The sequence below is a fragment of the Desulfovibrio sp. 86 genome (assembly GCF_902702915.1).
Taxonomy (GTDB): domain Bacteria; phylum Desulfobacterota; class Desulfovibrionia; order Desulfovibrionales; family Desulfovibrionaceae; genus Desulfovibrio.
Map to the genome: position 1 here is coordinate 2,966,029 of NZ_LR738849.1, position 230,686 is coordinate 3,196,714.

185 protein-coding genes and 2 tRNA genes (1 of these 187 cut by a window edge) are annotated in these 230,686 nt (G+C 55.7%); 98 read left to right on the forward strand and 89 right to left on the reverse strand.

The features are described 5' to 3' along the window. Positions 1 to 263: 263 nt before the first annotated feature. The 18 genes from DESU86_RS12180 (at position 264) to DESU86_RS12265 (ending at position 24,146) form a co-directional block, all read left to right on the forward strand. Positions 264 to 539: a DUF2325 domain-containing protein gene (locus DESU86_RS12180; RefSeq protein ID WP_179981286.1), complete on the forward strand. Its 276-nt coding sequence runs from the start codon at positions 264 to 266 to the stop codon at positions 537 to 539. 427 nt (positions 540 to 966) lie between these two features. Beyond that, positions 967 to 3,240: a ferrous iron transport protein B gene (gene feoB, locus DESU86_RS12185; protein ID WP_179981287.1), complete on the forward strand. Its 2,274-nt coding sequence runs from the start codon at positions 967 to 969 to the stop codon at positions 3,238 to 3,240. A gap of 471 nt (positions 3,241 to 3,711) precedes the next feature. After that, positions 3,712 to 4,197 carry a thermonuclease family protein gene (locus DESU86_RS12190; RefSeq protein ID WP_179981288.1) on the forward strand — a complete coding sequence of 162 codons (486 nt, stop codon included), beginning with the start codon at positions 3,712 to 3,714 and terminating at the stop codon, positions 4,195 to 4,197. A gap of 16 nt (positions 4,198 to 4,213) precedes the next feature. Further along, positions 4,214 to 4,642: a hypothetical protein gene (locus DESU86_RS12195; protein ID WP_179981289.1), complete on the forward strand. Its 429-nt coding sequence runs from the start codon at positions 4,214 to 4,216 to the stop codon at positions 4,640 to 4,642. 1 nt (position 4,643) lies between these two features. Beyond that, a complete protein-coding gene (locus DESU86_RS12200) occupies positions 4,644 to 5,174 on the forward strand; it encodes a 3'-5' exonuclease (RefSeq protein ID WP_179981290.1) in 531 nt (176 codons plus the stop codon). A 259-nt stretch (positions 5,175 to 5,433) separates the two neighbouring features. After that, positions 5,434 to 5,847: a flagellar basal body rod protein FlgB gene (gene flgB, locus DESU86_RS12205; protein WP_179981291.1), complete on the forward strand. Its 414-nt coding sequence runs from the start codon at positions 5,434 to 5,436 to the stop codon at positions 5,845 to 5,847. Positions 5,848 to 6,151: 304 nt separating this feature from the next. Beyond that, a complete protein-coding gene (flgC, locus tag DESU86_RS12210) occupies positions 6,152 to 6,589 on the forward strand; it encodes a flagellar basal body rod protein FlgC (RefSeq protein ID WP_179981292.1) in 438 nt (145 codons plus the stop codon). 58 nt (positions 6,590 to 6,647) lie between these two features. After that, the gene (gene fliE / locus DESU86_RS12215) at positions 6,648 to 7,094 is read left to right on the forward strand and encodes a flagellar hook-basal body complex protein FliE (RefSeq protein ID WP_179981293.1); all 447 of its coding nucleotides are present in this window, start codon (positions 6,648 to 6,650) and stop codon (positions 7,092 to 7,094) included. Between the two features lie 617 nt (positions 7,095 to 7,711). Further along, positions 7,712 to 9,361 carry a flagellar basal-body MS-ring/collar protein FliF gene (gene fliF / locus DESU86_RS12220; protein ID WP_179981294.1) on the forward strand — a complete coding sequence of 550 codons (1,650 nt, stop codon included), beginning with the start codon at positions 7,712 to 7,714 and terminating at the stop codon, positions 9,359 to 9,361. Then, positions 9,342 to 9,563, forward strand: a complete 222-nt coding sequence (locus tag DESU86_RS12225; RefSeq protein WP_232088361.1) for a flagellar M-ring protein FliF — start codon at positions 9,342 to 9,344, stop codon at positions 9,561 to 9,563. The genes fliF and DESU86_RS12225 overlap by 20 nt, the downstream gene beginning before the upstream one ends. Positions 9,564 to 9,756: 193 nt before the next feature. Next, a complete protein-coding gene (gene fliG / locus DESU86_RS12230; RefSeq protein ID WP_179981295.1) occupies positions 9,757 to 10,752 on the forward strand; it encodes a flagellar motor switch protein FliG in 996 nt (331 codons plus the stop codon). Positions 10,753 to 10,839: 87 nt separating this feature from the next. Next, on the forward strand, positions 10,840 to 12,801 hold the full coding sequence (locus tag DESU86_RS12235; protein WP_179981296.1) for a FliH/SctL family protein: 1,962 nt from the start codon (positions 10,840 to 10,842) through the stop codon (positions 12,799 to 12,801). Positions 12,802 to 12,815: 14 nt separating this feature from the next. Beyond that, positions 12,816 to 14,324 carry a FliI/YscN family ATPase gene (locus DESU86_RS12240; RefSeq protein ID WP_179981297.1) on the forward strand — a complete coding sequence of 503 codons (1,509 nt, stop codon included), beginning with the start codon at positions 12,816 to 12,818 and terminating at the stop codon, positions 14,322 to 14,324. A 602-nt stretch (positions 14,325 to 14,926) separates the two neighbouring features. Then, on the forward strand, positions 14,927 to 17,548 hold the full coding sequence (locus tag DESU86_RS12245; protein ID WP_179981298.1) for a PEP/pyruvate-binding domain-containing protein: 2,622 nt from the start codon (positions 14,927 to 14,929) through the stop codon (positions 17,546 to 17,548). Then, on the forward strand, positions 17,539 to 19,242 hold the full coding sequence (locus DESU86_RS12250) for a sensor histidine kinase (protein WP_179981299.1): 1,704 nt from the start codon (positions 17,539 to 17,541) through the stop codon (positions 19,240 to 19,242). The genes DESU86_RS12245 and DESU86_RS12250 overlap by 10 nt, the downstream gene beginning before the upstream one ends. Positions 19,243 to 19,446: 204 nt before the next feature. Next, positions 19,447 to 19,827 carry a response regulator gene (locus tag DESU86_RS12255; RefSeq protein ID WP_179981300.1) on the forward strand — a complete coding sequence of 127 codons (381 nt, stop codon included), beginning with the start codon at positions 19,447 to 19,449 and terminating at the stop codon, positions 19,825 to 19,827. Between the two features lies 1 nt (position 19,828). Further along, positions 19,829 to 22,444, forward strand: coding sequence for a PEP/pyruvate-binding domain-containing protein (locus DESU86_RS12260; protein ID WP_179981301.1), 2,616 nt, complete (start codon positions 19,829 to 19,831; stop codon positions 22,442 to 22,444). A 721-nt stretch (positions 22,445 to 23,165) separates the two neighbouring features. Further along, positions 23,166 to 24,146: a 2-hydroxyacid dehydrogenase gene (locus DESU86_RS12265; protein ID WP_179981302.1), complete on the forward strand. Its 981-nt coding sequence runs from the start codon at positions 23,166 to 23,168 to the stop codon at positions 24,144 to 24,146. A gap of 236 nt (positions 24,147 to 24,382) precedes the next feature. On the opposite strand, the gene DESU86_RS12270 is transcribed toward DESU86_RS12265, so the two are convergent. From DESU86_RS12270 to DESU86_RS12290, 5 genes are all read right to left on the reverse strand, one after another. Next, positions 24,383 to 25,111, reverse strand: coding sequence for an amino acid ABC transporter ATP-binding protein (locus DESU86_RS12270; protein WP_179981821.1), 729 nt, complete (start codon positions 25,109 to 25,111; stop codon positions 24,383 to 24,385). 20 nt (positions 25,112 to 25,131) lie between these two features. Then, complete coding sequence (gene gltK, locus DESU86_RS12275) at positions 25,132 to 25,809, reverse strand: glutamate/aspartate ABC transporter permease GltK (RefSeq protein WP_179981303.1); 678 nt, start codon at positions 25,807 to 25,809, stop codon at positions 25,132 to 25,134. Further along, entirely contained in the window at positions 25,802 to 26,551 is a 750-nt protein-coding gene (locus DESU86_RS12280) for an amino acid ABC transporter permease (protein ID WP_179981304.1), read from the reverse strand. Before DESU86_RS12280 ends, gltK begins: the two co-directional genes overlap by 8 nt. Before the next feature lie 129 nt (positions 26,552 to 26,680). Next, complete coding sequence (locus DESU86_RS12285) at positions 26,681 to 27,589, reverse strand: glutamate/aspartate ABC transporter substrate-binding protein (RefSeq protein ID WP_179981305.1); 909 nt, start codon at positions 27,587 to 27,589, stop codon at positions 26,681 to 26,683. Positions 27,590 to 28,135: 546 nt separating this feature from the next. Next, a complete protein-coding gene (locus DESU86_RS12290; RefSeq protein ID WP_179981306.1) occupies positions 28,136 to 29,368 on the reverse strand; it encodes a hypothetical protein in 1,233 nt (410 codons plus the stop codon). A 196-nt stretch (positions 29,369 to 29,564) separates the two neighbouring features. Between DESU86_RS12290 and DESU86_RS12295 the strand changes: the two genes are divergently transcribed. The 3 genes from DESU86_RS12295 to ybeY all read left to right on the forward strand — a co-directional run bounded on the left by DESU86_RS12295 (position 29,565) and on the right by ybeY (position 33,809). Then, complete coding sequence (locus DESU86_RS12295; protein WP_179981307.1) at positions 29,565 to 30,563, forward strand: PhoH family protein; 999 nt, start codon at positions 29,565 to 29,567, stop codon at positions 30,561 to 30,563. Continuing rightward, complete coding sequence (locus DESU86_RS12300) at positions 30,529 to 33,285, forward strand: HD family phosphohydrolase (protein ID WP_232088362.1); 2,757 nt, start codon at positions 30,529 to 30,531, stop codon at positions 33,283 to 33,285. The genes DESU86_RS12295 and DESU86_RS12300 overlap by 35 nt, the downstream gene beginning before the upstream one ends. A gap of 125 nt (positions 33,286 to 33,410) precedes the next feature. Further along, entirely contained in the window at positions 33,411 to 33,809 is a 399-nt protein-coding gene (gene ybeY, locus DESU86_RS12305) for an rRNA maturation RNase YbeY (RefSeq protein ID WP_232088363.1), read from the forward strand. 289 nt (positions 33,810 to 34,098) lie between these two features. Here the strand turns inward: ybeY and DESU86_RS12310 are convergent, their stop codons facing one another. After that, the gene (locus tag DESU86_RS12310; RefSeq protein ID WP_179981308.1) at positions 34,099 to 35,196 is read right to left on the reverse strand and encodes an HD domain-containing protein; all 1,098 of its coding nucleotides are present in this window, start codon (positions 35,194 to 35,196) and stop codon (positions 34,099 to 34,101) included. On the opposite strand from DESU86_RS12310, the gene DESU86_RS12315 reads away from it, so the two are divergent. The 3 genes from DESU86_RS12315 to DESU86_RS12325 all read left to right on the forward strand — a co-directional run bounded on the left by DESU86_RS12315 (position 35,195) and on the right by DESU86_RS12325 (position 43,825). Continuing rightward, positions 35,195 to 36,028: a biotin--[acetyl-CoA-carboxylase] ligase gene (locus DESU86_RS12315; RefSeq protein ID WP_179981309.1), complete on the forward strand. Its 834-nt coding sequence runs from the start codon at positions 35,195 to 35,197 to the stop codon at positions 36,026 to 36,028. The genes DESU86_RS12310 and DESU86_RS12315 overlap by 2 nt on opposite strands. A 5-nt stretch (positions 36,029 to 36,033) precedes the next feature. Then, on the forward strand, positions 36,034 to 39,735 hold the full coding sequence (locus tag DESU86_RS12320) for a pyruvate carboxylase (RefSeq protein ID WP_179981310.1): 3,702 nt from the start codon (positions 36,034 to 36,036) through the stop codon (positions 39,733 to 39,735). A 514-nt stretch (positions 39,736 to 40,249) separates the two neighbouring features. Then, positions 40,250 to 43,825 (forward strand): PEP/pyruvate-binding domain-containing protein, encoded by a 3,576-nt coding sequence (locus tag DESU86_RS12325; protein ID WP_179981311.1) that lies wholly within the window; start codon positions 40,250 to 40,252, stop codon positions 43,823 to 43,825. A 388-nt stretch (positions 43,826 to 44,213) separates the two neighbouring features. Here the strand turns inward: DESU86_RS12325 and DESU86_RS12330 are convergent, their stop codons facing one another. Next, the gene (locus DESU86_RS12330; protein ID WP_179981312.1) at positions 44,214 to 45,725 is read right to left on the reverse strand and encodes an MFS transporter; all 1,512 of its coding nucleotides are present in this window, start codon (positions 45,723 to 45,725) and stop codon (positions 44,214 to 44,216) included. Positions 45,726 to 45,885: 160 nt separating this feature from the next. Here DESU86_RS12330 and DESU86_RS12335 point away from each other — a divergent pair, with 160 nt between their 5' ends. Beyond that, entirely contained in the window at positions 45,886 to 46,515 is a 630-nt protein-coding gene (locus DESU86_RS12335) for a TetR/AcrR family transcriptional regulator (RefSeq protein ID WP_179981313.1), read from the forward strand. Positions 46,516 to 46,774: 259 nt separating this feature from the next. Here the strand turns inward: DESU86_RS12335 and uvsE are convergent, their stop codons facing one another. The 10 genes from uvsE to DESU86_RS12385 all read right to left on the reverse strand — a co-directional run bounded on the left by uvsE (position 46,775) and on the right by DESU86_RS12385 (position 65,895). Next, the gene (gene uvsE / locus DESU86_RS12340; protein ID WP_179981314.1) at positions 46,775 to 48,031 is read right to left on the reverse strand and encodes a UV DNA damage repair endonuclease UvsE; all 1,257 of its coding nucleotides are present in this window, start codon (positions 48,029 to 48,031) and stop codon (positions 46,775 to 46,777) included. Between the two features lie 80 nt (positions 48,032 to 48,111). After that, the gene (gene groL / locus DESU86_RS12345; RefSeq protein ID WP_179981315.1) at positions 48,112 to 49,761 is read right to left on the reverse strand and encodes a chaperonin GroEL; all 1,650 of its coding nucleotides are present in this window, start codon (positions 49,759 to 49,761) and stop codon (positions 48,112 to 48,114) included. A 41-nt stretch (positions 49,762 to 49,802) separates the two neighbouring features. Next, positions 49,803 to 50,090: a co-chaperone GroES gene (gene groES, locus DESU86_RS12350; protein WP_179981316.1), complete on the reverse strand. Its 288-nt coding sequence runs from the start codon at positions 50,088 to 50,090 to the stop codon at positions 49,803 to 49,805. 762 nt (positions 50,091 to 50,852) lie between these two features. Beyond that, positions 50,853 to 53,669 (reverse strand): FAD-binding and (Fe-S)-binding domain-containing protein, encoded by a 2,817-nt coding sequence (locus DESU86_RS12355; protein WP_179981317.1) that lies wholly within the window; start codon positions 53,667 to 53,669, stop codon positions 50,853 to 50,855. A gap of 573 nt (positions 53,670 to 54,242) precedes the next feature. After that, entirely contained in the window at positions 54,243 to 56,996 is a 2,754-nt protein-coding gene (gene fdhF, locus DESU86_RS14570) for a formate dehydrogenase subunit alpha (RefSeq protein ID WP_179981318.1), read from the reverse strand. 460 nt (positions 56,997 to 57,456) lie between these two features. Beyond that, positions 57,457 to 59,316, reverse strand: a complete 1,860-nt coding sequence (locus DESU86_RS12365; protein WP_179981319.1) for an FAD-dependent oxidoreductase — start codon at positions 59,314 to 59,316, stop codon at positions 57,457 to 57,459. Positions 59,317 to 59,642: 326 nt separating this feature from the next. Next, positions 59,643 to 60,419 (reverse strand): MetQ/NlpA family ABC transporter substrate-binding protein, encoded by a 777-nt coding sequence (locus DESU86_RS12370; RefSeq protein WP_179981320.1) that lies wholly within the window; start codon positions 60,417 to 60,419, stop codon positions 59,643 to 59,645. A gap of 68 nt (positions 60,420 to 60,487) precedes the next feature. Continuing rightward, positions 60,488 to 61,192, reverse strand: a complete 705-nt coding sequence (locus DESU86_RS12375; RefSeq protein WP_232088364.1) for a methionine ABC transporter permease — start codon at positions 61,190 to 61,192, stop codon at positions 60,488 to 60,490. Beyond that, a complete protein-coding gene (locus DESU86_RS12380; RefSeq protein ID WP_179981321.1) occupies positions 61,185 to 62,174 on the reverse strand; it encodes a methionine ABC transporter ATP-binding protein in 990 nt (329 codons plus the stop codon). The genes DESU86_RS12375 and DESU86_RS12380 overlap by 8 nt, the downstream gene beginning before the upstream one ends. Positions 62,175 to 62,619: 445 nt before the next feature. Beyond that, the gene (locus DESU86_RS12385) at positions 62,620 to 65,895 is read right to left on the reverse strand and encodes a DEAD/DEAH box helicase (protein WP_179981322.1); all 3,276 of its coding nucleotides are present in this window, start codon (positions 65,893 to 65,895) and stop codon (positions 62,620 to 62,622) included. Positions 65,896 to 66,046: 151 nt separating this feature from the next. On the opposite strand from DESU86_RS12385, the gene DESU86_RS12390 reads away from it, so the two are divergent. Further along, on the forward strand, positions 66,047 to 67,696 hold the full coding sequence (locus DESU86_RS12390) for a peptide-binding protein (protein WP_232088365.1): 1,650 nt from the start codon (positions 66,047 to 66,049) through the stop codon (positions 67,694 to 67,696). Positions 67,697 to 67,886: 190 nt separating this feature from the next. Continuing rightward, positions 67,887 to 70,046 (forward strand): RelA/SpoT family protein, encoded by a 2,160-nt coding sequence (locus DESU86_RS12395; protein WP_179981324.1) that lies wholly within the window; start codon positions 67,887 to 67,889, stop codon positions 70,044 to 70,046. A gap of 468 nt (positions 70,047 to 70,514) precedes the next feature. On the opposite strand, the gene DESU86_RS12400 is transcribed toward DESU86_RS12395, so the two are convergent. From DESU86_RS12400 to DESU86_RS12420, 5 genes are all read right to left on the reverse strand, one after another. Then, the gene (locus tag DESU86_RS12400) at positions 70,515 to 72,191 is read right to left on the reverse strand and encodes a bifunctional diguanylate cyclase/phosphodiesterase (protein WP_179981325.1); all 1,677 of its coding nucleotides are present in this window, start codon (positions 72,189 to 72,191) and stop codon (positions 70,515 to 70,517) included. A gap of 43 nt (positions 72,192 to 72,234) precedes the next feature. Continuing rightward, complete coding sequence (locus DESU86_RS12405; RefSeq protein ID WP_179981326.1) at positions 72,235 to 73,143, reverse strand: HDOD domain-containing protein; 909 nt, start codon at positions 73,141 to 73,143, stop codon at positions 72,235 to 72,237. Between the two features lie 94 nt (positions 73,144 to 73,237). Then, positions 73,238 to 73,543 (reverse strand): hypothetical protein, encoded by a 306-nt coding sequence (locus DESU86_RS12410; RefSeq protein ID WP_179981327.1) that lies wholly within the window; start codon positions 73,541 to 73,543, stop codon positions 73,238 to 73,240. 75 nt (positions 73,544 to 73,618) lie between these two features. Beyond that, positions 73,619 to 75,412: a DegT/DnrJ/EryC1/StrS family aminotransferase gene (locus DESU86_RS12415; RefSeq protein WP_179981328.1), complete on the reverse strand. Its 1,794-nt coding sequence runs from the start codon at positions 75,410 to 75,412 to the stop codon at positions 73,619 to 73,621. A gap of 10 nt (positions 75,413 to 75,422) precedes the next feature. After that, complete coding sequence (locus tag DESU86_RS12420) at positions 75,423 to 76,607, reverse strand: 3-oxoacyl-ACP synthase III family protein (RefSeq protein ID WP_179981329.1); 1,185 nt, start codon at positions 76,605 to 76,607, stop codon at positions 75,423 to 75,425. Positions 76,608 to 77,023: 416 nt separating this feature from the next. Between DESU86_RS12420 and DESU86_RS12425 the strand changes: the two genes are divergently transcribed. From DESU86_RS12425 to DESU86_RS12445, 5 genes are all read left to right on the forward strand, one after another. Further along, the gene (locus tag DESU86_RS12425) at positions 77,024 to 77,323 is read left to right on the forward strand and encodes a hypothetical protein (protein WP_179981330.1); all 300 of its coding nucleotides are present in this window, start codon (positions 77,024 to 77,026) and stop codon (positions 77,321 to 77,323) included. Position 77,324: 1 nt separating this feature from the next. Next, entirely contained in the window at positions 77,325 to 78,011 is a 687-nt protein-coding gene (locus DESU86_RS12430) for an SDR family NAD(P)-dependent oxidoreductase (RefSeq protein ID WP_179981331.1), read from the forward strand. Continuing rightward, a complete protein-coding gene (locus DESU86_RS12435; protein WP_179981332.1) occupies positions 78,008 to 79,303 on the forward strand; it encodes an ANL family adenylate-forming protein in 1,296 nt (431 codons plus the stop codon). The genes DESU86_RS12430 and DESU86_RS12435 overlap by 4 nt, the downstream gene beginning before the upstream one ends. 405 nt (positions 79,304 to 79,708) lie before the next feature. Next, on the forward strand, positions 79,709 to 83,905 hold the full coding sequence (locus tag DESU86_RS12440) for a hypothetical protein (RefSeq protein WP_179981333.1): 4,197 nt from the start codon (positions 79,709 to 79,711) through the stop codon (positions 83,903 to 83,905). A 440-nt stretch (positions 83,906 to 84,345) separates the two neighbouring features. Then, positions 84,346 to 85,419 (forward strand): 3-oxoacyl-[acyl-carrier-protein] synthase III C-terminal domain-containing protein, encoded by a 1,074-nt coding sequence (locus DESU86_RS12445; RefSeq protein ID WP_179981334.1) that lies wholly within the window; start codon positions 84,346 to 84,348, stop codon positions 85,417 to 85,419. 369 nt (positions 85,420 to 85,788) lie between these two features. On the opposite strand, the gene DESU86_RS12450 is transcribed toward DESU86_RS12445, so the two are convergent. The 4 genes from DESU86_RS12450 to DESU86_RS12465 all read right to left on the reverse strand — a co-directional run bounded on the left by DESU86_RS12450 (position 85,789) and on the right by DESU86_RS12465 (position 91,242). Further along, complete coding sequence (locus tag DESU86_RS12450) at positions 85,789 to 86,997, reverse strand: anaerobic glycerol-3-phosphate dehydrogenase subunit C (protein WP_179981335.1); 1,209 nt, start codon at positions 86,995 to 86,997, stop codon at positions 85,789 to 85,791. Next, positions 86,994 to 88,277, reverse strand: coding sequence for an anaerobic glycerol-3-phosphate dehydrogenase subunit GlpB (glpB, locus tag DESU86_RS12455; protein WP_179981336.1), 1,284 nt, complete (start codon positions 88,275 to 88,277; stop codon positions 86,994 to 86,996). Before glpB ends, DESU86_RS12450 begins: the two co-directional genes overlap by 4 nt. Then, positions 88,261 to 89,868 (reverse strand): anaerobic glycerol-3-phosphate dehydrogenase subunit GlpA, encoded by a 1,608-nt coding sequence (gene glpA, locus DESU86_RS12460; RefSeq protein ID WP_179981337.1) that lies wholly within the window; start codon positions 89,866 to 89,868, stop codon positions 88,261 to 88,263. Before glpA ends, glpB begins: the two co-directional genes overlap by 17 nt. Positions 89,869 to 90,153: 285 nt before the next feature. Further along, positions 90,154 to 91,242: a LacI family DNA-binding transcriptional regulator gene (locus DESU86_RS12465; RefSeq protein WP_179981338.1), complete on the reverse strand. Its 1,089-nt coding sequence runs from the start codon at positions 91,240 to 91,242 to the stop codon at positions 90,154 to 90,156. Between the two features lie 371 nt (positions 91,243 to 91,613). On the opposite strand from DESU86_RS12465, the gene DESU86_RS12470 reads away from it, so the two are divergent. Next, on the forward strand, positions 91,614 to 92,975 hold the full coding sequence (locus DESU86_RS12470; RefSeq protein ID WP_232088366.1) for an MFS transporter: 1,362 nt from the start codon (positions 91,614 to 91,616) through the stop codon (positions 92,973 to 92,975). A 14-nt stretch (positions 92,976 to 92,989) separates the two neighbouring features. Beyond that, positions 92,990 to 93,820 (forward strand): phosphodiesterase, encoded by an 831-nt coding sequence (locus DESU86_RS12475; protein ID WP_179981339.1) that lies wholly within the window; start codon positions 92,990 to 92,992, stop codon positions 93,818 to 93,820. Between the two features lie 370 nt (positions 93,821 to 94,190). On the opposite strand, the gene DESU86_RS12480 is transcribed toward DESU86_RS12475, so the two are convergent. The 10 genes from DESU86_RS12480 to DESU86_RS12525 all read right to left on the reverse strand — a co-directional run bounded on the left by DESU86_RS12480 (position 94,191) and on the right by DESU86_RS12525 (position 107,021). After that, entirely contained in the window at positions 94,191 to 94,676 is a 486-nt protein-coding gene (locus tag DESU86_RS12480) for a YbjN domain-containing protein (RefSeq protein WP_179981340.1), read from the reverse strand. Positions 94,677 to 95,246: 570 nt separating this feature from the next. After that, complete coding sequence (locus DESU86_RS12485; RefSeq protein WP_179981341.1) at positions 95,247 to 96,815, reverse strand: APC family permease; 1,569 nt, start codon at positions 96,813 to 96,815, stop codon at positions 95,247 to 95,249. Positions 96,816 to 97,798: 983 nt separating this feature from the next. After that, on the reverse strand, positions 97,799 to 98,806 hold the full coding sequence (locus DESU86_RS12490; protein ID WP_179981342.1) for a proline racemase family protein: 1,008 nt from the start codon (positions 98,804 to 98,806) through the stop codon (positions 97,799 to 97,801). A 71-nt stretch (positions 98,807 to 98,877) separates the two neighbouring features. Continuing rightward, complete coding sequence (locus DESU86_RS12495) at positions 98,878 to 100,380, reverse strand: aldehyde dehydrogenase (protein ID WP_179981343.1); 1,503 nt, start codon at positions 100,378 to 100,380, stop codon at positions 98,878 to 98,880. A 300-nt stretch (positions 100,381 to 100,680) separates the two neighbouring features. Next, positions 100,681 to 102,069 carry an FAD-dependent oxidoreductase gene (locus DESU86_RS12500; protein WP_179981344.1) on the reverse strand — a complete coding sequence of 463 codons (1,389 nt, stop codon included), beginning with the start codon at positions 102,067 to 102,069 and terminating at the stop codon, positions 100,681 to 100,683. Then, a complete protein-coding gene (locus tag DESU86_RS12505) occupies positions 102,062 to 102,373 on the reverse strand; it encodes a (2Fe-2S)-binding protein (protein WP_179981345.1) in 312 nt (103 codons plus the stop codon). The genes DESU86_RS12500 and DESU86_RS12505 overlap by 8 nt, the downstream gene beginning before the upstream one ends. 11 nt (positions 102,374 to 102,384) lie before the next feature. After that, positions 102,385 to 103,590, reverse strand: a complete 1,206-nt coding sequence (locus DESU86_RS12510; RefSeq protein ID WP_179981346.1) for an NAD(P)/FAD-dependent oxidoreductase — start codon at positions 103,588 to 103,590, stop codon at positions 102,385 to 102,387. A gap of 73 nt (positions 103,591 to 103,663) precedes the next feature. After that, positions 103,664 to 104,551, reverse strand: coding sequence for a dihydrodipicolinate synthase family protein (locus tag DESU86_RS12515; protein WP_179981347.1), 888 nt, complete (start codon positions 104,549 to 104,551; stop codon positions 103,664 to 103,666). Between the two features lie 181 nt (positions 104,552 to 104,732). Beyond that, positions 104,733 to 106,043 (reverse strand): MFS transporter family glucose-6-phosphate receptor UhpC, encoded by a 1,311-nt coding sequence (gene uhpC / locus DESU86_RS12520; protein ID WP_179981348.1) that lies wholly within the window; start codon positions 106,041 to 106,043, stop codon positions 104,733 to 104,735. A gap of 183 nt (positions 106,044 to 106,226) precedes the next feature. Continuing rightward, positions 106,227 to 107,021, reverse strand: a complete 795-nt coding sequence (locus DESU86_RS12525) for an inositol monophosphatase family protein (protein WP_179981349.1) — start codon at positions 107,019 to 107,021, stop codon at positions 106,227 to 106,229. A 409-nt stretch (positions 107,022 to 107,430) separates the two neighbouring features. Here DESU86_RS12525 and DESU86_RS12530 point away from each other — a divergent pair, with 409 nt between their 5' ends. The 13 genes from DESU86_RS12530 to DESU86_RS12590 all read left to right on the forward strand — a co-directional run bounded on the left by DESU86_RS12530 (position 107,431) and on the right by DESU86_RS12590 (position 122,989). Next, a complete protein-coding gene (locus DESU86_RS12530; protein WP_179981350.1) occupies positions 107,431 to 108,495 on the forward strand; it encodes a PAS domain-containing protein in 1,065 nt (354 codons plus the stop codon). 6 nt (positions 108,496 to 108,501) lie between these two features. After that, positions 108,502 to 109,500: a sigma-54 interaction domain-containing protein gene (locus DESU86_RS12535; RefSeq protein WP_179981825.1), complete on the forward strand. Its 999-nt coding sequence runs from the start codon at positions 108,502 to 108,504 to the stop codon at positions 109,498 to 109,500. A gap of 432 nt (positions 109,501 to 109,932) precedes the next feature. Further along, complete coding sequence (locus tag DESU86_RS12540; RefSeq protein WP_179981351.1) at positions 109,933 to 110,706, forward strand: DeoR/GlpR family DNA-binding transcription regulator; 774 nt, start codon at positions 109,933 to 109,935, stop codon at positions 110,704 to 110,706. A gap of 69 nt (positions 110,707 to 110,775) precedes the next feature. After that, complete coding sequence (locus DESU86_RS12545; protein WP_179981352.1) at positions 110,776 to 112,107, forward strand: four-carbon acid sugar kinase family protein; 1,332 nt, start codon at positions 110,776 to 110,778, stop codon at positions 112,105 to 112,107. Between the two features lie 188 nt (positions 112,108 to 112,295). Then, positions 112,296 to 113,297, forward strand: coding sequence for a 4-hydroxythreonine-4-phosphate dehydrogenase PdxA (gene pdxA, locus DESU86_RS12550; RefSeq protein WP_179981353.1), 1,002 nt, complete (start codon positions 112,296 to 112,298; stop codon positions 113,295 to 113,297). 105 nt (positions 113,298 to 113,402) lie between these two features. After that, positions 113,403 to 114,764: a GntT/GntP/DsdX family permease gene (locus tag DESU86_RS12555; RefSeq protein WP_197957564.1), complete on the forward strand. Its 1,362-nt coding sequence runs from the start codon at positions 113,403 to 113,405 to the stop codon at positions 114,762 to 114,764. Between the two features lie 123 nt (positions 114,765 to 114,887). Further along, on the forward strand, positions 114,888 to 116,051 hold the full coding sequence (locus DESU86_RS12560) for a glycerate kinase (protein ID WP_179981354.1): 1,164 nt from the start codon (positions 114,888 to 114,890) through the stop codon (positions 116,049 to 116,051). Next, the gene (locus tag DESU86_RS12565; RefSeq protein WP_179981355.1) at positions 116,052 to 116,354 is read left to right on the forward strand and encodes a hypothetical protein; all 303 of its coding nucleotides are present in this window, start codon (positions 116,052 to 116,054) and stop codon (positions 116,352 to 116,354) included. A gap of 404 nt (positions 116,355 to 116,758) precedes the next feature. Further along, positions 116,759 to 119,011 carry a DUF4401 domain-containing protein gene (locus tag DESU86_RS12570; protein ID WP_179981356.1) on the forward strand — a complete coding sequence of 751 codons (2,253 nt, stop codon included), beginning with the start codon at positions 116,759 to 116,761 and terminating at the stop codon, positions 119,009 to 119,011. After that, on the forward strand, positions 119,004 to 119,546 hold the full coding sequence (locus tag DESU86_RS12575; RefSeq protein WP_179981357.1) for a GDYXXLXY domain-containing protein: 543 nt from the start codon (positions 119,004 to 119,006) through the stop codon (positions 119,544 to 119,546). The genes DESU86_RS12570 and DESU86_RS12575 overlap by 8 nt, the downstream gene beginning before the upstream one ends. Positions 119,547 to 120,730: 1,184 nt before the next feature. Next, positions 120,731 to 121,366 (forward strand): peroxiredoxin, encoded by a 636-nt coding sequence (locus DESU86_RS12580; protein ID WP_179981358.1) that lies wholly within the window; start codon positions 120,731 to 120,733, stop codon positions 121,364 to 121,366. 45 nt (positions 121,367 to 121,411) lie between these two features. Continuing rightward, positions 121,412 to 121,936, forward strand: a complete 525-nt coding sequence (locus DESU86_RS12585; protein WP_179981359.1) for a V4R domain-containing protein — start codon at positions 121,412 to 121,414, stop codon at positions 121,934 to 121,936. Positions 121,937 to 121,969: 33 nt separating this feature from the next. Then, a complete protein-coding gene (locus tag DESU86_RS12590; protein WP_179981360.1) occupies positions 121,970 to 122,989 on the forward strand; it encodes a GGDEF domain-containing protein in 1,020 nt (339 codons plus the stop codon). 99 nt (positions 122,990 to 123,088) lie between these two features. On the opposite strand, the gene DESU86_RS12595 is transcribed toward DESU86_RS12590, so the two are convergent. Next, positions 123,089 to 123,832: a FadR/GntR family transcriptional regulator gene (locus DESU86_RS12595; RefSeq protein WP_179981361.1), complete on the reverse strand. Its 744-nt coding sequence runs from the start codon at positions 123,830 to 123,832 to the stop codon at positions 123,089 to 123,091. Positions 123,833 to 124,169: 337 nt separating this feature from the next. After that, a complete protein-coding gene (locus DESU86_RS12600) occupies positions 124,170 to 124,445 on the reverse strand; it encodes a hypothetical protein (RefSeq protein WP_179981362.1) in 276 nt (91 codons plus the stop codon). On the opposite strand from DESU86_RS12600, the gene DESU86_RS12605 reads away from it, so the two are divergent. From DESU86_RS12605 to DESU86_RS12625, 5 genes are all read left to right on the forward strand, one after another. Then, on the forward strand, positions 124,444 to 125,607 hold the full coding sequence (locus tag DESU86_RS12605) for an iron-containing alcohol dehydrogenase (protein ID WP_179981363.1): 1,164 nt from the start codon (positions 124,444 to 124,446) through the stop codon (positions 125,605 to 125,607). The genes DESU86_RS12600 and DESU86_RS12605 overlap by 2 nt on opposite strands. 91 nt (positions 125,608 to 125,698) lie before the next feature. After that, complete coding sequence (locus DESU86_RS12610; RefSeq protein WP_179981364.1) at positions 125,699 to 127,228, forward strand: CoA-acylating methylmalonate-semialdehyde dehydrogenase; 1,530 nt, start codon at positions 125,699 to 125,701, stop codon at positions 127,226 to 127,228. Between the two features lie 174 nt (positions 127,229 to 127,402). After that, entirely contained in the window at positions 127,403 to 127,603 is a 201-nt protein-coding gene (locus DESU86_RS12615; protein WP_179981365.1) for a hypothetical protein, read from the forward strand. A gap of 344 nt (positions 127,604 to 127,947) precedes the next feature. Then, positions 127,948 to 129,099, forward strand: coding sequence for an iron-containing alcohol dehydrogenase (locus DESU86_RS12620; RefSeq protein WP_179981366.1), 1,152 nt, complete (start codon positions 127,948 to 127,950; stop codon positions 129,097 to 129,099). Between the two features lie 391 nt (positions 129,100 to 129,490). Next, entirely contained in the window at positions 129,491 to 130,234 is a 744-nt protein-coding gene (locus tag DESU86_RS12625; RefSeq protein WP_179981367.1) for a DUF421 domain-containing protein, read from the forward strand. Here the strand turns inward: DESU86_RS12625 and DESU86_RS12630 are convergent. After that, positions 130,229 to 131,854, reverse strand: coding sequence for a MiaB/RimO family radical SAM methylthiotransferase (locus DESU86_RS12630; protein ID WP_179981368.1), 1,626 nt, complete (start codon positions 131,852 to 131,854; stop codon positions 130,229 to 130,231). The two genes, DESU86_RS12625 and DESU86_RS12630, sit on opposite strands and share 6 nt — an antisense overlap. Positions 131,855 to 131,913: 59 nt before the next feature. Here DESU86_RS12630 and DESU86_RS12635 point away from each other — a divergent pair, with 59 nt between their 5' ends. Further along, positions 131,914 to 132,894, forward strand: a complete 981-nt coding sequence (locus DESU86_RS12635; protein WP_232088368.1) for a M15 family metallopeptidase — start codon at positions 131,914 to 131,916, stop codon at positions 132,892 to 132,894. A 158-nt stretch (positions 132,895 to 133,052) separates the two neighbouring features. On the opposite strand, the gene DESU86_RS12640 is transcribed toward DESU86_RS12635, so the two are convergent. Genes DESU86_RS12640 through DESU86_RS12650 form a run of 3 tightly spaced genes read right to left on the reverse strand, consistent with a single transcriptional unit; the run spans position 133,053 to position 135,025 of the window. Further along, a complete protein-coding gene (locus DESU86_RS12640) occupies positions 133,053 to 133,505 on the reverse strand; it encodes a universal stress protein (protein ID WP_232088369.1) in 453 nt (150 codons plus the stop codon). Next, positions 133,505 to 133,900, reverse strand: a complete 396-nt coding sequence (locus tag DESU86_RS12645; protein ID WP_179981369.1) for a biotin/lipoyl-binding protein — start codon at positions 133,898 to 133,900, stop codon at positions 133,505 to 133,507. Before DESU86_RS12645 ends, DESU86_RS12640 begins: the two co-directional genes overlap by 1 nt. Before the next feature lie 15 nt (positions 133,901 to 133,915). Next, complete coding sequence (locus DESU86_RS12650) at positions 133,916 to 135,025, reverse strand: YeiH family protein (protein ID WP_179981370.1); 1,110 nt, start codon at positions 135,023 to 135,025, stop codon at positions 133,916 to 133,918. 1,140 nt (positions 135,026 to 136,165) lie between these two features. Here DESU86_RS12650 and DESU86_RS12655 point away from each other — a divergent pair. The 12 genes from DESU86_RS12655 to DESU86_RS12710 all read left to right on the forward strand — a co-directional run bounded on the left by DESU86_RS12655 (position 136,166) and on the right by DESU86_RS12710 (position 145,823). Next, positions 136,166 to 136,240 (forward strand) — tRNA-Gln (locus tag DESU86_RS12655). 11 nt (positions 136,241 to 136,251) lie between these two features. Continuing rightward, positions 136,252 to 136,328: transfer RNA gene (locus tag DESU86_RS12660), tRNA-Glu, on the forward strand. Positions 136,329 to 136,510: 182 nt separating this feature from the next. After that, positions 136,511 to 137,845 carry a tyrosine-type recombinase/integrase gene (locus tag DESU86_RS12665; protein WP_179981371.1) on the forward strand — a complete coding sequence of 445 codons (1,335 nt, stop codon included), beginning with the start codon at positions 136,511 to 136,513 and terminating at the stop codon, positions 137,843 to 137,845. Positions 137,846 to 137,872: 27 nt separating this feature from the next. Beyond that, on the forward strand, positions 137,873 to 138,064 hold the full coding sequence (locus DESU86_RS12670; protein ID WP_179981372.1) for a hypothetical protein: 192 nt from the start codon (positions 137,873 to 137,875) through the stop codon (positions 138,062 to 138,064). Between the two features lie 136 nt (positions 138,065 to 138,200). Further along, positions 138,201 to 139,202 (forward strand): hypothetical protein, encoded by a 1,002-nt coding sequence (locus tag DESU86_RS12675; RefSeq protein ID WP_179981373.1) that lies wholly within the window; start codon positions 138,201 to 138,203, stop codon positions 139,200 to 139,202. Positions 139,203 to 139,325: 123 nt separating this feature from the next. Beyond that, positions 139,326 to 139,544 carry a helix-turn-helix transcriptional regulator gene (locus DESU86_RS12680; RefSeq protein ID WP_179981374.1) on the forward strand — a complete coding sequence of 73 codons (219 nt, stop codon included), beginning with the start codon at positions 139,326 to 139,328 and terminating at the stop codon, positions 139,542 to 139,544. Beyond that, the gene (locus tag DESU86_RS12685; protein ID WP_232088370.1) at positions 139,537 to 141,336 is read left to right on the forward strand and encodes an AAA family ATPase; all 1,800 of its coding nucleotides are present in this window, start codon (positions 139,537 to 139,539) and stop codon (positions 141,334 to 141,336) included. Before DESU86_RS12680 ends, DESU86_RS12685 begins: the two co-directional genes overlap by 8 nt. 225 nt (positions 141,337 to 141,561) lie before the next feature. Next, positions 141,562 to 142,839, forward strand: a complete 1,278-nt coding sequence (gene mobV, locus DESU86_RS12690) for a MobV family relaxase (RefSeq protein ID WP_232088429.1) — start codon at positions 141,562 to 141,564, stop codon at positions 142,837 to 142,839. Positions 142,840 to 142,976: 137 nt separating this feature from the next. After that, entirely contained in the window at positions 142,977 to 143,363 is a 387-nt protein-coding gene (locus tag DESU86_RS12695; protein ID WP_179981376.1) for a protein MobC, read from the forward strand. Between the two features lie 258 nt (positions 143,364 to 143,621). Then, complete coding sequence (locus DESU86_RS12700; protein WP_179981377.1) at positions 143,622 to 143,882, forward strand: hypothetical protein; 261 nt, start codon at positions 143,622 to 143,624, stop codon at positions 143,880 to 143,882. A gap of 122 nt (positions 143,883 to 144,004) precedes the next feature. Continuing rightward, positions 144,005 to 145,309 (forward strand): TrkH family potassium uptake protein, encoded by a 1,305-nt coding sequence (locus DESU86_RS12705; RefSeq protein WP_179981378.1) that lies wholly within the window; start codon positions 144,005 to 144,007, stop codon positions 145,307 to 145,309. Between the two features lie 4 nt (positions 145,310 to 145,313). Further along, a complete protein-coding gene (locus DESU86_RS12710; RefSeq protein WP_179981379.1) occupies positions 145,314 to 145,823 on the forward strand; it encodes a potassium channel family protein in 510 nt (169 codons plus the stop codon). 54 nt (positions 145,824 to 145,877) lie between these two features. Here the strand turns inward: DESU86_RS12710 and DESU86_RS12715 are convergent, their stop codons facing one another. The 3 genes from DESU86_RS12715 to DESU86_RS12725 all read right to left on the reverse strand — a co-directional run bounded on the left by DESU86_RS12715 (position 145,878) and on the right by DESU86_RS12725 (position 147,702). Beyond that, a complete protein-coding gene (locus DESU86_RS12715) occupies positions 145,878 to 146,918 on the reverse strand; it encodes an IS481 family transposase (protein WP_072312028.1) in 1,041 nt (346 codons plus the stop codon). Positions 146,919 to 147,318: 400 nt separating this feature from the next. After that, positions 147,319 to 147,543 carry a hypothetical protein gene (locus DESU86_RS12720; RefSeq protein WP_179981380.1) on the reverse strand — a complete coding sequence of 75 codons (225 nt, stop codon included), beginning with the start codon at positions 147,541 to 147,543 and terminating at the stop codon, positions 147,319 to 147,321. A gap of 3 nt (positions 147,544 to 147,546) precedes the next feature. Beyond that, positions 147,547 to 147,702, reverse strand: coding sequence for a hypothetical protein (locus tag DESU86_RS12725; protein ID WP_179981381.1), 156 nt, complete (start codon positions 147,700 to 147,702; stop codon positions 147,547 to 147,549). Positions 147,703 to 148,128: 426 nt separating this feature from the next. Between DESU86_RS12725 and DESU86_RS12730 the strand changes: the two genes are divergently transcribed. After that, complete coding sequence (locus DESU86_RS12730) at positions 148,129 to 149,373, forward strand: DUF2254 domain-containing protein (RefSeq protein WP_179981382.1); 1,245 nt, start codon at positions 148,129 to 148,131, stop codon at positions 149,371 to 149,373. 35 nt (positions 149,374 to 149,408) lie between these two features. On the opposite strand, the gene DESU86_RS12735 is transcribed toward DESU86_RS12730, so the two are convergent. From DESU86_RS12735 to DESU86_RS12750, 4 genes are all read right to left on the reverse strand, one after another. Then, on the reverse strand, positions 149,409 to 149,699 hold the full coding sequence (locus DESU86_RS12735; RefSeq protein WP_179981383.1) for a thioredoxin family protein: 291 nt from the start codon (positions 149,697 to 149,699) through the stop codon (positions 149,409 to 149,411). 17 nt (positions 149,700 to 149,716) lie between these two features. Then, positions 149,717 to 150,838 carry a permease gene (locus DESU86_RS12740; RefSeq protein ID WP_232088371.1) on the reverse strand — a complete coding sequence of 374 codons (1,122 nt, stop codon included), beginning with the start codon at positions 150,836 to 150,838 and terminating at the stop codon, positions 149,717 to 149,719. A gap of 66 nt (positions 150,839 to 150,904) precedes the next feature. Further along, complete coding sequence (locus tag DESU86_RS12745) at positions 150,905 to 151,258, reverse strand: ArsR/SmtB family transcription factor (RefSeq protein ID WP_179981384.1); 354 nt, start codon at positions 151,256 to 151,258, stop codon at positions 150,905 to 150,907. 162 nt (positions 151,259 to 151,420) lie between these two features. Next, positions 151,421 to 151,735 (reverse strand): hypothetical protein, encoded by a 315-nt coding sequence (locus tag DESU86_RS12750; protein WP_179981385.1) that lies wholly within the window; start codon positions 151,733 to 151,735, stop codon positions 151,421 to 151,423. A gap of 103 nt (positions 151,736 to 151,838) precedes the next feature. Here DESU86_RS12750 and DESU86_RS12755 point away from each other — a divergent pair, with 103 nt between their 5' ends. Then, positions 151,839 to 152,099, forward strand: a complete 261-nt coding sequence (locus tag DESU86_RS12755) for a helix-turn-helix domain-containing protein (protein ID WP_179981386.1) — start codon at positions 151,839 to 151,841, stop codon at positions 152,097 to 152,099. A gap of 350 nt (positions 152,100 to 152,449) precedes the next feature. On the opposite strand, the gene DESU86_RS12760 is transcribed toward DESU86_RS12755, so the two are convergent. Continuing rightward, positions 152,450 to 153,493 carry an HD-GYP domain-containing protein gene (locus tag DESU86_RS12760; protein ID WP_179981387.1) on the reverse strand — a complete coding sequence of 348 codons (1,044 nt, stop codon included), beginning with the start codon at positions 153,491 to 153,493 and terminating at the stop codon, positions 152,450 to 152,452. A 3-nt stretch (positions 153,494 to 153,496) separates the two neighbouring features. Next, complete coding sequence (gene pyk / locus DESU86_RS12765; protein WP_179981388.1) at positions 153,497 to 154,915, reverse strand: pyruvate kinase; 1,419 nt, start codon at positions 154,913 to 154,915, stop codon at positions 153,497 to 153,499. Positions 154,916 to 155,479: 564 nt separating this feature from the next. On the opposite strand from pyk, the gene DESU86_RS12770 reads away from it, so the two are divergent. The 15 genes from DESU86_RS12770 (at position 155,480) to ftsZ (ending at position 173,108) form a co-directional block, all read left to right on the forward strand. Further along, the gene (locus DESU86_RS12770; RefSeq protein ID WP_179981389.1) at positions 155,480 to 155,926 is read left to right on the forward strand and encodes a division/cell wall cluster transcriptional repressor MraZ; all 447 of its coding nucleotides are present in this window, start codon (positions 155,480 to 155,482) and stop codon (positions 155,924 to 155,926) included. A 7-nt stretch (positions 155,927 to 155,933) separates the two neighbouring features. After that, positions 155,934 to 156,917, forward strand: coding sequence for a 16S rRNA (cytosine(1402)-N(4))-methyltransferase RsmH (gene rsmH / locus DESU86_RS12775; protein ID WP_179981390.1), 984 nt, complete (start codon positions 155,934 to 155,936; stop codon positions 156,915 to 156,917). Further along, entirely contained in the window at positions 156,914 to 157,216 is a 303-nt protein-coding gene (locus DESU86_RS12780; protein ID WP_179981391.1) for a hypothetical protein, read from the forward strand. Before rsmH ends, DESU86_RS12780 begins: the two co-directional genes overlap by 4 nt. Before the next feature lie 94 nt (positions 157,217 to 157,310). Then, positions 157,311 to 159,449, forward strand: coding sequence for a penicillin-binding transpeptidase domain-containing protein (locus DESU86_RS12785; protein WP_179981392.1), 2,139 nt, complete (start codon positions 157,311 to 157,313; stop codon positions 159,447 to 159,449). Positions 159,450 to 159,578: 129 nt separating this feature from the next. After that, positions 159,579 to 161,033 carry a UDP-N-acetylmuramoyl-L-alanyl-D-glutamate--2,6-diaminopimelate ligase gene (locus DESU86_RS12790; protein WP_179981393.1) on the forward strand — a complete coding sequence of 485 codons (1,455 nt, stop codon included), beginning with the start codon at positions 159,579 to 159,581 and terminating at the stop codon, positions 161,031 to 161,033. After that, the gene (locus DESU86_RS12795) at positions 161,024 to 162,490 is read left to right on the forward strand and encodes a UDP-N-acetylmuramoyl-tripeptide--D-alanyl-D-alanine ligase (protein ID WP_179981394.1); all 1,467 of its coding nucleotides are present in this window, start codon (positions 161,024 to 161,026) and stop codon (positions 162,488 to 162,490) included. The genes DESU86_RS12790 and DESU86_RS12795 overlap by 10 nt, the downstream gene beginning before the upstream one ends. A gap of 119 nt (positions 162,491 to 162,609) precedes the next feature. After that, complete coding sequence (mraY, locus tag DESU86_RS12800; protein WP_179981395.1) at positions 162,610 to 163,686, forward strand: phospho-N-acetylmuramoyl-pentapeptide-transferase; 1,077 nt, start codon at positions 162,610 to 162,612, stop codon at positions 163,684 to 163,686. 11 nt (positions 163,687 to 163,697) lie between these two features. Then, positions 163,698 to 165,002: a UDP-N-acetylmuramoyl-L-alanine--D-glutamate ligase gene (gene murD, locus DESU86_RS12805; protein ID WP_179981396.1), complete on the forward strand. Its 1,305-nt coding sequence runs from the start codon at positions 163,698 to 163,700 to the stop codon at positions 165,000 to 165,002. Positions 165,003 to 165,049: 47 nt separating this feature from the next. Further along, positions 165,050 to 166,180, forward strand: coding sequence for a putative lipid II flippase FtsW (gene ftsW / locus DESU86_RS12810; RefSeq protein ID WP_413785128.1), 1,131 nt, complete (start codon positions 165,050 to 165,052; stop codon positions 166,178 to 166,180). Beyond that, positions 166,159 to 167,235: an undecaprenyldiphospho-muramoylpentapeptide beta-N-acetylglucosaminyltransferase gene (gene murG, locus DESU86_RS12815; protein ID WP_179981398.1), complete on the forward strand. Its 1,077-nt coding sequence runs from the start codon at positions 166,159 to 166,161 to the stop codon at positions 167,233 to 167,235. The genes ftsW and murG overlap by 22 nt, the downstream gene beginning before the upstream one ends. A gap of 72 nt (positions 167,236 to 167,307) precedes the next feature. After that, positions 167,308 to 168,681, forward strand: coding sequence for a UDP-N-acetylmuramate--L-alanine ligase (gene murC, locus DESU86_RS12820; protein ID WP_179981399.1), 1,374 nt, complete (start codon positions 167,308 to 167,310; stop codon positions 168,679 to 168,681). Continuing rightward, a complete protein-coding gene (murB, locus tag DESU86_RS12825) occupies positions 168,674 to 169,564 on the forward strand; it encodes a UDP-N-acetylmuramate dehydrogenase (RefSeq protein WP_179981400.1) in 891 nt (296 codons plus the stop codon). Before murC ends, murB begins: the two co-directional genes overlap by 8 nt. A gap of 137 nt (positions 169,565 to 169,701) precedes the next feature. After that, positions 169,702 to 170,442: a cell division protein FtsQ/DivIB gene (locus DESU86_RS12830; RefSeq protein WP_232088373.1), complete on the forward strand. Its 741-nt coding sequence runs from the start codon at positions 169,702 to 169,704 to the stop codon at positions 170,440 to 170,442. Between the two features lie 48 nt (positions 170,443 to 170,490). After that, positions 170,491 to 171,726 carry a cell division protein FtsA gene (ftsA, locus tag DESU86_RS12835; protein ID WP_179981402.1) on the forward strand — a complete coding sequence of 412 codons (1,236 nt, stop codon included), beginning with the start codon at positions 170,491 to 170,493 and terminating at the stop codon, positions 171,724 to 171,726. Between the two features lie 53 nt (positions 171,727 to 171,779). Beyond that, a complete protein-coding gene (gene ftsZ / locus DESU86_RS12840; protein WP_179981403.1) occupies positions 171,780 to 173,108 on the forward strand; it encodes a cell division protein FtsZ in 1,329 nt (442 codons plus the stop codon). Positions 173,109 to 174,038: 930 nt separating this feature from the next. On the opposite strand, the gene DESU86_RS12845 is transcribed toward ftsZ, so the two are convergent. Further along, complete coding sequence (locus DESU86_RS12845; protein WP_179981404.1) at positions 174,039 to 175,232, reverse strand: sensor domain-containing diguanylate cyclase; 1,194 nt, start codon at positions 175,230 to 175,232, stop codon at positions 174,039 to 174,041. Positions 175,233 to 175,974: 742 nt separating this feature from the next. Here DESU86_RS12845 and DESU86_RS12850 point away from each other — a divergent pair. Continuing rightward, positions 175,975 to 176,418 (forward strand): LexA family protein, encoded by a 444-nt coding sequence (locus DESU86_RS12850; protein ID WP_179981405.1) that lies wholly within the window; start codon positions 175,975 to 175,977, stop codon positions 176,416 to 176,418. Next, positions 176,399 to 177,694, forward strand: a complete 1,296-nt coding sequence (locus DESU86_RS12855; protein WP_179981406.1) for a Y-family DNA polymerase — start codon at positions 176,399 to 176,401, stop codon at positions 177,692 to 177,694. Before DESU86_RS12850 ends, DESU86_RS12855 begins: the two co-directional genes overlap by 20 nt. Before the next feature lie 568 nt (positions 177,695 to 178,262). Here DESU86_RS12855 and recJ read toward each other — a convergent pair. The 7 genes from recJ to DESU86_RS12890 form a co-directional block, all read right to left on the reverse strand. After that, positions 178,263 to 179,996, reverse strand: a complete 1,734-nt coding sequence (gene recJ, locus DESU86_RS12860; RefSeq protein WP_179981407.1) for a single-stranded-DNA-specific exonuclease RecJ — start codon at positions 179,994 to 179,996, stop codon at positions 178,263 to 178,265. Between the two features lie 26 nt (positions 179,997 to 180,022). After that, a complete protein-coding gene (locus DESU86_RS12865) occupies positions 180,023 to 180,886 on the reverse strand; it encodes a tetratricopeptide repeat protein (protein ID WP_179981408.1) in 864 nt (287 codons plus the stop codon). A gap of 14 nt (positions 180,887 to 180,900) precedes the next feature. Then, positions 180,901 to 181,608, reverse strand: coding sequence for an orotidine-5'-phosphate decarboxylase (gene pyrF, locus DESU86_RS12870; RefSeq protein WP_179981409.1), 708 nt, complete (start codon positions 181,606 to 181,608; stop codon positions 180,901 to 180,903). 90 nt (positions 181,609 to 181,698) lie between these two features. Further along, entirely contained in the window at positions 181,699 to 182,307 is a 609-nt protein-coding gene (gene gmk / locus DESU86_RS12875) for a guanylate kinase (protein WP_179981410.1), read from the reverse strand. Further along, positions 182,307 to 182,561: a DUF370 domain-containing protein gene (locus DESU86_RS12880; RefSeq protein WP_179981411.1), complete on the reverse strand. Its 255-nt coding sequence runs from the start codon at positions 182,559 to 182,561 to the stop codon at positions 182,307 to 182,309. Before DESU86_RS12880 ends, gmk begins: the two co-directional genes overlap by 1 nt. A 3-nt stretch (positions 182,562 to 182,564) precedes the next feature. Beyond that, complete coding sequence (locus tag DESU86_RS12885) at positions 182,565 to 183,446, reverse strand: YicC/YloC family endoribonuclease (RefSeq protein WP_179981412.1); 882 nt, start codon at positions 183,444 to 183,446, stop codon at positions 182,565 to 182,567. 132 nt (positions 183,447 to 183,578) lie between these two features. Continuing rightward, entirely contained in the window at positions 183,579 to 183,842 is a 264-nt protein-coding gene (locus tag DESU86_RS12890; RefSeq protein WP_179981413.1) for an FmdB family zinc ribbon protein, read from the reverse strand. Between the two features lie 293 nt (positions 183,843 to 184,135). Between DESU86_RS12890 and DESU86_RS12895 the strand changes: the two genes are divergently transcribed. The 4 genes from DESU86_RS12895 to DESU86_RS12910 all read left to right on the forward strand — a co-directional run bounded on the left by DESU86_RS12895 (position 184,136) and on the right by DESU86_RS12910 (position 188,917). Further along, positions 184,136 to 184,723: a DJ-1/PfpI family protein gene (locus DESU86_RS12895; protein WP_179981414.1), complete on the forward strand. Its 588-nt coding sequence runs from the start codon at positions 184,136 to 184,138 to the stop codon at positions 184,721 to 184,723. Positions 184,724 to 185,015: 292 nt separating this feature from the next. Next, a complete protein-coding gene (locus DESU86_RS12900) occupies positions 185,016 to 186,395 on the forward strand; it encodes an FAD-binding oxidoreductase (protein ID WP_179981415.1) in 1,380 nt (459 codons plus the stop codon). A gap of 1 nt (position 186,396) precedes the next feature. Further along, entirely contained in the window at positions 186,397 to 187,542 is a 1,146-nt protein-coding gene (locus DESU86_RS12905; RefSeq protein WP_179981416.1) for a (Fe-S)-binding protein, read from the forward strand. Positions 187,543 to 187,813: 271 nt separating this feature from the next. Further along, positions 187,814 to 188,917 (forward strand): linear amide C-N hydrolase, encoded by a 1,104-nt coding sequence (locus DESU86_RS12910; protein WP_179981417.1) that lies wholly within the window; start codon positions 187,814 to 187,816, stop codon positions 188,915 to 188,917. Between the two features lie 117 nt (positions 188,918 to 189,034). Here the strand turns inward: DESU86_RS12910 and DESU86_RS12915 are convergent, their stop codons facing one another. Then, on the reverse strand, positions 189,035 to 189,955 hold the full coding sequence (locus DESU86_RS12915; protein WP_179981418.1) for a DUF2333 family protein: 921 nt from the start codon (positions 189,953 to 189,955) through the stop codon (positions 189,035 to 189,037). 874 nt (positions 189,956 to 190,829) lie between these two features. Here DESU86_RS12915 and DESU86_RS12920 point away from each other — a divergent pair. Further along, positions 190,830 to 191,753, forward strand: a complete 924-nt coding sequence (locus DESU86_RS12920; protein WP_179981419.1) for a diaminopimelate dehydrogenase — start codon at positions 190,830 to 190,832, stop codon at positions 191,751 to 191,753. Positions 191,754 to 191,939: 186 nt separating this feature from the next. Here the strand turns inward: DESU86_RS12920 and DESU86_RS12925 are convergent, their stop codons facing one another. Then, the gene (locus DESU86_RS12925; RefSeq protein ID WP_179981420.1) at positions 191,940 to 193,517 is read right to left on the reverse strand and encodes a LuxR family transcriptional regulator; all 1,578 of its coding nucleotides are present in this window, start codon (positions 193,515 to 193,517) and stop codon (positions 191,940 to 191,942) included. A 248-nt stretch (positions 193,518 to 193,765) separates the two neighbouring features. On the opposite strand from DESU86_RS12925, the gene DESU86_RS12930 reads away from it, so the two are divergent. From DESU86_RS12930 to DESU86_RS12940, 3 genes are all read left to right on the forward strand, one after another. Continuing rightward, positions 193,766 to 194,242 (forward strand): hypothetical protein, encoded by a 477-nt coding sequence (locus tag DESU86_RS12930; RefSeq protein ID WP_179981421.1) that lies wholly within the window; start codon positions 193,766 to 193,768, stop codon positions 194,240 to 194,242. Positions 194,243 to 194,370: 128 nt separating this feature from the next. Beyond that, positions 194,371 to 195,222 (forward strand): acetoacetate decarboxylase family protein, encoded by an 852-nt coding sequence (locus DESU86_RS12935; protein ID WP_179981422.1) that lies wholly within the window; start codon positions 194,371 to 194,373, stop codon positions 195,220 to 195,222. Positions 195,223 to 195,241: 19 nt separating this feature from the next. Then, positions 195,242 to 196,054 carry an SDR family NAD(P)-dependent oxidoreductase gene (locus DESU86_RS12940; protein WP_179981423.1) on the forward strand — a complete coding sequence of 271 codons (813 nt, stop codon included), beginning with the start codon at positions 195,242 to 195,244 and terminating at the stop codon, positions 196,052 to 196,054. A gap of 113 nt (positions 196,055 to 196,167) precedes the next feature. Here DESU86_RS12940 and DESU86_RS12945 read toward each other — a convergent pair whose 3' ends face one another. The 16 genes from DESU86_RS12945 to DESU86_RS13020 form a co-directional block, all read right to left on the reverse strand. Continuing rightward, complete coding sequence (locus tag DESU86_RS12945) at positions 196,168 to 197,475, reverse strand: amidase (RefSeq protein WP_179981424.1); 1,308 nt, start codon at positions 197,473 to 197,475, stop codon at positions 196,168 to 196,170. A gap of 125 nt (positions 197,476 to 197,600) precedes the next feature. Further along, complete coding sequence (locus DESU86_RS12950) at positions 197,601 to 198,725, reverse strand: M20 family metallopeptidase (protein WP_179981425.1); 1,125 nt, start codon at positions 198,723 to 198,725, stop codon at positions 197,601 to 197,603. A gap of 49 nt (positions 198,726 to 198,774) precedes the next feature. Continuing rightward, a complete protein-coding gene (locus tag DESU86_RS12955) occupies positions 198,775 to 199,491 on the reverse strand; it encodes an ABC transporter ATP-binding protein (protein ID WP_197957565.1) in 717 nt (238 codons plus the stop codon). Then, positions 199,478 to 200,275 carry an ABC transporter ATP-binding protein gene (locus tag DESU86_RS12960; protein WP_179981426.1) on the reverse strand — a complete coding sequence of 266 codons (798 nt, stop codon included), beginning with the start codon at positions 200,273 to 200,275 and terminating at the stop codon, positions 199,478 to 199,480. Before DESU86_RS12960 ends, DESU86_RS12955 begins: the two co-directional genes overlap by 14 nt. After that, a complete protein-coding gene (locus DESU86_RS12965; RefSeq protein WP_179981427.1) occupies positions 200,275 to 201,432 on the reverse strand; it encodes a branched-chain amino acid ABC transporter permease in 1,158 nt (385 codons plus the stop codon). The genes DESU86_RS12960 and DESU86_RS12965 overlap by 1 nt, the downstream gene beginning before the upstream one ends. Before the next feature lie 2 nt (positions 201,433 to 201,434). Continuing rightward, positions 201,435 to 202,358, reverse strand: a complete 924-nt coding sequence (locus tag DESU86_RS12970) for a branched-chain amino acid ABC transporter permease (protein WP_197957566.1) — start codon at positions 202,356 to 202,358, stop codon at positions 201,435 to 201,437. A 79-nt stretch (positions 202,359 to 202,437) separates the two neighbouring features. Further along, complete coding sequence (locus tag DESU86_RS12975) at positions 202,438 to 203,616, reverse strand: branched-chain amino acid ABC transporter substrate-binding protein (RefSeq protein WP_179981428.1); 1,179 nt, start codon at positions 203,614 to 203,616, stop codon at positions 202,438 to 202,440. Positions 203,617 to 204,429: 813 nt separating this feature from the next. After that, positions 204,430 to 205,266 (reverse strand): nitroreductase family protein, encoded by an 837-nt coding sequence (locus tag DESU86_RS12980; protein WP_179981429.1) that lies wholly within the window; start codon positions 205,264 to 205,266, stop codon positions 204,430 to 204,432. Between the two features lie 221 nt (positions 205,267 to 205,487). Further along, positions 205,488 to 206,882, reverse strand: a complete 1,395-nt coding sequence (locus DESU86_RS12985; protein WP_179981430.1) for an NAD-dependent succinate-semialdehyde dehydrogenase — start codon at positions 206,880 to 206,882, stop codon at positions 205,488 to 205,490. Between the two features lie 62 nt (positions 206,883 to 206,944). Then, entirely contained in the window at positions 206,945 to 208,102 is a 1,158-nt protein-coding gene (locus DESU86_RS12990; RefSeq protein ID WP_179981431.1) for an iron-containing alcohol dehydrogenase, read from the reverse strand. A 109-nt stretch (positions 208,103 to 208,211) separates the two neighbouring features. Next, the gene (locus DESU86_RS12995) at positions 208,212 to 208,817 is read right to left on the reverse strand and encodes a TetR/AcrR family transcriptional regulator (RefSeq protein WP_179981432.1); all 606 of its coding nucleotides are present in this window, start codon (positions 208,815 to 208,817) and stop codon (positions 208,212 to 208,214) included. 409 nt (positions 208,818 to 209,226) lie between these two features. Then, positions 209,227 to 211,173: a sigma 54-interacting transcriptional regulator gene (locus DESU86_RS13000; RefSeq protein ID WP_179981433.1), complete on the reverse strand. Its 1,947-nt coding sequence runs from the start codon at positions 211,171 to 211,173 to the stop codon at positions 209,227 to 209,229. A 316-nt stretch (positions 211,174 to 211,489) separates the two neighbouring features. Beyond that, the gene (locus DESU86_RS13005) at positions 211,490 to 213,022 is read right to left on the reverse strand and encodes an SLC13 family permease (RefSeq protein WP_197957567.1); all 1,533 of its coding nucleotides are present in this window, start codon (positions 213,020 to 213,022) and stop codon (positions 211,490 to 211,492) included. A gap of 137 nt (positions 213,023 to 213,159) precedes the next feature. Next, positions 213,160 to 214,314, reverse strand: a complete 1,155-nt coding sequence (locus tag DESU86_RS13010) for a sulfotransferase family protein (protein ID WP_179981434.1) — start codon at positions 214,312 to 214,314, stop codon at positions 213,160 to 213,162. Between the two features lie 18 nt (positions 214,315 to 214,332). Next, a complete protein-coding gene (locus DESU86_RS13015) occupies positions 214,333 to 215,076 on the reverse strand; it encodes a sulfite exporter TauE/SafE family protein (RefSeq protein WP_179981435.1) in 744 nt (247 codons plus the stop codon). Between the two features lie 818 nt (positions 215,077 to 215,894). After that, the gene (locus DESU86_RS13020; RefSeq protein ID WP_179981386.1) at positions 215,895 to 216,155 is read right to left on the reverse strand and encodes a helix-turn-helix domain-containing protein; all 261 of its coding nucleotides are present in this window, start codon (positions 216,153 to 216,155) and stop codon (positions 215,895 to 215,897) included. A gap of 103 nt (positions 216,156 to 216,258) precedes the next feature. Between DESU86_RS13020 and DESU86_RS13025 the strand changes: the two genes are divergently transcribed. The 4 genes from DESU86_RS13025 (at position 216,259) to DESU86_RS13040 (ending at position 218,585) form a co-directional block, all read left to right on the forward strand. Beyond that, positions 216,259 to 216,573 carry a hypothetical protein gene (locus tag DESU86_RS13025; RefSeq protein WP_179981385.1) on the forward strand — a complete coding sequence of 105 codons (315 nt, stop codon included), beginning with the start codon at positions 216,259 to 216,261 and terminating at the stop codon, positions 216,571 to 216,573. Between the two features lie 162 nt (positions 216,574 to 216,735). Continuing rightward, positions 216,736 to 217,089, forward strand: coding sequence for an ArsR/SmtB family transcription factor (locus DESU86_RS13030; protein ID WP_179981384.1), 354 nt, complete (start codon positions 216,736 to 216,738; stop codon positions 217,087 to 217,089). 66 nt (positions 217,090 to 217,155) lie between these two features. Then, entirely contained in the window at positions 217,156 to 218,277 is a 1,122-nt protein-coding gene (locus tag DESU86_RS13035; protein ID WP_232088371.1) for a permease, read from the forward strand. A gap of 17 nt (positions 218,278 to 218,294) precedes the next feature. Beyond that, positions 218,295 to 218,585 carry a thioredoxin family protein gene (locus DESU86_RS13040; protein WP_179981383.1) on the forward strand — a complete coding sequence of 97 codons (291 nt, stop codon included), beginning with the start codon at positions 218,295 to 218,297 and terminating at the stop codon, positions 218,583 to 218,585. A gap of 35 nt (positions 218,586 to 218,620) precedes the next feature. Here the strand turns inward: DESU86_RS13040 and DESU86_RS13045 are convergent, their stop codons facing one another. Both DESU86_RS13045 and DESU86_RS13050 read right to left on the reverse strand, forming a co-directional pair. Beyond that, the gene (locus DESU86_RS13045) at positions 218,621 to 219,865 is read right to left on the reverse strand and encodes a DUF2254 domain-containing protein (protein WP_179981382.1); all 1,245 of its coding nucleotides are present in this window, start codon (positions 219,863 to 219,865) and stop codon (positions 218,621 to 218,623) included. Between the two features lie 70 nt (positions 219,866 to 219,935). Further along, entirely contained in the window at positions 219,936 to 220,976 is a 1,041-nt protein-coding gene (locus DESU86_RS13050; RefSeq protein ID WP_072312028.1) for an IS481 family transposase, read from the reverse strand. A 535-nt stretch (positions 220,977 to 221,511) separates the two neighbouring features. Here DESU86_RS13050 and DESU86_RS13055 point away from each other — a divergent pair. Further along, positions 221,512 to 221,667, forward strand: coding sequence for a hypothetical protein (locus DESU86_RS13055; RefSeq protein ID WP_179981381.1), 156 nt, complete (start codon positions 221,512 to 221,514; stop codon positions 221,665 to 221,667). A gap of 3 nt (positions 221,668 to 221,670) precedes the next feature. After that, a complete protein-coding gene (locus DESU86_RS13060; RefSeq protein ID WP_179981380.1) occupies positions 221,671 to 221,895 on the forward strand; it encodes a hypothetical protein in 225 nt (74 codons plus the stop codon). A gap of 128 nt (positions 221,896 to 222,023) precedes the next feature. Here DESU86_RS13060 and DESU86_RS13065 read toward each other — a convergent pair whose 3' ends face one another. The 10 genes from DESU86_RS13065 to DESU86_RS13110 all read right to left on the reverse strand — a co-directional run. Further along, positions 222,024 to 222,680, reverse strand: coding sequence for a potassium channel family protein (locus DESU86_RS13065; protein WP_179981436.1), 657 nt, complete (start codon positions 222,678 to 222,680; stop codon positions 222,024 to 222,026). 4 nt (positions 222,681 to 222,684) lie between these two features. After that, positions 222,685 to 223,989, reverse strand: a complete 1,305-nt coding sequence (locus DESU86_RS13070) for a TrkH family potassium uptake protein (protein WP_179981378.1) — start codon at positions 223,987 to 223,989, stop codon at positions 222,685 to 222,687. 122 nt (positions 223,990 to 224,111) lie between these two features. Next, the gene (locus tag DESU86_RS13075; protein WP_179981377.1) at positions 224,112 to 224,372 is read right to left on the reverse strand and encodes a hypothetical protein; all 261 of its coding nucleotides are present in this window, start codon (positions 224,370 to 224,372) and stop codon (positions 224,112 to 224,114) included. Between the two features lie 258 nt (positions 224,373 to 224,630). Then, a complete protein-coding gene (locus DESU86_RS13080) occupies positions 224,631 to 225,017 on the reverse strand; it encodes a protein MobC (RefSeq protein ID WP_179981376.1) in 387 nt (128 codons plus the stop codon). 137 nt (positions 225,018 to 225,154) lie between these two features. Next, positions 225,155 to 226,453, reverse strand: coding sequence for a MobV family relaxase (mobV, locus tag DESU86_RS13085; RefSeq protein WP_179981375.1), 1,299 nt, complete (start codon positions 226,451 to 226,453; stop codon positions 225,155 to 225,157). A gap of 204 nt (positions 226,454 to 226,657) precedes the next feature. Continuing rightward, positions 226,658 to 228,457: an AAA family ATPase gene (locus tag DESU86_RS13090; protein ID WP_232088370.1), complete on the reverse strand. Its 1,800-nt coding sequence runs from the start codon at positions 228,455 to 228,457 to the stop codon at positions 226,658 to 226,660. Then, positions 228,450 to 228,668 carry a helix-turn-helix transcriptional regulator gene (locus DESU86_RS13095; RefSeq protein WP_179981374.1) on the reverse strand — a complete coding sequence of 73 codons (219 nt, stop codon included), beginning with the start codon at positions 228,666 to 228,668 and terminating at the stop codon, positions 228,450 to 228,452. Before DESU86_RS13095 ends, DESU86_RS13090 begins: the two co-directional genes overlap by 8 nt. 123 nt (positions 228,669 to 228,791) lie before the next feature. Further along, a complete protein-coding gene (locus DESU86_RS13100; protein WP_179981373.1) occupies positions 228,792 to 229,793 on the reverse strand; it encodes a hypothetical protein in 1,002 nt (333 codons plus the stop codon). A 136-nt stretch (positions 229,794 to 229,929) separates the two neighbouring features. Continuing rightward, positions 229,930 to 230,121 carry a hypothetical protein gene (locus tag DESU86_RS13105; protein WP_179981372.1) on the reverse strand — a complete coding sequence of 64 codons (192 nt, stop codon included), beginning with the start codon at positions 230,119 to 230,121 and terminating at the stop codon, positions 229,930 to 229,932. Between the two features lie 27 nt (positions 230,122 to 230,148). Next, positions 230,149 to 230,686, reverse strand: the final stretch of a protein-coding gene (locus DESU86_RS13110) for a tyrosine-type recombinase/integrase (RefSeq protein ID WP_179981371.1). The gene runs 797 nt beyond the window's last position; only the last 538 of its 1,335 coding nucleotides appear in the window; its start codon lies beyond the right edge, outside the window — the gene reads right to left on this strand; the stop codon is at positions 230,149 to 230,151.

Here is a 230,686-nt window from a genome sequence, read left to right on the forward strand (position 1 = left end):
TTGTATTTTTGGAAAGGCCACATGCCGATCCGCGTTTTCTTTACCATAAAAGCCCTCTTCACGTTGAAGGGGGTTTTTATGGTTAAAATAGTATATAATATAGGTATGTTATTAGTTAAATAAAATTTGTTTTTAAAATGTTGGAGAAAAAGGAGAAATGAGCTTGACATTGAAATTGAATTTCAATTACAAATAGGTCAACGCGATTCACCCCCTAACGGCGCTTACCGCTTTGGCGGGCCCGACATAGCAAGGAGCAGGACATGTGCGTAACACTTATAGGCGGCATGGACAGGTTGCAAAAGGACTACATAGCCGCAGCCAAGGAAAATGGGCATTCCCTCAAGTGCATCAGCCGCAATGAGCGGAACTTCGTTGACAAGATCGGCAACCCTGACGCCCTGATCGTTTTTACCAACAAGGTTTCTCACGAAGCCAAGCGCAAGGCCGTGCAGGTTGCGCGTTCACGCAACATACCCCTGCAAATGGTGCACTCTTGCGGTGTCTCCTCCCTGCGCGAATGTCTGCGTGACGCCTAGGCAGAGGTGATTTCAGAGTCTGACTGTATCACCCACGAGAGGAGAGTCCTCATGGCTCCAGTGAATCGCCCGACTGTAGAAGCAAGCTTCGCAGTCGGGCGAATGTTTTATGAATGGTAAAAATATTCTTATGTTTTGGCCAGATAGGTGACGAACGAGCAAAAAAAATTTCTGGCCGCTTGACTTTTTCGCGGCAACCATTTAAACCCGCTAGGACTTTGGAATTCATTTTCATTTTTTTCCGGGGGAACCCAGACGTCATTCAATGGCGGTGGCGGGCGTGCGCAGGACAGAAATGGTGCCCGCCCAGGGACTGTCACAATCAGAAGCTCCAGGACGGCTAGTATGAGCAATTTTTCCGGCATGATCATGCTTAGTGATCTGCATGGTTTTTTTTGCGTCTTTAGCGGAGCGGGAGGGCACTTGCATGAGTGAGACGAAAGATTTGGATAATGGCGTGGGAGAGCACGGTCAGCATACGCATGGGCACCACGGTCACGAGCAGCATGGGCACCATGGCCATGCCTTGCGCATTGCCCTGGCTGGCAACCCCAACTGCGGCAAGACCACTGTGTTCAACGGCTATACCGGCGCTCGCCAGCATGTGGGCAACTATCCCGGCGTTACCGTTGATAAAAAAGAAGGGCACATTAATGTCAATGGCACGCGCGTCATCGTGGTGGACTTGCCCGGCACCTACTCCCTGACTGCCTATTCGCAGGAAGAGCTCGTGGCCCGGCAGGAACTTGCCAGTGACAACGTGCAGGCGGTCATCAACGTGGTCGATGCCTCGGCCCTTGAGCGTAACCTGCTTCTCACCGTGCAGATGCTTGAAATGGGCACTCCTGTGGTGCTGTCCTGCAACATGATGGACGAAGCGCGCAATTCGGGCGTGCATATCGCCATGGATCGCCTGAGCGCGCTTCTTGGCATCCCCGTGCTGCCCATGGTGGCCCGCACCGGTGAAGGCCTCAAGGAAGCCATGGAAGCCGCCGTTGAATTGAGCGGCAAGGGCAAGCGCGAGCCCATGCGCATTTCTTACGGCGCTGAGCTTGACGAAGCTCTGCTTGAGATGGAAAAGCGCATTGTGGCCACCAACCTGCTCACGGACCGCTACCTGCCAAGCTGGGTAGCCCTCAAGCTGCTGGAAGGCGATGACGTCATTTTGAACGAGGTACGCAAGGCCGACCCCAAAACCGCTGCCGAACTTGAAGGCATGCGCAAAAAAATCGCCGACCATACGCGCGTTACCCTCAACGCCAGTCTTGAGTCCCTCATCACAGACCACCGCTATGGCTATATCCGCAGCATCCTGCGGGACGGCGTTTTTCAGCAGGATCCCGGCAAGGATCGCCTGGCCCTTTCCGACAAGCTGGACAAGGTGCTCACCAACGCGCTGTTTGGCCCGCTGCTCATGATTGGCGTGCTGTACCTCATGTTCTACGTCACCTTTAAGGTGGGCGACTACCCCAAGGGCTGGGTTGAAGACGGCTTTGCCTGGCTTGGTGGATTTTTGGGCGACGTGATGGCTGACGGTCTTGCCAAATCCTTGGTCGTGGACGGCGTTATTGCCGGTGTGGGCGGCGTAATCAGCTTTGTGCCGCTGATCCTCATCATGTTTGTCCTCATTTCCTTTATGGAAGACAGCGGCTACATGGCCCGCGTGGCCTACATGATGGACCGCATTTTCCGCTTCTTCGGCCTGCACGGCGCTTCGGTCATGCCCTACATCATTTCCGGCGGCATTGCTGGTGGTTGCGCCATCCCCGGAGCCATGGCCACCCGTACACTGCGCAGTCCCAAGGAAAAACTGGCGACCCTGCTGACCCTGCCCTACATGGCCTGCGGCGCCAAACTGCCGGTCTTTCTGATGCTGGCTGGCGCCTTCTTCGCTGATGATGCGCCCACAGTCATGTTCCTCATCATGCTTGTGGGCTGGGTCATGGCCCTGCTGGTGGCGCGCCTGCTGCGTTCTTCCATCGTCAAGGGCGAAGCGACGCCCTTTGTTATGGAACTGCCGCCGTACCGCATGCCCACACTGTTCAGCCTGTTGCTGCACTGCTGGGAACGCGCCTGGATGTACCTCAAAAAGGCCGGTACCATACTGGTGGCCATTTCCATCATCATCTGGGCGGGCATGACCTTCCCCAAAATGCCCGAAGATATGGCCGCGCCCTTTGAGCAGAAGATCGAGCAGCTTGAAGCCCAGATCGCCGCCTTCCCCGAAGGCGCTGAAGAGCGTACCGCCCTTGAGGAAGAGCTGACCGGCGTGCGCGACGAACAAGGTGAAGAAGAGCTGGCTTACTCCATTGCCGGACGCCTGGGCAAGGCTATCGAGCCTGCCACCATGCCCGTGGGCTTTGACTGGCGTACCGACATTGCCCTGCTGGCAGGCGTTGCCGCCAAGGAAGCCATTGTGTCCACCCTTGGCACGGCCTACGCCATTGGCGCGCAGGATCCCGAAGACGCCGCTCCCCTGGCCGAACGCCTGAAGAGCGACAGCAACTGGTCAAAGGCCACGGCGCTTTCCCTCATGCTGTTCGTGCTTATGTATTCTCCCTGCTTTGTGGCGCTCGTGGTCATCAAGCAGGAAGCGGGCAGCTGGGGTTGGCTGATTTTCAGCATGGTCTTCAATACGGCTGTAGCCTATGTGGTCGCCCTGGTGGCCTACCAGGTGGGCCGTTCCGTCTGGGGGGGATAATAGGGGATAATATGTTGCCTGCCTGCCGCGCCAGGGCCGTTTGAGCCTTTTGCACGGCATGGGCCCCGGGGCGTAACCCGCTCCGCCCGAAGGCAAATGCCCTCGTAACAGAGTGTCAGTCTTTCCATATATGCCCGTGCCGCGCCTTGACAAAAGGCTTGCGGCACGGGCATTGTTTTTGGGTTATCGGTACCTGTATAACAGGCTTTCGGTTTTGGAATTTTGGGCAGAGTACCCTTGGGGTAGACATCCTCAAGGGCTGAAGCGGTTTTATCTTTAAAAAATTCTATTTTCGTTAGAATCAAAGCCATGTTACGGTGTGCTGCACTTTCGTGCAGTAGTAGAGCATGTGACCTTTTTCAAAGGTAAAATGCCCAAACGACCAGGCTGCGTTTGCGGCTTTGGCGGCTTGTCTGTCCATGCGGCGATGGGCATAACGTGCACGTATTCAAGACGCGCACCGGGGGTTGTATGCTGATCCGGATTTTTTGTCTCTGTCTGACCATCTGCCTTGCCTTGGCAAGCCTTCCGGCCCTTGCCTGGGACGCCAGGGTTGTCCGTGTGGAGGATGGCAACACCATTTCCGTCAGCAAGACCGGCAAAAGCGATGACGCCGAGGTGGTGCTGCGGTTTTATGGCATAGAGGCCCCGACCCTGAACCAGCCCTTCGGGGCGGAAGCTCGTCAACGCCTTGCCGAGATCATGCCGCGAGGCACAAGGGTAACGGTGGAACCCGTGGGCGAGAGCGAGTCGGGCACCATAAGCGCGCTTATTCAGGTTGGGGGCGCATCTGTTAACTATCAGCTGGTGATGGAAGGGCTGGCCTGGATTGACAGACAAAATTGCAGGGCTATCTTTTGCCGCCGCTGGATGATACAGGAACACCAGGCTGTTGTAGAGAAGCGGGGCGTGTGGGGCCTGAAAATAGGCACTCCGCCCTGGCAGTGGGGCAGATAAAACAACCGGAGCAGATATGAATGTCACGGGTTCGCAGGAATTGCGGGAATTTCTTGATGGCTGGAAAATCGACCCCCAGAATGCCAAGGCGGCTTTTACAGCCTATATGGACTTTCTGGCCGCGCACAGCGGCATGAGTTTTACCTTCAAGGCCAGACCCGGCGTGAGCTACTCGTTGCGCGCCCGGCACGCCGCCCAGACCAAACGTGAACTCTTTGTGCTGCTTGACGTGGTGGACGATGAGCCGGATAATCGCTGGCTGTCTGTCTGCTTTTACAACAACATGGTCACGGACGCTGAAGACAAGGGCGACTTTGTGCCCGATGGCCTGATGGACGAGGATGCCCGCTGCTTCAACCTTGAAAAAGACGACGCCCACATGCGTGACTACATTATGGCCCGTCTGGCCGAAGCAGCACGCAACGCCGATAAAAACGTGGAGTAACATGCTCGCTGTACATGCCGCGCCCTGCGTGGCCATAGATTTTGAAACCTCCGGGTACGCGGCCCACAGCGCCTGTGCTGTGGGCCTTGCCCGTATTGAGGACGGGAGCGTTGTGGACCGGCTTTACAGCCTCATACGCCCGCCGTCTTCCCGGGTCATGTTTACGGAAATCCACGGGCTCACCTGGCCCATGCTCAAAGACGCGCCCACCTTCGCCGAAGTCTGGCCTCAAATGAAAGCCTTCATGGACGGGGCCGACGCGTTGCTGGCGCACAACGCCTCTTTTGACAGGCGCGTGTTGCAGGCCTGCTGCCGCGAGGCCGGGGCCGAAACTCCCAGATACCATTTTTTGTGTACGCTCAAGGGCGCGCGGCGCAGCCTGCCCCTGCCTTCCAAGAAGCTCAACCATGTCTGCGAGCATTTCGGCATTGCCCTTGACCACCACAACGCCGAATCTGACGCTGCGGCCTGCGCAGAGGTCTATCTGCGTTTGCGGGCTATGGGCGTCACCGACGGCCAGATGCGCCTGTAAGATGCGCCTGTAGACAATGCCGCCGCAGAACCTCGCAACGCATTGACCCAAGTTCCGCTGCCCCGAAGTGCCCGCCAGGGTATGCCGGGACCTGAAAACCTCTGGCCCGTCCTCGTCAACAAAATGGCGATGTCCGGGCCAGAGGTTTTTATTTTTTTGTAATTTTTCAAATAATACTCTGTTTTTATTAATATAAATAAAAATGGAACAGGTTTTGCTTGCGCCTTGTCAGCAATCCATAAGGACTGCGGGAGGCATCATGAAAAGTTTGTTCAGCAGTCAGGTCGGCCTGGTCGGCACGGTCATGAACATGCAGCTTCAAAGGCAGAATGTCATTGCCGGCAACTTGTCCAACATTGACACCCCCAACTACAAGCCGCGTGAACTGAGCTTTGAAAAAGAGCTTCAGACCGCTCTCGGGCAGAATATGGAAGGGCAGATGAGCCGTACCAGCGAGGAGCACATTCCCTCGACCTTTGATCCTGCATCCTTCAGGCCCGAGTGGTCGGAGGCTTTCAAGCCCAGACTTATTCACGGTGAAGACCGCGTGAACCTTGATAAGGAAATGGCCAAGCACGCCAAGAACCAGTTACAGTTTACGGCCCTGGCCCAAGTTCTGACAAAAACGTTTGAAGGCGTGAATAACGTCATACAGGACGGCAAGCAGGCCTAGAGCGATTTCTCTAGCGATGCTGTCGCCATCCGTAAGGCTTCTTCGTCGCCTAACGGCTGCCGCTTGAAATTGCTCTAGCGGATGCGGGAGCAGACGCCCGCAGCGGAGGCGTAAGCGCAGTTTATCTGCGCGGTTAAACGCCGGAGCGAGCGTCTAGTAAGCATTGAGAATAGATATTCTCAATGCGAAAATGCTCTAAGAAGCGCCGTCCGGTTGACGGGCAGAGCTTCCTCGGTTCGTCGTGCAGCAAACGCAGGGCAGGGTTGGGCGGTCTTCAGGGATTTTTGAGCATCAGGAGGACGTCATGGATTTCATGACAGCATTTGACATAAGCGCATCGGGCCTTGCGGCCGACCGTACGCGCATCAATACCATTTCAATGAACCTGGCCAATGCCAAGACCACGCGCACGCCCCTGGGCGGTCCTTACCGCAGGCGTACCGTTGTGCAGCAGACGGCTGATGTGGACGATCCCTTTTCCGTCCACATGCAGTCGGCCCTCGACCGCTCGGTCAAGGGGGTGCGCGTCATGGCCGTGACGATGGACAACCGCCCCTTCAAGCGCGTGTATGAGCCGGGCAACCCCGACGCCAATGCCGAGGGGTACGTGATGTACCCCGACATCAACGTGGTGGAGGAAATGGCCAACCTCATGACGGCCCAGCGCAATTATGAAGCCAACGTCACCACAGTGGACGCCGTCAAGGGCATGTACGTCAAGGCTCTTGAAATCGGGAAATAACACCGGGCATCCGTTTTTACGGGCATACGGAACCAGCGAGTAGCGTCAGGAGAACATCATGAGCATTCAGGCAACGGGCATGCGCGCCTATAGCGAAGCCATACAGCATTTCAGCAAGGTTTCAAGCAGCTTGCAGCAAGGGTCGGCGGTCGGCGGGCAGACGCTTTTTTCCCGCACTCTGGATCAGAGCCTTGCCCGCAGCCAGGTGGATACCGGTGAAAACTTTGGCGCACAGGTGGACAAGATGCAGTTCCCCGGCAAGGCTTCAACGCCGGTGATGCCCGAAAACAGCTTTACGGGAACGCTCAAAGACTCGCTCAACAAGGTCAGTCAGTTGCAGAACGTGAAGGATAAAGCCATCGACGACTTCGCTTCCGGCCGTACGCAAAACGTGCAGGAACTCATGATCACCATGCAGAAGTCCAGTCTTGCCATGAAGCTGACCACCGCTGTGCGCGGCAAGGTTCTGGAAGCGTATAAAGAAATTTCAAAGATGCAGTTCTAGACAGTGTAGCCACGAGCGCCTTTTCAGGCATCTCTGCGTCGAACTTCGCCTTTTATTCCGGTCGAGTACCAACAGAGTACACTCCCTGCATAAAAGGCTCGTTCTCCTTGATATGACTGAAAATTCATCTCGTGACGACACTGTCTGGGGAAACGCTGATTCATTCCGCTTGGCGGTGTTGCTTCACTTTTTTTGAACCAGTCGAGGTCGGAAGAGTCCACTCCTGCTTCAAAAAAAGATCGCGCCTTGCCAAACGAAATACCCGCGCGTTTCCAGGAGGCTCTTTACTCAGTGCTTCTCTAGATAAAGTACGCCGGGGGATTCCCTTTTACGGTCTGACTGCCTGACAGTTCATATCTGGCCTGCGCAACTCTCTGACCAGCAGAATTCTCTCACCTGCACAACTCGCGCTCCTGAACGACCTTTCCTCATGTGGCCCTGCCGCTGGGGAAAGGTTTTTTTATGGCTTCACAAATTTGAGCGCCAGGCGGCAGGCCAGGCAGCCAGATGTTACCTGTCAAAAGCGCATGCTTATATAGTGGCATAGCTCTTGCTATGGCTAGTAAAGCCCGGCCCTGGTGTCGGAAAACCAGCGCTCAAGCGCACAGGAGCGGAACATGCCTGCATTCATTCAACAATTCGTCAACGCCCTTGCGGCTATATGGGCCAAGATGAGCCCACTGCAACGCATTGCTTCCGTTGGCGGGGCTGTCGGGCTGCTGGCTGCGGTCATTGGTATGTCCATCTGGCTGACCCGCCCAGAATACAAGGTTCTTTATTCCAACCTTGGCCCGGAAGACGCCAGCGTGGTCATCAAGACCCTGCAGGGCGACAAGGTGGCCTACCGCATCACCGACAACGGCGCCACCATCATGGTGCCGCAGGAAGTGGTTTACGACCAGCGCATCAAGATAGCTGGCGAAGGCGGCCTGGTGGGGCAGGGCATAGGTTTTGAAATTTTTGACAAGGTCAAGGTCGGGCAGACCGACTTTGTGCAGAAGATCAACTACTCACGTGCGCTCCAGGGGGAACTGGCCCGCACCATCAGCCAGTTTCCTGGTGTTGAAAGCGCCCGCGTGCACCTGGTCATCCCGCGCCGCAGCCTTTTTATCGAAGAGCGCCAGTCTCCTTCGGCCTCGGTGGTTCTCAAGCTTAGCCGGGCCAACCTCAAGATCGACCAGAAAGAAATCAACGCCATTCTCAACATGATGCTCATGTCCGTTGAAGGGCTGGACAGAGCCCATGTTTCCATCACCGACACCAGCGGCAAGGTTCTTTACCAGCCGGAAGAAGACAGCCTGGCGGGCATCACCACCACCCAGATGGAATACCGCCAGACCGTGCAGCGCAACCTTGAACGCCGCATTGAAGAAATGCTGCAGCCCCTTTTCGGCTCTGGCCGCGTCATCGCCAAGGTCAATGCCGATATGGATTTCAGCCAGAAGACCATACGCCGCGAACTTTTTGATCCTGAAAAAACAGCGGTTCGCAGCGAATACCGTCAGGAAGAAAGCCAGCAGGGCCGCGCCAACCTTGAAGCGGGCGCGCCGGATGTAAATTTTCGTGGCGACGGCATCACCGGTTCGGTTTCAGACCAGAGCGGCACACGTGAATCACGCACCACCAACTATGAAATCAACAAGGAAGAACAGCAGATTGTTTCAAATGTGGGTGAATTGCGTCGTTTGACGGTTGCAGTCCTCATTGATGGCACGTATGTAAAGACCGATGGCACCTGGACCTTTATGCCGCGCAAGAGCGAAGAGCTTGAGCGGGTACGCCAGTTGGTGCACAACGCTGTGGGTCTGGACACGGCCCGGGGCGATGCCTTGGAGGTCAGTTCCGCGCCCTTTACCGACTCGGAGCCGCCCAAGGACCCCAACTTCGCCGACATGCTGGCCGACTACGCCGAGCGCCTGGGCAAGCCCCTGCTCAACGCGCTGCTGGCGTTCCTGTTCCTGATGCTCATCGTGCGGCCTGTGGTGCTGGCGCTTATCCGCCCCAAGGTCGAAGCGGGCGAAATGGTCGAAGGTCTGGAAGGTCTGCCTGCCGCCGAAGAGCAGCTTGCTCTCTATGAGGCGCTGGAAGAGGCCGCCAGAACTGAAGACGAATCGTCGATGGGCGATGCGGATGACGAGGACGATATGATGTTCAAGGACATTGAAGCACTGAAAGCGCACATCTTCAGCCTGTCGGACAACCATATGGAACAGGTGGTAAGCCTGGTGCGCGGCTGGATGAAGAGAGATGAAACAGTTAAAGCCTAGCCCGTCACGACCAAGCCCGCTGACAGGGGATGAAAGCAGCCTCGCGTCGTCTTCTCTCGCCCAGCTCAAGACCTTGCGCCGGGCGCAACGAGAGACAAATCAGCGGGTTGAAGATTTGAAGCTGCGGCTGTTCCGCATTACGGAGCAGCATATGGATCAGGCCGTGCGGCTTATCAAGCGCTGGCTTTCTGACAAGGAGTAAAGGAAACGCTGCTGTATTCCGTTTGGCGGCCTTGCTTCACTTTTTTTGAAACAGTCGAGGACGGAAGAGTCCCCTCCTGCTTCAAAAAAGGATCGCGCCTTGCCAAATGAAATAACGGCGCGTTTCCAACAGGCTCTTTAATCGGTGTTTTCTAAAATCCCTCTGCCTCAGGGCCGAGGTGAAGGAGTTGAGGATGGAGCTGACCGGCAAACAGCGCATAGCCGTGCTGCTGCTCGCCATGGGCGACAAGTTCACGGCCGACGTGTTCAAGCGCATGGACAGGCAGGAAATAGCCGAAATCTCCAAAGCCATTGTGGACTTGGAGCCCGTGCCGCGTGAGGATGTCGAGGAAGTGCTGCGCGAATTTCATGAGTCCCTGGTGGAAGGCGTGGACATGATCGCGGGCGGCAGCGATATTCTCAAACGCATGCTGGTCAAAAACCTTGATCCTGAAACCGCCAAGTACATTATGGACTCGCTCAGTCTCGAAACCGGGCCAGCGCCCTTCCGTGAGCTGGAGCAGGTGAGCCCCCGTCTTCTTTCACAGATTTTGCGCAACGAACATCCGCAGACCCTGGCGCTCATACTCGGCCATCTGCACCCCGACCAGGCTGCCAATTTATTGACAAGCCTGCCTGCGGGCGTGCGCGCCGAGGTGCTCATGCGTCTGGCGCGCCTTGAGGCTGTGCCTGAGGACATGCTTATGGAAGTGGACAAGGTGCTCACAAGCCAGCTTATCGCCATGGGCGGCAAGGAAGGCAAAAAAGTGGGCGGCGTCCAGTCCGTGGCCGAAATCCTCAATGCCGTGGACCGCGCCACCGAAGAGGAAGTCCTGTCCGAGATCGAAGAAGATTCCGCCCAGATGGCCGAAGATATCCGCAACCTCATGTTCGTGTTCGAGGACTGCAAGAATATTGACGACAGGGGCGTGCGGGAAATGCTCAAGGAGATTTCCAATGAGGATCTTACTCTGGCCCTGCGTGGCGCCACTGACGATCTCAAGGAAAAGTTCTTCAAGAACATGTCCGAGCGCGCGGGCAACATGATTCGCGAAGAACTGGAGTACATGGGCCCCACCAAGCTTTCGGACGTGGAAGCCGCGCAGCAGAATATAGTCAAGATCGTGCGCCGCCTTGAGGCCGAGAGCAAGCTGGTTGTGAGCAGAGGCGCGGGCGAAGTCTTCGTCTAGGGCTGAACTCCTGAAGCTTTTGAGAGGTATTACGGCACTCTTGCCCAAACCGCGTTTTTCCGTAGAAACTGCAAGTTGGAAAAAGTCATGGCGTCAGATCAGTTGCGCAAAAAATGGGGAACTGTCTTCATGGGTGAGCGCGAAGCCACCGTGGAGCAGCTTGACGCCATGCAGGAACCCCTGCGCCGCGAACGCATGCAACATCAGCAGCAGGAAGACTATTTTGACCGGGTGCGGGCCAAGGCCGAGGAGCGTGCGCGCGAAATACTTGGCGCGGCCTATGCCGAGCGCCAGAAAGTGCTGGAAGAAGCCAGGGTTGAAGCGCATGAACTGAATAAGCTGCTCACGCACGAAAGCGCAGCCATAAAGGCGCAGGCCCAGGAAGAAAGAAACCAGGCGCAGGCGGAACTGGCGCAGGCGCAGGCCTTGCGGCAAGAAGCGCAAGACTTGCATGAAAACGGGCGAACCGATGGTTTTCAGGCCGGAATGGATCAGGCCGGGCAGGAACTCAAGGAATTTCGCGCTGAAATAGGGCAGGCCCTTGGCGTGGTGCTTCATGCTCTGGACAGGCAGCGTCACGCCATTTGCGAGTCCTGGCGCGAGCAACTGGCCCAGCTCACGCAGGAGGCCGTCACCGCTGGCACCGGCTGGGTGCTGGAAAAAGAGCACAAAAAAATATTGCAGTCTCTGATCTTTGAAGCGCTCAATCTCCTTGAAGACCGCGCCACCGTCACCCTGCGCGTGCATCCCGACGACGAGGATACCGTCAGCGACATGTTTATGGCGGCGCGCGAGCGCGTGCCCGAACTGCAACAGTGGATCGTCAACGGCGATCCCTCGGTGGGACGGGGCGGTCTGCTGGCCGAAAGCGTCAGCGGCAGCGTTGATTGCCGCCGCGAGCTCTATACGGAACTGGTCAACGGCGTTTTGTCCTGCCTCACTCTGGGGCCAGGTCAGGATGACCAACGCCAGGGCGAGGCTGTCAGTCAGCTGGTGCGTCAGGAGGCAGAGCGCATTGCGGCCATAGCCCCCGAACCGGAGCAGGCGTCCGCACATGGGGAGCATGTGGATGGGCACGCCGGGCAGCCGGACGCAACGGGATACGATGAACAGCCTGCGAGCGCGGCCCATGCTGACCCTCTGGATGTCGAACTCCCCCCTGATGTGCCTGTTGATGCGCCCGCCAGTATGCCCGGCGACATGCCCGCCAGCATGCCCGGCAGTATGCCCGCCGACGGGCAAGACGCTGTGCCCAATGCTCTGGCAGAAACCGTGGCAGGCGATCCGGCTGGCGGAACCGCTGCCGCGCCGCAGGGGCAGGACAACCCGCATCAGGACAACTCCCGTCAGGACAACCCGCATCAGGACTTGCCCGCCACGGACGAACCTGCGCTGCCGGAAGATCACCAGGGCCCCATACCCGACTCCCAAGCCCTGAGCGTGGAGGAGCCGGAATGGTCTGCCGCGCAGGCCGACGCTTCTGCCCCGGCGGAGCGCCGGCCCTCGGAAGAAATGCATACGCAAAGCGCTGCGGGCGCGAGCCAGCAGGCAGGTTCCGAATCGCCTGGTCAAGGGTCGGGCACAGCAACTGCCGCGCCTGCCGGACAGCAAGGCGAAGATTATGCCCCTGCCGCACCCGCGCAGGCGACCGAACCCGCACCCGCTCACGGCTCTGCCCCGGTGCAGTCTCCGGCTGGCGGAGAATATGCGGGCCAAAAACATGCGGGCCAGGAACATGCAGGCCAGGAACATGTGGGCCAGGAACATGCGGGCCAGGAAAAGACGGCTGCCGCCAAGGTTCGCCCGTCCGGCCAGGCCGAAAACCCCACGCTGGCGGAACTGGAAGACGAGCTTTTCCCCCTTGAAGTTGAAGCAGATGAGGAATCCGGCCTGGTGGAACATCTTTCTCCCCGGGCTTTTGCCACCTCTGACGACTCCGGGCTTTCCGGGCCTGTCGGTACTGCCGGGCCTGCCGGAAAGGACGGCCATGACGACCATGACGTTTTTTCCCAGGGCGGTTTTCTGCCCGGTGCGGATAAAGGCCGCTGATCCTGGGTTCTGCCATGAAACTTGACCCGCAAGCCTGCATCAAGCTGCTGCAAGCCAGCAACCCCGTCCGCCTCTATGGCAAGGTCAACAAGGTCGTGGGCCTTGTGGCTGAAGGCAGCGGCCTGCGCGCCCCCCTGGGAGCGGTCTGCCACATGCTGCCCGATGATGCGGACGACGGCATCGCCGCCGAAGTGGTGGGGTTTCGCGACGGAAACCTGCTCTTCATGCCCTATGGCGATATGCGCGGCATCCGCCCCGGCAGCCGCATCCGCAATACCAGTCTGCCGCCTGTTTTTCCCGTGGGGCCGGAACTTCTGGGTCGCGCCTTTGACGCTTTTGGCACGCCCCTGGACGCGGGCCCGCCCGTCAGTACGGAACTCTATTCCTCTCCCTTGCCCATGGGCGACAATGCCAAGGCCGATTTCGCCCGTCAGTTGGAAGAACAGCTTCCCTTTGTGCCGGAATGGGCGGAGGCGGCGCGCCAGCAGTGGCATCCCGAGCTTGCGCCCATTTACGCCGATCCGCCCAGTCCTTTGCAGCGCCCCCGCATTACGGACATCCTTGATGTCGGCGTTCGGTCGGTCAACAGCCTGCTCACTCTTGGCAAGGGGCAGCGCGTGGGCATCATGGCCGGTTCCGGCGTCGGCAAGTCCACGCTGATGGGCATGATGGCGCGGTACACGCGCGCCGACGTCAACGTCATCGCGCTCATAGGCGAACGCGGCCGCGAAGTTGTGGAATTTATGGAGCGCGACCTCGGCCCCGAGGGCATGGCCCGCTCGGTGCTGGTCATCGCCACTTCCGACCAGTCGCCGCTGGTGCGCATGCGTGCTGCCTACGCGGCCACGGCAGTGGCCGAATATTTTCGCGACAAGAGCATGGACGTGCTGCTCATGATGGACTCGGTGACGCGTTTTGCCATGGCCGCCCGCGAGGTTGGCCTGGCCGTGGGCGAGCCGCCGACCACAAAGGGCTATACCCCCACAGTTTTCGCTCAGTTGCCAAAGCTGCTTGAGCGGGCCGGGCGTTCCGCCAAGGGAACCATTACAGGCATTTACACCGTCCTTGTGGACGGCGACGACTTTAACGAACCCATTGCCGACGCCGTGCGCTCCATTCTTGACGGCCACATTGTGCTTACCCGCGATCTGGCAGACCAGGGGCACTTTCCCGCCATCGACGTGCTGCGTTCCATCAGCCGTCTGCGCTCGGACATCTGCGAGCGGGAGGACATCCTGGCCGGGCGCGTGGTCACGCGCAATATGAGCACCTTTCGCAAGGTTGAAGATATGGTCAATATCGGCGCCTACGCACGGGGCACCAATGCCGAAATTGACGCCGCCATCATCAGCATGCCCGCCATCAACAGCTTTTTGCGCCAGGACGTTGGCGACCCGCAGTTTCTTGAGCAGAGCATGCAGCAACTGCGCGCCCTGGCCCAACTGGCGGAAGGGGCGGCAGCCCAGCAGGGCGAGCCCCCCGTGCCCTCCGGCCAGAACGGCGTGGCCCCGCAGCGGGGCTGACCTTTAGAGCAGATCAACTTTGAAATGAAAAGCATTTCAAAGTGTTCATTCAGCCGAAAGTCGTATTTTTCGGCTGAATCCACGCCACGTTGTGGCGCGCTGCACGAAAGTGCAGCGTTAGAGCATTTGCACTTTTTCAAAAGTAAAATGCTCTAGCAACAGCTGCACGGATTATATTTGCGAATTCTGTCACATGCGGCTTGAAGGCTGTATGTGCTTATGCTAGGCTGAATTGACATGTGCGTTTTCGGCTTGCAATGCAAAAAATGATGCCTTTTATTTCAATAACGCGCCCATAAAGCACGCTTTTCGTAAATGAAAGCCTGCTTTTTGCCCAAGCCGGAATCCGCAGAATGCCCGCCAGGGCTGGACCGCGCCTGCGCCCGGTTTGCGGCGCTGTCCGGCTGATCTTTGGTTATGGCAGGCCCTCGCTTTGCCTGCGTTGCCGTCTGGCAGCGGCAACAACCGGGGAGGGCGGCCGCATCGGGGTGGCATTCCGGCACATGGCGCATTTCCGTGTCCGCGGTCCGGCGATACCGCCGCTGGCGCACAGGCCCCGTAGTTTACGTATCCGGGGCTTTGTCACGAGTTCTGGAGCCGACATGTCTCTCTCACGCCTTCTGGGCTTTTTTACGCGGTCCGCCAGACGCGCCGCCGCCAGTGTCACGGCTTCCGACAGCGAGGCCGAGCACTTCTTTGCACTGCGGCACCATTCCTTCAAGCTCTTCTTAACGGCATGGAACACCTTTCAGGAAACCATGACCGCCCTTGAATACACCTTGTGTTGCGACCATCCCTTCGGGCTGTATCGTGTGCGCGCCCTGTGCACCAGCATGGCCACCCAGGTTTTTCAGTGCGTCAAGCAGCTTGAAAGGCTCGATCCGGCTCCGTGCCAGGCCTTGTACGCCCGGTTTGCCGAGCTTCAGAAAAATGTGGCCGATGATGTGTACGAGCCGGAAGTGTGCCTTCTTGGTCCGCTGGTGCTGCCCCTCGGCGAAGATTCCGATCTTGAGGCGCTTTCCGGCCAGGGCGGCTTTCCTCTGGTGGACCCGGCAACCCTGCGGCTTGAAGAGGTGCGGCGGCGTCATCCCCAGTTGGCGCCCCGGGGCTTTGCCATCACCATGGCCGGTTGCCAGCATTTTTTACAGAGCAATGACCTGCAAAGCGAGATCAACCGCCGTATTCAGGCGGCAGGGGGGCTTGCGCCCAAGCATCTGGCCAAGCTGTCGCGCGGTCTCGGCCAACTGGTTGAAGATACGCCCTTGCCGCCTGACCTGGAACAAGAAATCCGTGCAGCGCTGGCGCGTTTGCGCGCCTCCAGCCAGCACGAGTCCATGCGTCTGGTGCTGCGTGGGCGGCTGTGGCCGCCTGAAGCCCGTGGCAGCGACGATCCCGGCCTGATTCTTTGGGGGCCTTCCGTCCCTCTGGACGCGTCCGACGAGGAAATTTTGCACGCGGTACAGCTGACGCTGGCGCGCAAGCAGCGCGCCCAGGCTCTTGTGTACCGCCGGGCGCGGGGCCTTACCGATGCCGGGGCGGGCGTGTGCATTACCTGCATGGCTGTGGAGGAAGGTTCCTGGGGCGGTCTTGCCCATTCGTGCAGCCCTGTGCGCGCGCACGGAGAACTGGTTCACGTCTACGCCTGCCAGGGCCTGCCGCAAGAACTGGATTATTCGGTGCTGCCTGCCGATCACGCCACGGTGGACAGGCAACCGCCTCACGAAATCGTCAGCCTTGCCGGCCCTGACGACGCGCCCTGTCTTGTCCTTGATGCCGATACGGCCAGGGATGTGGCTGCTCTGGCCCTTGAGCTTGAAGAACTGCTGGGGTGCCCGGTTTCTCTTTCCTGGGTGCGGACGCCGCAAGGGGAATTGCGTCTGCTGCTGGTGCGGCCCATTCCCCTGCCGGTGGACGCAGTGGACATGCCGCCTGTGCTGCCTGAAGTCGGCCCGAACCTGCGTCTTTCGGGCGGGTATACCGTCAGCCCCGGCAGGGTGGCGGGGCCTGTCTGCGTGGCGCGCCGCTGGGAGGACGCCCGGCGCTTTCCGCCTGGCGGCATTTTGGTGGTGCCTGATGACAATTATCGTTGGGGAGCCTTGATGGACCGCGTTGCTGGCATCATTGCCAAAGAGGGGCTGGCCGGTTCGCGTCTGGCCTCGCTGGCGCGGGAATTCGGCAAGCCAGCCATTTTTGGCATGGCCGGGGCACTGGACACGCTGGAAAACGGGCAGAGCATCACCCTGTGTTCCGACATCTGTCAGGTGTATGCGGACAGACAGGAGTCGCTTTTGCCCAATGTGCCGCCCGGACGCGACTATATGCCGGGCAGCCCCGTGTACCGCATTTTGCAAAAAGCCTCGGCCCGTATCCTTCCACTGACCATGGACGTGGACAGCCCGGAATTCAAGGCGGCCAATTGTCAGACCTATCATGACATCGCCCGCTATTGCCACGAAAGGGCCGTGAGCGCCATGTTCTCGCTTGGGGCGGAAAAAAAATACGCGCCGCAGCGGGTAAAACAGTTGCGCGACAAGGTGCTCAAGCAGTTCTGGGTGGTAAATCTCAGTGACGGCTTCGCCGTAACCCCTTCCGGGCCTGTGATCGATATTGACCAGATAGCGTCCGTACCCATGCGTGCGCTCTGGCGCGGCATGAACGCCTATCCCTGGCAGGGGCCGCCGCCCGTGGACGGCAAGGGGTTTTTGTCCGTGCTTTTTGAGGCCACGGCCAATCCCAATCTGGATCCTGCGGCGCAGACGGCGTATTTTTCAGAAAAAAACTATTTCATGATTTCACGCGACTATTGCAGCCTGCATTCACGCTTTGGCTTTCATTTTGTGTCCGTGGAGGCGCGCCTTGGCGAGCGCACTCCGGAAAACTACCTCACCTTCCATCTGCGCGGCGGGGCGGCCAACATTGAAAGACGCATCCTGCGCGTGCGCTTTGTGTCTGAAATCCTTTGGGAATTCGGGTTCGCCCCCACAGTGCGCAACGACGCGGTCAGCGCCACCCTCAAGGGTATGGATCGCGAAGAAGGCGAACTGCTGCTGGCCATTGCCGGGTATATGACAATCCACACCAGGCAATTGGACATGATCATGCAGGACGCAGCGCAGGTGGCCGCACGGCGTGAAGAAATGCTGAACCACTGCCGCATGCTGTTCCGGGGCGAGAGCCTGGCGCAGGACGCGCCCGGTGTGGAGGAGAAGCAAGCATGTCCGTAACCGCGCCCACACCACATCGTGGCTACAAGGCCATCTACCGCCGCCTGTTGCTTACCCTGCTGCTCATGGCGCTGACGCCGCTGGTGGCCCTGGGCCTTTTCTGCATAGACAGGCTGAGCGTCATCTATGACGAGAAGATCAGCGCAAGCATCGAGGCTGTGGCCAGCAGCAAGCACCGCGCGCTGGATACCTTTATGGTGGAACGCGTGGCCCAGATCAAAAATCTGGCCTTTACTCACCCGTATGCCGACCTGAGCAATCCCGCGCGCCTGAGTGAAATTTTCAGCGTCATGCAGAATAATAGCCGCTCCTTTGTGGATGTGGGCGTCATCGGCATGGACGGGCGGCACGTCTCCTATGTGGGGCCGTACGATCTCAGGGACAACAACTATTCCGATACTCCCTGGTTCAGGGAAGTGTTGCGCAAGGGCGTGCATGTCAGCGACGTGTTCATGGGCTACCGAAACGAGCCGCACTTCATCATTGCCGTGCTGCGGCACGAGGGGGGGCGCAGTTACATAGTGCGGGCCACCATTGATATGGACGCCGTGGTGGCTCTGCTGCGCCGCGTGTATTCCGGGCCGCACAGCGACGCGTTTCTGATCAACGCCAAGGGCGAACTGCAAACGGATTCGCGCTATCACGGCAAGAGCATGGATACGTTCGACGTTGCCCTGCCCGACTTGACGCGCAAAACCGTCGTCACCCAGTACCTCAAGACGCCCGAGGGGCAGGAAATGCTGGCCGCCGTGATGTCGCTGGAGTCCATGCCCTGGCGGCTTGTGGTGCTGGATGATGTGCGCGACAGCCTGCGGCCCTTGCGCCAGCTCAAGGCGCTCATCATTTTCTTTATGGTTCTGGGCAGCGGACTTGTCTGCATGGGGGCTGACCTCTGTACGCGGCGGCTTGTGGCCTCGTTGGAAGAGTCGGATCAGAAACAGGCCCATATTGATGCCCGCATGCTCCAGTCTAGCAAGATGGCGGCTCTCGGCAAGATGGCCGCTGGCGTGGCGCACGAGGTGAACAATCCTCTGATGCTCATTCAGGAAAATGCCGGCTGGATACGCGATCTGCTGGAAGACGAAAACGCGACGAGTATGAAAAATTATCAGGAAATACTCGAAAGTACTGAAAAAATAGACCAACATGTCAAAAGGGCCAAGGGGATTACGCAACGCATGCTGGGCTTTGGCCGCCGCATGAATCCGGGGCGCACCGAAATCCTCATCAATTCCCTGACCGACCAGGCTGCGGAGATGCTCAAAACCGAAGCTACCAACCGCAATATTTCCATTATCAGGGACTATGACCCGCAAGTTCCGGTCATCCTGTCCGATCCGGCGCAGCTTGAGCAGATATTTATCAATATCATCGACAATGCCGTTGACGCCATTGGCAAAAACGGCTCTTTGACCATTCGCACGCTTGCGTGGAAGAAGGGCGTTCGCGTACTGTTTACTGACACCGGCCCCGGCATGGATCAGGAAACCATGTCGCGTATTTTCGATCCTTTCTTCACCACCAAGAAGGTTGGCGAGGGAACAGGGCTTGGGCTGGCCATCTGCTATACCATACTTGAAAAACTGGGCGGGCGCATTGAAGTGCAGAGCCAGCTCGGGCAGGGCACCACATTCAGCGTAACCCTGCCGCCAGAGCCGCCGCAGCTGCCGGCGGAAGACGTGAGCGCGGTCTAGAGCAGATCAACTATGAAATGCTTCACATTTCATGTGCATATGGCTTGAATCCTGATTTTGGGGGCGCGCATGCGCCAGACAGTGTATTGATTGAATGGCCGCGCGGAAAAAAATTGTCACTCCGGCGGCCACCGGCGGCAAGAAACAACGCATCGGCAACCTGCCCGGCCTGGCCGCGGCACTGCCTGTAACCGAGGAGGCCCCATGCGCGCATTGTTTGTGGACGACGAACTAGAATTTTTGGAATTGATGCAGAAGCGTCTTGTCAGACGCGGAATGGAGGTCGCCACTGCGCCCGATGGACAGACCGCCCTCAACATGGTCGATGAGGCGCTGGCCCCCGGTGGGGAGCCCTTTAATATCGTGGTTATGGACGTGCGCATGCCCGGCATGGACGGCCTTGAAACCCTGCGTCACATGAAGCAGAAAGCGCCCAAGCTGCCCGTCCTTCTGCTGACCGGCCATGCCTGTATGGGAGTGGCCGTGGAAGGCCTGGACCTTGGCGCGTACGACTACATGCTCAAGCCCGTTGCCATCAGCGAACTCATCATCAAGATGGAGGAAGCGGTTCGTTCCGCTGTGTAGCATGGCCCTGCTCAAATACTTGCGACACTGGCTGGGGCGTGAGCAGCCCTCGGAGCCGGATCCGGCGGTACTGGCCCGGGAGGAAGAGCTAAAGGCCCGGCTGCGCGAGCGTTGCGCCCGGTTCCGCCGTCTGCTCTCGGCCAACAAGCGCGCTCTTGAAGCCATGAGTGAGGTGGAAGACCGCCTTGCGGGCGCGAGGCCGTTTGGCATGGACTACGTGCATGCCGTCAGCACGCGCGCCGTTACCGCCGTCTTTCAGATGGTGCGCGAACTCAACGCGCTTTCCGACAACGCCTATGCCGCCCTGCAGGATTCCTTTGATCGCATACGATCAGAAATGGAATCCATGCTGGAGGAAATGCCCCATCAGGACGGCCCCCTCATCCTGCACCTTGACCAGATCAGCCTGAACGACCTCACCCTGGTCGGCGGCAAAATGGCCAATCTTGGCGAAGTCGCCGCCCATGCGGGTCTTACCGTGCCGGACGGTTTTGCCGTAACCGTCAGCGCCTATTATCGTTTTATGGAATATAACGGCCTGCAGAGCGAACTGAACCGGCGCATTCAGGCAACGGACATGCAGAGCCTGGATGAAGTCTTCAGCCTTGCCGCCGCCCTGCAAAAATCTGTGCTCACAGCGCCGCTGCCGCCCGAACTTGAAAAAAGCATCACCGAAGCCGTGGATGCCATGCGCGTCAAGGCCGGGCCAGGGCTCAAACTGGCTCTGCGCAGCAGCGCGGTGGGCGAAGATTCCCTGGGGGTTACCTTTGCCGGGCAGTACAGGTCTGAACTCAACGTGCCGCCGGAAGAAGCCTGTGAAGTGTGGAAGGAGATTGTCGCCAGCAAGTATGCGGTAACGGCCATGAGCTACCGTTATCAGCATGGCATTCCTGACGATGCAGCGCCCATGTGCGTGGGGGTGCTGGCCATGGTGCCCGCCGCTGCCGGGGGGGTGGCCTACAGCCGCGATCCCGTGGCCGCCAGCCGTGGTCGCGAGCAGATTCTTCTCAATGCCGTTCCCGGTTTGCCGCAAGCCGTCGTGGACGGCGTGGTTACCCCTGACGTGTATATTTTCAGCCGCAAGGTTCCGCCGGAACTCCTCCACAAAAGGCTGGCCGGGCCTGAGGGCACGCCACCAAGTCTTACCGACAAACAGGCGGCTGACCTCGCTAAAGTGGCCATTGCCCTTGAAGCGTATTATACCGAACCCCAGGATGTGGAGTGGGCCCTTGATGCCGAGGACGGGCGCATCGTGGTTTTGCAGAGCCGCCCCCTGCGTGAGGCCAATTCCGCCACGGAGCAGAGCAATATTGAGCATCAGGGGGCAGGAGAAGAAACGGGCGAAGCCTTTGTGCTTGCAGACCTGCCCGCCGGGCTTAAGGTGCTGGCTGCCGGCGGCGTGGCCGTAAGCCCCGGCGTTGGCATGGGGCCGGTCTTTGTGGCCCGCAAGGAAGCGGACATGCTTTCCTTTCCTCAGGATGGCATTTTGGTGGTGGAACGGGCTTTGCCGCGCTGGGCGCCGCTGCTTTCGCGCGCCTCCGGGCTCGTCAGTGAAACAGGGGGCATGGCCGGGCATTTGGCGTCGGTAGCGCGTGAATACCAGCTGCCAGCCGTCTTCAGCCTGCCCGACGCCTGCCTCTTGCTGCGCGAAGCCGGCGAAGCCACGCTGGATGCCGGGCGCTGCGCCGTTTTTGCCGGACGGCAGCCGCAACTTGCCTCCACAGCGGTGGAGCCGACCAATCTCATGGCTGGCAGTCCCGTGCATCAGCGGCTTCAGGCTTTGAGCCAGCTTATGGTGCCCCTGCATCTTCTGGACCCCGACGCGCCGGAATTCACGCCCGCCCATTGCCGTACCTTGCACGATATCACCCGCTTTTGTCATGAAAAGTCCGTCCTGCTTATGTTTGAAGAGGAAGATGCCGGCGCCAGCAGGCGCATGGGCAAACAACTGCGGGCCGGGGCCAAGCTGCAATACTGGATTGTGGATATGGGCGGTGGATTCCGGCACCGCGTGACCGGCCCCATCGTGGATCTGGATGTGATCGCCAGTGCGCCCATGCTTGCCCTTTGGGACGGTATGGTCGCAGTGCCCTGGGCCGGGCCGCCTGCGGCCAGCGCAGCGGGTTTTATGACCATTATGCTTGAGAGCACGATGAAGCCCGAGCTTGAAAGTACCGCGCCCAACAGCATGGCCAACAAAAACTTTTTTATCATTTCTGATAACTATATGATCCTGCAGGCTCGCTATGGCTATCACTTCTGCACAGTAGAAAGCCTTGCGGGCGAGCAAAGCCACGAAAATTTCGTGAACTTTCAGTTCAAGGGCGGCGCGGCGGACAGGGAACGCCGTCGGCTGCGCGCCCGCATGGTGGCTGACCTGCTGGAGCAGTACGGGTTCCGCGCGGATGTGAAGGACGACTCGGTCTTTGCCGTGGCCGAAGGCTACAGCGCCACAGAAACATTGATGAAGACGCGCCTCCTGGGCTACTTGCTCATCCACACCCGCCAGGTGGATATGATCATGCTGGAAACAGAAAGGGCCACGGCGCTGAAAAACAAAATGCTGGCGGATATGGAATCATTAAGCGCCAGGCCGCTTTTGGGGAGATCTCTTTAGAACATACTGCGTGGATAAACAGCTTTTTTGTGGGGGAGGGACCCTTTTTGCAAAAGGGTCTCCTGCCCCACGCCCCAACCAACTAAAATCTTTATTATTTTTACTACAATATACGCTGAAGCGCGGGCCAAGAGTCCGCGTCGTTAAGACTGCGTACCCCCAAATACTACTGCCGTGTCTCTGGCACTAGAGCATTTTAACTTTGAAAAAGTGTAAATGCTCTAACGCTGCACTTTCGTGCAGCGCGCCACAACGTGGCGTGGATTCAGCCGAGCTTCAGCCGTTGCGACGCAGGAAGCTACGGATAAAGACAGCATGAGTAACTTACATTTTGTTCTGTGCAATCGCTGTCGCCATTCGGAAGACTCGTAGACTCGCCAACGACTGCCGCAAAGACAGCAATTGGTTAATAGAGCGACCAGCCTGCTGATGGTTGTCGCAAATCGCATTTTTCGGCTGAATGAACACTTTGAAATGCTTCTCATTTCAAAGTTGATCTGCTCTAGACGTTTGACCGCTTTTGGGCGAGACCCGTTTCTGTCATTGCAGGCCGATCGCAATACAGATATGCCCCGGAAAGCGTCGTAAATTTCTTGCCGCCGTCACGCCACTGCCCGATTGCTGGATGCAGCCTTAGGGTGCCCCGACTACCAACCTTGCATTTCCTCTGAAAGCCGCCTAATACGGTATTCCATGCCTTTTTGCCATGAACGGAGAAATTATGACAAAACCTCGCGTATTTGTAACCCGTAGTGTACTGCCTGAAGCTCTGGATCTGTTGCGCACACGTTGTCAGGTTGATGTGGGACCAGCTGAAGGATTGTCCGGAAAAGCCCTGATTGACGCCGTGAGCGGGGTGGACGCCGTTATCGCCACATTGCAGCATCTTGACTCTGACGTTATGGAAGCCCTTGCCCCCACGTGCAAAATCATTTCCAGCTATGGCGTCGGTTATGACCATATCCCGGTGGCGGAAGCCACGCGCCTTGGTATCTGGGTGACGCACAATCCTGACGCCGTCACAACCGATACGGCTGATCTCGCCTGGGCGCTGATGCTTGGCGTGGCCCGCAAGCTGCGTGATGGAGATTTGACGGTACGTAATGACGAGACCCCCTGGGGCGTCACCATTCATATGGGCCTGCGGGTGAGCGGCAAGACCCTGGGCATTGTGGGCAGCGGGCGCATAGCCCTTGCTGTGGCAAAGCGCGCGCAGGGTTTTAACATGCGCCTCAGCTATACGGGCCGCCATAAAAATGAAGCATTTGAAGCCGCCACCGGCGCGCAGTACCTGAGCAAGGAAGAACTGCTGGCCTCATCCGACTTTGTAAGCCTGCACATTCCCCTGACCGATGAAACGCGGCACTACATCAGTACGCCGGAACTGTCGCTCATGCGCCCCCACGCCATCCTGATCAATACCGCGCGCGGCCCTGTAGTGGATGAAGAAGCGCTGGTGATCGCCCTGAAAGAAGGCCGCATTGCCGGAGCCGGACTGGACGTTTTTGAGAATGAACCGCATGCGCATCCTGCCTTGCGGACCATGAATACTGTGCTCATGACCCCGCACCGGGGTGTCGCCACCATCGACTCGCATGTGGATATGGGCGAGTCCTCGGCGCGAAAAATATTTGACGCCCTGGAAGGCAGGATGCCGCAGGACTGCCTGAATCCCCAGGCGCGCAAACCCAGTGTGGTGTAGCGTAGCTTCACAGTAAAAGGCCAGGTTTTGCGGGGAAGGGCCCCTTTTGCAAAAAGGGCCCTCCCCCACGCCCCCCCCCTAAAAATCTTATTGTGTTTTAGCGCTGCGCGCGAGTACAGCGCGTAGCAACCAAATTGCAAGAAGGCCGCCCCTCACGGGGCGGCCTTCTTGCAATTGACAGTACCGCCTGAACTTATGGCGCATTCCGTCATGAACGGGCTGCGCCGCTGCGAAAATCAGTGCGAGATGATGCTGGCCAGAAATTCTTTGGCGCGCTGGGTCTGCGGGCTGTCAAAGAACTGCTCCTTGGGCGTGTCCTCAAGAATGAGGCCTTCTTCCATAAAGAGCACCCTGTGCGCAACCTTGCGGGCAAAGCCCATTTCGTGCGTGACCACCATCATGGTCATGCCCTCATAGGCAAGCTCCACCATGACATCCAGAACTTCGTTGATCATTTCCGGGTCAAGGGCAGAGGTGGGTTCGTCAAAAAGCATGGCCACGGGGTCCATGCACAGGGCGCGGGCAATGGCCACACGCTGCTGCTGGCCGCCTGAAAGCTGCGAGGGGTACTTTTCCGTATGCTGGTCAAGACCCACCCGGCTCAGCAGGGCAAGAGCCTTTTCTCTGGCTTCTTCACGATTTCTTTTAAGCACTTTTTCCTGCGCGAGAACAAGGTTATGAATGATGTTCAGATGAGGAAAAAGCTCAAAGTGCTGAAAGACCATGCCCACGCGGCTGCGCAGCTCCGCAAGGTTGGTGCGTTTGCTGGTCACTTCTGTGCCGTTGACGAATATCTGGCCGCTCTGCACGCGTTCAAGGCCGTTGACGGTCTTGATAAGCGTTGATTTGCCCGACCCGGAAGGCCCGCATACAACCACCACCTCGCCCTTGTGGATGCTCGTGGTGCAGTCGCGCAGCACATTAAAATCACCGTACCACTTGGATACGTTGTTCAAAACAATCATTGCTTCTTCGGTAGGGGTATTCATAGCTTGAGTCTCTTTTTTACCACGGTTACGGCCAGGGAAACGCAGAAGCAGACCACGAAGTAGCCAGCGCCCGCAAAGAGCACCATTTCTATCTCATAGCCGGTGGTCTTGCCAATGTTGGTGGCAGTGCGGAAAAAATCTGCAAGGCCTATGATGTATACGAGGGCCGTATCCTGAAACAGAATCACGCCCTGGGTCAGCAGCAGGGGCGTCATGACGCGAAAAGCCTGCGGCAGGATGACATAGGTGAGGGTTTGCGACTTGGTCATGCCAAGGGCAAGAGCCGCATAGTTTTGCCCTCTGGACACGCTGTTCATGCCCGCGCGAATGATTTCAGCGTAATAGGCGGCCTCAAACGCGGTAAAGGCAACCATGGCCGAAACAAGGCGTATGTCCGTCAAGGGCGAAAGATGGAGAAATTTGGTCAGAAATTGTGGCACAATAAGGTAGAACCACAACAAAACCATGACCAGCGGCACAGAGCGGAAGCAGTTGACGTACGCCGCCGAAAGCCAGCGCAGGGGGGCATAAATGGATATGCGCGCCACCGCCAGAAGCGTGCCGATGACCATGCCAAGCACAATGGAAGTCAGCGTTATCTTGAGCGTGACCATAACGCCCTGACCCAGCAGGGGCAGGCTCTGCTCAATGATGCTCCAGTCAAAATCAAACATTTTTGCCTCCCATGCCTGTGGAGGGCAGCCGCATTTTCTTTTCAAGCATCCTCATGAGACGCATGACGATAAAGTTCAGAAATACATAGGCCAGGGTAACGGCAATAAAGGATTCATAGGCAAAGCCCGAAAATTCCAGCAGGCGGTTTGCCTGTGACGTGAGCTCCACCAGTCCGATTGTGGAAGCCACAGCCGTGTTCTTGACCATATTGAGCATTTCTGAGGTCAATGGGGGTATGATAATGCGGTAGGCATTGGGAAGCAGCACGTATCGATAGGTCTGGGGCAGGGTGAGGCCCAGGGCTAGGGCCGCGTAGCGCTGCCCGCGCGAAAGCGCCAGAATGCCCGACCGTACCTGTTCACAGACGCGCGCGCCTGTAAACAGCCCGAGCGCACAGGTGGAAAGAATGAAAAACTGCGCATTGGGGTTCAGCTCGGATTTAAACCAGACGCTGAGGTCATACGGCAGAAGATCGGGGGCCGCCAGATACCAGATAAAAAATTGAACGATCAGGGGGATGTTGCGAAAAATGGCAACATACGTGGCGCCCACGCTCCGAAAAAAATTGCTGGGCAAGGTACGTAATATACCGAAAAAAGAGCCTACTATGAAGGCTACAATCCAGGCACAGATAAAAAGAGCCGCGGTAGTGAGAAAACCGTCAATCAACCAGTTGAGGTAGGTGACGTTTCCGAACGGCGCTTGTTCAAAAAAAATGCCCCAGTTCCAGTTAGCCTGCATCAGAAAGTTCCATCCATAAAGATAAAGCGTGATTCATTCTGCCTTGTGGCGTACGGCAAGTCTGATGGCGGAGCGCCAGCGGGATGTCCGGCTGGCGCTCCGCATTGCAAACCAAGGTTCAAATAAAGATTAATTCAGGGCTTTGTCGTTGGGGGCCTTGAACAGGTTCTTCATTTCGTCGGACATGTCAAAGTTCATGTTCATGCCCTTGGGGGGGATGGGCTGTTTGAACCAGCGCTGGTAAGATTTTTCAGCTTCGCCGTTCAGTTGCAGTTCGGCAATGGTGCCGTCCACCAGCTTCTTGAAGGGGGCGTCACCCTTGCGAACCATGCAGCCGTAAGCTTCAAAGCTCTGGGGGGTGCCCACGATGACCCAGTCGGCAGGCTTTTTGGCCTTGGCGCGTTCGCCGGCCAGCAGGGCGTCGTCAATAAAGAAGGCCACGGCACGGCCGGATTCCACAGTGCGGAAGGCATCGCCATGGTCTTTGACGCTGATGACGTTGATGCCAAGCTTCTTTTCGTCATTCATCTTGTTCAGCAGCATTTCGGAAGTGGTCCCGGCGGTGACGGCCACATTCTTGCCCTTGAGGTCGTCAAAGTCTTTGATGCCGGAGTTTTTGTGCGTAAGCAGGCGGGTGCCGACAATAAAGAAGGTGTTGGAAAAATCCACTTGCTGCTGACGGTCAAGATTGTTGGTGGTTGAACCACACTCAAAATCGTAGGTGCCGTTCTGGAGCAGAGGAATGCGGTTTTGCGAGGTAATGGGTACAAAACGCACTTTCAGGTCGGGCATGTTGAGCTGCTTTTTCACAGCGTCAACAACCTTGTTGGAATAGTCTTGCGCATAGCCGATGACGTTCTGCTGCAAGTCATAGTATGAAAAAGGTACGGAGGATTCGCGATGCCCTACAACGATTACGCCGGTTTCCTTAATTTTTTTCAAGGTGCCGGTCAGTTCTTCCGCCTGGGCAGATGCATGGGCGGCGGTCAGCAGCAGCAAGCCTGCCAGCGCGGACAAAAAGATTTTTTTCAGGGTCATGGTTTCCTCCTAAAAAGGTGCATTGCAGGGAGCAAACTTTGGATTTGTTCGATAAACGTCCCCAAAATCCCTTGCGGGAAAAGTTGTGGTCCTTAACCAATGTAAACCGTCAGCCTCGGCGCAGGCCGAAAGCTGGCGGAAATTACCTATATAGAGGGCTGCCGGTTTACATGGCCGAGCACTGAGGTTCTTCCAAAAAAGGAAGACGTGTCCGCTGCCGACAGCGCGCCTATGGCAGGCACTGTCGGCATGGCCTCATTGCTTGACGGCTTGTGTGGGGGGTCGCAGGCTGCCGCCCATGAAGAGCATCGGTTCTTTGGCATGAAATCTGTGTTATCGCCCCTTATAACCTAGTTAGTTTTATAAATAATGAACTTCTTGTCAACAAGTTATGGAATTGACCTGCAAAACGGGGCGTAATTATCCAGCAAAGCGCAAGAAAAGCGGAGTGCGCATGGAGTGCGGCAGCGCACCCTGCGCCATAAAAAAGCGCCGGGCTTTTGCCCGGCGCTGCTGTCTGGAAGACCTGACAGAGGCGTTTTGGGGTCACACGCTGCGATTGAGGCCCGCAAGAACGCTCATATTGCCTTCTGAATAGCTGCCGAAGTATGAGCTGGCGTTGTTGGAACCGGACCACCAGGCGGCCATGGACTCCACCTGTATGCGTTTGCGCATTTCCGACGGCGATACCTGCATGGCTTTGCGCGCGTCATCAAGGCCGGAAAGGGCCTCGATCTGCTGGTACTGTTTGACCAGTTTGGGGTTGTCGTTGAAAAACTGCTGTATCTTGGCCTGATCCGCGCCGTCGCTGATAACGGTGACGCTGCCGTCGGTATTGACCTGAAGGGTGAATTTTACGTTGGCGTCCACGCCAAGACTGTTCAGACCGCTGTTCAGGGTCTGCCCCAGGCTGCTTTTGTCGAGCACTCCCTGGGCGGCTGTGAGATCGCTGTTATTGACCGTGACCTGAACGTTGCCCGTTGCGCCCAACCTGAGGCTTACGGCGGAAGAATCCACGTTCTGCTTTTTCAGTTGTGCCGCGAGGGTGTCGGCCAGAGCCGTATTGTCCTCAAGCCACTTGTTGACCGCAGTGGCCTGATCGCCTCCATCGCTGGCCACAAGCCGCCCTTCGGCAGTCAGCGTAAAATTCATGGGGGTGGTGGACAGATCGACGCCCATTTCGCTCAAGGCGGCACGCAGTTTCGCGCTCTGGTCGCTGCTGGCGTCAAGCCCGTCCTGTATGGCGGCCTGCGCGGTATTGACCACGCTGAGTTTGCCAGTGCTGCTTACTTTCATGCTCACGGTCGTACTGGCGTCAATGCCGGCAGTGGTGAGGGAAGCGCGCAGGTCCTTGCCGAGGCTGGGATTGGAGTCAAGCCATGCCTGGGCTGCCTTCTGGTCGGCGGCGTTGGAGCTTGAGGCGGTCAGTTTGCCGTCCTTGTCCAGGGCGAAGGTAATGTCCTGAGGATTGCTGATGCCGACCTTGGAAAGGCCGCTCTTGACGCTGTCATTGAAGCTTGAAAGCAGCTGTTCGCGATATTTGGTGATCTGGCTGAACGTCACGCGGCTGTTGTCGGAAAGCCCCATGGATTCCATGGCGTACTTGGTCAGTTCAACCATGCTGGAAAGCTGGCTGGTCATGGACGCGCCGGAATTGAAGAGGCTGCTCAGGCTGTTGGACGAACTGCTGGAGGCGCTGCTGGTTCCCGTGCTCTTCAACTGCTGCCCCTGCCATTGAAGTGGGGCCGAAGTATAGCTGTTGACGCTGGATATGCTCATGGTTCCTCCCGGCAATAATTGCCGTAAAATATCTGCCTGCACAGTAGCAAGATATGGGCCATACTGCGTTTTCACCATGACCGGCCCTGCAAAAGGGACGCTGCGCGCATGTGCGGGAAAAACTTGCCGTAAGAGAAGATGGCGCATACCCCTTGCAATGATGGACAGCCCACATAAAATAGGCTAGAGAGCGAGCATGGCAGTACAATCTTCCATGAATGAAACCGTTGAATTTGACGATTCAGCCCTGGCAAATCAGCTGTTTGGGCCCCACAATGCGCATCTCGACCTGTTGGCTGTGGCCAGCGGGGCGCGCATCACAAGCCGTGGAGCCCGTATTCTGATCGAATCGTCAGATGCGGATGTTCGTCAGGTCTTGTGCAATGTTTTTGTGCAGCTGTATGAATTGCTGCGGGGCGGCCTTGTTCTGAGCCAGCAGGACTTCGCGCGCGCGTATGAGATGCTCAGGGCAGACCCCGGGCTGAACCTGTCGCAGATTTTTCGCGATGCGGTTTTTGTGAATACGCCCCGCAAAACGGTCACGGCCCGCAATGTGGCCCAGCGCACCTATCTTGATCTTTTACGGCGTCATGAGCTGGTTTTTGCCGTTGGCCCGGCTGGCACGGGCAAAACCTATCTGGCTGTGGCCATGGCCCTGTCCATGTTTCAGCAGCACAAGGTCAAACGTATCGTGCTCACCCGTCCGGCGGTGGAAGCGGGAGAACGTCTGGGTTTTCTGCCCGGCGATCTGGCGGAAAAAGTCAATCCCTACCTTCGGCCCCTCTATGACGCCCTGCACGATATGATGCCCCAGCCCAAGGTAGCATCCATGATGGAGGTAGGCTCCATTGAAGTGGCCCCCCTTGCCTTTATGCGGGGGCGCACACTCAATGACGCCTTCATAATTTTGGACGAAGCCCAGAATACCACTCAGGAACAGATGAAAATGTTTCTCACGCGCATGGGTTTTGGCTCGCGGATGGTCGTTACCGGCGATATTACGCAGATTGATCTGCCTATGCAGCCTGGGGGCCAGCGTCCGCGTTCAGGGCTCATTCATGCGCTGAATATCCTTCCTGATGTGCCTGGTTTGGCCGTACACCGCTTCAGCAAAGCTGACGTTGTGCGCCATCCTTTGGTGGGAGCCATTGTAAACGCCTATGATAACGCAGAAAAAGACGGCACGGCCAGCTAGCTTTCTGGCTCTCATACATGCATTGAGGGCGCGGCATCACTGCGGTTGGGGGCTGGCGGCCCTCATCATTACTTTTTTTGCCCTGTCGCTTCTGGCCGGGGCCAATTTCGAAGTGGTGCCCAGAATCTATGTGGCCGGGCAGGTGGCGGATTCGGACGTTGTCGCCGACCGCGACATTCTTGTGGAAGATACGCAGGCCACCAAGGCGCGCCGCAAGCAGGTGCTGTTCTTGCAGCCCCCTGTGTACGACCTGAGCCTGGAACCCTATGTGGCTTTTCAGAACCGCATTGTGGAGATTTTGCGCAGCCTGAATAACGGGGTGGACTACAAAGCCCAGGAAGGCCCTTTGCAGCGCCTGGCCGACGAACTGACCCCGCCCGTGACTGACGAGGTGCTGCCTGAACTGTCGCATCCCGAGGTTCAGTCCTATCTGCTGAAAACGCTGCTGCCCAGCATCCGCGAGCACATGGCCGAAGGGCTTGTGGGCGACATACGTTCGGCCAGGGTCGGACGCAGCGGCGTTATCATCCGCAATCTTGATAATAATACGGAAATCCTGCGCCCCGACGTGACCAACCTGCCCGATGTGCAATCGTTTCTGGCAGAGGTTTCTTCCATTGTCCGGCAGGTTCCCGCCCTGAACGCGCAGTCGCGGCGGGCCATCAATATTCTGCTTTCCGCCACTGTGCCAGCCTCGCTCACGCTTAACCGGGAAGCCACGCAAAAGCGCGGCAACGCCGTCATGAGCATGGTGGAGCCGGTTTACTATCAAATTCTCAAGGGCGAACTCTTGATACGCAAGGGTGAGCGTGTCAGCCGCGAACAACAGATAAAACTGCAAACCCTGTATAAATCCGCGTCCGACCCCATGCATTGGGGCACGGCCATGGGAACCTTTTTGTGTTCCCTGGTCCTGAGCGTCGGTTTTTTTGTGGCGCCCAGCGGCAAGCCCGGAACACCGCTGCGCTGTAAAGATATGCTGCTGATTTCGCTGCTGCTTCTGCTTTTTAGCGTAGGGGCGAAGATTGTCTATGTGCTGGGTCTGCGCATGGACAGCGTGACCTTTCTCAATACCCTGTGCCTGGGCTTTCCCGTGGCGGGCGCCGTGGGGCTGGTGGCCATGGTCTTTGCGGCCCGGCGCTACTGCACCATGGGGCTTTTGCTGTCGTTCTTCACCATGCTCATGTTTCAGGAAGATTTTTACTTCTTTCTGTTCCAGTTTCTTGGGGGCATGCTGGCCACATGGCTTGTGACCAACGCCCAGAGCCGTCAGGATGTGGTGTGGAGCATCGTGCCCCTGACCATAGGCCAGTCGCTCATCTGGTTCGGCACGGCCCTGCTGTCGCAGACAGCCCCGGCAGAACTGCCTGTGCAGCTTGCCGCGGTGGCCATCAACAGCCTGCTGTCGCTGATCCTGCTTTTTGCCGTCAGCCCCGTGCTGGAACTGAGCTTTGGCTACAGTACGCGCTTCCGCCTGATGGAACTCATGAGCCTTGAACAGCCGCTTATGCAGGAGCTTATGGTGACGGTGCCCGGCACCTACCACCATTCGCTGGTGGTATCCAACATGGTGGAAGCCGGAGCCAAGGCCATTGGCGCCAACAGCCTGCTGTGCAAGGTGGCGGCGCTCTATCATGACGTGGGCAAGCTGTCCTATCCCGAATATTTCATCGAAAACCAGTTTGGCGGCCCCAACAAGCACGACAAGCTTGCGCCGTCCATGAGCGCGCTTATTTTGCTGTCCCATGTCAAAAAAGGCACGGAACTGGCCGAACGCTACAAACTGGGCCAAGACATAGTGGATATCATCAGCCAGCACCACGGTACGCGCATCATCCGCTATTTCTACCAGAAAGCCCTCAATTTGGGCGAAAAACCCAGAGAGTCCGATTACAGCTACCTGGGACCAAGGCCGCAGACCAAGGAAGCCGCCATTCTCATGCTGGCCGACTCGGTGGAGGCTTCAAGCCGTACGCTCACCGATCCTACCCCTGCACGCATCAAGAGCCATATTGACGCCATCATCAAGGGGATTTTCTCCGAAGGGCAGTTGGACGAGTCTGAACTGACGTTCAAGGATCTGCATTATCTCAGCGAGAATTTCCAGCGCATCCTTACGGGTATTTTTCACCAGCGTATTGCCTATCCCGACGCCAAGATTCGCGACGTTGCCAGCAAGGTCGGGGGTAAGGCTGACGGCAAGACGGACGCCAAGCCCGAAGGAAAGACCGATGGCAGGCCGGACGCCAAATCCGACGGTAAACCGGATGTCAAATCCGACGGCAAGCCGGATGTCCGGGTGGAAAGCAAGGCAGACGCGCGGCAGGAGCCCAATGGTGAGACCGCAGGCGCTGCCACCCCGGCTACGGGTATGCCAGTGCTTCCCCATGTTCCCGTTGTTACGCCCCATGCCGCAGCGCAGGGCGGAGCGAAGAATGGCGGCGCGGAAAATGTGAAATCCGAAAGAACGTCCACCGCGCCCACAAACGGCGGCCGCCCGGATCTTTCCGCCGCTGCGGCACAGCCAGGCCAGCCCGTCCAGTCGGGGCAAGCAGGGCAGAACCAGACAGGCCAGGCAGGGCAGCCCGAGTCGTCAGGCAAATCAGGTCAGCAAGACCAACCAGGGCAAACAAGTCAAGCGGGCCAGCCAGGCCAGGCATCAGGACAAGTCCAGCCAGGACAGGGCACGCCGCAAAAACCTTCGGACAAAGGGGCGCGGTGACGTTGTTTCCTTCCTCCCTCGCGCGGGCAAGAGGCGGCGGACGGGTTCGCATCTTTTGCCACTACCCTCAGGGCGCTGCCTTCACGCCGCTCCACTGGCGTCAGATGGAAACAGCGCTTGAGGCTATGCTCGAAATTCTTCCGGATGCGGCCCAGAGTGCCGCCGAAGGATTTCAGGTCCCGGCGGAAGTGGAGCTTTTTCTGCTGGACGATGCCGCCATTGCGGATGCCAACGCCAGACATCTCGGCTGCGCAGGCCCTACCAATATTCTTTCCTTTCCCGGCGGGGCGGAAACTCCCGGAGTTTTACTGCTTTCGCTGGACACGCTGTGCAGGGAGTGCCTGCTGTACGGGCAGGATCCGTCCGAGCATGCCGTGCGGCTTCTGGCCCACGGCATGGGGCATTTGTGCGGATTGGATCATGGCCCGGCCATGGACGCCCTTTGTGAACGCTACATGGACGCGGGCTGTGCGGCTCTGTGCAGTGAAGGGAGAGCGGAGCCTGCTGGAGCCGTGTCGTTTTGACGTGGGCAACGGATCGTGGGCGGACGCCCGCCAGTGAAGGCGAGGGCGCAGGAGTTTGCGCGGGAAAATGTCGTTGCGGGTGTGCCGTGACCCATGTGCGGTGACATGCGTAATACGGATCTTACTTGGTTTGCCCTCGGGAAGCACGGATTAACGAGCCTCCTGGAAACGCGCAGTTATTTCGTTTGGCAAGGCGCGAGTTTTTTTGAAGCAGGAGTGGACTCTTCCGTCCTCGACTGTTTCAAAAAAAGTGAAGCAAGTCCGCCAAACGAAATAAATCAGCGTTTCCCTAAAGTTTCGCCAGTGCCTGACAATGCATGTCCCGCAGCTTTCGGGCTGAACTTTCCCCTTTGTTGCGCCATGCCTCGGGGAGGCGCAAATCAAGAAGCACAGCCAGATGTGCAAGAGCCACTGTGCTGACCGGGCTGCCGCTGTCCGCATCCACCAGGCGCCAGAAACGCTGGTCAAGCCCTGATGCGTGAACCCGCCAGAGCAGGTCGCGGCGGGTTCCGGGCCGAAGCATTGAATACATGCCGCCTTTCATATGTTCGGCTGCCGCAAGTGCTCCGGCCCTGGCAAAGCGATCTGGCAGGCGCAGGCGGCGCGCCAGTTCCGCGCTCAGGGCGATGCCACGTTTTTCATGGCCGTAGTGATGCGGCAGCAGGGCAGGATCGGTCTGGATTTTTCCGAGATCATGACAAAGGGCCATCCAGGCCGTCACGGCGTCTCCAGCGACCATGTCCATAATGCGCAGACTGTGGCCGAGAACCGAATTGCTGTGCCATTGCTCTGGGCCCGCCGGAATTCGGCTTGCTTCGTCCAGTTCCGCCAGCCAGGGCCGCAAGGCTTGCCCCTGGGCCAGCACGCGAAAAAAGCGGGCAGGAGCCGGAGCCCCCAGAGCTTTGACAATTTCGCGGCCCACACGTTCGGCGGGCAGAGCGGCAAGATCCGCTACCGAAAGCGCGCGCATCTGCTCAAAGGCATTTTTGTCAATGCTCCAGTCAGGCCAGGCGGCGGCAAAGCGCGCCAGGCGGAAGATTCTTGTGGGATCGCTGGCAAAAGACGTGGGAGAGGCCGGGCGCAGAATACGCCGCCGCAGATCGTGATAGGCCTGCGGGTGCGCATACAGTCTTCCCGCGCTGTCCAGGGCCAGGGCATTGACCGTGAGGTCACGCGCCATGAGGTCGCTTACGGGGCTGTTTCCGCGCAGGGGCATGCATTCACGCCCGCGCCACAGGCAAACATGTACGCTTTTGCCCACACGGCGGGCATCGGGATGAGCATCCAGAAAATCTTCCACAGTGCCGTCAAAGGCGAAATCCAGTTCCGTGGGCGTCCGGCCCACCAGCATGTCGCGCACCGCGCCGCCAACGAGGTAAAGTTCCATGGTCGCAGTATGTCACAGTCATCCACATGAGGGAAGCGAGGAGAGGGCTTCAACGCCAGATTCGCGCCCGCCCGCCATCTGGCGTTTTGGACATGTGGCCTCATGCCTTGATGCCGCCATGCATATGGCCGCCAGCGGCCTGCTTGCGCCGTGGGACAGCGTGCAGTGCGCCGCCCAGAGCGCCGGACGTGGGCAATTGCGGCGCACCTGGTATTCGCCGCCGGGCAATATCTATGTGGCCCTGCGGATGCCTGTGAGCCCGCCTTTTGACGGTTCCGCAGCGGCCCCGGCCACAGCGTTTTTATTGGCGGAAGCCTTGCGGAGCGAGGGCTGGCCTGTGCAGCTCAAGTGGCCTAACGATATTGTCATTGCGGACGCTGACGGGCAGCCCAAAAAACTTGCGGGTATTCTGCTTGAGGAGCGCGGCGGCATACTGCTTGCGGGTATGGGCATCAACGTGGATTTTTCCCCGCCAGCCGCCATATTACGGGCAGACGCCGCCATGGAGGCCACCTGTCTGCGTGACGTTTGCAGGCATGCGGAGGGGCAATATATTTCTACAGCGGAAGCCCTATGGCAACGGCTTGTAATGCTCATGCATTCAGCATATATTGACTGCCACTCATTTTCCGAGCAGTGGAAAAAGCGCGCTGACAGCCTTTTGCTGTGGCGTGGAAAGAATGTGGAGCTGCGCGACGATGGGCGCATTGTGCGCGGCTGGTTGACGGGTTTGAGCCCGGCAGGCGGCCTTTGTCTTAACCAAAACGGACGGCTTGAGGAATTTTTCAGCGGAAGCCTTCTGCTAACCGGCAGAGCAGCAGTAAAGGGTTAAAAGGCATGGCCAACAAGACATTCGCGGAAGTGCAAGATTTTTTGAAGGGTAAGGTAATACTTGTCGCCAACCGGGGCATTCCGGGCAGGCGCATCTGCCGTTCCATCCGGGAACGGTTCGACGCCGTGGCAGCCATGACCGCCACTGATGTGGACAAAACCGCTCCGGCGGCTTCCACCGCTCAGGAGTTGGTCCTACTGGGAGCAGAACCGCGCGCCTATCTGGACATTGACGGCGTCATCGCCAAGGCCAAGCAGCGCGGCGTCGTTGGCATCCACCCCGGCTGGGGGTTCGCCTCTGAAGACACGCGTTTTCCCGCGCGTTGCAAAGAAGCGGGCATTACCTTTATCGGCGCTACCGCCGAGGCCATGAACCTGCTCGGCAACAAGGTTCAGGCTCGGGAAGTGGCGCGAAAACTCGGCATTCCTGTGGTTCCCGGTTCGGACGGCGCAGTTGACATCCCCACGGCCAAAAAGCTCATCAGCGAGATGGGGCTGCCTATCATGCTCAAGGCTGAAGGCGGCGGCGGCGGTCGCGGTATTTTTGCCATTCACAATGAAGCGGAGCTTGAGGACGCCTTTTTCAAGGCTTCCACCATGGCGCAGGCTTCTTTTGGCAACCCGCGCCTGTTTGTGGAAAAATTTCTCGCTGACGTGCGCCACATTGAAATCCAGGTCATTGCCGACATGTACGGCAATGTCTTTGCCTTTGATGAACGCGACTGTACCGTGCAGCGCAATCACCAGAAGCTCATCGAGATAACCCCCTCGCCCTGGTCGGGTCTCTCGCGCAACCTGCGCGAGCGGCTCAAGGACTACTCGCGCCGTCTGGTGCGCGCGGTGGGCTATCACAGCCTGGCAACGGTGGAGTTTCTGGTTACGCCCGACGGCACGCCCTATCTTATCGAGGTCAATACCCGGCTGCAGGTGGAGCACGGCATCACCGAATGCCGCTACGGCATCGACCTGGTGGAAGAGCAGATCGCCGTGGCCTTTGGCGCGGAACTACGCTACCGCGAAGAAAATCTGCGCCCCTCGTACTGCGCCATGCAGGTGCGCATCAACTGCGAGAACCCGCAGGACAACTTTGCTCCCAACTCCGGCCTTATTTCGCGCTACGTGTCGCCCGGCGGCCCCGGCGTCCGGCTGGACTCCAACATCAGCGCCGGGTACGAGTTCCCTGCCAACTACGACTCGGCGGGCGCTCTGCTCATTTCCTACGCCCATGACTGGGAAAAGACCCTTGGCATCATGGAGCGCGCGCTCAGCGAATATGTCATTGGCGGCATCAAGACCACCATTCCTTTCTACCGCCAGCTCATAAAAAATCCCCTGTTCCGCCAGGGCAACATCAACACCAACTTTATCGCCAACCATCCGGAGCTCATGGTTTACACCGACCTTGCTCCCGAGGGCGAACGCCTGTCCAAGCTGGTGGCCGAAATATCCGCCAAGGGTTTCAATCCCTATGTGCAGCTTGGGGAATACCGCTCGGACACCACGCCCTGTCTTGGCCCCTTTGAGCCGGTAATGCCCGCCATCACTTCGGCGCAGCGGCGGCAGCCTTCGCCCTATCCGCAGGGTGACCGTCTGGCTACCCTGGATTACATCCGTGATTCCGGGAAGGTGCATTTTACCGACACCACACCGCGTGATTTCACCCAGTCCAATTCCGGCAACCGTTTCCGCCTCGCCGAGGACAGGCTTATTGGCCCGTATCTGGACAACGTGGGATACTTCTCCATAGAAAATGGCGGCGGCGCGCACTTCCACGTGGCCATGCTGGCCAATATGACCTACCCCTTCACCGAGGCGAAGGAATGGAACCGCTTTGCCCCCAAGACCATGAAGCAGCTTTTGGTGCGCTCCACCAACGTGCTGGGCTATACGCCGCAGCCCCGCAACCTCATGCTCAAGACCGGAGAAATGATCTGTGACCATTACCAGATCATCCGCTGCTTTGACTTCCTGAACCATATTGAAAACATGCGGCCCATGGCCGAAGTGGTTCTTGGCCGCAATGACGTCATTTTCGAGCCCGCCATTTCCATGTCCTGGGCCAAGGGCTTTGACGTGCAGCACTACCTTGGCGTCACGGAAGCCATACTGCGCATGGTTGGCAGCGTCATGGGCGTTGACCCCAAGGAAGCTTCGCGGCACATCATTCTGGGCCTCAAGGATATGGCCGGGGTCTGCCCTCCGCGCTTCATGACGGAACTGGTCACGGCCATACGCAAAGCCTGGCCCGAACTTGTGCAGCACTATCACCGCCACTACACGGACGGCCTGTTTGTGCCCTCCTGCGGCGCGGCGGCCAAAGCCGGAGCTCACATTATTGATGTGGGCCTGGGTTCAGCCGTGCGTTCGTACGGCCAGGGCGACGTGCTGTCCACCATGGCCTACATTGAGGACGAACTTGGCCTTTCATGCCATTTGGACAAGAACGCAATCCGCGACGCCAATTTCGTCTGCAAACAGATCATGCCGTATTATGACCGCTACTGCGCGCCGTACTTCCAGGGCATAGACTATGACGTCACCCTGCATGGCATGCCCGGCGGGGCCACCTCTTCCTCGCAGGAAGGGGCCATGAAGCAGGGCTACATTCACCTGTTGCCCTATATGCTCAAGTTCCTTGAGGGCACGCGCCAGATCGTGCGGTATCATGACGTTACGCCCGGTTCGCAGATCACCTGGAACACGGCGTTTCTGGCCGTGACCGGGGCCTGGAAGCGCGGCGGCGAAGACGAGGTGCGTTACCTGCTTCAGGTGCTTGCAGAAGTGACGCGCACGCCGGAAGAGGATTTGTCGCAGGAAATGCGCAAGGCCCGTCTGCACATCTACCGTGACTGCAACGATGCCTTCCGCAATCTTCTGCTTGGCAAGTTCGGCAAGTTGCCCCTGGGCTTCCCCGCGGACTGGGTGTACATGAGCGCTTTCGGCGCGGAGTGGAAAAACGCCGTTGCCAGCCGTACCGAGGCTTCACCTCTGGATTCGCTGGTGGACATAAACCTGTCTGCGGAAGAAAAGGCCTGTGGCGACATTCTCAAGCGCAAGCCCAATGACGAAGAGTTTGTGCTCTACCTCAATCACCCGGCGGACGCCCTCAAGACCATACAGTTCAAGGCCAAGTTCGGCGATCCCAACAACCTGCCCCTGCACGTGTGGTTTGAGGGTCTGAAGGTTGGTCAGGACCTGTACTTCAACGACAGCAGCGGCAAGCCGCACCATCTCCAACTGTTGAGCATATCCGCGCCCAATGAGACCGGCATATCCATCTGCCGTTATGTGCTGGACTCCGAGTTCATGAGTTATGACGTGCAGGTGCGCCAACCCGTGGGGACGGCCGTCAAGGGCGCTCTTATGGCCGATCCTGCCAACCCGTACCATGTGGCCGCGCCAAGCAATGGCGATCTCTGGGTCATGTACGTGCACCCCGGAGACGTGGTCAAGGCTGGCGAGGAACTGTTCAACGTGTCCATCATGAAGCAGGAAAAAGCCGTGCTCGCCCCTGTGGACGGCATGGTCAAACGTGTGCTGAAAACCGCTGATTTTAAAGAAAGCAAACAGATGGTTTCTGTGCGCGAGGGTGAACTCATTGTGGAACTCGGCCCTGTGCCGCGTGTGTGCGCCAATGAAGCCTGCGGGCAGCCCATTCCCATGGAAAACATCACCTTCTGCCCCTATTGTGGTTCAAAGGTCAGTTAGGGAAACGCTGATTTATTCCGTTTGGCGTCGTTGCTTCACTTTTTTTGAAACAGTCGAGGACGGAAGAGTCCGCTCCTGCTTCAAAAAAGATCGCGCCTTGCCAAAGGAAATACCAGCGCGTTTCCAGGAGGCTCTTTAATCAGTGCTTCGTTAGGTTACACGACATTGACGCTTTATGGCTTCCGGAAGGTTGTCTTCCGGAAGCCTAATCCCCTGGAGCAGAGTACTTTGAGAATACTCACTCTCAAAATTTATGATACGCTCGCTTCGGCGCTGAACCGCGCAAATAAATAGCGCGTACGCCTCCACAGCGGGCATCTGCTCAGGCAGCTGCCAGAGCAATTTCAAAGTGAAATTGCTCCAATGCTGGCAACACCGATGTGCCGGCTCATCAGTACTTCTGCCATATCAGCCGTAGGGCCTTCTGCCATGTGGTAATTTGTGGACAGTTTGCTGATGCCGATATACAATTTCCTAGGTTGCAATGCTTCTGTTTCCCAAACCGGAGGAAGACATGGGTAAGAGTACCGCCGCCAAACCTGCGCAGAATAAGGTCAAGGGGCATGCCCCTGAAGCCATTCAGAAAAAACTGGTGCTTACGGGCGCCGACATTGTGCAGCTTGGACCTGAAGCGGAATTGCTTGTTGGTGGTAAAAACTATAACACAGCGTTAATCAGCCAGATCGAGGGCATTCAGGCGCCGTATTTTCGCGCCATATCCTCCCTGGCCTTTCACCAGCTTCTGGATGAAACCAAGGTGAACGGGCGCGTGGTGCGCAGTGTTGTGGACCGTGAATACGGACGCATTGACTGGAACGACCCCGAAATTAACCAGGACCCGGACTTTCTGCAAAAATTTGTGCGCCAGCTCGGCAAACAGATTTATCAGGCCGCCAAGGCCGAAGGCGAGCAGTCGCACACCAAACTGCGTACCTTTATCAATAACATCGTCGAAGGCTTTGCCACCTCTCCCGAGGGCATTGATCAGTTGCGCAAGCGCTCTGTCATTGTGCAGGCGGCCATCCTTTCCGTGGAGGTTCCCTCCGATGTCAGTGAGGCCGTGCGCGGGGCTTACCGCGAGATCTGCCAGGACAATTCCGACGACATGACCCCTGTGGCCGTGCGTTCTTCCGCCGCTGGCGAAGACTCGCGCAAAAAAGCCTTTGCCGGCCTGCAGGACACCTATCTGAACATGGTGGGTGAAGAAAAGGTTGTCGAGGCGTACCACTGGGACTGTTCATCGGCCTACAACCTGCGCTCCATGACCTATCGCCGTGAGGCTATTCTGGACGCGCTGGCCAAGGCCGAGGCAACGGGCGACGAGTCCATTGCCGAAACCGCCAAGAAAGAATGGGCCATCGAGCACACGTCTCTTTCTGTGTGCATGATGCAGATGATCAACCCCGTCATTTCCGGTACGGCGTTTTCCGCTGATACGGCCACCGGTTGCCGCGGCACCAGCCGCAAGGACCTCGTGAGCATCGACGCCAGCTATGGACTCGGTGAGGCCGTGGTGGGCGGCAAGGTTACGCCCGACAAACTGTATGTCTTCCAGCGCGACGACGGCGCCGAGGTTGTCATCCGTCAGATGGGCTGCAAGGACATGAAGATTGTTTATGACGAAAGGGGCGGCACCAAGGAAGTGGAAGTGCCCGAGCTTGAGGCGCTGCGCTGGGCGCTTTCGCTCAGTCAGGCAGAACGAGTGGCCCAGGGCGTGCGCGCCGTAAGCAAGGCTTACGATGGCATGATTATGGACACGGAATTCTGCATTGACGCCAACGACAAGCTCTGGTTCGTGCAGGCGCGGCCTGAAACCCGCTGGAATGAAGACCTGGAAATGCACCCCACGACCATCTTCATGCGTCGCCGTGAAGTTGATCCCAAGGCTGCGGCTGAAGCCGAAGTCCTGGTAGAGGGTAATGGGGCTTCACGCGGGGCGGGTCAGGGCACGGTGCGCTTTTTGCGTTCGGCCCTGGAACTGAACAAGATTGCCAAGGGCGACGTGCTTGCCGCCGAGCGCACCGACCCGGACATGGTGCCGGGTATGCGTGTGGCCTCCGCCATTATGGCCGACGTGGGCGGCGACACAAGCCATGCCGCCATCACTTCGCGTGAACTCGGCATTGCCGCCGTTATCGGCATTCAGCGCCTTGACGTGCTGCGCGCCCTGGACGGCGCCGAGGTTACGGTTGACGGTACGCGCGGACGTGTGTACCGCGGCCTGCTGCCTTTGCACGAGGTTGGCGGTGAGATGGATGTGGCCAAGCTGCCTGCCACCAAGACCAAGGTCGGCCTTGTGCTTGCCGACGTGGGTCAGGCGCTCTTTCTTTCCCGCCTGCGCAATTTCGACCAGTTTGAAGTGGGTCTGTTGCGCGCGGAATTCATGCTGGGCAACATCAGCATTCACCCGCAAGCCCTGGAAGCCTTTGACAAGGGCGAGCTTGAAGGGGTGGTGCATGCCAAGCTGAAGGAGCTGGAAGACCGCCTTTCCAAGGTTCTGCGCGAGCAGATGTCCGTCGGGCTCATTGTCTTTAATCTTAACCTGCGCGACTACGTGGGCGAGGTCACTGGCCTTGCCGCCGAGCTGGCTGCCCTGGCCGACACCAGCAAAAACCTCAATGCCGAAGACGTGCTGTTGCAGCACCGCAAAATGCGCGAGCTGGATCACAAGATTGACCAGCATATGGAGATGGCCTCACGCCGTATCGAGGTTCTTAAGACTTCGCCCGATCTGGCTGACCATGTGCGCATTATTATGGGCTATGACGACGAACTTGCCCTGCAAAATAGCGCTGATCCCGAATCCGGAAAGCGCATTGCCGAAATTGAGGCCAGCGTTGAAGCCCATGTGAAGCGCATCAAGGATATGCCGGGCGTAATACGTCTTATGGACAACATCGCCCACCTGCGGGAAGAGGTGGGGCTGCGCTCCGGCCTCAAGAAAGAAATGGACGACGTGCGCAACCTGCCGGAAAAAATCCACAGCATGATCAAGGCTCGTGGCTTCCGTACCGGCAAGGAGCATTATGTGCAAACCCTTGCCCAGAACCTGGCGCTCTTCGCCATGGCCTTCTACGGCAAGCCCATCACTTACCGCACGACGGACTTCAAGAGCAACGAATACCGCAACCTGCTTGGCGGCAACCTCTTCGAACATTTTGAAGACAACCCCATGCTCGGGTACCGCGGCGTTTCACGTAACATCCATGACTGGGAAATTGAGGCATTCAAGCTGGCGCGTGGCGTATACGGCGGCTCCAATCTGCGGATGATGCTGCCCTTTGTGCGCACCCTTGAAGAAGCCCGCTCCATGCGCAGCTATCTTGAGCAGGTGCACAAGCTCAAGAGCGGTCAGGACGGCCTCAAGATTATCCTCATGTCCGAGTTGCCCTCCAACGCCATTCTGGCCAAGCAGTTCATTTCGGAGTTCGACGGTTTCTCCATCGGCTCCAATGACATGACCCAGATGGTGCTGGCTACCGACCGCGACAATGCGCGCCTTGCGCACATCTATGATGAAGAAGACCCCGCCGTTGTCTGGGCTATCCTGGTGAGCATCTTCACTGGGCTCAAGTATGGCAAAAAGGTGGGCTTCTGCGGTCAGGGCGTGTCCAATAGCCTTATCCTGCGCGGTCTGGTGGCCATTGCGGGCATTACGTCCGCCTCGGTTGTGCCTGACACCTATTATCAGACCGTGTTCGACATCGCCGCTGTGGAAGGGGAAAACATCCCCACCTCTGATCTTGGCAAATGGCTCGGCCAGCAGCACCACCAGCGTCTGGCTGCGCTTATGGAAAAGGCCGGTTACGGGCATATCCTCAAGAAATACAAGGACCCACAGGATATCCTGGAATGGTACGAAGGGGAGTTGCAGCGTCGTCACGAGCAGTTCCGCGAGCATCTCGACACTCCCAAGGAAGACTTCTACCGGTCGGAGCTGCAAAGCTTCCGTTCCTCCTTCCACAAGCCTGTGATCTATGCCACATGGAACTGGGACGATACCGTGCTGGACGCCCTGCACCATGCAGGCTTCCAGAACTTTGAGGAACAGGCCCAGGCCCTTGCGGCAGCCCGTTCCATACAGGAATAGCAACAAAGAACCACACAGGCTCCAGAGCCTGACAGCAAAACGGCCCGAAACCATCTTGGTTTCGGGCCGTTTTGGCGTTTTTGCCCCATATGCGACAAATGTTTTCAGTGGTAGCCCTGGTTACTCTTTCCAGCAGCGCAGGTGTTGGGGCAATCCCATTGTGAACGAGCACGCCGGTTTTGCATGGCACAGCCTGGACGGGCGCTGGAACGCGGCAGAGGTGCGCATGTTATTGCTCTGGCAAGCGCTCGAGGGGGATTGCATAGTTGAATCCTGTACTACACCAACTACGATAAGAGTTTTAGGGGGTGGGGGCGTGGGGGAGGAGACCCTTTTGCAAAAGGGTCCCTCCCCCACGAAGCATTTCTCAACAACACTTACAATGACACTATTCTATCTGCTTAGTGCGGGATGCCGGGCCATTGGCTCGCGGCGTGCTTCTGCCCTGGAAAGCCAGAATGGCAGCCATAATCAGGCAGGCAGAGCCTGCCACCAGCATGGCCATTTGAAAACCGTGCGCTATGGCTTCACGGTAATAGTGCAGGGCCGGGGCGGCCGTTGCATCTGTTGCAGCGGTGAAAACGAGCGCCTGAGCGCGCAGGGCGGCTTGAGGAATGCCGTCTGCCGTCATAAGCCGTGTGGCATACCTGACGGCTTCCGCACCGAGCAGCGCGCCCAGAATGGCAATGCCAAATGCCATGCCGCCTTGCCGCAGGGCATTCATCACGGCGGAGGCCGTGGCAAAGCGCGATTTATTTACTGAGCCTAAAACGCAGACGCCAGTGACAGGCACGGCCACCCCCATGCCGACCCCCATCAGGGCCAGTAGTGACCCTGTATACACATAGCCTGTGTCCACTTCGGCAAAAAACAACAAGGCCATGGCAACGCCGATAAGGGCATAGCTCCCGACCATCAGCCATTGGGCGCTGATTCGGGCGTGCAGTCTGCCAAAAAAAAGGGACACCACCGCAGTGAGCAAAAATTGCGGCATCATGCGCACTCCGGCCTCGGAAGCGCTGGCGCCCTGCGCGCTCTGAAAATAAAGTGAAAAGAAAAACAGGCTGCTATAGGTAGAAAAGCCCAGGATGAATGAGGCGAGATTGGATATGTCAAAGTCGGATTGCTTGAACAGGGGCAATGGCAACAAGGGGTTGGCAGTTCTGGATTGCTGATGCAAAAATACGACGAACAGAAGGCAGGAGCCAGTGAACGGGACTGTCGCCACAGTTGACAGCAGCCCATGCTGGCCTGCTGTGATAAGGGCGTAGGTCATGCCGCCCAGCCAGAGAATGCTGAGGGTCTGCCCGGCCACGTCAAGACGCAGATCCTTCTCTACGGCGATCTCCTTCATACCCCATCCGCCAAGCGCCAGTGCCACTATGCCCAGAGGGATATTGATCAGAAATATGCTCGGCCAGCCTGTGGAATCCACAAGAAGTCCACCCAGTAAAGGGCCGACAATGAGCCCGATGGCGCTGAATGTGGACCAGCCGCCAATAACCTTTGCCCGCAGCTTTGCATCATCAAAGGCGTGAAAAATGATGGACATGGCTCCGGGAATGATCACTGCCCCGGCCGCGCCCTGGACGCTCCGGGCAACAAGAAGCAGCCCTATACTGCCTGCAAAGGCGCAAAGGAGCGAGGCCGCAGTAAAGAGGGCCATTGCCAGCATCCATATTCTCTTGAGGCCGAACTTGTTGCTGAGTCCGCTGGCGGACAGCATAAAGGCGGCAAGGCAAACCGCGTAGGCATTGACTATCCATTGCAGCTCGGCAAGAGAGGCGTCAACGTCCGCCTGTATGGCGGGCAGAGCCACGTTGACGATGGTGATGTCAATATCGGCAATAAAAGTCCCCAAATAGGCGGCGGCGGTCAGCGCCACAAGCTTTTTATCCATGTGTGTTTCCTTATGGGCTTGCCTGAAGGTCTCGGTTCAGGCAGCACTGCAAGAAAATAAAGACCGACCGTCGGTCTGTCAATGGGGAAATAATGATTGCGGTCTGGGCAGGCAATGGTCAATACTGAGAGCAAGACACGAACACGAGGTTGCTGCGGATATGCCGAAAAAAAGCAGACTGTTGCTGGAAAATAACGTCGCCCTGAGCGCTGGTGAAAAGCGCCGGTCCGAACTGCTCGACATTGCGCGCGCGGTGTTTTTGGAAAAGGGGTTTGAAGCGGCCACAGTAAACGACATACTTGCGGCGGCCGCCTTGTCCAAGGGGGGCTTTTACCACCATTTCAAATCCAAGGATGAAGTGCTGAACGCGCTTCGCGCCCGTTATACGCAGTGGTTTCTTGAAGCGGTGGAAAGGAGCGTGGCCACAGTGCCGGAAACGGCCCTGGAGGAAAAATTTCAGACCTGGATCAGGGCCTATGTGGATGCGTATTTTTCAAGCTATGCCGAGCATGATCTGGTCTATCATTCGGTCCATGCCAGCCGGGCCAATGCGGATCGGCTGGCTGTGACCAGCAGTCTTGAACGCCTCTTGCAGCAGGGAGTGGAACAGGGAGTGTGGCGGCTTTCGTCTCCCGCATTTACGGCCACGATTATCTATTCAGCCATTCACGGAGTTGTGGACGAGAGCATTGCGGACGGCACAGGCTGTTCGGAGCGTCTTGAGGAACCTCTGGCGCAGCGTCTGGCGGATCGGCTTTATGTCTCGTTGCGGTTGCTGCTCCAGGCGTAACGAAAAGCGCCATTTTCCCGCAAGCAAAGTGCGGTGTTGCGGGATTGTTGTTGCTTTGTGCGAAGGTGTGGCGGGCAATGCCCTGTGCGGTGCAAAAGGCAAGGCGCTTGCTCTGTGTAACAAAGGTTGGGCTTTGGATAACACGGCGCTTGCGTGAAGGCGCAAGCGCGGCATATGCGCCTGGGGTGTCTGCTCCGGCAAGCGTTCGGGCGGGCGCACGCAGTCATTGAGAATGTGTATTCTCAATGGCTGCTCTGGTTTAGTTCAGGTAAAAGTAGAGGCTGTGCAACAGGTATTCTTCGCCCTTGCTCGCCGCCAGGGCCAGGATTTTACGCTTGATGCGGGGAAGCGGCGCAAGATCGCTGCCCAGAAGTTCAAGGTCTGCGAGCATGCGGGCTGATTCGCTGGCCGTCGCCTTTTTGCTTACGTAGCCCCAGACGTGCTCGGCGGCGTTTCTGGCCTTGCCCGGTTCAAGATCGCAGGCAAGGGCATCTTCGAGCAGGGCGTAAAACGCTTCCGCAGCCGGGCGATCGCTTTTGAGCAGATGGCGTATGGCGGAATAGGCATTGGGGCTGCGCTCCAGCACAAGGTACTTGTAGCGCGCCCATTCTTCCGTGAGGCTTTTACGCGGCAGGCCTGGCTGGGTCAGGTTTGCGCATTTGACCGCAGAGAGGTTTTTGTCCTTCACTTCCAGCATGACATCAAGCTCGCGATCTTCAAGCAGGCCGTGCATGTGCATGAAAGGGCGCATGGCGATGGTGAGGGAGTGCATGCCCGGTTTGCCGCCCGCCAACTGCTGCGAATAATGGATTTTCTGGCGTCCGCTGCGCGCGTTCCAGGTGGCTCCTGCGCGGTCAAGCCAGTGCTGCATGCCGCCATGGGGGGGCGGGTTCAGCTCATGATGAAAAATGTCAAAAATGGCAGGCAGTTCAAAGTCGTGGCACACTGCCAGAACATCTTCAATGGTGTAGATGCGCTCGTCATTTTCCAGAGCCAGTCGTTGCAGGATAGCATCGGGCAAAGCAGCAAGATTGTCGCGCAGCCTTTGTAACGCGGCAGGCTTGTCGCCATAGCCCCCGCCCAGATGCAGGATTATGCGGCATTCCGGGCCGGCTTGCAGGGAGTGAAGAAAGGCCGCGTGGTAGGCCAGGTCTGCCACGGCCTTGAGCACTACATCCTCACGAGGGGAGTTGAGCACCGTGTACTGGCCGGGATGCATGGAAAGGCGCACGCCGCTTTGGCGCGCGAGGGCGGCCAGGTTTTCAAGCTCCGGCCGCAATGCGGCCTGCCAGTCAAAATCAATGTCCTCATGCGACGCCAGCGGGATGCAGTCGGAACTGATGCGCATGAGTGCAAAGGACTCGCTGCGGCAATAGCGCAGCATGGCTTCCAGCGCGCCCAGATTGTTCCGGCTGACGGCCAGGAGGTTGTCACGGCTTGCGCGAGCCAGGGTAAGGCTGCTTTGCGCCGCCCCGGGCAGTCCAACGGTTTTACAGGCAAAGCCGTAGCGGATCATAAAAAATGCCTTTGGTGCAAAAAAGCCCCCGCTTGCGCGGGGGCTTTGTCATTCTACAAATCGGGAAGCGCCGGGCTGGCTTAGTACATGCCGCCCATGCCGCCCATTCCACCCATGCCGCCCATGTCAGGCATGGCAGCTTCTTTCTTGGGTTCGGGCTTTTCGCAAATGGCGCATTCGGTGGTCAGCAGCAGGGAGGCCACGGAAGCGGCATTCTGCAGAGCCGTACGGGTGACCTTTTTGGGGTCAATGACGCCAGCCTTGATGAGGTCTTCGTATTCGCCGGTAGCGGCGTTGAAACCGAAGCCGTCCTTGCCTTCGCGCACCCTTTCGACCACGATGGAGCCTTCAAAGCCGGCATTGTGGGCGATCTGGCGCAGGGGCTCTTCAATGGCGCGGCGGATGATGTTCACGCCAGCCAGTTCGTCGTCGTCAGCGGGCTTGATGTCGCAAAGAACCTTGGCCACGCGGATGAGGGCGGTACCGCCGCCAGGCACAATGCCTTCTTCCACGGCAGCGCGGGTGGCATTGAGGGCGTCTTCAACGCGGTCTTTCTTTTCCTTCATTTCCACTTCAGTGGCAGCGCCCACATGCACCACGGCCACGCCGCCCACCAGCTTGGCAAGACGTTCCTGCAGCTTTTCGCGGTCATAGTCGGAGGTGCTGTCTTCGATCTGGGCGCGGATCTGCTTCACGCGGGCCTTGATGTCTTCGCTCTTGCCAGCGCCGTCAACAATGGTGGTGTTTTCCTTGTCGATGACAATGCGCTTGGCGGTGCCAAGTTCGGCCAGGCTCATGTTTTCAAGCTTGGAGCCGGTGTCGTCGGAAGCCACCTGGCCGCCGGTCAGCACGGCGATATCCTGAAGCATGGCCTTGCGGCGGTCGCCGAAGCCAGGAGCCTTCACGGCGACAACCTGGAGGGCGCCACGCAGCTTGTTGACCACCAGGGTGGCCAGGGCTTCGCCTTCCACGTCTTCAGCGATGATCATGAGCGGACGGTTTACCTTGGCAACCTGCTCAAGCACGGGCAGCATGTCTTTCATGCTGGAGATTTTCTTTTCCGTGCAGAGGATGTAAGGATTGTCCATTTCGCAGACCATCTTTTCGGGATTGGTCACGAAGTAGGGGGAAAGGTAGCCGCGGTCAAAGCGCATGCCTTCAACCACATCCATGGTGGTTTCGAGGCCCTTGGCTTCTTCAACCGTGATGACGCCTTCCTTGCCCACTTTGGACATGGCTTCGGCAATGATGTTGCCGATGGTGGTGTCGGAGTTGGCAGAAATGGTGCCGATCTGGGCGATTTCTTTCTGGTCGCGGGTAGGCTTGGCAAGATTGGCAAGTTCGGCGATCAGGCTTTCAACAGCCTTGTCGATGCCGCGCTTGATGGCCATGGGATTGCGGCCAGCAGCCACAAGCTTGATGCCTTCGCGGTAAATGGCCTGGGCCAGAATGGTGGCGGTGGTGGTACCGTCGCCAGCGGCATCGGAAGTTTTGGAGGCCACTTCCTTGACGAGCTGGGCGCCCATGTTCTCAAACTTGTCGGAAAGTTCGATTTCCTTGGCAACCGTCACGCCGTCCTTGGTGATGACGGGAGCGCCAAACGACTTTTCAATGGCCACGTTGCGGCCTTTGGGGCCAAGGGTAATCTTGACGGCATTGGCAAGCTTATCAACGCCACGGGAAAGTTTTTCGCGGGCTTTAACATCAAAAAAAATTTCTTTAGCAGACATTGGGACATTTCCTCCTAGTGGTAATGCGGCAAAGGTGGGAGTTAGTCGATGATGGCGAGAATGTCTTCTTCGCGCATGACCAGATGGTCAACGCCGTCAAGCTTCACTTCAGTACCGGCGTACTTGTTGAACAGCACTTCGTCCCCGGCCTTGACGGCCAGAGGGGTGCGCTCGCCATTATCCCCTACCTTGCCGGGACCCACAGCCACAACCTGACCCTTGGACGGCTTTTCTTTAGCCGTGTCGGGGATGAACAGGCCACCGGCGGTCTTTTCTTCGGACTCAAGGCGTTTGACCAGAACACGGTCGTTAAGGGGTTTCAGCTTCATGACGTCAGATCCTCCCGGAAATGTTATTATCGTCCCTCAGGGACACAGCTATGTATGCAAAATAGCGTACATGCTGGAAATATTGCGCGTAACAGGCCATGTTGAACAGTCTGTCCAATCCGGCCCCGCACCGGCATAGAAATAAGACATGCTGGCGGGTTGAAAAGGGGGTTGTGTGGAATTTTTTTGAAGTTTTTTCTAACCATGTAAAATAATAGTAAATTACATGATTAAAAAAGAATCCGCACATCCGCTATTTCCGGCATCCGGCCCTTGCGGCAACCCGGCAAACCGGGACGCCGGACAGCGAAAGATCTTCGCGGGCTGTTACGTCACGGCACCATACGTTATTGGGCGGCAAAGTAAAGCCCTACTCTGCACTGATGGCGCGGGCCGGAATTTGATGGCCGTTGCCGCTGGCGGCGGCCCTTTGCGTCAGCCCTTGGACTCGACGAGAACAATGCCATTTTGAAATACTTTTGTGGGGGAGGAACCCATTTGTAAAAGGGTCGCCTCCCCCATGCCCCCACCCCCTAAAACTTTGACTGTTTTTTATTACAGTACAACGATTTTATAATCTGAAGGAGGCAGAAACAACGTCTTACAGACAGCGCGCCATCTAGGGGCTATTTGCTCTCAGGGACTTCACCGCAAGACAGCCTGAAAAACATATTGGCCCAAAAAGCGTCACAGGGGCCGCTGCATTTTGGCAGCGGCCCCTGTGACGTTTGTTTACTGTTTGCGGGATGCGGCCTGTTGTGCCTACACGGTGGCCTCATCTACCAGGAAGACAATGGAATAGTAGGGAATGCCGCCGTGCAGCGAAAGGCCGATCTGGCACGTGCGGCTTGAGGAGTAGCCGACCTCGCACGTGCTGACCTGCATGCGCAGACTCTTGAGCGCGGATTCATTGAGTTCCGGGTGTGTAAAGCCACGGTCGCCCGCCCAGCCGCAGCAGTTGATGCCGTCCGGCACGACAACGTTTTCGGCGCACATTTTGGCGAGCTTTTCAAGTTTGCCCTCAAGGCCCATCTTGCGCACCGAGCAGGTGGCGTGCAGGGCGATGGTTTTGGGTAGCTTGGTGAACCTGAGGCTGCCATCCATCTTTTCAAGGATGAACTCAATGGGCTCCATCAGGGTCAGCGACGGGTCAAGGGTTTGCTTCATGTGCAGCAGGCAGGGGCTGGTTTCACAAAGCACGGGGTATTGCCCGTTATTGCTGGCTTCCTTGAGGGCGGCTTCCAGTTCCTTTTCCTTTTTGTGGGCGGCGTCGGCAAGGCCCTTGCTGGCAAAGGCCATGCCGCAGCAGAGCTTGTCCAGATTCTTGGGCAGAATGACATCGTAGCCGCCCTTGAGCAGAACACTGATGACCGCTTCCGGCTCAGTGCGGCGGTCTGTGTGTTCTTCGCCAGGGCCCATGTTGCGGGCTATGCAGCTTGGAAAGTACACCACTCTTTTGGGATTGGCGCTGTGAATCTCAGGAATCCGTAACTTGCTGCCGCCCTTGGGCATATCTCTGTTCCAGAGAGGAGCCTTGTTGAAGGTGACGCAGCGCAGCAGCCGGGAGCCGTTTTCCATAAAGGTGGTGCCAAGGGCGCGGTGCAGCTTGTCCACACTGTTGAGCGCAAAGGATATGGCCCGGCAGGTTCCGGCAAAGTGGTCGGCGACGCTGTTGGCGACTTTTTTACTCAGGTTGCCGGCTTCTCTTTTGCGCAGGCTCTTGATGAAGACGCCGGTGTCCACTCCAGCGGGGCAGCGGGGGCGGCACAAACTGTCGGTCGCGCAGGTGGCGTTGCCCATATAGTCGTACTGCGTTTCAAGGTTTTTCAGTTCCTTGCTGCCGGGGGCAACCTCACGCAGGCGGCATATTTCGCGGTATGCCGTGATGCGCTGGCGCGGGGTGAGGGTCAGATTGCGGGACGGACAGACCGATTCGCAGAAACCGCATTCCATACACTTGTCCACAAGCTCGTCAGCCGGATGCAGGGGCTTGAGGTTCTTGATGTGCCCTTGCGGATCGGAATTCATGAGCACGCCGGGATTGAGAATGCTCTTGGGATCCAGCAGATCCTTGACGGATTTCATGATGCTGTAGGCGGCCGCGCCCCATTCCAGCTCCACAAAGGGAGCCACGTTGCGGCCTGTGCCGTGTTCGGCCTTGAGAGAGCCGTCGTATTTTTCGGTGATAAGCTTGCAGAAGTCGTCCATAAAGGCCGCATAGCGCGCCACTTCCGTGGGCGAGCCGAAGTCCTGCCAGAAAACGAAATGCAGGTTGCCGTCCCTGGCGTGGCCGAACAGGGGGGCCACCGAGTACCCGTGGCGGGCAAACAGGTCTTGCAGGTCTGTGGCGGCTTCGCCCAGGCGTTCGAGGGGAAAGGCCACGTCTTCAATAACAATGGAGGTGCCCACGGGGCGCATGCCGCCCACGGAGGCCAATATGCCCTTACGGATCAGCCAGAGTTTGCTGTATTCTTCGGGCTTGTCGGTAAACGCATGCGGCCGCACGAATTTTACGTCCTTGAAGGCGGCGTTGATGGTGGCGATGTTTTTGTCCAGCTCTTCCTGGGAGGAAGCGCGCGTCTCCACCAGCAGTGAGCAGACCTTGTCGTCAAGGGTGTCCAGCCCGTCGGGCAGGCCGGGGGTGCCCTCCACAGAGCGCAGAGAAGCCCTGTCCATCAGCTCGGCGGAGGAAACGGGCAGGGTGGCCACGGCGGAAGCGAGATCACAGGCATCCTTTACCGAGGGCAGCAGCATGAGGGCCGATGCCTTGAACGGTGCTTCTTCCACTGTGCGGTAGGTCACTTCGGCGATAAAGCCCAAGGTGCCTTCAGAACCCACCATGAGGTGCTGCAGGATTTCAAAGGGGTCTTCGTAATCAACCAGGGCGTTGATGCTGTAGCCCGTGGTGTTTTTGATCTTGAACTTGCGGCGGATGCGATCGGCCAGGGTTGTGTCGCTCATGATTTTGTTTCGAAGAGCGGTCAGGCCGTCAAGGATGTGGCCGTGGGTTCTGGCAAAGGCCGCACGGCTTTTGGCGTCGGCGGTGTCCAGCAGGGTGCCGTCCGACAGAACCATGCGGGTGGACAGCACCGTCTTGTAGGAGTTGTCGGAAGTGCCGCAGCACATGCCGCTGGCGTTGTTGGCAAAAATGCCGCCGATAAAACAGCTGTCGATGGAGGCCGGGTCCGGCCCGATTTTTTTGCCGAATTCCGCCAGTATCTTGTTGGCCCCGGAACCGATTATGCCGGGTTGAAGGGTGATTTTTTCGGCGTGCTCACCCACGCGCCAGTCTCTCCAGCCCTGGCCGATGCGCACCAGGACGGAATCCGTCACGGCCTGGCCCGAAAGGCTGGTGCCCGCCGCGCGAAAGGTTACGGGCACGCGCATGCGGTCAGCCACGCCCATAAGCTCAATTATTTCTTCTTCATTAAGCACGTCCACCACAAGCTTGGGGGTAAGGCGGTAGACGCTGGCGTCTGTGCCATAGGCAAACAGGCGTAGTGGATCAGTATATATCCGATTTTTAGGGATAAAGGCCAAAATGGCGTCGTGAAATTCTTTGTGGGGTGATGTCAGCATCAAGAGTCCTCCAGGGCAGGGCAAACCTGCGATGATTTACGGATAGCAGTACCTAAATTACCTATTGTTAATAAAAATCGCTAGTGGAAAAGTTAGGCAAAACGCTAGGATTCGAAGTAAAAATGCAATATCTATGGTATGATATGAGCTTATTTACTAATTTTTCATGGCAAACAGGAGGGTTCTCCTTCGACAGGTTCCTGAATGTCAGAAACTACACAAGCTCCGGCAACGCCGTGCAGAAATGCTGCCAAGCAAGGTATGCCGCGCTATGCCTACCGCGCGCATTTAGCTCATCTACCCTTTGCAAAAGGGTAGATGAGCTAAATGCTATAAAGGTTTTGGGGGGGCGTGGGGGAGGAGACCCTTTTGCAAAAGGGTCCCTCCCCCACAAAGCATTTCATCGTTGTTGTTTATTCCAGCCTCGGCAAAAAAACGAGACCACACCGACACTACTCAGGGTGGCCTGAGTGTGCGGCATGGTCTCGTCGGGTCTGCCCATTGGCCTGATCTGGTTGATCAAGCCTCACGGGTCAGGTTTCGTTGGCCAAGTTTCCCTGGCCTGGGGCCGTGTCAGATTTTTTCGATCTTTACGGCGCAGGCTTTATATTCCGCAGTTTTGGTAATCGGGTCCATGGCGGGATTGGTAAGCCAGTTGGCGTTGCTTTCACGGAAGTGAAAGGCCATCCAGACCATTCCCACGGGCATGTCGTCCGTAACCTTGGCCCGTACCGTCACTGAACCCCGGCGTGAAGACACGCGGATGTTCTCGCCGTCGGCTATCTGCAACCGGGCGGCATCTGCGCTGGATATGTCCGCCGTGTCGTGCCCCATGAGCGTGTTCAGCCCCTTGCTGCGGCCTGTTTGCGTTCTGGTGTGGTAGTGGTAGAGCCGCCTGCCGGAACTGAGAACAAAGGGATATTCCGCATCAGCCACTTCCGCTGCCGGCGTCCAGTTGACGGGCACAAACAGACCTTTGCCGCGTGTGAATGCCCCGTCCTTGTGCAGCACCGGGGTTCCCGGATGGTCTTCATGCGGGCAGGGCCATTGCAGACCGTCGCCCTCGATGCGGCGATACTTGATGCCGCGGAATAATTCGGCCAGTACCGATATTTCGTTGTCCCACAGGTCCTGGGCAGAATCCGATTCCCAGTGGTGGCCAAAACGGGCAGCCAGCTGCTTGAAAATCCACCAGTCCATCTTGGCCTGGCCTGGCGCGGTGCTGGCGGCGCGTACACGGCTGACGCGGCGTTCGCTGTTGCTGAACGTGCCGTCTTTTTCGCCCCAGGCTGCAGCTGGCAGGATTACATGAGCGAAGCGCGTCGTTTCATTGGGAAAAATATCCTGCACCACCAGAAATTCCGCAGAAGCCAGGCAGCTTTCCACATGGGTGATGTCGGGTTCCGTATTGGCAAGATTTTCGCCAAATATATACATGGCTCTGATTTTCTTTGACTTGAGGCCATCAAGCATGTCGGGCAGCATCATGCCCGCCCCTGCGGGCAGGGGCGTTTTCCAGAAGCGCTCAAGGCTTTCCCTGGCGGCCTTGTCGGCCACCTTGCCGTAGCCGGGGTAGGTGTCCGGCAGAGCGCCCATATCGCAGGAACCCTGCACATTGTTCTGTCCGCGCAGAGGATTCACGCCGCCCAAGGGCTTGCCCACATTGCCCAGAAGCATTTGCAGGGCCGCGCAGGTCAGCACGTTGTTAACGCCGCAGGTATGTTCTGTAATGCCAAGCGTATAGGCCAGCAGGGCGGGTTTGACCGAGGCCAGGTCGCGGGCGGTACGTTCAATGACTTCAGGCGCGATGCCGCAAATGGGCGCGGCCCACTCCGGCGTGCAGTCGGCCACGTTGCGCCGCAGTTCTTCAAAACCCAAGGTGTGCCGGGCCACAAAGTGCTTGTCATAGAGATCATCCCTGATGAGCACATGCATGATGGCGTTGAGCAGGGCGATATCCGAACCCACGCGCAGTTGCAGGTGGGTTTCCGCCTCCTTGGCTATGCCGGTGCGGCGCGGGTCCACGACAATGAGTCGGCACCCGTTGCGCACGGCCCGTTTGACGAGGGTTCCGGCCACGGGATGCGCCTCCGTGATATTGGAACCAATGAGTAAAATCATCTTGGCTTCGCCCAGGTGGGCAAAGCTGTTGGTCATTGCACCTGATCCAAATGATGTGGCCAGACCGGCCACAGTGGGGGCGTGTCAGGTACGCGCGCAGTGATCAATATTATTGGTCTTGAACACCGCGCGAAAGAGTTTTTGCATCTGGTAGTTATCTTCATTGATACTACGGGCGCAAGCCACACCGGCCACAGCGTCCGGGCCGTGATTTTCAATCACCTCTGAAAATTTGGCGGCTATGAGGTCAAGAGCCTCGTCCCATGAGGCCGTCCTGAACGAGCCGTCCTGACGGCGGATAAGGGGCTCGGTGAGCCGCTCCTCACTGTAGATGAAGTCATAGCCAAAGCGCCCCTTGACGCACAGGCTGCCCTTGTTGGGGCTGCCGTCTTCAACGCCGTTGACCTCAATTATGCGCCCGTCCTTGACGGACAGGTTCAACTGACAGCCCACGCCGCAGTAAGGGCAGGTGGTGCGCACCGTGTCTATTTTGTCTTCACGCACGGCAAGGCCATAGGACTTCTTTGCCGTAAGCGCCCCGGTGGGACATGCCTGAACGCACTCGCCGCAATGGGTGCAGCGGGTGTAGTCCACCAGGGGCCACCAGGATTCTTTTTCAGCCCTGCGGCCGAACTGCGGCGGTATGGCGTCATTGACCTGAATGGCCGAGCAGACAGAGGCGCAGCGTCCGCATTGCACGCAGCGGCTGAAGTCGCGCGTGATCATCGGGTGCTCGTCATCCAGGGGAAAATGCCCAGGTTCCGGCACAAGGTCCTTGACGGGCACATTGCACTTCATGGTCAGTGCCTGGAGCTGGCACTTGCCTTCGGCGGGACAGGGATGTTCACGATGGGGCATGGCCCCTGCGGCTTTTTGATAGGCGGGCCAGAGATCGGGGGGCAGTTTGCGCAAAAAACAGTCGTGTCGGCCTTCGGCCACCAGCAGGGAAAGGATGTTTTTGCGTGTGGCAAGTACCGTCGGGGAATCCGTCTCAATGATCATGCCGTCCTCGGCAGGGGAGGAACAGGCGGGCAGCAGGCGGTCGCGCCCCTTTACCTCGACGGAACAGATGCGGCAGACCTTGCCGTGGCCGGTCTTGGGCAGCCAGCACAGCGTGGGAATATAGACGCCGTGCGCCGTGGCGACATCCAGTATGGTCTGCCCAGGCTGAAAGGTAGCCTGCTTTCCATTAATGGTGACAAGCATAGAAACTCCCGTTCGGGCCAGAGGCGGCCCGTCCTTCATCTTTGCACGACGCGGCAAGGGGCGCGTACGCTTTATATTCAGCTTTTTGCGGCCTGCCCTTGGGCCGTCACTGAGCGGTCCTTGGGCTGTCCGCTTTTGGCACGTCCCCGCAGGGGATTACCGGATAACTCTTGATACTCACGTCAGCAGACTTTGTGCGCAACTAGAGCAGATCAACTTTGAAATGAGAAGCATTTCAAAGTTTTCATTCAGCCAGAAAATGTGATTTGCGACAGCCATCAGCAGGCTGCACGTTCTATTAACCAATTGCTGTCTTTGTCCGTAGCTTCCTTCGTCGCAACGGCCAAAGCTCGGCTGAATCCACGCCACGTTGTGGCGCGCTGCACGAAGTGCAGCGTTAGAGCATTTACACTTTCAAAGGTAAAATGCTCTAAAAAATCAATCAACCATGCGCGCGTGCTCAAGGCGCGGTCATGACGACGCGCAGGCAGCGCAGGCAGCGCGACGACTCGCGCACGGCTTCCCATTCCAGCGGTTCTGTTTCCACCTCTGTAAAGCCGTGCAGGCGTTCGCGCAGAGGAATGGCGTGGATGGGCATGGGCGGCGTCGGGTCTTCAAGGGGAACGGCATCTTCCGTATCCAGCATATTGATGGACATGAGCGCCTGTTCCAGCTTTTCGCGCACAGTGGGGCCGTCATCTTCGCCGTTCAGGTGGGCGGCTATGTGCGCGGCCGCGCGTTTGCCTGCGGCAAGGGCGGCTATAAGCGAGCTTGGGCCTGTCACGCAGTCCCCGCCGCCGAAAAAGCGGGGCAGGGCGCTGACTTCGCCCGTGATGTCGTGGGCGTCCAGCGTGCGGTACTTGTTCAGGGCGCCGTCCTTGCCTTTAAGGATCACTTCCAGAGCCACCTTCTGGCCGATGGCGTAGACGATGGCGTCACAAGGCAGTTCAAAGTCGGCTCCTTCCACAGGAACAGGGCGGCGGCGGCCGGAGTCGTCCGCCGGGCCAAGTTCCATTTTCTGGCACACAAGGCCGGTAACGCGGCCATCGATGTTTTCTATGCGCAGGGGGGCCGCCAGAAAGGTGAAAAGAGTGCCTTCTTCCCTGGCTTCTTCAATTTCCACTGGGTCGGCGGGCATTTCTGCCTCGGTGCGGCGGTAGACCACGCGCACTTCCTTGAAGCCGTGGCGCAGCGCCGTGCGCGCGCAGTCCATGGCCACGTTGCCGCCGCCCACCACCACAAGACGGGTGCCGCTTACGGCCTGCCTGCCCATGGTGGCTTCATGAAGGTAGTGGATGCCGCTGAGGTAGCCCTGAGGGCAGCTGTCTTCGCCTTCGCAGCGCATGCCGGGGGCGTGGGGCGCGCCTGCCGCAATAAAGATCGCTTCAAAACCCTCATCGTGCAACTGGTCCACCGAAATGTCGCGTCCAATTTCAATGCCGGTGCGGATGTCACTGCCAGCGGCAGCCACCACGTTTATTTCCCGCGTCAGTACGGATGGCGGCAGGCGAAAATCGGGAATGCCGAATTTGGCCATGCCGCCGCAGACGTCATGCCGCTCGAAAATGGTGGGCGCGACCCCCAAATGGGCGAGGTAGTAGGCGCAGGACAGCCCGGCAGGCCCGCCGCCGATGATGGCCACTTTTTTGCCATGGGCAGCCGGTTTTTGGGGAACAGGGGGCTGATTGAGCGCGGCGTTGTGGTCAAAAAGAAAGCGCTTGAGATTGCGAATGGCCACAGGCTTGCCCTTGAGGCCACGTTTGCAGGCGGCTTCACAGGGGCGCTCGCACACGCGGCCAATGGTGCCGGGCATGGGGCAGTTTTCCATAACCCGTTCGAGCCCTTTGTCAAAACGGCGAAAGCGGATGTCTTCAATATACTCAGGAATAGTGACATGCCCTGGGCAGGCGTTGACGCAGGGGGCGGTAACCATGCTCGTATAGGCGCCGCCTGAGGTCTTTCTGGCCTTGAGCAATTGCGGTGCCTGTTCCAGCACATCCAGCAGGGGCTGGGGCGAGGTCTGGCCAATGTCGCAACGGGCGCTGGCACGAACCATGGCGGCCAGTTCGCGCAGGTATTGCAGGTCGTCGGCCCTTTCCTGCCCCTGGCACATCTGGTCAAGGCGTGCGGCAATGCGTTTGAGACCGCTGCGGCAGGGGAAGCACTGGCCGCAGGATTCGCCTGACGCCACGGCATAATATGCGCGCAGCATGTCAAGGACATCGACAGTGTCGTCGGTGACCGTCAGGCCGCCCCATCCCATAAAGGCTCTCTGAGTTTCAGGGGCCTTTTTTCCTCGCCATGTATCAATCGTCAGCATGGATATCCTCTGCATTCGTTCTGCCGTGTCGGCGTAGGCGTCCAAGTTAGCGTATTGGCAGCCCGGAGGCAAAGACGGCCCGGACGGGAAAGTTACATCCCGTCAGAGCCGTCTTTATGATGTCATGTGTTTTGAACATAACGAAAACGTTTTTTGTCTTGCCTTTTCCGGGTTTAGGTCATGCCAGGCAAGACATAAACCCGTAGCGGCATGCAGATTTTCTCGAACGCTCCTGCATTGGGAATGCATTTCAGTGCGCGGAGGTCGTCCCAGGTTTTGACGGGCGCTGCTCGTGCAGACGCCCCACGACGCAAACCAGCGTTGTGCTAGAACGAGGGCATGATGCCTTTGCCCACCAGTTCCTTTTCAATGTAGGCTTTGACTTCGGGCGACTGGGCAGCCTTGATGAGGGCCTTGGCCTTGGGGCTGTCCTTGTCGGCCGCGCGCACCACGATGATGTTGGCGTACGGCGATTCGCTGCCTTCAATAACAAGGGCGTCACGAGCGGGAATAAGACCGGCTTCGCCGGCAAAGTTGGTATTGATAACCGAGGCGGTCACATCGTCCAGGGTGCGGGGCAGCTGGGCGGCGTCAAGTTCATGAAACTTGAGACCAAGGGGATTTTCGGTAATGTCGGCCACGGTCACAAGAGCGCCGGGCTTGATCTTGATGATGCCGTTGGCTTCAAGCAGGCGCAGGGCGCGGGCTTCGTTGGTGGGGTCATTGGGCACGGAAATGGCGTCACCCTTCTTGAGGTCAGCCAGTTTCTTGATTTTTTTGGAATACACGCCCAGCGGTTCGATATGCACCTTGCCGATGGACACAAGACCAAGGTTCTTTTCCTTGTTCATGTTGTCGAGGTAGGGCTCGTGCTGGAAGAAGTTGGCGAAAAGCTGACCATTGGCAAGGGCCATGTTGGGCTGCACGTAGTCCGTGAATTCCTTGATGACCAGATTGTAGCCGTCCTTGGCCAGCAGGGGCTTGGCCACAAGCATGATGTCCTTGTGCGGGAAGGGGGTGACGCCGATGACGATGTCTTCGGCGGCAAAGGAAGGAACGGCCAGGGTCAAAATCATGGCCAGAGACAGAAGCAGGCGTTTCATGATGGCTCCTCGCTTGGGTAAGACTGTACCGGTTGAAGAATCAAGGCCCGACATGAAAATGGCGGGCTTTATCGCAGTATTTTGTACAAAACGTTGCAGATGCCCTGTATAAGCAGCACCAGTATGCACAGGATGATAACGGAATAGACCATTATATCAACCTGAAAGCGGTTGTAGCCGTATTTTACGGCCAGGTCGCCCAGACCGCCGCCGCCTACTGTCCCGGCCATGGCGGAATACCCAAGCAGGGTAATGGCAATGACCGCGATATTCAGCACTATGGAAGGCAGCGCCTCGGGAAAGAGCACGCGAAAAATGATCTGAGAGTTGCTGGCCCCGAAGGACCGGGCAGCCTCGATAACGCCCCTGTCCACCTCAAGAAAGCAGGTTTCAATGAGGCGGGCCACAAAGGGGGCCGCCGCGATGGTGAGGGGTACGATGGCCGCCGCGCTGCCGATGGAGGTGCCCACCACAAGGCGGGTAAAGGGGATGATGGCGATCAGCAGAATGATAAAGGGAAAGGAGCGCACCAGGTTCACCACAAAATCCGCCACCCTGTAGACCGAGCGGCAGGGGCTCAGGCCAATGGGGTTGGTCACGATCATGAGGATGGCCAGAGCAAAGCCGATGAGCAGTGAAAAGAACGTGGAGAGCATGACCATCTGGAGGGTTTCCCAGGTGGCCAGCAGAATTTCGGGCATTTTGTCCTGAAGACGGTCCCACAGGGGGGCGAAGTCCTGCGCCAGTTGCGCGAGGGTACTCAGATCACTCATGGCTCGCATCCAAGGCTTGCTTTACGGGATATTCCAGTATTTCCCAATAGAGATGCTGTTCTTCAAGGTAGCTCAGTACGGCTTCAATGTCCTGGTCCTGCACATTGATGATAAGAAAGCCGAAGACATCGTCCAGGTACCGCTCCAGCTTGCCGCCCACAATGGAAAAATCGATGCCAAGGGCCCTTGCCATCTGCGTGATGACGCTCTGCTGCGAGATGACGCGCGGGAACATGAGCCTGATGTTGGTGCCGCCGGGAATGAGCGTGTACTCATTCTCCACAATGGCCTGCATATCCTTGGTGGGAGAAAGAAAAAGATCTTCGGTCTTGCCCATGGCCACGGTTTTGCCGCCGTCGAGCAAGAGCAGGCTGTGGCAGAGGCGTTTTACCACTTCCATCTGGTGCGTGACCATGATGATGGTCAGGTTAAGCCGCTTGTTGATGTCTTCCAGCAGGTCAAGGATGGATGAGGTGGTCTTGGGGTCAAGGGCGGAGGTCGCCTCGTCGCAAAGCAGAATGCTCGGGTTCAGGGCCAGAGCGCGGGCAATGCCCACGCGCTGCTTCTGGCCGCCGCTCAGGCTTTGCACCCTTTGCCGCGCCTTGTCCGTGAGGCCCACCAGATCCAGCAGTTCCATAACGCGCTTCTCGCGGTCGGATTTGTGCCAGAGCTGGAGGGGAAAGGCTACGTTGTCAAAAACATTTTTGCGGGCCATCAGGTTGAAATTCTGAAAGATCATGCCCATCTTGCTTTGCAGCAGGCGCAGGGCGCGGGGCTCAAGCGAGGCCACTTCAACGTCCATAACCTTGACGCTGCCCTCATCATAGACCTCAAGACCGTTGAGACACCGCAACAGTGTGGATTTGCCTGCGCCGGAATGGCCGACAATGCCGAAAATTTCGCCCTGGCGTACCTGCATGTTGATGTTCTGTAAAACAACATTGCTGCCGTAGCGCTTGAGAAGATTGCTTACCTGGATCATGCGGCGAATACCTGGAGTCTGTTTGTTATAATCCGGGTACCATGCGACATTTGCAGCGAAAAGTAAAGAAGGCTGCCCGGTTTCCTGCGCTGCCAGCCTGATTACAGGCTGTGCGCCTGCGGTGCAGTCTGAGGCGTTGCAGGGACAAGGCGGTATAAAAAACCTCGGCGTGGTGCAGACCATGCCGAGGTTTTTTGTACAGAAGCTGTATCGTCAGGTCGTTGGCAAAGGCCGCTGAGCCATTACCTCTTTTTCAAAATCAACTACCGAAAAACAATAAGAGTTGTAGGGAAGCACTGATTAAAGAGCTTCCTGGAAGCGCGCAGTTATTTGGTTTGGCAAGGCGCGATCTTTTTTCAAGCTGGAGTGGACTCTTCCGTCCTCGACTGTTTCAAAAAAGGGAAGCAACGCAGCCAAACGGAATAACACAGCATTCCCACGTCAATTAAACATCAAACAGCATTTCCAGGTCTTCGCGGGTAAGGGACTTCCAGGTGTCCTGGCCGGGAATAATGGCCTCGGCCACGCCGCGTTTTGCTTCCTGAAGCTTGAGTATCTTTTCTTCCACCGTGTTCTGGCAGATAAGCTTGTACGAAAAGACCTGCCGTGTCTGGCCGATGCGGTGGGTACGGTCCGTGGCCTGACTTTCCACAGCGGGGTTCCACCACGGGTCGTAGTGGATAACGTAGTCCGCCGAGGTAAGGTTGAGGCCCGTGCCGCCAGCCTTGAGCGAAATAAGAAAGATGGGGATGTCGGGGCTGTTGTTGAAACGGTCCACCTGGTCAAAGCGGTCCTTGCTCGCGCCGTCGAGGTAGCAGAAGGGCACCTGCGTGAACTCAAGCCACTGCTTGATGATTTGCAGCATCTGGACAAACTGCGAGAAGACCAGCACCTTGTGCCCGCCTTCCACAATTTCCAGAATCATGTCCTTGAAGGCGTCGAATTTGCCTGACGGCAGGTTGTTGGAAAAACCGGGCAAATCCAGCTTGAGCAGCCGGGGGTGGCAGCAGATCTGACGCAGCTTGAGCAGGGCGTCCAGAATGGACATCTGGCTTTTGGCCAGGCCTTTTTCGTCCACATCCGCGAGTACCTGGGCGCGCAGCTTGCGGGCGAGGGCCGCGTACAGTTCCGCCTGGGCGTCTTCAAGGGCGCAACAGGTGACGCTTTCGACCTTGGGCGGCAGATCCTTGGCCACTTCGGCCTTGGTGCGGCGCAGAATGAACGGACGCACGCGGGTGCGCAGGTAGTCCAGAGTTTCCGCGTCGCCGTCCTTGATGGGCTTGACGATGCCGCGCTGGAACGCGTGCTGCGAGCCGAGGAAGCCCGGCATGAGGAATTCGAACAATGACCACAACTCGAAGAGGTTGTTTTCAATGGGCGTGCCCGACAGGCACAGTCGCATGCGGGCGTTGATGCGCCGCACGGCTCTTGCGGTTATCGTATTGGGATTCTTGATGTTTTGTGCTTCATCAAGGATGACGGTGTTGAATTCGTACTTCTCCATCTCCTCAAGGTCACGGCGCAGCAGGGCATAGGTGGTGATGACGAGGTCAGATGCGGTGATATGCTTGAACATACCTTCGCGGCGCGTACCGTAGATAGTCAGCAGCTTGAGGCTGGGCACGAATTTTTCCGCTTCGCGTTCCCAGTTGGGCAAAACGGAGGTGGGCACCACAATGAGGTTGGGGCCGCCCTGGCTGTGCTGCACCATGTGCTGGATGAAGGCCAGGGTCTGCACGGTTTTGCCCAGGCCCATTTCGTCAGCCAGAATGCCGCCGAAGCCGTATTCCGACAAAAAGTTGAGGTACGAAAGGCCCTGCACCTGATAGGCGCGCAGGTTCGCGTTGAGGCCCTTGGGCGGCTCAATGGGGCGTACCTCGCGGAAAGAGCGTATCTTCTCCCGCAGGTTGTTCCAGAAGGAGTCGGTGGCAGCGCCGGGCAGATCTTCCAGCAGACTGTCCAGCACAGGGGCTTCGAACTGCTTGAACTTGTGCTGCGGCGGCTTGGAGGGGTCAAGGCCGAGGGCGGTCAGCTTGTGCGAGAGCTTTTCAAGCCACGCTTCGGGCAGGCTCGTGTAGGAGCCGTCCTTCAACTGCACATAGCGCTTGCCGCGCGTCCAGGCCTTCCAGATTTTTTCCAGGGGCAGGGACTGGCCTTCGTAATCAACGGTAATATCCAGCGAGAACCACTTTTCCTTTTCATTACTGACAACCTCGGCAGTAATGTTGGACGTGGCCGTGCGCACCTTGTAGCGCGAAAGCGCTTTTTCGCCGTAAACGCGGTAGTTTTCGACCAGCTTTGGGTAGTAGTCCAGCAGAAAGGCAATGGCTTCTTCCGGTTCGAGAAACCACAGTTTGCTGGAGCGGGCCTGAAAATCCATGCCCGCAAGATCCGACATGAGCTGGGCTTCTTCGTCCTGATGGCGGCGCACCAGAAAGGTCTGGCCGTCATAGGCATAGCTGCCGGTCTGGAAGTCGGGGTTGGGCCCGTTGAGCGTGAATTCGCCGTGGCGGGTCTCATAGATATTGTCAATCTCAAGCGTGAGCAGGCTGCCCTCTTCATCCAGAAAGAGCTTGGGATTATAGGTGGCGGGCTGAAACACCGGCTCCATCTGCTTGAGGAACTGCTGGGGCTCGTACAACTCGGAAGCGGGAAGGCGCGTCCACACGCGGTCAAGAAATTCAGAAATTTCCTCGTGCGGCACCACGGGGCGCTCATAGATGAGATTGCGCACCAGTGAGGGGTAAAGACCCGTCTGCACAGGGTAGAAATTGTGCTGGTAGCAGACCCAGAGCGGCATTTGCCCGTGAAACGTGATGGGCGCGTCTTCCGGGGCGGAGCTTTCGTTCAGCGGGTTGCGGCTTTCAGCGGCAGCGCGGCTTGCCGCGCCAGCCCGGATGGGCAGGGGGGGGCGGCCTTCGCGCTTGAGCAGCACCTCAAAGCTGAAGCCTGAATCGTCCAGAATGGGCTTGAGCTTGAGCGCAAAGGGCGTGCTTTCTATACGGCAGGGCATGTCCGTATCTTTCCAGAGCAGATAGTATTCCTTGCGCACCGACCAGAAAAACCATGAGGTAAGGCCCTGCGGAATTTCAACCCTGTGACCGTAATAGTCGAGGTGCTGGCCGATCTGGCGGGCCACATGGGGCAATTGCGGGGAAAACTCGCACCATTCCGGGTTGTTGATGATCTGCTCCAGCGTCACCTCATTGTGCACGCTGGACAAGCCGGACTTGTTCTGACGCCCGCGAAAGAAGGACACCAGAAGGCGGCCCTGTTCCGGTTCAAAGCGAAAGATGAGATAGTGGCGGCCCGGCTCGGCCTCCATATCGGTGGAAAAAAAGTTCCGGAAGCTCTGCTTCCAGTCCGTGCTTGGGGGGGGGCTTTCTTCAGCGTCGCCCTGTTCTTTGCGCAGTTCTTCCACAAGGCGCAGGCCGAGGGCCGCCACATGACGGCATATACCGGTGAAGGCGTCGGAGCAGTTGCACTGGTGGCGCGTGCTGCGATCGGTGATGGTCAGACTCAGGCTGGGCGTATAGACCTGCAGGTCATCGCCCTGGATGACGCCTTGCACGTCCCAGGTCTCGCCTTCCTGAATATTTATTTTTTGCACCTCGCCTTCGGACAGTATATAGTACGCTGCGTCGCGTATGTATTCCGGCACGCTGTCGTGCAAAAAAGCTTGGCACATTTCGCGAACGACGCTTTGTTCTGATCGGCTCATGCGTTCCCCAAAAAACCTCTGTCAGACATTTTGAATTTTTCAATGACAGGGCGCTGTTATGATGTTTGCGATAAATAGCACAGGTGGGGGGTCGAAAGCAATATGAAGCTACAGGATTATGGAAAAAATAAATTTTGAGTGGACAAACAGTATGTTGGATATAATTGCCAGGGTTGTGGTCACGTTCTTACTAGCTGTTTTCACGGGATTTTTTCATGCCTCGGCTTGCCTGGCGGACGAAATCATTTCCAAAGAAAACCAATGGGGCAGTCCTGTGGACGGGGGCCGCATCCTGTTTGGCAGCATAGGTGAAGCCTCGAATCTGATACCGTATCTTACTGCGGACTCTGCCTCGCACGAGGTGGCAGATCTCATTTATGTGGCCCCCCTGCGCTATAACAAAGACCTTCAGGTTGAGCCGTGGGCCGCCGAGAGCTGGAGTATGGAAGATGACGGGCGGCTCATGCGGTTTACCCTGCGCAAGGGCATTCTGTGGGAAGACGGCGTGGAGCTCACCACCGCAGATGTGGCCTATACCTGCAAGGTTGTGGCTGACCCGGCCACCGGCAGCCCGTATGCCGAAGATTTTTCGCGCATCAAGAACTTTCGCATTATTGACCGGTATACCTTTGAGGTTGAGTACGAGCATTTTTTTGCGCGCTCCGTGTCCACCTGGATGCAATCCATACTGCCACGTCATTTGCTGGAAGGACAGAACATTCGCAATACGCCCTTTTCACGCAAACCTGTGGGGGCGGGGCCGTACCGCCTAAAATCCTGGGAACCGGGCAGCCGCATCATTCTTGAAGCCTCGCCAAGCTATTTTGCGGGCAAGCCCCATATAGCCGAGGTCGTATACCGCATCATTCCTGACAACGCCACGATGTTTATGGAAACCCGCGCCGGGCGGCTTGACGTCATGGGGCTTTCGCCGCTGCAATACCTGCGGCAGACGTCTGGTCCGGCCTTTGAGCGTGAGTTCAACAAGTTTCGCTACCTGGACTCTTCCTATGTTTTTTTGGGGTTCAACCTGCAGCATCCTTTTTTCAAGGATGTGCGGGTGCGCAGGGCCATTTCGCAGGCCATCGACCGTGAGAGCATCATTCAGGGCGTGCTGATGGGGCAGGGCATACCTGCCTTTGGGCCTTTCAAGCCCGGGGTCTGGGCCTACCATCCCACCTTGAAGCCCATGCCGCAAAACGTCGCTGCCGCGCGCGCTCTGCTGGCCGAGGCCGGGTTTACGGACAGTGACGGCGACGGCCTGCTGGACAAGGACGGCAAGCCTTTTTCCTTCACCATCCTGACCAATCAAGGCAACGAGCAGCGCATCCTCACCGCCACGGTCATACAGTCGCAGTTGCGCGCCGTGGGCATTGACGTGCGCATCCGCACGGTTGAATGGGCCGCGTTTATCAGGGAATTTGTCAATAAAGGCCGTTTTGACGCCATAATCCTCGGCTGGACCATCCCGCAGGACCCGGATATCTATCAGGTATGGCATTCGTCGCAGGCGTTCGAGGGTGGCCTTAACTTTACCTACTACAAAAATCCCGAAGTGGACAGACTGCTGGAAGAGGCGCGCTCAACCCCGGATCAGGACACGCGCGCGCAGTTGTATTACCGCATGCAGGAAATACTGGATGCAGAGCAGCCCTACTGTTTTCTCTTTGTGCCCTATGCCCTGCCCGTTGTGCAAAAGCGCTTTCAGGGCGTTAAACCTGCGCTTGCAGGCATCATGTACAACTTTGAAAAGTGGTGGGTGCCCAAAGAATTGCAGGGGTACAGCCTGACGCCAGAATAGCCCTGTCTTGTGGCGGCATGATGACAGCGTGGCGTGTTTCGGCCCGGCAAGGTTTCAACCTTGCCGGGCTTTTAGCCAGGTTTGTGAAAGTGCGTGTTTTTTCGCGCCGCTTGTGACGTTGACAAGGCTGAGCAAGTAAGAACATAGTCAAAACATTACAAAGATATTACGCCCCGGATGGGACTTACGCATGATTCGTATACAGGAAATTCTCGACAAGGTTGCGGCGCATAATCCCAGCGCCGATCTGGAACTTATCCAGAGGGCATACGTGTTTGCCGCTACCGCACATGTCGGACAGACGCGCCTTTCCGGCGAGCCCTATCTGTCCCATCCTCTGGCCGTGGCCGATACCCTGGCTGAAATGGGATTTGACGAAGCCACGGTGGCCGCCGGCCTTTTGCACGACACGGTGGAGGACACCAAGGCCACCATCGAAGAGCTGGATGAAAATTTTGGTGAGGATGTGGCCGATATTGTTGACGGCGTCACCAAGATCAGCATGATTCCCTTTGAAAACAAGGAAGAAGCGCAGGCAGAAAATATCCGCAAGATGATCCTGGCCATGAGCCATGACATGCGGGTTCTCATGGTCAAGCTCGCCGACCGTCTGCACAACATGCGCACCCTTGATTTTCAGAAAGCGTACAAACAAAAGCGCATCGCCCAGGAAACCATGGATATTTACGCCCCGCTGGCCAACCGCCTGGGGCTGTATGTTCTTAAGCGCGACCTGGAAGACCTGAGCTTCAAATATCTGCGGCCAGACATTTACAATCAGATCGACCACTGGCTAGACAAGCATCAGGTGGTGGAAAAACAGATTATTGCCAAGGTTGTTGACCTCATCAAGGATTTGTTGGCTTCCAACGGCATTGACGGCCAGGTGTATGGGCGCATCAAGCACAAGTACAGCATCTATAAAAAGATGCAGTCCCAGTCGCTCAGCCTTGATGAAATGCATGATATTATGGCGTTTCGTGTGCTGGTTAAGGATATCAAGGACTGCTACGCCGCGCTGGGCCTCGTGCATTCGCAGTGGCGTCCGGTGCACGGACGCTTCAAAGACTATATCTCGATGCCCAAAACCAACGGCTATCAGAGTCTGCACACAACCGTCATCGGCCCCGAGGGCGAGCGCATCGAAATCCAGATCCGTACTGAAGACATGCACCGCCAGGCTGAACACGGCGTGGCCGCGCACTGGCTGTACAAGGAAAAAGGCCGCGTCAACAGCAAAGACCTGGAGCAGTTTGGCTGGCTACGAGAAATTTTTGAACGGCAGAGCGAAGAAACCGACTCGCGCGAGTTCATGCATTCGCTCAAAATGGATCTCTTCAAAGACGAGGTCTATGTCTATACCCCGGCGGGTGATGTAAAGGAACTGCCCGAAGGCGCAACGCCCCTGGATTTTGCCTTTATCATCCACTCCAAGGTCGGGCAGCACTGTGCGGGCGCCAAGGTCAACGGCCGCCTCATGCCCCTGGGTACGGAACTGAAAAACGGCGATATTGTCGAAATCGTCACAGATCCCAGCCGTAATCCCAACCGTGACTGGCTCAAGATAGTCAAGACCGCCAGGGCGCGCAGCCGCATTCAACACTACCTGCGCACCGAAGAACGCGCCCACGCCGTAAGCCTCGGGCGCGACATGCTGGAAAAAGAAGGCCGCAAGGTCAGCCTTAATGTGAACAAGGCCATCAAGGAAGGGCATATGGCCCTGGTGGCCCAGGAAATGAATTTTGAAGGCGTGGATGATCTGGTGGCTTCGGTGGGCTATGCCCATACCACGCCGCGCAAGGTGCTCAACAAGCTGTACGCTGTTCTGCATCCTGGTGAAGCCGCAGCCACGCCCGCAACGCCCACTGTCAAAGAAAGCAAGGATGCCGCCACCCGCAAGACCGAGGGCGTGGGAATTTCCGGCGTGGACGGCGTGCTCATGCGCTTTGCCAAGTGCTGCAATCCCGTACCAGGCGACCCCATCATCGGCTATATCAGCCGGGGGCTTGGCATCAGCGTGCACCGGGCAGACTGTCCCAATGTGGCCAATATGGAGCCGGAGCGGCTCATTTCCGTCCATTGGGACGGCGTTGAAGAAAAGCCCTATGAAGCCGGCATCTTCATCATTGCCAAGAATGAGCACGGCGTGCTGGCCCTTGTGGCGCAGATACTCGCCAAAAACAATGTGAACATTACCGGCCTGAACATGGACAATCTGGTGGACGGCCGCGCCAAACTGCGGTTCACCGTCGAGGTGCTTGACGCCACGCAGCTCTATCAGCTCATCGAGGCCATTCGGGCATTGCCCCCCATTCTGGAAGTGGTGCGGGATACGGAAGACACAAAATAGGTTTTTTCGCGCAAACAGCTTTTCATGGCCTGTGGTGTAGTGACGCCGCAGGCCATACTTTATGGATGGGACTGCCGATTGCATCTGTACACGCCAGTTCAGACGCATTCTGCGATGGTGTGCTGTCTAGAAGATGCTGACCCTGTCCCCCCGGTTCAGTTCAGAAAACGCTTTGTAATACACTGTATTACAATAAAGGTTTTAGGGGGTGGGGGCGTGGGGGAGGAGACCCTTTTTCAGAGCATTTAACTTTGAAAAAAGTTAAATGCTCTGACGCTGCACGAGAGTGCAGCGCGCCACAACGTGGCGTGGATTCAGGCGAAAATCGCATTTTCGCCTGAATGACAACTTTGAAATGTAAAGCATTTCAAAGTTACTCTGGTCTAAAAGGGTCCCTCCCCCACAAAGCATTGGTGGCTAGCCGCAGCGTCGGTATGGCGCATGCGCGGCAGGTTCGCCGCATGCGCGTCAGGTACGGCGTAGCGGCGAAAACCTTTCGCGAAAATCCATTATTTCGTCCTGGACTTTCATATCAAGCTCGTTGAGGTGCATCTCTGGGCGGCCAAGATAGTAGCCCTGAACATAGTCAAAGCCCATGCGCATGACGCTGGCAAGTTCGTCAGAGGTTTCCACGCCCTCGGCAAGGCTCAGGATCCCTTTTGAACGGCAATAGTTCAGCAGGCCTGAGAGAAGGTCCTTTTGCGACGCTGACGTGTTGTGGATGGATTTGATAAAAAACCGGTCGATTTTCAGAATGTCAGGTGAAAGATTGATGAGCCTGAGAATGTTTGAATGCCCGCAGCCAAAATCGTCAAGGGCCACCTGGGTGGACATTTCTGTACGAAAGTCTTTGACCTGCTGCGCCAGCGAGCTTTCCACCGTGGCCGTTTCAAGGATTTCAAAGACCATGTTTTTACATATGGCTTTATATTTCGGGTGAATGGTGCGCAATTTCGCCGTATTGAAAAAATGCGTGGAGATGGTGTTGAAAAAAATCTTTCTTTCTCCAAGCAGGCGTCGGTGGCTGTAGACCCATTCAAAAATCAATTCAAACGTGATTTTTTCAAGCTGGAGGAGCTTGGACTGGTTTTCGGCCAGCGCCAGTATGTCCAACGGGCTGGAAAAATCCGGCATTGTCGGGCGCATCAGCGCCTCATAGCCGATGATCCTGGCATCATGCAGGCTTGCAATGGGCTGAAAGGCAAAGCGGAGCATCTTGCCGTCAAGCAGTTCATTCAGCTTTTCCTGCCTGCCAAAAACATTGGCCTTTGTGCGATATATCTCGGGGCTGAACCGCATCAGGGTTCCCCTGTTGCGGCTTTTGACCTCCAACTGCGCGTGATAGGCGCAATTCATGAGGGTATCGCTTTCAAGAGCGTCGTGCGGGTAGACGGCGGCGCCGCTTGAGGCCCGTATCCATACTTCGTCGGCGCGCAGCATAACGCGGGTGTTGAGTAGGGTTTTCAGGCAGCCTTGCGCAAAGCCGAAGGCATCGGCCTCGTTGCTGAAACCGTGCGCGTAGACGGCAAACTCGTTGCCCGCCAGACGCGCAAGCAGGCTTGTGCCATAGGTGCATGCCTCCAGCACCTCGGCAACCTTGTTCAGATAGAGGTCGCCATTGTCATACCCGTAGGCGTCGTTGATGTACTTGATGTTGTCCAGCTCGCAACAAAAAAGCACCCCGATGCTGTCGGGCTGCTCATGAAGAATATCGCGGACCGAACGTACAAAAGACTTGCGGTTGAGAAGACCGGTTTCCGCATCATGGCTTTTGTCATACTCGGCCTGCTCTTTGAGGGTGGCTGCCTGGCTTATGACAAATTCGAGCCCTTCGGACAGGTCCCCCATATAGTTGCCGGGCAACGCGGGATAGCCCGCCGTCGCCATCAGCATTTGCCGCGCAAGACGCTTGAGGTTCACGTGCAGCGTCTTGAGTTCGGCGGCAAAAGGGTTTGAAGGCCCAGGCGGAGAAACGGAAAGGTTCCCCTTTGCAAGTTCCGCCGCGTAGTTTTTTACTTCCGCGAGGGCCTCGGTTATCTGGCAAAGCTTTTCAGCCTGAGATGAGGTGCTGGGCTGGCAGAATGCCTCCAGAGCCTCATCATACTGACCGTGCAGTAATTTATTCAGTCCACGCTCTATCTGCATCCTTGCCTCAGGAAATGTACTTGCTGATTATGCGGCGCGCAGGCTATGCATCAAAGGTAGAAAAAGCTTCAGTATCAGTATTGGCAAAATATTGCGCTATGGTCGCGGCGATGGCGGACTGGTCGCAGTTTTCCGGCAAAAGTGCGGCGGCTTGTTCACAGAGCCTTCCTTCGGCGTCAGGCGGGATGTGGGCGAGAATGTTGGCGGCGGCAAGAAGCTGTGCTTCCAGCTTGCATGTTGGGGCCTGGTCGGGAGCGTGATGCCAGTTGATGGGCTCGGTCAGTATAAGGGGCAGCTTCCACTGGTACAGAACCACCGCGCCAATAAGCGCGTGGTCCATGCTCCAATAGGCGTTCTCGACCTCAAAATACTGGCGGCAGCATTCTTTGCATGTGGTTGTCATGATTTCCCAGAGTTCCGGACGGCAGGCGGCAAAAAAAACCTTGCCGATATCGTGGAGCAGACCGGCGATGTACGCTTCGTCCGGGTCCATGACCAGACGGTTGTTTTCATCAGCGGAAGGCCCCCATACGCCGTCAGCCCCCCCCAACTCGGCAGCCAGAATCTTGGCAATGGCGGCGGTTGTCAATTCGTGCTTCCACAGCCCCTTGATGTCAAAGCCCTTGGGCAGGCGTGCCCCTTTGATGACGGCGGCCATGCCCACCATAACCACCAGCGTTCTTATGGTTTTCAAGCCCACAATATTTATGGCGCGGTGGAGGGTGGATACTTTGAATTCCTGGCCATAGGCTGCGGAATTGGCAGTGGCAAGAACCTGGGCTGTCAGTTTTTGGCTCCTCTCAATAAGCCCCACCAGCCCCTTGGCCGGGGTGGCCGTGGTGTTTTTCGTCGCTGCAAACAACATGGGGAGCAGATCCGGCTCAAAGGGGAGTACCGGCGGCTTTTGCTGAAGTTCCTGCAGGCATGCGCGGGCGTCTTCTTGAGGTTGCATGGCTAATCATCCCGTTTTAGATTTCCGTAGAGCAGCGCAAAGGGCGGCATCAAGCATGCTTGGTATGCCGGGACCGGATGATACGCAGGGAAGTCTATTCTTGCCCACCTTCGCCATTCAGAACTGACGTCAGATATTCTGCCAGCGACTGCATGGTCCGGTATGGGTTTTCTTCGTGTTCAAAGGCCGAGTCCATGGCCACGGCAACACTTTTTCCCATCTTTCTCGTAAGGAGATCATCAATATTATCCAAAAAAAGCATCGTATCAAGCGAATCTAGTATGCCATCAACGCCCATTAACGATAGAGAAGGGCTGTACTTATGGGTAGCCTCGCTACCTTCCTGTGTAATTTCAAGGGCTTCTGCAAGTATTTTATGAATTTCATCCTGGCTGATCATAATAAAATATCCTTTTTTCAGTGTGTTGGCTGTGGGCGTCAACAACGAAACCAATAACCGCAAAGAGCCTGAATGTTATTCAGTGCCAGGCGTGTTGCTGCTGTTGAGAGTTTTTTTGCAAATAAGCAGGTACTCGTCAGGGGTATCGTGCCCGGGCATGTACATGGGGCGGAATATTTCACCGCCGGGGATTTCTTCCCTGTACAGGGCCGTACGGCTTATCTCCCTGAAGCCCTGGGCCGCAGCCAGAAGGCGTACCTTTTTATTGCTTGCCACCACATGATTGAAAATATTAATAATATTAAGCGATTTTTCCGCCCATGTGAATATGGTTTCGCAGGCGGCTGCCGCTAGCCCTTTGGGGGCGTGGCTTTCAATATACAGACCGTCAATGCAGCATTCATGTTTGTGAAAGGCAAAATCATTAAGGCCCACCTGGCCGTACAGATGTTCGTCTTCAGCAATAAAAAACAGAATGTAGTCGCGCACGGCAGTAATGTAATTATTCAAGATCTGTCGCATGGATTCTTCCGTCACGGCTGTGCGTGCAAGAAAGGCAATGGAGCTTGCTTCACGCCAGTGGACGAATTTTTTGATCAGTTCCGCATCCTGAATATCGGCCGCTGTTACAGCTTTAAGTGCGTAAGAATGCCCATTATGCTCAAAAGGAATGGTAAGGCCGTACTTTTTGGCTTTTGCAAAGAATTCCAGCGTGTCCGATTTATACTTGAGCCAGCCGGACGGCGGCACTTCAGCCCTGTCGCGCCCCGGTTCCGCGATCAGCTGCCGTATGGCCGCGCAAACGTAGTCCACTTCTTCTTCTGTGCGGTTATGGCCGCTGGGCAGGCAGATGGTTTTGACCGACGCGGCGTGGGCGGCGGGCGTTTGCGCCTGTTTGAACATGGGCATTGAGGAAATGGGAAAGTACGCAGGTTCGGCCAGGATATTGCTTGCGTGCAATTGCATGATCATTTTGCTGCGCTGGATATTCTGGTCGTCAATGAAAAGAAGGTTGGTCAAAAAGCTTGGTTGGCTGTCTTGCGGCACAGGGTTCAGCCGGATGCCCGGCATGTCGGCCAGGCGTTCCCTGTACCACGAATGTATCTTTTTTTTCTTGGCCATAAGGTCGTCCAGGCGGCTGGTCTGCGCAAAGCCCAAAGCCGCCTGAAGCGCCGAGATGGAGTAGTTGAATCCTATGAAATCATACGCAAACGGGTTGTCGGACGAGCGGCCTCCGGCTGCCAGCCGTGCCGCGCGGTCAAAAAGCAGATCATCTGACGTGAGCAGCATGCCGCCTTCACCGGCGACAACCGATTTGTTGCCCTTGAAGCTGAATGCGGCAAAGTGCCCGAATGACCCTGCCGGGCGGCCATTATAGCTGCTTCCTATGCCCTGTGTGGCATCTTCAAGGACAAACAGGCCGTTTTGGGCTGCAAGTTCCATCAATGGCGTCATGCGGCACGGCTGCCCGTAAAGATGCACCGCAATCAGGGCCCTGGTGTTGGGCGTGATCTTGCGGGCGGCATCCTCGGCTGAAAGGCACAGTGTGTCGGGGTCCACATCGCAAAAAACCGGTATTGCCCCGCAGTACGTCACGCTGGCCGCCACGGCGAAATCCGCCAGATCCGGCACCAGCACCTCATGACCCGGCTTCAGGCCAAGGGCGGCCAGGGCAATATGCATGGCCCCGGTGCAGCTTGAAAGCGCCAGGGAGTGTTTTTGCCCGGTGATCTGGGCCATAGTTTGCCTGAATGCATTGATATAGCTGCCGGATTTCATATTCCAGCCGGTTGCGCAGGCGGAGGTGACGTGTTCGATCTCGTGATGCGTTATGGAAGGGCCCTGGGGGAGAATGGGATCAATAATCATATCTATTCCCTCAGTTGGGGGTATATCCTGAAAATTTTTTATGCCAGTAGGCAATGCGTTCGGTTCGCGACGCTGTTTTTTCTTCTTTTATGTAATCGCATACCGGTAAGACAGCTGTTTTATCAAGGGAAAGTATTACCGAACCCCATGAAAGACCCGCGCCGAACGAACAAAGCATGGTGTTCGCGTGGCCTTTAGCCGCAGGGCCGGGGCCGTTGTTGGCATAGTGGGCGCAGACAAGAACGGGAACGGACGCGACCCCCAGGTTGCCATAAAGGCTCAGGGAATCGGTGGGGACATTTTCCTTGCGTATGCCGACTTTTTTGGCAATGGAGTCAACAATGATTTTATTGGCCTGGTGCAGAAACAGCCTGTCCACGCTTTGCGCCTCAACCCCCTCATGTTGCAGGTGTTCCTTTATATGCGGGGGGACGACGGAGGTGCTGAAGGTGTATATGCCCATGGGATCCATCCAGATGGCGCTCTGCCCGCCAAGGGTCCAGGGATTGCCCTTGTCGTCGCATACGGTCTGATTGAACGGACTGTCCGCGCCTTCGGAAGCGCTTTGGGGTATGCGGCTTCCGCCGCCGGGAATAACCAGGGCTTCATGTTTGCTGCCGTCTGTGCCAAAGGCAAAGCTCATGGGCGAGGGGGATTCACTATAGGCAACCAGTGCCGCTGTTCCCGCATCGCCAAAGATGGGCCCCACCACCCTGTTGGCGGCAGGCTGAAAGCGCCCCGGGGTGTCGCCTGCCAGAAGAAGCACCTTTTTGCAGGCGCGTGACTCCACAAGGCTTGCCGCCAGCCACAGGGCGTTTATAAAGCCTGCGCATCCGGCATTCATGTCCATGGCCACGCAGTGGCGGGGCAGGCCCAGCCGGTGTTGCAAAATGGCGGCACTTGCGGGCAAAAGGTAGTCCGCGCTGTGGCTGACAAAAAAAACAGCGCCGATATCGCTTGGAGGGGTATCGGTTTGGCGCAGAAGGTCGCGTGCCGCCTGAGCGCACATGTCTGATGCCGTCACGTCATCATCGGCTTTTCGGCGTGTGTGCAGCCCGCTGACATCGGTAAAGCGCTTGGCTTGAGCGGGATTATCTGAAAAATGCTCAAGCTCGTCTTCAACGGACACCGCATGTCCGGCTACCACGGAGCTTATGGCGGCAAGGGCCGCGTGCTTAAAACGTGTATTGGTCATATTTCTTTCCTCTGGGCTGCGGGGGCAGACCGCAGGGCGGTTCCGCGCTTGCCATTTGAAGGAATGTCTTTTTTACTTTATTTTCAGTGTGGCTCTGTTTGTCAGTACTTGTAAATGACAACTTTTATTGTGATTTACTGTATGAGCAGGAGCTTTTGCCACATGACCATATTTCTTCTGCAAAGGGAAGAGCATGGATGACGTGTTTGCTGCCCAAGGCAGTTTTTATCTCTAGGGACTGTTTCTAAATAATTCTTTTGTCCAATTGGCTGCGTCAAAAGGCCTTTTTTTTACTCTCGTCATGTACCGCAAAAGTACACTCCTTTCGTAAAAAAGCCTTTTTCCTTGCCCTTGGCGCAAAATCATTAATTTAGAAACAGCCCCTAGTATATGACTAAATAGAGAGTTATTGCATAATGATGAAGAAAGACGTTTTGGATTTTATCCATGCAGCTATATTACGGATTCTGTCCGATGAGGCGGGGGCGACCCCGCAGGTTGACGAAAAAACTCCCCTTTTAGGCAAGGGGGGCGTGCTTTCGTCGCTGATGCTGGTGGAACTCATGCTGGCTCTGGAAGACTATTGCACGGAGAACAACAGGCGTTTCACGTGGACGCACGACAGTATGATGTCAGCAAAGAACAGTCCGTACCAGACCATCGGCAGCCTGGCAGAATACATATGCTCCCTGCCGACACTTGGGCAGGAGGAGTGATATGGCGGAACGGCATGTGGTCATAACGGGCATCAGCGGCGGGGTGGGGCGGCATCTGGCCGCGCGCGCCATGCAGGAGGGGTATGGCGTGACGGGGCTTTGCCGTACGCCCCCCGCTGACCTGCCGTGCGAAACGCTTGCCTGCGATGTCGCCAAGGCGGATCAGGTGGCCGACTGTTTTGCCAGATTGCGGCATGTGCCGTTGTGGGGCGTCATCAATGCTGCGGGCATTGCGTCAATGAACCTTGCTGTGACAACGCCGCCAGAGACCATGCGCCGTATTGTGGAGGTCAATCTGCTCGGGACCATGTACTGCTCGGCGCAGGCCGGGCGCTTGCTGGCGCGCCGCAAGGGCGGCAGGATAATAAACTTTTCATCCATTGCCGTGGCTTTGGGGCTTGAGGGCGAGAGCGCCTACGTGGCCGCCAAGGCCGGTGTGGAGGGCTTCACGCGGGCTTTTTCGCGTGAAATGTCCGCCTGGGGGGTCACGGTCAATGCGGTGGCTCCCGGCCCCATCCCCACGCAACTCACGGCAAAAGTCCCCCAGAGCAAGCTCGACGCTCTGGTGGAACGGCAGGTTATTCGCCGCCAGTGCGCCCTTGACGACGTCTGGCAGACCGTCCGCTGGCTGCTGGATGACGCGAGCTGCATGATCTCCGGTCAATGCCTTCATGTGGGGGGCGTGTGAGCCTGTATCACGATCTTTGCCAGCGCAGCGCTGACCCCCGTCGCCCCTTTTTGCTCGGACCGGGGGAAAGCCTCAGTCTTGCCGATATGGCGCGGGCGTCACACCAGTGTGCGGGCGTCGCTCCCGGTGACGTGGTGGCCCTTGTGGGAGACTTTGACGCGGCAGGTATACGGAACCTGCTGACCCTTGTGGACAGGAAGGCCATCGTCATGCCGCTGGTGGAGGCAAACCGAGCGCAGCACGAGTACTGTTTGGCATCCGGCCATGCCGACGTTGTCATGGCCGACGGTAAACTTGTACGGCTGCAAGAGCGGCAGACCGCCCATCCCTTGCTGGACCGGCTGCGTTGCCAGGGCCACGCCGGGCTGATGCTCTTTTCATCAGGCAGCACCGGCAAGCCCAAGGCCATTGTGCACGATTTTGATAAATTTCTTGCCCGCTTTGCCACGCCACGCCCGGCATGGACCACCCTGGGATTTTTGCTCTTCGACCATATCGGCGGCCTGAACACGCTGTTTCATATGCTGTACAACAACGGTCTTGTGGTGCGCCCGACGGCGCGCACCGTTTCCGCCGTGCTTGAGGACATTCGGCGCCATGACGTCCAGTTGCTGCCCACAACACCGACGTTTTTGCGCATGCTGGTTCACAGCGGTCTTCTGGATCAAGCCGCACTGCCGTCGTTGCGTCTTGTTACCTACGGCACCGAGCAGATGGATCAGAATACGCTGTCATCCGTTGCAAACCTTCTGCCCCGGGTGGACTTTCGGCAGACGTATGGCATGTCCGAGTTGGGCATCCTGCGGGTGCGCACACGAAAGCGCGATGAACTCTGGATACAGATCGGCGGCGAAGGCGTGGAAAGCCGCGTCCGCGACGGCGAACTGCATATCAGGGCCGAAAACAGGATGCTGGGATACCTCAATGCGCCTTCGCCCTTTGATGCTGCAGGCTGGTTCAATACCAAAGACCTGGTGGAAACTGACGGGCCGTGGCTGCGCATTGTGGGCAGGGCTGACAATGTGATCAACGTCGGAGGACTGAAGGTGTTGCCCGCCGAAGTAGAAAGCGCAGCGCTTTCTTTTCCTGGCGTGAGGCAGGCCAAGGCAAAGGGGGCGGCCAACCCTTTGACAGGCATGCATGTGGAACTGTTATGCCAGCCGGCTGAGGGAGCGGATCTTTCCATTGACGCTCTGCGGCGGCATCTGGGGGAGGTTTTGCCTCCCCATGCGCGCCCCCTGCGGATCAGGGTCGGGCCTGTGCCCACAGGGCACAGGTTCAAACAGGTATAAGCCCGGCAGCGATTGAAACAGTTATTTGTTATGGTATGGCAAGTGAACTGATGAGTGGTTTTTACCATAATAATGTCGTATGCATATGCTGTATGAAATATCTGCCATCATGTTTTGTATTGTCTATCATGGTGCATAATAGACATGCACATTAATTGATAATGATTTTTGTTAGTTGACAAGTGTCAGTCTCGCCCCTATCTTAGAGCAAAGGCAAAAAAGTTGAATTTGATTGCCCCTGCCTGAAGCTTGGAATATCAATACATTCCCCTTCGTATTGCTCAATCGGTTAGCTGCTTGTGATTCGCATGGCCTGCTAACTGGGGGAGAGCTTTTGCCTCCCCCGGATTCTCGGATTTTCTTCCGAGCCTCCCCTATATAGTCCCACTTAACTATGACGGTTGCGTGCAATTTTCAGAGAGTAGTCTGAAAGTCGTGCCTCGTGTCTTTCGTCGCAAACGCCAAAATTATTTTGAGGGCGAGATGAATACTATTTCTCTTGTGCGTCCTGCTGCCGGACAGCAGATTACGGTTATTTCTGTGAAAGACTCTACCTTTGTTGTGGATTTCTCTGCCAACCAGATTACCCTGGAAAAGGCCGATAATGCCCTTATCTTCCATTTTGACGATGGCGGAAGCATCAAAGTTGCTGATTTTTATATTGAATACACTAAGGACAACACCCCGGATTTTGAAGTGGACGGGCAGGTCCTCACGGGCGCGGATTTTTTCAACGCCTTTGGGCCGGACCTTGCGCCTGCCGAGGGGGCTCCCGCATCTGAACGCTCCGCCCGTTATACCGAGTTCAGCGGAAGCGAACTCGCCGATGGTGTGGATCATCTGGACGGCGTAGAGTATGAAGCCGGCACTGGAAGCGCCTTCGGCGATCCTGGCGCACAGCATTCTCTGATCGCGACAGTGGCGGTGCAGGCTCCTGACAATGGCGGAAAAGGTGGAGAAAACGGCGGCGACAGGCCGCAGCCTCCGGCCCAATACTCCCTCAAATACTCCAATGTGGCGCTTCTTGGCGCTGACGGGCAGGACAACCCCGAGGTTCACCTTGATCTGGCGCGCTTTTCCGGTGACGACGTGGCGGGCCAAACACTTGCTATCACCAATTTTGACGGCAGCATAAGCTATACCGGAACGGCCAACCCCAATGGGACCTGGACGTTTGACCTGGACGGCTATCAGGCTGTGTATGACCCCGTGAAGGGTGAACTTGTATTCACGCTTACCGACATTGCCGGTGGTGCGACGGAGTCTGAAAACTACACCCTGGTGTTCACTGACGCCAATGGTCAGCAGATTAGTCACGGAGTGCGGGTTGCTTCCACCGCTGACCATAATGACATGACATCCATTGCCTGGAAGGCGCCGGAAGGTGCCGCCGTGCTGGTAACAGACCAGACCTGGGCTGGTGAGGTAGCGCATGGCGCGCATTTTACCAACGCCAGCACGGCTGATATCGCCGCGACCATCAAACTGCCGCATCCCCCGGCGGGCGAAGGCGCGTATGATGCGGGCAGTGGTCGCGAAATGCACTATCAGCTTACTGAAACATCACTCACCGCTGACGGCGCGCAGACCAGATTTGAGATTGACCTGAAGTCGGGCACAAGCTCTTTGCGCATCAGCAATAATGACAATACTGCCGTACTGACGGATGTGGAGCATCACGAGCCGCTGCCTGAATTTTGCGCCGTCTTTGGCGGAACGGGCTACTCGGGTGAAGACGCCACTGAATACTCGGCAAACGTGACGGCAACAGTGGCCGCTCAAGGCACAACTGGCCAGAACGAAATCCGGGTGACCGGCGGCGATCTGATTATCCAGACCGTAAGCGACCAGCCCAGTTTTTCAGCGGACGGCGCAGCCTATGTCAGCGGCGCTTACGCCGCAGGCGGGGGCAATGTTTCTTTGGAGGCGCAGGGTGTCTCGGTGGGCGTGGCTTCCGCAGCTGCCGCCTCTGCTGCCACCAGTGCTGTCATTACTGGTGTGCGCGCTGATGGCGGCGTAATACAAAATGCTGGTACTCCCGGGCAAGCCAACGCGGTAGAAGGTTTTTTTGAAGGCAGGGAGTTTGACAGTTCCAATGTCAGCCTCACCGCCACCACGGGCGATGTGCAGGTCAGCGCGGATCTGACGGGAACGGCGGGCGTCAATACTGCGGTTGCCGGTGTTGCCGCCACGGATAACGGGCACGTAACCATAGCCGCTGCTGATGGTACGGTTGATATCACCGTCAATAACAGGGTCGAGAGCGGCTCGATGGACGAGTCTTCCAGCTTTTTCGGCGTGTTTTCCGGTGTTGGCCTGGGCGCCAACGATCTTCCCGATGAAGGGGCATTTGTAGATAAAAACCAGCAGTATGAGTATAATGCGACCCTTTACGTGCAGTACCTTGCGGATAAATTCAATAAATCTGCCGATCCTGATTATGAACAAAGCCTGGATTTTGATTCAAACCGGGGTCAACAGACCATTGTGGATATTCAGGCTGAAAAAGATGTGAATATCAGCCTGAACCTTGGCGCGCGTGACGGCGGGTTTGAGGCCGCAGGCATAAATGCCCAGCTCGGTGATGTGAATATTGCCTCCAAAAATGGCGACATCAATGTTGATGTGGCCATGCAGGGCAAGCATGTGTCCTCGGGTGTGGGTCAGGAATGGGTTTCTGCTCTGGAGATAAGCAACGGCACTGCCGATTTACAGGCCAAGCAGGGTGATGTGAATCTTTCAGTGAACGCCAACGGCGAAAATATTGCTGTAGTACATTACAGCGGTGCAACGGGTTTTCCCGGGAGTTTTCCTCTCGAATCTTACCAGGATGCCGCAGTGGTGGCATCATCATCCCTCACCGGAAAGAACATCAACCTCAGCGGTACGGTGGGGGCAGACGGCAGTTCTGCCATAAATCATATTGCAGGCATCAATGCCACTTACTCATACAAGAAAGAAACTTTTGTCATAAGCGCTGATGAACGGTTTACGCTGAATGTTACCGCCGTGGACAATGGCGGCGCAACTTCAGCCACAGGCATTTTTGCGAGCTATCCTCTTTATCCTGATGGTTCGGGGGAGTATGCCTTCTCTGAACGCCCCAGTTATGTGTTGGCGCTTGGAGCCAAAGAAGCGGAAATCAGCGCAAAAGTCAAAGCCGGAACAGGACTTTCGGCAGACAGCCGCAGTGTTGGTATTGAAGCCAAAGGGCACGGGATATCTGTCATATCCAATTCGGAGGATAACCTGTGGCGCGACGCCGGAGGTGGATCTGGAAACAAGGAGCCTAACTCAGAAGCCATTTTAAATACAGCCGCGCATGAATTTGACGCTGTCAGTCAACTGACCGTTTCGGCAGAAGGCGCACTGCATAATACCGGGATCCTGGCTGGCAACGCTGACGTGCCTCAGAACGGCAATATGGTCCCTTGGTTTTCTACTGTGGATATCCGTGCGGAGTCATTGACAATCAATGCTACAGGTAACCAGGCTGCGGATAGTACGTCCAGTAGTACAGGTATTGCCGCGACCGGGGGAAGCAATGTGCAGATAATCTCCCATGACGTCAATATTGAGGCGACAGACGCCCACCACAGCGTTGGAATTCATGTGGATGGGGATGTATCTCAATTGTATGGGGATGGATATGTATTAATTTCCAATGCCATACAGGGGGAAACTTCGGATTCATCCATGCAGGTCATCATCTCCGCCAAGGTGGGCACTGACCTTGCAAGCATGACCAACGGCATAGCTATTGAAGCTGTCAACAATGGGCATGTGCAGATTGTTTCAGGTGGTAATAGCAGCGATTACATTGAAATAAACGGCAGTATTGTCACTGACGGCACCGGACACGTTCTCATACAGCCTGGCAACGGTGGTTCCATTGTAAAGCTGAACGGTGAGGTGGACTTGGGCTCTTCCAGCGGGCTTAGTATTGAATACGGCGAGGGCTATAATCTGCTTATCCTTTCCGCGCCAGACCATGAAACTTTCATGCAGTACTACAAGACCTGGTTTGAAAATGGCGCCATTGAAAACAATATCAGCAGCTTTAATGAAATCATCCTGCAAGGTGTGGATATGGGGTCGGATGCCTACCATCTGATCCAGAGCAGCGTTGGCGACTACCCCATTGCCATACGCGTTTTTGATGTGGGAACCAACGTGGATATTGTGGCCGACGCCTATGATCATGATTTCAGCTCCCACGAGAATCTCACGGGAGACAATGACCTGCTCTTTGTCCGGTTCAACGGCCAGAAAGATCCTGATCAGGACAGCTTTAACCAGACCATGCACAAGATTGGCGATGTGGGTGACGGTTATGAAAGTATTCTGCTTGATTTTGTCGGATCGGGCGACGAGTCACTGTTTGGCCACAGCAGCAGCCTGGACCGACTGTTTAATCTGAAGAACAGCGGCCATGAAAATACTGACATTTTCGTCAGAACCGAAACCAATGATGCCCTGGTTGATTCGGGATGGACAGCCGGCGCTGAAACCAGGGTGTTGAATGGCGAAACCTACACGCAATACCACAACGAAAGCGGCGAGACCATGTATGTGCAGATGACCATTGAGAACGGCACTTAGAGCCGTTGCACAGTGCCAATGCTCTGGAAGCTGCAAGGCGGTCGCCCATCGTGGGGGCGCAAGCGGATTTGCCTATGGTGACGCCCCCGTATTGGCGTGCCGTAAGTTTGGAGCACATGGTCTTGCCGGTAAGCCGCATGGGGCGTCAGACCAGATGAAAAAACGGCCCGGACTGTCACGGGCCGTTTTTTCACGGCTAAAATGGGGCTGTCGCCTTTTGTCGTCTTTCACATTTAATGAAAGTACGCTATGTTATAAGAGAAAGTTTTACGTTGAAACTGTATTGCGGCTGCGTGGGCGGCGCTTGCCGCAAAGGCGCAAGCGCGGGGCATCCGCGCGGGTAAACGCCGAAGCGGGTGCGCCGGAAACCTTGGGAACGCATATTCTCAATCGTTCGTCTGCCCGGATTGACGGCTGCAACACAACCTGGATGGAGCGGTATGGGCAATTATATGCTGGATAATGTGGAGCTTGCAGGCTGCTCCGTCGTGCTGGGTGAAAACATACAGCGCCTTGAAGACGAGCCGCAGTACTGGGGTCATGACCGGTCGCAGCTGACCCGCCTTCAGAACCGGCTGGGGCTGGATACAAGGCGCATTGCCGCACCCGGCACCACTGTCAGCGATCTGTGCCGTCAGGCCGCCACATCGCTCATGCAGGAAATGCATATTGACCGTCAGGAAGTCACGGCCATCATTTCCGTCACCCAGACCCCGGACTATCTCATGCCGGGCAACGCCTACGTGCTCCATGCCGCCCTTGGACTTTCCAAAGAAACCGTTGCCATCGATGTCTGTCAGGGATGCGCCGGCTTTGTGTACGGCCTGTGGCTGGCTGGCATGATGTCCCGCGCCTCGGGTCATGGCGGCGTGCTGCTTTGCGCGGGCGACACCCTTTCACGCGCGGCAAACAAAAAGGATTACACCACAGCGCCCATTTTTGGGGATGCGGGAAGCGCCGCCTGGGTCCGGTACTGCCCGGATGTGGAAAATGCGTATTTTGTCCTGCGGGCAGACGGGCGTGAGCTGGACAAGCTCTACATTCCTGCGGGTGGCGCGCGCATGCCCGCATCCGCAGCGACCAGGACCGAGCAGACGTATGATGACGGAAGCGTCCGTTCTCTTGATGATCTGCATATGGACGGCGTCGGCATTTTTTCGTTCACCATGGCCGAACAGCCCCAACTGCTGCGCGATCTTATGCGGTTTTCCGGCTGCGACGCCGCAGGAATCGACTACTTCGTCATGCACCAGGCAAACCGGTATATTGTTGAAACGGTAGCGAAAAAATCCGCCATTCCCCTGCAAAAAGCGCCTTCGGCCACGTTCTCGCGCTACGGCAACCTGAATTCCGCGTCGATTCCCGGCGTGCTCTGCGGTGAACTGGCCTCGGTGGCCCGCCAAAGAGACCTGAACGTCGTCTTGCAGGGCTTTGGCGTGGGGCTTTCGTGGGGCGCGTGCCAGATGCGCCTGCGCCAACCCTCTTGCCTTGAGCCGCAAATATACAGCCGATAGCACAAGCCTTGGGCAAAACGGCTTTGTGAAATGTTTTGTGGGGGAGGGACCCTTTTGCAAAAGGGTCTCCTCCCCCACGCCCCCACGCCCCCACGCCCTAAAACTCTTGTTTTAAAGCATGTCATCTTTGAAAGGGCAGTTCAGGAATGAAATGGGTTAACTGCTCCGCAAGGATTTTCCTGAAAACCCTTGCCACGAAATGTGAGTGGCAGGTTCTTGCTTGCGGTACGTGAGCATTTCTAAAAAAAACAAAAGGCGTCTGTGCCAGCGTGGTGCTGGTACAGACGCCTTTTTATGCCCTTAATCTATGTTTACGCCGTAAAGTCGTGCGCCTTCTTCTGTCTAGGGCTGGTCTGGCTCTGGCCTGCGTTACGCCTCAAGCCTGCTGCGCAGGATGCTCACGGGGTGCAGGCAGGCCGTGCCGCTGCCGTGCACAATCTGCACCCGGCAGGTGCCGCATTCAGAAGAGGAAATATCCGCTCCGCTTTCACGTATGGTGGCAAAGAGGGCAGACCCGATCTGCCGGGCTATTTCATATTTTTCAGTCTTGAAGCCGTAACTGCCCGAAATGCCGCAGCACCCCGCATGGGCGTCAGTCACGCTGACTCCGGGCAACCTCCGCAACAGTTCAAGGCTGGGCAAACCATTGCCCTGGGCGCGCAGGTGGCAGGGCGCGTGGTACATGATCTTCATGTCGGGCTGATTCGCCCGCGACGCCGCTGGCGCAAGATCCAGTTCTCCGGAGTCGGCGCAGGCCAGCAGAAAATCCTGTGCGTCGTCCAGGCGGCAGGCCCCGTATTTTTCGCCCAGATCAGGGAAGTATTCCGGCAGATCAACGCGGAACATCAGGGCGCAACTGGGGCAGCCGGTAACCACGGGCAAGCCCTGGTCGCGCCACTGCGCCAGCGCGTGGAGGTTATGCTCCGCATTGCTTCTGGCATGCTGCCAGAACCCGTTGGCCACCATGGGCAGGCCGCAGCAAACGAGATCCTGCGGCACAATAACCTTGTAACCAGCGCGGTTCATGGCCCATATCATGTCCAGCCCAGTCTGCGGATCATAAACGTCAACATAGCAACCGGGGTAGAAAACCACGCTGCGCCCGGTTTCCGGCTGGCGCACCTCTTTGGCGAGGCTGCGGAAGCTGCGGCGCGCAAATGCGGGCAAAGGGGCGCGTCTGTGGATGCCGAGTTTGTGCAGCACCAGGCGCGTGACCGGGTTGAGCATGCCGAAATTTTTCAGGCCAGCCGGGATGCGGCGCAGCCATTGGGCCATGAGTTCGCCATGCCCCAGTATCCAGTCTCGCAGGCCGGGAGGCGTCTTGCGGCACTGGTCGGCCCGCGCCATCATGTTCAGACTGGATACAGGCACGCCGTGCGGACAGGTGATATCGCAGTTTTTGCAGTTAGAGCAGTAGTGCAGCGACGGGTCTTCGTTGAGGCCCAGCAGGCGGAAGCGTTCATAGGCCGGGCCGATCATGCGCGGGCCAAGAAATTGGGGCGTGGCATCGGCGACAGGGCAATGCACCACGCAGGTGGTGCAGGCTATGCAGTTGTCCGGGGTGATACGCACGCTCATCTTCCTTCCTCCGCAGCGGCTGCGGCCATACGGCCCGCCTGCCAGCCCGTGGCCACGGCAACGCCGTGCCCGCTTTTTTCCGCCGCAGAGTCGTATCCGCCAAGGCTGCGCCCCGCGAAAAAGACGTTGGGCCAGTATGTGGACGCCTGGGAATCCACCGGGCGCATGGCACTGTCGACACATACGCCCATTGAGGCGAAAAAATGCCTGCCAAACAGTTCGGGCGAAGACCATTGTTCCACATCGGCAGGCGCTGCCACATCCAGCCCCATGACGCTTTCACGCACTTTGCCGGGTTGCAGCGTCAGCCCGCCGCCAAGAATGCCTCCGGTGGCAAGCACAAAGGTTCTGGCTTCGTGCTTGCGCTCCTGGCCTGAAGCTTCGGCTATAAGGGCAGCGCAGGTGTTGCCGCGCATCTCGGCGCGTAGTGCCCTGGCGTTTTCAACCATCTCGAAATCGTAACAGCGCAGCGCGCGCAGCAAGGCGTCACGCAGGCGCAAACCGCCAACGCCTGGCGGGATGGACAGCATCTCCACAACCGGGCATCCTGCGGCCTTTTCAATGGCCTGCCAGGTTTCCGGCTGCGCTTTGCTGCCGCACAAAGGAGGCAGCAGCACAAGATCGCAGGAGCCCGCGCGGGCTGCCAGGCCATCGGTAAGCCATTGGCGGCTCTGGGCTTTGTCCATGAGGCGGGCAAGATCAAGCGCGCTTGCGCTGCGGTGGGCTTGCCCCAGCGGAGAGGGCAGTGTCAGCTCGAAAAATTCCCTGTGGGCCCAAGACCCGTAGCGGCGCAATTGGCTTACGACCAGGGCCGGGCGGCAGTCGCGCAGTCCTTCCACACTGACCACAAGCACGCGCCGCGCGGTATTCAGGGCCGTGACATTCACTCTTTCCGGCAGAAGATATGTGGGCTTGAGCGTGCCCATAATGGTCGGCATATGCACATTGCAGGGCTGCCCGTTGGCGTTGGTAGCCCCCCGCATGGGCCAGCGCTGGTCAGCCATGTGCTGCTGGAAAAAATGCAGGGCCTCGCGCACGTTTTCTTCGCCCATCAGCCTGTAGGGATGGTTGGCAGGCAGCAGGGCCATGCCTGCCCAGGGATCGGCCGTATACTTTCCATCAGCATAGCCGAGCAGATCGATAGTGCCGCCGCTGATGGCAAGAGAACCCATGCCGGTCGTGAGCATACGCACCTTTTTCCCCCGGCTGGCGGCGGTAAGGGCCGCCACAAATCCGGCCATGCCGGAGCCCACCACAAGAACGTCAGCAATCCTGTTCATGTTCGGCTCCGTCAAGGTTGAGGGTGGCGGCGTATATGGCCCGGCTCAGTTCCATTTCACGGGCCTGCATGCCCCAAAGGGCAAAGCGCAGGCCGCCCCAGCGTTCCTGCAGAAAGCGCCGGACATTGTCCGTGGGCTTCAGTTCCAGATCTACGCCGTGTTCGGTCAGCGCGCCCACCGTTCGCAGAGAGCAAAAGGCCCCCTGGCAGGTTCCCATGCCCAGGCGCGTACGCAGGCGGATGTCCGTGAGGGAAAAAATTGAGGGCTGACGCGCCACATATTCGATTTCAGCCATGCTCACCATTTCGCATTCGCAAAGCAGGGGATTGTCAGGCTGTTTTCCGGCAAGCTCCAGCACGCCCGGCAGGTCGTCCCCCAGGCGGTCGGCCATGAGACGCAGGCCCTGCATGGGAAAAAAGCGTGCCGCGCGCTTGAGGGTGCGTTCATCCACGTCATGCACCAATGGCTCATCGGCGGTTTTGCAGGGCGCGCTGTGCCCGAGCTTGGCGCAAACCCTGTCGGTGACGCGTTCGGCCATGAGACGATAGGTGGTGAGCTTGCCGCCAAAGATGCTGATGAAGCCTTCAAGCCCTTCGTCGGCATGGTCCACAATATGAAAATTGCGGCTGGCCTTACGCCCTGAAGCGCCGCCCGGCGTGTACAGGGGGCGTGTTCCGGCGAAGGCGCGTAAAATGCGGTACTGGCGCACCTGCGGAAAAAGCGGCTCGCCAATGTCGAGCAGGCGCAGCACTTCCTCAGTGGTGGGCGTTGTGTCGTCGGGTCTGTCTGTGGGCGCGGACGTGGTGCCCAGAATGGTAATGGACCCGTGGGGCACAAAAATATCGCCATCGCCGCTGGGATGCAGACGGTTGATCACCCTGGAGGTAAAGCGGTGGTTGAAGACGATCAGGGTGCCCCTGTCGGGCGAAAGGGAAACATCAAGCCCAGCCATGCCCGCCACGTGTCCGGCCCAGGAACCGGCGGCGTTGACCACGACCTGACAGGCGATTTCAACCGTTTCTCCGGTATGGCGGTTAACCGCCGTAACGCTCTGGACGCGACCGTTGCCCAGTTTTATGCCCGTGGCTTCATGGTAGGTAAGCACCTGACCGCCGTGCCTTTGGGCAGACATGGCGTTGTGCAGAACCAGACGAAAGCCGTCAACGCACGAATCCGGCACCCGAAAAACGCGGCGCACCTGGGGCGAGAGGTTGGGCTCAAGGCGCAAAGCCTTGGCGACCTCGACCTCCTGCGCGCTGATGCCCGCCGTGCGGCAGCCTTCGAGGAATTTCTCAACGTAGTCGGGATCGTCCTGGGCTGTGAGCGCGAAAAAGCCTTCAGTTTCTTCAACGCACTGCCTGCCGATGCGACGCACGATCATGTTTTCTTCAATGCATTCACGGGCGGACTCGTTGTCATTGACGACATAGCGCGCGCCGCTGTGCAGCAGACCGTGGAAGCGCGAACTGGTGCCGTGAGCTATGCCCCCCTGTTCCAGAAGGATGGCGGGGATGCCGCGCATGCTCAGGTCGCGCAGAGCGCCGATGCCCGTGGCCCCGCACCCGATAACTACGACGGTGGTTTCCAGCATGTTCTATCCTGCTTTGCGTCCATAGAGCGTATACGGCCCTGCGTGCGGCTGCGCGCTCCGCAGAGCCGCAGCAACCAGAGCCAATGGCCTTTGTGATGGTATTTTCAAAGAGTTGGGACGCCCGCTTTGGCGCGTAGCAGCGCAGATACCCGGCTGTTGCGCCATTACGCGAGCGACTGCCTGCGCGCCACGGCATTTTCAAGCCGAACTGCCTGGCTTGTCCCGAACCGCGGGCGGGAGGATACCAGAAGGTCGCCGGTCTAATGTCGCCGGCCTGCGGTTCAGCTATACGGGGCGCGTCCGGGGCAGTCCTGTGGACGAGCGTACAATGAGTTTGTGGCTTATCTCAACTCTGGTGATGTTGCGGCTTGATATCTGCCCGCTGATTCTTGCATGCAGCAGATCCAGGGCGTTGTGCCCTTTATCCTGAATATAGTGTTCCACTGTGGTCAGGGCCACTTTGTCGAACTGTGACGGCAAAAGGTTGTCGAAACCGCAAACGCTGTAATCTCCGGGTATGCTGAAGCCCGCTTCGAGCACGGCGTCCATGACGCCATAGGCGACCATGTCGTTTACAGCTATGAACGCGGTGATTTTTTTATCCTCAAAGCAGCCCTGTGCAAGCTCATGCCCAACGCTGTACTCTATGAGCAGGTTATCCAGTTCAACCTTTGGCGTGATGGTGCGGCTTTTGACCAGCAGGGTTCCTTCCGGACACAGATGACTGATGGTGTTTTGGAGGCCCTTGAGGCGCTGCATGCGGATGGAGTTGCAGGAATCCAGCGTTGTGGAAATGTAGGCCATATGTTTATGCCCCAGTTCGCACATATGCCGGGCAATAAGGCTGCCTGCGTCATAGTTGTTCAGTTCAACAGTGTCCACGCTGAGGTCCACGCGCCTGTCGCCCATGACCACAATGGGCACCTTGCTCCCCACGCGGGAAAGAACTTCATCCGGGTGGGCCAGCATGGTGAAGATGATGCCCGCCATGCCGGTGGATTGCGCCAGTTGCACTGCGGCAAGTTCACTTTCAAGACTGCGGTAGGTGGTGGATATGCAGGTGGTGTAATTTTTTTCGGCGGCGGCCTGCTGCACGGCCTGGATGATGGTGGCGTAGTAGGGATTGGTGACGTTGGGCACGACAACCAATATGACAGGCCCGCCCTCGATGACCGCTTTGGCCCGGCGCTCGCGGCCGTAATTCAGCTTGGCGGCGGCGGCCATAACCCCTTTTACGGTTTCTTCCGCAAAGGATACGCCTTCACGCCCGTTGAGTATCATTGAAACCGTGGCGGAAGATACGCCCGCCATACGGGCTACGTCCTTCAGCGTGGTTTTTTTGGCGATTCTCGGGTTTTCACCATCAAGCGTCATCTTCCCTTCCTCTTATTCCTGCTGCGAGTTGTCTTTTGGAGATACGGGGCATTGCCATTGCAAAAATGTCCCTCATGGTCGGGCAGGGGCGAATCAGGAATGGCAGCAACTTCCAATGGCGGTAACTTCACATGTACACGTTACCGAGTCAATAAAATAAACTAAAAACTTTAATAAAGTTTCAATTGACATAAAAATCTGCAGCGTGGTAATTCCAGTGCAAAGCGTTTTTTTGCGTGCATGGTTTACGTTTTGAGCTATTATTTAGCTCAAAAAATTTAATCGTTTTTATTGATAGCTGTAAAGTCTATTAAAACTTTTAATTGTCGTGCGGCAGGGCAAATACCCTTGCCAGCAGCCGTGGAGGGAGCATGCCCAGCGCAGAAATGGATAGACATACCACCAGCAAAAAAGAAATGCGCAAGGTGGTTATTGCCAGTTTGCTCGGCGCCACCATCGAGTGGTACGACTTTTTCCTTTATGGGGTCGTGGCGGGCATCGTTTTTAACAAGCTCTATTTCCCCACAGCCGATCCTTTCATGGGAACCATCCTGGCGTACAGCACCTTTGCCATCGGCTATCTTGCGCGCCCGCTGGGCGGCTTCATCTTCGGGCACTACGGCGACAAGCTGGGACGTAAACGCATGCTTATACTGACCATGCTCATCATGGGCATTGCCACTGTTTGCATAGGGCTTGTGCCTACCTATGCATCTATCGGCATAGCCGCCCCCATCCTGCTGCAAACCCTGCGCTTGTGTCAGGGGCTCGGCCTTGGCGGCGAATGGGGTGGAGCTGTTCTCATGACCTATGAATACGCCAATAAGCGGGAAAAGGCTTTTTACGCCAGTATTCCGCAAATGGGTCTGGCCACGGGGCTTTGCCTTGCTTCCGGGGTGGTGGCCCTGCTTTCCTGGCTGCTGACCAATGAGCAGTTCATGCAGTGGGGCTGGCGGCTCGCCTTTATTCTCAGTATCGTGCTTGTCGCCATTGCCCTTTATGTGCGTACCCACATCCTTGAAACCCCAGAATTTCGCAAGGTTCAGGACGAAGGTCACACTGAAAAAAAGGTCATGCCCATTGTTTCCGTGTGCAAAAACTATCCTGGCAATATTGCCCTTGGCGTGGGCGCGCGCTGGATTGACGGCGTGTTCTTCAACGTGCTTGCCGTGTTCTCCATCAGCTATCTTGTGCAGTACATCAACGTCACCCGCACCGAGGCCCTGACGGCGGTTATGATCGCGGCGCTGCTGATGTGCCCCTTTATTCTCATCGCCGGACGCCTTGCCGACCGTTTTGGGCGGGGCCGCATTTACGGCCTGGCCAGCCTGGCCTGCGGGCTGACCATATTCCCGGCGTTCTGGCTTATGCAGGGCAGCGGCGGCAATATGTTCATCATCGGCCTTGCCATAGCCATTCCACTCAGTATCTGCTATGCGGGCGTTTTTGGGCCCGAAGCCGCGCTCTTTTCCGATCTTTTTCCGGCAGAGGTGCGCTATACAGGCATATCCATAGTCTACCAGTTCCCGGGTTTTCTTGTGGCAGGCATTGTGCCTGGGGTGTGTACGGCGCTTATGCAGTGGAATGACGGCAATCCGTTCTATATCTGCATCTTTGTGCTCATTGCGGCCGCAACCAGCGCATTTTCCGCCTTCACCATCCAGCGTCGGCACAACAGGGCAGAGCGCCAGACGCAGGCGCTCGACGGCGTTCAGGCCGGGGCAAAGCTGTAATATCAGGGGTAATCATGCGTATCTTGCAACTATCTGACACACATTTGCGCGGCGACAACAAGCTGTCGTTCAGGGTTGTCGACACACGCCGATGCCTGGACGCCACCGTGGCGCATCTGAAAAGCATGGCACAAAAGCCTGACGTTATTATCCTCAGCGGTGATCTGGCCGACAGCGGCGATCTGAACGCCTACCATATTCTGACGGAGTTGTTTTCGCCCCTGAACATTCCCATCTATGCGCTGCCCGGCAACCACGACAGGCGCGACAGGATGCAGAACGTACTGAAGGACTGGTGCCCCTCGGATCCCGACGTTGCTCCGCACATCTGCTACACGGTTGAAATGGACGACCTGCGTCTGGTCGTGCTGGACAGCACGCATCCCGGTTCGCATTCGGGCCATTTTTTTCCGGCTGTGGAAACCTGGCTTACTGGCGAACTGCGTAAAAGGCCGCAGGTGCAGACTCTGCTTTTCATGCACCATCCGCCGTTCACAACGGGCCTGGGCGTTATGGACGAACCCTTTGAAAACCAGCAGCTGTTTGCCGCCCTGGTCGCAGACAACCCACAGTTGCGGCTGTGTTTCGGGCACATGCACCGGCCCATAATCACGCAGTGGCAAGGACGGCTGTGCGTGACCGCGCCCTCGGCGGCCATGCAGATAGACCTGGATCTTTCGCCCGAAGGCGGGGATACCTTTGTTATGGAAGCGCCGGGGTATCTTTTGCACCACTGGGAAAACCAGACCCTGAACACGCATGTCTGTCAGATTCCGACCAATGTGACCTTTGACGGGCCGTATCCCTTTGCGGATTCGGTCAATCCGGTCGGGCCTTCGGATTAGAGCATTTTAACTTTGAAAAAGTATAAATGCTCTAACGTTGCACGAGAGTGCAACGCGCCACAACGTGGCGTGGATTCAGCCGAGCTTTGGCCGTTGCGACGAAGGAAGTTGCGGACAAAGACAGCAATTGGTTAATAGAACGTGCAGCCTGTTGATGGCTGTCGCAAATCGCATTTTCGGCTGAATGAAAACTTTGAAATGTGAAGCATTTCAAAGTTGATCTGCTCTAGAGCATGTTGCTTTTGAAACAAGGAGCGTTTTAAAAGTAACATACTATAAATACAGGGTATTTTATCATTCGTCCCTGGAAAGCCATAAAAAAACCGGCCATGCGGCCGGTTTTTTTATGGCTTATTACGAAAGAGGCGGTCTAGTTCGGCTGTGTTCCCTGGGAAAGCTGCCGAGAAAAATGTTTGAGCGACGTTTGCCACAAGTCAAACACCTCTTCCAGATTTTTTTTGGTCATGCCATAGCGCATGAAGACATCCATTTCCAGAATGAGGTCTCCGTCTTTGTCAATGTACGCCTTGGAGTACATTTTTTGGGTATTCCAGGTGTTGATCTTTTCTTGCGAAAAATTCTTGATCTTCCACACGCCAAGAAACTGCAAAGCGCTGCAACTGTTGCCTTCAGAACAGCCGGAGAACCATACGGCGTACTTGGTGCCTTCCATCCGGCCCTTGAGGACGGGCGTTCCCTTGCCTGTGACGCTCAAGTCCGCGCTGCCGAAACCTTTGGCGATTTCAAGTACTGTCTCATGATCGGAGGCGGTGACAATATCGTTGCTGGCCATGGCGCTGCTGGCAAGAACGCATGTCAGGCATACCCCCAGCGCGATGGTTAATAATTTGTTCATGTGATCTCCTGAACTTTGTTTTTAAACGTATGTTTAGTGTTGCGGTTCATGTGGATACGAAGATGTTTCCTGAATGTGGAAGCTGTTCGCATCCTTTTTGGGCGAAGAGAAACTTTGAAAATATACATCCTCAAAGCCTGAACACACTCGCTCCAGTGTTGAGCAGCGCGAACAGATTGAGCGGCCTTCTTACAAAAAGCGCCTGCTCCGCCGTTGTCTGCGCAATTTCACGACGAAATAGCGTGGACACACTATATCATAAATTTATTATTTTAAAAGTGTCATATTGCATAGATTTTTCCAATTGGAAATAGCTAAAATAACAGGCTAATAGGGTAAAACAAACATATTTGTATTGTGCTGCATGTTGTGAAGCTCCCTGTACCTGTACGCAATATGTTTATTGCAATGTTGCTTATGCAACGTATCTTGCCATTTAGTGTTTATGTGTCGCAACGCGGTATCGATGCGGTTTATGCGAGATTGAATCATGCAATCTTGTCGCATGAACAAAAACATGCGCCGAAGCGGTAAGCTCCGGCGCATGGGTTAAGGGTGGACGCAAAAGTGTTAATCAGCGTCGGGTGCTTCGGTAATATTGGCCGTTGGCAGGCATGTTCTCATAGCCCAATAATAACAAACCAATGACACGAGACCCATGGCGATTACATCCCATGGCGAGGTCAGGATTCCCTTTCCCCCGAAGGAGCCAAGATAGGAAATGATCAAGGTCATTACATAATAGCCCACAAGCCAAAGGGAGGACTTGATTTGCTGCTGCAGGCTCACGTGCAGGGTCGGCACTTTTTTGCTGGCGAGAATGTAGGCAACAAACAGCACTATCTCGATGGGGAACAGCCAGCAAATGACGCTCCATCCAGACCAGTACACAATAAGAGAGGCAATGATGAAGGTCAGCGGCGATATGATTTCCAGACCGCGGACCCGGAAGGGGCGGGGCAGGTCAGGAGCGTTTATGCGAAGCGCGCCGCAGGCGATGGGGGCAAGCGCATAGCTGAGGCACAGGGCGCCGGAAACGACGTTGATGAGTTCTTTCCAAGAGGGGAAGGGCATGGTCCAGAATATGGAAAGAGCCAGAGTAAGCCAAAGCGCGGGGCGGGGAATGCCCGATTTTTTGTCCACGGCTGAAAAACGGTCAAAGAACGTGCCGCTCCGCGACCATGCGTAAATGACCCGAGGAGTGGCGACCATATATATATTACCGGTTCCGGCGGGGGAGATGACCGCGTCGGCCACCACAAGGATACCCAGCCAGCCAAGACCCAGCAGTAAGGCGATGTCGTGGTAGGGGAGCGAAAACTTTGATGCTATGCTGCCCCAGCCTTCTGAAAGCATATCCGGGGGAATGCTGCCCAGAAAAACCAGTTGCAGGACAATGTATATGATGGTGGAAAGCACGATGGACAGCAGCAGGGCAATGGGAATAGTGCGCTGGGGATTTTTTACCTCACTGGCCACCGATACCACAGGGGTCAGGCCAAGGTAGGCAAAAATGACGCCTCCGGCGGTTACCGCCATCTGCACGCCGTGAGCTCCAAATGGTGCAAAACCATGCGCCGTCAGATTTTCCGGCTGGAAGTAGTACATCAGAACAACCATCACCAGCGCGGGAACCACAAATTTGAAGAGACTGATGATATTATTGGCGATGGCGAATGATTTAACACCATTATAGTTGATTATGAAGAAAAAGACTGTCAGAAGGAGCTGGGCTATCCAGCCTGCCAGAGTCGGTGAACCGGTGGCGTCCGCCGTGAGCCAGGGCAGCCAGGCGGCGGCGTATTGGCGTGCGGCCACCACTTCAATGGCGATGAGGCTTGAAAAGGCAATGACGGTCAGTGAGGCGAGCAGATACCCGACAAGCTCCCCGTGAGAAAAAACAGGGAAGCGAATGATACCGCCAGCCTTGGGTAAGGCCGCTCCAAGTTCACAGTACACAAGGCCAAGAAAGAATACTGTGATACCACCAATGATCCAAGAAATGATTCCGGCAGGCCCCGCATATTGCGCCACAAAGCTTGCCCCAAACAGCCACCCGGACCCAAAGATAGCCCCTAGCGCGACAAAGGTGAGGTCTGTGGTATTCAGTTCTTTTTTGAATTTTCCTTGTTCAGCCATAAATTCTTCCTCCCACAGTGTATGGATGTCCGGTGTTATTTAAGCCAGTAGTGAACATTTTCCCCACTCAATAACCGCATTGAAGTTAAATCACCCGTGCTTGGCCACTGTCTGATTGCATTGATGTGCAAAAATGTTGCCACTGCGAAACTACCTGCAATAATTAAATTATAAAATTGAACTCATAAGTGCCGATTTGTTGCAACGCAGCAAAATGCTACAAATGTATTTATTTGAAACAATGATGTGTGTTGATACTATTTTGTATATGTGCTCGCGCCAGTACCATTCGACATAACGCGGTACGCCCCGGTGTTGCGATAAAACTAGGAGCAACCCACCTTGAAATTGGCCTGGCAAATGAGCGCGCAGACGCTCGGCGTGAAGGCATACGCGCAGTTTGTTTGCTCCAATGGGCTGGCGGCACATCATTTTTATTGCCGTGCTGGCTGTGGCGGAACACTTGCCTGTGCCTCTCCCACAGTGTCGTGCCGATCAAAATCTGGAGCTGGCGCAGGGAAAACGGCTTGAAATGTGCAGGCTTTGCGCCAGGGGGAATGAGAATGACGAGCATTCTGGCGCAAAGCCTGCGAAGAAAACAGAAACGTGCTGTGACATGCCAGGAAGTGCGTGAAAAAAACGCAACCACGAGCGCTTTTCACCTTTTCCTGCGCATTCATTTCATCTCGAGAGCATTTTCGCATTGAGAATATCTATTCTCAATGCTTTCAAGACGCCCGCTCCGGCGCGTAACAGCTCAAATAAATTGCGCTTACGCCTCCGGGGCGGGCGTCTGCTCCCGCATCCGCCAGAGCAATTTCAAAGAGAAATTGCTCTAAAAGCCGTGCAGTTTTTCAAGGCAGATCGCGTCAGAGTTACCGCGTTTTGGATTTTCTCTGGCGGCTGTGTGAAGCTGGCACGTGTGGTGACGGCGTAACGGGATGTTAAGAACTGTGGATACACAGCTTCAACGGTCAGTCGCCCTAGTCCAGCCTGAATCCCTTGCCAAGCGCGTCGGAGGGGTCAATGACAAACTGGTGAAAACCCGTAAGATAAGCGGTTCCGCTTACCTCCGGCACACCGCCCTTGCAGGGACCCACGGTGGCTGGTTCCACAATTCTCGCCGTGAACTGGGTGCCTATGACGCTCTCATGCACGAATTCCTGGTTCAGTGCCAGTTCGCCCTTGGCAAACAGTGAAGCCACACGTGCGGAAGTACCAGTACCGCAAGGAGAACGGTCGAGGGAGTCGGGCAGGAAAACCACAGTGTTACGATATGTTGCCTTGGGATCGTCAGGTGTGGTGTAGAACATCACATGGGTGATGACATTGATAAAAGGCTGTTCCGGATGCTTGAAATCCACGGCCTTGCGCACGGCTCCGCCGAATGCCTGGGCGGCTTTTTCAATGGCGGAACGGTAGCCGGAGCGCAGGTTCAGGCCAGGAAAATATTTTGCGTCAGTGATGGCGTATGTATTGCCGCCGTATGCCACATCATAGGGAACTTCCCCTATGCCGGGCACGTCAACCGTGCCGGAGCAGAACAGAAAAGAAGGCACATTGCGGAAGGTTACGCGAGTCACCTTGCCGTCCTTCATTTCCGCCCTGGTTCGCACCAGGCCGGCAGGGGTGTCGATATTGACATTGCACACTTCGCCTTCAGGCACGATGGTTCCGCTTTCAAGCATGGCAGTGACGCAGCCTATGGTACTGTGCCCGCACATTGGCATAAGCCCGCCAGCGTCAATGAACAGTATGCCCATATGAGCTTCAGGGTTGCAGGGGGGAACCCATATGGTGCCTGACATGTTGCTGTGGCCGCGCGGCTCAAGCATGAGAGAACTTATAAGCCAGCCGAGATGCTCTTTGGCGTAGGCCATTTTCTCCTGCATGGTTGTTCCCTGGATAGCAGGGCAGCCAGCCACCACATTGCGTGTGGGATTGCCAGCCGTATGGGTGTCAATGGTCTGGATCATGTGAGACAGTTTCATGGCGGCTCCTCTTGAGTTATGGCTATGGCCTGGCCAGTTCGCATCCGGCGGACTGACCAGGCCTGTCGTGGCTATCTGTCAAGGTTGATGAATATGGTTTTCTGCTCGGTGTACTGGTCGTGGGACTCGCGTCCCTTGTCCTTGCCGCCGAAACCGGAAAGCTTGTATCCGCCGAAGGGTGTCGTGTTGTCTCCTTCGCTGAAACAGTTGACGGACACGGTGCCTGCTTTGAGTTCGCTTGCAAAGGCGTGCGCCTTGGTCAGCGACTCGGTGAAGATGGAGCCGTGCAGGCCGTAGCAGGTGTCATTGGCCAGGGCCAGCGCGTCTTCGTCAGAAGTGGCCGTAAGGATGGCCGTAACAGGGCCGAAGATCTCTTCGCGCACCACTGTGGCATCGCGCTTCACATTGTCAAAAATCGTGGGTTCGATGAAAAGGCCGCTGCCGATGGGGGCCGCTTTGCCGCCTGTGACAATGCGTCCACCTTCGGCCTTGCCTTTTTCAATATACCCCATGACGGTCTTGAACTGCTGCTCGCTGACCATTGAGCCAAGAGCGTTGGCGGGATCAAGGGGGTTACCCATCCGCCATTGGCTGAGGGCAGTCACAAACGCGCTCAAAAAGGCTTCTTTCTTGCTCGCGGGCACGATAATACGCGAATTGGCGGTGCAGTTTTCGCCCATATTCCAGAATGCGGCGGAGCAGGCCTGGCTTGCGGCAAACTCGAAGTCGGTAAAGTCTTCAAGCAGCACAAAGGGGCTTTTGCCGCCAAGCTCCAGCACCACGCGCTTCAGATTGCTTTCGGCAGAGTATTGCAAAAAGCGGCGTCCCACATCGGTGGATCCGGTAAACGAAAGGACGTCAATATCCATGTGCCGACCCAGGGCTTCACCCACAAGGCCGCCGGGGCCGGGCAACACTTGAAGCACGCCTTCGGGAACTCCGGCCTCTGCCGCCAGTTCGGCCAGGCGCAGTGTTGAAAGGCAGGTGACGCTGGCGGGCTTGATGATGACGCTGTTGCCTTCGGAAAGAGCGGGACCAAGCTTCCATCCGACCATTTGCAGGGGGAAGTTCCACGGCAGTACGCAGGCAACGACGCCTGACGGTTCACGTACGATAAGCCCGCGCTTGAGGTTGCCGGAAGGCGAGGTGCTGCCGTACTGCTTGTCGCTGAATTCGGCATGCCACTCCAGGCATTCGATGGTTTCAGGCAGGTCGGTACACAGGTTTTCGCGAATGGGCTTGCCGCTGTCGATACTTTCAAGCACAGCAAGCTCAACCATATGTTTTTCCATCAGTCCGCAAAGTCTGAGAAAGATTTTTTTGCGTTCAGTGGGGTGCATCTTGGACCACACCCCGGAGTCAAAAGTTTTGCGGGCCACAGATACGGCCTTGTCCACGTCTTCTTTGCCGCAGCTTGCAACTTGAGCCAGATCTTTGCCTGTAGCGGGGTTGATGGTGGCAAAGGTCTTGCCTGAAGCGGCAGAAACAAACTTTCCGCCAATGAATGCCTGGGTCGGATATTTCAGATTGGCTGCCAGATTTTCGTATTCCTGGCAGGTAAGGAACTGTGACATTGAGTTTCTCCTCTTTAAAAGCCTTTGCGGTTAGAGCAATTTCACATTGAAATCACTATGGCGACTGCGTGGGCAGCGCTGGCCGGGAAGGCATGTGCGCAGTTTGTCTGCGCTGTTAAGCGCTGTGGCGGGGCGTTGAAGCCGTTGCTGCTGCATATCCTCAACGGTAATCCGCTCTGGAGCAGTTTGCGAATGGAATTTGTTAACTGCTCGGCAAGGATTTACTGAAAATCCTTGACTCGAAATGCGAGCAGGCAGGTTTTTTCCTGCCGGAAGCAAGCATTTCAAAGTTAATCTGCCCTAGTTGAGGTCAGGCGGCATGGGCATGTCCGCCAGCTCTCCCAGATTCAGGGGGAAGAGCGGCGGCTGGGCCGTGTACTGCGGTAACTGATCAAGCGGCAGTCCCTGAGTGTGGGCGATCATTTCGGCCACAGCCTGTCCGCACATGCGGCCCTGGCAGGTCCCCATGCCGGGGCGGGCCTGGGCCTTGAGACCATCCGGCGAAAAACATCCTTGCCTGATGGTCTGTTGAAGTTCTGCGGCCGTGAGTTCCTCACAGCGGCAAACCACGGCATCGTCCGCCGGTTGCAACTGGGACGGCGTGGGAGCGAAGTATTCATCAAGAAAGGGCTGCAGAGCCTGGCAACGCCTGACAATACTCATGTGGGAGTCTGCAAGCCGGTTGCGTTCGCTCATATTCAGGCGGCCCAGTTCGTGACAGATGCCCAGGCCAACCAGCCGGCCTTCCGCCTGTGCGGCCACAGCGCCACGAACACAAGCCACGTCGCCCGCCGTGCGTATGCCGGGCACGCTGGTCTGGCCCCATGCGTCGGCGCTCACGTGCCAGTAGCGCTGCCGTTCATCCCAGGTATGACGGCACCGGGCCAGGCGGGTAATGCGGCTTTCGGAAATGACGCCTTCATGCAAAAGCAGGGTTGCGGCCTGGAGGCTTTTATTGTTGCCGCTCATGCTGGCGAAATTAATTTTAAGACGTTCCGTTTCAACCTGTTCTATCCTGAGGTCGCGAACGGCAAAGAAGCATTTTTGCGAGAAAACGGTTTGTGCGGCCATGCCGATGCCGTGCAAGAAATATCCGGGACGGGCCAGGGCTCCGGTTATATGTTTCATGGCCCGCAGCACGTTGCTGATTCTGCCCGTGAACAGCACGCCAGCCACAGGAATCTTGAAGTGGTGCATATGCACAGCGGCCTGGAGAATGAGCGGACCGTTGCCGCACAGCACCACAGGAGCCGGGGGCAAAAGTGAGGCTGATTTGAGCAAAATGTCCGAAGCGCCGGAACCCATAACTCCGGGCAGGGTCCAGCCTGGCAGCGGAACAGGGCGTTCCATTGCTCCGGTGGCAAGCACAACCTGCCGGGCAGTCATGCAGTGACTTTGGCCCGGTGTACTGAAATATACCCTGTCCGGGGCTATATCCCACACATTGGCGCTGGGCAGAAAAGTCGCGCCGCAGTTCTTGAACTCTTCCACCAGCGGGAGACCGGCAGAATAGTCTGAACCAAGACGGTTAACGAGGGCAGAGGAACCGACACTTCTGAATATCTGGCCGCCGGGTTCGGTTTGGCGGTCAAGCACCAGCGTGTGCAGCCCCTGCCGCGCTGTTTCAATGGCTGCGCACATGCCTGCGGGGCCAGCGCCGACAATAATGACATCCCATATGCTACGCATGATTGCAGCCCTCCTTGCCGAAGTCGGGAACCCCGTTCTGTCGGTTAACCTGCATGCCTTCAGCCACGGGAACGAGACATGACTGCTGGTTGGGGACGCCGTTAATAGTCATGAGGCATTCAAAACAAACGCCCATCTGGCAGTATGGTCCGCGTTTGTGCCCGCCATGCGTGGTGCGTGTCCAGCCATGCGACGCCCCGAGTACGGCGGCGGCGACGGATATGCCTTCTTCAACCTCAAGAGGTTGGCCTTCAAAATAAATGGTCACCTGCCTGCCCGCAGAAGGGGTGGTTTTGACAGACATGATTGTCCTCCTCAGGCAGTGGTTGTTGTGGCAGAAAGTGCCGCCGGGCCAGAGCCGAATCTGTCGAGGCCCATATAGCTGATGTCCATGAAAGGAGCCTGCCCGCGCACCATCTCTGTAATGAGTTTGCCCGTAATGAGTGAAAGGCCTATGCCGTTTCCTTCATGTCCGGTGGCGACAAAAAGCCCCTGAAGATGCGTGGCCGAAATGATGGGCTTGGCGTCCGGAGTGCAGGGCCGCAACCCCGCATAGCAGCGGATGATTCGCGTATCAGCCAGGGCAGGGTAAAAATGGCGGGCGCGTTGGGCGATAATGCGCATGACCCTGGGGTCGGGGCGGATGTTCATGCCGACGTAGCGACGGCTGCTGCCAAGCAGGATTGTTCCTGCGTGGGAGGGTTCAAGCACAAAGGCAACGCCAAAATGCTCCATTTCAGGCGTGGCATTGCAGCGCGTTTTACCACCCTTTGCCAGAAGGTAGCCGTATTCCGCATAGTTTTTTCCCACCAGATTGCGTACGCGCTCGGTCACGACAACATGCCCCTGGCGCGGCCTGACGGGAACGGAGATGCCCACCATGTCGGCAAGCAGGGGAGTCCAGACGCCTGCGGCGAGGATGACGTTCTCTGTATGGATGAGTCCCTTGTCCGTTTCAACCGTGGTGATCCGCCCTCCATCGGTGCGCAGTCCCGTGACGCTTGTTCTGGTCATGAGGGTGGCGCCGTTGGACTCTGCATGCAGGGCGAGCCCCTGACAAAGCCGCATGGGATTAAGCTTGCAGTCGCCATTAAAATTCAGGCAGGCCAGGATCTTGTCGCCAATATTGGGCTCATGGTGGCGCAGGTCGTCCCTGTCCCACAGGGTGACGTCAATGCCCTCATTTTTCTTGCCTTCATAGTTGGCGCGCACAGTGTCGAGATCCCGTTCGTCATCAACCAGCAGGCCGAGCCCCTCGGGCGAAAACTCGAAATCCACGGGCAGAAATTTTGCTGCATCATGAAACATGTCCTGCCCGTATTTGCAGAACTGGCTGTATGCGCCGGGGGGCGTGTCATAAGTGACCACATGCCCATCGCAGCGGCGGCTGGATCCCCAGGCGAACTCACCCCGCTCGACAAGGGTCACATCAATTCCGTCCATGGCAAGATAGCAGGCTATGGCTGTACCTACCGCCCCCCCGCCGATGACAACGGCTCCGGCGGTGTGTTTGCTGCTCATGGCAATTCCCTTTGCTTCAGATTTTCCGGTATGTTCATGAGGGGCCGCCAGAAGCCGCCCCTCATGAACGGTGCTAGCAAAAGTCAGTCTTCTTGAGAATTTTTTCAAGCTCTACACGCACTTCCTCAGAAATGGGCTGTCGGGGCATACGCAGCGTGCCTGTCCCGAATCCCTTGAGCGCAAGCGCGTGCTTGACCACCTGCCAGAGTTCGCCTGTGTCTTCCAGCAGACGCAGCAAAGGCAGCATTTGCCGGTATACCTGCCGGGCCTCATCAAGCTTGTGTTCTTTGACAATAAGGTTGTAGAGCTTGACGCACATGGCGGGGGCAATATTGGCAAGCACGCAAACCCAGGCCTTGGCGCCCATGACAAAGCTTTCATAGGCCAGGCTTTCGCACCCGCAGAATACCACCAGCTTGTCGCCCACTTCGTCCACAGAACGGGTCAGCCGCATGATGTCGCCGCTGGATTCTTTAAGAAAACCCATGTTGGGCAGCTGGGCGCATTTTACCAGAGTTTCAGGCGATACGGCCACGCCGCAGCTGCCGGGGTTGTTGTACACCATTACCGGCAGTGGGCTTTTGCCGGAAATGTATTTGTAGAATTCATAAATCTCATGCTGGCTGGGATGCACGGCGGGAGGAGGAAGAATCATGACGCCCGCAGCGCCTATGGATCCTGCATGCTTTGACAGTTCAACCGAAACATCGACGTTGGGCGAAATGGCGCCCACAATTACCGGAACCTTGCCGTTTACTTCCTTCATGGTGAATTCGGCAACCTGCTTGCGTTCTTCGGTGGAAAGCGCTGGCCATTCGCCAGTGGCTCCCACGGGCATGATGCCGTGTACGCCTGATTTGAGCAACCACTGGATATGTTTGGATATAGCGCCGTAGTCGATGCTGCCGTCCTGATTAAAGTGCGTCACCGTTACTGCGAAAATACCGTGAATGTTGTTCATGTATCCTCCATTGGATGTTTGTGCATTGTCTCTAGCAAAAAATCTACCAACAGCAGGTGAAACATAACTACATAGAAAATATGGCTGTTTTGGATTGCTTTTTTGCCCGTGTGTGCCATGCTACAGATTTTGATGCGTCACAACACTACAGGTGTAGCCTTGCGCTACACTCTGATGAAACCTATTTCTTGCCGCCGATGATGGGTACAATAAGGATGGCTGAAAGCAGTGATGCCGCAGTCATGACGATGAAGAATCCGTTCCAGCTTGTGGTTTCAATGACCATAGCCAGCGGCAGGCCGGTGCAGGCGGCTCCCAGGTATCCGAAAAGTCCTACAAAGCCTGTGGCCGTGCCCGCGTATTCCTTGTGGCAGACTTCGGCGGCGGCCATGCCGGTGAGCATTTGCGGGCCAAAGATGAAAAAGCCGATCAGAAAAAACACGGAACCAAGGGCGATTTTGGAACTCAGGGGCAAAAGCCAGAGCGCGCCCACGGAACACATGATGCCCAGCATGAAAATGATGTTCATCGGGATGCGGTTGCCCTTGAACAGTTTGTCCGATCCCCATCCGGCGACGATGGTGCCGATGAAACCGCCGATCTCAAGCATGGTGATGGCGCTGTTGGCCACAAGCAGGTCAACGCCATGTTCCGTTACAAGGTACATGTTGGCCCAATCGTTGACGCCGATGCGCACGACGTACACAAGCACGTAGGAAATGGCCAGGAGCCAGATGTATTTGTTGGTGAATACGTAGCGGCGCAACACCTGCCATGTGGTGAGCGAGCTTTCGCTTTTCTTTACCTGCTCCAGTTCCAGTTGGTCCTTGCGCCATTCTCCCACCCTGGGCAGTCCCATTGATTCCGGTCTGTCCCGCATGATGATGCAAAGAATGATGCCCGCCACAATCCCGATGATGCCCGGAATGATCATGCCGTAACGCCAGCCGTAGTGTATGGCCAGCCATCCCGCGAGCAGTGGAATAATGGCGCCGCCCACGTTGTGCGAGGTGTTGCACACGGCCCACCAGAAGCCGCGCTCGTTGCGCGAGTACCATGTGGTGAGAATCTTGGTGCAGGGCGGCCAGCCCCAACCCTGAAAGAAGGCGTTGAGTCCCCACAGAATGGCCAGTGCCAACAGGGACGAACTCATGCCGAAGGCTATGTTGATGATGCCTGTGATGATGAGCCCAACGCCCATGAAATAGCGGGGATTGGACTTGTCGCTTATGATGCCACCCACAAACCGTGACGAACCGTAAACGATGTAGAAAATGGTACTCAGGATGCCCACGTCCGAGAGCTGCCAGTCAAGGTCTTTGAGCATGGCTGGCATGATTGACTTGTAGCTGTTGCGGGTGAAGTAAAAAATGGCGTAACCAAGCCATATGGATGCCATCATGTGTATGCGCCAGTATGCGTAGTCTTTGTCTATCTCTTCCGCGCTCTTGGTAACCGGGCGCGCAGGTGATGCTTTAAAGAAATTTACCATGGCGTATCCTTAGTGCAAAATGGGCGGGTATATCGCCGGATGCGCAGAGCAACGTCAGGAAAACTGCTCTGGCGAGAGCGCATGCAGGTGTTCGGCGTGAAGCCGTATGCGCTGCTCGCACTGGCAAGCGCCGGAGCATGCGTGTCCGAAGCTTTGCAGGCGTATTCTCAGCGGCAACCCGATCTAGCGATGGGCCTTGATTTCACGCAAAACCTGTTCATGCAGCCTGCTGTCGCCACATGCCAGAACCTGCATGCCGGAATGCATGGTCAGAGGATTGCCCTCCCAATCGGACATGACGCCCCCCGCACCCTCAATGATTGGCACAAGAGCGCAATAATCCACTTCGCGCATGATTCCGCTGTCAAAGCAGAGGTCTATCTTGCCTGCCGCAAGGCTCATGTAGCCATAGCATGCGCCGCCGTAGACGCGCCATTTGGTGGATGCGATGAGGTGATTGTAGGCCGCCCTGTCGGATTTAAAGACAAATTCGGTATTGCTTGAAGCCACCAGGGCGGTGGCGAGGTCGGTATGGGGGCGGGTTTGTATGGGCAGACCGTTGACTGTGGATTGCCGCCCCTTTATCCCCACCCAGCGTTCAGCCATGACGGGCATTTCCACAACACCAAGAACGGGTACGCCGTTGCGGCACAGGGCAATGAGCGTCCCGTAAAATGGATAGCCCACAATGAACTGTCGTGTGCCGTCGATGGGGTCGATCACCCACACGTATTCGGCTGTGGCGGCGTCGGCCCCATATTCTTCCCCAAGCATGCCGTGATCTGGAAACGCGCCAGAAATGATTGAACGTATTTCACGTTCCACGCGTTCATCCGTCTCCGTCACCGGGCTGGCGTCAGTTTTGGTTTTAAAATCATAATTTCCACGCAGATATTTCTGTCTGTGTTCCGTGAGTATCTGGCGTGAAACGTCCGCAGCCTGCATGGCTATGTCTAAAAATGCTTCATACTCTGGCATCGCAATGTCTCCGTCTGTAAGGGGGGAGGATGCAGACCGGTTGGTCTTGTAAAGGCGTTCACTGCCGCGTCGCGGCTGGAATTCATGCCTGATTGTGTCATTGGAATGTGTAAATGCAGTTTTCTATTCAAAATACGCATATTTTATTTTTTAAATAATAATTTATTGTAAAATGTTATATATAAAAGTTTGTTGTGCAACAATACTATGTGTTCAAAGCAAATAGTAGTCAGGTAATTTTGTATATCAGCAAAAAATCTGCCAACTTTGCACAGACTGGCGTGAAATGCTGATGCCATCGGGATGCTCGGTGTTGCACAATAAATTTTAGATTGGTAATATATAAAATAATTGTAGCATAACGCTACAGTCGTGTTTGCTTACGCTACACGACAGGAGGAATAATGACATGAGGTGTCTCCCCATCGACTTCTCACCACAAAATCCCGTGTACCAGCAAACGGTCCATGAAGCCTGGAAGGATTTCATTGATGGCGGTGAAATCCGGGGGCGTGTGCCCGAGCATATTCTGGATGGATGGCTGCTCAGCCGCGATGCCTGTATTGACCCTGTGCGGGTTCCCGACGTGCCGGTGCTGGAACGGGTTCATTTTGAAGACTTGTGCAGCCAATTCGCCACGTTGCTCAATGCAGCGGCTCCTGTGCTGGAAATGCTTGATTCATGCATTAGCGGAACTGGCCACATGGCAATTCTTACCAGTTCCTCCGGGCATATTCTTGCTACCGTGGGCGACAAGGATTTGCTTGATGTGGCCCGTACCCAGTACAACATGCCCGGTGCTGACAGAAATATCGACAAGGTCGGCGCTTCAGCCATAGGCATGACCCTGCAACGGCGTCGTCCGGTGCAGATATACGGTTATGAGCATTACAATGCTGGCCTGCATTCGTGGCGTTGTGCTTCCGCTCCCATTCTGGCTGATGCCTCGGGCGTTCTGGCCGTGCTGACCATTTCGGGCAATATTGCCAGTCCCGAGATACAGGCGCTCGCGCTGGTGACGACCTTTGCCAACTATATAGGCATGCGCGTGCGCCAGCAGACCATAGAAACCACCGGGCAGAAGCTTGAGGCTTTATTGCGGAATGCCCATGATTCCCTGACCTACCCATTGCTGGTGCTTGATGGCAATGGCGGCATCACCCACGCCAACAGGCATGCATCAACATTGTTTACTTCTGGCGAACTTGAGCTTCCGGGAAGAAGCGCTGTTTCTCTGGTGAGCTCTCTTGATGCGCAAAGGCTGCAACGGGCTCTGGCCGGACAAAGGCAAGGTCATGACACCCTGACATTTCTTACGGGCCAGGGGCCACAACGCATCGCCTGCACATTTTCGCCTGTGGAACTGAGCGCGGGAAGAACCGTGGGGATGGCCCTTGCGCTTAACCTGGATACGTTTGCGCCGGGCGGGCGAAACAGGGGCAAAACAGCCAGCGGCCCGCTTCCGACCTCCTGAAAGGCCGTGTTGCCGACCCGTGAGGTCGAGTCCGTCCACACAGCCACATACCAGTTCTCAGACATCCTGGGGGCCAGCCCCGCTTTGCGGCAGGCTATCAACTTTGCCCGTCGTGCTTCCCGCATGGCCTCACGCATCGTTATTTTGGGAGAAAGCGGCACTGGTAAGGAACTTTTCGCCCAGGCAATTCACAATGCCGGAAATGAGCCAGATCGGCCCTTTGTCGGCATTTCTTGCGCCGCCATTCCCAATAACCTTATTGAAGCCGAACTGTTTGGTTATGAAGAGGGCGCTTTTACCGGAGCGCGAAAGGGCGGGCAGAAGGGTCGGCTTGAAGCGGCCAATGGCGGAACGCTCTTTCTGGATGAAGTAAACAGCTTGCCATTGGCAGTGCAGGCCAAGCTTTTACGCGTCCTGCAGGAAATGACTTTTTCACCTCTTGGAAGCAATCACCTTGTTCGTCTTGACGTCCGAGTCATTGCCGCAGGCAATACAAATCTGGCGGATGAGGTGCAAGCGGGAACCTTTCGGTCTGACCTCTATTACCGTCTCAATGTCTTGGAAATCGAGCTGCCACCTCTTCGAGAACGTAAAGGGGATGTGGAATTGCTGGCAAAAACATTCTGGCGCAAGCTTTGTGCGCGTATGAACCTGCCCATGGTAACCGTTGAGCCTGCCGTGTTGGAAATGCTCAATGCCTATTCCTGGCCGGGCAACGTACGTGAATTGCAAAACGTATGCGAAAGGGCCCTGGTGCTCTCTGACGGGGCTTCCATCAGGCTTGATTGTCTGCCACGCCATATTACCGGAAAGAACGTGACGGTTCTGGCTGCCGGGCAACCAGAGGTTGCACTTGGGCATGCTTCCATGGACGATTTGTGTGAAAATATGGTGCGTAAAACGCTGGAAGCCGCTGGGGGAAACATCAGCAAAGCCTCTGAGACGCTGGGCATAGCCAGAACGACTCTGTATAGAAAAATGAAGAAATATGGCCTGGGGCAGTAGTTTTTCATCGGGCAGGGCGCAAAAGATGAAAATTGTAATCACCTGTCTGGCTTTCCTGACCTGTGCGCCGCGCAAGAATGGCGCGGGCTTTGTTTCGCGCGTGTGGGCGTAGTGGGGGGGGGCAGTGCTCCTTGCCGTGTTGCGGAGCAGCCCTGTTTTGTGCCGCATACTCGTGTGGGCCAAGGCAAGATGCGCAAAAACACAGTGTGTCATTGGGTGGGCAAAAAAGCCTGACTCAGGCCATACAAGAATGTGCGCAGGATAACAAAAAAGAACACAGCATAAATTTTTAGTGAAATATCAAAGCCCCGGCGATGAGTTCCGGGGCTTTTTCCGTTTGACGTCTTGACGATTTCATCATATGCGGGCATAACAAAAAATAACAAAATTGACTAAAAAGCAACATCAAACTGTCACAAAAACAGGATTGCCATGCTGCCAGTTGAACGCCGCAGAAAGATGGCCCGTCTTATCAAGAGCCAGGGCGCGGTCAACAGCCGTGAGCTTGCGAAAGCTCTTGGCATTTCCGTTATGACGGTGCGCCGCGACCTCAAGGTGCTGGAAGATCAGAAGCAGCTTGAAATCACCTGGGGGGGAGCTGTTCCCGTGGGGTTTGAGGCGCATGACATCCCCCGGTCCCACAAGGCGGGCAGCATGCTGGAGGCCAAGGTGGCCATTGCCCGCGCCGCATGCGAGTTTATACAAGATGACTCGTTCATCGGCCTTGATGCGGGCACGACCACCCTTGAACTGGCGCGCCTCTTGCCTTCACTGCCGCTCACGAATCTGTCCGTGGTTACGCCGGACCTTGAAATCGCGCTGCTCCTTTCCGGCTACCCCCATATTGAGGTTTTTCTCACCGGGGGCCGGATAGACCCCATCAGCCGGGCCTGCAACGATACCGACTCTGTGGCGTATCTGCGCCGCATCCGCACCACCGTGGCCTTTGTTGGCATTAACGTGTGGGGGACCCAGCACGGCGTGACCACCAGCTCTTCGGAGAAGATGCATCGCAAAGTTCAGCTCATGAACAGCGCTGACAAGAGCATTCTTCTGGCCGATTCTTCAAAATATGCGAAATTCAGCCCCTGGCGTGTGGCCGGAGTGGAGGATTTTTACCGCATCATCACCGACCACGGCCTCAGTCATGACGCCCGGCAGGCCCTTGAAGGCGTCGGGGCCCATTTGGTTTATGCCGGAGCCTGATCAGGCTATCCGCTTTTCAATCCTTTGTACCGGTCTGGCCAAACGCCGCAAGGACCAAAAGAGTTTGCCATGAATATAGCTGTAATTGCGGACGACTTTACAGGAGCCAACGCCAACGGGGCGCTGCTCACCGCCAAGGGTTTTTCCAGCGCCACCTGCCTCGGGTTGGACAAGTGGGACCCCCAGTATTTCTCGGCTTTCACTGCGGTTTCGCTGAATGCGGAAAGCCGCCTGCTTTCACGTCAGAAAGCGTGGGACGCCGTGTATGCGGCGGTAAAGATGTTCTGCGCCGAAAAACCCGCGCTGGTTTCCAAGCGCGTGGACTCCACACTGCGCGGCAACGTGGGCGCGGAGATCGAGGCCGCCATCAAGGCAATGGACGACAGCTACGGCCACGAACAGTCCCTTGCCGTACTGGTGCCTTCGTATCCGTCTTCCGGGCGTATCTGCGTGGGCGGCTACCAGATTGTGCACGGCGTGGCGCTGGAGCGCTCGCCCATTGCACAGGATGCGGCCACGCCCGTTAAGGACACGTCCGTTCTCAGGATTTTTGCCGCGCAGAGCGCCATGAAGTGCGGGTTTATCCCCCTTGAAAAAATTTTGGGCGGCGCGGCTATCGTGCGCCAGGCCATTGAGGTTCTGCGTGCGGAAGGGTGCCGGGTTGTGGTGTGCGACGCTGTGGCTGATGAAGATATCACCACCATCGCGCAGTCTCTGGCCGATGCCCCGTATCCCCTGGTGTCGGTTGATCCCGGCCCCTTCACTGCCGAGCTGGCGGCCGTGCGCGTGCAGGCCCCCCGGTCGCAGTATGAAAATCGCGTATTTCTTGCCATTGGCAGCACCAGCGAGCTTACCCGCGTTCAGATGGAAGCCCTGCACCTGGCGCATCCCAGCCATATGGTGCCCATGAACGTGCGCAAAATTCTGGCCGGTAAGGACGAGGCCGCCAGCGAGTGCGCGCGGGTGCTCGACGCCGTGACCACGCCGCCGTCCGGCGCCACCGTGCTTGGCGTCTGCACTGCCGCCAGCAAGGAAGACGTTTTTTCTCTGGACGAGATGTCGCGCAAGATGAACCTCACGCACTCGGAGATTTCTCAGCGCATAAACGAAGCCATAGCCAACGTGACCGATGCGGTGCTGCGCCGCGAGGACTTGGGTATTGGCGGCCTGTATACTTCGGGCGGCGAAGTCACGGTGTCTGTTATCCGTACGCTGAAAGCGGGTGGTTTTACGGTGCGCGACCAGGTTCTGCCCCTGGCCGTGTACGGGCATATTATCGGCGGCGTTCAGGCCGATCTGCCGATGATAACCAAGGGCGGCTTTGTGGGCGACAAGGGCAGTCTGGTGGAATGCGTGGAGTACCTTTTCACCAAGATTTCCACACGCAAACGCCCGGCCTAGAGCAGTTAACGAATGAAATGAGTTTGCTCGGCAAGGATTTTCCTGAAAATCCTTGCCGCGAAATGCGCGAAGGCAGGCTTTTGCCTGCCGTAAGCGAGCATTTCAAAGTTAAAATGCTCTAGTGTGGCGGCGTTTACCGTTGCCGGTGAAATCCCATTACTGAAATTACAAAAATAAGGAAATTCAATATGAAACCGTTGATTTGCGCCCCCATGGGCGATCCGGCCGGAGTCGGGCCGGAAATTCTGGCGGCGTCTCTGGTGGACTCCGTTGTGACCGATGTGGCCCGTGTGCTTGTGGTGGGCAATACCGAGATCATGAAGCGCGCCTCCGCCATCATGAACGTCAGCCCCGACTTCAATGAGGTGGGCGAGAATCTCGAAGGCTGGCGCGACGGCGCGGCCAACATCCTGAATCTGGACAATGTGGACCTGGCCGGATTTGCCTATGGCAAGGTGCAGGCGCACTGCGGCAAGGCTGCATTCGAGTATATCAAAAAGTCCGTTGAGCTGACCATGGCAGGCAAGACCGACGCCCTGGCCACCACGCCCATCAACAAGGAATCCCTCAAGGCAGGGGGAGTGCCCTATATCGGGCATACAGAAATTCTGGGCGACCTTACGGGTACGAAAGATCCTCTTACCATGTTTCAGGTGCACAGCCTGCGCGTGTTTTTCCTCACCCGTCACCTTTCTCTCATGGACGCTTGCCGCGCCGTGAAAAAAGACCGCGTGCTCGACTACATCGCCCGCTGTTCCGAAGCCATGCGCCTGCTGGGCATTGATAATCCCAGCATCGTGGTGGCTGGCCTGAACCCCCACTGCGGCGAGCACGGCCTGTTCGGTAACGAGGAAGACGTGGAGATAGTGCCCGCCATTGAAGAAGCCAAAAAGCGTGGCTTCAACGTGCACGGTCCCAATCCGGCGGACTCCGTTTTCCACTTTGCCCTCAAGGGCGGGTGGGACGCGGTGCTTTCACTGTATCACGACCAAGGGCACATCGCCACCAAGATGGTGGATTTCGAGCGCACCATCTCGCTTACTCTGGGCATGCCCATACTGCGCACCTCGGTTGACCATGGCACTGCCTTTGACATTGCCGGAAAGGGCAAGGCCAGTCCCGTGAGCATGGTGGAGGCCATCCGCCTTGCAGCGTTGTATGCATATAGTTTTAAAAGGGCCAATGTCTGAGGACTGTTCCAGAAAAGAGGCCCCTGGAGGGTTGGGGGTCTCTTCTGGAGTTTTTGTGCCGTTCACGCCGGCTTTTCACTGTAACTACCTGTCTGGAGAATGATGATGGGAACCGCCCAAGCCTTTGGAATTGGCTATTCAATGACAATGCTGGCCATTGCCATTGCCATAGTCATCGTGCTGTGTATCTGGTTCAAGATTCACGCCTTTGTTTCCCTAACAACTGCAAGCCTGTTCCTCGCGCTGACGCACAATATGGAACTGGCGAAAATTGTCGTGGCCTTTGAAGGCGGCCTTGGCAAAACCCTGGGTTTTCTTGCGCCTATTCTTGCCCTTGGGGCCATCCTCGGCAAACTTATGGAAGTTTCGGGCGCTGCCGAAAGGCTGGCACGGACGCTCATTCGCATCCTTGGGCAGTCCAGGGCGCACTGGGCCATGATGATTGTGGGTTACGTTTGCGGCATTCCAGTGTTTCTTCAGGTGGGCATCATTCTGTTGACGCCTCTCATGTTCTCCATTGTCAAGGAATCCAAGCTGCCCCTCATCCAGGTGGGCATGGCGCTTGTGGTGGCCCTGACAACGGTTCACTGCATCGTGCCGCCGCATCCTGCGGCCATGGCGGTCACCGATTTGCTCAAGGCTGATGTGGGCAAGGTCATCTTCTTTGGCCTCCTTGTGGGTCTGCCCGCCGCCAGTGTTGCCGGGCCCATGTATGGCAAGTTCATTGCCAAGCGCCTGCCCGCCGTTCCCCTGACCGGCGCGTACGCTGGCACCGAACCCCGCAAGGAATCGGAACTGCCGCCCTTCGGCAGAACCCTCTTCGTGGTGCTGCTGCCCCTGCTGCTCATGATTGCCAAGACCGTCGTGGAACTGAGCATCGACAAGCAGAACCCGCCTTCCTACATGACCTATGTGAACTTCATCGGCACGCCCATGATCGCCCTGTTCATTTCGGCGGTGGTGGCCTACTTTGTGTTGGGCCTTGGCCGTGGTTTCACCTGGGATCAACTGGGACGCTTCAGTGAAGCCGGCATGGCTCCCCTGGCCTCCATCATGCTCGTCATCGGCGCGGCTGGCGCGCTTAACCAGATCATCACCGACAGCGGCGTGGGTCTTGTGCTCAAGCAGGTGCTTACCAGCATCCACATCAGCCCCCTGATCCTCGCCTGGGTTATTGCCATCACCTTGCGCTTTGCACTGGGCAGCGCCACTGTGGCCATGATGACTGCGGCGGGGCTTATCCTGCCTGTGCTCAGCGCCAATCCCAACCTTGATCCGGCCCTCATGGCCATTGTTATCGGCGCAGGCGCCATCGGCGCTTCGCACGTGACAGACTCCGGCTTCTGGTTCGTCAAGGAGTCGCTTGGCATCCCCATGGGGTCCATGTATGCGACCTATACGGCCGGCACGACCATTGCGGCTGTGCTTGGTCTTGGCGGCACGCTTCTGCTGCAAATGTTCCTTTAGCCTTTTCGGCCGTCCGGGCTGGGGGGCTTGCCTTCCCGGCCCGGAGCCGTTACCCCCATTTCTATACTGACCTGACGTGCTGAATCCTGGCTGCACGTCAGCGTCATCCACAAGGAGCATTTCATGAAAATCGTTATTGCACCGGACTCGTACAAGGAGTGCCTGTCAGCCCTGCAGGTAGCCACGTTCATTGAGTTGGGCTTTCGAGAAGTGTTTCCGCATGCCGACTACGTCAAGGTTCCTGTGGCCGACGGCGGCGAGGGGACGGTGGAGGCCATGGTTGAGGCCACCGGCGGCCAGCGCATCGCCGTGACGGTCAAAGGCCCTCTGGGCGAACCCGTTGAAGCTTTTTACGGCCTTACGGGCGACGGTAGCACGGCTGTCATTGAAATGGCCACCGCCAGCGGCCTGGGCCTTGTGCCGCCGGAAAAGCGCAATCCCCTGAAAACCACAAGCTACGGTACGGGCGAGCTTATCCGCGCCGCCCTTGACGCCGGGGCCCGTAAATTCATTCTCGGCATCGGCGGCAGCGCCACCAATGAAGGCGGAGCAGGCATGCTTCAGGCCCTTGGCGTACGGCTGCTGGATGCCGATGGGCAGGAAATCGAGGCCACTGGGCTTGGTCTTGGCAAGCTGGCCCGCATTGACATGTCTACTTTTGACCAAAGGCTGAAAGACTGCGTCATTGACGTGGCCTGCGATGTGGATAATCCCCTGTGCGGCCCGCGTGGCGCGTCGGCCATTTTTGGCCCGCAAAAAGGCGCTACGCCGGAACTGGTGCAGCAGCTTGACGGCTACCTCAGAAATTTTGCCGATATTACGCTTCGTGACCTTGGCGTGGATATGGCCGAAATCTCCGGCGCTGGCGCAGCCGGCGGCATGGGCGGGGGCATGTACGCCTTTCTTGGGGGGCGTCTGCGCCCCGGAAGCGAGATTGTGACCGAGGCCGTGGGCCTGGATGCTGTGGTGCGTGACGCTGATCTTGTCATTACCGGCGAAGGCCGCATTGACGGGCAGACGGCCTTTGGCAAGGCTCCTGTGGGCGTTGCCCGCGTCGCCAAGCTCCACGGCAAGCCTGTCATCGCCATCGGCGGCTCGTTGCGGCATGATGCCGATGTTGTGCATGAGCACGGCATTGACGCTGTGTTCAGCATTCTTTCCAGCCCGTGCACCATTGCCGAAGCTCTGGACGCGGGGGAGAACAACCTGCGCACTGCGGCCCGCAATATCGCCGCGAGCATTGCCATTGGAAGTCAGCTTGGCGCTGTGGCCAATACGGGAAAATAGATGCTAGCTGACTATCTTGAATGCTGGCGAAAGCAGCCACGCTTTAACGCGTTTTTTCTTTGCGCCATGGCCCTGGCCTGGGGCGTCTATGCGCTCATCTGGCTTACGGGCATCGCATGGGGATCACAGGCGGCCAACATACTGGTTTTCACCATTGCCGCCATCTGTTTTATCTTCATCTTTGTCTTGCCGAAATATTCATTCCGCATTGTGGCCATACACTACTTTATTATGATTGTTACCCTGTTGCCCTCACTTGCCAACGGACAGGAGCTATTGCGCCAGAGCGGCTATTTCAGCTGACAGGAGCATATTAACTTTGAAATGCTTCACATTCCAAAGTTTTCATTCAGCCAAAAAATACGATTTGCGGCTGAATCCACGCCACGTTGTGGCGCGCTGCACGTTCGTGCAGCGTTAGAGCATTTACACTTTTTCAAAGTTAAAAGGCTCCAGGCGTCAAGACGACAGTGCAAAAGAGCGGGGTTCAGGCCCCGCTTTTTTGTTTCTGGGCACCGTGCTGTTTTTTTATCCTAACATATGTACGTATATTTATATAATTGAATGGCTGTGCTGAATATGCTCGCCATTGCCCATACTGTGTTATATAATAGGCGGAAAAACAGCATAGTAACAGGTTTATCAAGGATTTTATCAATGAAAGAGAACAGATAATGAACAAAACAGACGCTTCTTCATGCTCTGACATGAATATACAATCCCCAGAACACGCCTCCAGCTCCAAAGATTCTTTCCCGCCTCTGTCGCGCAGCTCCCTGAGCCTCTTATGTGATTCTGGCCGTATTTCACCTTCCGCATGGTCTCAGGCGCTTGATTTTTGCGGTTTCCGGCCAGACGGCAAGGCCTGGCTGACTTACTGGCGTCAGGTTTTTCTGCTTGGCGGAGTTCTTTTTTTTCTGGCAGGAATCATCTGTTTTATCGCCTGGAACTGGGACGACATGCAGCCTTTTGCGCGCATGACGCTTGTGGGGGTGATTGTGGCCAGTACGGGCATCGGGGCTGTGGCCGTGGGGCCGGATTCGCGCTCCGGACAGGCTTTGCTGCTGGCCTGCGGTGTGGCCATGGGGCCACTGCTTGCCGTATTCGGCCAGACCTACCAGACGGGAGCGGAACTCTGGGAACTGTTCAGGGTTTGGACGGTGCTGCTGGTCGCGCTTGCGCTGGCGGGCAGGCAGACTGGCCTGTGGTTTGCCGCCTGGCTTTCGGGCAATGTATTTATTGCCTTGTGGCTTGGGCGCAACCTTACATCACCTTTTGACGCCTTCAGCCAGCTTTTTGCGATTCCTGAATGGCTGGTGGCCATTGCGTGCGCCATATTTCTTTGGGAATGGGCGGCACAAAGGGCTGTGCGAAAAGGCGCGCAGAACTGGTTGCGGTCGCGGTGGTTTCCCAGGCTGCTTTTTCTTGATTTGGCCGCCCGAACGTCATGTTATTTGATCGAGGGCATTTTGGGCTCATACAGATGGGCTGATACATGGCAATTGTGGCTGCCGCACCAGGTTGTTCCCTATTTTGCCGTGGCGTTGGCCGGGCTTGCCTGGTGGTGGTATCGGAAAAAAGAGCCCGACCTCTTTATGCTGGCGACATTGCTTGGGGCAGTGGCGGCTGTTCTGCTTGCCGTCCTGGCCGAGGCCGAGCTGTTTTTTGATCTTGGGGTTGTTGCCGCGTTTTTGTTCTGGGGCCTGCTTGTTACCGGTCTTACGGCAGGATTGGCGAAGATGTTACTGCACCTGCAAAAAGCCATGTCGGCTGAAGAAAACGAAAAACACGCGCCTATGGTTTCCTTGCCATCGTTTTTTGGCCGCGCCCGCTCCGGCGTTTCATGGCAGCTGCTGTGGGAGAATCTTCAGGCCCATGGCGAGGCCCTGCGCGACGAGCCCGCACCAGACGTAAAAGAGCCGTATTCGCCGTGGTATATCAAGCTGTTGCTGGCCTTGGGGGGGTGGCTGGCGGCCGTTCTTTTTATGTGCTTTTTGGGTTTGTTGCTGTTCGAAACGCTGAATATCAGTTCACACGAGGAATTGACCATCTTCATTGTTTCTGTGCCTGTGCTGCTTTTGGGCCGAACCATGCTGGCTGGCGGCAAGCTGTTTTCACGGCATTTCGGTTTTGCGCTGGCAATCGCGGGTACGTCTGGAATCGCCATTGCGCTGTTCCTCGGCCTCGACAGTGTGATGACTGCATGCTTTGTGCTTGCTGCGCTGCTTGCCGCCATCAGCGTTTTCATGCGCAACGTCGCGTATACGTTTTTGTCGGCCATTGGCATTGTGGGCTGCGTGGCCCAAGGCATTTCATCGTTGATCTATGCAAGCGTGAGACACGGTTTTGCGGACTCCGCGATGCTTGATATGGCTCTCTTGTTGCCTCCGGTTTGGTGGGTTTTGCTGAGCCTTGGCCTTGCCTGTTTTTGCCTGCAAGAAAAACGCTGGCGCGGCAGTATGCGCGGCCAAACCGCTGACGCATGGTTTTTTGGCGCATATACGGGCATGCTTATGATCCAGATATGGAGCCTTGGGTTGTCCTATGGTCTTAGAGCTATCTTGGATCTGCCGCTCTGGGGATCAGGGGGCATGGGCTTGGGGGCAGCCGCAGGAGTGACGGTTCTGATCCTTTTTTTGACAAAGAAGCATAGTTTGACCGCACGTGTGGCGGGCATGGCCAGTGTTCCCCTGCTTTTTGCGCTTGGTTGGTATTTGCCGGGGGCGACTTTGGCGCTTTTGGGGCTCGTTATGGCAAGGCAGATGGGCAACGCTGTTATGCAGGGAGCAGTGCTGGTGTATTTTTTTGCATACATGATCTTTTACTATTACAATCTTGCAATGCCTTTTTCAGCCAAGTCCACCTATCTTGTCACATCCGGGCTTGTTTTGCTGCTGCTTGCCCTGGTTTTGCGGGTCTGGCAGACAAAATCATCCATAGAGGAGGCGGGCCGTGCGTAAAATCTATATCCTGCTTGTACTGGGGCTGTTTTTTGCTGGCTACGCCGTTTCTGTACAGCGCATGGAAACAGTGCTTGCTGACGGCAAAACAATCCTGCTGCCTCTTGCTCCCCGTGACCCACGCGCCTTGCTCATGGGCGACTATATGGACCTCAGGTATACGGTGAATGATCGCATCCGTGACGCGCTGCGTGAGGAGAAAACCGCATCCGGCACGGACGCCGGGGCTGAAGGACTCGCCGTGCTGCGGGTGCACCATGAGCCTGTAGCGCAGGCGGCGGACTTTGTCAGGCTGGATGATGGCAGCCCATTGCAGAACGATGAATTCTATCTGGCCTACAAGCTCCGCGGGCGCAGGGTCATAACAGCGGCCACTGCATATTATTTTCAGGAAGGAACCGCGCGGCAGTATGAAAATGCCCGCTTTGGCCAGTTCAAGGTTGCCGTGAATGGAAGAACGATTCTTGTCGGGCTTTGCACTGATGGGGGAAAACTGATCCAGCCTCAGAAGATTGGCGAGAAAAAAAGTCAGTAATTCTTGTTGAATAGTGAAAATTTCCACCATGCCCTGGCGCATATACGCATAACTTCACCAAATCGGATAGTCCCTGAAATGTGAAGCAGTTCAGACCTGCCATCCTGCAGAAAAATGCGGCTTTTGACACAATCCATGCCATCACGGCCCGTGTCTGCGCGCAGGGGCCGCACGATTCCATCGTACCGAAAGCACCAAAAGCCCAGACATGTTAACGTGGGCGTTACGCGGTGCAGCAAAAATAAGCATATTGGCGGGCTGCTCAATGGCGCCGCATGTCGGCCTGATCCTGCGCGTATGTTTGGCACGGGGGGAGCTGGTGCTTGGGGCAGGGTGTCCACCTGTACATTCCAACTGAGGCGGGTTTGGTTGTCGCGGGGGTGGGCAGCGGATTGCAGAAATTCATATCGGTTTACTTGTCATTAGGCATAAAGTGATTATTTAAGGATAAGGGCGCAATGGATTGAGAGCGTCTGGTGCGCAACAAGGAAGACGGGCCGCCTGGCTGGTGACATATTGACTGTAAGGCTGGCCTTTTGCGTGAGGATGCCGTGCAGAATTTTTTTGGCCAAAAAAAGATATATTGCACAAATAGCCTGTTACGTCAGCAGCTTGCTACTTTTTGTAGTATCTGACCTCTTTTAAAACAATCGATCAACTTGTAAAGTGTATCTTACGTTGCATGTCCTGACAGCGCACACAAATAAACCCGTGTGCTGTTTGCCCTCCGGCAAAATTTGCTGCAACCGCATTAACACCCAGTGGTGGCTCCCCATAATTGTCCGTCAGGAATTTTGCAAGCCCAAGAGTTTGCCAAAGGAGATATCCATTTTCTTTTGAAACTTGAAAATGCCTGGCCTGAGGTGTGCAATATTTTTATTCGTATGGCAGCTTAGTGCGGCTTGATTGTTGTTTTGGCAACAAATGTGATGATTAGATTGTTTTTATTCTCATATCTATAGTATGATATTATTGCGTTGCGCGGGGTATTTTGCTCCATTAGTAGGACGATTTGTAATGAGCAACCCGTCGTGGCACGCTATTTTCCCGTGCGTTTATACCTTTGTAGAAATGCCATCTGCTGGATATGAAAGGTAATCTGTGCGGAAGACCGCACATGGTTTCTGTGTTTTTTACGCAGACTGGTTGCAACGATTAACAGATTGTAAATGAGGAATCATCTGATGCAAGAAGCAAATGAAAACAAAGAGTTGTGTTCCGTTCAGCTGGGACAGAAAATAAAAGATTTTTCGTTTTCCACGTATAATCCGGTCACAGACAGCTTTGAAGAACACAGTTTTTCCGAATATGGCCTGCTGCGCAAATGGATAATTCTTTATTTTTACCCTGCTGACTTCACCTTTGTCTGCCCCACGGAGCTGGCTGACATTGGCAAATATTGCAAGCAGCTAAAAGACATGAATGTTGAGATTATTTCCATCTCCACTGACTCAAAATTCACGCATCTTGCATGGTGCAAGGCCGAAAGACTGCTCAGCAGCATCAATTTTCAAATGGCCTCTGACACAACCGGCGAAATTGCGCAATTTTTTGGCGTCTACGACAAAGAAGCAGGAACTGCCTTGCGCGGCACGTTTATCATAAACCCTGACTCCGTATTGGTTGGCTCAGAGATCAACTTTTACAATGTTGGACGAAACGCGGCTGAATTAATGAGAAAAATGCAGGCCTATGTGTATGTTGAAAAGCATCCCCATCAGGCATGCCCCGCCGCATGGAAAGAAGGCGAGGCGGCTTTGACCCCCTCTGAGGATATGGTCGGCCGGGTTGCAGATTTTATGACAAATAAGCAGGATTGATCGTGACTACGTGAAATTCAGTAAATGCTATGAGGATGGCAATCAATGACAACTGAAAGAAAATATACTTTTTCCTGGAGCACCATAGGCGAAAAAATGGCCATTGCGCGGCCAAGCCTTGGTCCAACAACGCGGATCGAGGTTTACAGGTTGCTACAATACACGCTGCGTGATGTACTTGAAGAAGAATTCGGGCACAAAAAGACAGATGATATGTTCCGCAAGGCAGGCGCTATTGCCGGGAGGGAGTTTTACAACAAATTCTGTCTGGAGACTGAGGATATTTCCGGCCTGGTAACGACCATTGAAGAGAAATTTAAAGAACTGGGTATCGGCATTTTTCGGGTTGAATCCATCAACCTTGAAGAGATGTCCTTTACCTTGAATGTTGAAGAAGACCTTGACTGCTCAGGTCTTCCCGACACAAGCGAACAGATTTGTGTGTATGATGAAGGTTTTATTCAAGGTATTCTTGAAAGCTACACAGGCAAAAAATTTAAGGTGCGTGAGGTTGACTGCTGGTGCACAGGCGCTCGAACTTGCCGGTTCAGTGCCAACGCGGTTGGCTAAAATTACGTGGCTTTTACCGGGATAGTGCGTGTTATGAGCGATAATGATCGCGTCAAAGTTGCCCACATGGTTCTTGCTTATGCCGAAAAACTGCTTGATGCGATGGAACCTCCGCCAATTCCCGAGGAATTTGCTGAGGATAAAGCGTTTATTCGGTTTCATGAAAAAGCCCTGGCCCTTCGCGAAATAGCGGCTTCATTTGCCAGCGGCGACCTCTCGCAACCTATTGAAATGCGAGGGGTTGTCGCGGGGTCTTGCAAGGCCTTGCAGGCCAATTTGCGGCATATGGCCTGGAAGGTGCAGCAGGTTGAAAAGGGCGATTACACCCAGCGAATGGATTTTATGGGTGACTTTTCATCATCGTTCAACAATATGGTGGTGCAGCTTGAAACGACTATCGAGGCCTTGCGACAAAAAGAAGAAGCTCTGACAAGCCTTGCAGTCTCCCTTCAGGAGGAAGTGAAGCGGCGCAGCGCCACGCTGCTGAAGCTGAAAAAAAGTGAAGCCGAATTCAAGTATCTTGCGCAGCATGATCCGCTCACTGGCGCTTTTAACCGCCGTTCTTTTTTTGCACTTACACAGGAAAGTCTGGTTAGTTCAATCGCTTTGAAAAAGGATTGCTGCTTCTGCTTGCTGGATATCGACTATTTTAAGGCCTTCAATGATACCTACGGCCATATAGAAGGTGACAAAGCCTTGAAATTTGTGGCCGACACCGCTCAAAGCAGCTTGCGGCAAACGGATATTATGGGGCGTTACGGCGGCGAAGAGTTTATCTTTTTCTTTTCTGATGCCGATCTCGCACAAGGGTACGCCGCAGCAGAGAGGATCAGGGCTGCCATAGAAAGTTCGTCCCTGGAACTGGACGATGGCACAACGGTGTCTGTGCATGCCAGTCTGGGGGTTGCTGGTTTGCTCGCCTCGTGGGCTGCCACGCACAGTTGCAGCGCCTTGCAGGCGCATGTCATCAAGCTTGCGGATGAGGCATTGTACCAGGCGAAAAATGAAGGAAGAAACAGGGTATGTATCGCTGAGCTCAAGGGGCTTGATTGATGCAAATGCTTTTCAGGTAGTTATAAGTATTCCCAAAAATCCGGACATGTGCAAGCTGCACTGCATATACTCTTGTTGATGCTGGAATCGACCAGGTCTTTACCGAATGCCCTTTTCTTGGCGCACACCAGATTCTACAGCCTGCCTCACGTTCTCCAGTTCCCGCTCCACCTGGGAGATGTGGTTGTACATGGCCTTGGATGCTGCTTCGCCGTCTTTGCTTACAATGGCATCGATGATGTGTTGGTGGGCTTCCAGGACTTTTTCAGAAAACAACCGGCCTGGTTTGAGGTGGTGTTTGACGTCCGTCAATAAGCTGTTCACGAAATCCAGGATCATGACCAGGATGGGATTGCCCGTTTTTCTGGCCAGCAGGATATGAAAATTGATTTCCGCTTTTGCCCCAACCAGATTCTTGTCCTCCCGATAAACCTTTTGACACTCTTCGTGAAGATCGAGCAGTTCCTGCGTGTCCTTTGCGTCAAACGTCTCGGCGGCGCGCCGGGCCAGGTAGGGCTCGATGATCTTGCGCACTTCAGACAGGTCGCTAATGGAAATATTCTGGAAGTGGAAAAAGCTCTGCAAAAAATCCCGGGCGGTCTCAGGATTCACTTCGGTAACCACCGGGCCGCCACCAGCTCCCCGACGAATGTCGATGAGTCCCATGCCTTCCAGCGTGCGCAAGGCTTCCCGCAGGGTATGCTTGCTCACATCAAACTGTTGGACAAGATCCTTTTCCGGGGGCAGGGCTTCGCCGGGCTTGATCTCGCCTTGCAAGATGGCCTCGCGGATCTGACGGATGATCAGGGTCGAAATCTTATCTTTCTTGGTAGTCTTGAACATGTGCTGATCCATGGTTGTTACTCGTGACAGGGGCGTTGCGCCGGTTTGCGTCGCCTCCCAGAAGCGGGCATGTCAGTCAGCCGGAGACAGTGGTATAGTCAAGCCGTCCCAAAAGTCCCGCGTTTGTGCCCGCTCTGGTGCGCATCGGTCCGTGCCACACGCTTTTTTCGAAAAATTACCCCTGATTTCAGACTATTGTTGCCGGGCCGAACAAAAATAGTGTTATATTTGAATATAGGTTGATTTTAACAAAAAGGCAAATCCCGGCGCTACACATTATTTCATGGCTGCAACAGTCAAACAAGGCTAGTAAAGTCTTAAATTTCGGTTCGTTATATTAATTAGCCATATATTTTAAAATTTGGTTGAAATTGCTCACCTCCTGTTGTAGATTTTTCTCACCGAGCGCCCGTGCGACTCCGGGGCGCAAACGCGTCGCTGCGGCAGCGACGCATCGCGGAGAAAACACGATCTGCACGCAGCATGCGTCCGCAGGGAATGCGCCAGTCGATATGAAAAAACTGTTTGAGACGACCGAAGATGCTCTGAGAATAAACGGTGGCTGGAAAGATTTTTTTGGGGCGATGATCGCAACAAAGGAGATGAGCAGCATGACGACGCGAACCTTCAACATGCCGGCAACAGTGCATATCGGCGTGAACGCAGCGGCCGAGGTCGGCCCGGCTGCCGCGCGGCAGGGCGCGAGCAGGGTGCTGCTGGTTACGGATCAAATACTCATTGACACGGGCACCATCGAACCGGTGTTCGCCTCGTTGCGGCAAGCGGGCATCCCGGTCGAAATCTATGCCGGTGTGGACAAGGAGCCCACCCTGACCCACGTCGAGGACGGCTTGGACATCATCCGGCGCGGTCGGTGCGATCTGGTGATCGGTTGCGGCGGCGGCAGTTCCCTCGACGTGGCCAAAGCCGTGTCCGTCATGGCCACCAATCCCGGCGTGATCCAGCAGTACATGGGGGCCGACAAGGTGAGGCAAAAGGGCCTGCCGCTTTTCGCCGTGCCAACCACGGCTGGCACCGGCAGTGAAGCCACCATGTTCACCATCATCACCGATACCGAGCATGACGTGAAAATGCTCATCGGCAGCCCCTACCTCATGCCGCAGATCGCTTTCGTCGATCCCGGCCTGACCATGGCCATGCCCCGAGGACTGACGGCGGCAACAGGCCTTGATGCCCTGACCCACGCCATCGAGGCCTATGTCTCGCGCAAGGCCCAGCCCATGACGGACGTGCTGGCGCTTTCCGCCGTGGGCCTCATCTACCGCAATCTGCCCAAGGCCTGGCAGCAGCCGGATGACCTCGAAGCCCGGTCCCAGACCATGCTCGGCGCATTCCAGGCCGGCATCGCCTTTTCCAACGCCTCGGTAGCCCTGGTCCACGGTATGTCCCGGCCGGTGGGGGCGCTTTTTCATGTGCCCCACGGCATCTCCAACGCCGCCTTGCTCGGCGTGGTCATGGAGTTTTCCCTGCCGGGCAATCCGAAGCGGTACGCGAACATCGCCCGGGCCATGGGCGTGGACTGTCCGGCACAGGCCGACGACGCAACCGTGGCCCAGGCCGGGGCGGATGCGGTTAAGGGACTCATTGCCGCCCTGGAGGTGCCGGGTCTGCAAAAGCTCGGGATCAGCCGGGAAAAGCTCGATCCCGTGGTGGCCAAGATGGCCGAGGACGCCCTGGCCAGCGGCAGCCCCGGGAACAACCCGAGGTTGGCGAGCAAGCAGGAGATCATCGAACTCTATTATGCGGCATTGTAATCGGAAAAAAATTGGAAAAACCGAGCGTTGACGCCTCTTGCTCGCATGCTGGCCAGGGCGAAGACGGTCACGAATTGCAAAGGAGGAAGCCATGTCGGAGATCAAGAAGCTTCTTTATTGTGTTGACAACGAGTGGCGACAGAGCGCGACGGACAAGTACACACCAGTGATGAACCCGAGCACAGGCGAACAGATCGCCGCCGCCCCGGTCTGCCTGCCAGCCGAGGTGGACTCTGCCGTGCAGGCGGCCAAGGCCGCCTATCCTGGCTGGTCGAACACGCCCGTGGGTATGCGCACGCAGCTCCTGTTCCGCTTCCGGGAACTGGTCAATCAGCATTTCGAGGAACTTTCCGTGCTGCTGGCCACGGAAATGGGCAAGAACCTGGATGAATCCCGGGGCGATGTGCACAAGGTCGTGGAGGCTTGCGAAGTGGCGGTAAGCGCACCCATGGAGATGCAGGGCTATGCCATGATGGAAGCGACCCGCAGCCATGACATCTGCCTGTACCGCGAATCTGTGGGCGTATTTTTGGGCATCGCGCCGTACAATTTCCCGGCCATGATCCCCTTTGGCTGGTTCCTGCCCCTGTGCATCGCCGCTGGCAACACCATAGTGCTCAAGGTGGCCAGCATGGTGCCGCAGACCGGCATGCGCCTGCTCGAATTGCTCATCGAGGCAGGTCTGCCCAAGGGCGTGGTCAACCTCGTCACCTGCAGTCGCCAGGAGGTCGCCAACCTGCTGTCCCATCCCGACATCCAGGGCATCTCCTTCGTCGGTTCCACCTCCACCGGGGTCAAGATCTATTCCGGCGCGGCCGCTGCCGGCAAGCGAGTGCAGTGCCTGACCGAGGCCAAAAACCACGCTCTGCTGCTGGAAGACGCCCCCCTGGAATGGTCGGCCCAGCGCATCATCAATTCCTGTTTCGGCTGTGCTGGCCAGCGCTGCATGGCCCTGCCCGTGGTGGTGGTTCAGGAATCGGTGGCTGACCGGTTCGTGCAGATTCTCAAAGGTATGGCTGAACGGCTGACGGTCGGCACGGCCTATGATCCGCAAACCCAGCTTGGGCCGGTCATCAACGCCGCCCACAAGAAATCCGTGCTCGATTGGATCGACAAGGGCGTGGCCGAAGGGGCCAGCCTCGTCCTGGACGGCCGTCAGTGTGCGCCCAAGGGCTTCGAGAACGGCTATTTCGTCGGGCCTACCATCTTCGATCACGTGATCTCGGGCATGACCATCGGCGACCAGGAGATCTTCGGGCCGGTGGTGTGCATCAAACGGGTCAAGGACTTCGAGGAAGGGATCGCCGTCATGAATGCCAATCCTTTTGCCAACGGCTCCTCCATCTTCACCCAAAATGGCCACTATGCCAGGGAATTCGCCCGTCGCACCGACGGTGGCATGGTCGGCGTCAACGTCGGAATCCCAGTGCCCCTGGCTTTTTTCCCTTTCAGCGGAAACAAGCGGTCTTTCTTCGGCGATCTGCACGTCCTCGGACGCGACGGCCTGCGCTTTTACACCCGCACCAAGACAGTCACCACCAAATGGGTTTCACCCAAGGAATCCGGTGACGCCCAGGCCCGGGTGAGCACCTGGGAAGGCACCATCAACCGAGAACTGTAGCGTCCACCTTGTCCCCCGGGGACAGGTCGCATCCGTGCCGGAGGGCCCGCCCGCCAACCTCCGGGGCTTCCGGCACGCTTCATGCCCCTGTGCTCCGAATTTTACCGCGTCGGCATCCCTTGAACGCCCAAGGAGGAAGCCCAGTGAACGGTCTCTTTATCGGCTCCACCGGGGATGCGGTCGCAAGTCCTGCTCGCCCTGACCCTGGGAGAGTGCTTCGAGCGCCAGCAATGGCACAGCGGCTTTATCATGCCCGGCGACGTCCTGCCGCCCATGTCCGGCGGATCGACCGCTTCCGGCCGCTGCCGACCCGTAGCCCGTGAGGAAACCTTTTACGAGATCGAGGCGGACGTGCCCATTGTGGCCGCAGGCTGAGGACACAGGGGTGCGGGTTTGCGTGCGGCAAGAGGGTTGAAAAATTTGTAGCTTGGTAAAATTTAGGCTCAATTAATAGCCATATATTAGAAGATATATTGACGCAGACTGGATAGTGACATAGATTGAGACAAAAGAATTCAAGAGGAATAGCGAAATGGAGGTGCATTATTGCGGCGTCTTTAAATAGCCATATATTTAAAAGTTAGTCTAAATGCCGCCCCAAGACAACTGTCCGGCTGTCTGGTTCGGGTGGGACGCAGCGGAAAGGCTTTCGGAAAACGATATCCCCCCCGGCGGCGACAAAACCGCCACCGGATGCAACCGCAACCACGGAGGACGAAATGGCTGACTTTCTGTGTCCGGCAGTGAATTTCATTGGCAGGGGAACCCTGGCCGAGGTGGGGCCGCGCGCCGCAATGTTCGGGAAAAAGGCGCTTATCGTCACGGACAAGTTCATGGCCAGCCAGACAGGCGGAGCCGTGGATCAAGTCAAGGCGCACCTGGACCGGGCCAACGTCGCCCATGTGATGTACGGCGGCGTCGATCCCAACCCCAGAGTCTCCAATGTGGAAGAGGGGCTGACTATTTACCGCAAGGAAAAATGCGACCTCATCGTGACCGTCGGCGGCGGCAGCGCGCATGATTGCGGCAAGGGCATTGGCATTGCGGCCACCCACGACGGCGATCTCTACGACGACTATGCTGGCATCGAAAGACTGACCAACGAACTGCCGCCCATCATCGCGGTCAATACCACAGCTGGCACCGGCAGCGAAGTGACGCGCCATTGCGTGCTCACCAACATGGCCCGCAAGATCAAGTTCGTCATCGTCAGTTGGCGCAACCTGCCCAAGGTTTCCATCAACGATCCCGAGCTCATGATCGGCAAACCGGCGGCACTGACCGCCTCCACGGGCATGGACGCCCTGACCCACGCCGTGGAGTGCTACGTGACGCTCGCTGCCAACGAAGCCACCGACGCCGTGGCCATCCGGGCCATCAAGCTGGTAGGGCAGCACCTGCGCCGCGCCGTGGCCTACGGCGAAGACATCGTGGCCCGTGAAGGCATGGCCTATGCCTCTCTTCTGGCTGGCATGGCCTTCAACAACGCCGGCCTGGGCTATGTCCACGCCATGGCCCACCAGTTGGGCGGCATGCTCGATATGCCTCACGGCATGGCCAACGCCATCCTCCTGCCCCATGTCGAGCGCTGGAACCTCATGGTCAACCCTGGCAAGTTCGCGGACATCGCGGTCGCCCTGGGCGAAAACATTGACGGCCTGGGCATGATGGACGCGGCGGAAAAGGCCATCACGGCCATCGAACGCCTGTCCGCCGACGTGGGCATCCCCAAGAGCCTGGCTGCACTTGGCGTCAAGGAATCCGATCTCGAACCTATGGCCAAACAGGCCCTCTTGGACGGCAATGCCGGTTGCAACCCGCGCAAGGGCAATGTCAACGACATCATCGCCCTGTTCAAGGCCGCCATGTAGTCGGGGTAAGGAGTTGGGGCGCCCGCATGCCGTATTTTTTTCGAATGCGACATGCCTACCGGCCCGGCCCGGAAGAACTTTCCGGGTCGGGCTGGCCCAGCGCGCAAGGAGCGAACAATGGTTCCATGGAGTAGCGAAGCCATCATCCTGGCCTTTGGCGGGGGCGTGTTCGGCGCGAGTCTGGGCGGACTGTGGTCGTTTTGCCTGTGCGGGTTTGTCACACTGTTCGGCTGATTGCTGCCGGAGAAGCAGTGCCTATTCATTGCTATCGCTCTCTGCATCCGATAGTATTGGTCAAGGGTAAAAATTCCCGCCTATCCGCCTGCTCGCTGCTCGTCTGCTAGCCTTTCTGTCTTTCCCCGCCTCAACCTCCTTTCCTCAGGAGTCTGCCATGGACCAAGCTTTCTGGCTGTCAGTCCAGCTCTACGGCAACATAGCTGTCAAGCTTGCCGTGGGGCTTGCCACCTTTATCTTTGTTTTTCGCACCACAAACCGTTGCCAGCTTGCGCAAATGACATCGGTTGACCTTATTGGCAACTTTGTCATGGGCGGAATTATAGGCGGCGTAATATACAATCCCGCCATTGGCATTACACAATTCGTTCTTGTTCTCGCCATATGGCAAATCTTGATCGTAATAGTAAATTCTTTACGCATGCGGACAGAATCCGGACGCAAGATGATAGTGGGTTCACCCATCCCCATTGTTATCAAGGGGGAGTTTCTTCAGGATAAATTTAGTGCCGCAGGGCTTGATATAGGCGACTTTGCGACGCTCACACGAATGCAGGGCATTCATTCCATGAAAGATATATGGAATGCCCAGATCGAACCCAATGGCCAGCTTACAGTGCAGAAAAGAGAAGATCCCCATATTTCCAATGTTGTGCTCAACAATGGGGCCGTCCTTGAACCTGCTCTTGAGGTGATCGACAAGGATGAGGCATGGCTGAAAGCCGAACTGCACAAGCAGGGGTACGATTCATACGAAAACATCTTTTTTGCGGAATGGAATGAACAAAGAGACAAATCCGGAAAACTTGTTGGAAATCTCTATGTTGTGGACCTTGATGATAAAAAGGAAAGTAAGGACGCCAGTGCGCCCGTTCATGCCTCCGTCAGAGCATCTTTATAATAAAAGTGCCTCTGCTGTCCGATCCTTGGAGACGGGCAGTTCTTCCACCAGCAATCCCTTATCCGTCACGGCCACAGGGCGGACAGCCAGCAAGCCAGAGCGGGGCTGCCTGCCATGCGAAGGGCGCGCGTGTTCATTCATTGTCTGTGGCGCACGGGGCATAAAGCAGGCCGCGTAGTATTCATTGACGCCCTTGAGGGGCTTTGCAGCTACGCCTTTGGCCCAGTTCAGGGCAGTGCCCGCAGCATTAGCAGCATTCGAAACATCCGCAGCATTCGAAATATCCGCACCACTCGAAATATCCACAACCTCCACACCATTCGAAACATCCGCAATGTCCGCAGCCAGCAACATGTGTGGGATCCGCAACTGCGCCTCAAGAAAAGCGCGTTGCTTGTGCGCGACGGCCTGGCGGATTCTGGCGGCGCGTTCAAGCTTGAGCGCCTGGGGCACCTGCTTGTCAAAGCGCTCGGCAGCAGTGCCCGGGCGGCGTGAATAAGGGAATACATGGGCGTAGGTCAGGGGCAGGCGCTCAATAAGCGCCAGCAGTTCCTGCACGTCTTCTTCGGTTTCACCGGGAAATCCGGCGATAATATCGGCGCCCAGCCCCATGACGGGCCAATGCGTGCTAAGCGAAGTTACGGCTTTTTCCAGCATGGCGGCGCTGTAATGCCCGCGTCCCATGCGTTTGAGCACGCTCTGACTGCCGTGCTGCAAAGAAATATGCAGGTGCGGACAAAGCAGGGCACAGCCGAGCAGGGTGTCCAGTCCGCGTTCATTAAGCTGCCCCGGCTCCAGAGAACTGATGCGAAAACGCGCCTGCCCGGCAAATTCAGGGGCCAGAGCGGCATCCAGCGCGCGTAAAAGATTCCAGAAGTCCCCCAAATGCTCGCTGCCACGGCCATACTGTCCAAGATTGATGCCGGAAATCATGACTTCAACGTGTCCGGCTTCAAGCAGCCGTCGGGCCTCTGCAACAATATCTTCAAGCGGGCGGCTGTGGGGGCGACCGCGTGTCAGGGGGACGATGCAGTAGGTGCAACGGTGGGCACAGCCGTCCTGTACCTTGAGCACGGGACGCGCGCGTTTGAAGGTGGAAATGGCAAATGGAGGAAAGACATCAGGCTGTGCAGGCTGGCTGGCCATGCCCTCAGTGACGGGGGCAGGGACTGGAATGGCTGCAGCGGGCTTACTGACATAGCCTGTGGAGGAAGTCCCCGCCGGGCGTCCCGCATCCGGCGTCAGGCTGTGCAGCCCGACAGGGGGAGTAACCCACGGCCCTTGCAGCAGGACGTCTTTATGCTCCTGCGCGATGAGAAGGTCAGGGGCCGCCCATGTCGCGCCGGGGCGTGGCTTGTACTCCGCGAACAGGCGCGCCGCACAGCCCGTAAGAATGAGGCGGGCCTTCGGGGCTTCGCGCCGCAGACGAAAAACGGCATTGCGGGCGTCTCGCTCACCCTTGGACGTGATGGCGCAACTGTTGACGCAGACAACGTCAGCTCCGGCCGGAGAGGAGCACTCCTCGCCACCAAGGTTTTGCCATGCCTCACGCAGGGCTTGCGTTTCGTACTGATTGACCTTGCAGCCGAACGTGACCAAAAAAAATTTCCAGGTAAGCATGGCGCAGATGTACGCAAAAGCGCTTGCCTTGACAAGCGTGGCGCGAGTAGGTTGTGGGCATGACACGTACCGTAATGCAAACCTTGGTCTTTTTTTTGTGCCTGAGCCTGCCTTTGTTTGAAGCTTCGCCTGTTGCCGCTGCCGAGGGCCCTGGGAGTCCCGGCCATTATTCCACTGCGCCCGATGACAGTGCCGCCGCAATGCCCGAGGCTGCCGCGCCTCCGGTTGGCAGTCGCGCACTGTGCGACAGTGGCCCTGCCCCGAAAACAGAAGAGCCGGATGATCTGGAAAGTCTGGACGCGAACGCTCGCCTGGACATACAGTGCCTCAAAGCATCGTATCCACAGATTACCGGGCTGGTCGCCGATGACGAAGGCCTTTGGCTGCTGGTGGGGGACAAAGTGCGGGTTCTTTATTCCCGGCACGGCGCCCCGAAGGATATGACCACCGGGCCGGAAACGGCTGATGGCTGGGTAGTGGACGTGCGCGCCAGCATGGCGGATCCGTACCCCCTTGACCCCAATCGCCCGGACACTCCCCTTGGCGTATCGCCGGGCAGAAAGCGCTCGTATGATCTTTTGGCTGCCCTCTATGGAAGCACGCCCGCGCAGGTGGGCAAACAGCTTGCGCCAGTAAAGTTCATGGGGCAGTCCCTGCGTCTTTCAGCCCCAGCGGGCAAGGCTCTGGCTGCGGCTGATCTTGCGCTGGTTGAAGCTGTACGTGAGGACCCACAGTTGAAGGCTTTTCTTAAAATGGATGGCGGCTTTATGTGGCGGCGCATAGCGGGAGAGTCGCGTTTAAGCCCGCATGCGTATGGCATCGCAGTGGATTTGAGTTCGCGCATCGCTCCTTACTGGCGTTGGAGCAAGCTGCGCCCGCATCCTCTTCAGTTCAGCTATCCTTCAGCCATTGTCAGCAGCATGGAGCAGGCAGGATTCATCTGGGGCGGCAAATGGCACGAGTACGACATCATGCATTTTGAGTATCGGCCTGAAATTATTTGCAAGGCCAGGGCCGTGCGCGACAGGGCGGTTCAATGAAGTAGTTTTGCCGATGCGCGAGCACGGCGCGCATGTCTTGCAGACGCATATGCAACCCCCGGCATGCTGTTGTCCTTCTATCGACTGGGAGGGGCAGCATGCCGGGGGTTTGGCTTTGGGCACGGCCACAACGTTAAGCAATGGGACGTGCCGGTATATCAAATGTCTGCCGGTACCAGCAGTATCCGGCAGGGGGCACGGTCGCAGAGCGCGGCAATATTGCCTCGAATCCGCTCAAGCCCACGTTGCAGGGGGTTGGAGGCCACAAGAAGGTCATAGCCTTTTTCCATTTCGTGCCGGGCCTCGTCCACCACATTGCCGGCCTTGACGATGCACTGGATTTCCATCTCTTCGCCAGCGAGGCTTCTTAAGCGGTAAAAGGCTTCTACCGAGCTTCTTTCTTCTTCCTGCTGCACATAGTCGATGAAATCGGCCCGCGAGCCACTGCCAGAAAGCCAATCATGCCCGACATAGTCGTTCCAGGTCGCGTCCAGCACAAAAAGGGCGGTCAACCGGGCGGAACTTGCCTGGGCAATACGCACGGCTTCAACTGCGGCGGGGCTGTCCTCATCAAGAAGCAGCAAGATGTTTTGAGGGGTTGCTGTCAGCATTAAGGTAACGTGCCTTTTTCATGATCCAGTATGATGATGGTATCTTTACCTTTTTTTACCACTGAGCCAGGCTTGCCTGGCACTTCAAGCACCTTGCCATTGGCTTTTATACTCACGTCGCGGGTGACCACCTTTTCTTCCATTACGTTGTCTTTCCACTTTTTTTCAACAACTTCGAGGGTGTATATGGTGTCTCCCTTTTTGACCTGTGCGCCTTTTTCCACCGCGACGGAAATGAGTTTTCCATCCTGACTGGCTTTCACTTTCACCGTGGGCACAATAAAGGCCATGTAGCCAAGGACGAAAAGTACTACAAGCCCGGCGAAAATGATGGAAGCGACATCTTCATGCCGGTCATTTTTAAAGACTGTCATTTTCTGCTTTTCGTTACTCATTGTATGTTCCTTTGACTAGAATGCGCCGGTTTTGGGCATGAACAACAAAATAACGACAAGTGCCAACACATATTTTGCCATACCCGCTGTCAGGCCAAGGCGCAAAGGCTTGCCGCCAGCGGCCTTGATTTCGCGAAAGTCGATGTACGCCCCCTGTCCCACCAGGCCGATACCGAAGATCCACTGCATGCAGTCACGCAGAAAATGCAGCGTCTCAGATCCTTCGGCGCCGAGCATTCCCAAAGAAGACAGGGCAGTCATGCCGAAAAAACCCAGAACGAAGATGGGGAACTTGGAGACAAGGATTTCTTTGAGGCTGATATGTTCGGCCTCGCCTTCGCCCTTCCAGTACCAGACGGTGATGGCAAATACCACGAAGGGAATGCTGATGACGCGCACCACGTTCCACACTTCGCCGTAGGCAACGGCTGTTCCCGGAGCGATCACGGGGTTGAAGGCAAGGCATGTGGCAAGCACCTGGCCTGAATTCAGAATGCCTGTACCCACCCACGCGCCGTATTGCAGGTCTGACAGGTTAAGAGCTTTGCCGATAAAGGGGCTGATGAACATGGTCACAATGCCGAAACCGAGGATGGTGGCTATGGCAAGCGCCAGATCGACCGGCCGTGCGCGCACGCCCGGTGCTGCCGCCACAGCGGCGGAAACGCCGCACACGCCGCAGGCCGCTGCCATAACCGCCGCCACAGAGCGGTCGACTTTCCATAATTTGCTCAGAAACATGATGAGAAAGACGGTGCCAAACACAAAGGCCATGATCAGCAGCGCGGCGCTGACGCCGAGCTTGAGAAGGCTTTGAAGGGTATACAGGGAACCCAACATGATAACGCCTGTTTTGATGAACAGACGAGTTGTGCGAAAGCCAGCATCAGCCCAGGCAGGAATTTGGCCTCCAAAAAGCACGTTGCGAAACAGCATGCCTGCAATGATGGAAAGCAGGATATAGTTAAGGCTCAACACCTGAACGGGCCAGCCCTTAATGCCAAAAAGCGTTATGCCACCCAGCCAGGGAACCACATACATACGCAGTACAGCCAATGTGCCGACCATCAATGCAAGGCCGGGGATAATGGCTATGATTTTACCCAGCAGTCCTCTGTCTTCCATTGTCTTCCTCCGACATTGTGTAGTGTTAGGGGATAAACATTTTTTTCACAAATTCTTATGGGTTAGAGGTTTGGTTTTTTAGAATGGGTAGCATGAGAAAACTGATTGCGCAAGTATCTTTGTACTCTTTGTGTGAGTACTCAAGATAATTTATACGCGTAAATAATAGATAGCATCGTATAGATTATTTTATTTATAAACTTCAATAATTCTATATTCTATCACATGATCTTGTATTTTGGCGGATTGCTTGGAGTCCGAGCCAAGGACTAACTGTGCATAATCACCTGAATGTTGGTCCTGAATAATTTCAACGCGGAATATCCGGGTGGCTAGTTCGGAGTCGTTTGTGTTTGTGAATAACTGATTATATTTATGGTTATTATCTGCGATCCTGGAGAAAATTTTTCATCTTTGAAAAGATATGATCTCCAAAAGGATTCACTCACAAGGAGCGCACGTAGCCCCGGGTGGCTGTCGGCCAATGAGTTGTGAAATAATAGGCATAATGCTGATACTGTGGTAATGAGGCGAACACATCTGTCAGCCAGATGGTTTGGATCCGAGGTTTATTTGCGTGCAGTTAGGAAGTGCCTTTGGCCGGACAGTTTCTTTACGATGCGCACATTTTTGAGAGTTGCATCGCGGAGACTTCAGGCGGCGGGCATCTATTTTATGGAAGTAGAGCAGACCAGCCATTAGAGCATTTTCGCATTGAGAATATCCATTCTCAATGCTACCAAGACGCTCGCTCCGGCGCGTAACCACGCAAATATACAGCGTGCTGTCTTTATCCGTAGCGATGCCGTCCTGTCCCATAAAACGTTTCCGTCAACGGTTCAGGCAAGCCCTGCGGGCAACTGCTGAAGATGCGCTTACGCCTCCGCAGCAGGCGTCTGCCCCCGCATCCGCCAGAGCCATTTCAAAGTGAAATTGCTCTAATGGTGTGTTGGGCGGTGGATTGCACCGAGGGCTGTGTTCGTTTTTTTTGCCGCGCTGAACGGGATTTTCATCATCTGGCGGGCCATGCCGGAAGGGCAGACGGAGGTATACTTATCCATACAGTAGGCAAGAAAAATTAGCTTTTTAAAATTCTTGCTTGACAGTCGAACGACCATCACATATACACACTCTTCGTGTTGGGCTGTCGTTCAATTGGCAGGACGACGGATTCTGACTCCGTTAATCAAGGTTCGAGTCCTTGCAGCCCAGCCAACACACAGTGCGTCCCCATCGTCTAGCCGGCCCAGGACAACGGCCTTTCACGCCGTCGACAGGGGTTCAAATCCCCTTGGGGACGCCAAAACTTTTATCACAGAGGTTCGAGGAAGTTTTTTAAGTCGCTGTAATAGCAATACTTTGAAGCCAAAAATGTGTGAGTAGGTCCGCATTTATCCGCTTCAGTCCAGCGCCGATGTGAGTTGAAATGTGAGTAGGAATTTGCTACAAAGCAAATACCTACTCACGTTTTTTTTGGAGCTTCACATGGGAAAACTCACTGTCAAATTCGTTGAGGGAGTAAAGGCTACCGACAAAAAAGCAGCCTACGGCGACGGCGAAGCCCTGGAGCTTCACGTCGAACCGTCCGTAAGGAAGGGTTGCACGAAAAAATGGATTGCCCGCTTCCGTTGGGAAGGCAAGGCCAACAATAAAACGCTCGGCGCTTTTCCCGATACCTCTCTGGCGGAAGCAAGGCAATTAAACGCCGCCTTCCGCGCCCATCTCGACCAGGGGCTTCACCCCGCCCTCTTTGTTCCGCCTCAAATGGCGCGAAAAGCCAAAGCTCAAAAAAGAAACCCCGATACCCCCGCGCCACCCGATTCGCCGCAACACTGGACAGTAAAGCAGTATGTCGAAAAGTGGCTCAAAAGCGACCCCAACTGGTCAAAAAATACCATCAAGACCAAGAGCGACAGGGCGCAGAAATATATTGTCAAACCTTACGGCCACATGAAACTTAGGGATATAACCCATGCCGTGATCGAAGACTGCATACGCTTGCTCACCGAATCGGAAAAACATGCCCAGGCGAAAAAAGTTGCGGGTGTCTGGAAGCAGCTCTACGAATACGCGGAGCTGCACGACAAAAGCCTCCCGAATGTCGCGCAAAATTTGGGCAGATACCGCAAGAAGCGGGTAAAGGCCAAGCACCACGCCACCCTTGTGGAACCAGCGGCCATCGGTGATTTTGTTGTGCGCCTGGAAGATTACAAGCCCAAGTACAAGGGAACGAAAGCCCTTCCGTACACCATCCACGGCTTATGGCTGGTTTTATACACTATGAAGCGGCCTCACGAAGTCTGCGAGGGCAAATGGACCGAGATTGACTTTGAGCAGAAACTTTGGCGAAAAGATGCGGAAAACACCAAAACCGGCCTTGAAAACGATGAATGTCCATTGAGTGAACAGGCGTTGAAGGTTTTGACCGAGCTTCACAAAATCACCGGCGACTTTGAATATATGTTTCCCGGCGGAGCGGGCAACCTCCATATAGTTCCTGAAACGCTACGCAAGCTGATTCTTGAAGGTTTGGGCTACTCCGTGGGCGAACTGACCACACACGGGCTTAGAGGCATGTTCTCAACGACCGGCAACGAGCTTGGTTACAATTTTGAGGCCGTTGAAAAGCAGCTTTCCCATAATATCGGCAATGAAGTGTCACAAGCCTATAACCACGCCAAGTATCTTAGAATGAGAAGGCAAGTGGTACAAAAATACGCAGACTGGCTGCATGTTCAGGCAAACAAGGCCCGGAAAAGAAAAAAGCAAGTATCCAGTGAGCATGACAGCACTGAACAAGTGGATTGCATAGCCGTTTGACGGCAGAACAGTGATACAGGAGGAAATATGTTTGAATACCAACTTGATACAATAGAATATGATTCTGCCGAAACAAACGAACTCACCGTTTCCATTGGGGAAATACCGGAAAATGCTCAAATCACCGTCAAAGATACCGGCTGGAGCGAAGAAGAAAAAGAGCATATGAAACAATTCGGCTACGATGGCCTTGATATGGTCAGGGCGTGGTATAGCTAATCGAGCAAACACAAGCTGACCCACCAGGGCGGCACGGATTTTTGCAGCGCGGCACTTCTTTGGGGTGCCGCTCACAAAAACCGCGCCGCCCTTCTGCTTATTGCCCATCTGTGGCCTTTGTTGTACTGATAAATCCATGTTTGAGCCGCAAAAAATACCTTTGTTCAGAGTCAAACAGGCATACGGCCTGGGCGAATATGAACCTCAAGAACTCCTGGACTACCTATCCCCTGATGGCGTCTTTCCCTATGAACTGTGGCAAAAGGCGTATTCCTCTTATTGGAAATATCCCGCCGCTGAATGCTCCCGGCTTTACAAGGTAGAGAATCCGCCTTTCCCTGAAACCCACCAGATACCGGAAAAATACTTCCCAACAGAAACATATGCAAAATGGATAGTCGATTTTTTCTATGAAATGGCACGGCGCATATCTTTCAAGGATTTAGAAAGTGGTTTCGATTACATAGTCGAGACAACGTATGACAGTAAATCCGCTGTAAATGATTCTGACAGAACATTTCTCTTTTATCATCTTGAGTTGGTGGAGAAAAATATTGCCAGCATCACCAGGGTAGAAGGGGTGAAAAACATTGACCTGAAACTTTCTGCTCCCCATGTTCTGTTAAATATATTCCCCGATACGGTTGCCGTGAATAATCTATCGGCCATTCACTACTGGTCTGTTATTCGGGGCTTCCCTTTCGTCAAGGAAGTAAAAGGCATCACGGAAAAGATGGTCGAGTTTGTTATCAAAAGGGCTGCACAAAAAATGCCGCCAGTTCCCGAACCCGAACAATCAGATATAATTACCGAAACGCATATTCCGTCGTCCGTTGGGGAGGAAGCGCCCCCGAATACCCTGCCCGAAGTTGCGGAGCATGGACAAAAAGAGGGTATGATTCTCATTCCCCGCTCTTTATGGGAAGGAAAGACAGGGCAACAAGTCTGTAACGATATGCGGATTGCCGGGTATAAGGAAGATGCTCCAATCGCCTATGCTCTCCACTATTGGGTGGGCATCAAAAGCATAACAGAAATCGGAACTATTTTGCGCGGAGAAGGCATTACAGACAGCGCCAGAGCTAAACACGCCCGGAAGCATTTGGAACTGGCAGAAGGACGCTACTACACAGAATAATTTTGCCAACATTCCCGGTTTTTCCCGGATTTTCCCGATATTTCCCAGCCTACACTCCCGGTTTTTCAGTGTTTTTAGTGCTTTAGTGCCTCCTAAGTTCAATAAAAACTTAGGAGGCTTTTTATGTCACAGAAACAAGTTGAATCATCCATTAAGCGGCTACTCCGTATTAAAGAGGTTCTGGCTCGCCTTTCCATCAGCAGAAGCTCATTTTTGGAGGGGTGCCGCACCGGACGCTTTCCCCAACCCATCAAGATCGGCCCCCGCACTACTGTCTGGAAAGCCGAGGACATCGACGCGTTTATAGAGAACCTTGGCAAGCAGGGGGCAGACAATGAGTAACGCCCTGCAAACTTTCCGTGATGTTCTGAACGGCAAAGGGCTGATACCGGCTGAAATCATTGCGGACGGCAAACTGCACCGTTGCCCCACCCAAGCCAAGCCCAACAAGCAGAACGGCGCGTATATCGCCCATCTGGACACCCCTGCGACACTCTGGTGGTGCAACTGGGAGAGCGTAGAGCAAGGAACGTTCACCGATACCGAGGAAAGAACATTTTCCCAAGCGGAAAAGGAGGCATTACGGCAGCGGCAAGCTATCGTAAAACAGCAACGTGAGGATGAATTTGCACGGCGACAGGCAGCGGCGGCGCAAAAAGCGCAGAGCGAGCTAAACGCTTCCATTCCCTGCTCCCCGGAGCATCCATACTTGCAGCGTAAAGGCATCCCGCCACTTGGGGCTGTGCGACAAGCCCCAAATGGCACTTTGCTTATTCCCGTACAAGACGCTTCCGGCAACGTGCAAACGCTGCAACGCATAGCGCCGGATGGGGAAAAGCGTTTCCTTACTGGCGGCAAAGTTCACGGCGGGCATTTTGTCATTCAGGGCAAGCCGGAAAAGGCTGTTGCCGTTTGCGAAGGTTACGCCACCGGAGCCAGCATTCACCTTGCTTGTGGTTACACCGTGTATGTGGCGTTTTCTGCAAACAATCTCCCAATCGTGGCTGGCGCTGTGCGTAATGCGTTTCCAGACAAATCCATACTCATCTGCGGTGACAATGATGAAGCGGGCAGCAACAAAGGGCAAGAGGCCGCTCAAGCGGCGCTGGCCCGGCTCGTTCTTCCATTCTTTGCCTTGGGAATCGGAACGGACTTCAACGATTTGCACGAAAGCGATGGCCTACAGGAAGTCCGCCGTCAGTTGGAAGCGTCTGAAAACCATCCCGCCGCAGTCGGCAGCGCCCCCGCCCTGGTGTCTCTGGATATGGGGGAGTTTCTTTCCATGTCCATTCCTGAACGGGGGTTACTTCTGTCGCCCGTTCTCCCGGTACAAGGCATAGGCATTTTGTATGCCCCGCGTGGCATCGGCAAAACCTTTGTGGCCTTGAGCGTTGCCGTGGCCGTGGCATCCGGCGGGGCTGTTTTCGACTGGCGTGCTCCCACCCCCAAACGGACGCTGTATGTGGATGGAGAAATGCCCGCTACAGCGATGCAGAGCCGTCTTGCCGCTCTTATCAGCGGCATGGCGGTTCCGCCCCATGCCTTAAAAAATCTGACGCTCATCACGCCGGATTTACAGCCCTGCCCCATGCCGGATTTATCCACCATGAGCGGACAACTAGCGTTGGAACCGTATCTGAAAGGCGTGGACATGGTTGTGCTGGATAATATCGCAACCCTGTGCCGCACAGGGAAAGAAAATGAGGCGCAATCCTGGCAAGTCATGCAGTCGTGGCTGCTGGACTTGCGCCGCAGAGGGATAACCGTGCTCCTTATTCACCATGCCGGAAAATCCGGCGACCAGCGCGGCACCAGCGCCAGGGAGGATATTATGGACACGGTAATCAGTCTACGGAGGCCCAGAGAATACAGCATGGCCGAGGGCGCACGATTTGAAGTCCATCTGACAAAAGCGCGGAGCGTATTGGGCGATGATGCCAAGCCCTTTGAGGCCAATCTGGTGACGGAGGGCAATGCCCTGCACTGGCAGATAAAAGTGCTGGAAGACGTGGAACTGGAAACACTCAAGCGTCTTTTGAGCGAGGGTTACAGCATCCGCGACTGCGCCGAGGAAATGGGCAAGTCCAAGGGCGCAATCCAGCGGTTGAAAAAGAAACTGGACGGAGGAAATTGACCCGCCGTTTTCAGGTGTATCGCTGTATCACCCCCTAAGGGGCGGTACAGCGGTACATCGGCAATATTCCTCGTATTAGTAATCCAATGAAGTGCAACTATGTCCAGCGAAGTTTGCAACTGCTGTACCACAAAAAATGAAAAAATGTACCGCTTTCCCGCCGCATAAAGAGCGAGAGAGCGAGTGATACAAGGAAGTCCAACTATGTCCTATCTCGTTTTACACATGGATAAATTCAAAAAAGAAGCTGTGCGCGGCATCCAGAGCCACAACAACCGGGAGCGAGAAAGTCATTCCAACCCGGATATTGATTATGAGCGCAGCGGCCACAACTACGATCTGCACGAATCCGCCTCTGGAAACTACGCCGAGGCCATCCAGAATCGCATTGACGACCTCTTATTGGTGAAGGCCGTGCGGAAAGACGCCGTGCATATGTGCGGCCTCATCGTGTCCTCTGACAGCGCGTTTTTTGAAAAGCTCCCCCCGGAAGAAACCAGGCGTTTCTTTGAGGAAAGCAAAGCCTTCCTTACGGAGTTTGTCGGCGCGGAAAACGTCATTTCCGCAATGGTCCACATGGATGAAAAAACGCCGCACATGCACTTCCTGCATGTTCCGGTGACGCCGGACGGCCGACTGAACGCTAAGGAAATCTACACACGGGAAAGTCTGAAAAAGCTGCAAACCGAGTTGCCCCGGCATCTGCAAAGCAGTGGGTTTGATTTGCAGCGCGGCGTCGAGCAGGAGCCGGGAGCGAAGAAAAAACATCTGAACACTCGTGAATTCAAACAGCAGCAGGAGGCGCTTCATAGTCTGGAAAAAGAAACCCAGGCCGTGAACGCTGAACTGGTACAGCGCCAGCGGGAGGAGTCCGCATTGCAGGAGCGTTTGCAGTCCATTGAACGGCAAGCCCAGGAAGCGGAAAAAATGCTCTCCGAGCAAACGGACATTCCCAAGGCGTCAATGCTCAATTTCAAATCCGTGCTGGAAGCTGCCCAAGGGATAATCGAACACCAGAAAAAGGCATTGGCGGCAAAGGGCATCGTGGACGCGCAGAATGAAAAGCTGAAAGCCGATAACGAGAAATTGCAAGCCCAAGCCAAGGAGCTACACGACAAAGTTCTTGGCATTGAACTGCAGCATGCCGAAGAACGCCAGAAAATCAACGCGAGCATCCGAAGTTTGAACAACACCAATCAGAACCTTCTCGCCCGCCTGGAAGAAACCGAGAAGTTTTTCCGCTGGAATACAGACGCCAGTATGATGCGCGATGAATACGAGCGGGAGCAGCGGCAGGAAGCGCAACGGAAAGCGGCAGAGCAAAAACGGCTGCTCGAAGAAATCAAACAGCAGGAGCGCCAGCAGCAAGCGGATAAAGAGCGCCAAGCTAAAGAGCTTGAGCAGCAAAAAGCCGCAGAGCTTGAGCGGCAGCGGGCAGAACGCGAACAGCAGAGAGCGCAGTCATTGGAACGGAGGCCGCGCGGTATGGGCATGGGCCGTTGAGTCCGCGCTGAATCTTTGCGGGGAGCAGAAGTATAGCCCACTATACTTCACTCCGCGAAGTGTGGGCGAACGTGCCGCTCGACCGCCAAAAGCAAAATCCGGGGTATGGCCCCGCCACAATAAAGGAGAGAAAAAGCATGAATATCACCGCAGCCCAGGTCAAGGAAATCGGATTGGAGCTTGCCAGGATGAAGCCCGCCAAAGTCACTCTGGACGGCAACCGCAGCCTGACCGTGAAAGAAACAATCTTCGCCCTGGCCCCGACACTGGAACGGATGAAAAAACGCGGCTTCGATACCCAAGAGATTGCCGAAAAACTCCATGAGAAAGGCATTGAGATAAAGCCGCCCACACTGGCAAAATACCTGAACGAGTTCAGACGCGGTAAGGACAAGAAAAAAGACACACCCCCGCCGCCCGTGCAGACGGAAAAGGCCGCGCCCATGTCGCAACCGGAGAAGTCCGCCAGGGTGAGTAGCGGACAATTCACCGTTACACCGGACATGCCGCTGGATGAATTGTAGCGGCATTCCGCTCTTTTTCCGACAACGACAGACACGGCCCTTGGACATTCCAGGGGCCGTGTCTGTCGTTACACTGTCACGACAATTGGTTGAATCACAGATTGAACCCCGCCAAATTTTGCCCTCACAGACTATAGAAAATATCCGGTCACCGCGTTATACCTTTCGGACATGAGCACCAATGTCCAACACGAAAAACGGCGTTACTTACGCCTTTTCACGCCATCTACAAGGCCCGCAAGCTGTCGGCCTACGCCTATGGCCGCGACAGGCTGGTACCTTCGCGTCTTCGGACATCCGGAATTACCCGCCGCGCAATTCGCTCTGCGCTCTTCCTACCTGAAAGGCGTCATTCTTTGTGACGAAGGTTCGCTCGGCAAAACCTACGAGGCGCTGCTGGCTGTCACCCAGCTTTGGTACGAAGGGAAGAACAACATTTTGCTGGTCAAGCCGACGCCTCTGCTTGAACCCCATAGACTACCGGCCCCACGGCCCAACAAGCCACATGCAACAGAATAAATAAGACACTAATTTTATTATACAATTACAAAGATATGCAACAGTACTTTAAACGTCATTATCTCACTCCATTTGTTTTGCCAATAATCGCTTTTTTATTGGCCATTCTGATAGGGGGTACCTTGCTGAGCCTGGAGGCTTTTTCAGCAAACAAGCCTGTCAGCATTGTTGACGCTTTTTTTGTCGCGACCTCTGCCGTATGTGTCACGGGATTATCGCCAATTGACGTTTTTTCAGAATTTACTATTGCCGGGCAATGGATAATTATTGCTCTAATGCAGCTTGGATGCCTTGGCATAATAACTTACACCACGCTCATTTTTTATATTATCGGTAAGAATATATCGTTGAGAGACAGGCTTGCTGTGCAGCAATCCATCGTCTGCAGCAACGTATTCAGCTTACGAAAGTTCATAAAAAGAATCGTATTTTTTGTTTTTGCTTTTGAATGTATCGGCTTTATTTTTCTCTTATTGCTTTCTCCCAAAGGAGTGACGGCGTTTGACGCGCTTTTTTTGGCGGTTTCAGCTTTTTGCAATGCGGGATTTGCCCCATGGCCCGATAGTTTGATACCATTACGCCACTGTTGGAGTTTTCAGATCGTCATAATGCTTCTTATTGTCATAGGCGGGCTTGGTTTCTTTGTCATAAATGAGATAGTGGAAAAAGTGCAGCATAGCTGCAAAAAAAGCGGATACTATAATCTTTTTTCCACAGCAGAAAGCAAAAAGTTGAGCTTCTATAGCAAGGTAGTTATAACAACGACCATAGGAATGCTCGCTTCCGGCAGCATATTTATATTTCTGTCCGAGCTTGGCAATACAATATGGAGCGATGCCTCACTTGGAGAACGCTTTCTTACTGCATGCTTTCAAACAGTAACCAGCCGAACGGCCGGGTTTGCAACTACGGATCTGGTAGGGTTTACAGATATAACGCTGCTTATGACTGTATTTTTAATGTTCATTGGCGGATCACCGAGTTCGGCAGCTGGCGGAATTAAAACCACGACGTTTCGTGTCCTTTTGGCGAGCTTGGCTGCACAGCTCAAAGGAAGAAAGCAAGCCGTTATCCAAAACAGGGCTATGAACAGCCAGATACGCAATAATGCGATGTTGCTGTTTTACTATGCAATATTAACAATTCTCATGGGAACATTTCTCCTGGCTATTACGGAAAACGGGCTGACGCATCATGGCGCCGCACGTATTCCTCTTTTCAGTTTATTTTTTGAAGTAGTTTCGGCGTTCAGTACAACAGGATTATCGCTCAATATTACCCCCTTGTTGACTGACTGGGGAAAAATTGTTCTTTGTCTTGTTATGTTCATAGGCAAGCTCGGCCCGGTGTGGCTGATAACGACCATTCAGCAATTCCATACAGAAATCGCTTATGCCTATCCTGAAGAATCAATCCCAATAGGGTAATTACATGAAAAAGACATTGGAAGTCGGGATTATCGGCCTGGGAAAATTTGGCAGGCAACTGGGCATCGTGCTTACAGAGTTGGGTCATAATGTACTAGGAGTAGATATTGATCCTCAACGTGTGCATGCCGTCCAGGATATTTTTCCACAGACTTATGTGGCGGATGCTACCGACAAAACAGCTCTGGACCAGTTGAAGCTTCAATCCTGTGACACTGTTGCGGTATCTGTAGGGAGCACAATGGATTCTTCCATTTTGATCACCTTGAACCTTCAAGAGATAGGAGCAAAAGATATTTTGGTAAAAGCGGTAAGCGCGGCTCACCGTAAAGTTCTTAGCAAACTAGGCGTAGGACGGGTGCTTGAGCCGGAAATAGACGTAGCCACCCAAGTGGCATATCGCCTGAACACCCCTGGGATGCTGGACCTGCTTCCAATTGGTACCGGAGTGCTCATCCAGGAACTTATTGTAGACAAATGGACAGGGAAGTCTTTGGCGGAGCTTAAATTGTAGTAGTTCAGACTTGATCTGACAGTCGGTTCCGTTTTGATGGTTCCGATTGTCAGGTTAGTTGAGTTGTCCGACCTTTTCCTTCCAGATCTGTTTTCCGTCAAGGAGTGTTTGCAATGGCGTTCTGCCGCAACACTTTTTCCCTTGATGTGTCCTTTCGATGTTGTAATGTTCCATCCAGACATCCAGATCGGCCTGCAGTTCCTCCAGAGAGTTATACAGTTTCCGCCGGAAGGCAACCTGGTAAAACTCGTGCAGGATGGTCTTGTGGAAACGTTCGCAGATGCCGTTTGTCTGCGGATGCCGCGCCTTGGCCTTGGTGTGTTCTATGTTGTTTATGCCCAGATAAAGCTGGTAGTCATGCGTTTCCAGTCTGCCGCAGTACTCTGTGCCCCTGTCCGTCAGCATGCGGATAATGCCCATTTCCATTGAAGTGAAGAATGGCAAAACCCGGTCATTGAGCAGGTCGGCTCCGGTGATGGGTGTTTTGGTAGTGTAGAGCTTGGCAGCCGCCCACTTAGAGTAGGTATCCACAAAGGTTTGCTGATAAATACGGCCGACGCCCTTGATGGTGCCGACGTAAAATGTGTCCTGACTGCCGAGATATCCGGGATGATGGCTTTCTATTTCGCCGCAAGCCTCATCGTCGTGTTTTTTACGCTCCAGAGCTTGTACCTGGGCTTCGGTGAGCACAATGCCCTCTTCAGCGGACTTCTTCTCCAGGGCGTTCAGGCGCTGCTTCATTGAGGCCAGGTCATGGCGCAACCAGATGGAACGCACCCCTGACGGCGACACAAATACGCCGGTTTTGCGCAGTTCGTTGCTGGCCCGCACTTGCCCATGAGCAGGGAAGGCTATCGCAAAATCCAACACCGCCAGTTCCGTGGCCTCTTCCACGCGATTTTTCAGGTTGGGCTTTTTGCGGCTGACCTCAAACAGCGCTTCAACGCCTCCGGCGTCTCGTGCTGTTTGATACCGGTAGAAGGTATCTCTGGAAAAGCCCATGATGCGGCAGGCTCTGGAGACATTGCCGAGTTCGGCAGCAAGGTTGAGAAGTCCGGTCTTGTGTTTGATGACGTTTTGATTGAAACTTTCCATGGGGAAACTCCGTGGGCGCTGTGCCCGGTTGATGGTACGTTTACACTTCCATCAAAACGGAGTTCCCCTCGCTTTTCAAGGGACAACTGTCAGATCAAATCGCGACTACTTCACTTAAATTGAGAGACACAAACGGTCTTTTGGTGGCTGCAATCTGTCCAGCAAACGCAGCTGAGTACGTTTTTGTGCCAGACCCGCATCAACCGCTCGCGCGAGGCGATAAGCTGCTGCTCATTGGGTACCAAAAGGCGTTATCGGGCATTGTCCCATAACCCCAAACCAAACTTGTGCCGAAATGGCTTACCTCCCCAACCCCGGCCCACGGCTGCGTTGGCTCCCCTGTGCCCGCAATCGTTCTATTTGGCGTTCAACAAGGCGCTCAAACGCGACAAGAGCGGTTTCAAGTTCGCATGTATATCGCTAACGCGTTGCAAGTGCCGCACTGATTCCTGTTGTTCGACTCGGAACTGGCCACGTTCTCCTGTAGCTGACGAATGGTTTGGGCGTGGCTCTCCAAGCTGCGCTGGTGGTTGACCAGGGATGTGCCGTGCATTTTCTGGGTGGCATTCAATTCCTGTTCCAAGGTGAGCAAGGTGTTTTTGAGAGTGCGCTCCAGTTCGGTCATGGTCTATTTCCTCACTATTCTCCAGGCTTTCTGTTTGCCGAGCGTTCCTCCGTGGGTGATTGTCCAGCCCTCCGGTGTCAGCAGATAGTCCTTGCCCTCCGACTGATACGGCTCCAGCCCCTTGAAAGTGGCCCATAGCGGGGCGCTCTGGGCTTCCATGGAATCTTTCCGTTCTGACAGCGCGGTTATTTCCCGGTGCAAAGTCGTGATTTTCTTCTCGGCCAGGGTCAACAGGCCCCAGCCGTTGAATATCGCGCCCGTCACGATGCACAGGGTTATGACCAGGGCTTGCAGGCATTTCCAACCAAAGGCGGCGCTCTTCGCGAACTACCTCAAAAAATTTCTCCAACGTGCCAACTTCCGGGCATGGCGAATAACCGGGCAAGAGAGCTGACTCACCAGGGCAGCACGGATTTTTGCAACGCGGCACTTCTTTGGGGTATCGCGCACAAAACTGGACAGAAAACCGAACGAGCGGATATAAGAACTAATAGACAACCAGTTATTTAATAGCAAAAATTGACTATGCAGTTCCTCCGAATATACGTTCTCCACAATCCGAATTGGCGACAGGAATAATGCCGTATGACGAACGTAAAATTTACCATTCTGGCCTTGGCAAAAAAAATATGGCCCAAGGTTTCCGCCTACGCCCTGCTTGGTGTTCTGAGCGCCTTGGTAGCGGTGATTTTTAAAAGCTATATTCCCGAAGAGCTCAGTAAAATTGTCGGCTCTGAAACTGCCGGGAATATTTTGACTATACTGGCCTCAAGCATGCTGGCAGTGACTACGTTTTCCTTATCCACGATGGTTTCTGCCTATGGCGCGGCAACATCAAATGTAACACCCCGCGCCACAAGGCTTATCACAGAAGACAAAACAACCCAGAATGCCCTTAGCACCTTTCTAGGAACCTTCCTGTTCAGTCTGGTCGGGATTATCGCCTTGAACATGGGTTTGTATGAGGGCGGCGGAAGGTTTATCCTGTTCGTCTTTACCATCGTTACAGTCATCTTCATCGTGGTGACGTTCATCCGCTGGGTAGACAGGCTGACCACTCTGGGCAGGGTGAATGAAACCAACGGTCTTATTGAAAAAGCCGCTACCGATGCAATCAAGCGGCGCGCGCATAAACCAACCTATGGATGCAATCGGTTTGAAACTTTCCCTGATGTTTTACCGGAATGGACTGACTTACAAGCGGAATCCAGTGGCTATTTACAATATTTCGACGCCAAAAAAATTTCTCAACTCGCGGAGGAACATGAGGTCGATGTGTACGTTGCTAGCACGCCGGGCAAATATGTTACAAAAGGCACGCTGCTCGCTCTGTTCACCAAGAAACTTACATCTGAATCATATCGCGAATTCTGCAAATGTTTCACCATTGCAGACCAGCGCACCTTTGAACAAGACCCGCGCTTCGGCCTATGCGTCCTGGCGGAAGTAGCCTCACGGGCCATGTCTCCGGCAGTCAATGACCAGGGCACGGCTATTGACATTGTTGTCAGAGCAGGTCGTGTACTTGAAGTGTACACAGTTGAAAGGAAAGATGAAGCAGCTGAATTCAAGCGCCTTTGGGTACCCGAACTTTGCATTGACGATCTTTTTCAAGACGCTTTCAATCCGGTGATTCGGGATGCAGCCGCTTCTTACGAGGTTCAGGTACGGCTCCAGAAAACCCTTGTCCATCTTGGCAGCCTCGGGAAAGATTATAGGGAGTCAGCAATAAAATATTCCCGAATAGCGCTCCAATATGGCGAGGCAAAGCTGTTTCTGGAAGAAGAAAAAGCAGAACTCAGGCGCATTGCCAGTGCATTGGGCCTATAAAAAAACGGCTTGCTAAATTCCCCGCCGCTTCCTTTTCAGCACTTACCACCGCAGCAGCAACCACCGGATGCACCGGGAGCAGCCGAACCGCCAGCGCCGTCAATCCAAGCCGCGATTTCTTCTTTGCTTGGAATTTTTCCCGTTGATTTCACCACGCCATCAACAGTCACAGCCGGGGTAGACATCACGCCCGCCGCCATCATTTCTTTCAGGTCGGACACTTTTTGCACTGTGATATTGCCGCCCTTGGCCGCAGCCACTTCTTTCACCAGATTTTCCGTTTCCGTGCAGCGGGCGCAGCCGGGGCCGAATACTTTTATTTCCATTGTCTCTCTCCTGTTGATTAAACTATGTACGGGCCAAGAATGTTGAACAGCCAACCCACCAGTGTAAAAATCACCCATAAATAGCCGATGAAAGCCGCTTGCAGTTTGATGGTCATAATCTGTCGCAGCATCATCACTTCCGGGATGCTGGCTGCTACGGCACTCATGCAGAAAGCCATTGTCGTACCAATAGGCAAGCCCTTGACCAGCAGACTTTCCATAACCGGCACAATTCCCGTCACATTTGAATAAAGAGGAATCGCCACCAATACGGCCACGGGAACCGACCACCATTCACCGGCTCCAAGATTTTCCGCAAACCAGTTTTCCGGCACAAAACCGTGCAGCGCCGCACCGATGCCCACACCGATAATGACCCACTTCCAGACGCGCTTGAAGATAGAAGTCATTTCTCCATAAGCGAATACATGCCGCTGCCTGACAGTCAGTTTTTGCACTTCGCCGCTCTCGCTGACATACTGATGCGCGGGGGCGTTGTTCATGGCTTCAATTATGAACGGTTGCAGCCAGCGTTCCGCCCTGATGTTGTTCATAAAAAAGCCGCCGATGATTCCCGCCGCCATGCCTACAAGCACATAAATTACCGTGAATTTCCAGCCGAGCAGCCCCCACAGCAACACAACGGCGATTTCGTTGATAAGCGGCGAAGTAATCAGGAATGACATGGTGATGCCAATAGGGATTCGTGCCGTAGTGAAACCGAGAAAGAGCGGAATACTGGAACAGGAGCAAAACGGTGTGACCGACCCGAACAGAGCACCGAGGAAATACCCAAGGCCGCGCCGTTTTCCGGCAAGATAATCGCGCACACGTTCCACATTCAGCGAGGCGCGTATCCAGGCAATGCCGTAAATCAGCGCCACCAGTAGCAGAAGAATTTTCACCGTATCGTAGATGAAAAATTCCAAGGAAGCGCCGAGATGCGATTCAGGATTCATACCGAACAGCCCGAAAACCAGCCAGTGTGAAGCCGGGAGAATATAGCTGTAAGCCAGCCACCAGAGCACGGCCAGCGACGCTATCATTGCCAAATATTTCCGATTCCAGCCTTCTGAGCTTGCCACAGGGGTCGGGGTCTGCCCGGAACAGCAACAACCCATCTTTTCAGTATCCATCATGGTTTCCCGTTCTCATGTCAACATATGTTGACCAGTTGATATTTAGGTGAAAAAAAATTGCTCCTATCAATCAACACGCTTGGGCAGGATGCCACTCACCGGGCTTGCATCCCTGAACCTTTGGCAAGCCTCCGGGTTGCCGGAACAGCATTCTTCCGTCAGATAGCCCACAATATCCAGCATCAGCGGGATATTGGCCTTGTAACGCATAAACCGACCTTCCCGTTCCACGTCCACCAGTCCGCTATGCACAATGGCCTTGAGGTGAAAGGAAAGATTGGTCGAAGGAATATCAAGCTCTTTGGCAATATCGCCTTGCACAAGGCCGTCAGGCGCGTGTTTGACCAGTAGCCTGAATAAGTCCAGGCGCACGTCGGAAGAAAGCGCCTCAAAGATTTTGGTTGCTTGTTTCGTTTGCATAGATTGATAGTTCAACATTATTTGATATGTGTCAAGTAAGTTCATACTCTGCCAACTCAAAAATTGTAACAGCCTTTCATATCCGCCGCCATTCCCAAGGGGCTACTGGTTCGTAATCAACCCAGAAAGCCCTTACTTACCGTCAGCAAAAATAAAAGCGGTTTATTGGATCCTTTGGCTTTGCGGACTATCAAGCTCCCACCCCTCCCACTTTGGCTTGCCTCTGCCATGCAAGACCCATTGCGGCGTATATTCGCTTTTCAGAAACACTAACCGTCGCAACCATTTCACAGGCACAATCTGATACTTTCGACAGAAGTTGAGCCACGAAACCCGCGCCCCAAGGTAGTTAGCCAAGTCTGTTTTATTTGTGGTTCCCGTTGCAATTTTGAAACGGGCGTACACATCATCCCACTCAATATCTTTGCACAAATCCCGGCCTAACTGGTGATACCCTTCCGGCTCCCAAAAATTCATAATTTCACCTCCACAACGGCAATCCTGACCTTCTTGCCTATAGACTAGTTTTTCTAGTCTGTAGGCTAGAAACAAAAAACATGCAAACGCCTATTATAAGAGAATGAAAAATCCTCTTAATTCAGCAGCACGACTAAATTTTCAGCATGTTTTACGCCGGTATCGGCTAGCGGCAGGGCTGACACAAGAACAGTTATCCGAAAAAATGGGCATAAGTCTTGGCTACCTTTGCACACTGGAAGTCGGCAGGAAATGGCCCCATCTCGACATGCTTTTCATCATTGCGAAAGCGTTGAATGTTCGTCCGTCCGAATTGATAGCCGCCCTGGAAGATGAGTTGGGCTTTAACGTCACGAAATCCTAAAAATAGGGCTGCACTTGTATCCGACCTGTTTAGGGAGCATATGAGGGAGCGGTTCAATTCCCCCAATGAGGGATTGCCGCCGTTATGCCGATGTGTATTAGCTTTCGCGTAGAAAATAAAAATTTCTAAAAACAATCAATAATATTGTAGACTTATATAGAATATTCAAAACCCCTTGGGGACGCCAAGTAAATTCAGGCACTTACAGAAATGTAAGTGCCTTTTCTTTATGGCTTTAGCCAGTTGAGCGCGCCAGCGCGCTCAACTGGCTAAAGCCATAACGTGAAAGACCGCGCCGTGCGGCGCGGTCTTCAGTCATTTCTTACAAAGCATTTCAAAAAGAAACTTCTTTAAAGCGGGGTGTCCACAGCCTGATCCATATCCACCATTTGGCCAATATTGCCTGAAGCAAAACCCGAGAGGAGCAAGTTCGAGAACTCCCCGTCATACCGGGCATCGCCAGACAGCTCTTTGGCGGCGGCAAGAGGCTCTTTGGCTTCGCTGTATGACCTGTGACTGATCATGGCCGAAAAGGAGTCTGCAATGGCCGTGATGCGCCCCACCCGGCTGATCTGATTTCCCTTCAGATGCTGTGGGTATCCGGAGCCGTCCATGCGCTCGTGGTGTTCATAGCAGGCCCGCACCAGTTCTTCAAAACTTACGTCCATTTTGTGCATAAGTTTGATGCCCACAAGCGGGTGGGGCAAAATTTTTTCCCGCTCTTCGGGCTTGAGTGGGCCGGGCTTGTTGAGCAGAAAGGCTGGAACCTTGCTCATGCCCACATCGTGCAGCAAAAGGGCGAGCGCCATGCGGTCAAGGTCTTTGCGCCTGTATTCTCCACCAACCTGCATCCACAGCCAGAGTCCGACACTCATGGTGTTTATGGCATGGCGGGCGGGCTGATGCTTGCGGAACAGCCGCCGCATGAACGTGTTGATGCGGTGTCTGTCTGCCCACAGGTATTCCGTGATTACCATGATGTCACGGTACAGAGGCTCAAAAAGGGCCTTTATGGGCTGACTGTCGAATTCGGTATAGCGAAGAAACAGCGCACGGATGCAGATATCGGCGATTTCGGCTTCTTTGAGGTTTTTGTCCTGCAAAACAAGGTCAAGCTGTTTGACGATATGGTGCGAATAAATGTGGTGGTCTGAGCGCGCCACAAAAAGATCGCCCTTGTCGCAAAGACGGGCCACCTCCTCAACCTGTTCGTTGGTCAGGCGCGTTTCTTTTTTGCAATACGGCGCCAGCACCATGATGTCTTCACGAAAGCTGAAAAGGTCCACCGGCGGGCGGTATTTGGGAAAACTCGAAAGAATTTCGCCGCTTATCTGGTAGTACTCCTCGTTAATATTCTGGGGAACCTCTTTTGCAATCCGTGCGCTTTCGGCCATGGCCTACTTCCAGTAGATTTTGACGAGGTTGGTGCCTCTTGGGGTGGAGGAGGAGCCCTTGACCTGGCCGGCTGTGATGACAATGCAGTCGTCCGGTTCAAAATCATCGCTGGTATGGATGAAATGTTCGGCCCGGATAAGGTGGCTTTCTTCATCCTGCGGCCTGGCCACAAAGGCGGGCTTGACGCCCCAGACAAAGTTCAGGGCCTTGACGGTCACCGGGTCGGGCGTAAGGGCGTAAATCTGCTGTGGAGGACGCCGGGCAGAAACCTGACGGGCAGAGCTGCCGGAAAGACTGTGTGAAACAATGGCCTTGGCCTTGGCCTTGTCAGCCAGCAGGCAGGCGGAATATGCCAGAAATTCGGGAATTCCCTTGTCGGCATCAGGTTCTTCAAGTCTGTGATTAATCAAAAGCAGCTTTTCAGCTTCGTCAGTAATGCGCCGCATGTAGCGCACTGTTTCAACAGGAAAATTACCCATGGCCGTTTCTTCCGAGAGCATGACGCAGTCGGCTCCGTCCAGCACGGCGTTGGCCACGTCAGTGGTTTCAGCGCGTGTGGGGGCGGGGCTGTTCACCATGGAAAGCAGCATCTGCGTGGCCACAATAACGGGCTTGGACGCCTTGTTGCAGGCGCTGATGATGCGCTTTTGCAGGGCGGGCAGCAGGGGCAGCGGGCATTCTACGCCAAGGTCGCCGCGCGCCACCATGACCACATCCGTTTCAGCCAGAATTTCGGCCAGATTGTCCACGGCGCTCTGACGTTCAAGCTTGACCACAACGGGCAGCTTCTGCCCGGCGGCGGCTATGAGCTCCTTGGCTTCGCGCACATCGTCAGCCGTCTGTACGTAGGAAATGGCTACCGCGTCCACGCCGAGCTTGAGGCCGTCCGCAAGGTCTTTTTTGTCCTTGTCGGTGAGGGCGCGCACCTTGGTGGCCTTGCCGGGCAGGGCCAGGCCCTTGCGGGAAGTGACGATGCCGGCGTTGTCGGCTTCAATCAGCACAAGGCCGTCGGGGCGGCGCTCCTGCACGATGAACTGAAGGCCGCCATCGGCCAGCACAAGGCGGTCGCCGGGGTCGAGGCTTTCAAGAATGACCTGATGGTCAAAGGGCAGGTAGGGCATTTCATCGGTGCGGCTGGCGCTTGGGCCCAGTAGAAGGCGCATGCCCTTGTCCACGTCGATGGTTCCTTCAGGCACTATGCCAAGGCGGATTTTCGGACCGGAAAGATCCTGCATGATGGTGATGGGACGTCCGAGGGCACGCTCCACTTCACGTATGTTTTGTATGATGGTGACGAAATCCGCTGCCGAACCGTGTGAAAAGTTGAGGCGAAAAACACTGACGCCAGCTTCAGCCAGTTCATGCAATTTTTCTTTGCTGTTTGAAGCGGGACCTATGGTTGCGACAATTTTGGTTCTCATAATGTGTCCTTACTTTAAATGCCAGAAGAGGCTGGTCGGCGCAGGGGCGCAAAATGAAGAATAGTATAAAACCAGCACCATAAATCATCCTGATTTTACCACATATTGTCAAGGCTTCCAGCCTTTCGCACAGAAGGCGTGCACAAGGGGCTTCCTGCCCGCGCGGCTGTGCATGAAAGATTTTAAGAAATGCTGATGTATTCCGTTTGGCGTCGTTGCTTCACTTTTTGGGGAACAGTCGAGGACGGAAGAGTCCACTCCAGCTTCAAAAAAAGATCGCGCCTTGCCAAACAAAATAACTGCGCGTTTCCAGGAGGTTCTTTAATCCGTGCTTCCGTTATTCAAAAATCCGCACGCTGAGTCTCGCGTCCATTGCGGTGGTAAAAACCACTTTTTCCCACCGAAGCCGCTGGGTTGAAAAAGCTTTTCTTCTACCCACAATAATCCGCCAAACTGGCTTCAGACATAAATAATACACTTTTTGCCCAGTTAGCTTGACACCCCCATTGCCTTGGGGCATAAGTGGGAAAAAGTGGTAATTATAAGTAATAAAGTGGTAAAAAAGTGCAAAAGCTCTTCATAAAAAGTCTCTCCCGCAGCCTAGACCCCAAGGGTCGTCTTATGCTGCCGCCGGAATACCGGGACGGACTTTATGCTGAAGGGGGCACGGGCGCTTTCTGGCTTACCGCTTACTATGGCCGCCTTGTGGCCTATCTGCCTGACGACTGGGAAAAAATCACTGAACAGTTGAGCCGTATTCCCATGCCTTCTCCCCGTCTTTCGCACTTTAAAACCAAGGTCATGGGTCTTGCGCAGGAAATGCTGCCCGACGCCCAAGGCCGGGTGCGCATTCCGCAATCCCTCATGCGTGAAGCAGCCCTTCAGAAGGACGTCATGCTGGTGGGTATGCGCAGTAAATTTGAAATTTGGGATCAGACCCGCTTTGACGCCCTGGAGCTTGAAGACGTCTCTGACGAGCTTGCAGCCAGCGGTGTGACAATCAGCCTCTAGGTTTATCATGATGCAGACCATGCACGAAAATGCGGAACAGGCACGCCATGTTCCTGTCCTGCCTGTGGAAACGCTGGCCGCGCTCGACCCGCGCGCAGGGGGACGCTATCTTGACGGCACCCTGGGAATGGGCGGGCATGCCAGCGCCGTGCTGTCGTCAGCCCCTGACATAGAATTGTGCGGCCTTGACCGCGATGAAGACGCCCTGAATTTTGCTACGCAGCGCCTGGCCGCTTTTGGTCCAAGGGCGCATCTGTTCCACTGCCGGTACAGCGACTTTGCCGCCGCCCTTGGCGAACTTGGCTGGAGCAAGGTGGATGGGGCCCTGCTGGATATCGGCGTTTCCTCTTTCCAGTTGGATGAAGCCGGACGCGGATTCAGTTTTTATGGCGATGGGCCGCTGGATATGCGTATGGACCAGAGTTCGGGACAGCCTTCGGCCTGGCATTGGGTAAACCGCGAAAGTTTCGACAAGCTCAAGGACTGCATCGCCACCCTTGGCGAAGAGCCGCAGGCGGGGCGTATCGCCCGCGCCATTGTGGACGCCAGACAGAAAGACCCCATAGACACCACCGCACAGCTGGCCGCCCTTGTGGAACGGGCCTATCCCGCAGCCTGGCGGGCCAAGGCCCGCCGCCATCCGGCCACGCGCACGTTTCAGGCTTTGCGCATGGCCGTCAATGACGAGCTCGGCGAATTGCAACGCTTTCTGGATCAGATTCTGGCCTATCTGCCTATTGGCGGGCGTTTGGCCGTGATTACGTTCCACTCGCTTGAAGACCGTATGGTCAAACAGGCTATGCGCCATTGGGCTGAAGGCTGCCGCTGTGCGAGGCATATCCCGCGTTGCGTGTGCGGCCACCAGCCTGAAGTGCGCATTCTGCATAAAAAACCCGTGCAGGCCGGGCCGGACGAGCTGGCCGTCAATCCCCGCGCCAGCAGCGCCAAGCTGCGGGCAGTGGAAAAAATAGCCGAGGCGTCAGGCTCGTGAAGCGGAATGTCTCGGCAAAACCTGTAGGCGGCAGAGGGTGGCTGTTATTTCTTGTACTCGGTCTGCTGGCCTGCATGGTCATGGGCCTGGTGCTCGTCTGGAGCAACATTGAGCGCATGGATACCACCTATTTTATCAATATCGCGCAGAACACCATGCGTGAACGCCGCGCGCTGCGCGCCAAGCTTGAAGTTGAACGGGAACGCCTGCTCTCGCCCTATGAACTGCGCCGCAGGGCGGAAGAATTTTCCATGCGCGAACCCAAGCCCGGCCAGATCCGCCGCATGGAAGCGCGCTAGCCTCTGGAGCCGGATCCTCTCCCGCAACCGGAACGTCCGCCAGGACAGCCCGAACCACACCATTGTGACAACCCGAAAGTATTTGGGATAAGCCATGTTCAAATTCTCTTCCCGCAAGGGCAATAGGCACACGGATGCCCCAAGAGCAGAAAAAACAGTCCGTCCCGCCAACCGCGCACGGGCCAATGTTTCTGAGGGGAAGGCGCGTTTTGCCTGGACGGAAAAGGTAGATTGGGGCCGCGTACGCATCAGGCTCGTCGTGGTCATTTTTTGCCTGCTGTGGACTGGCCTGTGGGGCCGTGCCTGGTATCTTCAGATGATTGAGGGGCCGCGCCTGGCCGAACGCGCGCGTCGGCAGCACATGGCCTCTGAACTGGTCACCGGACGCCGTGGCATGATCCTCGACCGCAACGGCCAGGTTCTTGCCCGCAGTATTGAAGCGCGTTCCGTGTATGCGCGTCCGCAGGAAATTGAAGACTTTCAGGCCATGGCCAATACCCTTGGCCCCATTTTAGGTATTGAGCCCAAAAAACTTTATGACGAGCTTTCGCAGACTAAACGCCGCTTTGTCTGGATAAAGCGCAAGGTGGACGACTACACCGCCGAGGCGGTGCACAAGACCAATCTTGCAGGCATCGGCCTGTCAAAAGAGTATGACCGCGTGTACCCCTTCAAGCACATGGCCGGGCAGGTGCTTGGCTTTGTGGGCCTGGACGACAAGGGGCTTGAAGGCATCGAGCGCTCTATGGAATCCCGCCTGGGTTGCATTCCCACCAGGCAGATCGTGCAGCGTGACGCCATGGGCCGTCGTTTTTACCTGCATGAAGAAGGGCAGAGCGAACCGCGCGGCGAAGACCTTACCCTGACCATTGACGTGCAGATGCAGTTCATCGTGGAAGAGGCCGTGGCCCGCGCCGTTCGTGAGTATGACGCGCGCTGGGGCGGGGCCATCGTGGTGGACGTGCCTTCTGGCGAAATAATGGCCTGGGCGCAGTATCCTTTCTTTAACCCCAACACCTACAAGGACGCGAGTCCGCTGGTCTACCGCAACCGCATGGCGGCTGACGCGCTGGAGCCTGGTTCCACGTTCAAGCCCTTTGTCATGGCCACAGCCATCCAGGAAAAAAAGATCACCGGGAATACGGCCATTGATTGCGAAAGCGGCAGGTGGGAAACAAAGAATTTCACCATCCGTGACACGTCGCGGCAGGGCGTGCTGCCCGCCAACAAGGTACTGCGCTATTCGTCAAACATCGGTATGGCGAAAATCGGGCTCATGATCGGCGTGCCCACGTTTCACAAATATTTGCAGGCGCTCGGCTTTGGTCAGCGCACCAGCGTGCCTGTGTCCGACAGCCGGGGCATTTTGCGCATTCCTCGTGACTGGAGCGAAGTGGACATTATGTCCACATCATTTGGGCAGAGTATTTCGGTCACGGGTCTGCAAATGGCTCAGGCCTATCTTACTCTGCTGAATAACGGCGTGTACAAGTCGCTGACGCTTACCCGCGACGAAAATAATGTGGAAGAAACGCACCAGCGGGTCTTTTCGCAATCCACCGCGCGCGAAGTCATGCGCATGATGCGCGACGTGGTGGAAGAAAACGACGGCACAGGCAAGCGCGCACGCATTGAAGGCGTCGAGGTAGGAGGCAAGACCGGCACGGCGCAGAAGGCCGACCATCGCGCCGGAACCTACGGCAGCAAACGCCTGGCCTCCTTTGTGGGCTTCTTCCCGGCGGACAAGCCCAAATACCTTATCCTTGTCATGGTGGACGAACCCACGCGCAACCAGTACGGCGGCGTGGTGGCGGCCCCTGTGTTCAAGGAAATCGCCAGCCGCACCCTGACCTTTACGGGCCTTGTGACTGATTCCAAGGTCGCCAAGGTTGAAGAAAGTCCCGCCGCCGCTCCTGCTTCTGGACGCAGGCGCGGGCTCAAACTGGCCAGTCTTGATATTCCCTACGTGGCCGACGCCATCAAAAAGGAAGATGCGCCCGCTCAGGATCAGGGCATGCGCCTGCCCGGCCATCTGGCCAAGGCGGGTAGTCGGGTGCCCGATGTTATGGGCAAGTCCGTGCGCAACGCTGTGGAGCTGTTTGCCAGGGCCGGGGTAGTACCCGAACTCAAGGGATCGGGCAGCCGCGTCGTCAAGCAGACCCCAGCCCCCGGTTCGGTCTGGCCTGAAGAAGAAAACAAGGCTGAATACATCCTGTGGCTTTCGGAACGGTAGCAAGCCAGTTGTAAAGAATTTTCGGCGGGTATGGCATTGTACGCGCAGTTGTGGAGCTGATTGGTCGCCTGCCCGCTGAAACTTTGGCCGATAATAAAAATAGAATTCGGCAACTCAAAGAGGTTACTTATGAATCGGGAATTTGCGGCCCTTTTGGATGAGTGCGGGCGCGGCGGCATTGAAGTGCGCGCTGATTCACGTCAGGTCGGTGCTGGCGATATCTTTGTGGCCGTGCCCGGTGTCAAGGAAGACGGAGCCCGTTTTATTCCTGCCGCAGTGGAGGCGGGAGCCGGGGTTATCGTTTGCGCGGCCCGAAGCGAAGAGGCCGCAGCGGCGGCCAGCGCCGGTCGCAGGGTCATTTATCACGCGGATCCGCGTGAAGCCCTCTGGCGTCTGGCGCAAGCCCGCTGGCATACTGATACCTTGCCCATCCGCATCGTTGGTGTTACAGGCACCAACGGAAAAACGACCTGCACCTATCTGCTGGAGCGTCTTTTTGCCCAGGCCGGGCATAAGCTCGGCGTGATGGGCACAGTGAGCTACCGCTGGCCGGGGCACAATGAGGCCGCCCCCCTGACCACCCCTGACGTTTTGAGCGTGCACGCCATGCTGGCGGCCATGGCCAAGGACGGCGTGGATGTGGCGGTTATGGAAGTATCCTCGCATGCCATTGATCAGCAGCGCGTGTGCGGCGTGCCTTTTTCCGGCGCGGCGTTCACTAATCTGACCCAGGATCACCTTGACTATCATCAGGGGATGGAAAGCTACTTTCAGGCCAAGGCCCGTCTTTTTCTTGAACTGCCCCGCGCCGACAAGGCCATGGCCGTGAACGCCGACGATGCCTGGGGCCGACGCCTGCTGGAACTGTGCCCCACGGCCCTTTCCTTCGGGCTGCAAAAAGGAGCGCCCAACAGGCGGCACCTGTGGGGCGAACTGCTGTCTTCCACGACAGAAGGCTGTCATTTGCGTATGAGTCTTGAGGATATGCGCTGGGATCTGCGGTCTCCGCTGGTAGGCGCGTTTAATGCTTCCAATCTGCTTGCCGTTCAGGCCGTGGCGCTGGAAATGGGTATTGACCCCGAAGCCTTCAAGGCTCTGGAAAGTTTTACCGGAGTGAGCGGAAGGCTGGAAAGGGTGGATAACCCCCAGGGCTTCAGCGTCTTTGTGGACTATGCCCACACCCCCGATGCGCTTGAGAACGTGCTCAAGGCTTTGCGCGAAGCAGGGTTCAAGCGCATTGTCACCGTCTTTGGCTGCGGCGGAAACCGCGATCGCACCAAGCGCCCCATAATGGGTGAGGCTGTGGCCCGCTGGTCGGATGTGGCCGTGCTGACCTCGGATAATCCCCGCTTTGAAGATCCGGAGGCCATCCTCAAGGATGTGCTGCCCGGCCTTGCCACAGCCAAGGAAGTTGTGGTCGAGGTGGACCGCCGCACCGCTACGTCCAAAGCCCTTTCGATGCTTGGTAAAAATGACGCTCTGCTTATTGCCGGCAAAGGGCATGAGGATTATCAGATCATCCAGGGCGTAAAGCACCACTACAGCGACCAGGAGGTGGTGCGGGAGATACTCCAGTGCGCCTGACACTGCATGAAATTGCGTCCTGCCTGGGCTTGCCCCGGTTTTCAGGGTCCGAGGAGCATACAGTCCTGACTTCTGTTGCCACTGACAGCAGGGCGGTTGTGCCGGGGTCCCTCTTTGTATGTGTTTCCGGCTGCCGGGTGGACGGACACGATTTCGCCGCCAAGGCGGCAGAGCAGGGGGCCGGAGCCATATTGGCCTCGCGTTCTTTGCCCCATATGACCGTGCCTGTTTTTGTCGTGCCTGACACGGTCAGGGCGCTGGGCAGTCTGGCCGCGCTGTGGCGCGACCGCACGAAGGCCCGCGTTGTGGGCGTGACCGGCACTGCGGGCAAGACGACCGTCAAGGAGACCCTGGCCCGGGTACTGTCCCTGGCGGGCAAAACCGCGCGCAACGCCATGAACAACAATAACCAGATCGGCATGCCCCGGGCTGTCCTGAATACGGACGGCGATGAAGATTTCTGGGTTATGGAAGCAGGCATCAGCCAGCCTGGCGACATGGACGATCTGGGCGCGGTACTGCGGCCCGACCTTGCGCTCATTCTCAATGCGGGCGCGGCCCATACCGAGGGCCTTGGCGAAAAAGGCGTGGCCTGGCACAAGGCCCGGCTGCTCAGTTATCTTGCCAAGGGCGGCAAGGGGCTGGTCAGCGCGGACTATCCCGATCTGGCGCGCGAGGCGCGCGCCACGGGCGCTGACATCCGCTTTTTCAGCGCCGCCGGGCAGGATGCCGCGTTTCGCGCGTCTTATCTGGGGGCCGCCCCGGTTGCAGCTGGCGAAGATGCGGCTGGCGCGGGTGCTGCTGGCGAGGATGCGGGCATGGCCGCATCGCGCGGCAAGTACCGCCTCTGGCTGGACGGCACGGAACTTGACGTCATCGCTCCCTTCAGAGGGGAGTATGGAGCCGAAAATGTGGCGGCCGTGGCCGCTGCCGCGCATACGCTTGGCGTTGACGCCAGCACCATCGCGCAGGGATTGGCCGACGCCCGGATGCCGGCGCAACGGTTCAATCAGGTTCAGGCCGGATCATGGCTGCTCATTGACGACACCTACAACGCCAATCCCCTTTCCATGCGGCGCATGCTGGAAGCCGCCGCAGAGCAGGCCGGATCCCGCCCCTTTGTGGCCGTGCTGGGCGCCATGCTGGAATTGGGCGCTCAGGCTGCTGCGGAACATGAGGAACTGGGCAGGCATTTGGCACGGTTGAAGCCCGCTGCCGTGATATGGAAAGGCACCTGTGCGGAGGACGTGCGCAGGGGGCTCGACATGGCTGGCTATGCTGGCGTCTGGCAGCCTGTGGCTGATGCCGAAGATTTTGCAAAAGTGTGGCGCGACTTGCAGCGCCACAAGCTTGAGGCCAGTGCCAGTGCTTGCGGTGGCGTGGCTTTGTTCAAAGGCTCCCGCAGCAACAGGCTTGAGACGCTTGTGTCCGTTCTGACCAACGGGCGCGAGGTATAGTGTTTTTCAGGCGGCGTAAGCGGTTCGCCAGCCCGGTATTGGGGGCGGATTGCCACAGGGGACGTCCCTGCCGCTGACAGCAACGGTCGTAGTGTGGCCAAACGAACGGATTCACGTGCATGTTTTATAATTTCCTTTCCCCCCTCGCCTCCGAATGGACATTTTTCAATGTCTTTCGTTACATCACCTTCCGTTCTATGGCTGCGCTCATGACGGCGCTGCTTGTTTCCATCATTCTTGGCCCAAGGTTTATCGGCTGGCTTCGCCGCCTGAAGTGCGGCCAGTATATTCATGAAGATGTCGCCGCTCACGCCTGCAAGGCGGGAACGCCCACCATGGGCGGCCTGCTCATGCTGTTCAGTCTTTCTGTGAGCCTGCTCTTGTGGTCTGATCTGACAAATATTTACATCTGGCAGGCGTTCTTTGTGTTCGTCGGTTTTGGGGCCGTGGGATTTTGGGACGATATGACCAAACTGCGCCACCACAAAAACCGGGGCATTTCCGGCAAGGCCAAAATGGCCGGACAGCTTGGCGTTGCCTGCGTGGCCATGCTGCTGCTTTTTGTGAATCCCGACTACAGCAGCAAGCTCACCATTCCTTTTTTCAAGGAAGTGACCTTTGACCTTGGCTGGTTTTACCTGCCTTTCGGCGTTTTTGTCATGGTGGCAGCCTCAAATGCCGTCAATCTCACCGACGGTCTCGACGGTCTTGCCATCGGGCCCGCCATTGTCGCCTGCATCGTCTTTTCCATCTTTATTTATATAACGGGCAACGCCCGGTTTGCGAGCTATCTTCTGGTCCCCTACATGCCCGGCGTCGGTGAAGTGACCATTTTTTGCGCCGCGCTTGTGGGATCCGGGCTGGGTTTTCTCTGGTTTAACGCTTACCCTGCCCAGGTGTTCATGGGGGATGTGGGTTCGCTCTCCATCGGTGGCGTGCTCGGCTATCTGGCGCTGCTGTGCAAGCAGGAACTTGTGCTCGCTGTTGTGGGCGGCCTTTTTGTGGCCGAGACCCTTTCAGTCATTGTACAGGTAGGGTATTTTCGCTGGACAGGCGGCAAGCGCTTTTTTCGTATGGCGCCCTTGCACCATCACTTTGAACTCAAGGGCGTTCCTGAATCCAAGATTATTATCCGCTTCTGGATTACATCAATACTGCTGGGCCTCATGGCGCTCTCAGTCCTGAAGCTGCGTTGAGGAGAACTGCTATGGCATTGGAAAAAATGCGCGGTAGACGCATCAGCGTTGGCGAAACGGCCGTCGTGATCGGCGCGGGACGTTCCGGTCTTGCGGCTGCGCGGCTTTTGAACCGTGAGGGCGCTCGCGTGCGCCTTCTGGACAGCAATGCCCAGGCATTTTCCGGTCGTGAAGACCTGGCCCGCGAACTGGGGCAGCTTGGCATTGTTGTGGAACTGGGGCCGCACAGTGCGGCGCAGTTTGAAAACGCCGCCTTTGTGGTGCCGAGCCCCGGCATGCCCGTGGCCCGCCTCGACGGACTGGTGGACGTGGAACACACGGAAATTCTGGCCGAAATGGAACTGGCCTGGCGCTATCTGGACAATGAACCCGTTCTGGCCATTACCGGCACCAGCGGCAAGACGACCACAGCTTCGCTGGCGGCGGCCATGCTGCATGAGCAGGGATATTCCGTTTTTCTTGGCGGCAACATAGGCACGCCTTTGTCCGAGTACATTCTGTCGGGCCGCAGGGCTGACGTTCTGGTGCTGGAAATCTCGAGCTTTCAGTTGCAGACCTGCACCACGTTTTGTCCCCGAGTGGGCATCTTGCTCAATATTACGCCCAATCACCTGGATTATCACAAGGATATGGAAGAATACACGGAAGCCAAGTTCCGTCTGTTCCGTTGCCAGGATGAGGGCGATCTGGCCGTGCTTGGCGAAAGCCTGAAAGATCAGGCCGCCCGGCACAAGCTCAAGGCCCGCCAGGTGTATGTCAAGGCTACGGAGCGTTTTGCCGAGAGCAGCCTCATGGGCCTGCACAACCGCATCAATGAAGAGGCCGCCTGGCAGGCATGCCGTTTCTTCGGCGTCAGTGAGGAAAGCGCGGCACGAGCCGTGGCCCGTTTTGCGCCTTTGCCGCACCGCCTTGAACGTGTGCGTGAACTCAACGGCGTTCTTTATGTCAATGATTCCAAATGTACGACGGTTTCTTCGCTCAAGGTGGCCCTGGAAGCGTTTGACCGCCCGGTACGCCTCTTGTGCGGCGGCAAGTTCAAGGGTGGCGATCTGGCCGGGTTGGCGGATCTCGTAAAAACACACGTCGCCGAGGTCGCATTGTTCGGCGCCAGTCGGGAATATTTTGAAAAAGCCTGGCAGGGCATTGTGCCCATGACCTGGCATGCGGCGCTTGAGCCGGCCATAAAGCACCTTGCCGCAGCGGCACAGGCGGGCGATGTGGTTCTTATGGCTCCGGCAACCTCAAGCTTTGACCTTTACGCCAACTATGAAGAGCGCGGCAAGGATTTCAAGCGGATAGTGGGCAGGTTGTCATGAAAAACGTCTTTAGAGCCAAGGCAAAGCCCGGCAAGGCGCACAGCGCCATGGCCCGGGCAACGGAAAGCGGCCCCTTTGCGCCCTTTGACTGGTGGCTGTTCACCATTATGCTTATCATTCTGGCCATTGGGCTTGTCATGGTGCTTTCGGCCAGCGGCATTGTGGCGGAGCAGGTCAACGGCGACAAGTACTTTTTCTTCAAGCGCCAGGTGTTCTTTGCGTTGTTGGGCGGCATCCTTTTGTGGGGCGCAGCCCTGCTGCCACGCGACTGGCTCTATAAAATGCAGTATCCGGCGCTTTTTTTCGCCCTGCTGCTCCTGCTGCTGACGCTTTCGCCGCTGGCGCCCTCAATCAACGGCGCAAAACGCTGGATTCGCCTGGGGCCGGTAGGCATTCAGCCGATGGAGCTCGTCAAGGTGGCTCTGGTTCTGTATCTCGCGTATTTCATGAGTGCCAAGCAGGACATCATCAAGACCTTCAGCCGTGGCGTCATACCGCCTTTCGCGGTGACGGCGCTTTTCTGTTTTCTCCTGCTCTTGCAGCCGGACTTCGGCAGCGCCGTCGTTTTGGCCAGTATTCTGTTCTTCATGTGCGTGGCCGGGGGAACCAGGTTTGTCTATCTCTTTTTCTCCATAGCCCTGGCCTGCGGTGGCGCCATGGCCCTGGCCATTTCGTCTCCCTACCGTCTCCGCCGTCTGTTGGCCTTTCTTGATCCCTTTGAGGATGCCCACAATACGGGCTACCAGCTCGTGCAGTCTTTGCTGGCCATTGGTTCGGGCAGCTTTTTTGGCGTTGGCGTCGGCGCGAGCAAGCAGAAGATGTTCTATCTGCCTGAAGCGCACAACGACTTCATTATGGCTGTTCTGGCTGAAGAAATGGGTTTTGTGGGCATGAGCGTGGTCATGATACTCTTTGGCCTTTTGTTCTGGCGCTGCTACAAGATCATACAGGGGCAGCGCAACCTGCGCGACCGCTTCACCGCCTTTGGCATTACCACCATTCTCGCCATGGGCGCGGTCATGAACCTCGCCGTGGTCATGGGGGTGGCGCCGCCCAAGGGCGTGCCCATGCCGCTCATGAGCTACGGCGGCAGTAACCTGATGGCTACCATGCTCTGCGTGGGTCTGCTTTTGAACTTTTCACGGACGGCGGACACATGGACCTCAACATCCTCCTGACCACGGGCGGCACTGGCGGTCATATTTTTCCGGCTCTGGCCGTGGCTGAAGAAGTGCGGCGGCGGCATCCTCAGGCCAAGCTGCTTTTTGTGGGCTCCCTGTACGGGCCGGAAGCTCGTCTGGTTCGCATGGCGGGCATACCCTTTGAGGGGCTGCCTGTGCGCGGCTTTTTGGGACGCGGCCTGCGTTCGGTGGAAGCCGGTTTTCGCATGGCCTGGTCGGTAGGCAAGGCGCTGGGCATTGTACGGCGCTTTAACCCGGATGTTGTGGCCGGTTTTGGCAGTTATGCGGCCTTTGCCCCCATGCTCGCCGCGCGCCTGCTTGGCGTGCCGACCATGCTGCATGAGCAGAACGCCATAGCCGGGGCCAGCAACCGTGTGCTGGCAAAGCTGGCGCGGCGCATCTGCCTGTCGCTGCCGGACACCGAGGGCTTTGATCCCGCCAAGTGTGTGCTTACGGGCAATCCCGTGCGCGCCGGGGTCAATGAGGCCGGGCGGCTGCCGCGGGCCAGAGGGGCCAGGCGTCTGCTGGTTATGGGCGGGTCGCAGGGGGCGCACGCTCTCAACACGTTCATCGTGGAGCACCTTGCGGTCCTGCGCGAAGCCGGTGTGGACATTCGCCACCAGACAGGCAGCGCGGATGAAGCCTCTGTGCGTGCCGCCTATACGGCGGCAGGCTATGATACTTCCTGCGTGTCGGCCTTTATTGACGACATGGCAGCGGCCTATGCCTGGGCCGATGTGGCCCTGTGCCGCTCCGGAGCCACCACCGTGGCGGAACTGTGCGCTGCGGGCCTGCCTTCCGTACTGGTGCCTTTTCCATATGCCATACACGACCACCAGACCCGCAATGCCGAAGTGCTGGCCAAGACCGGAGCAGCCATTCTGGTGCCGGAATCGCGCATGATTGAAGACGGTCTGGAGCAAACCCTTATCCGCCTGCTGAACGACAGCGGCGAACGCACGCGCATGTCCTCGGCCGCCCTGGTCTCTGCCTGGCCCGATGCTGCTGCGCGTGTGACCACCGTTCTGGAAGAAATCGCCCGTTCCCGGTAATTGCCAGGGAAGGACGCGTTCTATAACAAACTGTTTTTATTCTACTATCTAGACTTTCTTTAAAGGTGCTACATGAACAGCAAGATTCGTCATATCCATATGGTGGGCATCGGCGGTGCGGGCATGAGCGGTATTGCCGAGGTTCTGCTTAATCTCAAATACGAGATATCCGGTTCGGACATGAGCGATTCCGCCGTGGTGCGCCATCTGCGCAAGCTTGGCGCGCATATAGCCATTGGCCATGCTGCGGAAAACGTGGGGGATGTGCAGGTATTGGTCAAATCCACCGCCATCAGTGACGACAATCCCGAACTGGTTGAAGCACGCAAGCGCAATATCGCCATCATTCCCCGTGCCGAGATGCTGGCCGAGCTCATGCGCCTGCGGCAGGGCATAGCCATTGCGGGCACACACGGCAAGACCACCACCACCTCGCTCACTGCCTCCATTTTTGACACAGCCGGGCTTGATCCCACCGTCATTATCGGCGGTCGGCTCAATGTCTATGGCGCCAACGCCCATCTTGGCCACGGCGAATACCTCATTGCCGAGGCTGACGAGTCTGACGGCTCCTTTCTCTGCCTGCTGCCAATTATCAATGTTGTCACCAATGTGGATGAGGATCATCTGGATCACTATAAAAACCGCGAGGCCATTGACAGCGCCTTTGTGCAGTTCATGAACAATGTGCCCTTTTACGGCCTGAATATTGTTTGTGGCGATGACCCCGGCGTTCTGGCCTTGCTGCCCAGGGTCAAGCGCCCTGTGCTCACGTACGGCTTCGCCGAGGACAACGCGCTTCGCGCCATCCCGCTGGAAAGCGGGCGCATCAACCGCTTTGAGGTTTTGCTGCACGGCAATCTTTTGGGCGAGGTCAGTCTGCCGCAACCGGGACGCCATAACATCCTTAACGCCCTCGCATCCATTGGTGCTGCCATGGAGGTGGACATTCCTTTTGACAAATGTGCGGAAGGTCTGGCGGGATTCAAGGGCGTGGGGCGGCGGTTCGAGTTCAAGGGCGAAAAGGGCGGCATTACCGTGGTGGATGATTACGGTCACCACCCGGCGGAGATTGCCGCAACCCTGGCCACAGCGCGGCAGGTTTTTGCAGGCAGGCGTATTGTGGCGGCCTTCCAGCCCCACAGGTTCAGCCGCACCCAGGCCCATTTTGGCGAGTTTTGCAAAGTTTTTGACGCCGTTGACCAACTGCTGCTGACCGAGATTTACGCAGCCTCCGAAAAGCCCATCCCCGGCGTTTCCGGGCAAAGCCTGGCGCAGGGCATACGGCAGGTTTCCGATACTCCTGTGGAGTATTTTCAGACCCTGGATGAAGTTATACTGGCTTTACCGCAGATCCTGCGCGAGGGGGACGTTCTGCTCACATTGGGGGCAGGCAGCATTACCCGACTGGGCCCGGCCTGGCTGGAAGGACGCGATCATGCGTGAAATAGCTTCGCCGCTGCTGTCCCAGCGCACGACGTTGCGCCTGGGCGGTACAGCTGTCGCAGAGCTGATTCTTGAAAACCCCGAAGACGTGGCGCGGTTGCCGGAACGCCTGCGCGTCCTTGGCGGCGCGCCCGTGATAATGGGGGCGGGCAGCAACATTCTGGCCCAGGACGGCGATTTGCCGCTGGTGCTGGTGCGCCCGGATTTTAATCAGGGGCCTGAAATTGTCGGAGAGGGCGCGGGCAAGGTGTTTGTGCGGGCTGGCGCTGCTGTGCCCCTGCCGAGGCTTTTGCGGTTTTGCGCGACGCACGGTCTTGCCGGGCTTGAAGGACTGGTGGGCATACCCGGCACTGTTGGCGGTGCAGTGGCCATGAATGCGGGTTCATTCGGTGTTGAAACATGCAGAAAGATTGAAAATATTCGTATAGCCAGTAATGGTGAAGTACGTGTTGTTGTTGCGCAGACACTGCAATATTCGTATCGCAGGCTGTGCATTGATGATAAAAAGAATGATTTTATCGTCTTGGAAGCCACATTTGGCTTGACCAGAACTGCAAGGGATGGCATCTGTAGATGCATGCGTCACAACTTTTTTGAGAAAAAGTCTAAACAACCTGTGACGGCCTGGAGCGCTGGCTGCGTATTCAAAAACCCCTCCCCGGAAATGCCTGCTGGCAGACTTCTGGATCAAGCGGGATTCAAAGGTAAAAAAATGGGCGGCATGGCCTTTTCAACCTTGCACGCCAACTTCATGATCAATGAGGGCAAGGGCAGTGCTACGGCGGCTCTGGCTCTTATGCAGGAGGCCAAAGAGGCTGTGCTGGAAAGGTTCGGCATTGCGCTGGAACCGGAAGTCAGGATAATCCCATGCCTCTTTCCCTGAAAAAAAATACCCGTAAGGCCCGTAACTCGTATACAAGAGCCAGCAGTGTACCGGGCAAGAAGGGGCCGAGGACCGCAAAGCTGCGCATGCCGGCTTTTCTGGCAGCATGCTTTGGCAGGATCAAAACCCTGAGTGGATTGAAAAGTCTTGCAGCCATTGTGGTGTTGTTAGTGGGCATGGGGCTGGTGCTCGCCGGGGTGTGTTTTACATCCCTGTGGCTCTACAACACAGCCATCACCAGCGATTTTTTTACGACCCGGCACATTGACGTGGCGGGGAATGTCCGCCTCTCCCGTGATATGGTTTTGCAGTATGGCGGTCTGCAGGAAGGCGATAACAGCTTGGCCGTAAGCATAGCCAAGGTGGAACACAACCTGAGACAGACCCCCTGGGTGGAAGAGGTCTCGGTAAAGCGCCTTCTGCCTGACAGGTTTGTGATAAAGTTGAAGGAGCGCATGCCCTCCTTCTGGGTACACAAGGACGGCGCTCTTTATTACGCCAATGAACGCGGGGTGGTCATCGCCCCGGTAGAAAGCAAAAATTTTTTGTCCCTGCCCACGCTGCGGGTAGAATCGGGGGCTGAAGACGCCATCCCCTTTCTCGCCCGCCTGATGAAGGACATTCAAAGCGGGGTGCTGCCTGTTGAGGCTGGAGCCATAGCCTCCATCACCCTGAGCCCCGGACGGGGCATCGAAGTATACCTTGAGGATCGGGAAATGCGCCTCTCCATCGCCACTGATGATTGGGAGGGCAACCTGGCCCGGATGGGAGTCACCCTCGGAGATCTGGCCCGAAGACACGAACTGCGTAATGTGCGCGAGGTGCGGGCCGTAAATGGCAATGTATGGGTTTTGCTTAATCAGGCTGTATCAAACTGATATGGAATGGTTGTTGCTCGTGAAGAACAGGCGTTTTAGGAGAATGGCATGAATAAGTCCGAGCTCATCGTTGGTCTCGACATCGGCACCACAAAGATTTGCGCTGTGGTGGGTGAACTTACGGAGTCGGGCCTTGTTGATGTGGTGGGCATCGGCACCAGCGTTTCCACCGGCCTGCGTAAGGGCGTGGTGGTCAATATCGAGCAGACCGTACAGTCCATCCGCAAGGCGGTAGAAGACGCCGAGCTGATGGCAGGCTGCGAAATCCACTCTGTCTATGTGGGGATTGCGGGCAGCCATATAATGGGCATCAACAGCCACGGCGTCATTGCCGTCAAAGGCGGCGAAGTGGCCCAGCGCGACGTTGAGCGCGCCCTGGACGCCGCGCGGGCTGTGGCCATCCCCGCTGACCGCGAGGTCATCCATATTTTGCCGCAGGAATATATCGTCGATAACCAGCGCGGCATTGCCGACCCTCTCGGCATGGCTGGCGTACGGCTTGAGGTGAAGGTGCACATTGTCACCGGAGCCGTTTCTTCAGCGCAGAACATCGTTCGCTCCTGCCACCGCAGCCAGCTTGAAGTTTCTGATATCGCCCTTGAATCGCTGGCTTCGGCCAAGGCCGTGCTCACAGAAGAAGAGCGCGAAATTGGCGTGGCCCTTGTGGACCTTGGAGGCGGCACCACTGATATTGCCGTTTTCGCCAATGATGCCATTAAGCATACGGCGGTGCTCGCCTTGGGCGGCCAAAACCTCTCCAACGACATAGCCTTTGGCTTGCGTACCCCCATTGCCTCGGCCGAAAAAATCAAGCTTAAATACGGTTGCGCACTGGCTGATCTGGTGCGTCATGACGAATTTATCGAAGTGCCCAGCGTCGGCGGCCGCGAACCGCGCCGCCTTTCGCGTCAGGTACTTGCTGAAATCTGCGAGCCGCGCATGGAAGAAATTCTCTTCCTTGTGGATCAAACCCTTGTGCGCTCCGGCTACAAGGACATGATCGGCGCTGGCGTCGTGCTTACTGGCGGCACCGCCCTTATGGAAGGCTGTCAGGAACTGGGTGAGCAAATCTTCAACCTCCCCACGCGCATTGGGTACCCCAGGAACGTGGGCGGCCTCAAAGACGTTGTGAACAGCCCCAAGTTTTCTACTGCTGTGGGTTTGCTGCGCTATGGGGCTGAAAAAGAACTTTCCGGACAAAAGAAGTTTACCACCAGAAGTGAGAGCGGCGTCTTTGATGGCGTTTTGGCTCGCATGAAAAAGTGGTTTGCTGATATTTCGTAAACAAAGCAACCTCAAGCGGGCACTTTGAGGATAGTTTAAACAGGAGAGGAACCATGTCTCAATCAATCGTCGATGATATCGACACCTCGTTGGCAAGTAACGCTAAAATCAAGGTCATCGGGGTTGGCGGCGGCGGCGGCAACGCGGTGCAGAATATGATAGCCTCTGGCTTGCGCGGCGTGCAGTTTGTCTGCGCCAATACGGATGTGCAGGCTCTGGGCAAAAATGGCGCATCAGTAAAAGTGCAGATGGGCGAAAAGCTCACCAAGGGGCTTGGCGCTGGGGCCAATCCTTCGGTGGGCCGTGAAGCCGCTGTGGAAAGCGTCAACGCCATTCGTGAAGCCATCGGCGATGCGGACATGGTGTTTGTTACCGCTGGTATGGGCGGCGGCACCGGGACGGGCGCTGCTCCTGTTGTGGCGCAGGCTGCAAAGGAAATGGGCGCGCTTACCGTGGGCGTGGTGACCAAGCCCTTCAGTTTTGAAGGCGCAAAGCGCAAACGCGCTGCCGAGGCCGGGCTTGAAGAATTCAAGCAGCATGTGGACTGCCTCATCACCATTCCCAATGACCGCCTGCTTGCCTTTGCCCCCAAAAAAGCTCCTTTTGCTGAGATGCTTCAGAAAGCCAATGACGTGCTGTACTACGCCGTGAAGGGCATTTCTGACGTGATTGTGGGTGACGGCCTCATCAACCTTGACTTCGCCGACGTGCGCACCACCATGAGTGAAGCTGGCCTGGCCCTTATGGGCACCGGCATTGCCTCGGGTGAAAACCGCGCCCGCGAGGCCGCCCAGCGCGCCATTATGAGCCCGCTGCTGGAAGACGTCTCTCTGGAAAGCGCCAAGGCTGTTCTTTACAACATCACTGCGCCTGACGACATTACCGCTGAAGAAATTGCCGAGATCGGCGACATCATCGGCGATGCGACCCCTGAAGATTCCAACATCATCTTTGGTGTTGTTTTTGATGACAATATTGGTGATGAAATTCGTCTGACCGTCATAGCCACAGGTATTGAAGCTCCTCAGGCCATCCAGAGCGCTCAGCCCCAGGCTGCCGCCACTGTGACCAACTTCCGCAAGCCTGGCCCCGATGCCGTCATGGCCGAACCGCGCCGCATGGGCCGCATGGTTCCTCAGTCCGGCATGATGCAGGGCAATATGGATGAGCATGAAATGGGCGAAAGCCGCCTGCCGCGCACGTCGCGCCGCTCTGAAGTGGAGCGCTGGTACGATGAAAACAGCAGCCGTCCGCCGTATCTGCTCAAGCGTGAAACCATGACCCAGGGCCGTCATCGTACGCACAATCCTGGTCAGGAAGATTTCACCTACGATGAGGACGATTTCGAAATTCCGACCTTTATCCGCACCCAGGCCGACTAGCTCAGGCCAAGCAGCTCAGGCTGGGAAGCGTAGAGATCAAATTTTCAGGGCTTGCCTCTTCGGCCCTGAAATGCCCGCCGGGAGGCCCATTGGGGGCCTCCCAGTGCGGGGCGTTGTGCTCCGCTGATGTCCGTGAATCCAAAGGATTCGCGGCTTTTTTGTTTTTGAACGGACCGTTGGTTCCATATGGTTCACTCGCGCGGATGATCCGGCCTGGGCTGCGGCCATGAGGAGGGGCAGCTGGTGGTGCGACCGTTCACGATGCGAGTCAAGGCAAGTTTGAACCAGTTTACATTTCAAGGCCCATCTGAACCAGACAAATGCCCTTTGACGGCGGCATTTTCATTGGCTACTGTCTGCTTATGGAAAAAGAAAATTCTCCGATTGTCATTCGTCCCTGCATCAAGTGCGGCAAACTTTCAACGACTATTGAAACGTCGCGCCCGCTTGGCCGCACCCGTGATCTTTATCGCGTTATCTGTGAGTGCGGGAACGGCCCTTTACGCTGGTCGCTCAGCGTATCCGCTGCCATTCGGTTGTGGAATTCGCATGACGCCTCTTGAAGGCGCGGTTTGTTCTTTAGAGCCATTTCACTTTGAAATTGCACTGACGGTTGTGCGACGCGCTGCTTGCCGTCAGTAGCGAATATCCGCGCAGATACGGGCGCCTGGCAAAAGCGCGTGCTGATTTTCTGGCAGGACAGCCTGTGTGTCGGACTGCGGCGAGAACGTTAGAGCATTTAACACTTGAAATGCTCGCGTACGGCAGGCAAAAGCCCGCCTACTCGCATTTCGTGGCAAGGATTTTCAGAAAAATCCTTGCAGAGCATTTAACTCATTTCATTCGTAAACTGCTCTAGTGAGCTTCTGGTCGGCAGTAGGTGAGGTTTTACTGTGCAGTACTGCGGCGGCATGAAGGTACGGGATCGTACTATCCCATCTCGCGTAGTATTTGTTGGTATTTGAATTTTTTCTTATACAGATACATGTTTGCATCGGCACGGTTGAGAGCGGAATGCACAGTTTCATCAACGCCAGGGTCAAAGACGGCCATTCCGTAGGAAAAAGTCAATTGAAAACCCTTGATGGTTATCTTTTCTGCAATGGAACAGAGCTTGAGCATCCGTTCTTCAAGGGATTCGATGGTAATATCGCGTAACAGGGTGGTGAACTCGTCTCCACCGATGCGGTATGTTTTGCCCAAATCCTTAAATTGATTGCGCAGCAGATGGGCAAGAACGCGGATGTGGGCATCTCCGGCCGCATGCCCGGAGCGGTCGTTAATGGTCTTGAGCCTGTTAACGTCACAAACGAGTATCACCAGTCCTTCTGCGTCGCCAGCGGCCATGTGGCGAAGGTCCAATTCAAACGCGTTTCTGTTGAACACGCCCGTCAGCAGGTCTGTATAGGCCAGTTTGCGATACAGCGGACCGGAAACTTTTTTCAGCAGTAATGCGGTCACCGTTGTCACCAATATGGCCACGCCAAATGAAAAGGCGAGGCATATCAGTGCAGTACGTCGTGTATTGTTAACAAAAGACTGGACGTCAAACTCGATCACCAGTGCGCCAATGGTGTTGCCATCCTGCTTGATAGGCTCGCAGGCGGGTATGATTATCCCCCATGAGGTGTCCATTGTTCTTTCTCCGCGCATGGACTGGCCATCAAGGCAACGAGCCACAATGGGGATGATTTCACGTTCAACGGGCTCGCCGATGGAGCGGAAATCTTCCGAGTCGGGAGAAAGGCCGTCAACAACGTATATGGGCTCGCCCCCGGCAGCGCGTTTTACTGTGTACAGATAGCGTACATTGGTGGTTTTGCGAAGGTCTTCAAGAAAGATATGGGTTCTTTTGTAGGTATCGGTAGCAGCATCGGCCGGGGTGTTAAGATTAGTGATGCTCTGTGGTGGAATACGGCTTAACAGCATGGAAAATATGGCGTCGGATCTGCTTAAAAGTCTGTCGTCAAGATCGAAAAACAAAGAACGGTAAAAGATGAAAACTGTAACCAGAGCTGTGAAAAACGTAGAGCCTATAACAAGCAGTAAAATTTTCCTTTCGGTTCCTGATATCGGCTTTTCTTTGATTATCTTGTGTATGTTTGGCGTAGTTTCTGTCGGCATGCAAGTGGTCCCCGCGATGTGACATGTCGGGATAGTCAACGACTATGGATCGGGTTGGTTGGATAAAATATTTATTATTGCGTATTGCAATGCGCGTGGTAACGGGCGATGCTATTACCATGAACTAATGATTTTATGCGGCAATAAATACATTATGCCGATTCTGTTGATACAGTTCTGCCCAGTATTCCACTGTGCGTAGTATGGTTATAGCAATGGTTATTGTTTGTAAACATCATTGATGGTGAACGGATTGGCCGAGTGCGCTGTCTGCTATTTTATACACTTAGACATATTATTTATTAGCATTTTTATAATATAAGTCTACCATGCCGCTTTCATTGAATAAATATCCCTGGAATGTTCTTTCGCTCGCCTATCTCTAAAAACAGATACGTGCCAAAAATTCGGCTGTGTGTAATGCTTTTTGGCTTTTTCATGCCGCCGCATGGGCATATCCCGGTTTTGCGGTGTACGAGTATCTGCGCCCGCTGCGACGAGGACGAGCCAAAGTTTGCGGTGCAGGCGCTGTTGTTGGTCTGGCATAGCCTGTGGAACATGCGATCATATCGGCAATCCTCACCGCATGTTGTCAAGGCAGGTATTCGCCTCCCCAATACGCAGGCGTCCGGGGGCAGCGGTAGCCTGCGCTGTTTCTGGCTCTCAAGCACGAAAAATCACCCGCGGCGGACCCTCTGCGGGTGCTCTTGCCCTTGCCCGGCGGGCACGCTATTTTGCGCGCATGAAGATTTCACCCGCGCATTTGGAAATTCTTGGCGTTGCCGACAGCCCCACAGAAAGGGAAGGCCTGCCCCTCTACCTTTCACCGGTCGAAGCCGGCTTTCCTTCTCCTGCCGACGACTTTCTTGACCGCCGTCTTGATCTGCACAGATTTCTGGTTCGCAATGAGAGCGCCACGTTTTTTTTGCGGGCGCATGGTGAATCCATGATCAATGCGGGCATCCACGATGGCGACCTTCTGGTGGTGGACCGTTCGGAATCCGCCGGTCACAATCGTATCGTCATCGCTGCGGTGGACGGCGAATTGACCGTCAAGCGGCTCATCCGCCGTCGTAACAGGGTGCTGCTTGCGCCGGAAAATCCCGACTACCCTGAAATTGACATAACAGAGCATGAGTATGTTCATATATGGGGAGTGGTGACCTATGTGGTCCACAAACTGTAACCAGCCCTTATGGGCGCTTGTGGACTGCAACAATTTCTATGCCTCATGCGAAAAATTGTTCCGTCCCGATCTGGCGGCCAGGCCGGTGGTGGTTCTTTCCAACAACGACGGTTGTATCGTTGCGCGTTCGGCTGAGGCCAAGGCTCTGGGTATTCCCATGGGCGAACCGGAGTTCAAGGCCCGGCCGCTGCTTCTGCGGCATAAGGTGGAGGTTTTTTCTTCCAACTATGCCTTGTACGGAGATATTTCGGCCCGTGTCATGGCCACGCTCGAGCAGCTTTGCCCCCATGTGGAGCAGTATTCCATTGACGAGGCTTTTGTGCGCCTTGAAGGGCCCATGGCCGCCAATGCCGGCGACATTGCCGAACATCTGCGGCAGACGGTGCGCCAATGGACGGGCATGACGGTGTCCGTGGGGGTCGCGCCCACGCGGACGTTGGCCAAGGTCGCCAACCATCTGGCAAAAAAATCTTCTGGCGTCTATGTATGGAATTCCGCTTTGCCCGATGCTGCAGCGGTCTTGCGCGCTTTTCCCGTGCGCGAGGTGTGGGGTATCGGCTGGCGGCAGAGCAAAAAACTGCTTGAAATTGGCGTGACGTCGGCATGGGGGCTGCGGGAGGCCAATGATGTGTGGCTGCGCAAGTTTTTAACCATTTCCGGCTGGAAAACGGCCATGGAGCTGCGGGAGATCCCGTGCATCAACGAGGAAGACGGCCCGGTTCCACGCCGCACCCTGGTGTCGTCCCGTTCTTTTGGCGAAAAGGTGTATGACCTGGCTTCTCTAGAGCAGGCCGTGGGTACCTTTACGGTTCGGGCTGCCGAGCGTTTGCGCCGTCAGGAGCTTGTGGCGGGCGGCATTGCTGTGCATATACGCACCTCCCGGCACGGTAGCCGACCGGCCTTCGATGCAACGGCGCAGCAGCCCTTTTTCCCGCCGACGGCAGATACGTTCGTCATGCTGCAAGCCGCCAGAAAAACACTGGACGCCATATACAAAAAGGGACCCGCGTATGCCAAGGCTGGCATCATGCTTTATGATCTGTGCCCCGTGGACTGCCAGCAGGGCAACCTGCTGGCTGAGGCGACATCGGACAAGGATGCGCATAGTGACGCCCTGATGTCGGCCCTGGACGCCATTAACGGCAAATTCGGCAAGGGATCTGTCCGGTTTGGCGCTGAAGGCCCCAAAGAAGCCAAATGGCATTTGCGGTGCAAGAACTGCTCACCGTCTGTGACGACCAACTGGAAGGAACTGGCAACGGCTTTTTGCCGTTAACATGTGCGGTTGCAGCCAGGATGCCTTATCAGGGCGACGTCGTTTACAAATGCTTTGCGGGGGAGGGACCCTTTTGCAAAAGGGTCGCCTCCCCCACGCCCCCTCGACAGTGTCATCACGAGCGCCTTTCCAGTTATCTCTGCGTCGAACTTCGCCTTTTATTCCGGTCGAGTACCATCAGAGTACACTCCCTGCATAAAAGGCTTATTCTCCTTGATATGACTGGAAATTCATCTTGCGACGACACTGTCTAAAATCTTATCATACTTTGCTATAACCAGGGCTGCGTGCAGACGTTCTCTGGGCAGGCCAACGCGGTTTGTCCGTGTGGGTAAATGTCGTAATGGACGTGGCGTAAACGTTGAGAATCTACATTCTCAACGTTTATTTTCTCTGACATGTGCGTGCTGAAGTTCAGGGGGCGGCATTTCTGTGCTGATTATTGCATGATGTTGCAGGCATGCCACGATCCCTGACGTGTGCTGTCGCCTTTGCTGTAAAGAAAGAAAAGCCGCCCTGTGGTGGGCGGCAAAAGATATGAGAGCGCCAGCGGTTCATGAACGCGCTGTCATGCTGGCTGCCAGTCCTTGATGCCCACATCCACCGATGTGATGCCGTTATACGTATCAAGGCGGGGGGTATAGGCCACGCGAATGCGCTTGCCCGCGATGCCCGGCGGCAGGGCCTGCCCCATGCGCCACGCCTTGGCCGTGAGTATAAGCCCGCTGTGTTCGTCCTGAAGGCGCAGGCGCACATGTTCGCCGCCCCGGCCCAGGGGGGAGCGATCCTTGACCAGCAAGGGCGGCGAGGCGAAGACTGGCTCGGCGTTGCCGGGGCCAAAGGGCTGCAGCATTTCAAGTTCTTTGAGGAACAGCTGATCGCTGGCCTGGGCAAAATCCAGCTGGCATTCCAGCGTCAGGCTCGGACTCAGCGGGCTTGTGCCAAGGTTTTGAGCCACCACAGCCTCAAACGCATTACGGAAGCGGCCAAGGTTTTCCGGCAACAGGCGCACGCCCGCCGCCAGCCTGTGTCCGCCAAATCCCAGAAGGGTCTCGGCGGTTAGGTTCAGCCCGGCATGCAGATCAAATTCCCGCACCGAGCGCCCTGAACCTTTGAGGCTGCCCTGATCGTGACAGAGTATGATGGTGGGCCTGTAAAATTCTTCCACAATGCGCGAGGCCACAATGCCCACGATACCGGGATGCCAGTCCTGACCATACAGTACAAGGCTGGCCAAAGGTTCGCGTGAAAGCATGTCCAGAGCCTGAATTCGGGCCTCATTATGGATTTCGCTTTCCGCGGTCTTGCGTTCCGTGTTGAGGGCGTCAAGCTGCTGGGCCAGCGGCAGGGCTGACGAAAAATCTTTTTGCCGCAAAAGGCGCAGGGCCAGCTCGCCGCTGCCTATGCGACCGGCGGCATTTATGCGGGGCACAAGCTGAAAGCTCACCTGGCCGCTGGTAAGCCTGGTTTTGGCATCCATGCCGCTGGCGACCTTGAGGGCGGCAATGCCCGGCCGCGCGGCCATAGCCAGATGCGCGAGGCCAGCGTGCACCAGAATGCGGTTTTCGCCCGTCAGCGGCATAACGTCGGCCAGGGTTCCCATCGCCACAAGGTCAAGGCATTGATCCATTTTATGGCGTCGGCCCGTGTGCGGAGCGAGTGCCGCGTTGACGGCCCCCATAAGGTAGAAGGCCACGCCCACTCCGGCCAGATGCGGGCAGGGCAGGGCGTCGGCAGGGCAGATCCGGGGATTGCAGATGGCGTGGGCCGGGGGCAGTTGGTCCTGGGGCAGATGGTGGTCTGAAACCACAACAGTCATGCCCAGTTGACGGGCGCGCTGTACGGCTTCGGTATCGGCAATGCCGCAATCCACGGTGAGCAGTATGCCGCAGCCCTGTTGCGCCAGAGCTTCCACCTGGGCGATATTGAGGCCATAGCCTTCACTGCGGCGGTCAGGAATATGCCAGCACGCTTCAAGGCCATGACTTTCCAGCACATCCAGCACCAGGGTCGCGGCAGTGATGCCGTCAACGTCATAGTCGCCCCAGACCACCAGTTTTTTGCCCGCCAGCAGTTCGTGCGCCAGCAATTGGGCAGCCTCGGGAATCTGGGGCCACTTGTGCGGCGGCGTCAGCGAACCAGGGCGCGCGTCGAGAAAGGCATTGATGGCCTGCTTGTGGGTAAAACCCCGACGCCAAAGGATTTCCAGCAGCAGGGGCGAAATGGAAAGGTCTTCAGCCCACGCTGAAGGCGGGGAATCGGAAACGCCTTCTGGAAGCGTACGGAAAAGCCAGTTTTTCACAGAACCTCAGAGGCCGCAGGCCGGTTTCAGGATGCGGCGTTCGCGCTTTTGGCCGCAGCCTGCAAGGCGGAACGGACGCCGTCTATCCTGTCGGCAGGAACAAGTTTATTTTGTATGAGCCACGCAAGAAATTTGAGCGAAGTTTCATGTCGTGGAGAAATTTCAAGCGCCTTGAGCAGGTGATCCACGCATCCGTTGATGTCCTTGGTCTCCAGCAGTACCCGCGCCATGTTCATATGGAGGTTTTCGTCATTCTGGGTAAGTTCCAGCGCGCGTCTGTAGTATTCAAGCGACTGTTCCAGCATCTTGTTCTTGCGCAGGCTGATGCCGAACTCGTTGAAAAGGTGTTTGTGTTCAGGCTCAAAAGCGCCGTCCAGCTTTACAAGGCGCTCAAAGATGTCCTGCGCCCTGTCGGCATCTCCACGCTCAAGGTAGGTGAGGCCAATGCCAAAGTTGGCGCGTACGTTGTCCTCATCAATCTTGAGGGCGCGAGAGTACTCGAATTCGGCCGCAAAATTTTCGCCTTTTTCCCTACGCTCATCACCCTGCTCAATAGCGCGCTGCATTTCCTGCATTTTGGGATAGACCGAGTTGAGGTAAAACTCCGGTTCGGGCGCAAATTTGGCAAGGAGTTCGTCCATGGTGATTTTGCGCTTGGGGCCGCTGGGCACGTAATTGGTGTTGAGCGGCTGGCACTCGATGACTTTGCCGTGCTGCTCAATGAACCAGAAGCTTTTTTGTACTGTTTTGCGGGTCGTGGTGCCAGTGCCTACCCGGCGGACTTCCTGCGTGGAGAACACGCCGCGCACATCGGTTTTATGCTCCGCCGCATGGCCCGCACCCGAAGAGGGTGACGCCTGTGTATTCTTTGTAGTTTCCTGGCCAGACATCTGAATCCCCGTTGCTATGTGGCAGACGTCATGTCTGCCAGAATCTGCTCCGCTGCCGCGCGCGGGTCTGAAGCGGCGATGATGGGCCTGCCCACCACCAGATAGTCCGCCCCTGCCGCCACGGCCTGGGCCGGAGTCATGGTGCGGCGCTGATCGTCCGCCGCAGAGCCGGACGGGCGGATACCGGGGCACAGGCAGCTGAAGCCGGGGCAGGCTGCCTTGATGCCGGCAACCTCGTGCCCGGAGCAGACCACGCCGTCCAGTCCCCATCCCTGTGCGCCCCTGGCAAGGGCAAGGGCGAAGTCGGACGTATTTTCACGTATGCCCGGCATTTCACCCTGGGCAAAGCTTGTCAGCACCGTGACGCCAAAGAGCAGGGGTTTTTTTCCGTCTAAGCTGGCGACGGCTTCACAGGCAGCGCGGCACATGCGTTCGCCGCCCTGACAGTGCAGGGTGAGCATGTCCACGCCTACGCCTGCAGCGGATTTGACGGCCTGGCCCACAGTGTTGGGGATGTCATAAAATTTAAGGTCCAGAAAGACCTTGTAGCCCATGGCGACCAGCTCCTCAAGAAAGGCAGGGCCGGCATGGGTGAACATCTCCATGCCTACCTTGCACCAGGGCGCGGTGCCCTTGAGCGTACGGGCCATGGTCAGGGCATCGGCCCTGCGGGGCACGTCCAGGGCTACCACCAGTTGCGGACTGGAAAGTGTGTTTGTCATCAGCGCGTTTCCAATGATTTCGCTTTGCATAAAGGCCCGTGCGCACGCCAGTGGCACGGGTTCATCCCTGTAACCGCCGCAGTATGCGGCTCAGTGGTTCAGCAGGTAGTCCGGCAGGTCGGGATTGCGGCACGGGGCAAGGCCAGCGGCCACAAAAACGGCGCGCAGGGCGTCGTATGCCGCGTCCAGTTCGTCGTTGACCACCAGGGCATCATACCAGCGGGATTCACGAATTTCTTGCCGTGCATTGGTCAGGCGCCGTTCGATGGTGCCCTCATCGTCCAGCCCCCGGCTGCGCAGGCGGCGTTCCAGCTCTTCCATGCTGGGGGGGAGGATGAACACGAAAACCGCTTCGGCCAGGGAGAGCTTCATCTGGGCCGCGCCCTGCACGTCAATGTCAAAAAGCACGTCCTGGCCGTTTTGCAGGCTGTTTTTCACTGGCGCGAGGGGCGTGCCGTAAAGGTTGCCATGCACTTCGGCCCATTCGGCAAAATAGCCCTGTGCGCGGCGTAGCTCGAATTCTTCACGGCTGAGAAAGATATAGTCCTTGCCATTCACTTCACCCTGTCGCGGTTGACGGGTGGTGCACGAAACTGAATAGCCGAATTGGGGAAATTCCTGCATGAGGCGTTGGACCAATGTCGTCTTTCCGGCCCCTGAGGGCGCGCTTATAACCAGGGCAATGCCTTTTCGGGGCATCAGATTCCTTCCTCTTGCGCAAAACGCTGACTGATGGTTTCAGGCTGTATGGACGACAGAATGACGTGATTGGAGTCCGTCACCAGGATTGAGCGTGTTTTGCGCCCCTGCGTCGCGTCAATAAGACGCCCCTGAGTTCGTGCGTCTTCACGCAAGCGCTTCATGGGTGAAGACGCCGGGCTGACAATGCTCACAACCCGGCCAGCCAGAACGTAGTTGCCAAAGCCAATATTGATTAACCGTTCGCGAGACATGGCTTATTCCAGGTTTTGAACCTGTTCGCGGCATTTTTCCAATTCATTTTTAAAGTCCACCACAAGGCGCGAAAGCTGCACGTCAGGCAGTTTGTTGCCGCAGGTGTTTATTTCGCGGAAGCATTCCTGGAGCGTAAAGTCCAGGCGTCGCCCTGCGTCACCGGCAGACTGCAAAAGATCGTGCAGGCGCTCCAGGTGGGTTGTAAGGCGTGTAAGTTCTTCACTTACGTCCAGACGGTCGGCAACAACCACAATTTCTTGCAGAAAGCGGTTTTCTTCAAGCTCCTGGCCGTGTTGGGCCAGAGCCTCGCCGAGGCGCTCGTGCAGGATGGCGGCGCGTTCTTCCTTGATGGCCGGGGCGCGTTCAGCAATAAGGCCTGTCCATTCTTCCATGCGCAGGATACGAGAATGCATGTCGGTGGCCAGGGCGCGCCCTTCAGTGGCGCGGGCCTCGTTCCAGTCTTCCAGGGCGAGCGCCAGGCCTTCTTCAAGGTTGGTGGTCAGCTCTTCATCCATTTCTTCGCCATTGTCGCCCCACAGAGAAGATATCTGCATGAGGGCGTTGTAGTCAGGCGTAAAATTTTCGTTCCGGGCCTGGGCAAGGTCATGCAGGCTGTCCAGAATGGCGTTGGCCTGGCTGGCGTCAAAGCGCACGGCAGGGGCGTCGCCGGGGGCGTACTGCAGTATGAGGCTGATGTCCACCCGACCGCGCGAGGCAAAGCGCCGGACGACCTTTTCAAGGCGTGGTTCAAGACTGCGCACAGCAAGGGGAAGACGCCACTTGAGGTCAAGATGGCGGCTGTTGACGCTTTTGATTTCCCATTGCTGGATCGTGTGGGTATTTTCAACAAGGCAGCGGCCAAAGCCGGTCATGCTGCGTAGCATAGGTTCCTTCCCGTTTAAGAGTATCTTCACGAGTGTAGAGCAAGCCCCTTACGAATGCAAGAAAGCCCTTGTCGCGGGGAGCGCAAGGGCTGAAATATTTGAGGTAATCGGTTGAAATAGCCAGCCAGACCGTCAGGAAAGGCCGCCTCCCGTTCCGCCGCTTGTTCCGCAGCCGCCGGAAGGGCAGCCGCCTGCGGCACATGGGGGAGGGGTCTTGCTCATGGGGCGCACCGGGCCGGGCTTGAAGGGAAAAGCGCCGGTCTTGAGCGGGCTTGGAACGCTCATTTGCCTTTGGGTGGCTGCACCGCACTTGGGGCAGACGGGGGCTTCATCGCCAAAAACCAGATCTTCAAATACATTGCCGCAACCAGTGCAGGTAAAGTCAAACATGGGCATACTGAATCTCCTGAAATGCGCTGCTATGCAGGATTTGTGGCGGTCTGCCAGCATCGGTGCGGTTCTGCCGCAGATGCGGAGTGCGCCGTCTGGTGAACGTGGCAACCGTGGCAAATGGGCCACCCGCGCCAACCGGACCAAACGGGGCAACAGGGTGATGTGCGTCTGGGGGCTTGCCCACAGGCTATCTCTGCTTATATAAACACATATACGCTTAACGCAAGGGCGGCATCATGCCGTCCGGCAAGCGCAAACCGGCCCCCGGCTGCTAACCGGCCCGGAGCCGTAGGAGGATGATTATGAAAAAAATTCTGGTACTGGCCGGTGATTATGTTGAAGACTACGAAGTAATGGTGCCTTTCCAGATGCTGCTTATGCTGGGTTATGACGTGCATGCCGTCTGCCCCGGCAAAAAACCCGGTGATGTCGTGCGGACCGCCATACACGATTTTGAGGGTGATCAGACATATTCTGAAAAACGCGGCCATAATTTTTCCATCAACCATGATTTTGACAAGGTGAATACCGCCGATTACGTGGGGCTGGTCATTCCCGGCGGGCGCGCGCCCGAATATCTGCGTCTGAATCCGCGTATTCTTGAAATTGTGCGCGAGTTTGACGCTGCTAAAAAGCCCATTGCCGCAGTGTGCCACGGCCCGCAGATACTGGTTTCTGCCGGGGTGTTGAAAAACCGCACCTGCACGGCGTACCCCGCCGTGAAACCCGATGTGGTGGACGCTGGCGCCATGTGGGGCGAGCTTAACGAAACCCTCACCAATGCGGTTGTGGATGGCCATATCGTCACCGCTCCGGCCTGGCCCGCCCATCCCGCCTGGATTGCGGCTTTTGCCAAGCTGCTTGGCGCCAAGATCTCTATCTAACTATCTTCGCTGACGGCATAATCAGATCATAGTCTTTGCGGTTGACGGCCCATAAAGCAAGCGCCCCGTGAGTCTGTCACAGGGCGCTTGCTGGTCTGCAACAGGCTGACATAAAGTTTTTATGATAGTTTTTTCCGGGGCCGTGTGTCGGCCCTTCTAAAGCGCCAGAACCTTAGTGTCAGAATCTTTGACCGCCCGGATGGGATTTTGTTGCACAGTCGGCGGCAAGGCGAAACAAGAGTGAAGCGTCCCTGCTCCGGCGCATCACCGCCACGTGAAATTGGGAGACGTCATGTCTGAGGAATATGTCACTTCGCTCGCTCCCGGGCACAAGAACTTTCTTGTGGACCTGTTCGGGGACGGGGTCGCTTTTGACCCGGAAGTGCTGCGGGTTTACGCCTCTGACGCCAGCCTGAAGGTTGGCACTGTCCTGGCCATGGTGCGCCCCGTGAGCGTTGCGCAGGTCTGTGAGTTCATGCGCTGGGCCGAAGCTGAAAATATCGTGGTTCACCCCCGTGGTCGGGGAACCAGCCTGTCTGGCGGGTGCGTGCCCACGGTTCCCGGCATTGTCGTCTCCACACTTGGTATGGACAGGATTCTTGATATTTCCGCTGAAGATTTTGTGGCCGTCATTGAGCCTGGCGTCAACACGGCCCGGCTTCAGGCAGAATGCGAAAAATTGGGGCTGTTCTACCCGCCTGACCCCGCCAGCGGCAAGGCCACAAGCGTGGGCGGCAATGTGGCCACCTGCGCGGGCGGTCTGCGCGCCGTGAAATACGGCGTCACCAGAGACTACGTGATCGGCGTTGAAGCCGTGCTGCCGGGGGGCAAACTGCTCAAGTTCGGCGGACGCTCGCACAAGGATGTCATCGGTCTTGATATGGGCCGCCTGTTCGTGGGCAGTGAGGGAACGCTGGGCATAATCACCAAACTTGTTCTCAAGCTCATTCCCAGGCCCGAGGCGTCGGCCTCCGTGCTTGTGGGCTATCCCTCGCTGGATGCGGCCCTTGCCTCCATGAGCAAGGTGTTTGCCGCCGGTATTTTGCCCTGCGCCGTCGAATTCATGAATGAGACGGTGCTGGAAATTTTAAGCAGAACCGGCGACGCGCCCTGGCCGGATACGGTCAAATCCCTGCTGCTTTTTCAGGTGGATGGAAGCAGGGATACGGTTCCTTTGGAAAACGCCCGTCTTTCGCGGCAGTTGAACGACGCCCTGTGGCGCATGGAGGGCGTGGGCAAGGAAGAAGAGGATGCCATCTGGGCCTGTCGCCGCAGGGTATCGGCAGCGTCCTATGTGCTGGGGCCGGATCGCATCGGCGGCGACATGGCTGTGCCCCGTGGGTCTATCCTCAAGGCCGTGCGGCGCTTTGAAGAAATCGCGGCTTCCAACGGAAAACGGCTCATTGCCTTTGGCCATGCGGGCGACGGCAATATCCATGCGAATCTGCACTATGACGCCTCTGACCCAGACGATGCCCGTCGCACAGAGAAAACTCATCACGAACTGGATACGGCCGTCCTTGAGTTCGGCGGTAGTCTTTCCGGCGAACACGGGGCGGGATTTCTCAAGGACGTGGGCAGGCAGCTCGGCAAGGAGGAACACGCCCTCATGCGCGACGTCCGCCGGATTTTTGATCCCAAGGGGATACTCAACCCCGGCAAGGGCTATTGAGATGAAAAGAGGTTGCACCCAATGCGGGGAATGCCTGAACGTCTGCCCGGTCTACGACCTTTTCAGGCGTGAAGAATACGCGCCCAAGGCCAAGCGGCTGCTTATGGAACCGCTGGACGCCCAATACGGCAGTGGGGCAGAAGAAGCGCTTTCCTGGAACACCATACGGGAACTGTCGCGCCTGTGCGCGGGCTGTGGCCGCTGCCAGCGCGCCTGCGCGCGCAAGCTTTCCACCGCCGATCTTCTGGCGGACGCGCGCGCGCGAAACCCTCACTGGTCGCAAGCCCTCTGGGAACTCTGGATTCAAAGGCTCGGCCCTCTCTGGCCCATGGCTGGCAAGATTGCCATGCTCGCTCCTGACGGTATCATTCCCGGCAACCTGCATTCCTTGCTCGGAACCGCCCGGGCGCTGGTCGATCTGCCGCCTTGTGAACCCTGGATGCTGCTGCAGCCCCAAGAGCGCGTTCAGGCAACACCCGTGGTTCTGTTCAGTGGGTGTACCGCCAACAACGTCCGGCAGCGCTGGACGGAAAAGGCGGAAACGCTGTTGCGGGCCTGGGGCTATGACGTTCTTGACGCTTCAGGCTTCACGTGTTGCGGCGGAACCCTGCACCATGCCGGACAGTACAAAGCGCAAAAGAGCGCGCGCGACCAAAATGTGGACGTCTGGCGCTCGTTGGGACGACCGCTGGTGGCCAGCTTTTGCGCCTCGTGCAAGCACAGCCTTGAGCAATACGCCGCAACTTTGCCTGAAGATGAAGGCAAGGAATGGAAGGATAAATGTCAGGGGCTGTCGGCTTTGCTGACCAGACCGCGTGTGCGGGCCACAGGGCATGCCCCGGCGGCGGTGGCCTATCACCAACCCTGCCACTGGAATGCGGCAGACCCTGACCTGCCCCTGCTCAAGCTCGGTCTGCCTGGCCTCAAGAAGGGCACTGGCCTGTGCTGCGGCATGGGGGGCATCCTCAAGATGAGCAACCCCGGCCTTTCAATGGACATGGCCCGACGGTGCTTCGAGGGCTTTGCCCCTGAAGCGCGCGCGGTCATTACCGGATGCAGCGGCTGCGTCATGCAGCTTGCTTCCGCCGCTCCAAAAGGGGTGGAAGTGCGTCACTGGCTGGATATAGAGGATGTGGAAACCGCGTGAACGGCACAGTCTGAGCCGAGCGGCCAGCGTGTGGCGCGTCAATGCGGGCCAGACCCGAAGAAGAAAAGCTGAGAGTGGAACAGGCGGTAAGCCCCCTACCGGATTTTTTGCGGGACTTACCGCTGTAAAACTGTTTGTTGCGGCGGTTGGTTGCGCACTGGCCTTGTGCCTGTTTTCGCCAAAGTGGCGAAGCTTGCTTGCGACAGATAAACCTGCCTCGCTGCCGCTAGTTTTTTATTCTACCACCAACACCTGCTCACAGGAGCGTTTTATGGTTCATACTACGAAGATATTCAGGTGGCTTTCGTCCGTAGTCAGCTTGCTTCTGGTCGTGGCAATTGCATGCGAACCGGTGCTGGCCTGCACAAGGACGCTGTACGTCTCTGCGGACGGCAATACCGTCATTACAGGGCGGAATATGGACTGGAAAGAAGACATGGGCACCAACCTGTGGGCTTTTCCGGCAGGGATGAAGAAAGATGGAGCAGCGGGAAGCCGATCTGTACGCTGGGTGTCCAAGTACGGCAGTATCACTGCCGCCGGGTATGATGCGGGCACGACGGATGGAATGAATGAAAAGGGGCTTGTGACCAGCATCCTGTATCTGGCGGAGTCAGACTATGGCCAGCGTGATCCTGAAAAACCCGTCATTTCCATAGCGACATGGGCTCAGTATGTTCTGGACAATTTCGCCACCGTTGCGGAAACAGTGGCCGCGCTCAAGAGCGAACCCTTTCAGATCGCGGCCCCAACACTGCCCAACGGGGCCGCAAGTACAATGCATCTGGCCATTTCAGATGTCACGGGCGATTCGGCCATTTTTGAGTATATCAAGGGCAAACTGGTCATACATCACGGCAAAGACTACACAGTGATGACCAACTCGCCGAGCTATGATCAGCAGCTAGCCCTGAACGCCTATTGGAAGGAGATAGGCGGGCTGGTTTTTTTGCCGGGAACCAACCGTGCGGCTGACCGCTTTGCCCGTGCCGCATTTTTCCTTGATGCCATCCCCAAGGCTATGGACAAAAACTATATTGCTGCCGTGCCGGGAAAAAATTTCAATAATCAGGCCATTGCCAGTATGCTCAGTCTTCAGCGCGCGGTCAGTGTGCCTCTTGGCATAACCACTCCCGGCCAGCCAAACATCTCTTCAACAATCTGGCGCTCCATAGCTGACCAGAAAAATTTGACCTATTATTTTGACTCTGCCACCAGCCCCAATACCTTCTGGGTCTCTATGGACAATCTGGATTTGAAGCCCGGAGCTCCCGTGAAAAAGCTGACGCTCCAGAACGGGGCAATCTTTTCCGGAGAAGCTTCGGCGCATTTCAAGGAAACAGCGCCGTTTGCCTTTCTTCCTGCCGGGCAATAAAGGCAGTCTCTTTCGCTGACCACAGCAGAAGCGAACTGTATGACATAATGTAAAAGCTGCGGAGAATTTTGCAAAAAAAATTCTCCGCAGCTTTCTGCGTCATTATATTACAGTATATTACATGCGAATGCTGTTGCGGATGTCCTCCAGGCGGGCTTTTGCAAACAGCAGGTACGACAAAACCAGCTCCCCGGAGTTGAATGACGACGTAATGTACAGAGGGTCGTAGTCACAGATGCGGGTCAAGTACGACATGGCGGAAGCCATGTTTTCTTCGTTGTTTTTGGCCCGTATTTCTGGATACAGCACATACAGGGTGTGGATGAAATCGCGCAGAACCAGCACAATGCCCTGCACTTCATAAATACGGTTGTCCAACGTGTAAAACGGCATGTCCTGCGCGTTCTGCAACAATCCCAATGCGTATCCCAGCATATTTTCGCCGGTTACGGCCACAAAGGACGCATAGAGGTCATCCGAGCGGCAGTTGAACACGCCAGTGCCGTTGTCCAGCGATTTTTTGTACTCTTCCAGCAGTTTGAAGCCCTTTTTGTAGGAACCTTCGGCTGAAGGCAGCATGAAGCTGCGCGGATCAATGGCAAAGCTGTTGATGCGCGCCTTGTATAGAAATTCGCTCTCGCGGTCGCTGCTGCCCAGCTTGGCTATCTGGCTGGAATAGAGGTCAAGAAGAAACCGGGTGGCATGGTATACGCCATACTGGCGGTAGGCGCGGTTGTCCATTATGAACCGGTTGAAAATGATGTCGTTGAGGCTCCAGCCAAAGGTGGAATTCAGCTCGCGGCGCATCTGGAAGGTAATGGAATCCAGCAGGATTTTACCTTTTTCGGTTTCCGGCAGCTTGTCCGCCTCGGCGGGTATGGGCATCGGATCCGGAAACGTCGTGGCGTCAATGGCTGAATACGCACGCTGAAAACCCCAGAACAGAAACAAGATGCCTAATAAGATAGCCGCTTGAATGGCCAGGGTTTTTACTACGACCTGAAGTTTTAATATCGGCGGCAATGATGGCAGTTTCATAATGCTAATCCCCTAAAAACGGTCTTTGAATGCCTTAAGATTAATCGGCTAATCACCTTGTCAATGTACAGACTAATCAGCAAATGGGGAAGGGAAGATTTATCATTTTTGCATACTGTTGTGATATTGTATGTATAATACATAATACTCATTCATTATTGTATAACAACTGGTATGATTATATATCTTTTTCATGGTGTAGTTAACTGGCGAGCATATAATCAAAAATGATTTTTGACTTGTAATACGTATCCGTCTTGAAGGTAGAGCATTGTGGGTATATATATTGTGCTATAATCTATCCAAACGGTACTGCAAAATGAGGCGGATCCTCTTGGCCTGCCTGGGGCTGCGCCATCGCCGCCGTATCCAGTAAACAGGCAAGGTCCCGCTTAAAGCAATTTCACATTGAAACTGCTCTGCTGACGCGAAGGCGGCAGCCGCCACGAAGTGGCGTGGATTCTGGCGCAAACCACGTTTTTCGCCAGAATGATGCGTTGAAACAAGGAGTGTTTCAAAAGCAAAATGCTCTAAGTTAAAAAGCAATGGACACGCACTGGGTTTTAGCCGACAATTTTTCAAGTCTGTTGTTCTGCTGGGCAGACATTTTTTTCCTTTTACGGACGGGTCACGTTTCAAAGAGCACGTTTTCCGGCTCGACTGACAGATATGAAAAGATTGCCCATGAGGGAACTTACGCCAGTAGGTTCCCTTTCTCGTCTGAACATCTGTGGCAAGGCTGAATGTCCCCTGCAGCCGCTTGCGGCAGGGCAGTCTGTTTCGGTTCTGCGTCTGCTTTGATTCTGCGCATGAACCGAAATTTATAGGGTGTGCATCATGTGCACAAAAACATAACTATCATGGGAGGAAACACATGAATCCAATTAAAGTTGCCGTGCATGGCCTGGGCAATATCGGCAAGGGCGTCATAGACTGCCTGCTCAGCGCCAGGGATTTTGACTGCCTGGGCGTGGTGAGGCGTGCTTCTTCGTTGGGCTCGCAGGCTTTTTCGCTGCGGGGGCTGCCGGAGTATGCCTCCGTTGACGCCCTTATGGAGGCCAGGGGCAAACCTGATGTTGCGGTTATTTGCGGCCCTTCACGCAATGTTCCGGCCGATGTCCGTCATTACCTGGAAAAAGGCATCAATACCGTGGACAGTTTTGATATCCATTCGCAAATTCCCCAACTGGTCGCAGATCTGGATCAGGCAGCCAAGGCCTCTGGCCGGACGAGCATAACAGCGGCGGGGTGGGACCCGGGAACGGATTCGGTACTGCGTGCGCTTTTTGAAGCCATGACTCCGGTGGGAACGACCTTTACCAACTTTGGGCGCGGTCGCTCCATGGGGCACTCCGTAGCGGCGCGGTCCATCGCCGGAGTGGAAAACGCCTGCTCCATCACAATTCCTGTTGGCGGAGGCAAACATTCACGGCTGGTGTACGTCCTTCCTGCTGCCGGGGCTTCTTTTGCGGACATCAAGCAGAGAATCGCCGCTGACCCCTATTTCAGCAACGACCCTCTGGATGTCCGCGAAGTGGGCAGCCAGCAAGAACTGGATTCTGTGGCTGACAACTCTCACGGCGTGCTTATGGAGCGCATTGGCGCTTCCGGGAGCACCTCCAACCAGCGCCTGAGCTTTGACATGCGCATAGACAATCCTGCCCTGACGGCGCAGGTGCTGGTATCCTGCGCCAGGGCCACCACGCGTCTTGCTCCCGGTTGCCATACGCTGATTGATGTGCCCCCGGTGGCCTTGCTTGCTGGTGACCGGATAACGCATATTGCCAGACTGGTTTAGAGCATTTTACCTTCCAAAAGAGTATGCGCAAACGCTGCACAAGAGTGCAGCGCGCCGTACCATAAGTGGATTCTGTCGAAAAATATGATTTTCGGCAGACTACCACATTGAAATGTGTGGCATTTCAAAGGTAGTCCGGTTCTGGTTTCTGCTTGCCGCCCGACGCCGCAATGGCGTCGGGCATCCTTATTTAAGTTTTGCGCGGCGGTCGATATCCAGTTTGTGGAAGATCGTGCGCAAGTGCGCGCGCACCGTGTTTTCCGTTACCAAAAGCCGTTCCGCTATTTCACCATTGCGCAGGCCCTCGGCAGCCAGCAGCGCGACCTCGCATTCCCGCGCGGTCAAATCGGCGGGCAACACCCCCCTGGCAACGGCGTGGCGCAATGCCTCCCAGCCGGTGCCGTATCGCGCCATGGCCGTGGTGAAAGCCTCAAGATGCCTGGGGTACCTTTTCTTGATCAATTCTTCTGTCAGGCCCTGGAGAGTTTGTATGGAGCATACGGCCAGGGACAGCACAAAACCGTCAGGCAGGGCCTTTTCGGCGGCGTGCTCCAGAAAGGCCGCAGACTGCCCGCGCTTCCCTATCAGGGAATACCCCAGAGCCATGAAGAGCAGAAACAGAAATTCCGAAAAAGCGGTTTTCCTGACCACCTCCTCCGGGATGGCCTCCAGCGTCCCGATGAAGCGCGTGATTTCCCCCTGGTTGAGCAGATAGACGACATGCGCGTACAGAGCGTTGTTGCGCATGGGAAGAAACAGCGGTCGGGAAGAAAAATCGCCATCTTTCAGCCAGCCAGCGATGCGGCTCTGCTGTTGCAACTCGGCCAAAATTGCGCCGCGCACTGTCTCCAGCGCCACCCGCACCACCCAGGCCGTTTGCCCAGGGCTGGATGCGGCGCGATCCATGGCCTTGACGGCGCGCCGCCAGCCTTCCGCGTCGGCTTTGAGCAGCGCGATGTCGGCCAGCACCTTGGCGGTTCCGAGCAGAATGACGCTCTGTCGGCTGCTTTCTGCCAGAAATGCCGCCTTGTAGGCGTAGATCTCCGCCTTGGCCATATCCCCTCTGTGGTAGGCGACCTCGGCGCGAAAGAGCGCGTCAGCGCCACTGCCATGGCCATCGGTCAGCCGGGAATAGAGGGGAATGAATTCCTCCAGGGCTTCGGCCTCACGGTCAGCGTCGCCCGGCCGGAGGTGGAACTCCGCAAGCTGGCAGTAATCGCCGGAGCACCAGGGAGCCTCAGGCAGGATCACTTGCGAGCATGCGCCGTTAAACAGGGCTGCGGCTTCGCGAACGCTGGGGAGCATTTCGGCCGCGTGGGGAAAATGGCGGTAGGCGGACACAAGCAGCCACTCCGCCCGCAGGGGCCCGCTTTCTTCAAGCCGCTCGTCCAGGTCATCCAGCACCTTGCCAAAGGCAGCGTCCAGGCCCGCAACCTTGAGAGTCCAGGCGACGCGCAGCATGGCAAGAGGGTGTTTACGTCTGATTTCTTCCGGGCAATGCTCCGCGATATCCAGAGCAATCCTGAAAAAGGGCATGCCGCCGGTCTTTTCAAAAAGGACTGGAGAAAGATTCAGGGCGAGTATGCGTTCATACGCGTGTATTCCGGCATACAGTCCCAGAGCTTCAGCGAGCCTGCCCCGGTCGCGGCAGAGGTCGCCCGCACGCAGAGAATCCTCGTCGCCCTCGTGGCGAGCGGAAGAACGGCATACACGGGTTGACGTCTTTTTGGGGGATGAACCCTCCGTCTTGGTGTTACCGGCCATTCCCCTTGCTCCTTTTCGCTGTCGTGGAGGACTTTCTGCATGCAGCATCCTTTATTTTGCAGTAAAAATCCATAGATCCGCCGTTTGAAGCCTGAACTCGCCGCCCCGGCACGGCTGAAACACCCGTTTGCGTGCGTTATAGTCCATTCGGACGATGCGCTCGGATTGCAATTTTTCTATTATTAAAAAATCAGTATATCATAGTTAAGCAAAAGTTTCTGCACTCTCTGTCCGTATGGGGGCGAAACATGGCGCAACCGGTGGAAAGCTTCATTCGCAAGGCTGGCCTGATTGCGGGCAGTTGCAACATTGTGCTGAATTCCTTCTTTTCCTGGCTGGGGAACATGTCCATGGCGGACGTATCGCAGGGATCGGCCGCTGTGGATACGGTTATTACCAGCATGGTCATGTCCCTGCTGATGGCTCTCTTCATTTCCGTCGACACCCGGCGCGCCCTCACGTCCGGAACCATCGCGCTGTCCGTACCGGATCACAGCGCCGGACGTCTGCTGCGCCGCCTGCCCGCCCGACCCTGGAAGCTCGGCCTTCTGCTGGGACTGGCCGTTGCGGTTGTTCTTACGTCCTGTATGATGGGGCTTTTTTCCCTGTTTGGCGTGACGGCGCTTTCATTTTTCGCATTCCTTTCCATTAAGGTCGTATACTCAATGCTTCTCGGCTATGCCGTGGCCCGTTGGGTGATTTTGCGGCAGTTGATCGCCGCCTGAGAATACCGGCTGCGCGTACGGAACCAGAACCGGTGACGCCGTCAGGGGCGGGCGCGTTCCGAGGCCGCACAGGATGCCTGCGCCAGTATATTTGTGTTCTGGAAGCTGTAAAAACAGGAGAATCGCCCATGCACAGCAGCTATTTCATCCCGGTAGAAAAAATGATGAAATTTATGGCGGATGCCACGATGAACGCCATGGAAGGTGTGTATGTCTACGGTCTGACCGATCCGAGCGTGAAACGGCTGCTGCCGCCGCCTCTCGAACCCGCCGATCCTGACTGCCCCCTGTTTATGCTGTATGCCGTCAATATCCGCGAACCAACCTTCGCCCCCTGGTACATGGAGGCAGGCGTCGGCGTAATGGCGAAATGCGGGGATACCACCGGGCTCTACTTCTTCAACCTCCAGTTGAGCGGGCCTGGAGCCTTGATGGGAGCCTTCACCGGGCGCGAATTTTCGGGGTTGCCGAAGAAAATCTGTGATCGGATACGGGTCGAGCGAACTGATGCGTACGCGCACTGCTTTGTGGAACGCGGCGGCGTCAAGCTGGTCGAGGTCGAAATGGAAATGGGGCAATATAACCATCCCGCGTTCCAGCTGGAGCAGGAAAACTGTCAGGCGTCGCCGGGCGGCAAACTGGTCGAAGGGGGAGGATGCCTTCTGCACAGATATGGAATCAACGAGGCAGGCGGGTTCCGGAACATGGAAATCCTCTATTACGACAGCCCCATGCGGTTTCACTTCTGGGAACCGGCGACCGCGACGGTAAAACTCGCTTCCACCATGGACGACCCGTGGGGTGACATCCCCCTGACAACCGTTCTGGGCGCAGGCTGGGCCAGGGTAGACAACAGCGTTCGGAGCCAAACGGTCATACATCGTTACCAGCCGGAAGCGGGGCCCGAGTTGATGCAGTACCTCTACTCCGGCAGATACGACCGAAGCCTCCTGTGCCGCGAGCACCAGCGCTACGAGTAAACAAAAAGGAGCCTGAAGCATGGAATATAATCGCGACTATTTCGCCGGAAAAAGCGCTGTTGTGACAGGGGCCGCGTCCGGCATCGGGCTGGCGCTCGTGGAGGAGCTGCTTCAGAGCAACGCGGCCGCCGTGGTGATGGCGGACATAAATTCGAACAATCTGGAACAGCATGAAAAAAGGCTGCAAGAACGCTACAAAAACCGGGTGAAGGGCATTCAGTGCGATGTCACCAGTGAAGAGGCGGTACAAAGCCTGATTTCCGATGCCGTGTCTTTTTTTGGAGGTCGGCTCGATCTTCTGGTCAACAACGCTGGAGCCGGTTTTCCGGGGTACTTCGCCGACATGACAAACACGGACTGGAAGGCCGCGTTCGACTTGAATTTTTTCAGCGCACTGTATGGCATGCGGGCCGCATTGCCCATCATGGTCAAGCAGGGGAGCGGCCAGATTATCAATATCATTTCCGGGATTGCCTTTACGCCCATGGCGCAGCAGTCGCGCTACGCCGCCACCAAGGCGGCGCTCAACGCGCTCTCCGTCGCCTTGCGCACTGAATACTGGGACGACAACATCAAGATATCCTCCGCCACGCCGGGCACGACAGTGACCGCCATATGGGGCGATCTTGAACCGCCGAAAAGCGCGCAGACGCCACAGCAGTCCGCGAGCCGGATCCTGAACGGTGTTGCGAATAACGACAGGGTAATCTTTGGCGACGACAATGACGCTCTGGGTGGCGCTGCGTGCTATGACACTCAAAAGCAGGAGGAAATAGACGCGTATCTGCTGCATGTGGCGCGCGAACGCCGTAAAGGCATTACCGCCATCTGACGGCGAGTGTCCCAGCTATGGGCATGCAGTCAGGACCATGCGCATGGTATGGCTTGCTCTGGATCTGGACGGGCCTGTGGCCGGCTGCCACGGCCCTCGATATCCATTATCCATTATAAACGCATCGGAGCGGCGGCGGTTTCGAGCAGCGGCGCAAGCGCCATAAGTTCCGCATCACGGCCAAAACGGCCGGCCGCCTGCACGCCCAGCGGCAAACCGTTGCGCACTTTATCCATGGGCAGGCATACTACGGGCAGCCCTGCATGCGTCCACGGCACGTTCATGACCGGGTTGCCCGTGGAGGCGAATCCCTTGGGGGCCTCACCGGGCGCGGCAGGGGCCAGAAAGGCGTCTGCCTTCATGTCGGCCAGCAGATCATCCAGCTTTTTACGCTGATTGGCGCACGATGCGCGCCCCGTCTCAATGACGCCATCGCCAAGGATTTGCCCAAATTCGATAAATTCACGCGTCTTTGGCCGGTATAGCGGGCCAAAATCCGCAAACCACGCTCGGTGCATTTGCGCCAGTTCCGCTGCGGCAAGCTGCTGGTGTCGGTCGCGTATGCCCTGCCAGTCGTCAAAAACCGGCATGGTTTTGATGCGCACTCCCGACAGGCGAGCCAGGCGGTTGCAGTATTGGTCAAAGGCTCTGCGCATGCCCGGCTCGACCTCGTCCATATACGCGCCTTCTGGCACGATAAACAGGGCAGAAGCCTTGCGCCCCCCGGCTGGCGCATCACAAAAAAGCGACAGGGTGGTTGCCGCATCCTGTGATGTTGCACAGAAAAATCCCGCCTGATCCAGGCTGGGCGAAAAGTTGATGATACCCTGGCCCGGCAAAAGCCCCTGCGAAGGCTTGAACCCCGTCACGCCGCAAAAAGCTGCGGGGCGTATGACCGATCCCATGGTCTGCGTGCCGAGCGCCAGCGCAAAATACCCGGCCCGCACGCCGGCGGCAGATCCGCTGCTGGAGCCGCCCGGCGTATGCCGCCTGTTACAAGGGTTGCGCGTGGCCGCCGGTTCGGCGTGGGTGAATTCCGTTGTGGCGGTAATGCCCATAACAATGGCCCCTGCCTCACGCAACCGCGTCACCAGAGGGGCTTCATCTCCGGCAAAGAGGATGGACGGCAACAGCGAACCGCAGCGTATGGCATACCCGTTGGTGCGAAAAACATCCTTGATGCCCACAGGCACGCCAAACAGCGGCGGTCTGCCCGCAACTTCGGGCCAGCGCCGCAGGGCTTCCTCCAGTTCGTCCAGCACCATTTGGGGGCGAAAACCTCCCTCTGCAAAGATGAACAACTTTCCTTCGCTGGCAGCAATACGCAAAAAAAGCCCCCTGTATATGCGCAGTAGCGTGTCGGCATCGGCTTTACGAAAGAGGTCGAACCCAAGAACAGGGGGCAGTGCGAAGCGGGGCATGGTTCCTCCTCAGATGCGGGTTGAGGGAATACGCCTGCGGCGGAGCGCTGTCATGGGCACGGCGCAGATTGCAAGTCACTGGCGCGACAATATATGCCCTTTGTTCCTGCGCCGTGCCCGGCTGTTTATGCGCACCAGTCCGTCAGCAGGGCAGAGTACATTTTTGTTCCAAGCTCTATCTGCTCCACGGCGCAGTATTCGTCCATCTGGTGGGCCATGGAGGGATCTCCCGGGCCAAGTATCATTATGGGCACGTCTGGCAGTCGGGGCCGCAGTGCGGCCGCATCGGTGAAAAACTGCACCGTGGCCACATCGGGCCTGTGTCCCAGCAGAGGGGTGAGCACGTCAAAGGCGCGACTCATCCAGGGATGGGCGGGGTCTGTCCATACGGCGGGTATGTCAAGGGTGGTTGTCATGCTGATGTCAGGCCCGGCCATGGCGGCCACAGCCGTGCGTATTTCATCATGATTATGCTGGGGCACGGTGCGGATATCAATGGTCATGGCGGCGCTGTCCGGTACGGAATTGCTGTTGCAGCCCGCATGCAGTGTGGAGACGACGCATGTGCCGCCCCCAAGCTGCGGATGGTCGCCCTCAAGATGGAATGCGCACATGGCGTTGGCAAAGGGCAGCAGTTTTGCCAGCGCGTTGTCGCCCTTGTGCGGCATGGATGCGTGCGCCGTAACTCCCGTGGTTTTGCAGGTAAGCCACAGAGCGCCCTTGTGCCCGCACAGCGGACGGCATGAGGTAGGCTCCGCCACCACAACCGCCGCTATATTGCTCAGAAATTGCGGCTGCGCCGCCATGTGGAAGGATCCCTCGCAGCCGGTTTCTTCGCCGCCGTAGACCTGCACGACCAGATCGCCGCGTATGTGCCGGGCCATTTGCGCGGCAGCGCAGACCATGGCCGCAACGCCGCTCTTCATATCGCTGCTGCCGCGTCCGTAAAGCAGGCCGTTTTGTATACGGCCCTCAAAAGGAGGCATGCGCCATTCCGCAGCGCCCAGGGGCACAGTGTCGATATGGCCGCACAGGCACAGGGCAGGCAGACAGCTCTCGGGCCGCAGGCGTGCGGAAAGACTGCATCGCTGTGGGTCGGACGGGTCGTAGGCGTCAAAAACAACGCTAAAGCCAGCGTCGGACAGTATCCGTGCAAGGGGTTCCAGTGCCTGACGCTCGTTGCCGCCAGAAATTGTGTTGTAGCCTATGAGGCTTTGGGCCAGTTCTACTGATGATGGTGCGTATGTCATATGGGTTTCGTCTGCCGGGCGCTGCCCAGGCGACGCCTCCTTGCCGGGTTCAGCCAAAGTAGGCTTTTTGTACTTCGGCGTTTTCTTTGAGTTCTTTGGCGGTGCCGCCAGCCACAATGCGCCCCTGCGAAAGCACGTAGCCCTGATGGGCTATGGCAAGGGTTTGCCGTACGTTTTGCTCTACCAGAAAAACGGCAATGCCGCTCTCGCAGATTGAGCGTATGACCCTGAAGTTTTCACTGACCAGCGCGGGCGAGAGGCCCAGCGATGGTTCGTCGATGATCAGCAGGCGAGGCTCGTTCATCAGGCCGCGCCCGATGGAGACCATGGCCTGCTCGCCGCCCGACATGGTGCCCGCAAACTGCGCGCGTCTTTCGCGCAGCCGGGGAAAGATTTCATAAACCCGCGCCAACCGGTTCTGTATCTTGGCGGCGGATGGCTCCTGATACGCCCCCATGAGCAGGTTTTCTTCCACATTCATCTTGGGGAACACGCGCCGCCCTTCAGGTATGCACGATATGCCCATCCGCACTATTTTGTACGGGGCCATGCCGGTAATGTCCACGCCTGCAAACTGGATATTGCCCGACCTTGGAGGCGTCAGCCCCACTAAAGCGCGGATGAGGGTTGTCTTGCCCGCACCGTTGGAGCCGAGCAGGCAGGTTGTTTTGCCGGGCTGGATCTCCAGCGATACGCCGCAGAGCACATCGGCCTTTCCGTAAGCCACATGCAGATTTTCGACCATCAGAGGTTTAAACTTGTTCATCTTCGCACACCTCCGTGCCGAGATAGGCTTCCTGCACCATGGGGTCGGCGGTTACCTTCTCGTAACTGCCTTCGCACAGCTTTTCGCCAAAGTTCAATACAACACAGCGGCTGGTTATGCGGCGTATCACGTTCATTTCATGCTCGATAAGCACAATGGCGGGTTTGGCTTCGCCGGTCTCCATGCGCACAATTTCGTCCATGAGCTGCTGGGTTTCCTCGTGGGTCATGCCTGCCGAGGGTTCGTCCAAAAACAGCAGCTTGGGCTTGCCGATCAGCGCGCGGCACAGTTCCACCCGCCGCCGGTCGATCATGTTCAGTTCGCTGACCGCGTGGTGCAGCTTGTCTGGCAGGTCTGGGTTCAGCGCCCGCAGCAGGGCGGCTGCGGTTTCTTCATATTTGTGGCATTTCTTTAAAAAGGCTTTGCGTTGCAGTATGTTGTGCACAAACGACAGGTCAAGGGTCTTGTGGCTGCCGATCATGATGTTGTCAAACACCGTAAGATCGAGGCACAGGCGCGAGCGCTGAAACGTGCGCGCTATGCCCGCCCGGTAAACCTCCTGCGGCGAAAGGCCTGTGATGTCCTGACCATTGAACATGACCTTGCCCGCGCAGGGGTGGTAGATGCCCGTCACAACGTTGAAAAACGTTGTTTTGCCCGAACCGTTGGGACCCACAAGGCCCACGACCTCGTGGCTGTCCACGTGGATATCCAGCGACTGAAGCGCCATAAGCCCGCCAAAGCGCATGGACAGCCCCGTACATTCAAGAAGATGGGCGCACATTATGCCATGCCTCCCGTGTAACTGCGGACGCGGCGGGGCAGCAGCCCGGCCGGGCGAAAGATGATCATCAAGAGCACGATGCTGGAGTAGATGAGGTACCGGTATTCCTGAATAACCTGGAATTTTTCCGGCAGGGCGACCACAAAGGCGGTGGCCACCAGCACCCCCCAGCTGTTGCCGATGCCGCCCAGCAGCAAAATGGAAAGAAAGAGCAGCGAATCGGCAAACGAAAAATTGGCCGGGCTGATGTAGGCCAGCATCATGGCGTAAAACGCGCCCGCCATGCCCGAAATAAAGTTACCCATGGTGAAAGCCGTTATTTTCCAGCGTGCGATGCTTACGCCAAAGCAGGCCGAGGCGACCTCGTCACCACGCACCGCGTCCATGGAAAGCCCGAACCACGAGCGCTCCAGGCGGCGGATAAAGCCAAAGGTCAGGCAGAGCATCAGCAGGGCAAAAAGGTCGTATTTGGCGTAAAATGAAAAATCCAATCCGGCTATGCTCATATCATTCATAAAGCTTGCGCCGAGCACGTTCAGCCCTTCAACCGGTATGCCCTGAGGGCCGCCAAACCAGGGGCAGACTTCAAGAAACACCCTGAACAGCAAGGCAAAGGCCATGGTCACAAGGGCTGCATAGTGGCCCGACGTGCGCAGTACCGGTAGCAGCAGTATGCAGCCCGTGAGAGCCGAGGCCACGCCGCCCAGCGGCAGCGCCAACAGCGAGGGCACGCCCGCATTGGCCATGAGCAGGGCCGCCGTGTAGCCGCCCACACCAAAAAACGAGGCCGCGCTAAAGTTGATGACCCCCGCGTAGCCCAGCTGCACGTTGAGCCCCAGCACAGCGACGGAGTAGGTCATGATGGTGCCCAGCAAAAACAGGCTGTAATGGTCGTCGTGGAAGATCAATATCAGCGCAAGGCTCATGCAGAGCATTAAACGCGTCCAGAGGGATTCGTTCTGGCGGGCGGCCTGCAACAATACATCCAGCAGACCGCTAACCTTCAGGCCCAGCAGCATAAACAGCCCCACGCCGAGATAAAGCAGAATGGTGGTCTGTTCTTCAGCCATCAAAAACAGGGCAAGAAAAACCGTTATGCCCACTGCGGTCAGTACGCAGGTGAGGGGCCCGGCAGGCGTATTACGTAAGGAAAACATGGCTAGACCCTTTGGCTGGATTTTTCGGCAAGAAGGCCCGTGGGCTTCCAGGCCATAAGCACGATAACGACGCTGAACGCAAAAACATCTTTGTACGCGCTTGAAAATGGCAGGGCCACAGCGCCGATGGTCTGCAAAAACGCAAAGATGAATCCGCCCAGGATGGCTCCGTAAATATTGCCCAGACCGCCGATGACGGCCGCGCTAAAGCCAATGGCCCCCAGCAGCAGGCCCATGCTGAAGTTGATTTCATTGTAGTAGATGCCGTTCATGATGCCCGCCAGCGCGGCAACGCCACAGCCAAGGGCAAAGGCGGTCAGCACCACCAGCGAAAAGTTTACGCCCATGAGCTGCGCGGCTTCGCTGTCCTGCGCCACGGCGCGGATGGCCATGCCCAGCCGCGTGCGCGAGATGAGCAGGTGTATCAGCACCACAGCCGCCGCACCGGCGCTGAACAGCACCAGATTGTCGAACCGCAGCGAAAGCTGCCCGTAATTCAGCGACCAGTCAGGCAAAAGATGCGGAAATGGCTGAGGGTTTGAGCCGTTGGGAAAAAACAGGCGTATGGATTCGCGCAGCACTGTGCCCAGCATCATGGTAGCCAGCAGCGTATTGAGCGCGGGGGCCGCGCGTAGACGCATGATCATGGTGCTGGCCAGCAACATGCCCAGTAGGGCCATGGTGGTCAGCGCCGTAAGCGCCACCCAGAGCAGCGACCAGCCCGGAGCAAGCCCGGGAAACATGTGCTGCAGGTACATATACATGGCGAGGCCGGAAAAACCGCCCAGCATCACCGTGTCGCCGTGGGAAAAAATAATGACATCAAGTACGCCGAAAAAAATGGTGAATCCCACGGCGACCAATGCGTACATCATACCCAGCATAAGGCCGTTGATGACGAATTGAATGAGAAGTGACATGTCCATGCGGAAGTCCTTGCCTTGCTGGTCTTTGTCTCCGTCCGGCGAGAGGATCTCGCCGGACGGTATGCCCGAAACGTGCGGTTTACTTGTTGGGGTGCCTGAGCTGGCGCTTGCCGGAGGCGTAGTCGCTATCGCTCCAGAAAACCCACTGGCCGTCCTGGACCACAAATGTACTGACGGCGGGCTCAATGTTCTGGCCGTGGTCGTCAAAGGTCACCTTGCCCACCAGGGTGTCCACGCCCTTAACTGCGCTCAGCGCCTCGGTGATTTTTTCACGGTTGGGTCCGGTGTTTTCAATGGTATCCAGAACAAGCTTCATGCTGGCGTAGGCAAAGGGGCCGTAGGCTTCGGGCGATTCAGCATAGCCGTGGTCCTTGTAGCTCTGTAAAAAGGCTTCACCGCCGGGCAGCTTTTCAAGCGGGGTACCTTCAATAAAGCTCAGGCTGCCTTCGGCCACCTCGCTGCCCACGCCGGTCACAAAGGCGTCAGACTTGATGCCCGAGACGCCCTCAAACTGGGCGTCGAGGCCGAGCTTTTCCATCTGCGAGCGCACGCGCACGCCCACGGGCACAAGGCCGCCAAAGTATATCACGTCGGGGTGCAGAGACTTTATCTTGGTCAGCTCTGCGGTGAAATCCTGCTGATCGGGGGTAACACCAAAGGTTTCTAAAACTTTGCCGCCCTGTTCGGTGATGAACTGGGTAAAATAGTCTTTGTGGGATTTGCCGTAGTCGGTGATGTCATGGATGATTGCAAAGGTTTTGTAGCCCTGGTCGGTCATAAACTTGGCCGCCACCTGGTTCTGGTTGATCATGGTGCCGGGCGTGCGGAAAATTTCCTTGTAGTCATTACCGTAGGTAATGCCGGGATGCACTGCGCCCCAGACCACTGCGGGCATATGGAAGCGGTGATAGATATCCACCGTGCCCAGAGCCACGGCAGAACAGTAGTGGGTTACGGCAGCCGCAACCTTGCGGTCTGAGGCCAGCTTGGTAGCCACCTGAATGCCGATGTTGGGCTTGCATTCGTCGTCATACGATACAAAGAGGTAGTCGTATTTGCGGTCGGGGTCTTCGTTGCGTTGCTTGACGGCCAACTCCGCAGAATTGCGCCCGCCAACGCCAATGGCGCTCACGCCGCCAGTAAGGGGGCCCACAAAACCAACCTTGACGGTCTCACGGGCCTCTACTGAGGTGGCGAGGCATAAAATTGCGGCGCAGCAGCTAAGTGCTTTGCGCCAGTTGATCGAGATACGGGACATGGCAATCCTCCACATGTTTGTTTGAGCTTACAAACAGCAAGAATGGTGCCATGCTGAAGTTTATTATAACATTACTAAATATATATTTTTTTTATAATTGAGAGTTTTTGTGTGGTACAAATTTGTAATTTAAACGGGAGTGTGGAACGTTTTTGTATCAATTGGGGAGTTGCTCACACTAACGCCCCCCTGAAATCCTTCAAGTACACTACGATCTGTACTTTTTCTGTACCAGAAACAGCCTATTACCTTTTCTCCAGAGCTGGAAGAAAACTACTTTAACCAAGCTGACATGTTACTAGAGGCCGAAAAGTGCTTCACCGCAATCAAGGACGAACACCTCATAAACGCATCCCAACTGGCGCAGCGTAAAGCATTTTCACTTTGAAATTGCTCTGGCGGATGTGGGAGCAGACGCCCGCCGCGAAGACAGCATGCGTAACGACACAGCTTGTTCCATACAATCACTGTCGCCATCCGTAGTGGTGCTGTCCTGCCCCGCAAGACGGTTCCGTCAACGGTTCAGGCAAGCCCTGCGGGCAATGGCTACCGCGAGAATGGATATTCTCAATGCGAAAACGCCCTAGAGAGCATGCTTTCAGACGCCATTTTTGAAACGAAAAAAGGCTGCACGTTTGTGCAGCCTTTTTCAAAACCGACTCCCGGGGCTAACCCTGTGGGCATCAGGTAAGGGATTTATTGCAATACACTGGAATCGTTTGGCATAGTTATGTGGATAGACAGGTGAGCCCCAACGATGGAAACTAAAACGTTATTTGCCAACCAATCCCTGAGCTTTTTTGAGTAGCAACATCACCTTATGGTGAGATTTATTTCTTTTCTGGGGGGCAGGGCATGTGGCCGCAGCTTGGAGATGCCGAAAAACTGCCCACCTACAATCACCTCATGCTCTTCTACTCCGAGAAATTTTTGGAGGGGGGTGTACTTCGCGCCTATGGCGGTAAAATATCCCGCCCAGCAGCAGCCAACCCCATGGGCCAGTGCATGCAATTCAAAATAGGTGAGTGCCACAGCGCCATCTTCCCTTCCCCATGACCAGTCCTTCGGAGCCACGGCAATCATCATCTGGGGAGCGCCCCGAAAATAGACATCCGTACCGGAGCGCCATGCTGTGACTGTGGAACGAAGATGGGCATCATCAGGGGCCAGGGTTTCCATCCCTTGGGCTACAAGATCTCCAACTTTTTTGAGATTTTCACGGGAATTGATCAATATCCATCGTAATGGCTGCGTATTTGCCGCACTGGGCGCATAACGCACCCCTTCCATAATTGCATCAACTGTGGATTGGGGGACGGGTTCTTTGCGATATTGACGTATGGAGCGTCGGCTCAGCAAAAAAGCTGTAAGTTGCTCCTCAGGCGGCTTTTTTGCGAAATTTGGCGTAGGCGTATCTGCAACGGCGACACCCTCCAGCGAACAGGCTCCGTGAGGGCAAAAGGCAATGCACTGACCGCAGGAAATGCATTGCGCAGCCCCTTCCGGAGTGTTCTCAGGGAAGTTGTCGTCGTTCAGACGCAACGCAGCGACAGGGCAGACACTGACGCAAATACCATCTTTTTTACAGTGGTGGGTGTCTACAAGAAAAGCAGGCATAGCATTATCCTTTGAATATTGTGGTGTTTTCATTTCTTGGCGTCATGCAAGAGATCCTGCATGTCGTTCCAATCATACAGCTGATGAACGAAGGGCGAAAGATGTACGCATGGGGAAAATCCAAAGACAAAAGGCCATGCTCCGTGTCCCCTTTCAGGCAAGAATTGAACGCTTTGGTTTCCGGATTCGCCCTGGTGGCGGATGGGGGCTGTCTCCAGGAAGTTTTGGAGATAGCCCGAGACGTACGTTAGGGCCTATAAAAATGGTGCGTCTATATCAACGATGCAAATCAGTTTGTGGTTGACGAACTCCTTTATGCCAAGGTCAGTCAGCTCACGGCCATAACCGGAGCGGCGGATGCCTCCGAAAGGCAGGTCAGCTTTGGGGGATGTTGGATGGTTGACAAACACCATGCCGGTGGAAATGCGCTTGGCGACTTCAGCGCCGTGCAGAGGGTCGGCCGTAAACACCGAACCGCCCAGCCCGTACGGCGAGTCATTGGCGATTTGAATCGCTTCTTCTTCGTTTTTTGCCCGGAAAATCATGGTGACCGGGCCGAAAAACTCCCAATAATAGGCCGGATTATCCGGGGTCAGGTTGCTGAGAATGGTCGGCTGCACAAAAGCGCCCTGCGACGGGACTTTTGGCCCCACTTCGGTGGCGGTCGCGCCGTGGGCAACGGCCTCACGGATCTTGCCCCGGATTTCATCGGCCGCCGCTTGCGAGGACAATGGCGCCAGCGTCGTGGACGGATCAAAAGGATCGCCCGCTTTCAGTTGGGCCACGCCTTCAATGTAACGGCTTAGAAAGGCATCGTACACCTCATCCACCACAATCATCCGCTTGGAAGAGACGCACACCTGGCCAGCGTTCCAGTGACGCCCGAATACGGCCCAGTTCACAGTTTTGTCGAGTTCCGCGTCGGCAAGCACCACAAAGGCGTCAGAGCCGCCAAGCTCCATGGTGGATTTTTTCAAGGCCCTGCTGGCCTGGGCCGCTATTATCGCCCCGGCCCCTTCGGAACCGGTCAGAGCCACACCATGGACTCGCGGGTCGTTGATGATCTTTTCAACTTGCTGCCGCGTGGCGAAAAGATTCCGGAAAGCCCCGTCGGGCAGGCCGGCGTCGAGCATCAACTGGTCAAAGGCGGCGGCGCTTTGCGGCACATTCGAGGCGTGCTTCAGCAGCATGGTGTTTCCTGCGGCCAGTTGCGGAGCCAGAATGCGGGCGACCTGATAAATGGGAAAGTTCCAGGGTTCAATGGCCAGAATGATGCCGAGCGGTTCATACACCAGGGTCGGCTTGCCTTCGTTAGGGTGCGCGACGCTCAACGCTTCCGGCGCCAACAGCGTTTCCATATTGTTCGCGTAATATTCAAAAATACCGGCGGATATTTCCACTTCGGCCCGACCTTCAGCGGTAATTTTTCCCATTTCCAGCGTCAGCAGGCGGGCATAGTCGGTGGCCCGCTCGCGCAACAGGTCCGCCGCGCGTTGCAAAATGACCTTGCGTTGGGAAAGAGGGGTGTCTTTCCATAAAAGAAAGGCATTGTGGGCGTCATCGAGCGCCTGATCCACCTGGCTGTCAGTCGCATCAGGAAAAACGTTCAGTACTTCGCCTGTATAGGGATTGGTTGTAGCGTAAGCCATGACTTTCTCCAATATTGTTGGATAGTGTGTTACTGTTGATGAATACTTCAGATTACGCACGATTAAAGGCTGGCTTCCAGTATGCGCCGGCTGATCTCCGGGGTAAGGTCGCTCTTTTCGCCAAGCGCCGTCATGCCGTGGGCTTCAAGCTGCCCGACAATGGCATTGATATCCTGCTCGCCAAGGTTGTAGGCGGACAGTGTGGTCGGCAAGCCGAGGCTTTCAAAAAACGTCCGCGTCTTTGTGATGGCGGCGTCAATCCGTTCTTCTTCATTTCCATTGGTGATGCCCCAGACACGGGCGGCGTATTGCAGCAGTTTTTCACGTTTGGCCGCTCTCCGTACCTGCAAGTTTGCCGGCAGCACAATGGCCAGGGTACGCGCGTGATCTATGCCGTAACGGGCGGTCAGTTCATGGCCGATCATGTGGGTTGACCAGTCCTGGGGAACGCCCGCCCCGATCAGTCCGTTGAGCGCCAGGGTCGCCGTCCACATCAGGTTGGCGCAAAGGTCGTAGTTCTGCTTGTCTGTCATGAGCTTCGGCCCGATCTCAATCAGGGTTTGCAGCAGCCCTTCGGAAAATCTGTCCTGAACGCGGGCATCGACCGGATAGGTCAGATACTGTTCGACAACGTGGACAAAGGCATCAACAACGCCGTTGGCAACTTGTTTTTCAGGCAAGGTAAAGGTCTTGGTCGGATCAAGTATGGAAAACTGCGGGAAGACATGGGGACTCATGAAGGGCAGTTTGGTATGCGTTGCGCTACGGGTTATCACCGCTCCGTTGTTCATTTCCGAGCCGGTAGCCGGCAAGGTCAGCACGCTGGCGAAGGGCAGAGCCTGGGTAACGTTGGAGCCATGCGTTTCCATAATAGACCAGGGGTCACCCTCAAAGCAGGCGGCTGCGGCAATGAATTTTGTACCGTCAATAACCGAGCCGCCCCCGACAGCAATCAGGAAGTCATTTTTTTCGCGCTGGATCTGCTCAACGGCTTGCATCAAGGTTTCAAAGGCCGGATTGGGCTCTATGCCGCCAAATTCCTGAACGTCACGGTCGCCAAGGGCCGTGCGGACCTCATCCAGAGTGCCGTTTTTGCGTGCGCTTTCCCCTCCGTACAGGACAAGCACGCGGGCCTTTGCAGGGACAAGCGCATCCAGTTGTGCGATGGTGTTTTTACCGAACACGATACGGGTGGGGTTGTAAAAATTGAAATCGTTCATGAGAGGCTCCATTTTTGTGGGCTGACTTGGTTGCCATATATTAGACCGGTCAACTATAAAATAGAAACAAATTTACCCGCCGGCAATGCCATGCCGCGCAATAATCTCCTTAATTTTGGGGGGGAACATTGAGAATACGGTGAGTTGCAGCCATAGCTGTTTTAAGGGACTCGCCAGTTCTGGTAATTTTTTCAAGAAGGCTCGCCCCCAGCCACAGCTGGTACAGAATTTCGGCTAAAAAAAGGGCATCACCCTCAACAGCCAGAGAGCCATCAGCGCGCGCGTCTTCTATTGCTTTTGCCAGACGCTGCATAATTTTTGCTGTGCCAATCCGCAACGCGCTGCGCATGGCTTCGGACAAATCCGCAACTTCGGCCCCAAGCTTGACCGCCAGGCATTTGCCCTGGGAGTCGCAGCCCGCCTGAGTTTTGAGCCATTTTTCCCAGTAGGCCATCAGGCGCTGCGCGCCGCTTTGTCCTGGCTTTTCCAGCAGTTCTGTGAGTTCCGCCATGTAGTCAGCGAAATACTGCTCAAGCAGGGCTTCACCAAAGGCATCCTTGGATTTGAAATAATAGTAGAAGGATCCCTTGGGCACGCCAGCTGCGGTCAAGATTTCTGTCAACCCGACGGCTGAAAACCCCTTGCCGCCCATGATGGCCTGCCCGGTTTCGAGAATATGGCGCCGAACTTCGGCAACTGGTGTTATCGTCTTCATGGGGCATATATAGTTCGTAGTAGACCGGTTGTCTAGTAGGCAGGCAAATTTTTTTGGGGCTGCACTATATTTTTGCAGCCAAGGGCAGAAACTTTGTATAAATTTTTTTAAAACCAAATGGTTATGGCAAGAGAATTTCAGTTTGGCTTTGCACGGAAAAAAGAGTGCTTACAACAGGGCCTGGGCAGACTTATCCCACAAGCAGCACCACCCGCATAGCGGGTGGTGCTGCTTAAAAAATTGGCGTCCCTAAGGGGATTTCCGGTACTTTGTAAGTATCTGGAAAAGAATATTATCAGAAGCTTTATGCCAGTCAATGTCCGGATAAATAGCGTAAATATAGTTGGTTACGATAAAAACTATTGGGCGATATTGGTCTTGCCATGTCGGTCAACATGCAAAATCCGGGTTAGAATATTTTGCAAGCCTTGAGTTTGCGCCAAAGGGTGTTGGTGCTGATGCCCAACGAACGTGCAGCAAGAGTGCGGTTGTGGTTAACGTTTATAAGAGTTTTTTTCAAAATTTTGCATTCGCAAGCTTCCAGTTGTTCTCTAAGTGATGAAGAGTTGGAGAACAACCGGCACGAGGAAGACAGCCTATCGCTTTCAAAGGAGGTCGGAGGCGCGATGTCAAGGGATGGGGGCGTCTGTATGGCTCGCAATTCCTGCAGCAGTTCCGCAAGCAATGCGTCATTGGGGGCAGGCCGATCTAGCAGCAGAGTGTAACGGCGCACCAAGGCTTCCAACTCACGAATATTACCCGGCCATGTATAGTCTGCCAGCATTTTCAGACCATGCGACGAAAAATGGTTTGGCATCCCCTTGCGGGCGAGCAGAACATGCACGATATCCGGGATATCTTCTCGTCTGCGGCGCAGCGGCGGCAGATACAGGCTCAACGTGGTCAAACGGTAATAGAGGTCAGCGCGAAAACGTCCGGCGCGCACTTCATCCACAAGACTTTTCCATGAAGAACTGATGACGCGCACATTGACCGGGATAACCCTGTCCCCGCCAACACGCATGATTTCCCCCGATTCCAGCACTCGCAGCAGCAGCGCTTGCAGTGCGGGGGAAATATCGCCAATTTCATCCAGAAAAATGCTGCCTTCGTTGGCTAGCGTGAAAAGGCCATCCTTGCCGCCTCGCCGCGCACCGGTGAAGGCCCCTTCGTCATGCCCAAAAAGTTCACTTTCGAGTAGGTTTTCCGACAGCGCCGCGCAGTTGATGGCCACAAAGGGTTGCTTACAACGCGGGCTGGCGGCATGGATGCCGTGGGCCAGCAATTCCTTGCCTGTGCCAGTTTCTCCCTGGATGAGCACGGAGGCTTCGGTGTTGGCAAAACGGCGTGCCTTGCTGCGCAGCTGGCACATAACGGAACTTTTACCTATCAGCGCGTCAAGGTCATGGCGTGTAGCAAACCCCTTGATGCGCAGGTGAGCGCGCAACTTCCTGTCAATGCTGCGAATATCTTCAACTGGGCGGAAGGCGGCTACCGCTCCGCGTACTTCATTATTGACCAGAATGGGGCGTGAATTGATAATAAACTCGTGTTTTCCCACCTGGCGCACGGTGTCCTGGCCCCGCTCCGTGCGGTGCAGAGCGTCGGGAATACCCATACTGCGCAAGACTGCAGTTGTGGGGGTGGCTTGGCGTGCGTCCACCTCCAGCAGTTGTGTGGCTCTGGGATTACAGGTGATAACTTTCCCCTGTGCATCAACCCCCACAATGCCTTCGTGCAGGGAATTCAAAATGCCCTGCAGCCATGCTGCCTGCTCACGTTCCAGCCGTTGAGAAACGGCAATGTTGACGGCTTCTTCCAGCGCTCTTTGCATCACATCTGTGCTAGGCGTGACCACCACTCCTTCACACCCCCAATTACGGGCGATTTCTGCGCAGATACCACCGCCAACAACACATCCCACTCCGTTGGACACGGCTTGGCCGATCTCCTTCCGCAAACTTTCAGTTGTCGTGAAAGATATAGTAACAATGCGTATATCAAGCAGGTTATCTAGTATTTCCCATCCGGCAGGCGGGGGCCCGTAACATGTCAATGCAATATGGCGCGTGTACCGCCTTGCGCATAGCAGCGCCCGTATTACATCCAGGTGGCTACGGGCAATTGTGACTACGGGTTTGTGTAATTGTTGGCGTAAAAGATTGCCTGTGGCGCCACCACCGAGGATCACTTCGACACCTTCTTCCAGCAGGGAACGAGCCACGGGAACGGCTTTTTCCATGGTGGCAAGGCGAATTTCTATCCCCATACCCAGTGTTGCAGCGTAATCTTGCACTGCTGCGGCAATGGCGCTGGAATTGGAAACAAAGGCAAATCTAAAGTCTTTTTTATCCATATTTGCCTCCAAGGTATCATTGCATAAATATTATACTATGCAGTCTCGTAATACAAGAAACGACGGCCGAAGTTATATAACGGCCGTCGTAGGTATAGTGGAATTGGTATATGGTAGATATTGGTTGCACTTTGTGGTGAACAGGGGATGTTTTCAACGACACCCCTTTGCCCAGGAGCATTCCCATAGATGCATTTTCAGTATTTCTCCTTTTAAATTCACATTTTACTATAGGTTAATGTCATAGGAGTACACTATTTGCCTAAAGAATGTTTTTTGCGTTGATATGAATAACAATTCATGGTGGGGTCATATATTAGAAAGGCCACGGAGCAGTTGGGTCCCAAACTGGCAACCCAAGAAAAGCATACCAGGGAACCATAACACATATCCCGTACCCAATAGCCAGCAATACGGATACCCATCCGGCCTTAGCATAGTCAGTCATTGAAAAGGTATTGCTGCTATAAGCAATGACTGCAACTGTGATTTGTGTGGGCAGGATGTAGGCAAAGGTGTCCGTGTCGGCCACAAGCATGGTAAAGGCCACAGGGTGCAAGCCGAGAGTTGGAGCAAGTTTTACAAGAATAGGAGCAAAGAGGCTGATAGCGGCGACATTGGACAGCATACCAAGACGGATGATGTGCGTGCCAACCATGACAATAAGCAGGATCAGCCACCACGGGTGCCCAACGGCAAAGATGTGGATATGTTCTGCGAGCCATGCTGCAAGACCGGAGCTTCCCATGCACTGGGACATGGAGAGAGCCCCACCCAACATGATCAGCGTCCCCCATATGGTGCGTTCTTGAATTTGCTTCCACTTGAAGGGGAAAACGCCGGGGATAAAGAGCAAGACAAGACCGATCATGGCTACAATATGGCTGGAAATATGGTGCCAGCTTTGTGTCATCCATAATGATGCCGTAAACCCAAAAATAAGCAGAATGAGAATCTCGCTTTGCGAAATTTGGGGCAGGCGTTTGAACTGCTCTGTTAACACTTGGGCTCCGCCTTCAATTTCCATATTTTTTGTCTTGAAGTGCCAGCGCAGCCAGATATTTGTTAAAAAAAACATGCCAAGATACGGCCATTGCAGAATAAACCAGTCAAAATAGGATATGTCAATATGAAGCTCTTTGCTGAACAGGCCCACGAGCACGAGGTTGGGCAAATGCGAAGTAAGGATGCACATGCCAGAAATCATGGAGCCATAAACAAGCACCTGAATCATTATATGCTTTTTTACAGCGCGCTCGGCTGGCGTATCACCGAAAAGATTTGTGATGCCGTTGACAATGGGCAGCAGCAGCGCTCCGCGGGGATTCGCCCCAGGGACGATAATGGAGAGAATAAAGTTGACGCCGAAGAGGCCCATTATAGTGCTGTTGGCGCTTCGGATACGTAGTTTGTGCAGCAGGGTAATGGCGATGCGCTTGTCTATGCCAGCTAGCTGTATAATGGCGGCCATGATAAATGCTGCCATACAAATAAAGTAGGCATTGGAGGTAAAGCCCGACACGGCGTTGGGAAATTTGTCGACAGCCCCGCTCAGAACGAGAAGCATGGGAATGGCCACTCCAGTTATACCCACGGGAATGGCTTCGGAAACCCAGATTATGCTGGCCCACACAACCACCGCCAAGGTAGCCTTGCCTTGTAGCGTGAGTCCATCCGGTTGCGGCATGAACAGCATAATGCCAAAGAAAACAACCCACGCAAAAATAAAACCGAGAAATGATTTTTGCGGGGATACCCCCGCCATGTCAGCGTTATTGTGCAGATTAGTCAGAAAGCGGGATAGTCCGAAACGAGGGCGAGGTTGGGTAGCTGGCGCATCATGTAACATACTTACCTCCCTAGAAAAAATTCTAGTTTTAAGACATCCTGCACTGGTGATTGAAGGCGGTCTTTATCCCCTGCAAGACCGGAATGTCCTGCAGGGGTAATCCGCGATCACCTATGACGGAAAGAAAGGTGCATCCATTACAGGACGACGTCGCCCACATATTGCCGTTTGATGGAGAAATGTTTTTTCCATGCGGCCCAGGCTCGCAAGCCCATAATCATTTCCTCATCTGGATCTCCCTGCGGAAAGGTGTGCGGGTTGTCGGCTTCGGTCCAGATACCTTTTTTTCGACGTTCTTCACGCTGGCTAACAAGCCAATCATTGTAGCTTTCAAATACAATGTGCCCTTCGAAGCCGTCCAGGGTTGCAGCACGAACGCGGCCGTCAAATTCCACGTATTTGTTGATCATTTTTTCGGAAGGCATTTCTGGAGCTACATCATTCTTGTAACCGGCTTCTTCCAGTGCCTTTCCGGCTACTGCTGCAAAGATGCGCTGGTCACGTTGGCTAAGCAGATCCTTATATATCCCTACATACTTATCGCTAATGGCGTGCCCCAGAGGTGCGTGATCGCGTGAAGCACCGCGTGCCTTGGCCATGTCTGTCTTGTAAAAATCAAGCATTCCCGTTTCAAAATCTTCACCCAGGAATTCGCATACGCCGCGCATGACCTGCTCGGGTTGATGTACGAGTTTTTCATAGCAGACATCCAGCCACAAACCCTTATCCATCAGTGGTTTGCGCCAGTCTTTAACAGCATTCCAGCAGCGTTTCCATGAGTGGGCTGCGCAATAGATATTGGTAGGTCCGAAAGAGGATTCCATGTAGTCCACACAGGCATCTCGCCCATCGCGGGTGATGTAAATAAACTGAGCATTGGGAAAGTCATGATGCATCGCATCGATAAAATAGAGATTGTGCGGTGTTTTTTCGCCCCAGCGCGGTTTGTTGCTGTATTGGGCGAACCGCTGATGCATTGCGGCGTAAAGTCCCGCAAAGCTACGTTCTGGAGCCAGTTCGATGACCTCGTCGAGGATCGCCCGCGGGTTGACCTGCATGCCCCACAGGGGAGTCTTGAGGCCAAAAACCATTTCGCTGGCCAAGGTGCGGAAATTTTCATCTTTAGAAAGATCGCCATAGGTATGCAGATAGGGATAAAAGCGGGGATAGTACCACACGACTTCCGGCACGGCGATACGTGAGTGGCAACCGAGAAGCGCCATAACCAGTGTTGTTCCAGAACGTTCCGCACCAATCATGAATATGGGGCGTTCGTTAAGTGTAATGGACATGCAATACTCCTTGTTCAATTAAGATTGTATTAATGCCCTCATCAGGATGAAACCACCGACGAGTATGCACACCACGGAAACCGTCTTTTTTAAGGTTGCAGTAGACACGGTATGTGCCATGCCGACACCTAGAATGACGCCCACAAGTTCCAGCACCGTCACCCATGCCGCGACTGAAAAATTGATGGCTTCGTTGGAAACATTGCCCAGTGTGCCGGAAAGCGCCGCCGTGATCTGAATGACCTGACTTGTGGCGATAGCCGTCAATGGGGCGAACCCCAGTATGACCATAAGTGGTACTGAAAGAACGGGGCCGCCCACGCCAGTGAGCCCTGAACCGAAGCCCACCAATGCGCCTATACCCAGCAACAGGGGGAGCCGCCGCCGAGGATGTTGTTCTGCGGATTTTTTGCGGGCAGGTAACAGCGCGTAGACACCGGCAAAGATGATGACGCTGCCCAGCAGGATCTCCAGTAGGTGCGGCGCGGCGTAGCCATTGCACAGAGCCCCAACATAGCCTGACGGGAGCGCCCCGAGGCAGACGGGGACCGTAATGCCCCAGTTGATGCTCCCGTGGCGCTGGTATAGCCATGTGCCCAGCACTCCGGTGAAAATGAAGCTGAACAAGGCCGTTCCCATGGCCACCTGAATGGGAAGGTTGGCGAATTCGTTTAGGGCGGGAATGAGCAGAATACCACCTACACCGACCGTGCCAATAAGCGCGCCCACGAGAATGGCGACCAAGGTTAGGAGAATAAACATACATATGCTCCAAATACATAAGGTTGCCGCATCATCAGCAACTACCGTGCCAGATTTTTTTTAGATTAATAAACTGATATTAAAGAATAAAATTTAGGCATGCCAGAGTAGGCATAGTTTAAAATTGCAAAGAGGTGATGATATCTCTTTCTTTCGAAATATCATCACCTCCCATTTTGCTTGGCAGATATGCATCGTATGGTTGTGCGCAGATAGATCCCCGGCTTCCTCAACTTCAATATGTGTCGGCCTAATGGCTTCCATGCGCCCCCTCTTTTCCGGCGCGGTTTCCTGTACCTTGTGGGGATTTATGGATTGGCATATAAGGCCCTGCCAATCGTCACACCCTCTTTCCTGCCCCTTTTTCGACTTTACCCCAAAAGGATTTCTTTACTGACAAAAAAGAAGAGAAGCAGGGGAGAGGCAAAGGCAGTTGTGGTTCGCCGCAATTGCGGGCGAACATCCGATAAACTCATCCCAACTGGAACGGAGTACAAGAACATGCTTCAGACTCCGTTTTTGAAACGAAAAAAGGCTGCATTTTCATGCAGCCTTTTTTCAAAACTAACCCCCGGGGCTAACCCCTTGTGGGTATCTGGTGAGGTTTTTATTATAACCTCTTGAAATCAGTTGGCGTCCCCAAGGGGTTTTGAATATTCTATATAAGTCTACAATATTATTGATTGTTTTTAGAAATTTTTATTTTCTACGCGAAAGCTAATACACATCGGCATAACGGCGGCAATCCCTCATTGGGGGAATTGAACCGCTCCCTCATATGCTCCCTAAACAGGTCGGATACAAGTGCAGCCCTATTTTTAGGATTTCGTGACGTTAAAGCCCAACTCATCTTCCAGGGCGGCTATCAATTCGGACGGACGAACATTCAACGCTTTCGCAATGATGAAAAGCATGTCGAGATGGGGCCATTTCCTGCCGACTTCCAGTGTGCAAAGGTAGCCAAGACTTATGCCCATTTTTTCGGATAACTGTTCTTGTGTCAGCCCTGCCGCTAGCCGATACCGGCGTAAAACATGCTGAAAATTTAGTCGTGCTGCTGAATTAAGAGGATTTTTCATTCTCTTATAATAGGCGTTTGCATGTTTTTTGTTTCTAGCCTACAGACTAGAAAAACTAGTCTATAGGCAAGAAGGTCAGGATTGCCGTTGTGGAGGTGAAATTATGAATTTTTGGGAGCCGGAAGGGTATCACCAGTTAGGCCGGGATTTGTGCAAAGATATTGAGTGGGATGATGTGTACGCCCGTTTCAAAATTGCAACGGGAACCACAAATAAAACAGACTTGGCTAACTACCTTGGGGCGCGGGTTTCGTGGCTCAACTTCTGTCGAAAGTATCAGATTGTGCCTGTGAAATGGTTGCGACGGTTAGTGTTTCTGAAAAGCGAATATACGCCGCAATGGGTCTTGCATGGCAGAGGCAAGCCAAAGTGGGAGGGGTGGGAGCTTGATAGTCCGCAAAGCCAAAGGATCCAATAAACCGCTTTTATTTTTGCTGACGGTAAGTAAGGGCTTTCTGGGTTGATTACGAACCAGTAGCCCCTTGGGAATGGCGGCGGATATGAAAGGCTGTTACAATTTTTGAGTTGGCAGAGTATGAACTTACTTGACACATATCAAATAATGTTGAACTATCAATCTATGCAAACGAAACAAGCAACCAAAATCTTTGAGGCGCTTTCTTCCGACGTGCGCCTGGACTTATTCAGGCTACTGGTCAAACACGCGCCTGACGGCCTTGTGCAAGGCGATATTGCCAAAGAGCTTGATATTCCTTCGACCAATCTTTCCTTTCACCTCAAGGCCATTGTGCATAGCGGACTGGTGGACGTGGAACGGGAAGGTCGGTTTATGCGTTACAAGGCCAATATCCCGCTGATGCTGGATATTGTGGGCTATCTGACGGAAGAATGCTGTTCCGGCAACCCGGAGGCTTGCCAAAGGTTCAGGGATGCAAGCCCGGTGAGTGGCATCCTGCCCAAGCGTGTTGATTGATAGGAGCAATTTTTTTTCACCTAAATATCAACTGGTCAACATATGTTGACATGAGAACGGGAAACCATGATGGATACTGAAAAGATGGGTTGTTGCTGTTCCGGGCAGACCCCGACCCCTGTGGCAAGCTCAGAAGGCTGGAATCGGAAATATTTGGCAATGATAGCGTCGCTGGCCGTGCTCTGGTGGCTGGCTTACAGCTATATTCTCCCGGCTTCACACTGGCTGGTTTTCGGGCTGTTCGGTATGAATCCTGAATCGCATCTCGGCGCTTCCTTGGAATTTTTCATCTACGATACGGTGAAAATTCTTCTGCTACTGGTGGCGCTGATTTACGGCATTGCCTGGATACGCGCCTCGCTGAATGTGGAACGTGTGCGCGATTATCTTGCCGGAAAACGGCGCGGCCTTGGGTATTTCCTCGGTGCTCTGTTCGGGTCGGTCACACCGTTTTGCTCCTGTTCCAGTATTCCGCTCTTTCTCGGTTTCACTACGGCACGAATCCCTATTGGCATCACCATGTCATTCCTGATTACTTCGCCGCTTATCAACGAAATCGCCGTTGTGTTGCTGTGGGGGCTGCTCGGCTGGAAATTCACGGTAATTTATGTGCTTGTAGGCATGGCGGCGGGAATCATCGGCGGCTTTTTTATGAACAACATCAGGGCGGAACGCTGGCTGCAACCGTTCATAATTGAAGCCATGAACAACGCCCCCGCGCATCAGTATGTCAGCGAGAGCGGCGAAGTGCAAAAACTGACTGTCAGGCAGCGGCATGTATTCGCTTATGGAGAAATGACTTCTATCTTCAAGCGCGTCTGGAAGTGGGTCATTATCGGTGTGGGCATCGGTGCGGCGCTGCACGGTTTTGTGCCGGAAAACTGGTTTGCGGAAAATCTTGGAGCCGGTGAATGGTGGTCGGTTCCCGTGGCCGTATTGGTGGCGATTCCTCTTTATTCAAATGTGACGGGAATTGTGCCGGTTATGGAAAGTCTGCTGGTCAAGGGCTTGCCTATTGGTACGACAATGGCTTTCTGCATGAGTGCCGTAGCAGCCAGCATCCCGGAAGTGATGATGCTGCGACAGATTATGACCATCAAACTGCAAGCGGCTTTCATCGGCTATTTATGGGTGATTTTTACACTGGTGGGTTGGCTGTTCAACATTCTTGGCCCGTACATAGTTTAATCAACAGGAGAGAGACAATGGAAATAAAAGTATTCGGCCCCGGCTGCGCCCGCTGCACGGAAACGGAAAATCTGGTGAAAGAAGTGGCTGCGGCCAAGGGCGGCAATATCACAGTGCAAAAAGTGTCCGACCTGAAAGAAATGATGGCGGCGGGCGTGATGTCTACCCCGGCTGTGACTGTTGATGGCGTGGTGAAATCAACGGGAAAAATTCCAAGCAAAGAAGAAATCGCGGCTTGGATTGACGGCGCTGGCGGTTCGGCTGCTCCCGGTGCATCCGGTGGTTGCTGCTGCGGTGGTAAGTGCTGAAAAGGAAGCGGCGGGGAATTTAGCAAGCCGTTTTTTTATAGGCCCAATGCACTGGCAATGCGCCTGAGTTCTGCTTTTTCTTCTTCCAGAAACAGCTTTGCCTCGCCATATTGGAGCGCTATTCGGGAATATTTTATTGCTGACTCCCTATAATCTTTCCCGAGGCTGCCAAGATGGACAAGGGTTTTCTGGAGCCGTACCTGAACCTCGTAAGAAGCGGCTGCATCCCGAATCACCGGATTGAAAGCGTCTTGAAAAAGATCGTCAATGCAAAGTTCGGGTACCCAAAGGCGCTTGAATTCAGCTGCTTCATCTTTCCTTTCAACTGTGTACACTTCAAGTACACGACCTGCTCTGACAACAATGTCAATAGCCGTGCCCTGGTCATTGACTGCCGGAGACATGGCCCGTGAGGCTACTTCCGCCAGGACGCATAGGCCGAAGCGCGGGTCTTGTTCAAAGGTGCGCTGGTCTGCAATGGTGAAACATTTGCAGAATTCGCGATATGATTCAGATGTAAGTTTCTTGGTGAACAGAGCGAGCAGCGTGCCTTTTGTAACATATTTGCCCGGCGTGCTAGCAACGTACACATCGACCTCATGTTCCTCCGCGAGTTGAGAAATTTTTTTGGCGTCGAAATATTGTAAATAGCCACTGGATTCCGCTTGTAAGTCAGTCCATTCCGGTAAAACATCAGGGAAAGTTTCAAACCGATTGCATCCATAGGTTGGTTTATGCGCGCGCCGCTTGATTGCATCGGTAGCGGCTTTTTCAATAAGACCGTTGGTTTCATTCACCCTGCCCAGAGTGGTCAGCCTGTCTACCCAGCGGATGAACGTCACCACGATGAAGATGACTGTAACGATGGTAAAGACGAACAGGATAAACCTTCCGCCGCCCTCATACAAACCCATGTTCAAGGCGATAATCCCGACCAGACTGAACAGGAAGGTTCCTAGAAAGGTGCTAAGGGCATTCTGGGTTGTTTTGTCTTCTGTGATAAGCCTTGTGGCGCGGGGTGTTACATTTGATGTTGCCGCGCCATAGGCAGAAACCATCGTGGATAAGGAAAACGTAGTCACTGCCAGCATGCTTGAGGCCAGTATAGTCAAAATATTCCCGGCAGTTTCAGAGCCGACAATTTTACTGAGCTCTTCGGGAATATAGCTTTTAAAAATCACCGCTACCAAGGCGCTCAGAACACCAAGCAGGGCGTAGGCGGAAACCTTGGGCCATATTTTTTTTGCCAAGGCCAGAATGGTAAATTTTACGTTCGTCATACGGCATTATTTGTAGTAGTTCAGACTTGATCTGACAGTCGGTTCCGTTTTGATGGTTCCGATTGTCAGGTTAGTTGAGTTGTCCGACCTTTTCCTTCCAGATCTGTTTTCCGTCAAGGAGTGTTTGCAATGGCGTTCTGCCGCAACACTTTTTCCCTTGATGTGTCCTTTCGATGTTGTAATGTTCCATCCAGACATCCAGATCGGCCTGCAGTTCCTCCAGAGAGTTATACAGTTTCCGCCGGAAGGCAACCTGGTAAAACTCGTGCAGGATGGTCTTGTGGAAACGTTCGCAGATGCCGTTTGTCTGCGGATGCCGCGCCTTGGCCTTGGTGTGTTCTATGTTGTTTATGCCCAGATAAAGCTGGTAGTCATGCGTTTCCAGTCTGCCGCAGTACTCTGTGCCCCTGTCCGTCAGCATGCGGATAATGCCCATTTCCATTGAAGTGAAGAATGGCAAAACCCGGTCATTGAGCAGGTCGGCTCCGGTGATGGGTGTTTTGGTAGTGTAGAGCTTGGCAGCCGCCCACTTAGAGTAGGTATCCACAAAGGTTTGCTGATAAATACGGCCGACGCCCTTGATGGTGCCGACGTAAAATGTGTCCTGACTGCCGAGATATCCGGGATGATGGCTTTCTATTTCGCCGCAAGCCTCATCGTCGTGTTTTTTACGCTCCAGAGCTTGTACCTGGGCTTCGGTGAGCACAATGCCCTCTTCAGCGGACTTCTTCTCCAGGGCGTTCAGGCGCTGCTTCATTGAGGCCAGGTCATGGCGCAACCAGATGGAACGCACCCCTGACGGCGACACAAATACGCCGGTTTTGCGCAGTTCGTTGCTGGCCCGCACTTGCCCATGAGCAGGGAAGGCTATCGCAAAATCCAACACCGCCAGTTCCGTGGCCTCTTCCACGCGATTTTTCAGGTTGGGCTTTTTGCGGCTGACCTCAAACAGCGCTTCAACGCCTCCGGCGTCTCGTGCTGTTTGATACCGGTAGAAGGTATCTCTGGAAAAGCCCATGATGCGGCAGGCTCTGGAGACATTGCCGAGTTCGGCAGCAAGGTTGAGAAGTCCGGTCTTGTGTTTGATGACGTTTTGATTGAAACTTTCCATGGGGAAACTCCGTGGGCGCTGTGCCCGGTTGATGGTACGTTTACACTTCCATCAAAACGGAGTTCCCCTCGCTTTTCAAGGGACAACTGTCAGATCAAATCGCGACTACTTCACATTATTCCTGTCGCCAATTCGGATTGTGGAGAACGTATATTCGGAGGAACTGCATAGTCAATTTTTGCTATTAAATAACTGGTTGTCTATTAGTTCTTATATCCGCTCGTTCGGTTTTCTGTCCAGTTTTGTGCGCGATACCCCAAAGAAGTGCCGCGTTGCAAAAATCCGTGCTGCCCTGGTGAGTCAGCTCTCTTGCCCGGTTATTCGCCATGCCCGGAAGTTGGCACGTTGGAGAAATTTTTTGAGGTAGTTCGCGAAGAGCGCCGCCTTTGGTTGGAAATGCCTGCAAGCCCTGGTCATAACCCTGTGCATCGTGACGGGCGCGATATTCAACGGCTGGGGCCTGTTGACCCTGGCCGAGAAGAAAATCACGACTTTGCACCGGGAAATAACCGCGCTGTCAGAACGGAAAGATTCCATGGAAGCCCAGAGCGCCCCGCTATGGGCCACTTTCAAGGGGCTGGAGCCGTATCAGTCGGAGGGCAAGGACTATCTGCTGACACCGGAGGGCTGGACAATCACCCACGGAGGAACGCTCGGCAAACAGAAAGCCTGGAGAATAGTGAGGAAATAGACCATGACCGAACTGGAGCGCACTCTCAAAAACACCTTGCTCACCTTGGAACAGGAATTGAATGCCACCCAGAAAATGCACGGCACATCCCTGGTCAACCACCAGCGCAGCTTGGAGAGCCACGCCCAAACCATTCGTCAGCTACAGGAGAACGTGGCCAGTTCCGAGTCGAACAACAGGAATCAGTGCGGCACTTGCAACGCGTTAGCGATATACATGCGAACTTGAAACCGCTCTTGTCGCGTTTGAGCGCCTTGTTGAACGCCAAATAGAACGATTGCGGGCACAGGGGAGCCAACGCAGCCGTGGGCCGGGGTTGGGGAGGTAAGCCATTTCGGCACAAGTTTGGTTTGGGGTTATGGGACAATGCCCGATAACGCCTTTTGGTACCCAATGAGCAGCAGCTTATCGCCTCGCGCGAGCGGTTGATGCGGGTCTGGCACAAAAACGTACTCAGCTGCGTTTGCTGGACAGATTGCAGCCACCAAAAGACCGTTTGTGTCTCTCAATTTAAGCTCCGCCAAAGACTTCCCTGTCCATTTGTCTACAATAAGTTCCTGGATGAGCACTCCGGTACCAATTGGAAGCAGGTCCAGCATCCCAGGGGTGTTCAGGCGATATGCCACTTGGGTGGCTACGTCTATTTCCGGCTCAAGCACCCGTCCTACGCCTAGTTTGCTAAGAACTTTACGGTGAGCCGCGCTTACCGCTTTTACCAAAATATCTTTTGCTCCTATCTCTTGAAGGTTCAAGGTGATCAAAATGGAAGAATCCATTGTGCTCCCTACAGATACCGCAACAGTGTCACAGGATTGAAGCTTCAACTGGTCCAGAGCTGTTTTGTCGGTAGCATCCGCCACATAAGTCTGTGGAAAAATATCCTGGACGGCATGCACACGTTGAGGATCAATATCTACTCCTAGTACATTATGACCCAACTCTGTAAGCACGATGCCCAGTTGCCTGCCAAATTTTCCCAGGCCGATAATCCCGACTTCCAATGTCTTTTTCATGTAATTACCCTATTGGGATTGATTCTTCAGGATAGGCATAAGCGATTTCTGTATGGAATTGCTGAATGGTCGTTATCAGCCACACCGGGCCGAGCTTGCCTATGAACATAACAAGACAAAGAACAATTTTTCCCCAGTCAGTCAACAAGGGGGTAATATTGAGCGATAATCCTGTTGTACTGAACGCCGAAACTACTTCAAAAAATAAACTGAAAAGAGGAATACGTGCGGCGCCATGATGCGTCAGCCCGTTTTCCGTAATAGCCAGGAGAAATGTTCCCATGAGAATTGTTAATATTGCATAGTAAAACAGCAACATCGCATTATTGCGTATCTGGCTGTTCATAGCCCTGTTTTGGATAACGGCTTGCTTTCTTCCTTTGAGCTGTGCAGCCAAGCTCGCCAAAAGGACACGAAACGTCGTGGTTTTAATTCCGCCAGCTGCCGAACTCGGTGATCCGCCAATGAACATTAAAAATACAGTCATAAGCAGCGTTATATCTGTAAACCCTACCAGATCCGTAGTTGCAAACCCGGCCGTTCGGCTGGTTACTGTTTGAAAGCATGCAGTAAGAAAGCGTTCTCCAAGTGAGGCATCGCTCCATATTGTATTGCCAAGCTCGGACAGAAATATAAATATGCTGCCGGAAGCGAGCATTCCTATGGTCGTTGTTATAACTACCTTGCTATAGAAGCTCAACTTTTTGCTTTCTGCTGTGGAAAAAAGATTATAGTATCCGCTTTTTTTGCAGCTATGCTGCACTTTTTCCACTATCTCATTTATGACAAAGAAACCAAGCCCGCCTATGACAATAAGAAGCATTATGACGATCTGAAAACTCCAACAGTGGCGTAATGGTATCAAACTATCGGGCCATGGGGCAAATCCCGCATTGCAAAAAGCTGAAACCGCCAAAAAAAGCGCGTCAAACGCCGTCACTCCTTTGGGAGAAAGCAATAAGAGAAAAATAAAGCCGATACATTCAAAAGCAAAAACAAAAAATACGATTCTTTTTATGAACTTTCGTAAGCTGAATACGTTGCTGCAGACGATGGATTGCTGCACAGCAAGCCTGTCTCTCAACGATATATTCTTACCGATAATATAAAAAATGAGCGTGGTGTAAGTTATTATGCCAAGGCATCCAAGCTGCATTAGAGCAATAATTATCCATTGCCCGGCAATAGTAAATTCTGAAAAAACGTCAATTGGCGATAATCCCGTGACACATACGGCAGAGGTCGCGACAAAAAAAGCGTCAACAATGCTGACAGGCTTGTTTGCTGAAAAAGCCTCCAGGCTCAGCAAGGTACCCCCTATCAGAATGGCCAATAAAAAAGCGATTATTGGCAAAACAAATGGAGTGAGATAATGACGTTTAAAGTACTGTTGCATATCTTTGTAATTGTATAATAAAATTAGTGTCTTATTTATTCTGTTGCATGTGGCTTGTTGGGCCGTGGGGCCGGTAGTCTATGGGGTTCAAGCAGAGGCGTCGGCTTGACCAGCAAAATGTTGTTCTTCCCTTCGTACCAAAGCTGGGTGACAGCCAGCAGCGCCTCGTAGGTTTTGCCGAGCGAACCTTCGTCACAAAGAATGACGCCTTTCAGGTAGGAAGAGCGCAGAGCGAATTGCGCGGCGGGTAATTCCGGATGTCCGAAGACGCGAAGGTACCAGCCTGTCGCGGCCATAGGCGTAGGCCGACAGCTTGCGGGCCTTGTAGATGGCGTGAAAAGGCGTAAGTAACGCCGTTTTTCGTGTTGGACATTGGTGCTCATGTCCGAAAGGTATAACGCGGTGACCGGATATTTTCTATAGTCTGTGAGGGCAAAATTTGGCGGGGTTCAATCTGTGATTCAACCAATTGTCGTGACAGTGTAACGACAGACACGGCCCCTGGAATGTCCAAGGGCCGTGTCTGTCGTTGTCGGAAAAAGAGCGGAATGCCGCTACAATTCATCCAGCGGCATGTCCGGTGTAACGGTGAATTGTCCGCTACTCACCCTGGCGGACTTCTCCGGTTGCGACATGGGCGCGGCCTTTTCCGTCTGCACGGGCGGCGGGGGTGTGTCTTTTTTCTTGTCCTTACCGCGTCTGAACTCGTTCAGGTATTTTGCCAGTGTGGGCGGCTTTATCTCAATGCCTTTCTCATGGAGTTTTTCGGCAATCTCTTGGGTATCGAAGCCGCGTTTTTTCATCCGTTCCAGTGTCGGGGCCAGGGCGAAGATTGTTTCTTTCACGGTCAGGCTGCGGTTGCCGTCCAGAGTGACTTTGGCGGGCTTCATCCTGGCAAGCTCCAATCCGATTTCCTTGACCTGGGCTGCGGTGATATTCATGCTTTTTCTCTCCTTTATTGTGGCGGGGCCATACCCCGGATTTTGCTTTTGGCGGTCGAGCGGCACGTTCGCCCACACTTCGCGGAGTGAAGTATAGTGGGCTATACTTCTGCTCCCCGCAAAGATTCAGCGCGGACTCAACGGCCCATGCCCATACCGCGCGGCCTCCGTTCCAATGACTGCGCTCTCTGCTGTTCGCGTTCTGCCCGCTGCCGCTCAAGCTCTGCGGCTTTTTGCTGCTCAAGCTCTTTAGCTTGGCGCTCTTTATCCGCTTGCTGCTGGCGCTCCTGCTGTTTGATTTCTTCGAGCAGCCGTTTTTGCTCTGCCGCTTTCCGTTGCGCTTCCTGCCGCTGCTCCCGCTCGTATTCATCGCGCATCATACTGGCGTCTGTATTCCAGCGGAAAAACTTCTCGGTTTCTTCCAGGCGGGCGAGAAGGTTCTGATTGGTGTTGTTCAAACTTCGGATGCTCGCGTTGATTTTCTGGCGTTCTTCGGCATGCTGCAGTTCAATGCCAAGAACTTTGTCGTGTAGCTCCTTGGCTTGGGCTTGCAATTTCTCGTTATCGGCTTTCAGCTTTTCATTCTGCGCGTCCACGATGCCCTTTGCCGCCAATGCCTTTTTCTGGTGTTCGATTATCCCTTGGGCAGCTTCCAGCACGGATTTGAAATTGAGCATTGACGCCTTGGGAATGTCCGTTTGCTCGGAGAGCATTTTTTCCGCTTCCTGGGCTTGCCGTTCAATGGACTGCAAACGCTCCTGCAATGCGGACTCCTCCCGCTGGCGCTGTACCAGTTCAGCGTTCACGGCCTGGGTTTCTTTTTCCAGACTATGAAGCGCCTCCTGCTGCTGTTTGAATTCACGAGTGTTCAGATGTTTTTTCTTCGCTCCCGGCTCCTGCTCGACGCCGCGCTGCAAATCAAACCCACTGCTTTGCAGATGCCGGGGCAACTCGGTTTGCAGCTTTTTCAGACTTTCCCGTGTGTAGATTTCCTTAGCGTTCAGTCGGCCGTCCGGCGTCACCGGAACATGCAGGAAGTGCATGTGCGGCGTTTTTTCATCCATGTGGACCATTGCGGAAATGACGTTTTCCGCGCCGACAAACTCCGTAAGGAAGGCTTTGCTTTCCTCAAAGAAACGCCTGGTTTCTTCCGGGGGGAGCTTTTCAAAAAACGCGCTGTCAGAGGACACGATGAGGCCGCACATATGCACGGCGTCTTTCCGCACGGCCTTCACCAATAAGAGGTCGTCAATGCGATTCTGGATGGCCTCGGCGTAGTTTCCAGAGGCGGATTCGTGCAGATCGTAGTTGTGGCCGCTGCGCTCATAATCAATATCCGGGTTGGAATGACTTTCTCGCTCCCGGTTGTTGTGGCTCTGGATGCCGCGCACAGCTTCTTTTTTGAATTTATCCATGTGTAAAACGAGATAGGACATAGTTGGACTTCCTTGTATCACTCGCTCTCTCGCTCTTTATGCGGCGGGAAAGCGGTACATTTTTTCATTTTTTGTGGTACAGCAGTTGCAAACTTCGCTGGACATAGTTGCACTTCATTGGATTACTAATACGAGGAATATTGCCGATGTACCGCTGTACCGCCCCTTAGGGGGTGATACAGCGATACACCTGAAAACGGCGGGTCAATTTCCTCCGTCCAGTTTCTTTTTCAACCGCTGGATTGCGCCCTTGGACTTGCCCATTTCCTCGGCGCAGTCGCGGATGCTGTAACCCTCGCTCAAAAGACGCTTGAGTGTTTCCAGTTCCACGTCTTCCAGCACTTTTATCTGCCAGTGCAGGGCATTGCCCTCCGTCACCAGATTGGCCTCAAAGGGCTTGGCATCATCGCCCAATACGCTCCGCGCTTTTGTCAGATGGACTTCAAATCGTGCGCCCTCGGCCATGCTGTATTCTCTGGGCCTCCGTAGACTGATTACCGTGTCCATAATATCCTCCCTGGCGCTGGTGCCGCGCTGGTCGCCGGATTTTCCGGCATGGTGAATAAGGAGCACGGTTATCCCTCTGCGGCGCAAGTCCAGCAGCCACGACTGCATGACTTGCCAGGATTGCGCCTCATTTTCTTTCCCTGTGCGGCACAGGGTTGCGATATTATCCAGCACAACCATGTCCACGCCTTTCAGATACGGTTCCAACGCTAGTTGTCCGCTCATGGTGGATAAATCCGGCATGGGGCAGGGCTGTAAATCCGGCGTGATGAGCGTCAGATTTTTTAAGGCATGGGGCGGAACCGCCATGCCGCTGATAAGAGCGGCAAGACGGCTCTGCATCGCTGTAGCGGGCATTTCTCCATCCACATACAGCGTCCGTTTGGGGGTGGGAGCACGCCAGTCGAAAACAGCCCCGCCGGATGCCACGGCCACGGCAACGCTCAAGGCCACAAAGGTTTTGCCGATGCCACGCGGGGCATACAAAATGCCTATGCCTTGTACCGGGAGAACGGGCGACAGAAGTAACCCCCGTTCAGGAATGGACATGGAAAGAAACTCCCCCATATCCAGAGACACCAGGGCGGGGGCGCTGCCGACTGCGGCGGGATGGTTTTCAGACGCTTCCAACTGACGGCGGACTTCCTGTAGGCCATCGCTTTCGTGCAAATCGTTGAAGTCCGTTCCGATTCCCAAGGCAAAGAATGGAAGAACGAGCCGGGCCAGCGCCGCTTGAGCGGCCTCTTGCCCTTTGTTGCTGCCCGCTTCATCATTGTCACCGCAGATGAGTATGGATTTGTCTGGAAACGCATTACGCACAGCGCCAGCCACGATTGGGAGATTGTTTGCAGAAAACGCCACATACACGGTGTAACCACAAGCAAGGTGAATGCTGGCTCCGGTGGCGTAACCTTCGCAAACGGCAACAGCCTTTTCCGGCTTGCCCTGAATGACAAAATGCCCGCCGTGAACTTTGCCGCCAGTAAGGAAACGCTTTTCCCCATCCGGCGCTATGCGTTGCAGCGTTTGCACGTTGCCGGAAGCGTCTTGTACGGGAATAAGCAAAGTGCCATTTGGGGCTTGTCGCACAGCCCCAAGTGGCGGGATGCCTTTACGCTGCAAGTATGGATGCTCCGGGGAGCAGGGAATGGAAGCGTTTAGCTCGCTCTGCGCTTTTTGCGCCGCCGCTGCCTGTCGCCGTGCAAATTCATCCTCACGTTGCTGTTTTACGATAGCTTGCCGCTGCCGTAATGCCTCCTTTTCCGCTTGGGAAAATGTTCTTTCCTCGGTATCGGTGAACGTTCCTTGCTCTACGCTCTCCCAGTTGCACCACCAGAGTGTCGCAGGGGTGTCCAGATGGGCGATATACGCGCCGTTCTGCTTGTTGGGCTTGGCTTGGGTGGGGCAACGGTGCAGTTTGCCGTCCGCAATGATTTCAGCCGGTATCAGCCCTTTGCCGTTCAGAACATCACGGAAAGTTTGCAGGGCGTTACTCATTGTCTGCCCCCTGCTTGCCAAGGTTCTCTATAAACGCGTCGATGTCCTCGGCTTTCCAGACAGTAGTGCGGGGGCCGATCTTGATGGGTTGGGGAAAGCGTCCGGTGCGGCACCCCTCCAAAAATGAGCTTCTGCTGATGGAAAGGCGAGCCAGAACCTCTTTAATACGGAGTAGCCGCTTAATGGATGATTCAACTTGTTTCTGTGACATAAAAAGCCTCCTAAGTTTTTATTGAACTTAGGAGGCACTAAAGCACTAAAAACACTGAAAAACCGGGAGTGTAGGCTGGGAAATATCGGGAAAATCCGGGAAAAACCGGGAATGTTGGCAAAATTATTCTGTGTAGTAGCGTCCTTCTGCCAGTTCCAAATGCTTCCGGGCGTGTTTAGCTCTGGCGCTGTCTGTAATGCCTTCTCCGCGCAAAATAGTTCCGATTTCTGTTATGCTTTTGATGCCCACCCAATAGTGGAGAGCATAGGCGATTGGAGCATCTTCCTTATACCCGGCAATCCGCATATCGTTACAGACTTGTTGCCCTGTCTTTCCTTCCCATAAAGAGCGGGGAATGAGAATCATACCCTCTTTTTGTCCATGCTCCGCAACTTCGGGCAGGGTATTCGGGGGCGCTTCCTCCCCAACGGACGACGGAATATGCGTTTCGGTAATTATATCTGATTGTTCGGGTTCGGGAACTGGCGGCATTTTTTGTGCAGCCCTTTTGATAACAAACTCGACCATCTTTTCCGTGATGCCTTTTACTTCCTTGACGAAAGGGAAGCCCCGAATAACAGACCAGTAGTGAATGGCCGATAGATTATTCACGGCAACCGTATCGGGGAATATATTTAACAGAACATGGGGAGCAGAAAGTTTCAGGTCAATGTTTTTCACCCCTTCTACCCTGGTGATGCTGGCAATATTTTTCTCCACCAACTCAAGATGATAAAAGAGAAATGTTCTGTCAGAATCATTTACAGCGGATTTACTGTCATACGTTGTCTCGACTATGTAATCGAAACCACTTTCTAAATCCTTGAAAGATATGCGCCGTGCCATTTCATAGAAAAAATCGACTATCCATTTTGCATATGTTTCTGTTGGGAAGTATTTTTCCGGTATCTGGTGGGTTTCAGGGAAAGGCGGATTCTCTACCTTGTAAAGCCGGGAGCATTCAGCGGCGGGATATTTCCAATAAGAGGAATACGCCTTTTGCCACAGTTCATAGGGAAAGACGCCATCAGGGGATAGGTAGTCCAGGAGTTCTTGAGGTTCATATTCGCCCAGGCCGTATGCCTGTTTGACTCTGAACAAAGGTATTTTTTGCGGCTCAAACATGGATTTATCAGTACAACAAAGGCCACAGATGGGCAATAAGCAGAAGGGCGGCGCGGTTTTTGTGAGCGGCACCCCAAAGAAGTGCCGCGCTGCAAAAATCCGTGCCGCCCTGGTGGGTCAGCTTGTGTTTGCTCGATTAGCTATACCACGCCCTGACCATATCAAGGCCATCGTAGCCGAATTGTTTCATATGCTCTTTTTCTTCTTCGCTCCAGCCGGTATCTTTGACGGTGATTTGAGCATTTTCCGGTATTTCCCCAATGGAAACGGTGAGTTCGTTTGTTTCGGCAGAATCATATTCTATTGTATCAAGTTGGTATTCAAACATATTTCCTCCTGTATCACTGTTCTGCCGTCAAACGGCTATGCAATCCACTTGTTCAGTGCTGTCATGCTCACTGGATACTTGCTTTTTTCTTTTCCGGGCCTTGTTTGCCTGAACATGCAGCCAGTCTGCGTATTTTTGTACCACTTGCCTTCTCATTCTAAGATACTTGGCGTGGTTATAGGCTTGTGACACTTCATTGCCGATATTATGGGAAAGCTGCTTTTCAACGGCCTCAAAATTGTAACCAAGCTCGTTGCCGGTCGTTGAGAACATGCCTCTAAGCCCGTGTGTGGTCAGTTCGCCCACGGAGTAGCCCAAACCTTCAAGAATCAGCTTGCGTAGCGTTTCAGGAACTATATGGAGGTTGCCCGCTCCGCCGGGAAACATATATTCAAAGTCGCCGGTGATTTTGTGAAGCTCGGTCAAAACCTTCAACGCCTGTTCACTCAATGGACATTCATCGTTTTCAAGGCCGGTTTTGGTGTTTTCCGCATCTTTTCGCCAAAGTTTCTGCTCAAAGTCAATCTCGGTCCATTTGCCCTCGCAGACTTCGTGAGGCCGCTTC

Bases quoted from the DNA above. Each gene is read 5' to 3' on its own strand.
- DESU86_RS12515 (WP_179981347.1), bottom strand. From the start codon at position 104,551: ATGAACAACATTCACGGTATTTTCGCAGTAACGGTGACGCACTTTAAT.
- DESU86_RS12420 (WP_179981329.1), bottom strand. From the start codon at position 76,607: ATGACCAATACACGTTTTAAGCACGCGGCCCTTGCCGCCATAAGCTCC.
- groL (WP_179981315.1), bottom strand. From the start codon at position 49,761: ATGTCTGCTAAAGAAATTTTTTTTGATGTTAAAGCCCGCGAAAAACTT.
- DESU86_RS12355 (WP_179981317.1), bottom strand. From the start codon at position 53,669: ATGCTGACATCACCCCACAAAGAATTTCACGACGCCATTTTGGCCTTT.
- DESU86_RS12855 (WP_179981406.1), top strand. From the start codon at position 176,399: ATGTGGTCCACAAACTGTAACCAGCCCTTATGGGCGCTTGTGGACTGC.
- DESU86_RS12180 (WP_179981286.1), top strand. From the start codon at position 264: ATGTGCGTAACACTTATAGGCGGCATGGACAGGTTGCAAAAGGACTAC.
- DESU86_RS12480 (WP_179981340.1), bottom strand. From the start codon at position 94,676: ATGAACAAATTATTAACCATCGCGCTGGGGGTATGCCTGACATGCGTT.
- DESU86_RS12880 (WP_179981411.1), bottom strand. From the start codon at position 182,561: ATGTCTCGCGAACGGTTAATCAATATTGGCTTTGGCAACTACGTTCTG.
- DESU86_RS12910 (WP_179981417.1), top strand. From the start codon at position 187,814: ATGGTTCATACTACGAAGATATTCAGGTGGCTTTCGTCCGTAGTCAGC.
- pdxA (WP_179981353.1), top strand. From the start codon at position 112,296: ATGAAACCGTTGATTTGCGCCCCCATGGGCGATCCGGCCGGAGTCGGG.
- DESU86_RS12200 (WP_179981290.1), top strand. From the start codon at position 4,644: ATGCTCGCTGTACATGCCGCGCCCTGCGTGGCCATAGATTTTGAAACC.
- DESU86_RS12755 (WP_179981386.1), top strand. From the start codon at position 151,839: ATGAAAAATCCTCTTAATTCAGCAGCACGACTAAATTTTCAGCATGTT.
- DESU86_RS12530 (WP_179981350.1), top strand. From the start codon at position 107,431: ATGAGGTGTCTCCCCATCGACTTCTCACCACAAAATCCCGTGTACCAG.
- DESU86_RS12735 (WP_179981383.1), bottom strand. From the start codon at position 149,699: ATGGAAATAAAAGTATTCGGCCCCGGCTGCGCCCGCTGCACGGAAACG.
- DESU86_RS12315 (WP_179981309.1), top strand. From the start codon at position 35,195: ATGGTCGCAGTATGTCACAGTCATCCACATGAGGGAAGCGAGGAGAGG.
- ftsA (WP_179981402.1), top strand. From the start codon at position 170,491: ATGAATAAGTCCGAGCTCATCGTTGGTCTCGACATCGGCACCACAAAG.
- DESU86_RS12465 (WP_179981338.1), bottom strand. From the start codon at position 91,242: ATGACGCTTGATGGTGAAAACCCGAGAATCGCCAAAAAAACCACGCTG.
- DESU86_RS12235 (WP_179981296.1), top strand. From the start codon at position 10,840: ATGGCGTCAGATCAGTTGCGCAAAAAATGGGGAACTGTCTTCATGGGT.
- DESU86_RS12635 (WP_232088368.1), top strand. From the start codon at position 131,914: ATGACACGTACCGTAATGCAAACCTTGGTCTTTTTTTTGTGCCTGAGC.
- murC (WP_179981399.1), top strand. From the start codon at position 167,308: ATGAACAGCAAGATTCGTCATATCCATATGGTGGGCATCGGCGGTGCG.
- flgC (WP_179981292.1), top strand. From the start codon at position 6,152: ATGGATTTCATGACAGCATTTGACATAAGCGCATCGGGCCTTGCGGCC.
- DESU86_RS12710 (WP_179981379.1), top strand. From the start codon at position 145,314: ATGAAAAAGACATTGGAAGTCGGGATTATCGGCCTGGGAAAATTTGGC.
- DESU86_RS12470 (WP_232088366.1), top strand. From the start codon at position 91,614: ATGCCCAGCGCAGAAATGGATAGACATACCACCAGCAAAAAAGAAATG.
- DESU86_RS12965 (WP_179981427.1), bottom strand. From the start codon at position 201,432: ATGTTTTCCTTACGTAATACGCCTGCCGGGCCCCTCACCTGCGTACTG.
- DESU86_RS12590 (WP_179981360.1), top strand. From the start codon at position 121,970: ATGAGCGATAATGATCGCGTCAAAGTTGCCCACATGGTTCTTGCTTAT.
- DESU86_RS12250 (WP_179981299.1), top strand. From the start codon at position 17,539: ATGTCCGTAACCGCGCCCACACCACATCGTGGCTACAAGGCCATCTAC.
- DESU86_RS12865 (WP_179981408.1), bottom strand. From the start codon at position 180,886: ATGTCTGGCCAGGAAACTACAAAGAATACACAGGCGTCACCCTCTTCG.
- DESU86_RS12525 (WP_179981349.1), bottom strand. From the start codon at position 107,021: ATGCCAGAGTATGAAGCATTTTTAGACATAGCCATGCAGGCTGCGGAC.
- DESU86_RS13080 (WP_179981376.1), bottom strand. From the start codon at position 225,017: ATGAATATCACCGCAGCCCAGGTCAAGGAAATCGGATTGGAGCTTGCC.
- DESU86_RS12790 (WP_179981393.1), top strand. From the start codon at position 159,579: ATGAATCGGGAATTTGCGGCCCTTTTGGATGAGTGCGGGCGCGGCGGC.
- DESU86_RS12605 (WP_179981363.1), top strand. From the start codon at position 124,444: ATGACGACGCGAACCTTCAACATGCCGGCAACAGTGCATATCGGCGTG.
- DESU86_RS13035 (WP_232088371.1), top strand. From the start codon at position 217,156: ATGATGGATACTGAAAAGATGGGTTGTTGCTGTTCCGGGCAGACCCCG.
- DESU86_RS12555 (WP_197957564.1), top strand. From the start codon at position 113,403: ATGGGAACCGCCCAAGCCTTTGGAATTGGCTATTCAATGACAATGCTG.
- DESU86_RS12385 (WP_179981322.1), bottom strand. From the start codon at position 65,895: ATGAGCCGATCAGAACAAAGCGTCGTTCGCGAAATGTGCCAAGCTTTT.
- DESU86_RS12930 (WP_179981421.1), top strand. From the start codon at position 193,766: ATGGCGCAACCGGTGGAAAGCTTCATTCGCAAGGCTGGCCTGATTGCG.
- DESU86_RS12640 (WP_232088369.1), bottom strand. From the start codon at position 133,505: ATGCTGACAGCAACCCCTCAAAACATCTTGCTGCTTCTTGATGAGGAC.
- ftsW (WP_413785128.1), top strand. From the start codon at position 165,050: ATGGCCCGGGCAACGGAAAGCGGCCCCTTTGCGCCCTTTGACTGGTGG.
- DESU86_RS13000 (WP_179981433.1), bottom strand. From the start codon at position 211,173: ATGGATAAAAAAGACTTTAGATTTGCCTTTGTTTCCAATTCCAGCGCC.
- DESU86_RS12740 (WP_232088371.1), bottom strand. From the start codon at position 150,838: ATGATGGATACTGAAAAGATGGGTTGTTGCTGTTCCGGGCAGACCCCG.
- DESU86_RS12320 (WP_179981310.1), top strand. From the start codon at position 36,034: ATGGCCAACAAGACATTCGCGGAAGTGCAAGATTTTTTGAAGGGTAAG.
- DESU86_RS12645 (WP_179981369.1), bottom strand. From the start codon at position 133,900: ATGAGTAACGAAAAGCAGAAAATGACAGTCTTTAAAAATGACCGGCAT.
- DESU86_RS12365 (WP_179981319.1), bottom strand. From the start codon at position 59,316: ATGCTGACGATTGATACATGGCGAGGAAAAAAGGCCCCTGAAACTCAG.
- DESU86_RS13025 (WP_179981385.1), top strand. From the start codon at position 216,259: ATGAATTTTTGGGAGCCGGAAGGGTATCACCAGTTAGGCCGGGATTTG.
- DESU86_RS13050 (WP_072312028.1), bottom strand. From the start codon at position 220,976: ATGGAAAGTTTCAATCAAAACGTCATCAAACACAAGACCGGACTTCTC.
- ftsZ (WP_179981403.1), top strand. From the start codon at position 171,780: ATGTCTCAATCAATCGTCGATGATATCGACACCTCGTTGGCAAGTAAC.
- DESU86_RS12490 (WP_179981342.1), bottom strand. From the start codon at position 98,806: ATGAAACTGTCTCACATGATCCAGACCATTGACACCCATACGGCTGGC.
- DESU86_RS13095 (WP_179981374.1), bottom strand. From the start codon at position 228,668: ATGTCACAGAAACAAGTTGAATCATCCATTAAGCGGCTACTCCGTATT.
- DESU86_RS13105 (WP_179981372.1), bottom strand. From the start codon at position 230,121: ATGTTTGAATACCAACTTGATACAATAGAATATGATTCTGCCGAAACA.
- DESU86_RS12695 (WP_179981376.1), top strand. From the start codon at position 142,977: ATGAATATCACCGCAGCCCAGGTCAAGGAAATCGGATTGGAGCTTGCC.
- DESU86_RS12845 (WP_179981404.1), bottom strand. From the start codon at position 175,232: ATGCCGACAGAAACTACGCCAAACATACACAAGATAATCAAAGAAAAG.
- DESU86_RS12925 (WP_179981420.1), bottom strand. From the start codon at position 193,517: ATGGCCGGTAACACCAAGACGGAGGGTTCATCCCCCAAAAAGACGTCA.
- DESU86_RS12940 (WP_179981423.1), top strand. From the start codon at position 195,242: ATGGAATATAATCGCGACTATTTCGCCGGAAAAAGCGCTGTTGTGACA.
- DESU86_RS12745 (WP_179981384.1), bottom strand. From the start codon at position 151,258: ATGCAAACGAAACAAGCAACCAAAATCTTTGAGGCGCTTTCTTCCGAC.
- DESU86_RS12630 (WP_179981368.1), bottom strand. From the start codon at position 131,854: ATGCTTACCTGGAAATTTTTTTTGGTCACGTTCGGCTGCAAGGTCAAT.
- DESU86_RS12300 (WP_232088362.1), top strand. From the start codon at position 30,529: ATGATAACGCAGAAAAAGACGGCACGGCCAGCTAGCTTTCTGGCTCTC.
- DESU86_RS13045 (WP_179981382.1), bottom strand. From the start codon at position 219,865: ATGACGAACGTAAAATTTACCATTCTGGCCTTGGCAAAAAAAATATGG.
- DESU86_RS12985 (WP_179981430.1), bottom strand. From the start codon at position 206,882: ATGGCTTACGCTACAACCAATCCCTATACAGGCGAAGTACTGAACGTT.
- DESU86_RS12445 (WP_179981334.1), top strand. From the start codon at position 84,346: ATGGGCAATTATATGCTGGATAATGTGGAGCTTGCAGGCTGCTCCGTC.
- DESU86_RS12915 (WP_179981418.1), bottom strand. From the start codon at position 189,955: ATGAAACTGCCATCATTGCCGCCGATATTAAAACTTCAGGTCGTAGTA.
- DESU86_RS12395 (WP_179981324.1), top strand. From the start codon at position 67,887: ATGATTCGTATACAGGAAATTCTCGACAAGGTTGCGGCGCATAATCCC.
- DESU86_RS12620 (WP_179981366.1), top strand. From the start codon at position 127,948: ATGGCTGACTTTCTGTGTCCGGCAGTGAATTTCATTGGCAGGGGAACC.
- DESU86_RS12415 (WP_179981328.1), bottom strand. From the start codon at position 75,412: ATGATTATTGATCCCATTCTCCCCCAGGGCCCTTCCATAACGCATCAC.
- DESU86_RS12400 (WP_179981325.1), bottom strand. From the start codon at position 72,191: ATGCAGATAGAGCGTGGACTGAATAAATTACTGCACGGTCAGTATGAT.
- DESU86_RS12405 (WP_179981326.1), bottom strand. From the start codon at position 73,143: ATGCAACCTCAAGAAGACGCCCGCGCATGCCTGCAGGAACTTCAGCAA.
- DESU86_RS12505 (WP_179981345.1), bottom strand. From the start codon at position 102,373: ATGTCTGTCAAAACCACCCCTTCTGCGGGCAGGCAGGTGACCATTTAT.
- fliG (WP_179981295.1), top strand. From the start codon at position 9,757: ATGGAGCTGACCGGCAAACAGCGCATAGCCGTGCTGCTGCTCGCCATG.
- fliF (WP_179981294.1), top strand. From the start codon at position 7,712: ATGCCTGCATTCATTCAACAATTCGTCAACGCCCTTGCGGCTATATGG.
- DESU86_RS12425 (WP_179981330.1), top strand. From the start codon at position 77,024: ATGATGAAGAAAGACGTTTTGGATTTTATCCATGCAGCTATATTACGG.
- uvsE (WP_179981314.1), bottom strand. From the start codon at position 48,031: ATGATCCGCTACGGCTTTGCCTGTAAAACCGTTGGACTGCCCGGGGCG.
- DESU86_RS13015 (WP_179981435.1), bottom strand. From the start codon at position 215,076: ATGTTTATTCTCCTAACCTTGGTCGCCATTCTCGTGGGCGCGCTTATT.
- DESU86_RS13060 (WP_179981380.1), top strand. From the start codon at position 221,671: ATGACCGAACTGGAGCGCACTCTCAAAAACACCTTGCTCACCTTGGAA.
- DESU86_RS13010 (WP_179981434.1), bottom strand. From the start codon at position 214,314: ATGTCCATTACACTTAACGAACGCCCCATATTCATGATTGGTGCGGAA.
- DESU86_RS12900 (WP_179981415.1), top strand. From the start codon at position 185,016: ATGTCTGAGGAATATGTCACTTCGCTCGCTCCCGGGCACAAGAACTTT.
- DESU86_RS12585 (WP_179981359.1), top strand. From the start codon at position 121,412: ATGACAACTGAAAGAAAATATACTTTTTCCTGGAGCACCATAGGCGAA.
- DESU86_RS12375 (WP_232088364.1), bottom strand. From the start codon at position 61,192: ATGAGTGATCTGAGTACCCTCGCGCAACTGGCGCAGGACTTCGCCCCC.
- glpA (WP_179981337.1), bottom strand. From the start codon at position 89,868: ATGCTGGAAACCACCGTCGTAGTTATCGGGTGCGGGGCCACGGGCATC.
- DESU86_RS12580 (WP_179981358.1), top strand. From the start codon at position 120,731: ATGCAAGAAGCAAATGAAAACAAAGAGTTGTGTTCCGTTCAGCTGGGA.
- DESU86_RS12280 (WP_179981304.1), bottom strand. From the start codon at position 26,551: ATGCAGGCTAACTGGAACTGGGGCATTTTTTTTGAACAAGCGCCGTTC.
- DESU86_RS12475 (WP_179981339.1), top strand. From the start codon at position 92,990: ATGCGTATCTTGCAACTATCTGACACACATTTGCGCGGCGACAACAAG.
- DESU86_RS12730 (WP_179981382.1), top strand. From the start codon at position 148,129: ATGACGAACGTAAAATTTACCATTCTGGCCTTGGCAAAAAAAATATGG.
- murD (WP_179981396.1), top strand. From the start codon at position 163,698: ATGGCATTGGAAAAAATGCGCGGTAGACGCATCAGCGTTGGCGAAACG.
- gmk (WP_179981410.1), bottom strand. From the start codon at position 182,307: ATGCCCCGAAAAGGCATTGCCCTGGTTATAAGCGCGCCCTCAGGGGCC.
- DESU86_RS12750 (WP_179981385.1), bottom strand. From the start codon at position 151,735: ATGAATTTTTGGGAGCCGGAAGGGTATCACCAGTTAGGCCGGGATTTG.
- DESU86_RS12560 (WP_179981354.1), top strand. From the start codon at position 114,888: ATGAAAATCGTTATTGCACCGGACTCGTACAAGGAGTGCCTGTCAGCC.
- DESU86_RS12495 (WP_179981343.1), bottom strand. From the start codon at position 100,380: ATGTCACAGTTCCTTACCTGCCAGGAATACGAAAATCTGGCAGCCAAT.
- DESU86_RS12370 (WP_179981320.1), bottom strand. From the start codon at position 60,419: ATGAAACGCCTGCTTCTGTCTCTGGCCATGATTTTGACCCTGGCCGTT.
- DESU86_RS13090 (WP_232088370.1), bottom strand. From the start codon at position 228,457: ATGAGTAACGCCCTGCAAACTTTCCGTGATGTTCTGAACGGCAAAGGG.
- DESU86_RS12685 (WP_232088370.1), top strand. From the start codon at position 139,537: ATGAGTAACGCCCTGCAAACTTTCCGTGATGTTCTGAACGGCAAAGGG.
- DESU86_RS12335 (WP_179981313.1), top strand. From the start codon at position 45,886: ATGCCGAAAAAAAGCAGACTGTTGCTGGAAAATAACGTCGCCCTGAGC.
- murB (WP_179981400.1), top strand. From the start codon at position 168,674: ATGCGTGAAATAGCTTCGCCGCTGCTGTCCCAGCGCACGACGTTGCGC.
- DESU86_RS12240 (WP_179981297.1), top strand. From the start codon at position 12,816: ATGAAACTTGACCCGCAAGCCTGCATCAAGCTGCTGCAAGCCAGCAAC.
- DESU86_RS12955 (WP_197957565.1), bottom strand. From the start codon at position 199,491: ATGAACAAGTTTAAACCTCTGATGGTCGAAAATCTGCATGTGGCTTAC.
- DESU86_RS12450 (WP_179981335.1), bottom strand. From the start codon at position 86,997: ATGAGCGTGCGTATCACCCCGGACAACTGCATAGCCTGCACCACCTGC.
- fliE (WP_179981293.1), top strand. From the start codon at position 6,648: ATGAGCATTCAGGCAACGGGCATGCGCGCCTATAGCGAAGCCATACAG.
- DESU86_RS12650 (WP_179981370.1), bottom strand. From the start codon at position 135,025: ATGGAAGACAGAGGACTGCTGGGTAAAATCATAGCCATTATCCCCGGC.
- DESU86_RS12760 (WP_179981387.1), bottom strand. From the start codon at position 153,493: ATGGCCGAAAGCGCACGGATTGCAAAAGAGGTTCCCCAGAATATTAAC.
- DESU86_RS12380 (WP_179981321.1), bottom strand. From the start codon at position 62,174: ATGATCCAGGTAAGCAATCTTCTCAAGCGCTACGGCAGCAATGTTGTT.
- pyrF (WP_179981409.1), bottom strand. From the start codon at position 181,608: ATGACAAACACACTTTCCAGTCCGCAACTGGTGGTAGCCCTGGACGTG.
- feoB (WP_179981287.1), top strand. From the start codon at position 967: ATGAGTGAGACGAAAGATTTGGATAATGGCGTGGGAGAGCACGGTCAG.
- DESU86_RS12920 (WP_179981419.1), top strand. From the start codon at position 190,830: ATGAATCCAATTAAAGTTGCCGTGCATGGCCTGGGCAATATCGGCAAG.
- DESU86_RS12995 (WP_179981432.1), bottom strand. From the start codon at position 208,817: ATGAAGACGATAACACCAGTTGCCGAAGTTCGGCGCCATATTCTCGAA.
- glpB (WP_179981336.1), bottom strand. From the start codon at position 88,277: ATGAACAGGATTGCTGACGTTCTTGTGGTGGGCTCCGGCATGGCCGGA.
- DESU86_RS12540 (WP_179981351.1), top strand. From the start codon at position 109,933: ATGCTGCCAGTTGAACGCCGCAGAAAGATGGCCCGTCTTATCAAGAGC.
- DESU86_RS12615 (WP_179981365.1), top strand. From the start codon at position 127,403: ATGCGGTCGCAAGTCCTGCTCGCCCTGACCCTGGGAGAGTGCTTCGAG.
- DESU86_RS12310 (WP_179981308.1), bottom strand. From the start codon at position 35,196: ATGGAACTTTACCTCGTTGGCGGCGCGGTGCGCGACATGCTGGTGGGC.
- DESU86_RS12970 (WP_197957566.1), bottom strand. From the start codon at position 202,358: ATGGACATGTCACTTCTCATTCAATTCGTCATCAACGGCCTTATGCTG.
- DESU86_RS12570 (WP_179981356.1), top strand. From the start codon at position 116,759: ATGAATATACAATCCCCAGAACACGCCTCCAGCTCCAAAGATTCTTTC.
- DESU86_RS12990 (WP_179981431.1), bottom strand. From the start codon at position 208,102: ATGAACGATTTCAATTTTTACAACCCCACCCGTATCGTGTTCGGTAAA.
- DESU86_RS12890 (WP_179981413.1), bottom strand. From the start codon at position 183,842: ATGCCCATGTTTGACTTTACCTGCACTGGTTGCGGCAATGTATTTGAA.
- uhpC (WP_179981348.1), bottom strand. From the start codon at position 106,043: ATGGTAAATTTCTTTAAAGCATCACCTGCGCGCCCGGTTACCAAGAGC.
- gltK (WP_179981303.1), bottom strand. From the start codon at position 25,809: ATGTTTGATTTTGACTGGAGCATCATTGAGCAGAGCCTGCCCCTGCTG.
- DESU86_RS12285 (WP_179981305.1), bottom strand. From the start codon at position 27,589: ATGACCCTGAAAAAAATCTTTTTGTCCGCGCTGGCAGGCTTGCTGCTG.
- DESU86_RS12325 (WP_179981311.1), top strand. From the start codon at position 40,250: ATGGGTAAGAGTACCGCCGCCAAACCTGCGCAGAATAAGGTCAAGGGG.
- DESU86_RS12595 (WP_179981361.1), bottom strand. From the start codon at position 123,832: ATGTTCAAGACTACCAAGAAAGATAAGATTTCGACCCTGATCATCCGT.
- DESU86_RS12265 (WP_179981302.1), top strand. From the start codon at position 23,166: ATGACAAAACCTCGCGTATTTGTAACCCGTAGTGTACTGCCTGAAGCT.
- DESU86_RS12625 (WP_179981367.1), top strand. From the start codon at position 129,491: ATGGACCAAGCTTTCTGGCTGTCAGTCCAGCTCTACGGCAACATAGCT.
- DESU86_RS12700 (WP_179981377.1), top strand. From the start codon at position 143,622: ATGGCCGCGACAGGCTGGTACCTTCGCGTCTTCGGACATCCGGAATTA.
- mraY (WP_179981395.1), top strand. From the start codon at position 162,610: ATGTTTTATAATTTCCTTTCCCCCCTCGCCTCCGAATGGACATTTTTC.
- DESU86_RS12500 (WP_179981344.1), bottom strand. From the start codon at position 102,069: ATGCGTAGCATATGGGATGTCATTATTGTCGGCGCTGGCCCCGCAGGC.
- DESU86_RS12565 (WP_179981355.1), top strand. From the start codon at position 116,052: ATGCTAGCTGACTATCTTGAATGCTGGCGAAAGCAGCCACGCTTTAAC.
- DESU86_RS12945 (WP_179981424.1), bottom strand. From the start codon at position 197,475: ATGCCCCGCTTCGCACTGCCCCCTGTTCTTGGGTTCGACCTCTTTCGT.
- DESU86_RS12510 (WP_179981346.1), bottom strand. From the start codon at position 103,590: ATGAGCAGCAAACACACCGCCGGAGCCGTTGTCATCGGCGGGGGGGCG.
- DESU86_RS13100 (WP_179981373.1), bottom strand. From the start codon at position 229,793: ATGTTTGAGCCGCAAAAAATACCTTTGTTCAGAGTCAAACAGGCATAC.
- DESU86_RS12485 (WP_179981341.1), bottom strand. From the start codon at position 96,815: ATGGCTGAACAAGGAAAATTCAAAAAAGAACTGAATACCACAGACCTC.
- DESU86_RS12295 (WP_179981307.1), top strand. From the start codon at position 29,565: ATGGCAGTACAATCTTCCATGAATGAAACCGTTGAATTTGACGATTCA.
- pyk (WP_179981388.1), bottom strand. From the start codon at position 154,915: ATGAGAACCAAAATTGTCGCAACCATAGGTCCCGCTTCAAACAGCAAA.
- DESU86_RS12885 (WP_179981412.1), bottom strand. From the start codon at position 183,446: ATGCTACGCAGCATGACCGGCTTTGGCCGCTGCCTTGTTGAAAATACC.
- DESU86_RS13020 (WP_179981386.1), bottom strand. From the start codon at position 216,155: ATGAAAAATCCTCTTAATTCAGCAGCACGACTAAATTTTCAGCATGTT.
- DESU86_RS13040 (WP_179981383.1), top strand. From the start codon at position 218,295: ATGGAAATAAAAGTATTCGGCCCCGGCTGCGCCCGCTGCACGGAAACG.
- DESU86_RS12680 (WP_179981374.1), top strand. From the start codon at position 139,326: ATGTCACAGAAACAAGTTGAATCATCCATTAAGCGGCTACTCCGTATT.
- DESU86_RS12545 (WP_179981352.1), top strand. From the start codon at position 110,776: ATGAATATAGCTGTAATTGCGGACGACTTTACAGGAGCCAACGCCAAC.
- DESU86_RS12850 (WP_179981405.1), top strand. From the start codon at position 175,975: ATGAAGATTTCACCCGCGCATTTGGAAATTCTTGGCGTTGCCGACAGC.
- DESU86_RS12935 (WP_179981422.1), top strand. From the start codon at position 194,371: ATGCACAGCAGCTATTTCATCCCGGTAGAAAAAATGATGAAATTTATG.
- DESU86_RS12960 (WP_179981426.1), bottom strand. From the start codon at position 200,275: ATGTGCGCCCATCTTCTTGAATGTACGGGGCTGTCCATGCGCTTTGGC.
- DESU86_RS12270 (WP_179981821.1), bottom strand. From the start codon at position 25,111: ATGATTGTTTTGAACAACGTATCCAAGTGGTACGGTGATTTTAATGTG.
- ybeY (WP_232088363.1), top strand. From the start codon at position 33,411: ATGCTCGAAATTCTTCCGGATGCGGCCCAGAGTGCCGCCGAAGGATTT.
- DESU86_RS12905 (WP_179981416.1), top strand. From the start codon at position 186,397: ATGAAAAGAGGTTGCACCCAATGCGGGGAATGCCTGAACGTCTGCCCG.
- mobV (WP_232088429.1), top strand. From the start codon at position 141,562: ATGGATAAATTCAAAAAAGAAGCTGTGCGCGGCATCCAGAGCCACAAC.
- groES (WP_179981316.1), bottom strand. From the start codon at position 50,090: ATGAAGCTGAAACCCCTTAACGACCGTGTTCTGGTCAAACGCCTTGAG.
- DESU86_RS12720 (WP_179981380.1), bottom strand. From the start codon at position 147,543: ATGACCGAACTGGAGCGCACTCTCAAAAACACCTTGCTCACCTTGGAA.
- DESU86_RS12410 (WP_179981327.1), bottom strand. From the start codon at position 73,543: ATGATCAGCCAGGATGAAATTCATAAAATACTTGCAGAAGCCCTTGAA.
- rsmH (WP_179981390.1), top strand. From the start codon at position 155,934: ATGATGCAGACCATGCACGAAAATGCGGAACAGGCACGCCATGTTCCT.
- DESU86_RS12980 (WP_179981429.1), bottom strand. From the start codon at position 205,266: ATGAAAACACCACAATATTCAAAGGATAATGCTATGCCTGCTTTTCTT.
- DESU86_RS13055 (WP_179981381.1), top strand. From the start codon at position 221,512: ATGGAAGCCCAGAGCGCCCCGCTATGGGCCACTTTCAAGGGGCTGGAG.
- DESU86_RS12390 (WP_232088365.1), top strand. From the start codon at position 66,047: ATGTTGGATATAATTGCCAGGGTTGTGGTCACGTTCTTACTAGCTGTT.
- DESU86_RS13075 (WP_179981377.1), bottom strand. From the start codon at position 224,372: ATGGCCGCGACAGGCTGGTACCTTCGCGTCTTCGGACATCCGGAATTA.
- DESU86_RS13030 (WP_179981384.1), top strand. From the start codon at position 216,736: ATGCAAACGAAACAAGCAACCAAAATCTTTGAGGCGCTTTCTTCCGAC.
- DESU86_RS12725 (WP_179981381.1), bottom strand. From the start codon at position 147,702: ATGGAAGCCCAGAGCGCCCCGCTATGGGCCACTTTCAAGGGGCTGGAG.
- DESU86_RS12715 (WP_072312028.1), bottom strand. From the start codon at position 146,918: ATGGAAAGTTTCAATCAAAACGTCATCAAACACAAGACCGGACTTCTC.
- DESU86_RS12245 (WP_179981298.1), top strand. From the start codon at position 14,927: ATGTCTCTCTCACGCCTTCTGGGCTTTTTTACGCGGTCCGCCAGACGC.
- DESU86_RS12260 (WP_179981301.1), top strand. From the start codon at position 19,829: ATGGCCCTGCTCAAATACTTGCGACACTGGCTGGGGCGTGAGCAGCCC.
- DESU86_RS12785 (WP_179981392.1), top strand. From the start codon at position 157,311: ATGTTCAAATTCTCTTCCCGCAAGGGCAATAGGCACACGGATGCCCCA.
- DESU86_RS12430 (WP_179981331.1), top strand. From the start codon at position 77,325: ATGGCGGAACGGCATGTGGTCATAACGGGCATCAGCGGCGGGGTGGGG.
- DESU86_RS12610 (WP_179981364.1), top strand. From the start codon at position 125,699: ATGTCGGAGATCAAGAAGCTTCTTTATTGTGTTGACAACGAGTGGCGA.
- DESU86_RS12190 (WP_179981288.1), top strand. From the start codon at position 3,712: ATGCTGATCCGGATTTTTTGTCTCTGTCTGACCATCTGCCTTGCCTTG.
- DESU86_RS12290 (WP_179981306.1), bottom strand. From the start codon at position 29,368: ATGAGCATATCCAGCGTCAACAGCTATACTTCGGCCCCACTTCAATGG.
- DESU86_RS12600 (WP_179981362.1), bottom strand. From the start codon at position 124,445: ATGCTGCTCATCTCCTTTGTTGCGATCATCGCCCCAAAAAAATCTTTC.
- DESU86_RS12670 (WP_179981372.1), top strand. From the start codon at position 137,873: ATGTTTGAATACCAACTTGATACAATAGAATATGATTCTGCCGAAACA.
- DESU86_RS12195 (WP_179981289.1), top strand. From the start codon at position 4,214: ATGAATGTCACGGGTTCGCAGGAATTGCGGGAATTTCTTGATGGCTGG.
- DESU86_RS12330 (WP_179981312.1), bottom strand. From the start codon at position 45,725: ATGGATAAAAAGCTTGTGGCGCTGACCGCCGCCGCCTATTTGGGGACT.
- DESU86_RS12675 (WP_179981373.1), top strand. From the start codon at position 138,201: ATGTTTGAGCCGCAAAAAATACCTTTGTTCAGAGTCAAACAGGCATAC.
- flgB (WP_179981291.1), top strand. From the start codon at position 5,434: ATGAAAAGTTTGTTCAGCAGTCAGGTCGGCCTGGTCGGCACGGTCATG.
- DESU86_RS13065 (WP_179981436.1), bottom strand. From the start codon at position 222,680: ATGAAAAAGACATTGGAAGTCGGGATTATCGGCCTGGGAAAATTTGGC.
- DESU86_RS13005 (WP_197957567.1), bottom strand. From the start codon at position 213,022: ATGTTACATGATGCGCCAGCTACCCAACCTCGCCCTCGTTTCGGACTA.
- DESU86_RS12975 (WP_179981428.1), bottom strand. From the start codon at position 203,616: ATGTCCCGTATCTCGATCAACTGGCGCAAAGCACTTAGCTGCTGCGCC.
- murG (WP_179981398.1), top strand. From the start codon at position 166,159: ATGGACCTCAACATCCTCCTGACCACGGGCGGCACTGGCGGTCATATT.
- DESU86_RS12895 (WP_179981414.1), top strand. From the start codon at position 184,136: ATGATTATGAAAAAAATTCTGGTACTGGCCGGTGATTATGTTGAAGAC.
- DESU86_RS12950 (WP_179981425.1), bottom strand. From the start codon at position 198,725: ATGACATACGCACCATCATCAGTAGAACTGGCCCAAAGCCTCATAGGC.
- mobV (WP_179981375.1), bottom strand. From the start codon at position 226,453: ATGTCCTATCTCGTTTTACACATGGATAAATTCAAAAAAGAAGCTGTG.
- DESU86_RS12255 (WP_179981300.1), top strand. From the start codon at position 19,447: ATGCGCGCATTGTTTGTGGACGACGAACTAGAATTTTTGGAATTGATG.
- DESU86_RS12225 (WP_232088361.1), top strand. From the start codon at position 9,342: ATGAAACAGTTAAAGCCTAGCCCGTCACGACCAAGCCCGCTGACAGGG.
- DESU86_RS12665 (WP_179981371.1), top strand. From the start codon at position 136,511: ATGGGAAAACTCACTGTCAAATTCGTTGAGGGAGTAAAGGCTACCGAC.